This window comes from Candidatus Nitrosopumilus sediminis, from assembly GCF_000299395.1.
GTDB lineage: Archaea > Thermoproteota > Nitrososphaeria > Nitrososphaerales > Nitrosopumilaceae > Nitrosopumilus > Nitrosopumilus sediminis.
Map to the genome: position 1 here is coordinate 1,067,412 of NC_018656.1, position 230,686 is coordinate 1,298,097.

The window sequence follows — 230,686 nt, forward strand, 5'->3', positions numbered from 1 at the left end:
TCATATTCAGAAGGAGTCGCTGAAACAAAAATGGTATTTTGAATATATTTTTCAAACTCTTCAAATTTCAATGGACGGTTATCATATGCGCTTGGAAGTCTAAATCCATATGTCACTAATTCATTTTTTCTAGAATGATCACCTTTGTACATTCCATGAAGTTGAGGCAATGTAACATGAGATTCATCAATTACCATAAGATAGTCATCGCCAAAAAAATCCATTAAACAAAATGCTTTTTCCCCAGGTTTTCTTCCGTCAAAATGTCTTGAATAATTTTCAATTCCAGAACAATATCCCAATTCCTCAATCATTTCCAAATCATATTTTGTTCGCATCTCAAGTCTTTGTTTTTCCAATTCATTTAATTCAGGCAATCTTGATTCTAATTCTTCTCGAATTGATTTTACAGCTTTTTCTCGAACATCTTTAGCAATCAGATAATGTTTTGCAGGAAAAATTTTCATTTGTTTGATTTTCTTTTTTTCTTTAAGAGACACATGATCTAAAAGAGTAATTTTTTCTATTTCATCTCCAAACATAGAGATTCTAACTAAATCTTCAGAATACGCAGGAGTAACATCAATAGTATCTCCTTTCACTCTAAAGTTACCAGGTGCAACCTCAGTGTCATTTCTTTCATACCTAGCATCTACAAATCTTCGTATGATCTCACTTCTTTTAATTTCATCCCCAGTGTTGACAGTAATAGCTAGATCCTCCCAATCGCGGGGATTTCCAAGAGAGTAGATGCAAGATACGGTTGACACAATTATTGTAGGCTCTCCAGAAAGCAACATGGCAGTGGCCTCTAGTCTTAATTTTTCAATTTTTTCATTTATCTGAGTATCCTTTTCGATGTAAGTATCAGTTTGAGGCAGATAACTTTCAGGCTGATAATAGTCATAGTAAGATACAAAATATCCAACATTATTTTTTGGAAAGAATTGTTTTAATTCTGAATAAAGCTGTGCTGCAAGAGTTTTGTTATGGGAAATTACAAGGGTATTTTTTCCAGTCCTTGCAATAACATTTGCAATAGAAAATGTTTTTCCACTTCCAGTCACCCCAATCAGAGTTTGGACAGATTTGTTCTTTACACCTTTAACTAATGTATCAATTGCTTGTGGCTGATCTCCAGTAGGAGAATAATCAGATACCAATTCAAACTGAGCGAGTTGTTCCAACAGATACAATCCTCGAAAACTGAATTTAAAGCAATGGTGATATCAAGATATGATCACCATACAGGTTCATCAATCATTTTCAAACCCGTATCAGTTACCTCAAATCCCATAATTTTCAATGTTTCAAGAGCAGATGGTGAATTTCTCTTTAGAATTTTTTGGGCAAGATTCATCCTATCATCTGGACTCATGTGTTGACCAATTTTGTATTTTCCATGAAGTGTTTGAGGAGCAACTTTAATCACACTAACAGCATCTAAAACCCTCATATCAGAACTAATTGGATCATACTTCCCTTCAGGTTGATATTTTTCCATTAATCCGTTTAGTGCAAGCGTTTTCTCTTCCCTGTCAGATACAAAAGAAGCCACTCCTTTGATTACAATGCTGATGTATAATGTATCTGCCAAAGATGCATTGTGTGGATCTTCAAAATATGAGGGCAAAAATTCTAGCTCTCTGTCAGCTTCGAATCCCACTTTGTTATTTCTAGAAATATTATCTAATTTCTCACCTTTTACATGAGAATGCATGTAAACTGCATCATTAAGAAATACAAAGTTCATAGGGATTATTTGAGGAAAGCCATTCACATCGATGCTAGCAATACGTCCTACATGCTCATCATTCAAAAATTCTTTTACCTTTTCATATGATTTAATTTGGAGAATTCCAGTTAACTGCATAAAGTAATTTAATGAAATAATATTATAAATCCAGAGTATTAAAATTCCTAAAATACAAGATAATTTAAAAAACATCATGGATGATCCATATCTAAATGAATTAAGAGCAGATTTTCAAGGATATTCAAATCAATTAAAAAAATTGAAAAAAAATTACTAAAAACTACATCACCAGAACTGCAGGCAAAAATAATCAAGCAGATTGATTCAATTGCAAATAAGATGGAGAATAATCAAAAGCAATCAGTTAAAGTAACAAAATCAAGAATAAAGGAAAGAAAAGCAAAATCAAAAAGATAGATCATTCTTCAACATCTAATTCTTTTGCCATTGCTTTGATTTCTAAAATTCTACATTCTAATTCATTACATTCAGCCTTGAATTTTACACCCATAGAATAGAATTACAAAAATAATCAAAAATAAACAACATTCTAAAACTTGACTTTTTTCATCCAAATTCTTCATTAATGTAAATTGCTAAATTTAGGATGAATTCACAATAAGAAAATGAGTGAAATAGATGAAGAGCGAGAAGAAGCCACCAAGATAACACTAGATCTTTTAGAAGAATGGGGTTCTGATTCAAAATTCATCTGGTTTAGAGAACTACACAGAATTACTGATATCGACAAGGGATTATTGCGAAATATACTCAATGACTTGAAAAAATCAAAAGAGATCAAAGAGATGCATGGAACAAACAATAGAATATTTTTTTGTCTAAGAAAATATTATATCAAATGTAGAGATGTTGAATTTCGATTCAAGGGCAAACAAATAATGTTAAGAGATGGAAGTAAGACAAAAATTATTCAAGGTTCAACAAATGCAACAGAGAGGACTAGGAAAAGATTAGAAAAACAGAAAAACAAACGCAGGGCAAAATCATTTACTAAAAAGAAAAGGCCTCATAAATCATAAAGAGTCTTCAGCTTGACGTCGCGTAAAATTGGATTCTGCACGTTTTATCCTTGCAGATTCTGCAACATCTTCAGTCATATCAAACAAGTCGTGTAATTCCATATCAGGGGTCAATTCATCATTTTTTTCATCATCTAGATCATATTCAAGATTTGCCAAAATTTCCACATTCTCTTCTAAAATATCAAGACATTTTTTTACTGATTCTGGAAGGTCATCATCCATAATAATTTGTAAGGACAAGTATACTAAAGGATTTGCTGTGTATTATAGAGCGAAATTTCTTACTGTTTAGCTTTAGCACGTAATGCAGGCATTACATGACTTGCGAATTTGTCAATAGACCCAAAGTAATTCTTGCCCCAGAATCTAATCACAAAGTGGTTTACACCTGCATCCATGAATCTTTCAAATGTAGGAATCATATCTTCAGGAGTACCAACAGCTGTTGATGAACGTGCAACGGCATCAGGGATTTTAGTTGCAGCCTCTCTCATCTTTACAATCCAACTTTGATCAGACATTGAATATTCTGTAAAGTATTTTACGAAATCAAATCCTTCAATTTCTTTTAATCCATGGACTCTTAAAATTTCAGGCTTGAATAGGCTTACTTTAACGGCTTCTTTCATCTTGGCCCATGATGCTTCTGCATCATCAGAGAAGTAAACATCGATATCTAAAGCAAATTCGAAGTTGTCTTTTTCTTCCTGAGTTCTATTATTTTCATTCATTGAAACTTCGATTTGTTTTTTATGATCTTCAAATAATTCAGGAGTATATCCAATTGGCAGCCAACCATCGCCTAGTTTTCCAGTCAATGCAAGAGTTCGTTTACCACCAGCTGCCATGTAAGTTGGTGGACGTGGTTTTCTAATTGGAGGAGCTTGTAAACATGCACCTTCAAGTTGATAGTACTTTCCTTTGTAATCTACAGTGTTATCAGGAGTTGATTGGTATAATGTGTGAATAGTTTCAATTTGTTCTTCCCATTTAGAAACTGGTTTTTCAAATGGAATGCAAAATTCCTTTAGATTTTGTGCTTCACCTGCTCCAATTCCCAGAATCGCCCTACCTTTTGAAACCCTATCAAGAGTAATTGCAGCTAGTGCGATGTTTGAAGGATGTCTTCTAATTGCATCTGTAACACAAGTTCCCAATTCAACATTATTAGTAACAGCTGCAATTGCAGATAACATAACCCAAGGGTCTAAAACAGTAGCATTTTTCCATTGTGGAACATTTGTATGATCCATATAGAAAATAGAATCATAACCTGTTTTATCAGCAAGCATACATGCAGTTAAAATTTGATCTTCAGTGTAGCCAGCTCTTGCAACATTGAGGCCATTTTGAATTCCAAATTTGATTTTTTTATCTGCCAAGTACATTTACGTCAGATTATTAGAATAAAAAGTTTCAGCAAGCTGCCAATTTCGCACTTTATCAAGAAAATAGAAAAAAAGTAAAAAATATTGAATTTTTTACAAATTACCTGTTTTGATATCTTCAAGACACTTTACAACATCGTCTTTGGATATTGGGATTGGGTTTGGATCCAAATGACCTCTATCAGTCATTACAGTGTCAGCAGCTTCTGAAACATCAGCTTTGAGTTCTAGTTTATCAAAGCCTAGTTTTTCCATTGCCTCTTTGAATCTATCATAAAAGATGGACTTGTTATGCTTGTGTGCAACAGTAGTACAAGAGGACAACGAATATCCATGTGGTACTCCTTCATTTGAGAACACATAGGACAATGCATGTCCAAGTGTTGTAGAGCAGTTACCAAATCCCATTCCAGACAACATTGATCCATAAGGATAGTTTTCCGGTTTGTCATTCATAATTGCATCATATAGAATCTCAAATGCTTGTTTACAAAGAGTTCTTGTCAAGTCATTGCCTAATTTGCTATCATAGCCTTCGGTTGCTTGAGCACATGCATCACAGACAGAATTGTTTATGACTTGTTGTGGAGTTCCTTCTAAGAAGTATGAATCTACAACTGCCATGTCGGCTAGAAATCTGTCTTCACGTAACAATTTCTTTTTACCATCAAATTTCAGAACACAATAAGTTGTCATTTCAGCTCCAGTTCCAAATGTAGTTGGAATTAAGATTTTTTCTTTTTTCATCTCAGGTGCAGCATATTTTACTACATCCATCGAACTTCCACCACCAAGTCCAATTAGACATGATGGATCTTTGTCTTTGAATTGTGAAATAACAGCATTGACGTCATCGATTGATGGTTCAGGTTTTACTTGGTCATACAACATGTAATCTTTAATCCCCATTCTTGCAATCCATTTGTCAGAAAGTTCAGGAGGAACTGTTGTGACAATTAGGGCATTTTTTGGATACTCTGTTTCACCAAGTGCATTTTCTCCAAAGTTGATAACTTTTGGAATGCGTACTGTATTCATAACTGAAAGGCATCATTGATTATTATTATATCTTGCATTATTGAGTGACAGTATGATTATTCAAAATTTTGATGACTTGGCAACTACAGACAAGAAAAAAGATTGTTTGGAAATTTTAGAGTCAGGATTTCAAGCAGCAAATCCAGAAAATATTATTCCAAAATTTGTCACTCCTAATGAAATCAAAATTAATGGTAAATCATTCAATCTTGAGGAATATTCAAACATCTATTCAGTGGCATTTGGAAAGGCAGGAGATACCATGACCAGAGCATTAAATGCAATAATTCCAATTAAAAGTGGAATTATAGTAATCCCCAAAGGCTCAAAATCAGTAATTAAAGGCAAGAAATTCCAGATTTTTAATTCCAGACATCCAAAACCAGATACAACAAGTGTAAAAGCAGCAAAAGAAGTCATGAAGTTTGTTCAAAATAAGCGCAGTGACGAATTGATAATTTTTCTAGTATCAGGAGGGGGCTCATCATTACTAGCAATGCCAGATGATATCACTTTGGATGACAAAGTGCATGTCACAAATGTTCTGTTAAAATCAGGAGCAACGATACAAGAGTTCAATTGTATTAGAAAGCACCTATCCAAGATCAAAGGAGGCAAGCTTGTGGAGAATATGAAATGTCATGGAGTAAGTCTAGTGATGTCAGATGTCGAAGGAGATGATCTTTCATCTATTGCATCAGGAACTACATACATGGATGATACAACGTATGCAGATGCATTAGGAATTATTGATAAATATAAAATAAGATGGAAAATGCCAGATGAAGTTTTAAGATTATTAGAAAATAGAATGAATCAGAAAAAAGATGAAACCCCAAAAAGATCTAAAATCGAAAATTATGTAATTGCCAATAATGATGATTGTCTAAAAGCCATGAAAACAAAAGCTGAAGAGATTGGGTATACCGTTAACATAATGCATGTTTTCGGAGACATTAAAGAAGTGGTTACAAAAATTCTTGATGAAATTTCAACTAGTGAAAAAACATGCATCATATTTGGAGGAGAGCCAACAGTCAAAGTTTTAGGAAAAGGAATGGGAGGAAGGAATCAAGAATTAGTTTTAAGATTATTAAAAAATACTCAAAAATTACAAAAAATGGTTATTGCGTCAGCTGGGACAGATGGAATCGATGGTAATTCCGTTTTTGCAGGTGCAATTACTGAAAACGTCAAAATAGATTTAGACACAATGAAAGAATTTCTCAAAAACAGCGATTCAGGACGATTTTTTCAAAAACAAAAAGGAAATATCATCACACATGCAACGCACACGAATTTGATGGACATAGGCGTAATTCTAAAGTAAATTTTTAAAAAATCATGTGTAAAAATATCAATTTTTTCAGTTTTAACTGAACAAATGATTAGTCAAAAAGAAGAGTCCTTCAAATATTATAATTGCCCACTTGCAATATGATAAAAAATAATCATGGATTTTGTAATGACCAGTATTGCAAATGTGACTGTCATGAGGGATCAAGTTTTAGAAGAGGAAACAGGAAGAGACAATATTGCTAGAAAAACAATTCAACCCAGAAAGGCTCTACAACAGAGTAGTTCATTTCTATATTGATAAAAAAGGATACTCAAAAGACAAAGCAAACGATATTGCCCAGTCAGTAGTACAAAAAGAAGCTCAGAGGAGAATTTGTAAAAACGAAAAATGCAAACATTTCTCTCATGACCATATTAGAAATGCAGAAACCTGTTTAGTTGAAAATTGTGAATGCAATGAATTTACTAAGTAAAATTATCTAATGAATTTTCAAGCAAAGGTTGTGCACCAATACCACGTTTTCTCAAATCTTCTGCAAATTCATCTACAAAACCATGTATAGTGTATACTTGTTCTGCTCCGGATTGGATCACCAAATCAATTAATTCATTGTAATCGCAATGATCACTCATGGGAATGGAGTAGTCAGTACGCCGTCCAAAAGAGTATTTTGTCGATTGTGCCCATCCGCTAAATCCAATTGTTACAGCACCGTATTTCAATTTCATATCTTGAACAAATTTGTTTTTACTTGATAGCATCGGAGCAACCATAATCCAAGGCTTTTTTTCTAACAACCCTTTTTTTTCAGCCTCAGTGTGTCCAATTCCATCTTTGAGAGGCACACCAAATTTGCGATGTAAAGAATTCATATCTTTTACAGAATCATGAAGGTATAGAGGTCCCCAGTGACCAAAAAACTGAGTAATAGTTTGTGCTTTTCCTAACTGGTATCCCATCAAAATCACAGGGACCCCTTTCCCGTAAAGTTCAGAAATCAATTCGTTTACTTGTTTTAGAGTATCATCAAGTTTTGGGAAAACAAATTCAGGTAATCCAAATGTGCATTCAGTGATGAGTGTTTTGCATTTTGGAATTTTTGCCCCTTTGAGAAACCCACGATCTCTAGTACATACATCACCAGTATAGAAGACATCATCAAAAAGAAGACCTTTTGAACCAAGAATGTGTCCACTGTTAATTAAAGAAAAATCATCGTGTGATTCGATATGATTTTCCATCTTAAAACCACGTAAATTAGCTATCTCATTGGTCTCAATGGAAGATAGGATGGTACCTCCATTTTTTGAAGGAAGGTGATCAGAATGGGCATGAGATACAAAATTGATTCCGGTAACATCACCATTTTTTGGATCCAATAAAACTCGTTTATCATCAACCTCACACAGGATTCCGTTTTTTGTCATCCTGACTTTGCTAGGCAATGAAAATCAAATTATTTGGATTTGATATAAATTGCAGGTTTGATCTAGTATTGACTAGTTGCTAAATCTAGGAATTCTAATCTCAGGTCGCGGGAGCAACATGGAATCTATCTTAAAGGCAATTAAGAAGAAGAAAATTCCAATCAACCCAGCAGTAGTTATTTCTAATAAACAAGATGCAAAGGGCCTAAAAATTGCAGAAAAATTAGGAGTTAAAATCGAAGTTATTGAGAGTAAAGGATTCAAAGGTAGCAGAGCAGAATATGATAAAAAAATCATTTCAGCCCTAACAAAATATGGGGTAACCCCAAAAAATGGTCTTGTGTGTCTTGCAGGATTTATGAGAATAATCAGTCCAGAATTTGTAAAAAAATACAAGAACAGAATAATCAACATCCATCCAGCCTTGCTACCCGCATTTCCTGGATTAAATTCACAAAAACAGGCATTGGAATATGGGGCCAAAGTCTCAGGATGCTCAGTGCATTTTGTGGATGCAGGGATGGACACAGGGCCAGTAATCATCCAAGCTGTTGTGAAAGTTGATGAAAAAGATACAGAAGAATCCCTCTCAAAAAGAATTCTAAAAGAAGAGCACAGAATTTACCCTGAAGCAGTGAATCTTTTTGCGAGAAAGAAAATCAAAATATCTGGAAGAAGAACTATAATCAGTTAGGAATCATGGCCACCAAAAAAATACAATACCTTAAGCTCTTTTGTGTTCCCATGAAAAAAATGTTCTACATCTTTTGCAACAAAAAATAATTTATCTTTTGATACTTTGTAATCTTTGTTTTTGATTTTTAAATATCCGTCACCAGAAATGATAAAATATACTTCATCACTATCATGAGGAGTTTGTGTATCTTCTTCACCAGGTTTTAGAAACAAAATACCTGTAGCTAAACTATCTTTATTGATAAAAGTATCAAAGTAAGAATTATTGTTTTTTATTTTTTCAAGGTATGTATCTAAATCATACTCTATCTTCAATTTTATTCAGCAGCTACAGTGTATGTTTTTCTTTGAGGATCTGCACTCATAAAAGAATGTCCAGTTGGATGAATTTTCTCATGCTCTGGACTTTGGTGCATTTTGATAAAAGTCTCTTTACTCTCATGCTCTACAAGAATCCTGTAGCTACCATCAGAGGATTTTAGAAATTTTCTTGAGATAAATCCAGGAAATTTAGACAAAACTTTGTTTGATTCAGCAAACCAGCTTTTGAAATCTTCTTCAACGCCATCTTTGAGTTGAATATCTGCAATCATTACAAACATGACATGACTTGAAAAACAACCATTTAATTTCTTTTCCTAGATTTTCAACATAAATTCCAAGAATTAAATATCTACAAAGCAGAACCAGAGCATGGTAGGGGTCAGAATCGATGGCAAAATTATTGCTCAATCAGTCAAAGACAGAGTCAAAAAAGCTGTAGTAGAATTGAAGAATCAGGGAATTTCTCCATGTTTGGCCACAGTCTTGGTAGGAGACAATCCAGCTTCTGCCACATATGTAAGAAATAAGCACAAGGCTTGTGAAGAGGTTGGAATAGTCACCAAAGATCATAAACTTGATGCCAACATCACACAGTCAGAATTAACAAAAATTATTGACGAATTAAATTCAGATAATTCAATTCATGGAATTCTAGTACAGCTCCCACTACCAAAGCAATTAGATGAATTTGCAATCATATCAAGAATATCACCATTAAAGGATGTGGATGGTTTAACTCCACATAATGTAGGATTGCTTGCAATGAAAAAGGCAGCATTGGTAGCATGCACTCCATCAGGAGTCATGGAGATGTTTAATTATCACAATATTGATTTGGAAGGAAAAAATGTTGCACTAATTAACAGAAGTAACTTAGTAGGAAAACCACTATATCATTTATTGTTAGAAAAAAATGCAACAGTACTAACTTGTCATTCTAAGACCAAAAATTTAATTGAATTATGTCAGTCAGCAGATATCATTATCACAGCAGTGGGAGACAGAAATAAATTCACATTAACGCCCGAAATGATCAAAGAAGGAGCAATTGTGATTGATGTCGCAATTTCAAGATTCCAAGAAAAACTAGTAGGAGATTCAAATTATGACGAGATTATTAAAAAAGCATCTTTTGCAACTCCAGTTCCTGGGGGAGTTGGGCCTATGACAGTTGCAATGCTATTAAAAAACACCATCACTGCAGCATCATTGAGTAGTCAAATTGGACAATAATCCCGAAAAAGAATCACTTCGAAATCTTCTTTTAGAAAAAAGAGACAACACATCTTTTGATTTAATGAAAATTGCAAGTGGAAAGATACAAAAAAAATTAAAGAAAATTTTTGCGTTCAGAGATGCTCAAAAAATAGGAGCATACTATCCAATAGGAAGTGAGATATTTACACAAGACATCATCCAAGAATTACTCAGTCAGGGAAAAGAGGTGTTTTTGCCAAAAGTCATAGGAGATTCCATGGAATTTAGAAAAATTAGCAGTTTTTCAAGCCTGGAACATGGCAGTTTTGACATAATGGAGCCAAAAGACGACTGTCCAGTAAATAACAATCTAGATGTGATTTTGGTTCCAACAGTTGCAATATCCCCTACAGGAGTAAGATTAGGATATGGTCATGGATTTTATGACAAATTTTTGGCAAAAAACAAAACTGCAACAATTTCACTTACATTGGAAAAACAAATCATCAAAAACATTCCAAAATCAGAGCATGATGTGCTAATTGATTGGATTGTTACTGAAGATCAGATTCTGCAAACTCAGAGATAAGACAATCCTTTTTTTCCAATATCACGTCTGTAATATTTTTGAGACCATGTGATTTTCTGAGTTGCAGAATATGCATTTGCAATTGCAGATCTTAGAGTATCACCTAATGCGGTGACACCCAAAACGCGTCCACCGTTTGAAAAAATTTTACCGTCAGATTTTTTTGTGCCAGCATGAAAAACAAAAGACCCTTTTGGAATAGAATCAAATCCAGAAATTTCATCATTTTTTGAATAAGATTCTGGATATCCTTTAGATGCTAAAACAACACATACTGCAAATTGGGATTTCCAAGAAGCTGGAGGCAAAGAAGACAATCGGCCATCTACACTTGCAGCAAAATAATCATATAAATCAAAATCCATCCTCATGGTAATTGGTTGGCATTCAGGATCACCCATTCGAACATTGTATTCTAAAACATATGGTTTTCCATCTCTAATCATAATACCGGCGTACAAAAACCCTTTAAACAAAATTCCCTCATTTTTCATTGCGAGGATTGTTTTTTCAATAATTTGTTCTTGTATGATTTTTGCCAAATCATCATCAATTATAGGAGTTGGAGAATATGCGCCCATACCACCAGTGTTAGGACCTTCATCATTGTCAAAAATTCTCTTATGATCTTGGCTAGAAGCCATAGGGATTGCAACATCGCCATCAGACAGAGCGATGTATGATGCCTCTACCCCATCAATCCTTTCTTCAATAATTATCCGATTTCCAGCATCACCAAATGTCTTTTTTACAAGTATTGTCTGGATTGCAGCCAAAGCCTCATCATTGCTATCGCACACAATCACTCCTTTTCCAGCTGCCAGGCCATCTGCCTTTACAACTACATTGTAATCAAGGGATTTCACATATTCTTGAGCTTTTTGAGCATCATCAAATATTTCAAAACGGGCAGTAGGGATTTCATTTCGTTTCATGAAATTTTTTGCCCAAATCTTACTGGATTCAAGTTGAGCTGCTTTTTGAGAAGGTCCAAAAATAGGGAGATTGAGTTTGTTGAATTTATCAACAATTCCTGCGGCAAGAGGATCTTCAGGTCCAACTACAGTAAAACAATTATTTTTTTGAGCAAAATCAGCTAGGCCATCCAAATCATCGACATTAATAGAAACATTGTTTTGAGTGCCCCCATTTCCAGGTGCTGTAAAAACAGTATCAACTTTGCTGCTTTGGGACAATTTCCAAGACAATGCATGTTCTCGGCCACCAGAACCTACCACTAAGACATTTACCAACAAAAATTATCTTTCACCCAATTATATAATCCAAGTCTCAAAAAATCAATTTAGCTTTATAATGCCACAAACATACCAAAATCCAGATGGAACTTTCCACCAAATTTGACGCAAAAGCAATAGAATCTCAAGTAAAGGAATACATCAAATCCATTAATTTAGAAAAACAAATTTTTGCATCAGATAAACCTGAAAAAATTCGATTCATAGAAGGGCCACCAACAATGAATGGGATTCCACATGCAGGTCATCTAAGAGGCAGAGTCATCAAAGATTTGTGGTACAGATTCAATACACTTCAAGGTAAAAAAATTGAATTCAATGGAGGATGGGATACGCAAGGACTCCCTGTAGAATTGCAAGTTGAAAAAGAGCTTGGAGTTTCAGGAGGGAAGACAGAGGCCATCAAAGAATTTGGCATTGAGAGAATAGTATCAGAATGCAAAAAAGTCGTTGAGAAATTCAACAAGACATGGGTAGAAGTTGACGAATTGTTAGGGATGTCATTTAATCATGAGAAAGCATACTGGACTTTTAGAGATGAATTTATTGAAAGAGAATGGCAAGTACTCAAAAAAGCATACGAGAACAAAATTCTAGAGGAAGATTTTACAGTTATTGCATATTGCCCAAGTTGCCAAACATCACTTAGTCATGCAGAAGTAAATCAAGGATATGAAGAAGTAAAAGATCCATCACTGTACTACAAGGTCAAACTAGTCAATGAAGATGCATTTTTGATTGTATGGACTACTATGCCTTTTACTCTTGTTACAGATGCAATGGTAGGATTACAGCCTGAAGAAGATTATGCATGTGTCAAAGTAGAAAGCGAAACATGGATAGTTGGAAAAACCAGATTGGAAGAATTCATGACAGAATTAAAAATTGAAAAATATGAAATTGAAAAATTTGTAAAAGGTTCTGAATTTGAAGGGAAAAAATACATTCATCCGTTATTAGATTTAATTCCAGAGCTAAATGAAATATCAAAGCTAGATAATTATCATATTGCAGTATCTGAGACATTTGTAGATGCAAGTACTGGTAGTGGATTAGTACACTTATCCCCTGCAAATGGTGAGGAAGACATCAAAATTGCAAATAAGCGCAAAGTCAAAATTTTCAGCCCCATTGATGACGAGGTAAAATTCACAGAGAAAGCAGGCAAATACCAAGGGATGTTTGTAAGAGATGCAGATAGACCAATTGTAGAAGATCTCAAAGAACATAATGCATTAGTGAAGATTGGTAAAATCAAACACAAATATCCACTCTGTTGGAGATCACACCATCCAATTGTATGGCTTGCAAGAAGGGGTTGGTTTTACAAATTAGACAGACTAGAAAACAAAGCAATTGATGCTGCAGAAAGCGTAGAGTATTTTTTTGAGCAGCCAAAAAATAGATTTCTCGGAATCATCAAAGAAAGGCACCCATGGTGTATTTCCAGAGAAAGGATTTGGGGATGCCCATTACCAGTTTGGAATTGTGAAGACTGTGGTGAAAAAAACTGGTTTTTTACAAGAAAAGACATTGTAGAATCAGCAGACAAATTACCAGATGGACCTAATTTTGAATTACACAGACCATGGATTGACAACATTACGATAAAATGTAAAAAATGTAGCAGTGTCAATACAAAAAGAGAAGAATATGTGTTAGATACATGGCACAACAGTGGTTCTGCACCATATTCATCATTGACTGATGAAGAATACAAGAAAGAAATTCCAGCACCGTTTTTTACAGAAGGCATTGATCAAACTAGAGGATGGGCATATACCCTGCTTATCGAAAATGTAATTCTGAATAATGCGCCAATACCCCCATACAAAGCATTCTTGTTTCAAGGCCATGTTCTAGATGAGAAAGGGGGAAAGATGAGTAAAAGCAAAGGAAACGTCATAGAAGGGGCAGAACTACTTCAAAAATATCCAGCAGATCTGATAAGATTCTATTTCATGTGGAAAGCAAGTCCAATTGAGCCACTAAGTTTCAGTACAGACGAGCTCATGTCAAGACCATATCAAGTAATCAACACACTATTCAATCTACATCTGTACTTTCAACAGAATAGTCAATATGACAATTTTGATCAAACAAACACAATAGAATGGGCAAAGAAAAACAATCTACTAACATCACCAGACATTTGGTTATTATCCAAACTTCAAAAATTAATTCAAACTCTAACTGAAAAAAACCAGACATGTAAATTCCATGAAGGTGCAAAAGCAATTGATGATTTCATAATAAACAATCTAAGTCAGATATACATTCCAATTACGAGAGGGGAATTATGGGACGAGGGTGAGGAAAAGAAAAACAGGAGATTGTCAATCTATGCAGTTCTCAGCGAGGTGCTCAAAACATTAGATATTTTGATACACCCATTTTGCCCATTTACAAGTGAGCATCTCTATCAAACAGTATTCCAAGGAAAGCCAAGCATCCTACTTGACAAATGGCCTTCATATCAAGAATCACTAGTCAATGAAGAGATTGAAGAATCATTTGACATCATGAAAGACGTTGTATCCATTTCATCTGCAGCAAGAATGAAAGGAAAGCTAAAGAGGCGATGGCCATTAAATGAGGCTAAGATTTGTGTGAAAAAAGGACAAAAAGCAAAGCTGGAATCATTATCAGAACTATTACAATCACAACTCAATGTTGAAAAATTCAGCATTGTTGAAACCGAAAAAGGATCAGGACTAGAACAGATTTTGGAATTAAAACAATTAGGATTGCCAGTTAAAGGAATTGTAGAGTTGGAAAGAAAAAGGATCGGACCAAAAGCAAAACAACACATGGGCAAATTAGTTTCAACATTTAACGAAACAGATCCAGAAGAAATAATTTCAGCGTTGCAAAAAGAATCCAAATATGATTTTAAAATTGACGGGGAAATAATTTCATTAGATAATGAAGATTTCATCATAGACTTTGATGCAAGTGAAAATTTTGCAGTTGCAAAAAGAGATAACTACACAGTTCTAATCTCAACATCAAGAAACAGAGAGATGATGGCAAGAGGATTAGTAAAAGATATTGCCAGAAGACTGCAGACTCTAAGAAAAGAAAGAGGATATACACCAACTGATGTTTTAGATGTAGCATCAATTTTAGAATTAGATGAAGAATCACTTGAAATGATGAAAGAGAAAGCAGAAGATTTGGCATTTTTAGTTAGAGTAAAGCAAGTCAATTTTACAGATTCTTGTAAAGAATACAAAGAAGATGATATTGACGGACAAAAAATTAGAATATCAGTAGAATAGTCATTTCAAAGGTTTAGAATGAGTGCACTGCAAACATATTTTTTATTTATTACTATTGCAAAACAGATTCAGATTTCAGAGGAATAAAACATAAGGTCCCCCAACCGATATTTTCTAACACCTCCTCTGAAAATCAAATTATAATATTTTATGAAATATTTTTATTACTACTAAAAAATCCATAATTAAATGTCCGAATCAAAACCAAATGTGGTTGGAATCAATATTCTAAAACAAAATGGCCTTGATGTCGATGAATTGGTAAAAGAGTTAATCAAAAATGCAGCAGTAGAATTTACTGCATACTATTACTTTACCAATCTCAGGGCACATTGTACAGGTATGGAAGGAGAAGGACTCAAAGGAATTATCGAAGATGCAAGATTAGAAGATCTTAGCCACTTTGAATCATGTATTGAAAGAATCTACCAATTAGGTGGGGCTCTTCCAAATGATGCAACAGAATTTATCAAAATTTCCGGTTGTGAATTCTTACAACTTCCAGCAAATCCAACAGATCACAAAGCAATTCTAGAAAAATGTCTCAAAGCAGAACAAGGCGCAATTGTCAACTGGGATAAAATTTGCAAGATGACATTAGGCAAAGATCCTGCAACATACGATATTGCAAAAGATATTCTCGCTGAAGAGATCGAACATGAGTCTTGGTTCCTAGAACTAATCTATGGAAGACCATCAGGGCACATGAGAAGAAAGTATGCAGGTGAAAGACCACATACAAGAAAACATTCTAGAGCATTAGATATGGCCTAAGTGCCAAATCATTTTCTTTATTTTAAATTCTCAATTAATGTGACTTTAATGACGACATGTTGTGAAGATGCGTTGTTTTATCAGGGTTAAATAGAAAAATCACATATTATTATCATGGTAAAGCAGATCAGCCTAGATGCATGGCAGATTCAGCACTTGTCAGATCTGTTAGAAAAAGGCTCAAACATTGTAGCAAAAACAAACAGACCAATTGTCCTGTACAGACAAACTCTAGAAGAAGAAGAAGAGTCCTATGAAGAAATTGTTTGCACGCTTACCAAAGGATATGTAATTGAGCAGATGGTCACATCTGGAGGGATTTTAGTTCCGAGTTTTCATCAACAATTTGTATTTACAATTGAAGAGTATCCCCAAGAATTGTTGAGAAAAAGTAAAGATCGCTTTTTAGAAATGATTGATTTTCTAGATGAGCAATTAAAATAGTATCATAGTTAATAAAGACCGTAAATTTCATGATTTTTGCATGCAATTACTAGAATTTCAGGCTAAAGAATTATTCCGAGAATATGGAATCAATCTTCTTGACAGCATATCGTCAACGAATATCGAAGAAGGTAGAAAACATGCAAAAGAGTTAGGATATCCATTTGTAATTAAAATTCAGGTGCCAGTAGGAGGCAGAGGAAAAGCAGGAGGCATTCAAAAATGTCAAAATGATGATGAATTTGAGTTGAAATACCCTCAAGTAATGGATTTGACCATCAAGGGGGAAAAAGCAAGAGCAATTTTGCTAGAAAAGATGGCAGACATCAAAAAAGAATTGTATCTTTCATTATTTTTGAATCGCTCAAAAAGATGTTACACCATAATTGCATCAGCAGAAGGAGGAGTGGAAATTGAATCAGTCAAAAACCAAATTATCAAAGAAGTAGGATTAGGAGAAGTATCTGATGAACTTGCAAAAGAAGTTGCAAAAGAAATTGGATTAGAAGGGAACACAGCAGAGCAATTTGTCGACACACTAAAAAAATTATCAAAACTTACAATTGAAAAAGAGGCAGAACTTGTAGAAATTAACCCATTAGCTATCATGCAAGATGACACAATTATGGCACTTGATGGTAAATTTGTAACAGATGATAACAGTAATTTCAGACATCCTGAATTACAAAAATATCAAGAAAAAACAGCTATTGAGGAACAAGCTGAGAAGAGCGGATTTTCCCTTGTAGAATTAGATGGAGACATTGCAGTTGTCGGAAATGGTGCAGGACTTGTAATGTCAACATTAGATATGCTATCAGATAACGGTGGAAAACCTGCATGTTTCTTAGATGTGGGCGGAGGTGCAACAACTGAATCTGTATATGAGGCATTGACTTTGATTAGTAAATTAGATAGAGTGAAAGGAATTCTTGTAAATCTCTATGGGGGAATTGTAAAGACAACTGTTGTTGCAGAAGCATTTCTCAAAGCATATGAAAATAATCTAATTGATTTACCAGTATTTGCAAGACTAAAAGGAACAGAATCAGAAAAAGCAAAAGAAATGCTTCAAGGTTCTAGAACCAACATATTTGGTTCTGTTGAAGAAGCAATTAATGCTGCAGTGATGGGAGTGAAGAAATGACAGATATTTTTGAATTACTAAAAGGAAAACCAGAAGATCCAGATTACAAAAACAAAGGAGTAATTGTTCAAGGAATTACTGGCGCATATGGTTCACTTCATGCAAAACAGATGATAGCATATGGAACCAATGTTGTTGCAGGAGTTACCCCAGGTAAAGGAGGTCAAAAGTTTGAAGACAAAGTTCCAATTTACAACACAATGCAAGAGGCAGTAGATGCAACAAATGCTAAAATTTCAATAATCTTTGTTCCAGCAAAATTCTTTCTCGGAGCTGCTAAAGATGCATTAAATGCAGGAATCAAATTACTAGTCGCAATTCCAGAGCACGTTCCAATTAGAGACACCATGGAGACTCTAGAACTTGCAAAACAAAAAGGTGCAATAGTGATTGGCCCAAATACTCCAGGAATCATGATTCCAGAACTAATCAAAATTGGAATAATGCCGCCCACACCTTTCAAAGCTGGAAAAATTGCAGTATTATCAAAAAGTGGAACATTGCTCTATGAAATTTCAGATGCACTGACAAATTCTGGATTTGGTCAATCAATCACAATTGGTATTGGAGGAGACCCAATAAATGGTACAAGGCTTATTGATGCATTTGATATGGTCAAAGACATTCCTGATTTGGAGGGACTCGTAGTAGTGGGCGAAATTGGTGGGGACTCTGAAGAAATATTGGCTCAGAGAATTATCGACAGTGGATTTAACAAACCAACAGTGGCATATATTGCTGGAAGAGCAGCTCCTAAAGAAAAAAGAATGGGTCATGCAGGAGCAATCGTAATGGGAACTTATGGTTCAGCAGAATCCAAGGTATCCATGTTTAACAAAGCAAACATCCCAGTAGCCAAAAGACCTGCAGAAGTGCCAGTATTACTAGCAGGAAAGATGGAAAAATCCGATTAGAATAAAAGAGAGAGATTAAGGAGACAATTAAATGCCAGTTACAGACCCCGAGAAGAAAAGAATTGCTCAACAAGCACGTCTTGTAATGAAAATTTGTTTCAAATGCGGTTGTAGAAATGACATCGATGCAACACGATGCAGAAAATGCAGAAATCCATACTTGAGACTAAAGAATAGAAATCTCGGCGTTAAGAAGTAGAATTAGAAATTCATCAATTTTTGCCTATAAGATACAATTGCAGATTTTAGTTCAACGTAATATTTCTTTACAAACGATTTTGCATCTTCAGGATCATCTAATTCTTCAAAAGTTAGTTGCAGATCATCTGGTAATTGATCGTTCATTTGATACAAAACTTTGGCCGCCTCCACATATTGTCCTAGGTTATCAGCATATTCAAAAGCTAATTTCATCCTATCAATTAAAGCATCAAAATCTTGCAAAGACATGATAATTATTTTTTAAATCAGTAATAAAGCCCAAGGTAATTGTGACATATCCAAATAGCAAAGACAAAAAAACTCCCTTGGATTAATTTAGTCGGACCGGTCGTCTAGTTTGGTTTGGATGACGCACTCACACTGCGTAAGGAAATCAGTTTCCCGCAAAGGTCGTGGGTTCAAATCCCATTCGGTCCACCACTCCAGTGTTCTTTTTTAAGGTTCCATCCGCATAAAGGAACAGAAAATGAAGATGACAAAAATCTAATTTTTAACCACTCACGATAAAATTATTATGTTCATAAGTACTTCGAATCTTTTACTCTTGCAGTCAAACAATAAATTATGATATGTGTTTTTGAGGTAAAATTACAGTGAATGTTGTAGGGTTGTTTGTTACTTCTATTTTACCACCATGCGCGTCTACAATTTGTTTACAACTAACTAGACCTAAACCAGTACCTGTTTGTTTAGTAGTAAACAAAGGATCAAATATTTTTGGAATTATTTTCTCAGGTATGCTAGGTCCAGAATTTTCAAAAGAGATTAAAACATTATCCGCATCTCGAGTTATTTTGATATCTATTTTTCCAAAATTGTTCATTGCTTGTATCGCATTAAGAATAATATTTACAAAAAGAACACGTATGGATTCAAAATCACAATAAAGAGGGACATTATTTTGGGATTTATTCACAGATATTTTTTTAGGAATGGCCATACCTGTAAGCGAGGAATCCAAAATTTCAGTTATGTTGTTTAAATTAAAATTTAGTTTCCTGGAGGCTACAAATCCCAATACATCATCTATTTGATGTTCAATTCTATCTATTGCAGATTTTATCATATCAAATTTGACATTTTCTTTTTTAGATATATCAGGATATTTTGATTTTAAAATATCCACAGAGGATTGTATAACGGTTAAAGGATTTCTAATATCGTGTGCAAATCGAGAAGAAAGCTCCCCAATCACTTTTAATTTCTCGTCTTTGGTAATTTTATCAGTTTTTATTTCATCAATTGGAAAAATTTTATCGCATTTTGTGTTAAATTTCATATGATGTTTTTCTACAGATTCTATATCAGAGGCAGAACAAATACAATGCAAGATATCTTCCTTTTCATTAAACATCATCTGATGTACTGTAACACCAAATTCGTCTGCTTTATCTTCTAATCCCATAATTAATTGCTCTTTGGTGTAATCTCCCAATTTGTGCATATCCAGAAAAATAGGCATCAATTATCAGAGGGAATGGGTATTAAAAAATGCATATAGGTTTGAAAAAGAATTAAAATCATCATCCATAAAATTTTGTCACAATTAAACGATTTTGTTCAATATGAGACTATTGGCCAGTAGCTATAGAATAGCTTACGGTAAATGGAGTATCTTTCATTGTGTGTAATGCAACGGCATTACCAGTAAATTGCCAAGTACCCATTGCAGTTTCTTTATCTACAAAAGTTAATGCATAGAATGTTTTTCCATCAGGGGTCCAGATTGCTTGTCCATGTGCACCTTGACCCGGTTGTAATGGACCATGGAGTGCTACTAACTGAACATCTTCAGATGCAGAGAATCCCAAAGTTCCAAAATAAGCATAAGGCCTAGGAGGCAAGATTATTGCTAATTGATGATTTTCATGTCCTTGTCCAGGATCTTGTGTAGACGTGATGGTTTCACTTTTTACAGTATCAGAGAGAGTTCTTTCTCTATATGCAACCGAGTATGAAACAGTAAATGGATCTTCATTCATGGTATGCACGGCCAAAGCATTACCAGCAAATGCCCAAGTTCCTGCGGAGGCATCTAAAGGAACAAAAGTCAAAGCATATTTTGTTTTACCATCTGGAGACCAAATTGCTTGTCCCTTGTCTTCACCATTTTTCAGAGGGCCATGAAGGGTTACCAGTTGAACATTTTCAGAGACAGTGAATGCAAATATTCCACGATATACTTTATCAGAAGGAGGTAAGATTATTGCTAATTGATGATTTTCATGTCCTTGTCCAGGATCTTGTGTAGACGTGACAGTTCCAGTTTTTATTGTTCTAGGCGGTAATGACAATTCATCATATCTTGCTTTTTCAGATGCTGCTTTGTCATCTAATTTCTTTTTTTCAGATTCTTTCTTTTCTGTTTTGGCTTGTTCCTTTTTTTCTGCTTTCTTTTCTATTTTCTTTTCTACTTTCTTTTCTTCTTGTTCCACTTCAGAACATAATTTGTCTCCACAGACAATTCCTTTTGTGGCAGAACCATATTGTGATGATGGGACTCCTTGTCCCTTTAATGCATCAGCTGAAGGAATAAGATTGACAGAACTGGATATTGTCCCTAGTAACAATATTGAGACAGTAAAAAATACAACAAAAATAGTCTTGTTATTCATGATAATAGTTTGAATTTAGAACTATTAAAAGATCATGACACACTGATTTCAAAATCAATGGTAGGACTGATTGCAATAGGGTTTTTTAGATTATCCCAAACAAAAATTGTTGCAGTATATTTTCCAGGAGCATCAGGAGTCCAAGACACGGAAGGAGACAATAACTGTCCTTTCGATAAAGTTCCAGCAATCCAAGATAATGAATTTACAGCATTTGACGAATCATGAATCTGAACTAAATAAGTAAAGGGTTGAGTTCCAACGTTGTTGTTTACAAGGCTTGCAGAAATTTGGACCTGACTATCTACTTTGATTAAATTAATTGAGTTACCAAAAGAATCAACAATACGTGGATTTGACACAGGAACGCGCTCCAGAGGAGGAACCACAGGGCCAACAGGAATGCTAGAGGTAATTTTTAGTTCATCCGTTCTTGAATAGGGTTTTGGCAACGTGTTGTCTTCATATTTTGCAGTAACATAGTCACCTTCATTTACTCGTAATTTATGACCAGATGATTGATCTCTTGTGGTAAATGTGACAGAGCCTTCAAAGATTCCAGTTGCAGGCCCTGTTTCAATTACAGTGAGATCAATGCCACCAAGATCCGAATCAGACCACATGTCAATCAAAAAGGTGTTTACAATATCAGGATTGAGATTCATATCAGGATCAACTACTCGAATAATCCCGTTTCCATTTGCAGATGTTGCGCCTTGAACCCATTCTACATTTCCAATATTCCATCTAATCAATGCAGACTCTGTTGATGTTTCTCTGTCTGTAAATTGAAATGATACAGTAAGACCATCATCATTTTTAGTTTCCAAGAAACCGTTTGTTGGACCTCCTCCACTTTTTGGTTCAGTTCTAGGAGTGGTGTCAATTCCATCAATGTCGCCCGTTCTTGGATTTCCATCAGCATCATGTTTGAATCCAGTTAGTGTTACTTCCCCAGTAAAAATCCCTGTATCACCTCCAGTTTCAACAAGCTTGTATTGAGTTAGTTTGTTTGCACGGGTTGAAATTTTTATTTCATTTGTAGATTTTGAACCAATCTCATCTATTTTATTTTCATTAAAATTGTGGTCAGGAGCTACAATTGTGATGTATACTTTGTCAGTCCACGTATACACTTTCTTATCTAAAGAGATCAAAGATTGAAAGTTAGACGTGAAAAACTTCATTTCTATTTTTTGATCATTCTTTCCTACAAAATCAGAACCAGATGTACCCCAATCAGTATATGTTAATTTAATTGACTCACCCCTATCAAGAGATTTTCCATTTATTTCAGAAGGAATTTTTACAATAGTTTGGAAAATTCCAGTTGAATCACCAGTTTCACGCAATCCAACAGGTTGTGCATCAAAGATTTGTCCATTTTTTGTTACTGTACCGCCCATCTTACCCATAGTAGTCTTGATATTAGCTGAGTTCCATTCTAAGACATCAAGTGAATGCGTCTCTGCCTTTTTAGAATCAAAGTCAAGATCAGGATCAACTAGTGTAATCAATGCATCACGTCCAATAATGTAAGATTGTTTATCAGATTGTAATGAACCAATTCGAAGATCAAATACGGCTGAATCAGTAACGATTCTTTGAGAACCTGATGCATCTGTTTGATCAGAGTATTCTACGGTAATCACATCACCTTGTAATATACAATAATTACCTTCGGACGGAGACATATCGAATCTTGACAAAACTCCAGATTTTGTTTTGTCTAACTTTGTAAATCCAGAATCAGGAGTAATGGGACATTTGGAAGAGGATGGACCATCAACATATCTAACGGGCAAACTAAATTGGAAAATTCCAGAACTAGGAGAAGTTTCCACTATAGGTCCAAGTTCTCTAGTAACACTACTTTTGATATCTTTACCAGTTGTAATTACTCCAGTTTTTGCATTCTCACCTCCAGCTGTTGCTAAAAGTAAACTGGAGCTTCCACGAGTTACAAATACTTTAACTGGTCCATTAGTTCCTGAAATATTTTGAGAAATTTTGTCTTCCCCATTTGGAGATAAGTTATAATCATCATCATAAATGCGGACATAAAGTACAGTATCCCGAGGTCCAATTTCCTCACCTGAATCAATTGCATTAGCATCACCGTTTTTGGTAATTGCTGTTAAATGATATGGGAAAATCGATAAACTGTTAGGCCTAGTGGAAGTGGACTTGCCTGTATTAAAAAAATCATTGACAGAGCCTATCGGGACAGGATAGCTTGTTCTATCAAGTTGAACACTACCACTTGTTGCACCAACTGCTGCACTTGCACTAGTAATTGCAGCTTGACTTGATTGTCCTCTAAAGTCATAATATCGCGCACCAATATCCACTCCAGTTGTTGACTTGACTGTGCCCCCACTATTTCTTGAGCAGTATTGAGATGGAATTTTAAAATCACCAGTAAACACCCCAGTCTTACTTCCAGTTTCAACTAGGGTAAAACCAGTTGAAGCCAACCCATCACTTCCAGAAATTAAAGAACATGATTTTCCGTTTTTAGAAACAGAAGATTTCAACCAAGATTCATCATCAAATGTGATTTCTAATAATCTTCCATATGGTTGATTGTCACTAGTTAACCCTAGGTTTGGGAGACCGATTGTATCTACAGCAGGATCATTTGGATATTTTGAAGGATCAACAACGGTGTAAATTTCAATTAAATCAGAATCAGTGTTAAGATCTTTATCAGATAATGTCACACCCACATTATCTCCAGGCTTGAATGTTTTTACAGAAAGCACAACCACTCCCATATGAGCAAGAACATCTTGTTGGTCTGAAACTGCAGTAAAGATTCCATCAGAACCCAAGTCATTATAATTAACTCTTGGAGAATCTTTTCCTTTTAACTCATCAACTACTAGAAAAATTGGTTCGTCATCAATTGGGATTATTTTTTCATATGTTTTCGAATCAAAAATATTTAATTGATTTAACATAATATACTCAAGACTCCCTCTAAACTTTCCAGAATTTGTTGTCAATTCTTCTAATTCCAAACGAATTATTTGATTTGCAATTCGTTCATCTTTGGATTGCCCGTCTTTAATTAATCCGTAAGAGAAAAAGTCAGCAACAATGGGTCTTGTTTCAGTTCCCATATTTTGAATTTTTGGATATGAAAACATTAATCCTATTTGCTCATTTCCAGAAAATGAACTTGAAAATAAATTAGAATGAAGTAACGAAGGATTTGTAACTTGTAATGTAGAATTTAAATTGATTAGATTTTGTAAAGATGAATCAGATGCAATTTTAATTGCAGTTATGTCAGATGTGGGATTTCCTGAAGAATCAAGAATTGGAGAAGAAGTTTTTCCAACTAACAAGTAAATGTCGATATTTCCGATAGTGTTGTTAATTGAACGTAAATCAAAATTAAACATGTTTGTTCCTCTAAAATTTGTCGTAGAATCAAATGGATTGTTTATTGAAGAATAAAGTTTATTGAGATTTGTCTTAAGATCAATTATTAGAGCATCCGAATCTGAATTATTGTAAGGATCTATTCTTGCCCTATCACTGAATTTTTCAACTATTACTGACGATGTTGTACCTAAAATGGCACCTGAAAGAGTGAATTGTTCAGGAGTGTGTGGATTCAAAACAAATCCATCTAAAAATGATGCAGAAATCTTACTGTCTGATTCAGTCCCACTTTCTCCCAAGGTGTATGGATTTCCAGTGCTTAATGCAGGAATTGCTTTGTATGAAGGATTAAAAAGATCAAGATCTTCTTTTTCTAGATTATTTTTATTTGCATCAGAGTCAATTAGTATGACGGGCATTTCTTCACCGGAATTCCATTCAGTTCCTTTTAGTCGTTCATCAAGGGACAAACTAGCTTTTCCAAATCCTATGAGAAGAGTCAATGGTTTTTTGTTATATTCTATAGAAGCAGAGGTTCCTCTTTGAGCATTTTGTGTTGTAATTAAAACAGAATCATTGTTTGGATCATAAGTGGTAAAGATTCCACTATTTGGAGAGGTTTCAGTAATTGTTACGGGTTGCTTTCCAACCCCAATAGAGCCCTCATTTGAGGAGATTAAGGAAATATCGATTTCCCCATCACCGTTTGTTTCAGAATGACTATTATCTTGGATAGTCAGGACATTTGATTGTCCCTGCAAATTGGGATTTATCTTAAGAACCCCGTTGTCTTTAAACATCATTGAATTAAGATTAGGTACAAGATTTACAGCTCCTGCAGTTCCATCAGAGTTAGTTTTTCCAGACTCATCATAAAGCAGATAGTATGTAGAAGGATTTGTAACAGAGGTTCCAAACGACCAAGAATCGACAGAGGTAGGATCAATGTTTAAAGTTAGATCCTTAATTTTTAGATTTACATCCGATGATCTAGTATAAGAGCTTCTGTCTAACTCGTGTGTGATCAACTTTTCTGCAGAATCAAATGTCAGAGTTGTTTTTTGAGAGCCCCCTCCTTTATTGTATTGAATTACAACATTGCCACCTTTTGAAAAATCATATAGTTGAATGAAAGGCCAAAGATCTTTTGATGTAATGCCAATCTGTCCAAGACTTACTTTTGTATTTCCGGTATTCATCTCCTTTACTTGTCGTACAACGTTAATCGATTTTTTTGAATAAGGCAAAGTCAAAGTACAGTCTTGAGATATCGGGCTGGGTGGATTTTTACCATTTTCCCCACCAACATTAATTCCACTTACAGGTATTGAAATTCCATCGGTTTCTGAAACAGAGACCCCTAAAATAGAAGTGTTCCGTGAACAAAATGTACCAAAATCAAGTCCTTTACTAGTCAAACCAACTGTACTATCAGCTATCTGAGCCTGTTTTCGCTCAGAGAAATAACCATACCAATTTCCATCAGTGGCCTGAACCATACGTAAATCTTTTCCATTTACTGTAACATCAGGCTCACCTTTACCTTCACCAGTATTACTGATATTTTGATCACGAATTACAACCTCGATAACTTGGGGACCTGAAATAAAATTATTGAATGATGAATTATCTGCAGATACATAAAGATTGGATGTCTGAGCTTCAACATCAGAAAAACTTCCCAAAGACATACTGCCAGTAAGAATTAGAATAGACAAAACAACTGCTGAGAAATGTTTAGTATGAATCAGATTAGTCATTAAACAGTATTTAATTCTCCATAGTATGAAAGTGTTGAGGGTTAAAAGATAAGGAAAATACTTATTGTGTGAAATGTTCTTTTCTGGAAACTTGTTCCTTAGCCAGTTGATTTAATCCAGAATAAAATCAACTATTGATTAGATTTTAAATAATTTTTTGTATGTTGATTCATTGATAAAATACAAGGAAATAACCACAGAAAACAGGTCATATGACAAATCAATGCATTGTGATTATTGTGGAGATATGCTAAAAACACAAGCGGATTATTGTTCAGAGTCATGCAAACAGAAAGATTCAGTTTGGCATAGAGAAGACGAGTCATAAACACCATGGCAGATTCAAATTCCCATAATGAAAATTATATCGAAGAGCAATTTGAAAAGATGTATCCTCAGTATGATTATTCATTAGAGTCCTCACATCATGAAAAAGAGATTCGAAAGAGAAAAAGAATGAAAACAATGCACTAGATGCATTGTTCTTAAAAAGGAGATAAAAGTGAAATTCATTCTAGTTTTAATAATATCGGGAATAATATTGCCTATTTTTCCCTCAGTATATGGATTAACTAATTTAGAAGAAACTCAATATTTAGATAATTTTACTCGCCTTTATCAAGAAAAAAAATTCGATGAGTCAATTGTAGAACTAGATAAAATTTTAGAATCAGAACCAGATAATGTTACTGCATTAAACAAAAAAGGCAGTATTCTATTAACTCAAGGGAAATATGTTACTGCACTACAAAATTTTGAAAAAGCATTTACTGCAGACCCAAAGAACTTTGACTCAATTAATGGTATAGGCTATTCCTATTATTATTTAGACAGATATGACGATGCAATAAAACAATTTGAAAGTGTTTTAAAAAAAGACAATCGTAATATTGGTGCGCTGTTAGGAAGTGGAAATGTATTATTAAAAATTGAACAGTACGATGATGCCATTTTGTTTTTCAATATTGTTCTAAAAATAGATCCAAATAACATAGATGCGCTAAATGGAAATGCAAATGCGTTATTAGCAGTGAATCAGTACAAATTATCATTAATTTTGTATGACAAGGTTCTTGAAATTGATTTAGATAACATAGATGCGCTAAATGGGAAAGGTCAAGTCTTTCTAGAACTAAATCAATATGAACAATCAAGAAGTGCATTTTTAGCAGCACAGGAAGTTGAACCAGACAACACCATCACATTGTTAGGTCTAGCAGAATTGAATTTCTTGGAAGAAAAAAACATCAAATCTCAAAAAATCTATGAAAAAATTCTCTCCATTGATCCGGACAATATTCAAGCATTGATTGGAGAAGCTTCTGTTCTTATAGAATTGGGAAGATTTGATGAGGCATTGGAATATTTTGATGAGGCATTGGAAATTGATCCTTATAATCTAGATGCGCTAAATGGAAAAGATAGAATAATGGAAGACAAAGTCAATGATTCTCTTGATCTGATTTTATTGGTTACTATAATTGGAAGTGTTACTTCGGTCATCTCATTTTGTGTAGTTTTATTCAAAATTAAAGAAAATTCAGAATTAAAAACAAAATTGATCCTATCAAATGAGCAGATAGAGGATTTGGTAGATAAAATGATGAAAAATATGGCAAAAACTAAACCAAAATGATTTGATATTCCTGCTGAACATGGATTATTACAAGATATTTTTAAGATGAATTTAGAAGCACAAATTACAATAGCATTTCCATTTACATTAAATGCAAGTATGAAAACGACTGGTTTTAGTTAATACAGAGATTCGCCTTTTTCCCAAGACAAATCAAAAAGAGAAATCATCAAATCAACCAGAGTCTCAGAATCAGACCACCATGCAAAAGTCTGTCTAGTAGGATGTGTTGCATTTCGCATGAATATTAGCACTTCTTTTTTGTCATTGATTATGAAACATTTGTTTTCAGATTCTGATGGGAGTGCTTTAATTTTTGACGAATCCATATCAGATAAGAATTCAGGAGTTTTATTTACAGGTGAAGCAACTATTTTAAGATCAGTTGGAGTGTTTTCAATCCAATCAAATACATCTGAATGATACATTCTCAACAAATCTGAGACGCTACCATAAATTCTGAAATCTTCAGCGCTAGAGCTTACCATCTCTTTTATTTTGTTAATTATAGGACCAGTTCCATGGAGCAATTGCATTTTTTCAGATTTTGATTCATCAGTTTCTACTGCAAAGAAAGGTATTTCCTTCCACAGCTGAGAAAGGGATTCTTCTTTATCAGCTAATACATCGATTCTCTCTTGTTCTTGTTTTACTAATGTAGATACAGCTTCTTTCATATCCATAGCTGTGTATTTTGTAGGATGGGATAATTCTGCAACAACCAATCCCATGTTTTGAAGTGAATTGACCAGATGATATGTTTCAGTTCTAGGTAACTGTAATGCTTTAGCGATTTCAGATGCAGTTTTTGAACCATACTTGCCAAGATAAATGAAAACTTTTGCCTGACTTTTTGTAAGACCAAAATTAATTAACTCATTTCTAATTTTTTCAAGAGTCAGTTTATGCTTGTACATAGCAGTGTCTGATTCATTGTCAAACAGATTGATCTGGGACTCGGTTGCCATTTGTAAGCGATTATTGTTATATATTCAACAATATAACAATGCTGTCACACGCTGTTAAGACAGAGAATAACAGTTTCATGCCTAGAAAAAGGCATCAAAGCAAGGAGTGTCACATACCATTATGACAAAAAGGTGTTAAATTAGACACATAATTTGAGTCTTAAACAGCATTTAGAATAAAGATTTGCCCAACAACCTGATTAAAATTAGATTAAAATGATAATGATACTATGAAAGCCAGATTTAATGGAAAATGTGTAGAGTGTGGAGATGTCATTAAAACAGGAAAAGAAATTCTAAAAAACTCTAAGGACCAATGGGTTCACAAAGCATGTTGTGATCTAGAGGAAGAACTGCCATAATTTAGACAAACTGGGATGAATTAGTAATAAATTTTTTAAAGGACTTTGAAGAACGGTGAATGAAATGAATGTTAAGCCAAATCTGTTGTTAATTGCATCAATTATGACAGTATTTGGAGTATTGGTAATTCCAGCAGACATTTCTGCGGAGGTTAATCAAGTCACAGTAACTCCAATAAATGAAAAAGTAAGTTTGGAAAAAACAATAACTACAATGAATGTTCCTTTAGACAATAAACTTCCATGGGGAACTGTTAGAGGAGGAGCATCAGACGTTGCTGAGAGATATCCAATCATCATTCAATTTTACAAAGGAGGGGATCCAGTTCACTTTGCACAAGTAGATGCGAAAGGCGACGGATCTTATGAATACAAATTCAGAGTTAGAAATCTAGATTCAAACACGGGCGAATTTGTAAATGTGTTTGAAGGGGATTATACTGTAAAAATATACAAAGTCATTCCAAATACTAATGATTTAACATAATCAACAGGTCACAAATTACCTCTATTTTGTCAATTACATAACATATCATTTCATAGAATTCATATACTGAATATCCAAACCAAGAGCTAGAATATGAGCAAGAATTTTTGGCACGACATAGAATCAGGTACAGACATTCCTGAAATCATTAATGCAATTGTAGAGATTCCCAAAGGCTCTATGAACAAGTACGAATATGACAAAAAACACAACATGATAAAATTAGACAGAGTGTTATTTTCACCATTTCATTATCCAGGAGACTATGGTCTCATCCCTCAAACATTATCAGATGACGGGGATCCATTGGACGCATTAGTATTGGTTACAAATCCCACATACCCAGGAATCTTAATTGAAGCAAGGCCAATAGGGCTCCTTCAAATGAAGGATGATGGAAAACTAGATGACAAAATTATTTGTGTTGCAACAAACGATCCAAGATACCTACACACTACAGACATTACAGACATTGAAGATCATTATCGTTCTGAAATTGCTCACTTTTTCCAAGTTTACAAAGATTTGGAAGGAAAGAAGGTAGAAATTTTAGGATGGAAGTCTGCAAAAGAAGCAAAAACAGTAATCATTGAATCGATAAAAAGATACAGAGACACTTTGAAAAAATATTAACATGGCTAAAGAATGCGAGCATTTTCTTCAAGAAAAAAATGTATCTCAAAATAGAAAAAGTTGTGAAGAATGTGAAAAAGAGCACCTCCCAGTTGTTGCACTTAGAATGTGTCTAACATGCGGACATGTAGGTTGTTGCGATTCATCTATTGGAAAACATGCAACAAAACACTTTGAAGAAACAGGACATCCAGTAATGCAAGCAGTTCCAGAAAATATTTGGAAGTGGTGTTATATTCACAAAGAATATTACTGATTTGAATTATTTTGCAGATTAGATTATTTTAGATATTAGTAATTAGAATTTTCAATTAGCAGTTCTAATCGTAAACCATTAGTCCTTTTTCTTCCAATAAAGCATGGATTTGGTTTACAGAACGATGAACATCTTTTTCGAGTTTTGCTCCTACACAAACTAATTTTCCTGATGCAAATATGAGAATTACAGTTTTTGGATCAAGCATCCTATGAATTAGTCCAGGGAATTGTTCTGGCTCATACATGCTTCTAGGAAGAGTTCTAGCGGCTTGTTCCAAATTTACTTTGCCTCCAAGATTAATGGAAGAGACGATATTTTGTATTGAGACTATAGGGTCATTTTTGATTTTGATTTTTCCTTTTCGTAATATCTTAACTACTTCAAATACGGCAGTTTCTGCCAATTCTTGAGATTTTGCACCTGTGCAAACCATCTTTCCTGAGCCAAAAAGTAATGTTGCAGTTTTAGGATTTTTCAGTCGGAAAACAGCGCCAGGGAATTGTTCTGGATGATATTCAACAGCAGGGAATTTTTTTGTAATATCTACTAAATCTAATTTTTGTTCAATTGTTGCAGAAGCTACAACATTGACAATTGCAATTATTGGTTTTGTTTGAGTCATTTTATGATTTTCCTCCCAGCATATCCATATTTTGATCTAATCTCAAGCCTTTGTATCTATTTCTAATTGTTACTTCAGTAACATTTGCGGCCTCTGCAATATCACGTTGAGTTTTATCTTCACCGTTTTTGACACAAGAAAGGTATAATGCCGCAGCAGCTAATCCCATAGGATCTTTTCCTGCAGACTCTTCATGTGCTTGTGCATCTTTGAGTACTTTAACTGCATAACGTTTTGTTTTTTCAGTAATTCCAATAGAGCTTGCAATTCTTGCAACACATTGAACAGGATCCACAACAGGCATTTTTAGTTCTAATTCCTGATGTAAAATTCTATAACATCTTGAAATGTCTTTTTTCTTAATATTACCTGCATCTGAAACATCTTTTAGAGTTCTAGGGGTTTCAGTGTCTCTACATGCAGCATAAAGAGAAGCTGCAATTAATGCAGATATAGAACGACCTTTTACAAGACCTTTTTCTAAGGCTTTTCTGTAAATGTATGATGCTTTTTCAATAACTGCATCAGATAATGAAAGTTTGTCTTTTAATGTAGATAATTCACTTAGTGCTTGTCTGAGATTTTTATCTGAAGAAGCATTTACTTTACTTCTACTATCCCAAGTTCTCAATCTTTCAATTGTACTTTTCATGGTAGAGGTCAGAGGTTTTCCAGAAGAGTCCTTATTCATAGGACTGATAATTGTTGCAAGTCCTCTGTCATGCATTGCAAGCGATGTGGGAGCTCCAGTTCTTGTTGGATCTGCACCACCTTCTTTTGAAAATGATCTCCATTCAGGGCCGGAGTCTTGTAGAGTCTCAGTGATCACATAACCGCATTTACCACAGAATCTTTCACCAGTGACATTATCAGTCAGCATGGAATTTTTTCCGCAACGACCGCATGTCGAATCAGCATTAATAATTTCTAAAACCAAGTGTAATACCATTTTTGCATTGTTGATTTCCTATATGAACCGATTTATTTGCAGATTTTGAAGGAAAAATTGAGCCTAGTTTTTAGGCACAAAATCTGAAAAAGTAGTAAAATTCAGGCATTGTTTCACCATATTGGTCTAAAACGAGAATTTTGGAAAATATCTATCAAATGTATATTCATTTTTTAATAGTTACAAAACAGCAGATTCAGATGTCATCATATCAGTTAGGTAAATGGGATCTCACAAAATTAGTCAAAAATCCAAAAAGTCCGGCATTTCAAAAACAAATTAAAGAATTAGAGAATCAAGCTAAAAAATTTGAAAAAATTAAATCAAAACTAGATCCAAAAATGTCAACTAAACAATTCATGAATATACTCCAACAAGTGGAAGAAATTTCTGAAAATATGAGTAAGATTGGCGGATATGCATCATTGTCATATTCTTCAGACACACAATCAGATGAAGCGACATCTTTAATGACAAGAATATCTAAACTTGGCGCCGAAATATCAAATAAAATTTTATTTTTTGATTTATGGTGGAAAACACAAGTTGATGGGAAAAATGCAAAACGACTAATGAAAGATGCAGGTGAAATCACAGAATATCTTTCACATAAAAGATTATTTGCAAAATATGCATTGAGTGAACCAGAAGAGAGAATCATAAATACATTAGATGTAACTGGAATATCTGCACTTGTCAAACTGTATGATAAGATTACGAATTCTTTTGAATACAAAATGAAAATTGGAAATAAATCAAAAGTAATGACAAGAGAAGAACTCACAAATTATGTTAGAAGTACTAGTCCAAAAATTAGAGAAACAGCATACAAAACTATTCTTTCAAAATATTCAGATAACAAAGGAGTGGTTGGAGAGATATACCAAAACATTGTCCTTAATTGGAAAGATGAAGGTATTGAAATTAGAGGATATGAATCGCCAATCTCAATGAGAAACATTGGAAATGATGTAGATGACAAAACCATAGAGTCATTACTCTCTGTGTGTAAGAGAAACTCTCCTGTTTTTCAGGAATTTTTTGTTCAAAAAGCAAAAATGCTAAACATGAAGAAACTACGAAGGTATGATTTGTATGCTCCAGCAGCAGCCAACATTAAAGAAAAAATTATTCGTATGATAAATCAGTGAAATTAGTTTTCGAATCACTTGGAAAGTTTAGTAGTACGCTTGAAGAGTATGCTAGAAAAGTATTCAGTGAAAACCATATTGATTCAGAAGTAAGGCAAGGGAAAAGAGATGGGGCGTTTTGCAGCACACTTTCACCAAAAATTACTCCCTACGTATTGGTAAATTTTACAGGCAAGACAAGAGATGTATTTACTCTAGCCCATGAATTAGGTCATGCCATTCACAGCCAAGCAGCACAAGATAGATCAATTCTTGTTCAAGATGCACCATTACCTCTAGCAGAAACAGCATCAACTTTTTCAGAATTATTGTTGTATGATAATTTGTCTAACAAAATTTCAGATAATGAAAAAAAGGCAATGCTATCAGAGAAAATCGATGATCTATATGCAACAATCCTAAGGCAGTCATTTTTTACAATCTTCGAAGTCGATGCTCACAAGCAGATAGGAGAAGGAACTACAATAGATGAAATATCAAAAACATACATGAACAATCTCAAAGTCCAATTTGGTAACTCAGTGAGTTTATCTGACGACTTTGCAATTGAATGGAGTTGTATTCCTCATTTTTATCACACACCGTTTTACTGTTATGCATATTCATTTGGCAATTTACTAGCTTTGTCTCTATTTCAAAGATACAAAAAAGAAGGAAAAGACTTTGTTCCAGCATACATTAGCATTCTTGCAGCAGGGGGTTCCAAGAAACCAGAGAAACTTCTCTCAGAATACGGGTTTGACATAACTAGTCCAAAATTCTGGCAGGAAGGATTTGATTATGTCAAAACGCAGGTAAAGACACTTTCTTCATTAAACTAGATTTTAGAATAAATGGGGCTGACAGTCCAACGCATGGACTGCCAGCTTGTTCCCCGAACGGTTTGAATTCGATGTCATTTCCAAGACAATGATAATCTGATTTAAACGTTTGAAATTATTCCACATCTAGTTTCTTGGGCTTTATCTTTCTAATAGAGCCTATCAAGATTCCAATGGTAATTCCCAGCTGATAAAGAAAATACAATAAAACTTCAAAAGTGCTAGGAGTGAGATCGGTAAATCTGCTCACAGCCGTTAATATCAATAACAGAGCACTAAAAAAGAAAACAAAGCCTTTAGTCACCCCACTAAGATTTGTGAATTTCAACACAACAAAACTCATGACAGTGACAGAGATTGCCAATACTGTCAAAAATCCAGTATTCATTCCAAAAATCAAGAAGAGTAAAGATACGAGTTCCCCAGGACTGCCTGCAGACAGATTAGATAATGTAATTTTTTCAGGAGAGGCAAAACGCGGGACACTCAAAATTGCATTTGTTAGAAACAAGACAAACATTGTGACAGATACAGTTTTGACACGATTTTGTAAACGTGGAAATCTTACAAGGATCGCCCTACCCAGAATTATTCCTTGAAACAATCCAATACCAAATGCACTCAAAACTGCAATTAGTTGAATGACAGGATTAAGAAAAAGATCCACCAAGACTGGAATTAATGCCATACTATCCAGATAATTGAATTAATGGGAATATTAGTTACTAGATATCTTGCAAAAAATGGAAAAGTGAACAGCAGATATATGAAATATGAACTAAACAGGAGTAAATTTAATAATTTCACATATTGAAACAGAGCCGATGCAGCAAAAAATAATCTTCTTTGCAATTATTGCACTAGTTGGAATTTCAGTAAATTATGCATATTCTCAAGAAATGAGTCTTGCAACATTTCAGGAAACAGCACAGATTATCATAGACAAGCGAATTTCACAAAATGTGACATCATCAATCACATTACAGAGTACCAGTATTCAAGAAATTAAAATTCCAGCAGAATTGGAGCAAAGGATTAGAGAAAACGGAAATATTTCAGCAGTAGTAATTACAAATCAAGACAAATGTGTTCTAGGAGTTAGTGGAGAATCATGTATTTTGATTAATGTTAAAAGAAATCCAGAAGATACAAATATTTTGAAAATTCAAAATTCAACACTAAAAATATCAGAGCAATTCATTGATGAGATAAATGGCATTTTTGATACAAAGGCAAAATTGCATTCTACATTCATTCAACCTAGTGACGAAACAAATACAGCATTACAAACATCAGGAGTGATTTCAGGTAAAGGAACAATTTCAGCAGCGTACACCATGCCTATGGAAGACACTGATTCAATGTATGAAAAGATATCAGCAATTCTAATTCCAAAAGCCATCAGAGACTCAGGAGGGTTTTATGATGCAGCAAGAAATCTTTCAACAGAAGAGAATGCAAAGATGACGTTTTCAATAATACCAGCAGACAGTAAATCATTACTTCAATTAAGAGTGTCAACCACATATTCAGGAATAGCACCAGATATCGATAGAATTAATCCATTAGAATTTTTAAAAACTGATGTACTAAAAAGATCAGAGTATTTCTCAACAGGGTTTTATCCTCTAAATTCAATCATCCAAGTAGCAGTATTATCTTCTGAAAATACCAACATTTCAGATGTCGCAGGAGACATCATTCCAACTCAAATTATAGATAATGAAAAAATTCCAATAGACGTTACAAAAAACGGATGGGTTTTTGATCCTGAAGAGGGGCAATTAATTCAAGGAAAATACATTTTTGGTAAAGAGACAACAGTGAACGGTGATGAATTAAGATTTTCACTCGGAGGAGAAAATCTTAAAGCAGAAAAGCAAGAATTGGATGAATCGATTTTAGTTGTAGTTATAATTACAATAGTTGCAATAGCAGCTGCATTATTTTATCTTAAAGGTTATAAAAAATAATCATAATAAAAGAACTGCTGCTGCAAATACAGTTGTCCATTTTCCATCTTTGTCACCTTTAGTAGCTGAAGTGATATTATGAGTTTTGTAGATTTCTCCAGAGATTAACCATTGTTGTCTTTTTTCATTCCATGCTTTGTCAGCATCAAAAGGAATTCCTAAAGAAGATGCAAGCATTTGTGCTGCAATATCTTCAGCATAATCGCCTGCTTGAATTTCATTTTGTCCAAAGGCCTCATATTCAGACAGATACCCATAGCGTGTTTTGTCCTTTGGTTGAGCAAGACCAACAGATGCAGAACATACTCGATGAGGTTCATTTGTTTGATTTTTTGAATAAATAGTAAACAAGATTTGTCCAGGCGAGATTTTTTTCAAGCCTTCTTTTCTAGAAATTAATTTTGCATTTGGTGGAAATATACTGGAAATTAAAACAAGATTAGTTCCTGCAATTCCTGCATCACGTAGAGCATATTCAAAACTTGTCAATCTATCTTCGTGAACGCCTTTGCCTTTTGTAAGAAACAAATTCTTTGCAACTAAATCTAGCATTTATGAATTCATGAAAGAGAGTTATTATTTATACTTTAATTGAAGAAGGACAAAACATTTTCAAACTAAATAGAGTTAATCGCTTTTTCTTTTCTTCTTTCTTTTATCAGGTTCCTTTTGAATCTGTGTCAAAAGAATGAATGTAAAGAATGCCCCTAATCCTATGTTTATCACACCCATGAAAGTAATCATCAGAGTCTGTTGAGGTCCAGCAACAGGAGATAAGCCAATAACAATACCAATTGAGCCGGTTGCAAAAAACATCATCATCAAAACCTTAACTCTAGTAGGTTCGATGTATCTCATATCAGTATCAAAATACAGGATTATTATAAACTGACGGTGAATTTAGCGATTTTCGAATAAGAGGGATTTTTGAATCGGCCACAGGTAACACTTTAAACCGTCAAAAAATTCATTTTACTTCGTGCCAATGTAGCTCAGCCTGGTAGAGCAATTGATTTGTAATCAATAGGTCATGGGTTCAGATCCCGTCATTGGCTTTTAAATTTCTAAAACTATCTTTAGGTAATCTTTGACAATACGATTAAGTATGCTAGATATTCAATGAATGAAAATGAGTTTGGAAGAAGGGACGAATCAAGATAATCAAAAAAATTCTGTTAAAAAATCCACATTTAACGGGTTGATTGTAGGGATAATCATTCTAGTAGGAGTTGCAGCATTCTTTGCAGGATCATATACATCAAATTCTAACCAAATTTCAAATGAAGATCTTGATGATGCAATAGCAAAGTTGGAATTAAAACTATTACAAAACCAATTACCCACAAAACAACCATCAGCACCAGTAAAAATTTCAGCAGATAATGATCCCATCATAGGAAATCCAGATGCACCGATTACAATTGTAGAATTTTCAGATTTTCAATGTCCATTTTGTGCCAGATTCCATACCCAAACATTACCATTAATCATTGAAGAATATATTGAACAGGGAAAAGTAAAGTTGGTTTTTAGAGATTTCCCTATTCAGAGTATTCATCCAAATGCATTACCTGCATCAGTTGCAGCTGAATGTGCAAATGAACAAAACAAATTCAGAGAAATGCACGATATGTTATTTGAAAAACAAAATGAGTGGAATAAACTAGAGACTGTTGATGCATTGTCTTTATTCAACCAATATGCTACAGAAATTAAATTAGATGAAGAGCAATTTGATTCATGTCTTTCCAGTGGAAAATACATTCCAGAAATAAAAAAAGATCTTGATGATGGAAGAGATTATGGAGTTTCAGGAACCCCAGGATTTTTTATAGGAAATGACGAAATAGGATATGTCGAATTGAAAGGAGCACAGCCTTTTGATAGTTTCAAAAAAATTATTGATGCCCAATTAGATGCATAAAAAAATAACAAGCGTTTATTAGGGTACAGTCAGCATCAAGCATCAGAATAATGACGAGTGGGCAATGAGCTTTTTCGTCATTGCCAAAGAGAAAAAAATAAAATGACAAAATTTCAAGATTTAGGATTAAGCGAGAATGTTCTGAAAGGAATTGTTGATCAAGGTTTCGAAGAAGCATTTCCAATTCAAGAAGCAGTGATTCCAGTATTACTTTCAGGCAGAGATGTTGTTGGACAGGCTCATACAGGTTCAGGAAAGACAGCAGCATTTGCACTATCAATGTTGCAACAGATCAAGCCAAAACAAGGAATTCAGGGATTGATCATGGCACCTACAAGAGAACTTGCCATGCAAATTAGTGATGAAATTAAAAAGTTTGGAAAACACACAGGGATCAGAATAGCAACAGTGTATGGAGGACAAGGCATGGGAATTCAACTAGATGCACTTCATAGAGGAGTAGAAATTGTGGTAGCAACACCAGGTAGACTAATAGATCATCTCAAAAGAGGCTCAATTGAACTCAGAGACATTTCTCATATTGTTCTAGATGAGGCAGATACAATGTTAGACATGGGATTTGTGGACGATATTTCATTCATTTTAGATTTAGCACCAGAAGACAGAGTAATGTCATTATTTTCAGCAACAATGCCAACTGAAATTTTAAGATTATCTGAAGAGTATCTAAAGAATCCAAAACAATTCTTGTTAGATGCAGATGATCTTAGTGGGGAAGGAATAGACCAATCATATTTAGTGATTAAAGACAGGGACAAATTCAAGTATCTTATTGATTTTATCAAACCAGTTAAAGGGCAAAGTATCGTATTTTGTTCTACAAAATATAGAACCAGAGATGTTGCAAAATTCCTCCATCAAGAAAAATTTAATGCCGTTGCCATTGAAGGAGACATGTCACAACATAGAAGAGAGCAATCAATGGGGAAATTCAGAAGTGGTAAAGCAGACATTCTTGTAGCAACAGATGTAGCATCAAGAGGAATAGATGTTCCAAGAGTAGAGTTAGTCATAAACTATGATGTACCAAATCAAGAGATGGCATACTTTCACAGAATCGGAAGGACCGCCAGAGCTGGTGCACTAGGTAGAGCAATAACATTTGTTTCATACTCATCAGTTGGAGATTGGAATCTAATCAAACGTCAAATCAAAGTTCCCCTCACAGATTTAAACCAAGAGATGGGAATTCAAATTTCAATCCCAGATCCTCTAAAAAGACAGACGCCATCAAGAAGATATGGCGGTCAATCAAGATCCAATTATTCTAGAGGAGGACGTTCTGGAGGATATGGTGGATCTAGAGGAGGCAACCCCAGAGACGACAGAGGAAAAAGAAGAACTAGTGACAGAGATGGGAATAGAAACAGCTACGGTGGACGTAGTAGATGGTAATACTGTAAAACTTAAAGACCTGAACTTGTAATTATTGTTAGATAAAGTAATGCACAAAGGATTCATTTTATTAAATTGTGATCTGGGAGCCGAAGAATACATTGTTGATGAATTAAAACAAATGCAGAATATCCCAAATGCACATCTTACTTTTGGAGCATATGACGTGATTGCAGAAGTTGAGACGGAAAACCAAGAAGAATTTGAAAAATTAATTGCAACAATTAGAAAACTTTCCAGAGTAGTTAGCACAATGACGCTAAATGTAATCGTTCCCGAATAATTGATCTAAGCTAGATTGTCAGTTATTGTTTTGTAAAAACTATCTGTATTCTTTCATTTTTAATTCAATTTCTGACAGATTCTAACCTAAAAAATCTTTAAGTTCAAACAGCACAGTAAATTGACATGATAGACGTTAAAGATTTGAAAGTGTGTGCTGATTGTGGAACAGTATATTATGGAAAATTTTCAAAAGGAACATGTCCTAGTTGCCACACCAATAATTTTGAACAAATATCTGCAGATAGCGGCGTGGGAAATTTAGATAGATAAAGAATATTTGAACAGGTTTAATCCGGGTTTTCACGTCAAATATTATTTAGGGAAAGTTGGCTGGCACATGCGAAAGAACAAAGGAGGAATCTTTAGAATAATGAATTCGCATTAGATGAATTGTCACTTTGGTTAAAACCCTGTAATGGGAAATCAAGAAACTAATGTATCTTTACTATGGGTTTTACTTAATGTGATTTTTCAGCATTAATTAAAAACCAAATTTCAAAAAAAGAGAATTATGGCGTATATACTAGTCATGCATTATAAAATCAATGAGTTTCAAACCAAACAAAGAGCAAAATCCCAACATACTAGACATTCTTCTGAGCAAGAATTCAGATAAAACAATTAATTCGGACACACTGATAAAAAATGTACAAAATAGAATTAACAAGGCATTGGAAAAAGGATATCAATACACAAGAGTAATTGATTCTTCTGAAAAATTCCTGAGAAAAAATGTGTTTGGACAAATAAACATGGCAGTACTGTATGTAGATATTGTCGGTTCTACAAAAATGAGCATGACATTGCCACCTGACAAACTATCAATAATCATTAGTTCATTTTCTCAGGAAATGTCATATGTGATTGAGCAGTTTCACGGATATGTTCTAAAATTTGTTGGTGATGCAGTTATAGGATATTTTGTAGAAAACGAGACAGAGCAAATACCAGCAGTATACAACGTAGTAGCTTGTGCAGAATCCATGATAAATGTGGTAAAGCAAGGAATTAACTCAATATTAGTTGAAAAAGTAGGGCTTTCAGAAATTAGTGTGAAGATTGGCATTGACTTTGGGAATAATGTGGTAGTCAGATATGGGTCTGATGAAAAAAAGGCGTATGTGGATTTGCTCGGACCTACAATGAATGTGGCATCAAAGATTCAAAATTTGGCAAAGCCAAACCAAATCATAGTAGGACAAGATGCATACGACAAACTAGACTCATACATGCAAGAATTTTTCTTAGACATGACAGATGAGTTAGATTATCCTTTGCAACATTATTCAAGTGATCAGGACAAAATTTACCGTGTTTACAGATACAAGTATCAATAACCTATGTCAGATCAATTTCATGATTTCATATTGTTTGAAAGCCACGATTATCCTTGATAGTTAGTGTAAAAAAGCCAATTAAAATAACCAAGAGAATAATTGATTTGATCATTACGTTTGTCTATTTTATAATTATCACAGGGCACTTTGCTTTTTGCATAACGCCATTACTTACGCTACCAAGCAATATTTTATCAAATCCTCCTCTACCAGAAGAGCCCATAACTATGAGGTCTACATTTTTAGATTTTGTAAACAGCATTAGGGATTTTATTGTATTGTTAGATTCTATAATTTTAAAATCTACTGATACTGAATTCTTTTTTGCAACAGAATCCAATTTGGAAAAAAGATCTTTTGTTAGTTTTTTTGCCTTTCTCATAATATCTTTATTGATTCTTTTATCAATATACCATCCACCCAGATTTGCAATATTCAGACAACTAACCACTTTGATTTGAGAATGGTGTTGTTTGGCCAATTCTACGGCTTTATTGAATGCTTTAAGAGCATGGGCTGATCCGTCATATGGAACTAGAATGGTGTTAAAAGTCATTTATTTTACCACCATTACCGAACATTTTGCTTGTTGCGCAACACCATATGTAACACTACCCAGAATTAATTTATTCAAACCTGTTCTGCCATGAGACCCCATTACTATGAGATCTGACTTTTTTAAATTTGCGAGATTGATTATCTCTTTAACAATAGATGTCCCTTGTTTGATTTTCACAGATATTGGAACGTTGAGACTTTTTGCAGTTTGCTCAAGTTTGTAAATAAATTTTTTAGCCGCACTTTGTTGTTTTTTTATTGTTTGAGGGTTAACTTTAGAAAATCCCCTTATTGCAGAATACTCTCCTTCTATGACTGTAAATACAGTAATTTTAGAACCGTCTTTTTTTGCAATATCTAATGCTTTTCTAAATGCTCTATTGGAAAAATTTGTACCATCATATGGCACTAGAATATTTTTGAAAACCATGTATCACATTACGCTGATTTGGATTTAAAAAGCGTATCTAATTTTCAAAAATGAATGTCATAAGTTAAGATAAACGACTAATTTTAAACAGATTTCAAATTAACAATAAAATTTTATTCTATGTTTAAAATTTGACCCTAAATCCAGATTTGAATTAGATTTAACACAAGATATGAGGGTATTTCCACATTTGTAAATTTTAGATTAGTGTAACAGTCAATAAAGATGAATAATGTTAACATATTGAATATTCAATGGAAACAAAGTCCTTCAATTATCATGTACCTCAAATTACATATCTAATAAAGAAAAAATTGTGGGCGCAAGTGCTTTTTGCGTTATTTTTAGGATTAGTTTTTGGTATGATCATAGGACCTGAATTAGGAATTGTTGAAAAAGAAACTGCAGAAGTAATTACTGAGTGGTTATCCATTCCAGCCAATCTCTTTCTGAAAATTATTCAAATGATTATTGTACCGCTAATTTTTGCATCCATTATTCGAGGACTGACATCATCTGGAAGTTTAGAGCAGCTTCAAAAACTAGGTATAGGGATTTCTTTGTATTTCATTGCAACCACTGTAATAGCATTAACTATAGGAATCATTCTTGTAACTGTAATAGAGCCCGGTAATTTTATCGATAGTTCTTTGATCAGAGAAAGTTTCGGAATTGAGGATATGGAACCAGTTCAGAGAACAGAACTATCCCTTCAAGATATTCCTCAGAGCATTGTGGGAATTGTTCCTAGCAATCCATTGGCATCATTCATGTCTGGAGAGATGCTGAGCATCATTGTTTTTGCAGTAATTGTCGGAGTGTCATTGATTACATTACCAAAAGAAAGATCAGAGCCAATTCTTGATTTGCTAGAATCCATACAGAAACTTACCCTGAAGATAGTTTCATGGGCAATGCGTTTGGCACCATTTGCAGCGTTTGGTCTTATGGTTGGACTAACGTCAAAGCTTGGGTTATCTGCGCTTGCAGGACTTGGAGCATACATGCTAACTGTGGTGGTTGGTTTATTGTTGATGGTATTTGTCTATATTCTAATTATCAAATTTTTTACAAAGAGGCCATTGTTTTCTACTTTTGCAATGATGAAAGATGCACAGTTATTGGCATTTTCAACTTCCAGCTCTGCGGCAGTAATGCCATTGTCAATTAAAACTGCAGAAGAAAAAATGAAAGTGAAACCAAAGGTTTCACAATTCGTCATTCCTTTGGGTGCCACAATTAACATGGATGGAACTGCACTATATCAAATAATAGCAGTGTTTTTCTTGGCACAATTATTCAATATTGATTTAGGATTTACCACGATACTATTGATTTCATTAACAGCACTTGCAGCATCAATCGGGGCTCCATCAGCTCCTGGAACAGGAATAGTAATTCTTTCAACAATTCTGATTGCTGCAGGTATCCCCCCTATTGCAGTGGTACTTTTGTTAGGAGTGGATAGAATTTTAGATATGACCAGAACGATGGTCAATGTTACAGGAGATCTTACAGCTTGTCTATTCTTTGATGAAAGAATAAAAACAGATAAAATTACAAAAGATGATCATCCACCAGCAAAAAATTGAAAAATTTGTCACCTTTCATTCATCTCAACTGAGATGGATATCAACAAACCTAAAATCAAACTAATTTCACAAAACTCGCCTCATGTATTATGGAATGCCACATGGTCCACAAACCAATCTTCGTTTTGCAAATATTGGTTAGACACAACAAAAGTGTAATTTACTGAAGGGTATTCTTTGCAGAAAATTCAACTACAATGTATGGGCGATTAATTGATCTAAGCTAGATTGTCAGTTATTCTTTTAATTTACTCTCTTTGAAAATATCAGAGCCATACCAGCAATATCTGAAATAATCAAGACACCATTCATGAAACATTGGATCCTCTGAATAGAACATCTCACTAATATCAGCATCCCCATCAACTGTTGGAAACATTATGCATGCCTCTTTCTCATTCATTACAAGGACTGTTTGAACATTTTTTGTCATTTTTCTTTGAATTAATCCATCATCCATTAATTTGTCAAATCCCAATTTCTTGAGAATTGCCTTCCTTCCTTTTGGAACTACGACAGATTCAGAAAAAATGTAATCAAATTTTATTCCTTTCTTGACTTTCTTTATCAATGGTTCAATCAGATCTAAAGGAACTTCTGATAATATTTCGTATATGTAATCATCAGAATTTTTGTAAATATTTTTCCATTGCTCCATTGTTTTAGAAAAACCCTTAACACGTTGACATACTGTTAATTGGCCACAACGCATTTGAAATTTAGTAGGAATTTCTCCAAAATTGTGGTCTTCAAAATATTTCCGATTTTGTGTAAGAAAAACTAATGATGGTACTTGAGTACATACTGTCTTTCCAAATGTCGTTAATGTATATTTTCCATCATTTTTCTTTTCAATCAAACCACTCTCTTCTAATCGTATAAAATTTCTATGTACTTCTTGTTTAGTCGCATCAATCTCTTTTGCTAATGTGGTGGGAGTAGAGTTTTTTTCTAATAACTTGAATAAAATTTGCATTCTTTGAGGACTAGCTAAATCAAGTACATAATTTGCAGTTTCATCAAACAGATCACTCATTAGGCACTTTGTACAGTTTTGACAGATAAAAACTAGAGGGAAATAAGCTGTAACTAAGAAAACAATTTCAAGTTTTTATAAAAAAGAGTTATGTCGCTAGCCAAAGATACCGCTAGCAACTGAATATGCTCCAATGCCAACTCCCATCACCACACCGATTCCCATGCAGATAAGATCGAATTTTACGACCTTTTTGAAAGGGGCATGAACCATTTTATCCCAGTTTGAGATTTGTTGTGATTTCATGATCGTATTTAGTGATAGTTATAGATAGAATCAGGTAAAAATAGTAGATTACAAGTAAGCTATGCAGCTGACCAAGACATATTGCAAATTTTGATGTACTAGTATTATGAGAGTTGATAGTTGTAGAAAATGTGGAATGGAACTAACAATCAAACAAGAATGTTCAATTTGTAATGAACCAATCAAGTTCAGTTGCAAAGAATGCTATTTTGAACCAGAAGAGCAAATTCATTCATTATGCAAATTAGTAGATATGAATCATAAACCATTAATTTCAGAAACAGCATAATGTCAAGAAATACAGGACCTTACCCACTATGCATAGGAAAATGTCAAGAATTCCAGGTAAAGAGATTCGGATTGAGTAAAAGATATGAGTTGGGACAAAAATTATGCCAAATGTGTAATCAATGGATTCACTATGAAGGTGTATGGTGTCCATGTTGTCACAAACGCTTGAGAACTAAACCAAAATGTAAAAAACGTACAGATTTTCCACGGATTTAACTTTTTGATATGATAATGGTCTAAATAAGATCAGTGAAATGAATGATATTTAGCATATTTTAGATAATTTTGGATACTAGAACCTCAGGATTTCAGATTGTTTAATCTACTTTGACAAATTCCAAGGTCTAGATTCTAAATAGTCAATTTCTTTAATCATGTCTTCTACTTTTTTTACTATTGCAAACACTGATTTGTATTCCTCGTACATGTTAGCCTCTTCTTCCTTTGTCAAGACATTAGCTTCAGCAGTATCAAAAAATTTGTTTTCTTTGTGCAAATGATCTTTTAGAAATACACCGTATGCATTAAGATATCTTGAAACAGGTTCCCTTTCATCAGATCCTTCTTTCCACAATTTAAGATGACGTGATATTAGACGTGCAACATTTCTTCCGAATTCATGTTCAACTAGAAATCGGTGAATCTCATCTTTTAGAGAACCATGATCTGACACGCATGGGAAATAGGAATTTTCTTCTCTAGAATGATGAATAGTATCAATAAACTCAGAAATTACAATCATAATTTTTGATAAATCTGAAAAGGGAATATCTGCACCTTTTTTTAATTCCTCAGAGCATTTGAAGACTATTTTTTCAAGACGTTTCACTTGATCATGATCTGCACGTAGTTGGTTAGTTGCACTCATTTTGCATCACCAATTCATTTGTCGGATAAAAATTCTCTGAGAACTTCAACAGCTCCTGACGTATCACATGCATCTAATCTGTCTAATAGGTACGATTCATCTTCAACTTGCTTCATTTTTTCTTTTAATTGTCTATATTTTGTGGCATCTTCTTGATTTTGAAATATTTGTTGTATGTCTTCTGAAGTTAGAGAACTGCCCTCGCATTTTGATTCCAATTCATCTTTATTCATTGATTTACATGTTTTTTATCGGAATTAAAGGAGCATCATGCTTATCAGAAGTGAAAATGAAAAATACACAGAGAATGATTAGAGGAGAAAGAAGGTTTTCTAAGTGACAATAAAAATAGAATATTCCAAATCCCTGATGAGACTTTGATCCAGTTTTGTAAACTTGAAATCTAGTTTCTTGGCTCTCTCATATACTGAATTATCTATTACGATCGTATTGGGTAATGCATATTGATTAATCTTAAAGGCGATGTTGACAGGTTCTCCAAAAATATCATCCAATGAGGAATCAGATGTTTTTGCTTCATGGACCAGTCCAAATGCAGAACTGATTCTATATGAAATTCCAGGAAGATTTTCAGACTTTGTTTTAGCATTGATCTCCTTATCCATTTTTGATAATTCAAGACAACATTTGAGCATATTTGTCAAAACATCCTCATCTTCAGTCAAGGGGAAATAGAAAAGAATTGCATCATCCACTATTTTGATTGGGATTCCTTTGTATTTTTTTATAATAGGAATAACAGCATCAGAGAAAATTTTACCGTATTGTTGTTTTTGTTCTATAGTCAATGATTTTGTTATCTTAAGAGAACCTACCAAGTCTATAAGACATACATAGCTATCGTGTTTTTCTTCAAAAAATCTGGATAAAATATTGCCTTGTTGTTTGATAATATTTTCTCGTTTACCTATAGCTGAAATTGTTTCTTGAATGGTTTTTGCCATATCGTCAAATGATGTTGATAGCTGTTCAATCTCATCATTTGTTTGAATGTTTGTTCGTACATCAAAATTGCCTGAAGACAATTGTTGTGCAGCATCACGTAGTTTGAGAATTGGTTGAGATATTCTTCTTGAGAGAATAAAAGTAACAACACTTGCAATGACAATAAGACTGATTCCAACTAGAATTATCATATTTTGTAATTCTGTTATAGGTTTGAGAATAGCAGATTCATCAACCTCAGTCAATAAAACAAATCCCAAGTCTTTAGCACAATAAGAATATCCAAAGATGTCTACATTTCGGTAATCAGGATAAACTTCTGCTTCAACATTTTTACCATTATCAAAACATTCTGAGACTGCAAATGTGTCTACTTTTTGATTAAATGGCGTATTTTCTAAAAAGATAGATTCTGAAATCATCATTCTGTTTTGGTTTACTAGATAAACTTCACCAGTATCATGTAACCCAAATCTATTAAGCAACACATTATCAAAGACCCCACTTCCCATTGATGCAATCAATACACCCTGCTGATTACCATTTTCAGAGAATATCGGCAATGATATTTTTATCAATCTAGTTTTGTCTACATCCTGTACAAATTCCACAGTAGGCTTGCTGACTTTGAAATTACCTTTGATGTATGTTATTGGATCAATTTTTTCATTTAATGAGAAGATAGGTTTTCCTCGCATGTTAATAATTTGAAGATCTCGTAATCCAGCTTCAAATTCATTTAGTTGAAATGAATAAAATTCGGTTTGAATTAGTGGTAGTTGTTCTTCTAAAATATTATGAAATGATACATCATCAATTCCAGGGATTAATACATTAAATGCATTTTTGATTGCCTGATTCTGAGAAAAACTCTGAAGTTTGTTAATTCTTGATTCAATTATTGAAGAAATTGTATTACCCCTTGTTTCAGATTCATCTTTTAGGGATTCTTTGATGTTGTTTTTAATTATAGTGTCTGTGAAATTATACGCAAGCCCAGTGGTTACAGCTATTGATGCTATACTGATTGCAAGCATCAAAATAATTAGTTTGGTACTGATACTTACAAAAGATTTCATATATACCGTGATTAATCTTAACTATTTTAATTAGTTTGCAGTCATCATGGTACAAATCTCAAATTGATAAAATACCTATGAATCTAATTTACACTGACAGTTCCTTTCATCCAAGGATGTAATGTGCAAAGATATCCATATTCCCCAGGTTTTTCAAACGTGTTAGACCAAGTTTTTCCTGCTTGAATAAATCCTGAATCAAACGTATTTTCATCATCAGTTACAGTGTGTACAACAAAGTCTTCGTTTGTCCAAGTTACAGTAGTACCTGAAGTAATTTCAATTGCAGTAGGATCATAAGACTCTACAACATCAGGATTCCATGAATCTTTCACAATAGTTACTTTGTCTATTTTAATTTTCTCTGCATCAATTACTTGGGATTCTCCCAAGTTATCATATTTGATTAGTTTAGGTTGTTCCAATGATCTTATCAAATCTTCTTGCCACTCTATCATTGAATAACTTCCTTCACTGTTACTTGGAGTTTGAATTTCAGATAATGATGATGTATTTTCTAGCACTTCAATTATTGCCATAGAGCCACGTTCTTCTTGAATACCATGAACATGGAAAAGATATTTTCCTGGAGTGTCCCATGTTGCTTCAATTATGGCAGTATCCCCGTTTCCAATTAGATGGGTCTGTGCAAAATATGGTTCATTCCACAAAATTCCTGATGGATATACTTTCATTATTGTACTATGCACATGGAAGGGAGATTGCAATACACCACCAATTCCAACTACATAGAATCTGGTTAATTCTCCTGAAACCACTTGAATTGGATTATCCATGTACTGGTTTGCATATCCATTTACTGGATAAAATTCTGTAAAGTACTCTAACGCATTATTAGGATCAAACTCACTTAGAGTGAAAAAGTATTCTCGTGCAGGTTCCATTGGACGTATTGCAGGATCAATTATCATTGCACCAAACATTCCCATTCTCACATGTTCAGATGTTGGAAATGCATGGCAGTGATACATGAACAAACCAGCTTCATGTGCAACAAAATGATATGTGTATTCCTCACCAGGCATTATCTGTGGAAAGACACCATCATTTACTGAATCATGTGTTCCATGGAAATGGATTGTATGGGCATAAGGAGTTTCATTGACAAATTTAACGGTAACATCATCACCCTCATCAAATCTTAGAGTTGGTGCAGGTACTGTTCCATTGTATGTCCACACTTTGGCTTTGACACCCGGTGACACTTCAATTTCAGCATCTTGAGCAATTAACGTATAAGATAATGTCTTAGGATTAGGATTTGTAAATTTGGGATATACATCAGATGATTCAGCAGAGGTAGTTTGAATTTCAGGGGATTGAATAAATGCTACAAATGCAATACTGAATCCAATTAAAACTCCAATCGCTACCAATATTGTTGTATTTTGTTTCATTAGATTTTTCTCCTATAACACCAATGATAATACCACTATAGTAACAGCTGTAATGATATAGAATCCATAAAATGCCTTTTTGTGGCGAGGTATGACAAGTTTTGCTTTTTGTTTTAATGTCAAATTCATAATATTATCTCCATTAGTGTAAAGCGAGAACATTGTGAAAAAAACTCACAATTGCTTTCGTGTCTGGGGAAACATTGTTCTCGCATGAGATAGATACTACACTTGTGATGATAAGGTATAGTCAGCTAATCAGCTTACCAAGGCCTATTGCCTACTAATACTAGGTATAATCATGAATGCTACAAACAAACATGAAGAATTAATGATCAACCAAATGGATTTCTTGGAAACACGTCCTTGGTATCTAGACTGATTTAAAAAATATTATTTTAGGCGTTTGTATATCTCTTTGAATTCAGCTGAAAGATTATATGATATGTTTAGTACATGTGTTAGTTGATTCATCGATGTCATGCCATTGCCAACCTGTCTTAGAATTGTTAAAGCTTTCTGTGGAGAAGTTGTAGATGGTGGTTTTTGACCGGTCCATGTTTTAAAAGAATCTCCAACATCTAAACAAAAATTCAAAACAAACTCTCTCCAGTTTGACATTTCAGTTAGCTTCTTTTTTCCTAAAAATACTTGTGATAATTCATGAAATTCATTTTTTCTATCTACATATAGTAATTCAAGTGCTTCACGAATTTTTTCTTCTGAATATTCTGAAGTATTTAGCATATACATTCCTTCAATAGCCATAGAATAACATTCTCCCCAATGAAATATAAATGAAATAATTATGGATAATTTTTCCTTCCAATTTTCCACTTCTCAAGTCTTTGCCATTCATCCATATCTTCACATGTATCATCATTGTTAGATTTTTTCTCTTTATTTTTATTCATATACAACAAATGGAATGATTTCAATTAAAGATGAAGTAATAGTTTGTTTGCAATTGATTGCAAACAGAGAGTCAAAATACATTATTAATGAACATCAAACATAACATAATACTTGTCAGAAGAACAAAAAAGGAAAACAGAGACGATGTCATTTAGACTAGACAGTCATGTTTTAGATAAGATAAGAGCAGAATCAGAATCTGAAGGGGTAAGCTTGAATGTTTTAGCAAACAAGATATTTTCAAGATATGTTGATTGGGACATGTTTGAGCCTAAAGTAGGCATGATTCCAGTAGCAAAGCCCATAGTCAGTGCATTGTTTCAAAAGCTTTCAGAACAAGAAACAATTGAACTAGCAAAGCAGATTGGTCAAAGTATCGTATCAGACATCTCTACATTCATGAAGGGTTCTATGGATATTGATTCGTTTGTGTCTTGGTTTGTAACAAGAATGAAAATATCAGATTTTGATATGAACCACACAATAAATGATTCAAAACACACCTACATTATAAAACATGATTTAGGGTATAACTGGTCATTATATCATAAAACAGTGTTAGAATTAATTTTTAACAACGTATTGGAAAAAAAGATAGATTTTCAAATCAAAGAGATGATGATGGAAATATCTTTTGAAAAATGATCAAATAGATTTTACGGCTCCTGTCATCCAAGGATGAAGCATGCAATAGTATTCATACAATCCCACATCTTCAAATGTTTGATCAAATGTATCACCAGGCATCATCATTCCAGAATCAAAGAGTCCATCATTGCTTGTCACAGTATGAACTGAATTGTCCTTGTTTGTCCAGGTAATTGTATCTCCAACTTGAATTTGAGTTAACTTTGGATAGAATGATTTGTTTGAAGACTTTATTGCAGAACCTTCTTCAACATCACAAAGAGTGGTCTCGATTATTTGATGATCCTCTGCATTGAGTTGTGCAAGAATACTATGTTCCTCATGATTTGATGTGCTTGCAACTGTTTCTGTGACTTTTGCATTTTTGTCAGGTATTTGCAAGTTTAATGAAATTTGTTTTTGCCAATTCCACATATCTATAGATTTATTTTTCGATACATTTACTCCGTCAATTGCATCAGAAGATGCATCACGTACATCAAAGTAACCCATAGTACCTTTCTCTTCAGGAATTCCATGTAAATGGAAAAGATATCTTCCAGGTTCTTTCCATGTTGCTTCAAATATTGCAGCATTGCCAGGTCCTACCTCCCATGTCTGAGTTTTGATTGGTTCGTTTTCCCAAATTCCAGATATTATTGTATCAAATATTGTTCCATGAATATGAAATCCATATGCAGGGATTGCACCCATATCAACATAGTATAATCTCACCAACTCGCCAGTCTTTGCAGGTAATGGATTTGACCAGTATTGATCAGCATATCCATTAAAGAAAACATAATCAGGAGTCCAAGTCTCTTGGTCTTCCAAGTCATATTCACCTTTTACAAGAACATATTCTCTAGCAGGTTCTAACCCTTCCTTTGGGTCTACAATGAATGCACCATACAAGCCGTTTCTAACATGTTCAGAAACAGGCATTACATGACAATGATACATGAAAGTACCTGCAGGTTCTGCAACAAAATCATAGATGTATGATTCGCCAGGAAGAACCTCTTGAAAAACTCCATCATTTTTCTCATTATGATCCCCATGGAAATGCATCGTATGTGGAAGCTTTCCATTATTGATAAAATTAATAATTACCCTATCACCTTCAGTTGCCCTTAATGTTGGGCCAGGTATAGTTCCATTGTAAGTCCAAGCTTCAACTCTAATTCCAGGTGCAATCTCAAGAGTTGTATCTTCAGCTATCACAGTAAAGTTATGTGTTGTTGGGGGATTATGGATAGAAGTATTTTCTGCAAATGACTGAATCGGAGATTCAAAAGTTAAGAACACCAAACCAAGTGTAACTCCAAGAGAAATGACAGCAATCATCATCACAATAGTTCTATCCATGCAAAGCATAAGTCCATGTTACATATAATCAGCAAGTAATCTATGCAAACAATTGCAAACAAATCATTACCTTAGTTTTATCTAAAGAAAATTCTTTCAAACGGTATGGCACCAAGATGTAAAGGGAATTGTATTGATTTTATTGTTAAAAGATTTGAAGGGGGTTTGAAATACAAAAATGGTCAAAAATGGTGTACGATATGTTCTTGTTTTATTCAAACGAATTTGATACGATGCACATGTTGTAACACCAGATTACGTGGAAGGGCAAAAAATAGAGTTTATAATAAAAAATTAATTGCAAAATTAAGTTAATATTGTAAGGAAGATGAGATCTCTAATTAGTAGATAACATTGCTCCAAATTTTAAGAAGCGATAATCAGGTTAGAAAAAGTATTTACAAACCAATAGTCGATTTGCAAAAATTGGCTATCAAAGCACATACGTGTTATATGACGCGTAATTGGTCATTATCATATCTTAGTTTCTTTTAGTGTTAAATCTCAAAAAACCAAACAGTCAATTCACTAATCAATTAATCAACCGACATATACTATAGAAAATTCGATTAATGATTAATTGGTTACAAGTTTTATGCGTAAATATTCTGATTTGTCCGGATTAATTAATCATAAAATAATCAAAACACAGGAAATTTTAATCAAAAATTCAAGTAGAATTCTTCTTTTTCCACCTATTCCACAGATTGTTAAAGTAAATTGGTTCTTTGTTTTCATAATCCATGTTGGGTATTGTTCCATCTTTCTCCATCTGTACTAATTCATCTTTGATTTGTTTGAATGATTTACCATCCGTAACATGCATTTGATCAATTCTGTTTAGGATTTCTTGTTTGGTTTTCTTTTTCTGAGTTGTGTTGACTGTCGAAGTTTCGATTGGTTTCTTTTTAGAATTAATCTTCCATGTGATTCCTGTATCTTTTTGAAAGTCTTCAAGAGATGTTTTGTGATGAAAGGAAGGCATGTCAAATCTCCATCGTGCTACTTCTCCATTGATAAAAGTCAGATAGCCAATGTTATCTGGCATTTCATCAACTTTTGGACGTCTATCATCAAGATATTTTTTAATTTGCGGATGTTTTTCATATTGCCACATATCTTCAGGTCGTTCAATTCGTTTTCCTTTCTTTCGAAGTAACCCCATTCTATCTTTTTGAATTTTCTCAAATAACCATGTCCAATCAGAACCTAGAATATTTCTTGATGCTCTCTTTATCACAACAATGTTTGATTGATATCTTACTCCTGCATAGAGGTCGTCAGGATTCTGATAATCCCCTAAGAACCATGTTTTCATATGACGTGCCTCTGGTATAAAATCATAGATTGCTTTTTTAGATTTACTTGATTCACGTTCGCCAGAAAGTCTTGAAGAGGGCGCAACAGATCTTAATTCGTTAATGACAATTGCAATTTTGTGCCAACTGCTATGCTTTTTACTCCAATACTTTTTTGCTTTACCTACATCTGATTCAGATAGGGGAGAGAACATTCCTGATTTGTTCATCAAATAAGGAATCATGCGGATGATTTCAGCCAGGGTATCAAATTTGTCATTAGCATATTCAAATATTGCAGGATTCATTACAACAATTCTTCTTTCATCTCTTGCTTGAACCAAAATCTCCGTGAACTGTTTTTGAAAAATTTCTTTTCTTGATGAGTTTGTAGGGGGGGTGATTGTCTTTACAATAATTTTGGGATTTGGTGCAAATTGTTTTAGTTTCTTTAATTTTCCCTGTATTAGTAATTGTTTTTCTTCAGTTGTTATCTCCAATAGAAATTGTTTGTATTCGTTTAGGTCTTTCCAATATTGATCATTGAATTTGTCAAGGGATTCTGAATCAACTTCAATGTAATCTGGAACTATCCATACTATTGGATATGCTTTATGACAATTACAATGCATAATTTCTCCATTAAGGAATTCTCGTCCCAATTTTTCCAGTTTGACCATTTTTCCATCTGACGATATCAAACCACTATTTTTCATAATTTCAAAATAATATTGAAACTCTTTTTCAAATATTCTGTTGTGAAATGCCCATTGTTTTAGAGATGTATTTTGTCCAAACCCTTGAAGAATAATTCTAATTACATCATATTTTTCCTTACAGTCTTTGTTAATTGCCCAATACAAATTCTCAAAACTTCTTGCTCCCCAAAGATGCAAAATCAAAATTCCTGCTTTGTATAGTTCCTCTGCAGTTTTGTCAACTGCCACTCCTTTGCCTGCACCCCTCATCCCTTGGAAGAGAATTACTTGAGGCTCATTGGTTTTGAGCCATCCATCATCCATGAATTTTTGAGGTTTCTTTGATCTGAAACTAGGCGTAAAATCACTCACATTCATCATATCCTGGAAGAAATTCTTCCAAGCCCCCTTTGAAGCGGTCATGTGGGAAATATTCCCATCCCATAGTACCGCACATTTTACACTGTCTAATTATTGAAATAAATCTAAATGAATCCAAACTATCTGTAGATTCATCTGAATTCGTCTTCCATCTGTCTTCAGTAAACTTCCAATTATGTCCAAAAACTCTACAGAAAATATGGTGATTTTCAACAACTTCATCATTTTCAGGAGAATCTCGTGAAATCTTTTCACTTGGATAATGCTTACAACAATTTGCCATGTCTGGCATTTCTGGATAGTATGGTAATGCAGGATTCAAACAATCATTATTTACAGTTCTACTTCAAATACCCAAGGTTGGGGTTATTTTACACAACTAGAAATATCACATGCAAGATCATATACGTTTAATCTTCTTTTTTCCCATTCATTCAAATGACTTACAAATTCCTGCCATTCACATTCGGATAATCTTTCTTGATCAAGTAATTTTTTAGCCAAATTCCTTGCAATCTCATTTTGTAGATTTTCTGCTAATGTTTCATTTAATGAACTCAATGCATTATCAACAGCTGAACATGATTTAATCACATTTTCCACGATTACAGGTATGTTTTCTGCAACCACTTCTGCATTTCTATGTAGCATTTCTTGGCTAGAAACATACCAATTTACCACTGCGACAATTATTAAAAATATCACAAAGAGGAATAGCGCTATGCCAATTCCTTTTAGTGCAATGGCTACTCCATCAGCAATGAAACTCATAATTATTTTTGTGATTTATCATATTTAACATAACAATTTTTCAAAATTTGAATAGGTTTTTCTTTGATTCTGATTCTTTGAGTTCTTTTTGGGTTAGAAATTTGATTTCATGTTTTGCATTTTTATGGAAATTGAGAATATTTCCACTAGGACTTTTTTCTGAAACGTGAAATGGCCCTGCATCACAAGTTAAACATTTGAAATATTCTTTTGTTCTTTCTAGTTTTTTTGTTTTATTCTTGTCATCCTTGTCATCCTTACCATGGAATTTTAGAATTTTTGTGATTTTAGGTTCAAAAATCTCCAGATTTTTCTGAATTTTCCTCTTTGAGATACTAACAATCATTGAATTTCTAGGGTATTTTCCATCCCTAGAAGTATATTGATTCATAGTCACTTTGTATCCTAATTTTGAGAGTATCGGACTTATCACCTTGAGTTCTTTTGATAGTTGGTTTGGCAATTTAGGGAAATGTACAAATCTATTTTCAATCGGGATTTCTTTCTCAACAGCAATTGCCTTAATGGTATGATGTAATGTGTTAACTGTTTCTTGGATTTCATCTGTTTTTTGCATCATCTCATCAATTATTTGAGCTACAATGTGTTGATCCTTTGCACCAAGAAAGTCCTCTTCTAATTTTTTTATGTATTCTTTATGAAAAATATTTTTAGTGTTTCCCAATGACTGAGAAATTGCTTCCCCCCATATCTCAAAATCTGCCATTCTAGTAACAGGTTTAATTCGTTTTGCAATCTTTGGATAAATTTTGATTGCTTTTTGCAATGTTTTAAAAATTAACCCCAAGACATCAGGCAAGATCTGTCGAAAGGTTTCTTCAAATTCTTTTTCTGTGATTCGTGGAACAGAATCAAGATCTTTTCGTTGATAATTTATTAATCTAGTTTGTAAATCAGGATAATCTAGTTTTGGAATTATTCCATTGAGCACTATTTTATTTCTATAATTTATTATGTTTTCTTCATTGTTTGTATAGAATTGTCTTGATGCACTAGAACCCCCAGTGATACATATGCACAGTTTATCAGACATGGATTGATCAATATTACTAACATTATCAAAACACATCATGTATCGATTTGAGCATATTGCGTCAAGATCATCTGATTTTGCAGGGAAACTAACATAGTTATAATTTCTAGATGGACCGTTAGGATCTACAACTCTTTTGATACATGTTGTAAATGTGGTTTTAATGCTACCTGATTCTCCATCGGCAACTGCAATTGGAATTGGAATATTTTCAAGAAAAAACGATATCAGGTGAACCTGAAATAGAATTCTATCTTTATCTAATATTAATAATAAATCGGTAATTTTCTCCAATGCTTTCTTGTCGTTAAACTGAGGAATTACTTGTGGTTGTAAAGAAGGAGGTCTTGTAAACAGAGGACAGTTTTTGTCAAACGGAATGATTTTGACGTTATTCTTTGAAATCCTGACTAGGCATCCATCATTTGTGCCTAAATCATAGTAGATTTCATCAGATTTTTGGCATATTCTATGATAGATTTTCTCTTTGAAAGCATTGCCCATTTGGGCATCAGAGATTATTGCATGTAGGATGTTTTTGAAAAAATCATCTCCTCTAATTTGTTCCAAATCTAGTTTACGTAATTCATAACTTAACCAATGAATTGCTTTGGATGATGCCAAATCTAGACATTGAGGTCGGTCATTAATTATCACTACTGCATAGACTCTAGTTTGATTGCTATCATCAATTACTAATTTTTCAATTAACGTATTTGCAAGATCATAGAGTTTTTTGGATTCTGAACGTGAATCTTTTGTTTCATCATTTAATATTTCTAATACTTCATGGTTTTTTGATATGCAATCTTTGAAATCTTTCCATTTTGTACTTTCTTTATCACACGAATAGCAATGGTATTTCTTTTTAGCCAAATGGAAAATATCCTTTTAAATTTAAACAACGATGAACAAACATACATGTAGAGTCTTCAAATGCTTTCCATCCATTTACTGTTAATTTAAAATAAATTGGAGATTCACAAAATTTGCAAATACTTGGATGTCTCATTTTGTTTTCACCAAATTAGTAATTTTTAGAATATTTTCATTAAAGGGGGCCACACTAGCATGTTTGGCACAAAGAATTACTGAGTAATTTTCCAAGGGAGAACCATCATACAATACTAAAACGGTGCCATTGCTTTTGCAACATTTTCCTAAATGTTTTGTTTTTTTAGGATCATTCATTGTATTATCATCCTCCATTTTACTGCAAGTGTGATTGTATCTAGAGGAATGCTCTGTGATAATGCAGATGAGATTTCATCTAAAACATCAATGACTAATGGAATTGAGGGATATTCATTTCTATCAAAATCGTGTATTTGGTGTAAGTGTCTCCACAAATTTTCAGGTGTCTTAAATGTGCGTGAACGATGATTGTTTGATAGGTAACATTTGGGACACCTGCTGGTAAAAGGAGTTTTATCAGTTCGGCATCTGCGATAATTGGCTTTTTTAACTCGTTTACATATGTGCATAATATCCTCCAAAAATCTAAGGGCGGTGGACTACTCATCCATCCTCCTTAGATTTTTTATTTTTTCATAATCATCTAAAATTTCAAGAATGGCTTTTTCAAAACCCCTCGATATTGGTTTGCCGGTTATTTTTTGAATCCTAAAGACAGTATTATCAGAAAGTATACAATTCATGAACTAAAGAAAAGAATATCTAAATAAAGGATTCAGGAGGTTTATGGAAAGAATAATCCAAGGGTTTAGGCGTAAATAATTGGGCAATGATCCAATATTACGAAAAGATATAATTTTTTGTCTAGTGGAATATGGACAAAAATCAGTTCCAGAATTGACCAAAATATTTGTCAAAGATAATAGATTCAAGAATAGAAAAAGTGAAACAATTCGAGGAGCAATTTCAGTTTTACAAGAAAGAAATTTGGTAGAAAATTCATGTGATGTAGATGCAACTCAAGGGAATCAAGAAAAAAAATTCAACCTAACTAATCTTGGTTTTGAATGGTTTTTACAAAAATTTAAAATAGATTCCAAAATATTTTGGAGAAAATTGTTAGATGTAGGGTTGATTTCAAATGATTATCATTACACCACAAAGAAAAAGGTAAAAATTCAATAATCATAGATGGACAATATTTAAAAGGAATTCCAACAAAACGGGGAATTGGATTTAATGTATCTGAATTAGTTCTGAATTATGAAAAATATTTTCTTAATGTCACGCACAAATCATTGTATCCAAAAAACATCCAAAATGTTTTAGAAGAATTTGAAGACATTAAAGAATTTCACAAGAATCTACTTATCTCAATAAAAAACATGACAGACACGTTTCTAGACAAAGGTGACTTTACAACTAAAGAAATAAAATCAGTAATTAAAAAAAATATTGAATTAACCCCACAAATTAAAAAAACATATTTGAAATACAAAGATGAAATAGATAGAGCAATATTATCGAAGAAACAACAAAATCTGTCACGACTATATAGTTTTCTCAAACCCACATTACAAGGAAAAGCAATGGCACATGGGGATCAAATATCTTATGTAGAATTAGAAAATATTCAGAAATTATTTGGATTAAAACAAGAAAAAGAATGGGATGATGACATTATAATTAATTCCATATTTACAATGTTGCTACATTTAGGAGAACATAAAAAACTAAGTAAAACAAAATTGTTCAGATATGTAAAATCAGAATTAACAGAATCACAATTTGAAAGAATCATAATTGCAATTCAAAATAAAAATCTCATCTATGTAACAATTACATCAAACATAGAATATCATATTGGTCAATTAGGATTACTTTTGTTATTTAGTTACATTACAAATCAAATTCATTCAAATATTAAAGATGACGAAGATGAAAGTCATTTAGTTTTTGAAAAAATTAGAAAGATTTCATTGCAAACAGCAAAAAAATATAATCTTGAAAATGAAGAACTTATAAAAAAAATGGTGGAAAATAAGGACAATGCAGAATTAATACAAAAATTAGTCAATTTGAGAACAATTTATGATAAGAATAGGCAATCAGAATTTGTAGGAATTCGTCATATTATAACAATTCATCAAGAATTATTTCCAAAAATTTTTGAATCATGGCCAGAAATGATCAAATTTACAAATGATAAAAAAATCATAGATATTTTTACACAGTATTATTTTACCAAAGATAAGTATTTCTTATTTTATGAAGAAAGAGATTTAGAAATTGATTTATTGAATTCTCAAAAAGCAATAGAATCATCATATAGATTTGTATTAGAACAATTTTATCAAGATGGTATTTTCTCACTTCAAGAATGGATAAAAGAAAACCACTGTGAATTTCCAATATTAGATCATGAATTGAGAGAAGACAAAGGAATTTCATTAGATGTTAAAAAAATATTTTGGATTTTTGATCATATTAGAAAACATAATAAAAATGATTTTGAAATTAATAAAAATGATGAAAAGAAAATCATAGATTTTAAAAATACAATAAATAAAATTGCATTAAAAAACTATTTTGTTCATCCTCAATCTAAACAAATAATTTTGAAGATAATTACAAACTATATTTCACACACTTATTTTACAGAAATGGATGGGTTTTATGAAAAAATAATTAAACCCCAATCCCCAGAAAAAATAAAAATAATTATTTCTGAAATCGAGAAATATACAAAAGATGTAAAAAAAGTAATATTAATTGAAAAAGTCCTAAGAGTATTATATCTGCTTGATCAGATTCTTCATTCTTATGTAGATTCATTTAGAAGATTAGAATCGGATTCACATACATATTCAACCATACAGAATCAAAATGACATGGCCCTAAGTGATTTTATCTCATTTCAGTTCTTTACAAGTTTGTATCTACGAGGAGAAAATATTTCAGCAGAAGTAATGAAAGATAATTCACTTAGAGAATGGTATTTACAAAAATTAGAAGAGATGACAAAAATTGATGAATTACGACTAAATAGAACTAAAATGCATAGAACCCAAATCATAAAACAATTATCCTCATCTTAATGGTAAGGATGGCAAGGACAAAAGAGTAAACATTGGCTATTTCAAGTAGATTAACATCATAAATTCATGGGTAAAAAATTTAGCATCATACTTCAGAAACCAAAATGTATCAAATGTGGGTGTAGGCTCCAAGTAGATAGATCAGAAACTAATTACAATGATGGAAAAATTACTGCCTATTGCTTTAAACGTGAAAAACATGCTGGAAAGGTACTAAAATTCAAGATAGAATCGTTATTTTCAGATACGCCTACAGCAGATAATGTCTTACAAATCATACAAGACAAATCTGATTACAAATAATAAATTATGAATATATTCTAGTGATGATTTTAGAACAAAGTGGAAAAAATACATGTATTTTTATTAAAAATAGAGAAATCCAAAATAGATAAAATTGAAGAAAATATTAACAAAATCTATCCTAAATCAACCAATAGTGTTTCGTTAAAATCTACAACTTACTCAAAAATTTTGTATAAAATTCCTTCATATGAAAACAAAGATGTTATTTTTTCTAAAATTGAATTATTATCAGGAGTTATCTCAATAGAAAAACAACCTCTAGAAAAAATTAGAAGTACATCTACAAATTATTCTACAGTCCTAATGGCAGGATTGGGAATTTTTATGGTTTCAATTATTGTTGCCACATTTCTCATACCCGAAAATCCTATCGAATCTTTAACAAAATCACAAATGTTACTTATTCAAGTAAGTATCGCATTGGCAATTTCTATTTGGATCTTCTTTTATGATAAAAAATCACAAGAAGATATCGTTAGAGTAGTTTCGAACATTAACAAAACAGTTAATGAAACAAATCAGACTGTTAAAGATCTTCAAAGCTAAGGCAATTTTTGTTTTCTAATTGTGTGAAAGGATTTTGCAATTGCGGTTACAAAAGGAATTGTATCTTTGTCTGGTTGAATATCTAAATTAAAATCAGCATTTATACAATAATCATTTAACTCATCTAATTTGTCTGCTAACTTACTGTCATATTTTTTTAATTCTTTTAAAACTGATTGATGAAGTTGTTCATCTTGTAAAATAATATTTCTTTCTTCTAATTTTTGTTTTGATTGAGATAATACTGCGATATATGCACGGCTAATTGCTGTCCGTATACTTGCATCTGTTTGAATTTTTGGATTTACATATATACCATCTGCAAAATCTACAAATTTTTGTGGATCAAACATTTTATGGTCTTAGTTTAACATAGAAGTTATCAATCATTTCTTGTAATTTAGGAGTCTTTGCAATACTATCAAAATAAGAATCAATAATATCTCGTAATTTTTCCCACTTGATTATTTTTGTAGGATTGTCGCCTCCAAGAAATTTTGCATAGAGTATGATTTTCAGCAAGGATTGTTGATATCGATCTTGTTTTTCTTCAAGATAATATTCTGCAACTCCTAAATGTTTTACAGGTGTTGATCTTGTTGCAACATCAATTTTTGAAACAAACATTTTGTATGATTCATCACTCAAAACTTTTTCTTCTAACGTAGAACTAAGAGTTAACGGAGGATCCAATACTGTAAAAGCATTTTCAGAGGAATCCGATGTAGGATCAACTATTTTAGTGAATGTCTCATCCGAATATTTTCTAATTGTGAATGTAGTATTATCATTCACTACATCTACAGGGTAATTTTGGGATGTTTGTAGACTGTCAGAAATCAATGAACTTTTTGCATCGTATATTAATTTCCATAACGCATAATTGATTTGTCTAACATCTTTTCTGGTTGCTTTTCTTCGTCTATTTTCTAAAAATGCTTCCTGTTTAATTTTAAATTGTAAACTGATTAAATTTGGTAGTTTAATTTTTTTTATTACTGGTAAAATATAGGATGATAAAACCGTGTTTATTATCTGGGTTTGTTCTTCAGGATGATAGTTTTTAAAATTAGGATATTCTTCATGTACAGCTTTTTTTAATATTGTTATTGCTTTCATACTCATTTCCCTCCTATTTCGTCTTCTAAACTTTTTGCTATTTCTTCAACTAATTGTTTTTTGACAGGTTTTTTGATCTCTTCTTGTACTTGGATTTGTGGGACTCCTGCTCTTTTTACTTCCATAAATTTAATAAAATTAAATCTCCATATTGAGATTAATTTCCACAAAAACTTATTGACTAAATTTTCATCAAGGTTTTTGTTGATAGCAACTTCTTCAAATGAATTAACTAGTGGCAATATTTCTTTTTCAATTCTACTTTCAAAATCTTCATAATCAATAACTGTTAATCCCACATATTCATCAACTCTATCCAACATAGTAATTATTGCTAAAACATGTTGATCTTTTATTGAAGTTCCATAAATTTTTCCAATACGATTCATTTCATTTAACATTCCTTTAAAGAAATTATTTGTAGGGTACTTCAGACTATCTCTATTTTCAAGCAATAATGATATTATTTTTTTGAAAGCTTTGTTTGTAAATTGCGGATTTACTTTATACAATTCTTTTTCTTTAGGAGGTAAAAAGGAATTACGTGTTTTTGTCACAGTGTTATTGTAATCTTTCCATAATTCATGTAAGTTTTCTTGAGTATCCAACTGTATGAAAATTTTATCTTTAACAAATGTTTTCAATGCAGAAGTGATGGGGGATAGAGAATCTGGATCAGACCTATTTTTTAAAGATAATGCATCAATGCATATTTGTTTTAAAAAATATCCCATAATTGCGTAATTTTGTTTCTCGAAAAGATATGCATTACTCATAATTCTATTTCCAATTATATTTCCAGTTCTGAAATCATTGGAATCAATTGAATTTAGAAAAAGATTCAGATCTTGTTTTAAAGCAACTTTGTCATAATCATCGCTCATATTTTATGAAAAAATTCTCTTTTTAATGAAGTTATCCTTCAATATTACTCATGAACTACCATTAGTACGTAAAACAAATTTTTTGAAAATTTAGGTTCGTGACTAATGTTATTGGAATACGATGATTTTCCCCCTGATGTATCAAGGGATGTTTTGATATCAAATACAAGTTAGACTTGAACCAAAAAAAAATCTAATTTATAGACACAATTTGTTCACGAATCATATCTTTTTGGATCAATCTCTTTACTTCTTCTTGTAGAGACATTACTTGATTTTGTAATTGTTGAACATTTGCAGTTTTTTGTAGATTGGAAGACAGATTTGAGAAAATATTGATTTTTGATGATGCCTTTGAGTATTCCTCTCTTACAGATTCAGGATAAAGTAAGGACTGTTTCTCATAACTGTCTTTTGGCTTGTGTCCAATAACTTGATCAGTGATGTCGAATCGTGTTCCACAGTCAATCAAGGTAGATTTTAACAAATCACGTAGTTCATGAGAATCCTTCTGATATTTTGGCATGATTCCATCACGTTTTAGTTTCTGCTGAATTCCAGAGGTATTTGCCAATCGCTTAAAGGATTGTCGAATCCAATAATCAGAAATAGGTAGATTCTGTGAATTCAAAAATAATGGTTCTCCAATTTGCATTACTTTTCCTAATTTTTTAAATCGAGAATCCAGATAATCTTGAATTGATTGTACTGCATCAACATCTAGGAATCCAATGTGAGTGTAATCAGTTTTAATTCTGGTCAATTTTATCGGAACAGGGCACAATGACAAATCCCATTTTGGGTGTTGGTCTGTTCCAAAATATTCTACTAGTTGTTCAAATACCTGGAAATTAAATCGGTCAACAAAGGTAGAAGTATCTAGTCCTCGGTGAAATTTACATAAAATTACAGCCTTTTGTGTAATGGTTGGACGTCCAATGGTAAGCATCTTCATTACATCCTCAAGGGACATTTGTGGCTCTTCTTCTTCAGATGTCGTGGTATTGTATCTGGCCTTTTCATCAAACTTGAAAATTATTGGACTGTCATTTTTCTCAAAATATCCTTCAATAGCACAGCGAATTATGCGTATAGTATTGGCTTTTTTGTGACCGTGTTTTTCTTTATCATAAAGGTATCTCTTTACCATTTTGATAAAATCAGATTCAGAACCATGAGAATTTGTATACAAAGTAAAAAAATGCTCCAGTCCTTCAAGAGTGGTTTTTGATTTTATCTTCTTGTATTCATTAAGATCAGTCTGAATCAAAGCATTGGATTCAAACTCTTTTCCATAAAGCCAGTTGCTAAAATTCCACAAAGCGTAGAGATATGATTTTTGGGTAGGGCTGAGATTATGAATATCCCATTTTGTATTTTTTCTCTTGTCTTGGCGTAGCTGTTCTGTAAAATAATGAACAGTTTCAAGGTTAGAAAAATCTCTGAATTGTATAGGATATTGAGAATAGTCTGAAATGACACCTATCTTTTTTCCAATAGACATTGCTTGGTAAAAGATATCCTTTTTTTGCTTGAGTGGCGTTTCCTTTTTTCCTATATCATCAAGGTGTTTGCTGAGAAAATCTTTAGGAGTAAGAGTTTGATTGTTATGTAATAGGGTAAGACATTTTTTGTGTCTAGGTCTTATTGAGAATCCATAGTCTTTTTGTTCATCAAACTCTGAAATTACTTGATAGGTTTTGGATTCCATGATTAATACTCGATAGTGAATATAATATAGCCAACTAAAATAACCAACAGAATAATTGTTATATGAGTAAATTCAGGATTGTTTCAAATTGCAGAAAATTGATTATGAAGGAAAAGTTTGGGTACTAAATTACAATAATCCTGAACCATTATTAGATCATGCTATTCACATGCTTGAAAGACATGGGGTTAAACGTGAGGATATGGAGATTACCGAGACCCCTATTGCCAAAGTAGGCTCCATAGTTGTAGAGATCTGGCCATATGAATTAGTTATTGGAAGAGTCAGAACAACTAGAAACGATTCTTTTATCAGCGGGACAGAATTCACAATTGAGTTGAAGCTAGATGAAAATGGAAATTATATAGATTATCTTTGAAAAAAAATAAAATCCAAAATATCACAATTGCTACAATAGGCATCATAATCATCATTGCAATAGTTGCCTACAACTATTCAGCAGAACAAACTAAACAGAAGGGATTTCAATTTGGTAATGAGCTAGCACAAATTCAACAAGATGTTGCAGAATTACAAACAAAATTTTATTCTGAAAAAATCAAATGGGACGAAGGAGACATTACAAAAGAAGAGTTATTGAAATATTATGAAAAACATGTTGAAGACTTTGAAAAAATCATTTCTAGATATGATCAGTTATCAACACCGAAATTATTTGAAAGTTCTGTAGAACTGTTTAAGATTTCATCTGAAACTCAATTAAAAAGCGATATTGAATATATCAGATGGATTTCGACTGGGGATGAATCGGCAAAAGTAAGATCAGATACACAAATTCAAGAGGCTTATGAGTATGAAAATTTAGGATTAATAGAATTTCAATTGGCTAAAGCAGGAATTGTTGAATTTAATGAAGAGGACAAATTTTCTCCACCAGACAATGTTCTCAAACAAAAAGTGATTCAAATTTCAGAAAACATGAAGAACAAATGTGATGCAGAATTTAAAAATGAAATGAATGAATTTGATTCAGATGAAATAGAAGTTGAGTGGTTTAATTGTTTCAATGATGCTGAAAAATGGAAAAAAGATCATTTACCTTAGATGAATTAGCATTACAGCAAGCCGGATTTTTGCAATAATTCCAGGGTTTCCAAAAGTTCCTCACATAATGATGTTTTTTCAAGAGGAGTAGGTTTAGAAAAAGTAATGGGAAAAGATATCGTAAGCATATCTTGATCAGTGTGAGATATTCTAATTGAATGAGATCGAAGATTAGTTTCAGATAAGAAATTTTTCCATTTTTGCAAATGTTCATTTACTCGTATTACTTGTTCTTCAACATTTGTCAAAGATGTATCCAAATCAGTATCAAATAGTCTAAATTTTACAAGCGGAACCATAATGACCCCACCTAAGATTTTGTCATGATTTTTCATCATAGATAAAATAATATCTTCGGAATTATCTTTTGATAAAACATCGCCATAGTCAGGATCAAAATATCCAGCAATGAGTTTTTTCGAATCATATATTCGAAAAAAACCTTCATCAGATTCTAATTTCCACAATATCATGAAAACAGTATGTGAATAAATAAACGATTAATCAAAGACAATTAAATAAACTAGGAAATTAAGAAAAAGCATATGACAATATCAAAAGAAAACAGGGACTTTTTAGATAGTTTAATCGATTATTACATTAATGAATCGGAATCTTATAAGCAGATAGCAGAAAACTTTGTTCCCGAAATAGAATCGGTTCCAGATACAGCATTTGGAATAATTACAGGATGCGTGTATTCAGGATTTTTACAAGCATATCAAAATCAACAACAAACACCAGGGTTAGACGACATGCGAGAATTCAATCAAATCATAAAAGAGCGTGCAGCATTAATCAAAAAATCTATTCTTGATCCTCCAAAACAAGAGACAGTTACGAAAGAAGGCAAACCCAAGCCTGAAAATCAAAATTCAGACAATGATCTTGAATAAAGAGTGCCCAAATGGGCACTCTATGACTCCTGTTGACTGGCGGTATTATCGCAGGTGTATGAATACAGTTAGTATGCGATAACAAATTGTGGGCATTTTCTATTAAAACACTTACGTAGAAATTATCAGTGAATGAATTTTAAAAATTAGCATAGTTTAATTTTAACTGTATGTGATAGACACCATGAAAGTTGATGGGAGCAAGATAATCTTTGGATTAGGGGTGTCTGCAGCAGTAGTTACGGCAGTAGTTGCATTATATTTTTCGATTCGTTAAAGATAAATCATCAAGAAAAACAATCATTCTACATGTCAGCTACAAATGAATTTAAAATCACACAGATAGTAGATAACGGTCAAATGGTTCAATTAACTTTGATTGAAAATATTTCAACTGAACCAATCTCTCAGAAACAAATGATAATTGAAAATGTTTCGAAAAAACTAGATTCAGAAACTAAAGAACAGGTGATGCCTTTGTTGGAAGCAATTTTACAGGCACAGCCAACAGTAAATATCAAATCATATCAGCAAACTCAGATTACAATTGCAATGCCAAAATCAAGATATGATAACATGGGAAGGCCACAAGTTGGAAATATCATTGAAGTAGATTTGAAAAAAATCTAAAGATTTGAATGAATTTCATCAAGAGTACGAAGAGGTAAAGAACAAGTAAAATCCTTACAAACAAAGACAGTAGTTTTGTCTTCAAAGGATTTTCCAGCAAAGAAAGGATATTCTGAAAGATTTTCTAATTGAGAAGCATCACGAATTGTTATCATGATAGAATTTGGTAAATAATCCAAAAGAAGTGATTCGCATATTTTGGGATTTTCAGTATTAATGATAGTAATTTCGACAGGTTTTTGAATATACATAGAAATTGTATTTAGCAAATATCCAAATCCAAAGGGGTTTTCAGCAGCCATTTGTGCCTGAGATTCCATTATTTTTGTAGTAATTTTAAGAAAAGTCGAGTCTTGGGACAGATGATACAATCTAAGTAAGGCAAACGCAGATACAGAATTTCCAGAAGGTAATGATAAATCATAATTGCTCTTGGGTCGAATAATTAATTTCTCATGATCATCAGAAGTCATAAAGAAGTTATTGTTTTTAGAATCCCAGAAATGATTGACTAAATGATGCGCCAATTTCAAAGATAGTTTCAAATATTTTTCATCAGGTTCGATTTCAAACACATCCAATAGTGCATTGATAAAATAAGAATAATCTTCTAAATACCCATCAATTTTTGCAGTTCCATTTTTGTATGTTCGTAATAATTTGTCATTAACAAGTAAATTGTTTTCAATAAAAGAAATACAATTTTTTGCAGCGTTCAAATACAGAATATCACCTGTAACACGATACCCCTTTGCTAATGCAGTAATCATCAGAGAATTCCATGAAACTAATATTTTATCGTCTAATCCAGGTGGAATGCGAGAAGAACGAACTTTTAACAATTTTTTAGAACACAGATTAATTATTTTTTTAACCTCAGTTTCAGAAATTCCAAAATTAAATGCAACTGTAGATATGTTCAGATTGTTACATAGTATGTTATTTCCTTCCCAGTTCCCTCCATCAGTCACATCATAGTAAAGACAGAATAAATCAGCGTCATCCCCAAGAATTTCCTTGATTTCACTTTTCTTCCAAACATAGTATTTCCCTTCTACACCTTCAGAATCAGCATCATATGCGGAATAGAATCCCCCTTCTGGAGAAGTCATTTCACGTAAAACAAAATCAAGAGTTTTTCGTAAAACTTCAAGATAAAAAGGGTCTTTTGTAATTTGAAATGCTTCAGCATAATTTACCGAAATCAGTGCATTGTCATAGAGCATTTTTTCAAAATGAGGGACAAGCCATTTCGCATCTGTAGAGTATCTAGAAAAGCCACCTCCAATTTGATCAAATATTCCACCATTTGCCATTTTTTTGAGGGTTTTGAGCGCAAATTCATTGAATTTTGTCAATCCACTAAGTTTGGCATATCTGAAAAGGAATGAAATGTTTGCAGCATTTGGAAATTTTGGAGCAGACCCAAATCCACCATAAGTTGCATCACCCAGTTGAAATAGATTCATAGCAGCTTCATCAAGAAGTATTCTTTCCAATTTTGAAGGAACTTGAATTGCTTCTGCCTTTGTCAATGCATCAATAAATCGCTTAGCTGAAGTTTCAATATCGTTTGGTTTTTCCTTCCAAGCTTGTGAGAGCTGTCTGCAAATACTTCCAAATCCTGGACGTCCATAAGAATCTAAAACTGGAAAATAAGTTCCAACATAGAAGGGTTTTTGATCAGGAGTAAGAAAAACACTCAAGGGCCAACCACCTTGACCTGTTGCTATCTGACAAACTTTTTGATAAATATCATCAATATCAGGTCGTTCTTCTCTGTCAACTTTGATGTTAATGAAATTCTCATTCATGAATTTTGCAACATCTTCATTTTCAAATGATTCATGTGCCATTACATGACACCAATGACATGAACTATATCCAATACTTAGAAAGATAGGTTTGTTTTCATCTTTTGCTTTTTTTAGTGACTCGTCATTCCAGCCATACCAATCAACAGGGTTGTTTACGTGTTGAAGTAGATATGGACTTGTTTCAGAAGCGAGATGATTTTTAACCATAAATAGTTAGATTTGTTATAATATTTGTACCTAATTGGATTAGCCCCAGATTCCTTTACCTTCAGTTAATTCATAAATTCTGACATTGATTTTTCCTAATAATTTCACTTTAGATTTGTGAGCTTTTTTGTCATGACTGTAATCTTTCTTTTCCACCAATTCTTGCAATCGACTCAGTTGATCCAATGTAAGATTTTTGAATTCATTTTTAGAGCTTGTAATTAATCGCAATAGTTCTACTCTTTCTTTATCTTCAGCAGTAATTTCAGTCATAGAATAATGTGAAAGCGGTCCTTTATTTTTCTAATGAGCGAATCTTAAAATTCCTTGTTTGATTTTTCAAAATATGGAAAAAATGCGTGCCATGATGCTTGAAAAATGTGCAAAAATTGAAACAAATCCATTAAAACTAACCCAAATTGACAGACATGAGATTAGACGCCCAAATGAGATTTTACTGAAAATTGAAGCATGTGGGGTATGCCACTCACAACTTCATGGAATTGAAGGAGATTGGCAAGACATTGGCATCCCACCATCACTGCCAACAGTTCCAGGACACGAAGTAGTTGGCAAAGTAGTAGAAATTGGAGACAGTGTTACAAAATTTAAAGTTGGAGACCGAGCAGGAATCACTCCACTGTTAGAGGCTTGTAAAGAGTGCCAATATTGCAAAGAAGGAAAAGAGTATCTTTGTGAATCATCAGTAATTTTAGGAGAATCACTCAAGGGAGGATATACAGAATACGTAACAGTTACAGAAGATTTTGCAACCAAAGTTCCAGAATCAATGAAATCAGAATATGCAGCACCATTATTTTGTGCAGGAATCACAGCATACAAAGCAGTAAAAGCTGCTGAACCACAAACTCATAAAAAAATTGGGATTTTTGGAATTGGTGGAGTAGGGCACATGGCAATACAGTTTGCCAAAGTTGAAAACTGTGATGTCATTGCATTTTCAAGATCACAAAATCATCTAGATGTTGCAAGAAGATTAGGAGCAATAGATGCAATAGTGTTTTCTGAAAATCAAGAAGAACTTTTATCCAAAATTAAAGAAAAACATGGAATGCTAGATGCTGCAATTGTTTTTGCACCAGCAGACATTGTAACAGATACTGCAATAAAGTCAGTAAAGAAAGGAGGATTGATCGTGATTGCAACAGTTGGGGAGAATCCAGCATTCATGGCATTTGAAGAAAAAACAATCAGAGGCACATTAATTGGCTCTACAAAAGATATGGAACAAGTAATCAAAATTTGTGATGAGAATAATTTAGAGGTCATCACTCAAACATTTCCATTAGAAAAGGCAAATGAGGCGCTCAAAAAACTCAAAGATTCACAAATTGAAGCAAGAGGAGTTTTAATTCCTTAATCTAGGGTCATATTATGAATTGTAAGAGATGCCACCATACAGATCAGATACATATTACAAATCAAGAGAGTGGTTCTATTATCAAGGCTGGAAAATGTCAAATTCCAAATTGCACATGTCAGCAATATGTAGATCCTATACAAGAAATTGATGAAGATCTTTTGTAACGATTCATATATCAAAATCACTTCAGATAACTATGGACAAACACAAACCATCAGACGAGATGATTAAAGATTTGGATAATTTGTTATCAAAACTTAACGCCATGGAAATTGTTGCCTCAAATGAGTTTGAAAAAAATTCAATTAAGATTCAAAGAGCCTTAGTTGAAGGTCAGATGCATTCAATAAATGAATTTCAGCATTTGAAAAAAGCATTAGATTTGTTAACTCTGCAACTGTTTGATGTTCAAAATAAGATCAATGAATCCTAGTGTCACTTAGTCCGCAACCTGTACATCGAAATAATGTAGATTTTTCAAGAGTTTGCTCAGGTTTCATTTCAGCACCACAGCAAAGGCAAGAAATTTTTTCTGCGTCTTGATTTGTATTTTCAGATTTTCTTATAACATAATCAGGTTTTTTTTCAAGAGTATTAGCAGAGTTGCAGATGGGCTTGTAACTAGAGATTATTTTGTTGACTACATTTTGTCTGTATTCTATACTCGATTCAAACAAAGGCAGTATTGCTAAATACATTGATTTTTCTGAGCCTGAATTATCATGCCAACATTTGTAACCAGAATGTTGAACAAAAAATGACTTGTCTTCAGTCTTTTCACAGTCACCCACATAAAGAACATGGAATTTTTCCTTATCCCTAGAGAGAATTAAAAATACTAATTTCTCCATTGGAGGACCCCATTCTTCAAGAGGAATGGGTCCAAGAAACTCATATTGAAGGATTTGGATGCTCATTATAGTTAATTTTGAGTACTTTCTTTTCATCTTTTCTAAAAAAATTCGCTAGTATCAGCGATTTGATCGCAGGTGTTCAACTTGAAAAGATTAAATTCAAGGGTCATTGATTTTCCGTAAATGAAAGAGCCTCACAATTATGCCAAAGTAGGATATTCGATGATTGTAGTAGCTGCAAGTTTGGCAGCAATAGGCTTGATAGCACTATTTACCGCAGATGACGTGTTGTTATCAGACAACATAGCGAGGGGGAATACTGCTCACTTTAACGAATGTAAAAAGAATGATTTCAAAACAGATGGTTGTGAAAAGTATTGGGACAGAATCAATAACCAAGCATCAGGGATTTATGTCGATCTTGGAAAATAGATTAGAAACCATTAGAAAAATCTTCTAACATGTTTTGATTTTTAGTAAGACGATTCATTGCAAAGAATGCACCGCCTACAATTCCTGCTTGATAAAATGTATACAAGAAAACTCCGGATGATGTAGGATCTGATTTTGTGAAACTTAGCACAAGCATTGTAAAAAATACAAATGTTCCAACAAATGTCACCATTCGATTCAAAAATCCAGTGTTCATTCCAACAATTCGTTTGGTTGCACCAGCCATCAAACCAATACTGGTAATAATTAGAAAGGTCGCACCACCGTTTGCAGTGACGAAATTATTTAGCCAAGGCAATAAACCATCCTCAAGAATTGTGATTTCAGGCATTATACTTCCGCCATTGATTGCAAAGTTAACAGAGCTGAACATGCCACCAATAACAAAAAAGAACAAGAAAATTTTTACAATTGAGCGTTTAAACGGACTACGTATTTCAGATGGTTTTACAGCTTTTTCTGTTATTCTAACACCGTAAAGAAATCCCACAGCCATTGCAGGAAAAAACATGATATTGATCAGGATTGGAGATTCTTTGTTTATAGCCTCAATTTGAGGATGAAATATCAAAAATAAGATAATTGCAAGGGAGGCAGAAGTACCAAATAAGATCAACCCCAGATGATTATGACTAGATGATTCCTTATAATCACTCCAATTATACATTTTATTACATCATAAGAGAATAATTAAAAACCAAATCCGAAAATCATTTGCTCAAATGATCAATTCTGTTTACCCTTTTTTAACTAGAACAAGTGAAAAATTTCATGAAGGGTGGGAAAACAATAGGGATCATAGGAATTATAATAATTATTTTTGGCCTGATTTTCCACCTCCAGGGACAATCCATTGTAGGGCCAGAATCATCATTTATGTATTCAAATCCAGATTGGATCACATATGGGATACAAATGATTGCAGGAGGAATAATTGTTTTGATTGCAGGGATTATAATTTTCAAAAAGAATTAATTTGTTACACGTAGAGTGATAGTACTTCGAATTTTTTTTAGTTTTCTTATTTTAGATGTAATTATTTCATTAATTTGAGACGGAGAATCAGTGACAAATTCAGCTACAACATCATAACTTCCATAAGTGATTATACAATTTGTAATTTCAGGAATTTCTTTTAGTTGAGAGCAAAGTGACTGCTCTTCTCCAACTTCACAGCTAATTAGCATGTATGCCTTTTCCAATTAAATCATATTTTCTTAAAAATAGACCAAAATAAAGACATCTAAGAAATGATCTTTGTAAAATAGATCTCAAAAGCCAGCAAGGATAGGATCATCAGGTTTCATAATCTCTCTGAGCAAAATTGTTGCAAAAGATCCTCTAGACAGTGAAAATTCCACCACATTTCCGTGGGAGGAATAATCTGTACAGTGAATAGCAGCTTGTCTAAAACCACCTTCACTACTTGCTTCTTGCATTTCTTTTATGAAGAAATCTTTTGGAGAAATTTCTTCCTGCTTCAATATTTTAGAGATCTGAAAATCAAATCGTGTTTTTTTGTAATAAGAGTAACCAACAAAAGGCAATGCTAAATTTTGGTCCATTCCTTTGACATATTTTCCAATGATCCCATTATGATCAAAGCAAACATCACCAGACTGTGCCTCAAAAAGATTTTCGCCATCCAAAAATGCAGCGCTTAGGGATTGATTAAAGATAAAAGATTGGTAAGCCTGAATGTAAAAACGTCTTAAAGAAATAGGGATTGCTCTAATAGCACGTACAGACTCACCATGTTCAATCATTTCTTTTAGAACTATTCTTTCAATATCCATCTGAACTGGAACTTGATCAAAATATTGTTGATAGTTTTCCCTATCAGATAATTTTTCACGAATTTCATTATTTTCTTTAGAGTCATAGGAGGAAGTAAATGATAAAATCAAGTCTACAGCACGGTCAAAATCCATTTGCAGTATTGCCTTGCCAATAAGATGAGTTACAGGTCTTTTTGAACCAAAACGCTGATAACCATAAAAATTGAGAATTTTGTCAAATTCTACAAAAGATTCCAAGTCATTTTTACAATCAGAAATTTTTAATTTGAAATGATTTCCAACCATATCCTTTTTTGATAGAGGTTTTTTTACAAATCCAATTTTTTCAAGCGAGTATTTGTCACTGGAAAAGCTTTCTATTGATTTTCCTTTGTTTCCAGAGCATACAAATTGTTCTGTTATAGCTGATGCATCTTTTAATCCAAGAGATTTAAGACGAATACCTTTTTGTCTAAAAATTCCAGATAAAGCATGATTCGTGTCAATTTTTTTCTTTTTTAATTTGTATACGGCATAACCATTTTGATCATTGATAGAATTTTTTATTTTTTCAGAAATTAATTCAGTCACTTGAAAATCTTCAGGTTTAACTCTAATTCTTCCACCAATACCAGGAAATTTTGTGCTATATACAGAAATGCCTATTTGGCAATCTATCTCAGGTATCACTCTATTGTCACTGTAACATATTTGCTGACTGCAATGTCTGATAATTGTGCACCAAGTAAAACTTTGTATTTACCAGGTATTGCATCCTCAGAAATTTCAATCATAACAGAGATTGGGCGTGGGGCATCAGTATCGAGTTGGAAGGATTCTGGATAATCATTAAGGAGAACAATATTCACAAAGTCATGAGTCGAAGCTAAAATTAATGAAACATCAGAAAGATCTTTTTGAGCCTGAGAAGATACAACAAAGTCAAGTTCTTTTGAATTTCCAGGAGTAATCATCAATGAATTTGATTCTAATTGAATTTCAATTGGTAGAGGGACAGTAGTATCAACTACGCCAATATTATTTTCAACCCATTCAGTAAACCATATTTTATTGCCATCAACAGTAAAATCAAAAATTTGTGCAACACCACAATCATCTATCATGGTACCGGTTCCAGGATCACAATCAGCCCAATACGGATTCTTTGAAGGCACATTGTACTCTACAAGAGTTTGAGATATGGGATCCATTACAGAAATATTATTAGCAGTTTGTTCATTGAAAACTATTCTTCCTTGTTCATCAGATTCAATCCAGTAAGGTCTAGATATCGGGGTTTTTACAACTCCAGTTTGATTGCCATATGTACTTTGTAGAGGATCTGCAGTTACATATTGTATAAACTCTGCAGAGATAGGATCAAAACTAAAGAAAGACGAAGAAGTGGTATCGGCTAACCAAATTTTTCCATCATCTCCAACGACGACACCATTTGGAGTAAGTAGCGTCACAGGTAATTGATAAACTTCGGTGAAGTCTTTTCCAGGTAAAAATTGCACACCTCCATTTCTAACAGCTTCATCATATCCTGTTTTATCTAATTTTACCAAAACACCACCTTGTTGATATAACCAATTCGTATACCAAACATTGTCATTTGCATCTATTGCAAAATCTGCAGTAACTGAATTATCAATAGGTGAAGGAACTGAGAGATATTGTATTTCTTCGCCAGATTGACTAGGATCTAAGAAAGTAAGTTTGTTTCCGGTAAAATCATTTATTATTATTTGTGAGCCATCGATTAGTAGTTTTTGAGGTAATGAATTTCCTTCTGAAGGATATGCCAATCTATCATAGGTCTCATCAAGAGTTGAAAATTTCCATACAGAGTCAAAGGATTCGTCAGTATACCAAAGAGAGCCATCAGGAGCATAATCAATTCCCCACATCATTGAGCGGCCACCTGGAGGCCACAACGAATTATCATATTCAGTAAATGTTTCTGTATTAGGATCAAATTTAGCTATTTTGCCAGTATTGGTTTCAGTAAACCAAACATTGCCATCATAATCTGTGACAATTGCTAACGGGTTAGTACATAAAGTTGGAATTGAAAATTCTCGAATATAATCAGTAGACTTTGCATTGCTTGAACCACAAAACTGAGCTCGTTGTTCATCTGGAAAATTATCTGCAGGAGTTCCAGTAACTGTAATTTCAGGATTAGTTCCAGGATCTATTCCTGGAAATGCAATTACAACACCAGAAGTAACCATAATCCCACCTAAGAAAATAAATGCAAAAATTCCTTTAGTCTGTTTTTTCACAAATTTTCTCACATTGTGCTGTTAATATCTCATTCCAAGAAAGGACTTGTTATAGTAGTTTAAGATCTCCAGTAATTTTATCAATCAAATTTTCAGGGGCAGGGCCAATTGAAATACAGGTAGTGGTTCCCGGAGCTAGTTGAGTATGTCCAGCATCAGATACTTCAGACCAAGGCAGATTCAAATCAATTGCATGTCTTTTTACTTCTTGTAATTCTTTAATTCCAGAAACTTTAACAACAACTTTTTCTTGTCCTCCCCACCATTCGTTATACCATTCAGGATGAGATTTTCGTACATGTTCTGCTCCAAGTACACAAGCATGGCCTACTTGAGCTGCAATCTTGCCTTTACCCATATCAAGATCAGTCCTAACAACTATCACCTGTTTGATATCACCCATATTATTATCAAAAATAGGCTTAATGAAAAACTTTTGAATTAAATAAGTTGGTTTTGCGAGCTTATTTATTCCAGCGGTCCGATCAAAAATTTAATTTTCATTTTCTATCTTTTAAAAACCACTTTTGAAAATCTAATTCATTATATATTATTGAAAACTATTGTTGTTTGACATGGTAAGTCAAGGCATTCTGATTGGAATTGCAGTTGGAGTGTTTTTTGCAGGTATAGGAATAGGCTATGCGGTTTTACAATCTCCACCACCTTCATCACCAATGATGATGTCTTCTCAACAAATGCAACAAATGATGGATGATCCACAAGCAATGAATCAATGGATGAATACTATGATGCAAGACCCACAAGCAATGAATCAATGGATGGGAAACATGATGGATGATCCTCAAATGCAACAACAAATGATGACACGTATGATGGGGCATCAAGGAATGATGAACTCCATGATGAATAATCAGGACATGATGAATATGATGGTGGGAAACATGATGATGGGGGACAATATGATGGGCGGAATGATGATGGGAGGAATGTCTACCTCACCAAGTTCTGCATCAATATCAGGACTACAAACATCTGCTGAACCACAAACACGAATATTTGATATTATTTTAGATGAAGTTGAATTTTATGCTGAAGTTGAGAATGAAGAAGGTACAGAAGAAATCGTATTTGTAGAATTACATCAATGGAATCCAAATCTTATTGTAGTTAACGAAGGGGATACCGTCGTTTTGAATATCTCAAATCCACGTAAACACACTCATACATTTTCAATTCCTGAATTAGGAATAAACACCAAAGTTCTTGAGGCAAGAACTGGAAGTGAAACAATTCAATTTATTGCAGACAAACCTGGAATGTTCACATTTGCATGTGGATTGCCATATAATGCAGTAGCTGGACAATGTGATCCTGATCATTCAATGATGACTGGAACTTTAATTGTTCTGGGTTAGATGAATTAGGTTACACGGAAAAAATAAAAAAGTTAGGAAACTATGATTGTTTCCCACATACCAGTATGCAGTGCATAAGAATAGTCATACGTTCCTTTCCCATTAAGAGTTAAATCGACTATCCCCTTCGTGCACTAAATAATTGAATTAAATAATTGACAAAGAAACAAAAATTGTGAGCTTTGACGTAGTGATTGCCGGAGGCAGTATTGCAGGGTTGCTATGTGCCAGAGAAATTTCTTCAAGAGGATTTTCAGTTCTTGTAATTGAAGAAGATTATGAGATTGGCACACCCGAACACTGTGGAGGATTAGTAAGTTTGACAGGATTAGAAGAACTCGGAGTAATACCATTTAAAAAAACATTTGAGCACATGATAGAATCAGCAGAAATTACATCACCTAATGGAAATAGTTTCACAATTAATTCAAAAAAACAAAAAGTTACTGAAATCAGTAGAAGAGAATTAGATAAACAGATAGCATTTCAAGCTCAAAAAAATGGAGCCGTAATCAAAGTAAGAACTAGTTTTCAAGAACTTACAGATAAAGGAATTAGAACTAATGAAGAAGAAATCGATTGTAAAATATTTGTAGATGCAAGAGGGGTTTCATCGTTAATTCATAAAGACAGAACAGGAATTTTGTCATCTGCACAATATGAAATATACGCAGATTGGATAAAAAAAGGCAAAGTAGAAGTAATTTTTGATCAAGAAAAATATTCAGGGTTTTTTGCTTGGGTCATTCCATCAGGAGAGGGAAAAGGGAAAGTGGGTGTTGCAGGAAAAGGAATCAAAGTTGCAGAAACTTTAGACAAATTCCTTAAAGACAAAGGAGAATTTTCAACAATAAGGAAGATTTTTGCACCAATTTGGATTAAAGGCCCCATCAAAAATTTTGTAGAGGGAAAAACAGTAATCATAGGTGATGCAGCAGGGCAAGCAAAACCGACTACCGCAGGAGGAATATTTACCAGTGGGATGGGAGGAATTTATGCAGGACAAGCAATTTCAGAATTTTTAAAAACAAACAATAGAGAAACTCTTGAAGAATATCAAAAAAAATGGACTGTTAGATTTGGAAAGGAGTTTGAAAAACAAGTCTTGGCAAGAAAAATTTTGGAACGAATTGATAATAATACAATCAATAAATTATTTGAAACAATAACGCCAGAGATTATTAATGAGGTTTCAGAAAAAGATGATTTTGATTTTCATACTGGATCAATCATTAAATTATTAGGATTGAGGGGTTCGATTAAAACTGCCCAGACTCTTATTGGCGGAGAAATTAAAAAATTACTTGGTTAAACACGCATAAATTCTAAGGAAGGTATAAATGATGTTTACAGAAAATCCGGGTATGTCTTCTACTATCTCATTACCAACATGTAGTTGCTGTCACAGACACATTATGCCTAACGATAAATGTGTAAAATTCAATTGCCCTAGTTGCGGCACAGATTTAATTTGGAGATGTCAAAGTTGCAGAGAGGCAGCAAGAAACTATACTTGTTCTTCATGTAACTTTCAGGGACCTTAGAATAATGACTCAATTACTATTTGTCACAAAAATTCTTCCAAATGGAATGGAAGTAGATTTAGATAAACTAGCTGAAACCATTAAAACCACATTACCAGAAGGAATGTCAATGAAAAGACATGCAAAGGAACCTTTAGCATTTGGTTTAGAATGTATCAAGGCAGAATTTATTTTAGAAGATAAAGAAGGGCAAAGTGATGCTTTAGAGAATGCAATAAGATCAACTGACGGTGTAAGTGAGTTTGAAGTTCTCAACATGAGCAGAATGTCAGTTGACATGAAATAGGGTGATTTTTTGGTACGCAAAGAAGAACCTTTGCAAATGAGAATAGGAGAAGCAAAACAACGTGATGTCGGTAAAAAACGTGCACGAATTGGCCCAGACGCCATGGATTTTCTCAAAGTTACACCAGGAGATATTATCGAAGTCATGGGATCAAGATCTAGCTGTGCAGTCGTTTGGCCAGTAGATGAAGACGAAAAACTACCAGACATCATAAGAGTAGACGGACAAACAAGAAAAAATGTTGGTGCATCACTAAATGACTTTGTAAAAATTAGAAAAGTAACATCAAAATTTGCAAAAACAGTTTCTTTAACTCCAGTAAATGATTCAGTTACGGTAGACAAAGAATTTACAGACTTTGTCAAAAATAGATTGAAAGGATTGCCAATTACTCATGGTGATGAAATCTCGGTAATGATTTTAGGAAATTCAATGGACTTTAAAATTACAAAAACATCTCCAAAAGGAGTAGTAAAAATAGACAGAACTACAAATCTTAGTATTTCAACAGAGACATCAGTTGACAGGAAAGTTCGAGTAACATACGAAGAAGTTGGAGGATTAAGACAAGAAGTTAAAGCTATGAGAGAAATTGTAGAATTACCATTAAAACATCCAGAGTTATTTGCAAGATTGGGGATTGAGCCACATAGTGGAATTTTACTTTACGGACCACCAGGATGTGGAAAGACGTTACTTGCAAAAGTTATGGCAAGTGAATCAGAAGCCAACATGTTTCCAATTAATGGTCCAGAAATAATGAACAAGTATTATGGTGAAACAGAAGCAAAGTTAAGAGATATTTTCAAAGAAGCAAAAGACAACTCTCCAAGTATTATCTTTATAGATGAAATTGATGCCATCGCACCAAAAAGGGAAGAAGCATACGGGGATGTGGAAAAAAGAGTTGTTGCACAATTGTTAGCATTAATGGATGGTCTAAACGATAGAGGAAATGTGATAGTTCTAGGAGCTACAAACAGACCAGACAGCGTTGATCCTGCACTAAGAAGACCAGGAAGATTCGACAGAGAATTTGAGATTTCAGTTCCAAATGAAGATGGAAGATTAGAAATTCTTGAAATTCACACAAGGGGAATGCCAATCGCAGATGATATTGATCTTAAAGATCTATCATCGGAGTTACACGGATACACAGGAGCAGATATCAAATCACTTTGTAGAGAAGCAGCATTGAAATCAATTAGAAGATATCTTCCTGAAATTGATCTTGAGACTGAAAAAATTCCTTCTGAAGTTCTTCAATCAATGCAGATCAAGTTAATTGACTTTTACGATGCAATGCATGAAGTAGTTCCTACAGCAATGAGGGAATTTTATGTTGAAAGACCGAAAGTATGGTGGCAGGACGTAGGAGGATTAGATGATATCAAGAAATCACTTACAGACAATCTCATAATGGCAATGAAAGAACCAAGCAAGTTTACAAAAATGGGAATAAAACCACCAAAAGGGGCTTTGATATATGGGCCACCAGGATGTGGAAAGACATTACTTGGTAGAGCATTAGCTACTGAAACTGGTGCAAACATGATTTTAGTTAGAGGTCCAGAAATTCTTTCAAAATGGTTAGGTGAATCTGAAAAGGCTGTCCGAGAAATATTCAGAAAAGCAAAATCATCATCACCATGTGTTGTAATTTTTGATGAATTAGACTCCATAGCACGTTACAAATCAGGCGAGGGGGGAACAAGTGAAACAATTCTCAGTCAACTACTAACAGAGATAGAAGAAGGAATTTCATCACGAGTGGTAGTAATTGGAATAACAAACAGGCCAGATGTTTTAGATAATTCTTTACTAAGAACAGGCAGATTAGATTTAGTTCTTTATGTAGCACCACCAGATGAAAAAGGAAGATTAGAAATCATTAAAATTTTAACACGAAAGATGCCATTAGCAAATGATGTGAAATTGCAAGAGATTGCAGTAGCTACTCAAAATTATACAGGAGCAGATTTAGCAGCATTGTGTAGAGAAGCCGCAGTAGAAGCAATGAGAAATAATTCAACAAAGATTTCAAGTCATGATTTTGCAAATAGTTTGAAACAAGTAAGACCATCCATTACTAAAGAAGTAGATCAGTGGTACAATACAGTAAAGGAAAGTATATCTAACGTGGTACCAAAGACAGGGGATAAATCATTCTACGGATAAAATATGGCCATACCAATAAGAAATACAGTATTTGACAAGATAAAGGAATCAAACCGCCTTACTGATGTGGAGCTTTTCAAGAGTTTAGCAAAAGAAGGTCATGTGATTGCAGAGGACAGATTCAACAAAATTCTTTTAGATTTAGAAATTTTGGGACTCATCACAGTCTCATGGATTACTAAAGAAGAACGCAGGATAGAAGTAGTTGCTGCTGAACAAGAAGTTGATAAAATTGAAGAGCAGGTAAAGGAAACTATGGAAAGCGATTATGAAGCTAGTTTCCCAGGCGTAGATAAATAATTTTTAAAACAAAGGAAAATGGAATGCTGCATCTAATGCAACAGCTACAAAAATTATTGTGAGATATGGAGCAGTTACTTTGTATGCCTTCCAAGCAAATTCAGATGTAGGAGTCTTTGTTAGTTTGTAGTGATATACAAGCATCAACCCTCCAGAAACTATTGCAATAACAGTGTAAACAATTCCCATACCATCTGGAATAAATGAAAGTATCAAAGAATATGGAATTAAAATTAAAGTGTTACCCAAAATGAATTTCGATGTTTTTTGCATTCCAATTACAACTGGAAGCATTGGGACTTTAGCTTGTGCATATTCATCTTTAATTTTCATTGCAAGACACCAAAAGTGTGAAGGAGTCCAAACAAAAACTAAGAAACCAACTAAGAATCCCAACAAATCCATACTGCCAGTAGCTGCTGCCCATCCAGCCCAAGCTGCAGCACTACCAGCAATGCCACCAATTACAATGTTTGAAGTATTTTTTCTTTTGAGCCAAACAGTATAGATAACCACATATGAGAAAATTCCAACTGCAATAAAAAATGCAGAAACAGCGTTTAATGTAAAATAACCATAGATTACTGATATGCAGCTGACCGATAATCCATAAATCAAAACATTGGATGCTGCCATCCTACCGGAAGGAATTGGTCTAGAGCTAGTTCTAGTCATTTTAGGATCTATATCTTTATCATAATAGTGATTTAGTGCACTAGAGCCAGCTGATGCTAAAGCACCAGCAATGATAATATGCAAATATGCCCAATAATCAAGTTCAGGAACACCTGGAACTAGTTTACTTGCAGCATACATAGATGTGACTGCAGTTATTACTAAAAGAACAACAATTCTGGGTTTTGATATCTCCAGTATTTCATTAAATCCCAATTCAATCTATCCTATTCCAAAGCCATTTAATTTCTTCGTCTATAAGATCTCTCAAATTGCGCAAGGAATAAGTATCTCAGTCCTGTCAGCTATCTTAAATGAGTAATTGGGACCTCATGATGCCAGGAATGGGACTTACAGCTATAGGATTAGCTGGTCTTGTATTATCGTATGCAGGTATTGCTCATACATTCATCGATGGTATGCATGCTTTAACTGGCCTTACCATGTTTGTAGGTTTGATTTTCCTAGCAGCAGGTATCTTAGATGGAGGGGTTTCAACCAGTAATAGAGCCAAAGCCACAACTTTGGTAATTTTGTCAATAGCATTAGGATTTGGAATGTATTCCATGGTTCTTAACACATCAAACTATACAGTCACCATTGCAGGAATTTTAATGGCAATTGCATTCCCCGCAATTATTATCGCATATCTTTCAATGAAACATCCTACAGTTGTAAAACCAATTGGCGCAATCGTATCAATGGCAGCTGCAACCGGCATTATCATGTGGGTGTCATTTGGAATTTTTGCAGCTCCTGACACATACATGATTCCACAACAAGTGGACGTTGAAGAGCCAGAAGAAGACTTGACACCATCAGGACCAATATTTGCAATCGAGATTCTTGCAGAGTCAGCTCAAGAAGGGAATCCAGATTATGAACCAGATAGAGCAGTGGTGCAGCAGGGACATGTTGTTGAATGGACTAATGCAGATACTGTTGCTCATACGGTAACAAGTGCAGTAGATTTTGGAGAAACATTTGATTCGAGTTTGATTAATGCAGGTGAAGTATACACGCTAGATACAAATGAGTATGAAGTTGGGGAATACGAATATTTGTGCATAGTTCATCCTTGGATGGTTGCGACTTTAGTGATTGAAGCTGCAAAAGAGCCAATCAAAGTTACAATACCTGAAGGAGCAGCAATTCCTGAAGACGGACAAATATACTATGATCCAGAAATACTTGACATTACCGTTGGAACTACAGTGGCATGGGACAATGCAGATACCACAGTGCACACAGTGACATCAGGGATAGCACCAGAAGCAGATGGCATCTTTGATTCGGAAATGATGTCGGCAGGAGATATTTTTGAATATACATTTACAGATGCAGGAACTTTTGATTATTTCTGTACATTCCATCCATGGATGGTAGGAACTGTTAACGTAGAATAGATTTGCAGAAAATCAAGATATCAGAATCAAATAAAAAAATTCTTGCAGAATTTTCAGAAAATCAGAAACCTAACGAATCATGTGCTTTATTATTTGGTAAAGACGATACAGTCCTAGATCTTTTTTTGACAGAGAATATTGAAAAGTCACCAGTAAACTTTACGATTTCAAACAAACAGTTAATCGAAGGATACAAGATGGCAGAAGAGAAAGAAATGGACGTCATAGGCATATTTCACTCACACCCAGATTCAGAAGCATATCCATCAAATACAGATAAAAAATTCATGCAAAGCAATCCAGTTGCATGGGTAATTTATTCTGGAATTAATAAAAATTTCAGAGCATATTTTCTAGAATCAGACATAATAGAAATTTCAATGGAAGAATAACTTAAGATTCCAAGCTAAACGTTGCTCGCTCACTATGAAGATTATTTAGAATTGTTTTATCTGGAGAGATGATTTTTCCGATTATGTTTACAGGGGATGCAGGAGTAATTTCTCCAGGGTTTCCTATTGGAGTAGGACCATAAAATAAGCAAATTGCCTTTCCAGTAGGCCAGTATGCAACGTCATAAAGTTCCACAGGAGACTTTGCGTTTTCTTCTGGTTGAGAAATTGGAGATTTCGAAGTGTAGATTTCATCACCCCAAACATTAAGATCAACAGTAAAGGGTAATTTTTTGATAAAGTCATTTACAGTTTTTGGGGAATTAGAATCATCTAATTCTAAAAGAATGCTTGATGAATTTGTAATTTTTATAATTACTGAATATTTCATAAACATCTATAAAATTAGGATTAGAAAACTATTCCGAATTAGATTTTATTCAATTTTTAATTTGATTCGACATATTCTGAATGGTTACATTTTGGACAATAATACTCAAGAGGCATGTTTTTTTGTTTACTTCCGCGTCTTTTAGACGAAGTATTTTTGATATTCATTTCTACGTCACATTTTTTACAAATTTTCATTCTAAACCACCAATTCTAGTTTATTCATATTGATTTTTCTTTTTTAATGTTAAAAAGAAATCACGTATTTTCACATATGAGAACATGGGAGGGATTTAACTACCAATATGAGTATTGATTATCATGAGTAATTCTTGTCAGTGTGGTTCTTGCGGACATGAAAAAATTGATGAATGTTACACAAAACAATGTGGTTGTTGTTTAACAGATCATCAGGGCGCATTTGCCAAAAATAGATAATTAAAGTAAAAAATGGTAATTTAGAGTATTTTGAATTGTAGAAGGCCTGTAAAGACTCACGATTAACACATGAAATTGAAAACTACATTGTATAAAATATGAAATTAGGTTCCTCTGGGTTGCTCATAATCTTTTTTCACAATCAATTCATCAAACCCTTCTGTTACTAGAGGGGTTTCCAAGATTTTGAGTTGTTTGTAGATTGCCGACAATGGGAACGGATTCCTTCTACTTCTTTGTCTTTTTTCAAGAATCGCCTGTGATGTATTCATGAATATTCCTCTTATTTTTGCATGATATTTTTTTCCAAGATCGATATGTTGTTTTCGTATTGTCTCTGTTAGATTAGTATCATCAATTACTACATCCATGTCTTTTTTGAGACATTGTTCAATATACTCTAGTTCTTCTTTTCTATCATTGTCAAAATGAGACAAGGCAATTCTATGATGCCTAAAATTAGATTCCACATAGGTTGTTTTGCCACTTAGTGCAACCCCAATCATCAAAACATATTCCATATAATTATTAGATTTACGTACATTATTATGATTATGAAGTATTTTTAGAATTTTTTGTTTTTCTTAAAAGAAACAGAGACATTCCAGTGTTTTGTGTAGAAAGTGTTGTAAATTACATGTTTATCTGCCTGAAAATGTCTCTAGCATCAGTATTCGTTCTTCATAGATTTAGACAAGATATTCTTTAGTTTGAAGATTGTTTTGAATTAAATATCCCTTTTTTTGATTAGTTTCATGGAAATTCACGTATACGACACTTATGTCAAAGCAGCAGATGGTCACACCATGCACTTTGATGTAATTACTGGTGAAAAAGATCACGATAAAGCCATTGCATATGGAAAAGAATGGTTACAATCTATCGGTGAAGGGGAAGCAGAGATGACTACAAATGAATGTCAGTTCTGCCACTCACAAGGAGCACCAGAGCCTGTTGAACAGGCAATTAAGGAAAAAGGCTACTTTATCCAGAAGATGGAAGGCTGTCCTTAAACATTTTTTCCTTTTTATCATAGAATATATTTTTTAGATTAAACAACATATTCAAAGTATGTCTGAAAACAAATACTCAAAATGGACTGTGGAGGGAGACAAGAAAATAAAATGGATTTGTGGATGCTTCCAAACAGCTGACAATTATTTTAAATTCTGCGATACCCACAATGTTACTTTGAAAAAAGCAATTCAAGCTCAAATTGATGAATTAGACATGACGTTAATTGTTGATGATTAAATTATCAAGAATTCCCTCAGAGAAATTAATGAAGTTTCTAACTAACATTACATCAAGAGTACAGAGTGTTTAACTGATCTGACAAAACTCGATGAAAGCAGACTTAATTTTATTAGATAGCAATTATTGCGACAAATGCAGATACAAAAACTATTGCAATTGTGTTTAGTAGTTTGATTACAGTGTTTAATGCCGGACCTGCAGTATCTTTGTAAGGATCACCAATGATATCACCAACTACGGCTACTTTGTGGACCTCGGAGCCTTTTTCTCCTTTCATTTCAACTAATTTCTTTGCATTATCCCATGCACCACCGGTATTTGCCAAGTGGTATGCTAGCAAAATTCCAGTTACAACTGCACCCATTAATAATCCAGCAACTGCTGTAGGGCCTAACAAAATTCCTAAAATAATTGGAGCGATGATTGCTACAAGAGCTGGTTTGTACAATTCTTTAATCGATGCAACAGTGGCAATATCTACACATTTGGCATAATCAGGTTTTGATGTACCAGCAAGAATTCCAGAGTCTGCTTTGAATTGACGTCTAACTTCATCGACCATTTTTCCTGCAGCTCTTGAAACACCATTAATGAGTTGGCCTGTAATGATAAATGGAATCAAACCACCAATTAATAATCCAACAACGATTGCAGGATTAGTCAAACTATAATCTAAAACTAAAACACCAGCGAAAACATGAGCAGCTTCAAATTGGAATGCTTGAATCATTGCCAATGCAGCTAAAGCAGCACTTGCAATTGCAAATCCCTTGGTGACAGCCTTGGTTGTATTTCCAACAGCATCAATTTCATCAGTTACCTTGCGATTTTCTTCTCCCATTCCAGTCATCTCAACAATTCCACCTGCATTATCAGCAATTGGACCAAATGCGTCGATGCTAAGAACAATTCCGGCCAGACTTAACATGGCCATTGCAGTTAAAGCAGTACCAAAGATTCCATAAAGTACTGGGTCTGCACCTTCAGGTGCTGCGCCAGATGCAATGCTGTATGAAATGATAATTGCGACAACTAATGCAATCATAAATGGTCCTGTAGATTGCATGCCTTTGATAATTCCCATTAAAGTTAATGATGCATATCCCCATTTTGCAGAGTCTGCAATTTCTTTAACTGGTTTCTGTTTGTAACTTGTATAGTAATCAGTGATTTTTTGAATTACTGGAACAAGAATGACACCAATAACTGTAGAACCAAATAGAGCATATGATGCGATAGAATCTCCAATAAATTGAGTTATGAACACATAGTTCAATCCAATTGCTATTGAAGCTGAAACATAGAATGAACGATTAAGAGGCTTCATGACATCTGTGATATTCTTAGAGCCAACAATTACAACACCAATAATTGATGCAATCATTCCAGATGAACCAATTAAAATTGGATAAAGGAAAAAGTTTGGTGCACCAATTAATGCTGCAATTAATAATGCTGCAAGAATTGTAACAATATAAGATTCATAAACATCAGAGCCCATTCCTGCAGCATCACCAACATTATCTCCTACGTTATCTGCAATAGTTGCAGGATTTCTAGGATCATCTTCAGGAATATTTGATTCAACTTTTCCTACCAAGTCAGCACCCATATCAGCTGCCTTTGTGAAAATACCGCCACCAATTCTAATGAATAATGCAATAAGACTTGCACCAATTCCAACACCTGCAATTGTAATTGGATCAGGATAAATCAAATAGAGTCCAGTAATTGCCAATAGAGCCATTGCTGGAACTGCTAAACCTACTGTTGCTCCACCTCTAAAAGCCATGGCAAAGGTCTTTCCAAGACCACTACCACTAAGATTTGCAGCTCTAACTGCTGCCTTTACTGTAATTTTTAATGAGATAATTCCTGCAACTGCAGAAAGTGCTGCACCTACGGCAAATGCAATTCCGTTTGATGGAGTCAAGAAAATACCAATGATTAGAGATAACGCAATAGCAACGGGAACAATAATTTTCATTTCTCTTTTTAGAAATGCAGAAGCTCCTTCTTTGACAGCGTTGGAAATATCCATCATTTCTTTCGTTCCTGCTGGTTGTTTGACAATCCATGCAACCAAGCCACCTGCAACTAAAAATGATGCAATACCTGCGATAAAGGGCAGAATTTCAGCTATTTCCATGTTATACTCGCTTGCCAAATCCTATTAAATATAAATCAAATAGCAGAGATCTTACTTCGTTTTCGATATGGAGGAAATGTTTTTCCTCTAAGTCCTTGCCTTACCAATTTGTTGAACCGTTTCCCATGAGCAAGATATGGAAATCGCATATGGATCAACTCATGAACAATAGTATTCTCAAGAGTTTTTTCATCTGGGATCTTTCTTACATTAATGAAAATAAGATTATGCTGAAGATATGACACTCCATAATACTTGTAAGCAGATGTGCGTCTGCCTTCGGTCATTTCTTTTGGGGCATCGAGCACCTCTTTAGTAGTTAAAAGAATTTGAGGTTCAGATATAGAGAATCGATTTGAGTAAATGCCAACTTTTTCTAAAATTTGTAATGTAAGATCAGGATCAAGCTTCATAATTTTACATCATGAAATCTGTGTTTATCTTGAAATGTCAAATGTTGTATGAAATTTGGTGTATTTTGATTCTGTAAATTATGAATTAATAGGGTCAGAGGTTTTAGTAGAGTAATCACAAATCATACAGCCACCGTCTCATCACACCCCGATTATTCCATTAAATCAAGTAGTGTTTGTACTTTATTTCTAATTTCGGGAGTAATCTTTACTATTACTAGGCCTTCATGGGGTTGACCATACAAAACAACGGCATTTTCAGGCGCATGAACACATACTGGAAGAACCAGAAGATCCTCTTCACCATTTACAAAAATCCTCACAGGAGATTTCATAGTGAATGCTTTTTTGATTACTGAAATACTCTGAGAAGTAATTTCTGCGGGAGGATTATCAACAGTTAACTCAATTGCATTTTTTAATTTTGGCGGAATTCTTTTTTCTCGTTTCTCTTGTCCGTCGATAATTTGCAGTGAAGGAATCAAGTCAAAATCAATCATTTTTTCAGTGGTTCGATCACCAACTGTAATGATATAGGAATTTTCTGATAGATATTTTTGAATTTCATTTTTGCTTGTTTGGTTTTCAGGTATGAGTATTCCCAAAGGAATTTTCATTTGGTCTCTAAGGGAATTAGGTAATTTCACAGGAATCAGGATTGGGTTGTACTTGCCTCAGGTGCAGGATCCTCGTTAGTGTTTTCAGATGCCATCTCTTCTTGAAGTTTAGCTGCAAGAATACTACATTGTGCTGCAATGTTTTTTGCGCTTTTCCTAAATGCCTCTGCACTTGGAGAATCAGGATTTGTAATCATTATGGGTTTTCCTAAATCAGAGCCAGACATGATTCCAGAATTTAATGGAATTTCACCTAAGAAAGGCATGTTAAATCTTTCACTGATTTTCTTTGCACCGCCTTCACCGAAGATGTAATGCTTGTCATTACAATTTGGGCAAATAAAGTGACTCATGTTTTCAACAACACCAATAATTGGAACATTTAGTTTTTCAAACATTGAAACTGCTTTTACTGCAACATCACTTGCGACATCTTGCGGAGTTGTCACCACAAGAATTCCGGTAATAGGAATAGTTTGTGCAAGAGTTAATGGGATATCACCAGTGCCGGGAGGAAGATCTACAATCAAGTAATCTAATTCTGACCAATTAGTATCTACAAGAAATTGTTTTAAAATTCCAGAAATAATAGGTCCACGATAAATTGCGGCTTGATTTGATTGATCAGCAAAGAAACCAAATGAAACAACTTTTAGTCCATGTGAATCTGCTGGCTGTAATTTGTTATCTTCAACTTCCATGAATCCATCTTTCATTCCAAGCATTAGCGGAATGCTAGGGCCATAGATGTCAGCATCTAACAAACCGACTTTAGCTCCTGATTGGGATAACGCTAATGCCAAGTTTAACGAAACAGTTGATTTGCCAACTCCACCCTTTCCACTTGCAACACCAATAATGTTTTTGACAGTTGCCATTCCAGTATCATCTTCCAATGAACGACCTTCCATCACTTTAGCAGTCACTTTCATATCAAAATCTTTCAAGTCAGAAAGTTCAGCTATTGCTTTTCTAACATCATCTTCAATTTCGACATTGAAAGGACATGCAGGAGTTGTTAATTCTAAAGTAAATTTGAGATTACCATCATTAAGTTCTAAATCTTTAATCATTCCCATGGATACAATATCTTTTTTCAAATCAGGATCAATTACGGTACTGAGTTTTTCAAGAACTTGATCGATTCCAACCATTGCGTCAAAAAGTCAGTCTACATTATTTAAACATAAGTCAGATATCAAAAGAAATTGTCAATAATTTCAAAAATACCAAAAATCTTTGGGAATTTGAGCCTAAAAATACCTAAACATTCATAAATTGAAATTCGAGAAAAAATGTACATTTGTTTTCTATATCTACCCTAGTTGATGTTGTCAGGATTCCTCCAAGCTTATTTGGAACCACCCTCAAAAAAGCAGCAGTAAACATTCTCAAAGAAAAGTACGAGAGTATGATTAATGCAGATTTAGGATATATCATTATGATTTTAGATGCCAAAGTTGATGAAATGGGAAAGATGATTGCCGGAGACGGCGGAACATTTCACAAAGTTGAATTTGAAGCTTTAACATTTTATCCAAAACTCCAAGAAATTGTTCAAGGTGAAATTGTAGACATTACAGACTTTGGTGCATTTGTGAGAATTGGTCCAACTGATGCATTACTTCACTTGTCACAAGTGATGGATGATTATCTAAAGAGTGATGTAAAATCTGGAATGATTTTAGCAAATCAAAGTGGCAGAACACTCAAAGTAGGTTCTACACTACGTGCAAGAATCACTGCAGTTTCATTAGGAAAAGCAGCTGCAATGGGTAAAATTGGAATTACATGTAGACAACCATTCCTTGGTGCAGACGAATGGATTGCAGAAGAGATTAAGAAAGCCGGCGGTGGCAAAGAAGAGCCAGCAAAGGAAGAAAAAATAGAGGCTAGTTAAAATGGCACGAGAGATGGCATGCCGTAAATGTAAACATGTGACAACTCTAAAAGTATGTCCAAATTGTAAATCATCAGACTTGACACCAGATTGGAATGGAGTGGTACTAGTTGTTGACCCAACAAATTCAGAAATTTCAAAAACTTTAGGCATTACTACTAAAGGCAAATATGCAATCAAAGTAACATAAAATCTTTAAAATCATATTAACATTTCATCATTATATTGGCATTTAATTCAAAAAAACAATTATCTCAATTCCTATCTGAAGATATTGGTAAAGGAGACATTACAAGTAATTTACTACCAAAGAAAAAAATTTCAGCAAAAATTATTTCTCGAGAGAACGCAATTGTTGCAGGAACCACATATGCAAAAGAAATTTTCAGATTAAAAGGATGTAATGCACGAATTTTAAAAAAAGACGGTTCTAAAATAAAACCAAATCAAACCATAATGATAATCACTGGAAATGCAGGAAACATCCTAACATGTGAGAGAACTGCACTGAATTTACTAACAAGAATGAGTGGAATCGCAACTCAAACAGATGCTCTTGTGAAAAAAATTCCAAAGAAGACAAAATTGTATGCTACAAGAAAAACGGCTCCAGGACTGAGATATTTTGACAAGGAAGCAGTTGAGATTGGAGGAGGTAAAAAACACAGGCTTCGATTAGATGAAATGGTAATGATTAAAGACAATCATATTGTAATTGAGAATTCATTGTTGTCGTTGATTAAAAAAGCAAAGAAAAAACACAAAAAATTTGAGGTAGAGGTTGAAAACACATCAGATGCTGTTTTAGCTGCAAGTGAAGGAGCTAGTATAATCATGCTAGATAATTTCACGCCAAAACAAATCAAAAAAACAATTCAAGTTCTTAAAAATCAAAAATTAAGAAACAAAGTGATGCTTGAAGCATCAGGCGGAATCAATTCTAAAAATATTTCAAGTTATGGTCAAACAGGAGTAGACATTATTTCAGTGGGAAGCATTACAAATTCAGTTAAAGGAATTGATATGAGTTTAGAGATCTAAGAATTTAGTTGGTCAAGTAATTCAGATACAGATTTGTTTTTAGGATCTACCTCTTGAATTTTTTGGCAGCACTGTATTGCTCGTTTGTTTTCACCTAGTTTTTGATGAGAATATGCCTTTAACAATAAAGCATCAACATCATATTCAGCAATCTCAAGGGATTTGTCAAAATATGAAATCGCAGTTTTGTATTTTTTCTTCAGATAAAAAATTCCGCCCATTGTAAATAATACATCATGATTGTTTGGGACTTTTTTGATATATTCTGTACCTGACTTTATTGCTGCATCATATTTTTTTTGTTTTGCAAGTTTTTTGAATTCCTTGAATTTTTCATTATTCTTTTTTTGATTAGGATCTTTTGAGGCTCTACTGAATAATCCAACCAAACCAGTCACACGCAGTTTAACTTATTGCGAGCATTCTATCTATAGCTAAACGAGCTTTATCAGCAATCTCTTTTGGAACAGTAACAACATTTTTTTCATTTATCAAAGCATCATGCACTTTTTCAAGTGTGATCATCTTCATGTACTGGCATTCAGCCTTTTCGGATGCAGGAACGAATGTTTTGCCAGGATTTTGTTGTCTCATTCTGTATAAGATTCCTGTTTCAGTTGCAACAACAAAGTTTTTTGCTTTTGATTCTTTCACATGATTTAGCATTCCTTCAGTAGATAGAATTGAGACTTTTTTATTATCATAACTCCCATTTGCTACGTCATATATCATTGGAGTAGTGCAGCTGCATTCAGGATGAATAACAAATTCAGCATCTTGCATTGATTCTAATTTTTTTGTGACATCCTCAGGAGTGATTCCTGCGTGTACATGACATTCGCCAGCCCAAATATGCATATTTTTTCGTCCAGTCACTTTTGCGACATAAGATCCTAAGAACATATCAGGTAAAAATAAAATTTCTTTATCTTCTGGAATTGCCTTGACAACATTTACAGCATTTGATGAAGTACAGCAATAATCAAGTTCTGCTTTAATTTCAGCAGTGGTGTTAACATATCCTACTGCAATAGCATCTGGATGTTGTTTTTTCCAGTTTCTCAATTCATCTACAGTTATTGAATCAGATAATGAGCAACCAGCTTCTAAATCAGGAAGCAGTACTCTTTTTTGAGGACTGATAATTGCGGCAGTTTCTGCCATAAAGTTTACACCGCAAAAGAGAATTGTTTTTTGTGGAACTTTTGCTGCTTGTCTTGACAATCCTAAAGAGTCACCAGTGAAATCAGCCACATCCTGTACATCAGGAATTTGATAGTTGTGTGCCAAAATGACCACATCTTTTTCTTTCTTTAGTCTCAGAATCTCATCCTTGAGTGTAGAGGATTGTTGTACAAGCATAAACAGTTCAATTTGGAATTGGTAGGGATTTAAAGAATGGGAAGTAGACCAGAATTCTCTGAAAAACTAGCAAATGTGGCAATTATTGCCACATTACGTACCAATCTGAATATCATTTAAGCAGTATTTTTTCAATGTCTCAATTGCAGACAATATTGCCAATCTACTTGTTTTAGGATTATTTTCATCAGGATAATTCTCAATAGTAAAAGTCATCTTTCCAAATTTTCCTTCAGCAACAATATGATGTGTGTTTTTTTCAGTGTTAGGATCTGCAACTATTTTAACACCAGTTTTTTCACTGCCTACTCCAGTTAATGAAAGTAATGCAGCTACATTGATGTTTGCTGGAAATAGTGACACTGCTTCTTTTGCAGTACCTTCAAAAATTACAGTAGATGAATTGATTTCATCCAAATTGATGTCAGATGTTTCAAAAAACTTTGCGCCCTTTAATGAACGAGGATGTTTTGTAGTAGTAATTGATAAAGATTCGAGTTCATTCTTAACAGATTTTATTCCATCAAGTCCTGCAATTGCACCAGATGGGAGATAGATTGTTTTTTTGAAATCTTTGCATGCATCAGATAAAATATCATAGATAGATTCATCAAGTAATGCACCAACACTCATTATCATAAGATCCTTTTTGTTTTGTAAGACACTCAAAGACACATCCATTACAGCATCTTGAGATGCAGCTTCAACAACAATATCTACAGGGTTTGAAGACAGTAGATGAGAGTTCTCAACAATTTCAGGTTTGTTTGTTAGTTTTTCAACCAATAATGCAGATTTCTCTTTTGACTCATCAAAGACATGTGTAAGAGTTGCAGGAATTTGTCCAGAATCAATTGCAAGTGCAATTTGAGTCCCCATAGCACCACATCCTAACAGACCAATTCGTTTCAAGTAATTATTCTAGAAAAGTTCACTTAATTAATCTAAAATCATGAGGCATTATTTGTAGAAGTTTACCTAAATCTAGGTAAAATAGAGGAGTTTGAGTAGTTCTAATATTTTTTAGTTTTTCCTTTTTTCTTTCTTTGTTGGTCGCTTTTGTATTTTTTGATGCGTTGTTTTAATTCAGAGGCCTTTTCTCCTTTCTGTTTTCTTCCATCTTTTTTCTTTGATTTTTTCTCATTCATTCAAAATCCCAACCATCAACAAAAGCAATTTCATCCGTACCTAAATTTACCATTGAAAAAGGCATATTCTTTGTCAATCTCATAGAAGGCTCATACGAATTTAGATAATTACAAGTCATACAAATCCAACTGCCTCCTTCAACGTGTACCATTATCTGCTGAAGGTCATCACTATCACAATTATAACATCTAGAAGGTATTTCGTCTAACTGTTTTGCCCTACAAATCAAAAGACGGCCGTCAGGATCATAATCTGCCATTATCGAGTTTGTAGAGTTCTATCACTTAATTAATTCTAGTCCATGTAAACCCAATCGTAGATTTGCGTGCAAAGTAAATCAACCCTAAAACAGAAAGTCCGAGGATCAAAATGGCAAATGCTCCAAACTCAGGAATTACTGTGGTGCCGATGATTTCCACATGTTTTGTGTCCTCAGTTATTATCATTCCAACAACATAACCATCAGGCATTTTCATGATATCATATCCTGTATTTTCCCCATCAATCAAAAGCTGATATTGTTCCTTGTCTGCAGTTAGCACCTCAAAAGGTATCCTAACCCAAAAGTCTGTTTTTTTAGGAACCTCATCAAAAGTTACTTCAATTGACTTTCTTTCCTGATTGATGATCATTTCTTTCACAGTTGGGTCTCCCAAAGAGTCGGTCATTGAATCATCCAGGCTTCCATGATAACCATAGTAAATGGTATGCGGAGTCCCATCAAATTCAAATACAAATTTTTCAGCCTCTAGTTGAGAGATATCAAGATACTGTGCATAGGCATCAGGATTAAAGATATGCTCAGCAAAGGCTAAGCTAGATGCAGGAACACTTGACAGCAAAAACAATATCACAATAATACGAATCAAGTAATAGAAATCATCCTTTAGTAAATATAATAAAATTGGAGATTCTCAATAATGATTATTAGAAGAAATAATTCTCAATGTTTTTAACAAAATAATTTCAAACAAAATTGATGAATAATAATCTCAAAATTACTCTAGGGGTTATTTTTTCAATCATGATTTTAACAATAGGTTTTCCAGCAAATGGTGATGTTGACTCGCCAAGAAAACAGATGAAGGCAGGAGTATCAGCAGAGAATGTTTTGTGCAGAGAGGGCTTGGAATTAGTTATCCGAACAAACTGGAATGCTGCATGTGTAAAACCAGAGACTGCAGACAGAATGGAAAAAGCAGGAATGTTGTTTATTCCAATAAAGTTTTCAGATTTGCAAAAAGAGATCAAAACAGTACCAGCATCTGAGACAGAGATGCAGACAGTTCCAGCATCTAGCATGTCAGTTGTGAATTTCTACATAACAGACCAAGACTTGAATGTAGCACATAATGGAATAGAAGTAGTATCAACACAAGGGTTGTTTGAGTTTACAATCAATGGTATTCCAATTGATGGACCCAATAGCATGATTGAGACTGGTCCTGATACGGGGCAGTTTTATTTAAAATTGGAATTACCAGATGTAGTCAATGGAAGACCTCTAAGTCAGGATGATATTGTCATAATAAAATATTTGGATGCATCTGACTATTCAGGAGAAAAAAGAGTGCTAGTAAAATCAATGCCATTGACTAGAACATTTGCAAATATCGAATCATCAGGAGGAGGTTCTAGAATTGGTCACGAGTTTACCGTGAGAATTTTTGAACCAGATGCAAACAAGGATTCAAAAAATGAGGATAAAATCTCATTAAGTAAATTAGAGTTTCGTGGTGAAGGCGGGATTAGAACTACACTTGCCAATCCAAAATTTGATGCAAATCGAGGATACCTTGTAGAAACAGGACCTAATACAAGCACGTTTGAAGTGATAATTAAAATTCCTAGGGAGATAGATGGTAAAACAATCCACATTGGAGACACTTATGAGATAAGATATATCGATACTAGCACGCCGTCTGGAACTAGTGAGAAAGTGATTCTAAAAGGTAGAATCGGTTAGAAGATTTTATGGATCAGGTTTGTCAAAGTTCAGTATAACCTAAAGATTTTATTCAAACCTGCAAAGTATTGTTGTGCTCAATACAGTATACAAAGATGCAATCATCAACAGAGACAAAATGCTTTCAATTCTGAAAGGCCCAAAATACGAGCAGATTTTACAAAAAGCGCGCGATAATTGGGTGGAATACACGCCTACAAAAGAGGAAGTGGTTACAGCAGGCATTGATTCTAGTTTCAACAATACAAAATTTCAAGGGATTGAACTTTGGGCAACAACAGCAGTTTCAATTAAATCAAATGGGGAAATTCTGGTGGATTTACACAAATCAGGACTAGGATCTGCAGATGACATTTCAAGCATAGCAAGTAAAATGGAGATTGAGGCATGTGAAAAAACAATAGATGAGGTAGACATGGTCTTGATGGATGGGTCTTTACACTCTCAATTAATGACAAGACAAGCAAATCTGGGATCACAAATTGTAAAGGTAATGAAAAAGAAAGACAATGTGATTTTCATAGCAAAAACATCAAACACAAAAAAACAATTTGAAAAATTAGGTTCTCTGGCAGGAGATATATTCTATTATAATCATGTAACAAACAATCCAGGGTTTAGTAAAATTTTTGTTGAAAAAAAATATGGTGCAGACAAAATAATATCTTCCACATTTGTAAGATTAAGTGACTCTACACCCATAATCAAATTAGAATTTTTAGGTGAACAACATGATGAAGATGAAGTTAAAACAATTATGAATAAATTATACAAAACTAGTGTAGGAGGGTATCCATATGCGCTTAAGCTTGCACATAATAACTGTAAAATATCTGATAAAGAACTTGCAAAGATGGTTAGTTTGTTAGGTCTAAGTAATGAAATTGGCTCAAGAGAGGTATTAAGTTGAGTTTAGGTTTTGTAATTGGAGAATCAAAACCAACATTCGTGACAGCACTTACTTCAAGAGCGTTATCAGTAGGAGAATATATCAAAATTAGTTCAGACGAGGGAGAAATTTTAGGTTTGGTAGAAAAATCTTCTGTATCAAGTGCAGCATTTACAGATGTTAAGAATTTTGATGAAGCATCAGAAAGTACGGAAATTGCAGAATTAAACAAAAGAGACAAGACATTTACGGCACATATTGGAATTTTGGGATTTTTAGAGAATCTAAGAAGAGGCCAGTCAATCATACCTGCAATTCCACCCATTCCAGGCACAGAAATCACTTTACCAAGCAAACAAGATCTAGAAGAAATATTCAGTCCTGAAAAGGAAGGATGGGTAAGCATAGGAAGTCTTTTACGAAATAAATCAATCGATGCAAAAGTGAATTTAGATAAAATTGTATCAAGGCATTTAGGAATTTTAGCTATGACCGGGATGGGTAAAAGCAATTTAGTATCTTTGGTTACAAAACAAATTTCAAAACTAAAAGGCACTGTAATAATTTTTGATTATCACAATGATTACACAAGCTTGAATATACCACGAATTAATGTAATTGATGCAAAGATAAATCCAAGATTGTTGGATGCAGACCAACTCTCAGATGTGTTAGAAATTAGAGATAGTGCTACCGTACAACAAAGAGTGTTAAGAATGGCATTTTCAGAACAGGTTAAAAAAACAAAAGAGTTTTGGAAGAAATTAGAAAATGAAATAGATTTTATCATAAATTCAGATGACAATAAACTCAAAGAAATCAGATCATCGGCATACAGAGTTCAGGATATTATTGAAGAATCACAAAAAAGATTTGAAGATATTTTGGATCCAGATATGGGAGATCCAATTAGCTTCATCAAAGAAGGTCGTGCAAATATTCTAAATATTTCAGAATTATCAGAAAAACAAGCAAATGTTGCATTAGCATTTTACTTACAACAATTACTAAAAGATAGAAAAGATGCAAGTATTGCAAGACATGGTAAGAGTAAGAAAGAAAGAAACTATCAATTCAATTCACCGATATTTGTGATCATAGAAGAAGCACATGTTTTCATTCCAAAAGATCATGATACTAGTGCAAAATATTGGGCCGCAAAAATTGCAAGAGAGGGAAGAAAGTTTGGATTAGGACTAGGAATAGTATCCCAAAGACCACGAAGCGTAGACCTGAACGTGCTTAGTCAGATGGGCTCATTTGCAATCATGAAGATAATTCAAGAAGACGATCAGCGACAAATTGCCTCAGCAACAGAGTCTACTAGTCGTGAATTGATAGCACAACTGACATCATTAAATGTTGGAGATGCAGTATTGGTAGGACAATGGACCAATCTACCATCACTAGTTCATGTAGACGAAGTAAAAGAGAAGATTATGGGAGCAGATCAAAGTGCGATTAATGCATGGGCAAAAGCGGATAAAATGAAAGAGATTGCAGTAGAATCAACGCAAGGGTTAGTACAGAAAGATTTGTTATTAGACTAATGTTATTTTCACATATTTCAGACATGCATTTGGGATTAGTGCAATATGGTTCAGAGGAACGTGCACAAGATGTCTATGATGTTTTTAATCAAGCAATAGATACATCAATTAAAGATCATGTAGATTTTGTAATTTTTGCAGGAGATATTTTTCATGTTCCAAATCCCAATGGAACAGCCATAATTCAAATGGCCAACGGATTAAAAAGATTAAAAGAAAATAACATTGATTCATTTTTTATTTTGGGTGAACACGATATTAGCAGAATTAGGAGCACCCCAATTCCATATGTATATCACAACTTAGAATTTTCAAAATACATAGGTCAAGGAAACCCAATTGAATACAAAGGGGTTCTAATAGCAGGATTTGATAAAATAAGAAAGTCAGAGATACCACAATATGAAAGCAAATTTGCAGAAATTGACAAAATCGCTCAAGTTCATTCGGGTCATAAAATTTTAGTTTTGCATCAGGGAATCACAGAATTTAACAAATTTGCAGGCGAGTTGCAATCAACTGATTTGCCAAAAAATTTTACATATTATGCAATGGGACATCTTCATGACACAGACATTAAACAGTTCAATCATCTAAATGGACCAGTAGTTTATCCTGGCTCAATTGAATTAACAACAAGTGAAGGAATTAAAGAAGCTAAAAAAGGATTCTTCGAAGTAGATATTTCTGGCAAAGATGCAACACCCAAGTGGATTGAACTTGATACAAGACCACAATTTTCATTTAAAACAGAATATCAGGAATTATCAAAGACCATTGATGAAATTTCTGAAAAAATAAAAGATTTTACAAAAAAGCCAATTGTGGAAGTAATCATAAAGGGGGGAAATATTGAGACGGATCATATCCAAGCACAAATTGCAAGACTAAATTCAATGGTTCTGAGATGTTTTTGGAGAATAAGTACAAAACAAGTTTCAGATTCATCAGTATTTCTAGACAGACCAAACATCATCGATGATGAGATGTTCAGATTGTCCGTTGATGTATTGGGATCAGAGCAAGCCGCTAGTTTTGCGATAAAAGAACTCCTTCCAGTTTTATCTTCAGGTGAAATCAAAGAAGCATCAGAAATTATTATTGAGAATTTTGAGAAATTTAAAAAGGAGAAAAAACAATGATCACGTCAATTGAGTTAGGGGATTTTCTAGCTCATTCTAATACAAAGATAGATTTTGAAAACGGAGTTACAGTTTTTGTTGGGGATAATGGTGCAGGAAAATCAAGCATTATTGATGCAATTACCTTTGCATTATTTGGACAACACACAAGAAAATCAAACAAAGGTCTCATCAAAAGAGGTTCTAACCAAGGATTTGCCAAAGTAAATTTTTCAGTCAATGGGAAAAATTATGAAGCTGTAAGAAAAATAGACAGCAAAGGAACACTTTCAGCAAAATTTTCTGAAATTATAGAAGATGAAAGAATAGAGATAGCAGCAGGTGAAAGAAAGCAATTTGGAGAATCAATGACGCAGGAAGTAGAAAAAGCAATAGGTCTTGATTTTGAAAAATTAAAAATTGCGTCGATTGTACAACAAGGCCAATTAAATTCAATAATAAATGCAAAACCAAAAGAATTCAAAGAACTACTAAATGCAATTATAGGAATAGACAAACTTGATGTTGCTTCAGAATCAATGAAAACAGTTAACAAAGAATTTCGTCAAAGCATTAGAGAAAAAATTGGATATGATGATACACATATTGAAATTTTATCTAGAGATTTAGAAACGTATCAAAAAGAAATTAAAGAAGCCACGCCAAATAAGATTCAATTAAAAATAAGGCAAGAAAAATCACAAAGAGAGATTGAGGAATTAAGGAAAAAAATAGAAATTGAATCTCCAAAAATTGATAAGATTAACCAGTTAGAATCAAGGAAAAAAGAACTTGTAGAATATGCAAAAGAAGCAATTCGTGAAATTCAGCGTGAAATTAGCGAAAATGAGCGTAAAATTAGTGATTGTGAAGGATGTTTTGAGGTTGCAAGCCTAAAGCAAGAACTAGACTCAAAAATTCAAAAGGTGGAAGAAGCAGTAGAGGACACACAAAATAAGATTCAAGAGATGAAAAGTCAGATAGCATCTCTTAAAGAAAAGCAATTACTTGCATCAAAACTACAGTTAAAAGATAACAAATGTCCGGTTTGTGATTCAAATGTGAAAAAACTAAATCCACTTTTCCAAGAAGAACATCTAAAACAAGAATTAACATCATTGCAAGAGCAGATTGTTTTTAAAGAAAAGGAATATCAAACGTACAATCAAAAACGAAAAGAATTCTCTGAAAAATTGCAATCGGCAAGAGATGCAGAAGCTACACTTAAGGCACATTCTATTGCCTCAAAACAAGAACTAAAAAAAATTCAAGAATATGTAAAAATAAAAAACAAAAAATAGAAAAAATTCCTGTGAATAATCGTACAAATCTGCTTGAAATATCACAAATAGATCCGCATACAAAAATGATTTTTGACAATATTTCAAAATTAGAATTGGAAATTAAAGGGTTTGATGAACAAGAATTTTTGAATCTTAAAAAAACAGTTAATGAAAAACAGATAGAACTTTCACAAATAGATCAACAGGTAGGAGCTATTTTGGAAAAAATATCAAAAGGAAATGAACAAATTAAAATCATCACGAATGCAATTTCAGAATTAAGAGTTGTTAAAGAATATGTAATGAATTTAGATGAAATTCAAAACAACATCTTTAGTAGAGATGGTCCTGTTGCAACAAGTTTAAGATCATGGGCATTAAATGCGATTTCAGTCAAAGCATCAGAGTATCTTACATTACTTAATACAAAAATTCAAAGAATTCAATTATCAGAAAAAGCAAGAGATATTTCAATTAGGTGTAATTCAAAAACGGAAGAACTGGATTTAGAGTCACTTAGTGGGGGGGAGAAAGTCAGCGTAGCCCTAGCATTAAGATTAGGAATGGCAAGTCTTCTAGGGGCATCAAACTTGAATTTGATGATACTTGATGAGCCTACTACGCATCTGGATGCAGAGAGAAAAAAATCCCTTGTAGGAGTATTATCTCAATTATCAAATATTTCAAATTCAGAAACACCTATGCAATTTATCATCATTACACACGATGCTGAAATCTTTGAAGATTCAACAGTGGAACAAATTTACAAGTTTGAATCATCGGAACAGGGGAGTAAAGTAACATTACTCAATTAATACATAAATCAAAGTCGAAGAGCACAGATCAATTTTGCGTGAGGATTTTTGATTATCAAAAATATTTTTAAAAATTACTGTAGTGTAAATTTTGTTCCAAGGATTTTACTCATTTTATTTACAGCATGTCTACACACATTTGGATTCAAGGTGAAAAATCCTCTAAATTTTCCACTTTCATATTCTTCTGCTATCAACCCAAATGGGCCATACGGTCCTCGAGTAATTACACTCCACACATCAAATAGAGGAGTATCCTTGCAATTGATCACATTAATTTTTGGATGAGTATCAACTTTGGTTTTACCAAAATCTGCTACAACAGTAATTGCAGGAATTTTTTCAATCATTTTTTGATATCTTTTTTCAACAAATTTGTATCGGGCGATTTTTTCAAAAGTTGCAAGCAATGGCTGACTATTATCTTGAGCATATTTTTCAATTAGTTTACTGATATGGAATAATTGTTTTCTTTCTGCATGGAAATTGTGATATCCAGCTTCAATGAATTTATCCAGACTCCACATGGACAGAAGTGAAGGATCATCATCATGCCATTCTGCAAGCTGTGGAAAATCTTGCCAAACTTCGCCAACAAAACCTGCATATTTTCCTAGCATAATTTGTAACAGTTCAAAATAAGATATAAGTTGATCTTTCAAGATAAGCAATTATTATTTTAACAAATTGTTTTTATTCTCTAAAATCTTATCATATCTATGGGACGATATGAAAAAGTTCTCAATATGTTAATGGATTATGATGAGTCAATCAGACTTGCAGTGATTAGTAATACATCAGGAGACATATTGTGGAATTCTAAGAGAAATGACGCAAAACTCCAGGTCCCAATTTCTGAAACTAAAAAAGCTCTAAAGCGGGAATCTGAGGATTGGGTTGACAGATGCAAGGCAGTAGATCGAATAGCACTTGGGAGCCCCCTGTATCATATTACGTCTTTTGAGAAAACTAAAAGAGTTACACTTCCAATTGATGCATTCCACCTATTGTTTCTCAGTATAGATAACACACCATTGAAAAATACAAAGAAGAAGAGTTATGGAAAAATGGTGGAAATGGGAAAAATATTGTCTATTGTTGATTTCGTAAATACATTTGAATAAAATTTTGTGTACAACCAAACTGCCAAATAATTTTAAATCAATTTTAACACTATAGAAATAATTTGGAATATTTATTAACATAAATGAGTCACATATTTTGTGGATAAATACGAAAAACTGCTTGACATGATAATGGATTTCGATGAGACCGTTAGATTTGCAGCAGTTACTGACGAAAATGGTCAGATTTTATGGAATAGTCAAAGAACAGGATTAAAAAATATTGTTCCAATTAGTGAAACCAAACAAACAATTTCTAGGGCGCTACATGCTTGGAAAGACAATGCAGGATTTAAGAAGTATATTGGTTCAGGGCTCTATTCAATTGCATCCTATGAAAAAATTAAAAGAATTACAGTTCCTTTAGATAATGGGAAATTATTATTTTTTAGTGTAAGTAATGAACCGTTAAAATCATCTGTTAATAGAAGAAAAAGCTATGGTCATCTTGCAGACATGGGTAAAATTCTATCAATTGTAGATTTCATTAAATCTCAAAAATAAATTAAAAGCAGTTTAGTTTTTTATTGATATATTATTTTTAAAAATGATTGAAAGTTAATTTTGTCATAAAATTAGTTAGAAGATTTTTAATTCACTATGACTTTGCCAGTCATCCAAGGATGGACCATACAGAAATAATCATATGTTCCTTTATCATTAAATGTAAATTCAAAAGTTCCGCCAGACATAAACAAACCAGAATCAAATACTCCAGTTAATCCGGCATCTACAGTTCCACTAGTTACAGTATGTGCTGCTGAATCATCATTAATCCAAGAAACAGTATTACCAGAAGATACAGTGATTTCATAGGGCAAGTAACATTCGTTTGTTTCTTCACAGCCTGGAACAGCTGAACCTACAGGTACTGAAACAATTGCTGCTGTAGGTAATTTTCGGGGTTCAGGTGTTGGTTCAGGTGTTGGTTCAGGTGTTGGTTCTTCGATTACAACCATCTCTTCAACATCGTTGACAATAATTTCACCAGTCATCCAAGGGTGAACCATACAGAAATAATCATAGATTCCTTTATCATTAAATGTAAATTCAAAAGTTCCACCAGACATAAACAAACCAGAATCAAATGTGCCATCATGTCCATCAGAAATATTTCCACTAGTTACAGTATGTGCTGCTGAATCAGGATTTTCCCACTTAACAGTGTCACCTACAAAAATAGTAATTGAATAAGGCAAGTAACATTCGTTTGTTTCTTCACAACCTGGTGTGCCAGAGCCTTCAGCGATGTTAACGGTATGAATTTGGGACGGAGCAGGCATTGAAGAGGATATAGGAACTTTAAGTGAGTCTTCAGGAATTATAGTCATAGTTGTTTCAATTCCAGTAGGTCCAGTGATTTCATCACCATGTCCCAAACCTTGTACCACAACCAAAATTTCAATGGGGGATTCACCTAACATGTCTGTTTCATGAATTGGATGTTTTCCAGGATGTCTGTGGGAATTAGGTTCAGACAAAATAGAATTCCCATCTTGTACAGCAAATATATCATAATTAACATGATCAACAATATTTCCATCATCGTCTCTGAATTCAACTTCGATTTCTAAAGTATCACCCACAGTAGCAATACTTGGCATAATACTGGAATTAACTGATAATTCTTTGACGGGTTCAACAACACATTCACCCCTATAATCTAGTTTAACATCAGCAGCATTTAGCATGCACATGTTTCCATAAGTCACACCATCAACACCACACATAGGATCCCATTGTAAAGTACAAACAGTAATTTTTTCTTCAACAACTCTTGGTTCAATTATATCAGTAGGATCCATTGCTATGAATACAATAGATATTGCAGCTAAAACTCCAACTATACCAATAATACCATAAGAAAAATTCATCTCATCCACCTGTTAACTTTGCAAATGCCTCATTCTTACTTAACTTTTCCATAAATTCAATATTAGACAAGGCAACAACTGCAGATTCTACAACAGGTTCCTCAGGGTCATTTAGTGCTTTTTGTAGTGCTTCTTTTGCATCTTTAGATCCAACAACTCCCAAAGCAATAGCTGCCTCATGACGTACAAACATACTAGGATCATTCAGGGTTGCATCAGTTAAGGGAGGTATTGCACTGGAATAACTCATCTGCCCCAACGCAAATGCAGCTTCATGCCTTACCAATTCATTTTCATCATTTTTTAAAACTTTAGCAATATACGGAACTTTATCTTCTCCACCAAAATCAACCAAAATACAAGCTACTCTTGTTCTAACAACATAGTCAGGATGTTCTAAAAGAGAGACAAAATATTCAGTATCTTTTTGCTCATATTTTGATTCCATTTCAGCAAAAAGTGCCAGTCTTTCATCAGTTACTGCCTGCATTTTGTTTTAGAACTTTCTGAGTCATATATTAGGTTACTTGAGGAAATTAAAAAAATAGATGAGTTATGTATTTAATGGAAAAAATTCAATAAAATCCCATGAGTGTAAAAATAGGTGAAAAAGCACCAAACTTTGGAGTATCAGAATGGGTACAGGGAGCTCCAACAAATTTTGATCAAGAAAAAGATCACATAGTAGTACTAGAAGTCTTTCAAGTGAATTGCCCAGGATGTTTCATGCATGCAATTCCTGAAGCAATCAACATCTATAACAAATACAAAGATGAAGGAGTTCGAGTTTTAGGTCTTGCAACAGCTTTTGAAGATTTTGATAAAAATACATTAGAAAATTTGAAAAAACTTGTAGAAACAGGAGAAGTTATCGGAGAAACCAAAGATGCGCTTTCATCATATGGTCAACTGAAAGAGGGCAACAAATTATCATATAAAATTCCATTCCCATTAGGCATGGATAATCTTACAAAAACATCAGGGGAAATTAGCCAAGAAAAAATTATGGAGTTTATTTATCCACAAATTCCAGATTTTGATTCCCAACCAGATGAATACAAAAATCAAATTATTGAAAGAGTGAAAAGTTATATGAAATCTAAGGAATATTCGGCTGAAACTTTTGAAAAATTTGCATTGCAAGGCACACCTTCAATGATAATAGTAGACAGAAAAGGAATTCTCAGAGATGTTTCATTTGGGCAATCAGGTCATGCTGAGGCAATAATTGAGAAATTGCTTAAAGAAGACTAGCCTATCTAATCAACACCAGTGCAACAGACAGCACTACTGTAATTACAAACCCACTAACAAGAGCAATTTTTGCATTATCCATATCTATCAAATCATAAAAAATTTTGATGTTTTTTATTTTCTTCTCTTAACTGTAAAAATAATTACAATTATACCAATAATCAAAAGAAGTGCAATTATGAGAATGTAAATTAATTCATCATCATTATCAACTAAAGGTGTTATAGAGGGATTTGCTGGATCTGATTCTTTAATTTCAGTCAAACCAAAAAAATGAGTCGTTCCAAAAATTTCTAGTTGGTTATCTCCAGAACCTGTAAAATTTAATGTCACAAAAGAAATTTTTTCATTGGTGTTTACTATTGGAAAATACTCTTGATCATTTAGATAAAATGTTAAATTACCACCTAAAAGATTTTGAGGGATTAGCAATTCTCCTAAATTATTTTCTAAACCACTGTTTATGTGTAAAGTTAGTTTTTTCTCATCTTTATCAAATTCAAAATCTTGGATATTAAAATTAGAAACAGTTTCTACTTCAAAAGAATATCCTCCAGTTTGAATATCCAATCTATTCACTAGTCCAGTAGCATCAGATAATAGTTGGCCATAAACAGGAGTTATTGCAAAAAGTAATGCAACAGATGCTAAGAATATAATTTTCAATTTATGCAGTTCTAGGAATTCTTTTAGTTATTTCTTTATCTTGTGCAATTCTAGGATGATCTGGGTCTGCCAAGATAACTTCAAACCAATAATGCTTTCCATCTTTATAGACAAAGTAAGAACCTAAAAATTTCATGTTTGGATATCTTTGGACAACTCTTCTATTTGCAACAGTTTTCATATTATCATCAGCCTTAATTCTTGTAACACCAAGATGTTTTGGCCTTCTACCACCAGTAGGTCTTTGTTTTCTCATACCACCAGTACCAACTCTCATTCTAACAACGATGATTCCTTGTTTTGCTTTGTAGCCTAATCTTCTAGCTCTTTGTAATCTGCTAGGCTTATCAATACGAGTAACGGCATTTTGTTTACGCCATCCGACTACACGTTCACGGATATCAGGGGAATTCTCTTTCCAAAGTCTGATCCATGTTTGATCCTGATAACTAGGCATATCGAGATTGATGAAAATCCCATTAATAACTCAAATGCTCATAGATTTTGATTCTATAAAGATAGCATTTACCAAATCACCATTACTTCGTTTAGTCACTGTATCACGTGAAGCATTATGATGATTTTGAAGATGGGCTTTTCTAGTTTTTATCCCATAATTTCTACATAATCTACAAAAATAGGTAACTTGTCTTTCTACTCGAGGTCTTGCCTGAAAAGAAGGTACATCTAAAACAGATTCTTGCTTCATTGCAGATTGAGTATCAAAAATAGTATTTTAACCTTGTCACAAATATGACAATATGTAATTTAGCTGATACAAAATATGATGACATTGACAAGCATGAAGAACGTTGAATAATTAAAAATCTCTTGAGTGGGGTTTCACATTCCACACACTCAAAGAGTTTGCTCCCGCAGAAAACTCGATAAATCAAATGGGTCCAAGTTATTAAAAAAGATTCCTCAGTATTGCTTTGAGATTTTTATTAAGTGTCAATAATTTCAAAAAAGATGACAATCAAGTCGGTGTATTTGTCGATAATTTTTGTAATTTATTTTTCAATATTCTTCTCAACTGCATATGCAGAACCCATAGTTTCTATCATCATAGAAAAGACAGCATACGAATATTGTGAAAAATTATTCTATATAATTGAAGTATCAGAAATAACAGGAGAACCTGCGATAATTCACATTAGAGATGAAACAGGAAAGGGGAGCAGTGCAATTCCCATTCCAATTGGAGGATTACAAAATTTAATTCCAGCAGCATTTCCATTTGAAAAAGAACAATTTGCACCAGGAAAATATTTTATCGATGTTGAATATAATGGGGTATCAGCGACTTCAGAATTTGAAATAATTGATTCGGATAACATTTGCATTCCAGGATCAATCAAACAATTTATCATAGGATGGATTAATGGTGAAATTCCAGATGGTTACTTTGTTGATGCCATACAAAAAAATGTTGACCCAAGATTAATCGATGTACCATTTGAAGTAAATGCAGAAAATATTTTGGAAATAAACATGCCAAGTTGGGTAAAAGAGAATGTAGGTGTCTGGTGGGTCAATGACATGATTTCAGACAAAGATTTTGCTCAAGTATTTAATTATCTATTTGATAAAAAAATTATAAAAGAAAAAATTGAAGATGATGCAATTTGAATAAACATTCAATCATAACAATAATTGCAATCATCATTATCATCATTCCATTTGCTCATTCAGGTATGAGTATTTTAGGAGTACAGCAATTAGAATACAGATGGGATAATCCAGGACAATTCAGTTTTTTTGCAATGTCTAATTCAGGAGAAATGGAATTTTGTAATACAATTCCATTTTGGACTAGTTTTCAAAAATTTGAAGTTGCAACATTTTATGATACAAAACATTTAGGATCATTTGTGGTAAATCCAACTACAATTAACCCATTATCATCAACAGTTCAGGGAGGGATTTTTTCATCTGAAGAGATTGCAGCAGCTCAGCATAATTTTATGACACTTGATTTTGAGTTTGATGGGGGAGATATCAGACTTGATCCTAACAAATTCATGATAGTAATACGTGCAGATATGCCAATCATAGGAATAATTCCTTTCTCAACTACAACTCAAATGACAGGATTTGATTTTGATAAGAAAATGAATTCTGAAAATTTGACTTGTGGTTAACTACTTTTACTAGCTTTAGATACAATACCTAGAATTACTCCAATAATTCCAGCAGATATAAACGCGACAGCAAAGCCCATCACCATGTCTTTGCCCAATCCTTTAACAGAGGAACTTGAGGGTTTAGTGGGTGAATCAAGAACACATGCTCCATCTTTGAGAATAGTTCCAGGACCACATCGCTCATCTAGAACACATGCTCCATCTTTGAGAATAGTTCCAGGACCACATTGAGTTTTAGGAGTATCATCTACAGGTGTTTCTTCAACTGGTGTTTTTTCTACAGGGGTTTCTTCAACTGGTGTTTTTTCTACAGGGGTTTCTTCAACTGGTGGTTCCTCTACAGATGGTTCTTCAACTGGTGGTTCCTCTACAGAATTATTGAAGGAAGTTCCAATTACATCAACTTCAACAGTTCCCAAAGGTAATTCAATATTCAGAGTTCTACTTTGAGAAGTAGTAGTTTCTGTGAAGATCAAATCTTCACCAAATTGGTTAATGATAATGAAAGGATCATCAGATCCTTCAAAGGTGGAATCTAAGAATGAGCGTTCTAAAACAAGATTCAATGTTGCATCAGAATCAGTGACATCCACAGTAAATAACAATGAACCAAATCCAGAATCGGGTTCAACATGGATGATAGTTAATCCAGTAGCAGTGTATTCAAAGTCAAAAGGAGTTCCTTCAACATTTACAGATATTGTTTCTGCATATACCAATGCTGTGGAAATAATAGTAAACAGAATTAAGCCAAGAGAGATTTTCAATAAGGAGTCAACACTAGGCAAGCGAGTGTGTTTTTCCGAGTAGAGTTCCTTTACAGCGAAATTGTTCATTTGTATATTTAGACTTCCAAATCGACGTTAAAAATGAAGAGACGATAATTAATCACGTAAAAGTCAAGCTTTTTTACTTATTTTTAAAGTTAAGGTAGAAATTCTAGATTACTCCACGCAGTATCTGAATAATTTTTTCAGCAATCACATTTGCAGCCAAAGATTGAGCCTCCTTTGTTTGAGCGCCAATATGAGGAGTTAAAATTACATTATCAAGTTCAGCTAGTTTAGTTCCAATAGCAGGTTCTTTTTCAAATACATCCAAAGCAGCACCGCCCAAAGTACCATTTTTGAGTGCATTGTAAAGTGCATCTTCATCAACAACACCACCTCTAGAAGTATTGATAATTTTTGCAGTTTTTTTCATAGTAGACATTTTTTCAGCATCAAGAAGGTGATATGTAGAATCTAAAAGTGGAACGTGAATTGAGACATAATCAGAACTTTGTAAAAGTGTGCCCAAGTCAGCTTTCATCAGACCGACTTCTTTTGCAAATTCTTCATCAATTGGTATTACATCATAACCTATGATATTCATGTTTAATGCACGTGCAAGTCTTCCTAGTCTTTTTCCAATATTCCCTAAACCAATAATTCCCAAATATTTTCCTCGAAGCTCTGTTCCTTTGAGTTCTTTTTTGAGCCATTTTCCATTTCTTATTTCTCTATCACCTCGTGTAGTTTGTCTAGCTAGAGATAGCATTAGACCTAAAACTAATTCGGCAACTGCATTCATTGCTCCTTCAACAGCATTAATTACACGAATTTCTTTTGCTTTAGCTGCATCTTGATCAACATTATCTAATCCAACTCCAACTCGTGCAATAATTTTACAATTATCAGCTTTGTCAATCATTTCTTTTGTAATAGTAGTTCTGCTTCTGACAATTACAATATTAAAAGTAGAAATTTTTTCAAGAATTTGTTCAGGAGTTATTTCAGGTTCATATGAAACATTTAATCCATTATCAATCAAAATTTTGTTCAAAATGGGATCGACTTCATCACAGATTAGTACAGAGTCTTCAAATCCCATATCTGAAGAAAATGAACAACGGAATATAATTCATTAAGAAAATAAAAAGAAAAAAAGATGTTATAAGATCAAGAAGTAAGGATTTCTGCCACTACAGGAATTACTTCCCATAATGCGACATAATCGCCACTTGCTTGCATTTCAGAAGCTACTTCATCAGTGTATAAACCGTGAATGTTTAGTGCAGGATGAGCAATGCTTTGTTCTCCCATTGGTGGGACAGCATCACTTGGATTGCCTAAAGCATATGCATAAGATGCTACTGGTGCTGGGATAACTCCTTTCTCAACTAGAACTGGGTTCAAGCCGAATGGGTCACCTGCTACAAAGACTGTAGCTGCGCCAGTGTAAATTGCTGCATAATCATGGTTTACTGCTGCATATGCACCTGGTTCATCAAAGACCAAGTCAACAATCATGTTCTGTGAGCCACCGAGTAACCATGTTTCAGTTGCTGCGGATTGTACTCTATTGCCTTGGACAACTCTATCCAAAATTTCTCCAACGATGTGGAAGAATAGTGGTTCGTTACCATGGTTTTCAATAAAGAGTCTCACGTGTTGATCATTTTCAACAAACAAGAGTTGTGATTGGTATTGCTTGTGTTCAAGTCCATTCCATGGTTGTGCGACAAAGATGTTCTTGTTTACATCGCCATTGACGAGTAAGTTATGAGCCATGTTTGGTACATAACCAAATTGCATTCCATTAACAACTGTTGCAGTGTTATGATGCTTGAACATTGCTCCTGCATCATAATTACCTTCAGGTGTTAGGTACAATTGATTGTATTGGAGTTGGAACTCTAATGCGTCTGCATCATAGAATTTTCTGTCAAGTTCACCGCTTCCGCTGGTTTTCTCAACCATTAATTTCTTGTATCCATTAGCTGGATCAACGATTGCAATTCCGTACATGCCGGAAAGTACGTGTTGGTCCATGCCAATTAGTTTGACACCAGAACAATGGTATTTGAAGACACCTGCAGATTCAGCAATGTAACAGTACTGACTTGTTTCACCAGGATTAACTGATTCAAAGTTTCCTGCTGACATTTGTGATGCGTGCATGTCGTTACCGTGACCAGTAACTTCACCGTCTGGAATTGTAAGTGTCATTTTTACAACATCACCTTGTGTAACTCTAAGGGTTGGTCCTGGGACTGTTCCACTAAAAGTCATGGCGTTGTAAGTTTTTCCTCCCATGATTGGAAGTTCAACACTCTCACCGGTCAAGTTAAACTCAACTACGGTTCTACCAGAGCTTTCTAATGCACCACAATCAGTTTCTGCGAATGCTTGAGGCATTACAAGCTGTAAACCGCCCATTTGATGGATTTGTTCAATTACATCGACATCCATTTTGTTCATGTCGAGTGATTGTCCGCCAATTTGGGTTTGTGTGTATGTGCTTCCGAATAAGGTTGCTCCCATCACAGCTACTGCTGCAATAGTAAAGAGCATACTAACACGCTTATTCATAAAGCAACGGACTTGTGAATCCTATATAATAATTCCCATTATTGGCATCAGAAATTTTGAAATTATCTGAAAAAGAATGAATAATGGGAGGAATTCAATAAAGTCAGCATGAAATTTAGATTAGATCAAGATTCACTTGGAAAAGTGAAAATCCCATCAGACGCATATTATGGAGCATTCACAGGGAGAGCAATTAAACAATATCACGTCACGGGGAATAAAAGCCATGAAAATTTGATCAAGTCATTTGTGATGATAAAACGTTCTGCAGCAGTTGCAAATATGAAGACAAAGGCCATCGATACAAAGAGAGGAAAGGCAATTGTTTCAGCATGTGATAAAATCTTGTCTGGAAAGTACGTTGATCAGTTTGTAGTAGATATGATAAACTCTGGGGCAGGTACTGCGTTTAACATGAATTCAAATGAAGTTATTTCAAATGTGGCACTTGAAGTGCTTCATAAAAAGAAAGGCCAATACGAATTCTTACATCCAAATGATCATGTCAACATGTCACAATCAAGTAATGATACGTATCCTACAGCAATGCATGTTGCAATTCTAATGAATCTCAGAGAGACAATTCCTGCCATCGATATTTTGATAAAATCTTTATCTAAAAAAGCAAAAGAATTTTCATCATTTAAGAAGATTGGAAGGACACATCTGATGGATGCCTTGCCAGTTACATTAGGTAGTGAATTTACAGCATATGTTACATCAATTACTAAAGCAAAAAAAGAAATCATTGATGCACAAAAAGAATTACAAAATGTTGCACTAGGAGGAACAGCAGTAGGTTCGGGAGCTAACACACCAAAAGGATATAGAAAAATTGCAATATCAGAACTTGGAAAAATTTCAGAGTTACCATTAAGACCAGAAATGGATATGCAACATGGGTTACAAAGTAAATTTGCAGTGGCAAATTTATCAAGTGCTTTGCGAAACTTGGCAATAGAAATTGGAAAGATTGCAAATGACATTAGATTGATGGCATCAGGTCCAATTGCAGGATTAGCAGAACTAGGAATTCCTGCAGTTCATGCAGGTTCATCCATAATGCCAGGAAAAGTAAACCCATCTTTAGCAGAATGTATGAACATGGTTTGCTTTAATATCATAGGAAACGATACAGCAGTTTCTTGTGCTGCACAAGGAGGACAATTTGAGCTAAACGTTATGCTTCCTGGAATGCTAAAGTGTATGTTAGAATCAACAGATATGCTAAAGAATTTCTTGCCAATATTTTCTGCAAATCTAATTGACGGACTAACTGCTAACAAAGAAAAATTGCGGGCAGATATTGAAAATAGTCCCGTAATAGTTACATTGCTAACTCCAAAAATAGGATATCTAAAATCAGCAGAGCTTTTCAAAGAGTCATTAAAAACTGGAAAGACGATCAGAGAACTTGTTGTTTCAAAGAAACTAATGAGTAACAAAGAGATTGATTCTCTATTCGGATAGATCATGGCAAAGATTTTCGTAGAAGCCTACGGATGTTCAGCAAGCTTTGCAGATTCCGAAATGATCTCAGGATTAATTCTAAACGGAGGTCATACTTTAACAGACAATTCTGAAGAATCTGATCTAAATATTGTAGTTACATGTTCAGTCAAAGATTCTACTGCTAACAAAATGATGTATAGGATTAACTCATTAAAATCAAAACCGCTTATTGTAGCAGGTTGTCTTCCTAAAGCAGAAAAAGAAACTGTCGAAAAGTTTTCAGAAAATGCCAGTCTATTAGGCCCAAATTCATTGGGAAAAACTCTCCAAGTCATCAATACAACATTAGGAGGTCAGAAGCAAGTTGCTCTAGAAGATTCAGATTTGTCCAAAGTTGGATTGCCCAAAGTAAGACTTAATCCATCAGTAGGAATAGTTGAGATTGCTAGTGGATGCATGAGTGAGTGTACATTTTGCCAAACCAAATTATCTAAAGGAGATCTATCAAGTTATAGATTAGGAGACATTGTTAGACAAGTTCAGACTGAAATAAAAGAAGGATGTAAAGAAGTATGGTTAACATCTACAGATAACGGATGTTATGGATTTGATATTGGAACTGACTTGCCAACTCTAATTAATGCAGTTTCAGAAATTCCCGAAGATTTTATGATTAGAGTGGGAATGATGAATCCAATGTACATGCCAAGAATTAAAGAAAAATTAATTGATTCTTATGATAATGACAAAGTTTTCAAATTTTTACACATTCCAGTTCAAAGTGGAAGTGATAAAGTTCTAAATGATATGAAACGAGGACATACATCTAAAACATATAGAGAAATCGTTAGTAAAATCAAAGAAAGATTTGTAGACTTTACTATTTCTACAGACATCATTATTGGTTTTCCTTCAGAAACTGAAGAAGAATTTCAAAAAACAATTTCATTGCTTGATGAAACAAAACCAGATGTTGTGAATCTATCCAAGTACAGTGCAAGGCCTGGAACTGAGGCAGCAGAATGGGAGCAAATTGATGCAGCTGAAGTTAAACGAAGAACCAAGATAATTTTTGAGCAGATCAGTAAATTATCCATGGATAGCAATCAAAAATGGATCGGTTGGAAAGGCAGGGTCCTATTTGATGAGATGACAGATGAGGGGATAAAAGGTAGGAACTTTGCCTACAAGCCTATAGCTGTAGAAGACGATGTAGAGTTAGGTCAATCACACACGGTTGAAATCACAGATGCGACGGTAAAAAGACTGGTCGGTAAGATCGCAAGCTAAATTTTTTCGATCTAAAATTTGATTAAAAAAACGTAAGAAGGTTTTTTATCTAAATCAGAAAATAAGATTAGAAATGAGTTTTCAAGTTAAAGAACCAGTTTTGGTCATAGGCATTGGAGGCGTAGGCTCAAAATTAGCAATGCAGGCAAAAGAGTCACTAAATTCAGATTGCCTGTTAATTAGTAATGATAAAAATGATTTATCACAAGAAAATCCATCTGTACATGTTTCAACAGATTCAGTAGTTAATCCATCTATTCAATTAATCAGAGGCTCAATTTACAAAGTCAAAGACGAAATAAAATCAAAGATTTCAAGTTATTCCACTGTTATCTTAATGAGTAATTTAGCAGGTAAAGCAGGCTCAGCCATGGCTCCTGTAGTCTCAGAAATGTGTAAAGAATCAGATGCAGGATTGATTTCATTTGCAATTATGCCTTTCAAATATGAAAAAGATAGAATTTTCAATTCAGGAGTATCCCTAAAAAGAGTTAGAGAGAATTCTGAATGTACAATAGTATTAGATAATGATTCATTGCTAGAAAGTAATCCAGATCTAAGTCCTAAATCATGCTATGATATTGCAAATTCTGCAATGATGCATGTAATAGAATCACTAGGTGCCTCTGAGATATCATCAGAGACAAACATTATCTCTACTAGTAAAAATGGACAAAATATTGAAGATTCTCTTAGAGATTCACTAAAAATGCTTTATGGTAACGCACCACCAAATTCTGTTAAACGTTCAATGTTGTATGTAGTTGGAGGCAGTAATATCCCTGTAGGAGTAATCAATTCAATTACAAACATGACTGCAGGAATTGTTAATGAAAGCAATTCACAAATTGACACGACTTCAAACTCTGATGAATCCAAAGTTGTAATGCTATCATCAATTCAAGGAATGACAAAGTTTGATAATTATGATCCATTAGGAATGATCCCCCAAGAAAATACTCTTGATTGGTCAACACCAGATTGTAGTATTGATTGTGAACTGGATTTATACCAATTAGAATAAACAAATTTTTTAAAACTATAATTTTTTGAAAAGAATTAATTCTACTTTATCAGAAACTTTTTTGGTTTCTTTTTCAGGAGTAACTTTAGATTCTGCATCCTCATCATATCTTGAAACAAGGACATAACCTTCATCAGTTTTACTCATTCTAACTCTAACTTTTCTTGGAGGACTTCTAACGCCTTTTGCCCAAACTTCATGTGCTAATTCTTCTTCAATTTTGATTGTTTCAACTTTCATGTGATGTTGAGCAAATTCTTTAATCATGTTAATTGCTCTAACAGCTCTATGTTGTGATTGTGAAAGCTTTACTTTACCTAGATTAATTGTATAAACTCGTTCTAATTCTTGAGACATATCTATCCTACCTCCACATCAGTTGATCTCCAAGCTCTGCGTTTTGGATTGGTTCTTACACTTCTCTTTGTTTTGAGAATAATCCATGCAGGTACTGCTGAAGTTTGTTTAGTCTTTTTTAGTAGACGAATTTTCCTTGGAGAGGACTTACGTGCAGCCATAGATTTTCAGGCACGAGGAGCTCTTTTTAAATGAATCTCAGGATTTTAGGCAATCATTAATCTGTTTTAGGATTCGAGCAGATGCCCCCCATACAGTTTGATTTTCATATTCAAAAGTATACATTTCTTGCATACGATTATGGTATGGATCAGGATCTTTTGCCTGAGTTTTTAAAAAAGATTCCAAAGGAATATGTAAAATTTTTTCAACTTCAGTATTTGCATATAATGGAGGGATTTTATTAATGACTGAGATAAATGGCAATATCAAAAAACTAGAATTGAGTGTTACAACAGGGTCTAGCTGACCAATCACTTGATCTTTAGAAATTGTCAGTCCTATCTCCTCACTAGTTTCACGTAATGCAGTTTCCAAAAGATTTGAATCATTATGTTCCAACTTTCCTCCAGGAAATGAAATTTCACCTGCATGAAATTTCATATCTTTTGGTTTTTCAGTCATTACTACAATTGGTTTCTCGCCATAAATCACAACAAGGATTGATGCTAAACGATATTTTCCATTATTTTCTATGTGCGGGTTGAGAGATGTAGAAAGTGTTGATTTTAAATCATCTAACAGCATAGTAATTCTTCCCTATTATTCAATATGGGTTTTGATATTCAAAGGTTTTAACCCAGAAGAAAAGAAATGAAAATATGACAATCAGGTACGAAGCCAATCCGCCAAAAATTTTACCTGATGTAAATATTGACGAGTCAATTCAAAAATTTGTCGAAAAAATTAAAATTATTTCAAAGAAATGTGATGCCATACATCTGACTGAAAATGTATTAGGATTTCAAAGAGTTTCACCAATCAAAGTTGGAAAAATTATTAGAAAAGAAATTCCAAATTTACCAATTACAGTTAGTCTTCGGGTGAGAGATAAAAGCGAAGTCGAGATTTCTGAATTTGTAGATGAGTGTATCTCCATTGGATTTTCAGGAATTTTGGTTTTGATGGGGGACCCATCGCAAATAGGAAAAGCAGACTCTGGTCAAATCCCTAGTCTGACAGTAAAGAGATTAAGAGAACAAGGAGTTGATTCAAAAATTGACTTGTATCTTTCAATATCAAACAAACCTAACTACTCTAAAATTGGAAAGAAACTGGATGCTAAACCCAAAGGATTCATGACGCAGGTGATTCAAAACATAGAACAAGTTAAAGAATTATCTGAAAACCTCAAAGGATTTTCAGTCATACCAATTCTATTGTACCCATCATCTAAAAATGAAAAATCTGCAAAGTTTTTGAATTTAGATTTAGCATCATACAACAATGGATTTGAAAAGTTGTTAAAAGATACACAGGAGATTACAGGAGATGTTCTACTTACATCACCTAGTGACTTTAATGGATTGAATGAATTTTTAGAAAAAATATCTAATTAAAGTACAAAGTATTTTGCATCTGGATGATGAACAACAATTGCAGCAGTTGATTGTTCAGGAATAATTTGTCCAGATTCAGTCAAAGTCATCCCAGATTTTTCAGGTTGTAATAATTTCCATACCAGATGATGTTGTGTCACATCAGGACAGCTAGGAAATCCCCAGCTATACCTTAAACCGCCCTTTTCTAAATTCAATTCAGATTTAATTCTACGATTTACCCATTCTGCTAATGCTTCTGCAACTTCTACAGCTAAGCCATGAAGATAGTATGCATCTGTATACTTGTCTTCTTTGTTCCATTGTTCAATAATTTCTGCAACCTTATTTCCAACAGTTACAGATTGAAATGCAACAACATCATCATCACCAAAATAATCAGTTAAACAAAGATGGTCGGGTTTTGTAGAACGTGGAAATTCTAACTCCACATCATCCCCATGAGGATTTTCAACCAATAATTTTCTATTCTTGTTGTGACATTTGAAATAGCCATAAACAACTTCAGGCTCAAATAATTTATCTCGAAGAATTCTCATCTTCCATTCAGTTAGTAATTGTTCATGTTCATCTTCTGATTCAGAACCAGCTTTTCCTCTCAAGCCCCAAGATAATTTGAAAAGAGATTTTTTATCAATCAATGCCCAAACTTCACCCATATTGATCTGATCTAATTTTAATCGAATTGGCTCCCCAATAATTTTAGGAGTAGGAATAGTAACTGGCGTAATTTTACTTTTTGGAAGTGTGTCAGGATCTACTGTTGCAGTAGACTTTTCTTTCCAATTTTCTAATTTTTCTTTCCACTCAGCTAAAAGTTTTGGTTTGTCATCAGAAATTAAAATATCCATGGTTTTGAGCCCTTCAAACATAGTATTGCAATAAAATACTCCTGATTCATAAATCCCATCTTCTTTTGCAATTCGGTTAATGTAATTGCTGTTGATTGCAGCACCACCACAAAGAATTGGAATGGTCATGTTATTTTTTCTTGCATGTTCTACAAAGAATTTCATCTGTTTCGAAGTAGATACCAACAATGCAGATAACCCAATTGCATCAGGATTTGTTTCATCAATCTTTTCAAGAAATTTTTGCAGCGGTACTTGTTTCCCCAAATCATGTACAGTGTATCCATTATTTTGAAAAATTGTCTTTACAAGGTTTTTTCCAATGTCATGTACATCACCATAAACAGTACCTAAAACAAGTACGCCCTTGCTGGTTCCCTCTTCTTTGACCAAATATTTCTCCAGTTCTCCAACTGCAGCCTTCATACATTCTGCAGATTTTAGAACAAAGGGCAGAATCAGTTCACCAGCACCAAATTTGTCACCAACCTCTTTCATGGCAGGAAGTAAATCTTCATTGAGAGTTTTGATTGCACCATCGTGAGTTACATCTTTGGAAGCATCTAATGACAAAGTTCCCGCAGTGTCTTTAATAATTTCATTTTGTCCAAGTTTTTCTGCTATGGCAGATACCACATCATTTTGAATTCCATCTTTGAGCCTATTTACAATTCTGAAGTTAGCACGTTTTCCTGCAGGCCACGATGGATCCACATCCACCTTCTTTGATGCAGTACCACTTTGAGGTCCTGCATTTTCAAAGTAAGTAATCAAGTCTGCCAAAGCATTTGGATGAGTGTTAAAGATTAGATCTTCTGCTAGTTTTTTCTCTTTTTCGTCAATTTCACCATATGGAATAATCTCTTTTGCGTTAACTATTGCAGTATCAAGACCAGTTTTGACTGCATGATACAAGAAAACAGAATTTAGAATTTTTCTGGCATATGGTGCCAAACCAAAACTAATGTTACTTAGTCCCAATGTAGTAAAGGCATTAGGAAATTTTTCTTTAACTAATCTAATTCCTTCAAGTGTATTTTTTCCTGCATCAATAAATTCATCTTCTCCTGTTGCCAAAGTAAATGTAAGAACATCAAAAATAAACTGTTCAATTTTCAAGCCATATTTTTTTCCTGTTTCATAAAGCAATTCTGCAGTGTCAATTTTTTGTTGCGGAGTTTTTGCCATTCCATCAGGGCCAATACACAAAGCAATTGCAGGCAAACCATATTTTGCCATGATAGGAGCAAGTTTTTCAAATCTACTTCCATCACCTTCAAGGTTTATGGAATTAATTATTGGCCTTCCAGGGATCTGAGTAACTGCAGCCTCAATGACTTCAGGATCTGTAGAATCAATTACTAGCGGCGCATCAATTTCTAAGCTTAATCGTTTTACCAAATTTAGCATAAACTCGCGTTCATCCGCACGTTCGGTAGTTGCAACACAAACATCAAGACAATGTGCACCATCCTCAACTTGCATTCGCCCTAAATCAACCAAGCCATCATAATCATCATCAAGAACCAGTTTCTTAGCTTTACGAGAACCTTGAGTATTGATCCTCTCACCAATAATTAGAGGTGGAGGAACTTGCTTAAGATCAACTGCCTTTAATGCCGAACTTACTCTAGGAACTGTCAATGTTATAAAATCACACCTGTTTTTGTAAATACTTAACCCTTGACGGAGTTGGCTTTTTCGTCAATTACTCTCCTCAAGGCTTTGATATGTTCAGGATTTGTACCACAACAACCGCCAATGATTCGAACTTTTTTGTATTCATTAAGAAAATCGCCTAATGCGGCACCCATCTTTTCAGGAGTCATCTTGTAAACTGCTTGACCACCATCATTTTCAGGCATGCCAGCATTTGGAACAACTAGTACATTATGTTCATTTTGTTCATCTAGCCATCTAACACTAGGAGTCATTTCAATTGGGCCAGTGGAACAATTTAATCCAAACACGTCAATGCCCATGTCTGATACAGTGGTGTATGCAGCTTGAATATTTGTTCCAAGTAACATCTTTCCATATTGATCTAAAGTAGTGTTTGCAATTATTGGAACTTTTTTACCAGTTTTTTTAATAGCATTATGACATGCCTCAATTACCAATTTCACTTCCAGAATGTCTTGACTAGTCTCAATAAGCAATGCATCAACGCCTCCAAGAATCAACCCCTCAGCTTGTAACTCAAATGCTTCTCGAATTTCATCAAGAGATTTTTGACCCAAATCAGGATCATTTGAACTTGGAAGATATCCTGTAGGGCCCATCGAACCAATCACGTATCGAGGTTTATCAGTATATTCATTACACACTTCAGATGCAAGTGTGGCAATTTTTTTATTAAATTCAACAGTTTGATCACCAAAGCCATATTCATCAAGTTTAATTTTGTTTGAACCAAAAGAATTTGTTTCAATGCAATCTGCTCCAGCGTCCAGATAATTTCTATGAATTTCTTTTATCCATTCAGGATGAGTAATAACTAAACCGTCGTTAAACCCATCTTGATTATTTGGAAAATCCTCAGGTTTAGGATCATGTCTTTGAATTTCAGTTCCCATTGCACCATCAAATAATAAAATTCTATTTTTTATTGCATCAAGAAATGGTTCTTTTTCTGTCAATTTAATTTCAAGACGTTCTTGGACAGTTTAACTCTTTTCAGAAAAAACCACAAAGAAGAGTAGTATTGATACGTATGTTGAAATTAGGCAAAAAGTAATTTGATGTGGATTTATGCAAAAGTTACATGTTAACAATCTAGTTCGTACTGCCACCTTTTTTCAACATGCTGGAATTTCCATAATCTTTGTTTTCATGCCTGTTATTGCAAAAGGCGTTACAGAATCAGTTTTTGAGATTGGGCTTTTAGTAGCATCATTTAGTTTTGCCCAAATTTTATCCGAAATTTATTTTGGAAGACACTCAGACAAGAAAGGAACCAGGCTCAAATTCATTAGAATTGGCTTCATCGGCTGTGCTATAGCATTTGGATTACACTATTTTGCAGATGATCTAGGGATGTTTTTCTTGGTAAGAATTGCAGCAGGTGTTGCTAGTGGAATTATGATTCCTGCAATGATTGCATATACTTATGAGGCAAACATTGACAAAAAGAGAGCAGCAACTGTAATTTCATTTCATGCATTAGGATGGCTTGCCGGAATTGCAGCAGCAGGAATTGCAAATGATCTACGACTAATTTTCTTGATAAGTGCTGCTTCATTTGTGATTGGATTGTTATTCACAATCAAATTACCAAATCCACAACAAGTAAAAGAACTGACTCCGGGAACTACAAAAAAGGTTATCGTAAAAAACAAGTTTCTGTTCTCATCTTTATTACTAAGACATATTGGAGCAGCAGCTGTCTGGACCATCCTTCCAATAATGTTAATGGAGAAATTAGGTGCAGAACTTTATCAAATATCAATTGTATATGTTGCAAACACATTGACTGCTTTTATTTTGATGAATGTAATGGCAAGTAAAATCCATCTATCAAATGTTACGAAATTTCAAATCGGCATAGGCTTTACAACATTTGTGTTTGTAGGATTATCAATGATTACAGACTGGTGGATGGCGATGCCATTTATGTCACTAGTTGGTGCAACATGGGCATTTTTGTTTATTGGTGGAAATTTCCATCTTATGGATAACAATCCACGTTCAACATCAACTGGAATATTTAGTTCAACATTATCCATTGCAACAGTTGTAGGTCCAGTAGTTGCAGGAAGTATTGCATTCCTATTTGATTATACAGCAGTAATGTATTTTGCAATTGTAATTATTGTATGTGCATTTGGAGTATCACTAAAGATTAGAAAATAAAAAGAAAAAGAAAGTTTGAACTGTTTTACTATTTTTTGATGTTATCAGGAGCCTAATGGATCTTTTTGGTCATCATCCAAGTCATCAAGATAGTCTGCTATCTCTTCTGAACAAGGATCTACACCATTACCACATTCATCAACGGTTTGTTGAATCCAGCCTTCATAGACATTAGGAATTGCAAGAACTCCTTGTCCTCCCATTCCAGCATAACCAATTACAGGATCATCAATTGTTGTCTTAAACTCTTTAGTTAAGATGATTTTTCCTGCAATTTCTGCATCATATCCGTCTTTTGGATCAACTACAATTAGTGCATTTGAGAATTTGTTGGAAATATATGCATAGTATCCACCATCTTCTTGTGCACCCCATTGTACACCATGGCATCCAGGATCACAAGGAAGTACAGATACAATTTCATCAATTGATGTATCTACAACAGTTATTGCTGGACCAGTAGGTCCAATTAAATTGGCTGTAACCATCCATTTGTCATCAGGACTAACTGGAGTTTGAATTGGAAGTGCTACACCTACTTCAAGCAAATCAATTTGATGAGTAATTTCTGCATCATCAATATCAATTACACTTAGAGTATTTCCAAGGAAATCAGCAGTATAATATTTTTCAGTACTTCCAAGCATTCCTGTTGCAATTGGTGCAATAAGAACAGATCCTCCACCAGTATGTTCTGCCTTGACAGATGTGTTATCTTCAAGGTTTACAATTGTAGAACTTAGGCTAAGAAAGTCTGGAGTTACCACATACTTACCATCACTACTAATCCAGTGACCATGAGGATGAGATGAATCGCCTGTAGAGATTTGTCTTGTAATCTCATAGGTAGTTGGATCAAGTTCGTTGATTGTTTCCTCACCATTCATTGCAATGTAGATTTTTCCAGTTTCTGGAGAAGTCATTACATGTGATGGGGATTGGCCAACAAAGTTGTCTTTAATCATTTCACCTGTTTCTCTGTCAATTACAACCATTCTAGAATCAAACCATTGTGTTTGATACACTACTTCATTTTTAGAATCAGTCCACATGTTATGTGGATGGTTCATGTTGATTTCAGGAAGTGCAATTTTTTGATCAATACTCCAGTCGTTTGCATTAACTACAGTAATGGTTCCAGGTTTATCATTTGGTGTTCCAGGATGATTCTTGTTTACAGTTTGTTCAAACTGTGTATTTACCCAGATTTCACCTACACCTTTTTGAAGTGGAGCCTGTCTGTCAGCATTTGTAATTGGAACATTAGAATCTAATGCAGCACCTAATATCACATCTGGTGCGCCACCTGTGGAATTTGTGATTCCCAATGCAGTGGCTAATCCAATTAGACTAGCAGTATCAGTGTGTAATGCAGCTACTACTTGTTCTGAGTTTGTAGTAACTAATGCAGGTACCACATTTACTTCCCAATTATCTTGGTTGTAATCTTTCCAGTTTGACGGATCAGAGATTACATAAAAGTCCTTTAACAATTCTAATGGCAAAGCATTAACGGGTCCAAGAGTTACTGGGAATTCCATATCATTAGTAACAGGATCAGGATACCTTGTTAGAATAGTCAAGTCATCAGACAAATCAAGTAAAGGCAATGTTGCACCACCAAGTGTAGATGATTTTACATTAGTTGTTGGATCATCAACAATTACAGCACTTATCATGTATGGGTGTATTTGACAAACAAAAACGTACAATCCAGGCTCATCAAGTGTTGCTGCAGAGCCGTCGGAATTTGTCAAGAATGTAGAACCTCTAATACCTAATTGAGTATCAAAGAAAGCTACAGGAACATCGTTTGTAAGTAATCCATTACCTCCCAATGGGGAAGCTGCTGTAGGCCAGATCAATGAAGTAATAGTATGCTTTGTCTGAGAATCTTTCATGTTGAAAATCACTGTTTCGCCAGGATTAATTATTGCAAGTGATCGTCCCAAGGTATCACCAAATGCGGGTGAAATAACTTTGAGATAATCAAGGGGAAATCCTGTTCCAGGTCTAGGATCAACAGTTGGCAAACCAAGTGAGGTGAAAATCGAATTTGCAGGAGCTAATGCTTCATCTAAATCATCAGCAATTCCAGCATTGAGAGTTTTCATCCAAAGTCCTGGTTCATCACTGAGAGTAAAGACAGCACCTACATCAGGTAATGTGTCATCACCTTCAAGGACCATCATCATTCCACTCATGCCTTGTTCCATATGGTTAAAGAAATGACAGTGATACATCCATCCTTCAGTTCCATCAATTCCGTTTTGGTTATCACTAACCTCAACTAAGAAAGTGTGTCTTTGAAGCGGAGTAATCTCTTTTACATCAATAATGTCAGCAGAACCACCTTGAGATTCAACCCATCTATGACCATGCAAATGGAATGCATGAGTTTCGTCACCAATGCCTAAAACATGGTATCTAACTTTAGCACCATCTGATGCGTATAATGTTGGGTTTACCCAAAGAGGTGTTTGTTTACCACCGTTTTGATTATCAATTTCCATTCCATAGAAAATACTTTGTCCTAGTACGTCAGATGAAACCATCCAGAGAATGAATTCTTTTTCAATGTCATCTACCTTTATCTTGTCAATATTACCAGTACCGCTATTTACAAAGCCATCAACATTACCATTAGCAGGATTTACTATTACTGTTCCAAATAGTCCTACATCTTCTGCTCCAACCTCATTTTGGCTGAATGTATGATCATGATATGGCCAAGTTCCAGCAGTGCCGAGTCCTGCATCCCATGTATATTCTACAGATGAATTACATTCAGCAGCTGAAGTTTCTGCACCATTAACTCTATCATAGGTTGCATCATCACTAATGTCATAATGGACACCATGTGTATGCATTCCAATGAAAAAGGTTTCTGCAGAACCAACTCCGCCATCAACAAAGTTTTCATCACATGCTTTGTTAGTTAATGTAATGTTGGCAGTATCGCCTTCTGTCATTACAATGGTTGGACCAGGAATTGAAGGGTCAGTGTCAAAGATTCCATTTGCTACTAAATCAGAACCATCCAAATCATACTCTACCATTCGATAAGCATACATGCCATCAGGCATTTTTACAGCTTCCATTTTGATGGTATGGTGTGCTCCGTTAGGTAAAGCTTCAGCAGCAAACAAAGGAACGTCTACATTTTCGTATGTCGTTGTATCAGTTTTTTCAAAATTGATTGTAAAAACAGATGCGAGAGTTATTGATAGTATTACAGTTGTCAGTATCATTATTTGTGTTCGTTTCAAGTTATTGATAAAAATTCAAGACATGGGAAATATAAGTAATTATGATCATCATAAAAAAAGACGATGATCGCATAATAATACTTTAATAATTGTTAAAATTACAAGCAGGAATTTAAATAAAAAAATTATCTCAAGCCCCAACGAGACATGACTTTATTTTCCAATTTTTTGAAAATTACCCCATCAACTAACAGACCAATTCCCATAATCACTACCATGATTCCAATTACTTGTGAGACATCATTAAGAGAACGACCAGCATTAAGTAAGAATCCTAAACCTAGGAATGAGAACAGTATTTCAGCACCAATTACTCCCCTCCATGCAAATGCCCATCCTTGTTTGAATCCAGAAATCATGTATGGGAATGCTGCTGGAATCAATACTGCGGTAATTAATTGACTTCCCTTGGCACCCATATTTCTTGCAGCCTCAATAAAATGAGGATCTATATTTTTGACTCCAGTGTAGGTGTTGATAGTAACTGCAAAGATTGCACCAATTGCAGTAACAAAAATTATTCCTCCATCAGTTAATCCAAACCAAAGTATTGCTAATGGAACCCAAGCAATTGAAGGAATTGATTGCAATCCCAAAACTAAAGAACCAACAGTTTGATTGATGACCTCAACTCTTGCCATAAAGATTCCAAGTACAATTCCACCAACAATTGCAATTGCCAATCCAATGGACAATCTCCACATGCTAGTTGCTATTCCATATAACAAACTACTATCTGCTACTCCATATGCCAAGTCTTCTGCCACTTCATAAGGAGAGGGGAAAATATTATCAGGCCATATTCCAGACATTGCAATCACTTGCCAAACTACAACAATTCCAATGTAAAACGCAATTCTATGTACTGTGAAATTCTTTGCCATAATTATCACTCTTTACTTTTCTTTACCTCTGGTCTAAGTTCTGTCAAGATGTCTTGTTGGAATTTTAATAACGATTCATCTTCAGTAATTCTAGGTCGTGGGAAATTATTGTCAACTTCTTTTTTAATTACAGATGGACGATTACTGAAAATTGCTACTTTGGTTCCAAGAACAGCAGCTTCTGAAACACTGTGAGTGACAAACAAAATAGTCTTTTTTGTTTTCTCCCAAATTAATTGCATTTCAACTAATAACAAATCCCGAGTCTGTGCATCAAGAGCAGCAAATGGTTCATCCATTAGTAATACATCAGGATCCATTACAAGAGCTCTTGCAATAGCTACACGTTGTTTCATTCCAGTAGAAAGCTGGTATACGTAAGAATCTGCAAATTTGGTCAATTGCATCATGTCTAGAAATCTATGAGATATCTTAGCACGTTCTTCTTTTGGGATACCTGCCATCTTTAATCCAAATTCTACGTTATCTTGAACCTTAAGCCATGGGAATAATGCACCCTCCTGGAACACCATAATTCTTTCAGGCCCAGTTTCAGAAACAGTACGGCCATCAAACAAGATTTCTCCCTCATCTGGTTTTTCCAAGCCTGCAACTATGCGTAAAAAGGTAGATTTTCCACATCCTGAGGGGCCCACCAAACATACAAAATCGCCTGCCTCAACTTTGAGATTTATACCTCCAAGAGCTTTGAGTTTGTGAGAATCATGGCTAAAGTATTTCACAATATTTTTTGCCTCAAGTTTGGTCATGTTGTATCATCTCCATCAATGGAATTTGTATCAAAGTAGTAAAAAATACCAGACAAATCATATCCATTTCTTCCCAGATATCCTAATGAATCTGCTTTCTCTGCAAATGAATAAACAGAATCAAGCAAAGGATCATCAGTGATTTGAAGATTAGATAATGCAGTATCTACAACATCATCAGATAATGATTGACCCAAATGAGAAGTTAAAAAATTATTAAAAATAATTCTAGTTTCAGTAGGATTTTGATTAATCCAATTTGCTGTTTCATGATGAGAGTCCAAAAAATTTGTAATTATTGTAGGATTTTTTCTACAAAATTTGTATTTGCAATTAAGAGAACAGATGCAAATTCTTGATTTGGCCACAATTCTTCTTCATGAAATAATCGTTTTCCATTCAATTCAGTTTCCAAAATTGTAGCCCAAGGTTCTGCAACCCAGGCGCCATCAATATCACCTTTGACAAATAATGTGTATATGTCAGGATTTGGAATATTGTAAATTACTACAGAACCACCTTTTTCAGCAGATTTTAATCCATTCTCAGACAGGTAATATCGCAATGATACATCCTGAGTATTACCTATTTGTGGAGCAGCGATTTTTTTTCCTGCAAAATCAGAAGCAGAATTTATTTCAGATAAAGGATGAACAATGAAACTTGCACCACCACTAGCTGCACCAGCAAGAATTTTTACATTATGATTTTCAGAGTTTAAGAATCCATTAATTGCAGGGCCCGGTCCAACATATGCTAGATCAATAGAATTTGCAAATAAAGACTCGATTGCCTGAGGACCACTGTCAAAAACTCGAGTTTCAATCTGTGTTGTATTTCCAAGACTTGTTTCAAAGAATCCTTTTTCCATTCCAACTATTGCAATTGCATGACCAATATTTGGAAAATATGCAATGCGGAGTTTGTTTTCATCAGAGGCATTACTAGAATTCAGAGCAACACCGACTACAGATAAGAAAATAATCCCTCCAATAATAACAGAAATAACAGATCGGCTTTTCATAAAACAGCGTTATATCTGGCGGTTAAATAATCATCGAATTTTAGCTCAAGCTAGTCAGAAATTTTTTGAAAATAATTAATTTTGAGCCTATCACAAAAGATAAATTCCAAAATACGACGGAAAAGATGTTTTATGACTCAAAAAGGAATTCTTGCATTTTCAGGAGGATTAGATACTTCAGTGGTTGTAAAATATCTTCAAGATGAACATGATATGGATGTCATCACAGTAACTGTAGATGTTGGACAAGGTGATGATTGGAAAAAGATTGCAGCTAAAGCAAAAAAACTTGGCGTAAAAAAACATTACAACATTGATGCAAGAAAAGAATTTGTCAAAGACTACATTTTCCCATCAATTAAAGCAAATGCTCTTTATCAAAAAAAATATTGTCTTGCAACAGCACTTGCCAGACCATTAATTGCAGAAAAAGTTTTAGAAATTGCAAAAAAAGAAAAAGTAACATCACTTGCACATGGTTGTTCTGGAAAAGGAAATGATCAAGTTAGATTTGACATTACATTACGTTCTGGATCAGATCTTCCCATCATAGCTCCAATTCGAGACAAAAATTTGGATAGAGATACAGAATTAAAATTTGCAAAAAAGCATGGAATTGAAATTGATACTGTAGCAAAAAAATTCAGTATTGATCAAAACTTGTGGGGTCGTGCAATTGAGGGAGGAGTGTTAGAGGATCCATACAACGAACCACCTGACGATGCATTCATTTGGGTTAAAACAAAAGATTTACCTGACAGACCAACATACTTGGAAATTAAATTCAGCAAAGGAATACCAGTCGGAGTGGATGGAAAAACAATGGAGCCTCTAAAACTTATTGAATACATTAACAAAAAAGCAGGCAATGCAGGTGTAGGAATAGTAGACCATATAGAAGACAGAGTTGTCGGAATTAAATCTAGAGAAGTATATGAAACACCAGCAGCAACTTGTCTAATTGAAGCTCATACGGATTTAGAAAAAATGGTCCACACTAAACACGAAAACAAGTTCAAGTCAATTATTGATGATGAATGGGCATATTTGGTCTATTCAGGTCTTTGGCAAGATCCTCTCAAAGCAGATCTGGATGGATTCATCGAAGCATCACAAAAACCAGTTTCAGGAACTGTGAAACTGAAATTGTACAAAGGAGGCCTAAGAGTTGTCGGAAGAAAGTCTGTTAATTCATTGTATAGTCACGATATTGCAACTTATGGGGTAGAATCAACTTTTGATCAAAGATTGGCCAAAGGATTTGTAGAATTGTGGGGAATGCAGTCAACAGAAGCTAATAAATTACAAAAGAAAAGGTCAACAAAAACATGAACTGCCCAGAATGTGATGCAACACTAAACATCCCAGACGATGCCTCAGTAGGAGAAATTGTCTCCTGTCCTGATTGTGGCGCTGACTTTGAAATCTCAAAAAAAGACGGATCAAATGTTGAGCTTAAACAAGCAGAAACCGTAGGCGAAGACTGGGGAGAGTAATGTCAAAAGTTTGTATTGTCTTTGACCGCCTAAGAGCCGAAGAGAAGATGCTGCAAAAAGAAGCATCGGAATTAGGACATGACGCGTTGATGCTTGATGCAAAAATCACTCAAATCAATACAGACAGTAAAAAAGAAGATTTTGATTTGGGAGATATTGTTTTAGAAAGATGTGTGAGTTATTTTAGAGGTCTTCATTTTACTGCAAGTCTAGAATTTATGGACATTCCTGTGTTAAACAAATTTGAGGTAGCAAACATTTGTGGAAACAAAATGTTCATGACGCTACTTTTGAAAAAAAATAACATCCCAACACCTAAAACATATTTTTCATTTTCAAGTGAAAGTGCAGCAGAGAACTTGGAAAAAGTAGGATTCCCCTTAGTCATTAAACCAGTAATAGGCAGTTGGGGAAGAGGAGTGATGCCACTCAAAGACAAAGATGCAATGGAGGCAATTTTTGAAATCAGAGATATTACAGATAGTCCTCATGACAGAATTTACTATTTACAAGAATTAATCAAAAGACCTCCAAGAGACATTAGAGTGATCACAGTAGGTGACGAGCCAATTGCTGCCATGTATAGAAAATCTTCAGGCGGATTTAAGACCAATATCGCATTGGGAGCAGATCCAGAACTTTGTGAGATCACAAAAGAGATGGAGGACATGGCAGTTAAAGCATCAAAAGCTATGGGTGGAGGAATTTTAGGAATTGATATGATGGAAGATGAGGAAAAGGGCCTAGTAGTCCACGAAGTAAACAACACAGTAGAATTCAAAGGACTGGCAAGAGTTGCACAACGAAATATACCAAAAGAAATGGTAGAATTTGCTCTAAACTACATAAGAAAATAAATTATACTCCATTAGAATTGGTCTTATCATGAAAGTTGGGGTTGTAGGAGCATCTGGATATGTAGGCGGAGAAACACTTCGTCTTCTTGTTAACCATCCAGATGTTGAGATCGCAATGGTCACATCAAGACAGCATGTAGGAGAATATCTACACAGAATCCAACCAAGTTTGAAAGGATTTACCGATCTAACATTCTCAGAATTAGATTATGACAAATTAACAGACAAATGTGATTTAGTTTTTACAGCAGTTCCTCATGGAACTGCAACTGAAATTGTAAAAGCATTGTACGACAGAGGAATCAAAGTAATTGATTTGAGTGCAGATTATAGATTGCATGATCAAGAGGCATACGATAAATGGTATGGCTGGGAGCATCCACATCCAGATTATTTAGCAAAATCAGTATTTGGAGTTCCAGAATTACATAGAGAAGAAATCAAAAAAGCACAACTTGTTTCTTGCCCAGGATGTATGGCCGTTACATCAATGTTAGCACTTGCACCACTAATTAGAAATGACATTATTGATACTGAACATATTGTAGTAGACTCAAAAATTGGCTCATCAGGTGCAGGTTCAGGTTCAGGAACTGCACATGCAATGAGAGCAGGAGTAATCAGACCATACAAGCCAGCAAAACACAGACACACTGGTGAAATTGAACAAGAACTAAGCGAAATTGCAGGAAAGAAAATTCATGTTTCAATGAGTCCACATGCAGTAGATGTAGTCCGTGGAATCTTGTGTACAAATCACACATTCATGAAAAAAGACATTGAAGAAAAAGAATTATGGAAATTATATCGTCAAGCTTATGGCGAAGAAAGATTTGTCAGATTAATCAGAGATAAAAAAGGATTGTATAAATTCCCAGATCCAAAATTCTTAGTTGGTTCAAACTTTTGTGATATCGGATTCGATATAGATGAAGATAACAACAGATTGATAGCAATGTCGGCATCAGATAATTTAATGAAAGGTGCAGCAGGTTCTGCCATTCAAAACATGAATGTAATGTGTGGTTTTGATGAAATGGACGGACTCAGATACACTCCACTAACTCCTGTTTAGAAATGATCACAATCAAAATCGGCGGAAGTGTAGTAGATGATTTACATCCATCAACAATTTCAGATATTAAAAAAGTAGCAGAGACTGAGGGAATAATTATTGTACATGGAGGTGGAAAAGAGGTTACAAAAGTATGTGAGCAATTAGGAAAAGAACCAAAATTTGTAACATCGCCAAGCGGCATCAAAAGTAGATACACAGACAAAGAGACTGCAGAAATTTTTACTATGGTTATGTCAGGTAGAATCAATAAAACAATCGTTCAAATGCTTCAAAAAAATGGCGTTAATGCAATTGGTCTTTCAGGAGTAGATGCCAGAGTGATTGAAGCAGATAGAAAAAAGAAATTGCTTATTGTTAATGAAAAAGGTAGAAAACAAGCAATTGATGGTGGATATACAGGAAAAATTAGAGAAGTAAATTCAAAATTCATCAAATCTCTCTTAGATCAAGGGCTCACACCAGTTATTTCACCCATAGCAATGAGTGAAGAATCAGAATTTCTCAACATAGACGGAGATAGAGCTGCAGCATATGTTGCAGGCAAGGTAGGTTGTGATAAAGTATTATTCATCACAAATGTTGACGGATTGTTAATGGATGACAAACTTGTTACAAAATTGACACTGGCAGAAGCAAAAGAGATCAGACCAAAGATTGGGCCAGGGATGGAAAAGAAAATTTTGGCATCTACTGAAGCATTAGATATGGGAGTTAAAGAAGCACTGATTGGAAATGGACAAAGGGAAAATCCAATATCATCAGCTATTGCACATAATAATTGTACGGTGATTGAACATGAGTGAAGATCAATACATGGGCAATCTCTATCAGAGATTTCCAGTAACAATTGAAAAAGGTGTTGGATCTCATGTGTGGGATATAAACGGAAAAGAGTATATCGATTGCATGGGAGGATACGGAGTAGCTCTAGTAGGTCACAAAAATCAAAGAGTTAACAATGCAATCAAAGAACAGATTGACAAAATCATTACAGTTCATAGTTCATTATACAACAAAACAAGAGAGGAATTTTTGACAACACTAATTGGTTTAGCACCAAAAGGGCTCACACAAGTTCATCTAAACAACAGTGGTGCTGAAGCAATAGAAGCTGCAATGAAATTTGCAAGAAAGTTTACAGGCAAAAAAGGAATGGTTGCAATGAAAGGTTCCTATCATGGAAAATCATTTGGTGCATTATCATTAACATTTAATCCAAAATACAGAAAAGCATTTGCACCACTAGTAGAGAAAGTTTCATTTGCATCTTATGGAGACATTGAATCTTTACGTTCAGTAATTGATGATGATACCGCATTTGTAATTTTAGAACCAATTCAAGGGGAAAGTGGAATTATTGTTGCACCTGATGGATTTTTACAAGATGTTAGAAAATTATGTGATGAAAAAGGAATTGTGTTAATTTTTGACGAAATTCAAGCTGGTTTAGGTAGAACCGGACGATTATGGGCTTGTGAACATTGGAATACAGTACCAGACATCCTATGCCTTGCAAAAGGAATTGCAGGCGGTGTACCAATGGGAGCAACTCTTGTAAAACCAGAAATTTTAGCTGCAATTAGTAAAGGAGAGCATTCATCAACATTTGGAGGAAACCCAATCTCATGTGCAGCAGGAATTGCAGCTCTTAAAGCAATTACTGAAGACGGATTGATTGAAAATTCAGAGAAAATGGGCAAATTGTTTAGAGAAGGATTAGAAAAATTAAAAGAAAAACACACAATGATCAGAGAAGTTAGAGGTAAAGGACTAATGATAGGTGTCGAGATGAAATTTGAAGTTAAAGATATTTTGATGGGATTAATAAAAAAAGGAGTTCTGATGTTGTATTCTGGAAGAAATATACTTAGAATTCTCCCCCCATTAGTAATATCTGAAGAAGATGTAACAAAAGTTTTACATGCTCTTGATTCCATACTTACAGAAGAGGAACAAAAAAGAGATGTACAAGGATAAAGTAGACGAAAAAATTATCGGATATTTGAAAGAAGATTCTAGAGAGTCATTTGTGGATATCGGTAAAAAACTAAAGTTGTCAGAATCAGCAGTTAGAAGACGTGTAAAAAATTTGGTAGACAGCGGAACAATTAAGAAATTTACTTTGGAGCTCGGAGAGGAAAATTCAACCAGTGCAATTGTTTTGGTTTCGGTTGATTCTGCAACGGACACATCCAAGGTATCACTAAAGCTTGCAAAATTAGAAGGAGTAAAAACAGTTTATGAAATTACAGGGCAGTATGACATTACAACAATTATGAGTGCTACAAATATTGCAGAAATTAACAGTAGTATTGATGCACTCAGAAAGATTCCAGGTGTGGTAGATACCAATACAGTCATCATTTTAAGAAAAATAATCTAAAAACGACTTTCGTTTCACAATTTAATTTCAAAAACTAATCTAGGATCATTTTTAGATATTTCAGACGAAGATAGTACGAATATGTTTATATCATCAATCTAATGCAACGATTTCTGTAATGAAAGATCCGAATCACTATGCAAATATCTATAACGCATATGACAAAAATCCAAAAAAAATCAGAATTTTGGATAGTACATTGAGAGAAGGAGAACAACATCCAGGTGTTTCATTTACAAACAAACAAAGAATCCAGATTGCATGGATGTTGGATTATTTTGGTGTAGATCAAATTGAAATTTCACCAGTAGTTTCAAATGATCATAAAGAAGCAACTAAAACAATTATCAAACAAGGGCTAAAGGCAGATATTGTTTCTCATGGTCGTGCACTAAAAGAAGATATTGACATTTCATTAGATTGTGATGCAAAGTGGTGTGCAGCATATTTAGGAATTTCAGATATTCATCTTAAAGATAAATTACGAATTTCAAGAGAAGAAGCACTTGAAAGAGCAGTAGAAACAGTAGAGTATGCAAAGTCACATGGATTAAAAATACGATTTACAGTTGAAGATGGAAGTAGGGCGGAACCAGAATTTCTATTGAAAGTTTGTAAAGCTATTGAAGAAGCAGGTGTAGATAGAATTAGTCTTCCAGATACAGTAGGAATTTTACGTCCAATTGGAATGCATAATTTTGTCAAAAAAGTAAGAGAAGTTATAGACGTTCCATTAGACGCACATGTTCATAATGATATTGGATTTGCAGTAGCTAATGCATTTTCAGCATGTGATGCAGGAGTAGATCAAATTCATACTACTATTGATGGTATTGGTGAAAGAACAGGAATCCCTCCACTTGCAGAAGTTGCAGTAGCCTTAACTTACCTTTACAAATCACCAAATGATTTCAGATTGGACATGTTGCTGGATTTATCCAGATTGATTGAAGAATACACATCAATCAAACCATATGATTCTAAACCAATTGTAGGTTCATCAGCATACAAACACAAAGCAGGAACACATCTTGCAGCTATACTCAAAAACCCTGCGGCCTATGAGCCAATTCCTCCTAGAGCAGTTGGAAATAGAAGAAGAATAGTGTTTGGAGAACTAGCTGGAAAAACTGGCGCTGCATATTTGATGTCATTGTTAGGATTGGAAAAAGATGATGAAGGGGCAAAAGCTGTAGCTGCAGGATTAAAGGGCCTCAGAATGGGTGATCTGATAGAGATCCCTCTAGAAGACAGACTTGAAAAAAAGATAATTAATGATAAATAAAGAGGAGTTATGAAGAGATAATATGTCAAAATGTGAAGAATGTGATGCAGATATTTCCGTTCCAAGTGATGCACTTGAAGGAGAGATCGTAACATGTCCGGAATGTGGCGCAAGTTTTGAATTAGTTCAAGGTTCAAACGGTTTCGATCTAAAGCCAGCCCAAACGGTTGGCGAGGATTGGGGACAGTGAATCCTGACGTTACCATTCTTTACGATACCATCCGTTGGGAAGAAAAAGCTCTGCTAGAAGCCGGTAAAAAAAAGAACATTAACATCCAGATGGTCGATTGTAAGAAATTGGCAATAGATTTAGAAAAAAAACCTGAAGATTATGGCATTGTTATTCAAAGATGTGTAAGTTACTATAGAAATCTTCATTCAACTGCAGCTCTTGAAGGAATTGGTGTGAAGGTAATCAATTGTCTAAACACAGGGGTATTTGCAGGAAATAAATTATTCACACATATGTTACTAAAGAAATTTGGAGTGCCGACACCTGATGCAACTGTTGCTTTTTCAAAAGAAGCAGCTTTACAAGCATTAGATTCACAAGGATACCCAAAAGTGATCAAACCAACAGTTGGTAGTTGGGGCAGATTAATTTCAAAATTAAATGACAGAGATGCAGCTGAGGGGATCATTGAAAGCAGAGAGAACATGTATCCAATCTATCAAGTTCATTATTTGGAAGAATTTGTAAAAAGACCTCCAAGAGATATTAGAGCAATAATGATAGGAGACAAAATTGTAGCAGCAATTTATCGTACTTCTAAACATTGGAAAACCAACATGGCATTAGGAGGCACAGCAGAGCCATGTAAAGTAACGCAAGAAATGGAAGAAATGTGCATTAAAGCAAAACATGCAATTCAAGGAGATATTGTAGGTGTCGATTTGATGGAAAGTGATGAGAAAGGATTGGTCGTACATGAAGTAAACAACACTACAGAATACAAGAACACAGTAAGAGTGTGTGAAGTTGACATTCCTTCCTTAATGTTAGATTATGCACTGAAGATGGAAAAGTAGGAATGGACACTTTTACAGTAACACCAAGATTTGCAGTAAAGATGTTAGAGAAAGCACTCAGACTGTATACACCTTCTTTGAGTGAAAAACCAATGGCAGAATTCTTAGCAGACAAATGTGATGATTTAGGTTTTGAAGATATTCAGATTGATGAAGTAGGGAACATAATAGCAAAGAAAGGTTCAGGTTCTCCAAAAATAATGTTATGTGGACATATGGATGTAGTTCCAGGAAAAGTCAAAGTTAGAAAAGAAGGGGATGCATTGTATGGTAGAGGTGCATCAGATGCTAAAGCACCACTTATGGCAATGTTGTTTGCTGCAGCATCAATTCAAAACAACAATGGCACAGTATTTTTTGTTGGAGCTGTAGATGAAGAAGGAAATGCAACAGGAATTAAAAATCTCGTAAAGAAAGAAAGAGGTATCGATTATGCAGTATTTGGCGAACCAAGCGGAATTAAACAAGTCACTATTGCATACAAAGGAAGGCTGGCAATCAATCTCAAAATCAGTGTTGATGACAGTTCTCATGCAAGTGCACCATGGCTTTCAAAAAATGCAATTCAAGAATCTATGATTTTTGTAAAAGAACTAAAAGACAGATTAGAAGCAAATCAGGATGGTAGAACTAAAGGAATGTTACTTACAGTTACCATGACAGAAATCAAAGGAGGGACAAGTCACAATGTAACACCAAAGGATTGTGAGACCACATTTGATATTAGAATTCCTGTAGATATGAATTGTAAAACTATAGAACAGAAAATTGCAACACTTGTAAAAGAAATTGCTCAAGAAAGAGAAGTTGAAGCATTTTATTCAATTCTTGATGAAACAGAGCCATTTGAGGCATCTCATACTTCGCCTTTAGTCAGAGCATTTACCCTTGGCATTATGGAAGTTGAGCATTCAAGGCCAACTCTTATCAGAAAAACAGGTACTGGAGACATGAATGTTTTAGGCAATCAATGGAGTATTCCTGTAGTCACATACGGTCCAGGAGACCCACATGAGGCACATACAATTGATGAAAAAGTTTCAATTGATGAATATCTGAGAGGAATTGAAATTCTCAAGAAAACACTACAGCACTTAAAAAGACTTCATGATAAAAAAATTAAGTAATGCTCTGGTTTGTAGGTTTAGGAATTTCTGGATTCAAATCAATTCCTAGTGAGGCATTAGATGTTTTATCAAAGGCAGATATTGTTTATTTGGAGCAATTTACCAGCCCAATTGGAAAATCAGATTTATCAAAGATCAAAAATGCCACAAAAGGGGAATTCAAACTAGCAAAAAGATGGCTAGTTGAAGACGGTAATGAAATTTTAAAAAATGCAAAGAAAAAAAAGGTAGCACTATTAGCATATGGAGATCCATACATTGCAACAACTCACATTGAATTAAGAACGAGAGCTATAGAAGAAAAAATCAAAACACAATCCATTCATGCATCTTCATCACTTACTTCAATGATAGGAGAATGTGGTTTGCATTTTTACAAAGTAGGAAGAATTGCAACAATTATGAGTGAGATGAAATCACTAACAACTCCATACTATGTAATATACAAAAACATCATTGAAGGAAATCACACAGTTCTTCTTTTAGAATTTAATCAAGATAAAGATTTTTTCTTAGATCCAAAGGATGCACTAAATGGACTTTTAGAAACTGAAAAAGGACAGATAAGAAATGTGATTAGCCCGTCAACATATGTCATAATTGCATCAAGGATAGGATTCAAAGATCAACGTATTATTTCAGGTAAGATATCTAGTTTGAAGAAAACAGATTTTGGTAAACCACCACACACAGTTATAATTCCAGGAAGATTACACTTTACAGAATCAGACGCCTTGAAAATATTCAGTCAATGTATTGATGAACCATTTGACAATACAGAAAAAACAAAAAAATTTCAGTTCAAATGATGAAAAAATATGTCCCAATGGTAAGAGAAGCACTTGAAGAGGTAGAGCCATTATACAAAGATCAAAAGGAATTCCAAGTAATTTTGGAAAATGCTGAATTGTATGTCAAAGATGCAGAGAAATTTCTTGAAGACGGTCAAGATGAAGTAGCAATATTGAGTATCGGTTATGCTGATGGTCTTGTTGATGCATTAAGGCTGGCAAAAGGCCTAGATCCAAAGATGTAGATTTTAGCGATGAATTAAAGAGAGGGTCAAAAATAGAAAAAATATTGAAACAAAGTGAAAAAGCCATCCTGTCTATCATGTATGTATGTCAAATTGAAGGAAAAGAGGTATTTGAAGTAATTAGGAAAAAGACCATGTTTTCTGAAGATTTGATTAATTCAAAAATTGACGAATTGATAAAAAATCAATTAGTAAATAATGATAGAAAAACACTCACAGATATAGGAAGAAATTCATTATGTGTGGTATTAGCAGGAGGAGTTTTTGATATTATCCATCCAGGGCATATACATACATTAAATGCTGCAAAAAAATTAGGAGATGTTTTGGTGGTGGTGGTGGCTACTGATAATACAGCAGTAAAGATGAAAAAAAGAAGACCCCTTCATGCACAAGAACAAAGACAAGAATTGGTAAATTCATTGTCAATGGTAGATCTATGTTTAATCGGTCAAGAAGACGATATTTTCAAAACAGTAAACCACGTCAAACCACAAATAATTGCATTAGGTTATGATCAAGTTCATCAAGAAAAATTCATCATAGAAGGATGTAAGAAGATTGAGCTTGATGCAAAAGTTGCAAGGTTACAGTCCCCAATTCCTGAAAGTTCAAGCTCTAAAATTCAAAAAGAATACGGAGAATCCATTCACGGAATTTAGGAGTTTATTGGAATTTTAATTGATACTTTTGAACCATCCTTTAATTTAGCAATTTTTCTCAAACAAGTCTTCGAAATTAATTCTATAATAGAATCATCATGATGTGTACGCTCTAAAATAATTAATTCACAATTTGCAGAATTATTTAGTTTTGCAGCAAAGCATTTGACCCACCCATAGGTTCTTTTTCCATCTGAGAAGCTATTAATTTTGACACCCTCTAGAGTTTCAAATTGCTTAATTGCTTCTTGATGAATTTTTTGATCTAGTTTGACATTAAGGGTTCCAGGATATGGAACATAGCCAATTTTTGATTCAAATTGTTTTGTATAGCCTTTTAATCCCATATAGTATGCACCTTCACCCATTCCAGAAACCAATGTACCTTTGAGTTCAACATGAGAGGGAGAAGAATCAAGGCTTTTTTGTAACGTTGCAGAAAGTTTAACCATTTCAGAATATCCTTTTGGAGTAATTTTGACTGAAATATTCCTTCCATTGATTATTCGCTCAATGAATTGATTTTGTTCCAATTCTAGAAGATGTTTTGATGCAGATTGCTGTGATTTTTTGATGTTTTTACCAAGCGAAGACGTCGTAATAGAAACATAGTTGTATTTTGCACCTTTTGAGAGTAAATATGAAAGAGTTAGGATGTGCTGAATTTTTAGTTCAGTCATCTATTCTAAGATACACCCAAGTCACCGAATGTTTTTAGTGTCATTCCTTCAGAGTTTGATAATTTTGCAACTCTATGTCCAATTACACATTCAACACCAGCATTTTTGGCACCTTCTAAAAGTCTCTGGGTGATAATTCCATCCAACAAAAGATATTTGATTCCTGATTGAGATGATAATTTGCTTACAACCTCACTGATTGGAACTTTGAAAATCTCATTTTGATCACCATCTAATGCAATTGCTTCAAGAGTTTCATTGAGATTTGGGAATACTTTTGCGGCCATTTCGGCTATAGGTTTGTCATCTTCACTTTTTAGTTGAGGTGCAGGTTTTCCTTGTTTAATCTCATCAGCAATAGGTCTTAGGATTTCATCAATTCTTTGTGGAGTTAGTTCTTCTACCTCAACACCAGTGTCTGCTTGAAGTGCATAGTCTAAGTTAACAAGAGATTTGAGCTCTTTGAGAATGAATCCGCCAGATCTGTCACCATCAAGGAAGGCAACAACAGTATCCTTAGAATTACATAGTTCTTTGATGGATTCATCAATTTTAGCACCTTCAATTGCAAGAACATTATCATATCCAGCTCTTAGAAGATTGATTACATCGGCTCTTCCTTCAACCAGAATAACCCAATTAGAATCAGCAAGACCTGAACTACACGTTAGTTTTGATGGGCCATATGTGGATAGTTTTTTAGCATCACCTTGGTGAACGTCATTTAACATGCTTTCACCTTCACTAACAGTTTTAGTTGCCCATTTTTGTTTAATTTCTTTTGCACGTCTTACAATATCATCTTTCTTTGCAGCTCGAACATCATCAATAGCTTCTAATTTGAATTTACAATCAAATGGGCCTACTTTGTCAATACTCTCAATACCAGCTGCAATTAATGCACAAGTATCAATATCAGTGCTCATTGGAATTAATGCATCACCGCTTGTAGTGTTGGATGTAGATTTTGCATTAACTTCAATGCGACCTACTTTAGAAACTCGTTGCAGTTCATTCAGATTCATCTCTGGGCCTAACAGTCCTTCTGTTTGGCCAAAGATGGCGCCGATTATATCTGCTCTTTCAACGAGTCCATCGACTTCATAGGAAAGTTTAACGTGATATTTGACAATTCCTGATTGAGGCATAAACTATTCATCTCCTTTATTATCATAATTGGGGTTTTTACCTGCGATATATGAGGGTATCGCAAAAAATGATGTTAAAAATATAAAAAATTTCAAAAAATATGTTTATCATAGCAATCGCTAGAGAAACTAAAAATGAAAAATAATGAAAATTGTTTATTCAGTGCTAAATGAGTGACCACATGAACAGGATTTTGTAACATTTGGATTGTTAATTTTGAATCCAGAGCCCATCAGGCTTTCAATATAGTCTACGTTTGCACCTTGTAAATGATCAACGCTGTAGCTATCAACTAGAAGTTTAACGCCATTTTCTTCTAAGACAATGTCATCTTCTTCTGGTGCTTTTTCAAAACCCATTCCATATGATAGACCGGAACAACCGCCACCTTGAACGTATACTCTAAGGTATTCAGGGGCTTCTGCTTCTTCTTTCATAAATTCTTGGATTTTTTCAGCAGCTTTTGCGGTAACTGTGACCATTTTTTGTGTTTGCTCAGTTGCCATTATAAAGAAAAAAGGCGATTCAAATTATAATAAGCTTTTCCCACCAGACACACTAGTAATTCAGGAAATTGTGGGACATGCAATGAATATTTCTAGTGATCAGCAATATGTTTGACTAAATCACTAGATGTTAAAATTCCAACAACCTTATCATCGTCAATAACAGGTAATTTTTTTACATTTCTAGTAGACATCAAGTCAGATGCAATCCATAAATCAGAATCCGGATCAATTGAGATGAGAGGGGAAGACATTATTCTTCTAACAGGAGTATCAATAGGATAGGAGTGGGCAGTGATTTTAATTGCAAAATCCCTATCAGTTACAATTCCAACAGGCAAATTATTTTCCAAAACTATAACAGCTCCAATTCCAGTATCTTCCATCATTTTTGCAGCATCTGTAGCAGTAACAGAAGAATCAACAGATACAATAGAATTGTTCATGATTTGTTTTACCAGAGTTTTTTGTTGAACAGAATCAGGTGAAGTCATAGATAAATATTATGAAAAGAGATATTTCAAATGATAAATTGAATTTCAATTATGATAATCATGTTCATTAAAATCAGAGCCCAACGAAATTGACAGAAGTACTGTGGTATCAGTTGTTTGGAATTTTAGTTCTTTTTCAGGTAAGAAACTACGAAAGACTTGAGTTAACAATTGTTCAGCAAAAACAGACCACCTTAAACCTAAATCATGTTGAATCAAAAACGTATGCATATCGCCTTCTACTCGATGATCAGAGTTCATCCCAGATGCTCTCATGTAATCTTCTAATGTTTCAATACATCTTTTCAAATCATATCCACCTTTGATAAACAAAACAGTGTCCTTTATCATAGGAAACATCAAAGTGATTATTTCATCAATGTCTTTTCCATCAAGTTCTCCACCCAATGCTTCAAGGATTCCCTTTGGAACTGGAATCATTCCAATTTTACTAGAAAAACGATCCCATTGGACATATTTTTCTAGAATTTGTCTGACCAATACATTTTGTGAAATTCCTCTTTGTGTAGACTCAGTTTCTAATTCAGAGACGAGTTTTTCTGGTAGTCTGTACGTAATGCTTCGAGTAGATTCTTTTTTTTGGGAATGAATTTGTCTATTGGGTGTAAGATTTTCGTCCATCATTTTTAGCTCAAACAAAAATCTCCAACAGTTAACTTGCGTGTGAAGTATTTGGAACCAATTCCACAGTCGTGACCTCTAAATCACATTTTAGAGAAATGGATTTTACCCTACTCTTGTATAGAAAGTATTTCTTTCCATCCTGATTAATCGAGCCAGAAATAGCCAGTAATTTGGCATCATATAGAGTCTGTAATCTTCTATATACAGTGCTAATAGGAATTTTTTTTTCACTGGATATTTCCATTGCAGATTTTGGCTTTTCTAGAGTGTTATGCAGGATTAGTTTGCAATATTTATCAGCAAGTATTTCCAAAATGACCTGCTTTCTATCTTCATCCATAATTTTTTGAGATTGAATTAATTCTTGCATGAAAAAATAGGTTCAAAATTAAATATAACAGATTAGTTTACACTGCAAGACAATGTATACACATTTTCAGAGCCAAGATCAAATAATTTTAAGATCTCAACGATCGTAATTTTCAAAAATTATGTCTAATTACATCATTAAATCACATAAGAAGGTTCATAGAAGAACAACTCCACTTTTTTATTTTTATTTAATAATTTATAAAATATTTAGAGAACTATTTGAAAATCTACATAATCATTTAAATTTACAAAAAACATCGTAGTGTGTGGAAAATAAATCAAGAAAATTAGTCGTTCCAGTTTCAGTGTTAACAATATTATTAATTTCATTTTCCATAAATTTTGCAAACGCAGAACCAGTTCCAGAATGGGTAAAAAATACAGCATTGTGGTATGGTGAAGGGATTATTTCGGAAGAGGAATTTCTCAATATGATAAAATTTTTAATAGAAAATAAGGTCATTGTGTTAGATAGTATTACGGAGCCAGCCCCACAGATTGTAAATACACAAGTCATTATTCCAAATGGGAACTTTGATGTTACAGGTGCAGGATTTTACTCCCCCTTGAATCTGGAGATTGAAGTAGGAACCACAGTCACTTGGGTAAATGACGATTCAGTTCCTCACAATATACAAAGTATGGGCGATAGTGGAAAAGTCACACAGTTGTTTAACAGTCCGCCACTAAATACAGGTGACAGATTTGAATTTACATTTGAAAAATCAGGTGTGTATAATTACTTCTGTTCATTCCATCCTTGGAGAGTTGGAGTAGTTACAGTTTCTTAAAACAAAAAATAATAAAATAAGAAAGAAATTAGAAATAGCTATTTCTTGGACTTGTTTACAAATGCTGTCATTCGCTCTTCTCTGTCAGGATGAGTAAAGCAGTTTCTCCAAGCAAGAAGTTCTATTGCAAGTCCAGTATCAAGATCCGCATTTCTTCCTTTGTTGATTGCAACTTTAGACATCTGAACACCCATTGTAGAGTTTCCAGCTATTTGTTGTGCCATTTTCAAAGCTTCTTCTTGTAAAGATGCAAGTGGAACTACTTGGTTTACGAGACCAATTTCTTTTGCTTCTTCTGCTTTGACCATTTTACCAGTATAGACAAGTTCTTTTGCCTTTGCTATTCCCACAATTCTCATTAATCTTTGAGTACCACCCCATCCTGGAGGGATACCAATTGTTACTTCTGGCTGACCAAGTCTAGCCGTATCTGCTGCTATTCTAATATCACAAGACATTGCAAGTTCACAACCTCCACCTAGTGCAAAACCATTAACTGCTGCAATGGTTGGTTGTTTAACCAATTCAACAGTTTCAGTAACAAGCTGACCTGTCTTTGCATATTCAACGGATTCATCTGCAGAGATTTTAGACATGTATTCAATATCTGCACCAGCAGAAAACGCCTTTTCTCCCTCACCAGTCAAAATGATAACTTTAACGTCATCATTATGGTTTAGTTCTTCAAAGGTTTTGATTAGTTCTTTTGCAACATCAGTATTCATAGCATTAAGTTTGTCCGGTCTGTTAATTTTGACAGTACAAATGCCATCAGAAGTAGATGTGGTAACTAGTGACATGTTAATTTGACATGAGATATGGGAATTAAATGTTCTCTATTTTCCGAGTGTTTTTCCCCATTGAGCCAATGCGGAAGCTGCTGCAACCCAAGTTCGGAGATCTTGATAAACAGGAACATTGTGTTTTTCAATTAATTTTATCATTTTTTCAGTATATGGACCTCCATTGCCACCAGCAAGGATGGGTTTCTTATTTTTCTTTGACAATTCATCTAGAAAACCAACAATTGTTTCTTCAAGAGGATCATCTTGGAACACAAACCAAGGCATGGCAATATCAATATTTTTTTCAGCTAAAAATTGTTCAATAACAAATCTATAGTCATCAGCAGTTGCACCACCACCAACATCTGCAGGATTACCGTTATGGATTGGGACAGTAGGTGGGAAACGAGCCTTAATTTTTTTGAGAATTTGTGGAGATAGTTTTCCTATTGTAAGACCTAATCTTTCTAATTGATCAATTCCACCAATCATTGGACCAGCCCCATTACTTGTCATAGCAACACGATTGCCCTTTGCAGCTGGTTGCCATGCAAGTGCCTTTAAGACTCCCACTAGTTCTTGATAACTATCAACTGAAATAATTCCTGCTTGCTTGAATGCACCCATAATCATTGCATTTGAGCCTCCGAGTGAGCCTGTATGTGATGCAGCTTGTTTTGCACCGGCAGCAGTTCTTCCACTCTTCCAAATTACGATTGGTTTCTTTTTCTCTTTCATTACACGTTTAGCAGTATTGATGAATTTTCTACCATCACCGAATCCTTCAACGTATAATCCAATCACTTTGGTTTGAGGATCATTTGCAGCATACCATATCATGTCTGCCTCATCAACATCAGAACGATTACCAAAACTAATCATTTTCGATAAACCAAATACATCTGCACTTTCTAACATACTAATTCCCATAGTTCCGCTTTGGGAGAAGAATGCAACATTTCCTAATTTTGAACGAACCATTCTTTCTTGACCTTGGAATGCACAATCAAGTCTATTTGCAGCATTGAACATTCCAATACAGTTAGGACCTACTACACGAATTTTGTGTTTTAATGATAATGCTTTAACTTCAGCTTCCATTGCTGCTCGGTCACCACCAAGTTCTTTACCACCACCTGAAACAATAACAACATTATGAATTCCTTTCTTTGCACAGGTCTTCATAATTTCTCCACATGCTGAAAGATCAACACATACAACTACCAGATCAACCTTTGCAGTAATTGCATCTAATGATGGATAGCATTTGATTCCAAGAATTTCTTTTTGTTTAGGATTAATAGGATATACTTTACCTTTGTAATCTTGTTTTCCTAGTGCATCTAGTACAGAATTACCAATCTTTCCAGGTGTTGCAGATGCACCAACTAGTGCAACAGACTTTGGAGTAAAGAATGACTCCATAGATTCTATGTTGGGTTTTGCTTTGGAAATTGAATTCTTTTTCAATTTATTATTTAGAATAATTTTTGCATCAACTACAAAGTGGGATTTTGGATAAACAACCACAGGGTTAAAGTCAATACTGTTGATGTAATCTGCATTTTCTACGCCTAATTTTCCAATTTGAACTAACATTTTTGCCACCATGTTAAGATCAACAGGTTCGCTTCCTCTGAAACCTTTGAGGAGTTTGGAGCCTTTCAGTTCGTTTAACATTGATTTTGCATCAGATGTTGTAATAGGTAGCATTCTAAATGCAACATCCTTGAAGACTTCGGTCATAACTCCTCCCAATCCAGCCATAATCATTGGACCAAATTGTGGATCATTTTGAATACCTACAATTAACTCAATGCCTTTTGGAACCATCTTTTCCAAAAGAATTCCTTTAACTTCAACTCCTTTCTTTTTTGAAAGACGACCATGCATATCTTTGAATGTCTTTTTTACATCGTTGACATTGTCAATTCCAACTTTAACTCCACCAACATCAGTCTTGTGTAAGATTTGTGGAGATACTACTTTCATTACAAGAGGGAACCCAATTTTTTTTGCTTGCTTTACTGCATCTTCAGCAGAAGTAGCAAGTGCATATGGTGGAACTTTAACTCCATATGTTTTAAGAATGGATTTTGATAATTCTTCAGTGATGACTTTATGATCTGTTTGAATAATTTCTTCAAAAATTTTCTTGACAGCAGTCATCGTTCTATCGATAAAATTAGAATTAACTATATTAAACTTTGGTCAAAGGTCAAATGCATATTTGAAATTTTTGTAAAAATTATTCATATTTGATTTTACAATTGGAATATTTTCAACAAGATCTGAACGAATTTTTTGTGGATCGATGTAGGGTATTTTTTGTAATTTTTCTTCTGTATTATCAAGCCACAAATTCACCATATCTTCATTTACTTCTAAATGAAATTGCAGACCAACTGCACTCTTGTATTGAAATGCCTGATTTGGATAATGCTCAGATGATGCTAATTGAATTGCACCTTGGGGTAAATCAAAGGTATCTCCATGCCAATGAAATACAGTGAATGGATTTTTGAAGCCAGAAAAAAATAAAGAATTGCCACTAGTTTTCAAATCATTATAAAATCCGATTTCTTTTTTTGGTCCAGCGTAAACTTTGGCACCAAACGTTTTAGCAATTAATTGAGACCCCAAACAAATTCCAAGTATAGGAGTATCCTTTTCAACAGAATTTCGGATAAGTTGTTGTTCTGCTAGAAGATAGGGTAAATCGTCATTCGCACTTTCAGGTGCACCTAAAATCACAACAAGCGAAAAGTCTTTGTCTGGAAGTTTTTCATGTTTTGCGTTTACAGATGTAATTTCAAATCCATCTTTTTGTAAAAGTTCACCAAGATATCCCGAACCTTCAATCCGTGTATTTTGTATAAGTAATACATTAGACATTTTTCTAAACGTCTTGTCCTGTAACTACCCACTCAAGACATCTAAGAACACCCTGATAGTATTTCATGGCATCCATTGATTCGGATTTTACTAATTTTTCTTCAATCTTTTTTCTATATTCGGCAATTTCTGTTTCAGTTTTCATTTTATACAGTAATTCATCTTAGTGAATTAATTTATTGGTTTTCAACGTGATGTATTTTAATATGTTAAACCAGATTGGATGTAGTGTTAGTATCTGAACAAGAAATTCTTGAACTAAAAAAATTTGTATGTGAATTAAATGCCATAGAAAACGGAGTGGTGATTGTAGAGGGGAAGCGAGATTCTACTGCATTAAGAAAATTAGGTTTTACAGGTAAAGTTTTAGAATTTCATAGATTTACAGGAATGATTGATTTTGCAGATTCTGTTTCAAAACATGAAAGACTGATTATTCTTTTTGACAGAGACAAAAAAGGTAGAACGTTGACTGGAAAAACAATTCAATTATTACAAAGAAGGACAAAAGTAGATCTTTCCTTCAAAAGAAAATTACGCATAATTACAAAAGGAAAGATAATGTTTATTGAGCAATTAGTGAGTTACGAATCTTATCTAGTCTAAGATTATGGCCATATGCCTTTTTGGTTAAAGGCCTCAAGAACTCTTTCTACAGCTAATACCATAGTTGCCTTCCTCATGTCAATTTTATGCTTTTTGCTGAGTTCATATGCATCTTTGAATCCCTTTGTGATATTTTTTTCCATCTTGTTTGCAACCTCATCAAAGCTCCAATAGTACCCCATGTTATTTTGTACCCACTCCAAGTAAGATATACAGACACCACCAGAGTTTGCCAAGATATCAGGAATAACCAAAATTTTCTTTTTAGCAATAATGGGATCTGCTTCAGGTAATGTAGGACCATTTGCAGCTTCTCCTATGATTTTGCATTTGAGGTTATTTGCAATCTTTGCAGTGATTTGATTCTCTAATGCACCTGGAACTAGAATATCACATTTAGCAGTAAGTAATTCTTCAGTTGAAACTTTTTTACTTCCAGGAAATCCAACAACAGAGCCAGTTTTTTCTTTATACTCCATGAGTTTGCTAACTTTGGCACCTTTTTCAAATAAAATAGAACCTTTAGAATCACTTGCACCAATTACTTTGGCTCCCATCTTTTCCAAATAGATACCTGCAAATGTAGATGCATTTCCAAATCCTTGTAGAACAACTTTTGAAGTTTTAAGATTGATTTTCAATGCTTTAGCAGCTTCTCTTACACAGTATGCTGTTCCCAAACCAGTTGCAACGTTTCTTGCAAGTGAGCCTCCCATAGAGATTGGTTTTCCAGTAATAACACCGGGGGAATATTTGTTACCGTTTAATTTGCTAAATGTATCCATAATTTGGGTCATTTCTCTACCAGTGGTGTAAACATCTGGTGCTGGAATATCTTTTTCAGGTCCAATAATTTCAGAAATTTTATATGCAAATTGACGTGTTAGTCTCTCCATTTCACCATCGCTGAGTTTCTCAGTTTTTGGATTAACATAGATTCCACCTTTACCACCACCAAGAGGAATATCTACAATTGCACATTTCCATGTCATCCATGAAGACAGTGCCATGACTTCGCGTTCCATGTATTCGACTCCGCCTTCAGGATTAAAGTAACGAATGCCCCCTTTGTATGGACCTCTGTCATTGTTATGTTGACTTCTAAAACCTGTGAAAACTCTAATTTTTCCATTATCCATTTTTACTGGAATTTTAACTCTCATCATTTTATTTGGCATTGCCAAATATTCACGTAATTCTTTGTCTTTGATTCCAATAATATCGCATGCATCATTAACTTGTTTTGTTGCATTTGCAAATGGATCGTTTTTGACCAAGATAATTTTTCAAATTGTGCATATTATATTAACTTTAGTTCAAATTTTCAGATCGCTAATTTAGAAACCACATCACATGTAGATTTTTGTCTTATTCATTTTTCTATCTAATTTGTCAATGGCCTCATCAAGTGCACCAATGTTAATTTCAAGGAAATTAGACAAGTAAAATATTGCACCATATTTTTCACCAATTTTTGAAACCATATTATTTTTCTCAAGGACTTTCATGTGATGCTGAACGGCTTTGTAATCAAGTTCGAGTTTTTGTGCTAGTTGATGTGTATTATACCCTTGATCTAACAAATGAATGATTATTCGTAATCTTGTAAAGCCGCCTCTAGTACTTGTGAATAAGTATAGCAAGAGTTTCCTAGTCTGTTTGTCGGTTTTTCTTTGTTCTGAAGATTGTCTTGATCTAATGATTTCTTTGAATTCTAATAATTGATTGGTCATTTTCCCTGAGATAAGTAAAGTCAATTTTGCTTAAAACCCTATTTCCAGATCTTTTCCACATTCAGGCAAGATAATTACCCTTAAATTGACTGAGAATGAACTCGTGATATTATGATGGCATCGCGTGGTTATGATATGACCCCTACAATGTATTCACCAGATGGTAGAATATACCAAGTCGAATATGCAATTGAGACCGTAAAGAGGGGCACATTAGCTATTGGTGTCAAAAGTAAAGAAGGAGTGATCATGGCAGTTGAGGAAAAGCCTCGTACTTTGCAAACTAGTAATGTTACACAGAAAATTTTTCAAGTTGATTATCATATTGGCGTCGCTGCAGCAGGTTACATTCCAGATGCACGTGTTCAAGTAGATGGTGCAAGATTCTTCTCACAAGGAAATAGAATGACATATGATGAATCAGTTGAAGTTGCAACAGTTGCCAAACACCTAGCAGACCAAGCTCATCAATTTACACAGTATGGAGGAGTTCGTCCTAATGGTGTTTCAATGATTATTGCAGGGATTGATCAAAAAGGAGAATCAATCTATGTGACAGATCCTAGTGGAACATATGTTCAATTTGCAGCAGTTGCAATAGGTGCAGGTGCTGATGACGTAAATGCATTTTTAGAAAAACATTACAATGATGATTTGAGTTTGGAAGATGCTGCAGCTTTGGCAATAGCAGCAATTAATCTTAAGGCAGAAACAAAAGAAGGAGTAAGCCACATAAAAATGGCAAAAATCACATCTGAAGCAAAGATCTTTGAGAAAGTTTCAGAATCTGATTTACAAAATTATTCTCAAAACGCATCAAAGTTTGCTCCATAATTGAAATTTTGATTTGCAAGATATTCAAACAAGGATACTGAGACGATAGACTATGGGTTTAGGAAGTTATTGGGGAGAAGTAATGGAAGTACTTCGAGAGATCATTCCAGTTTACGACAAAGTCAATTCTATAATTTCATTAGGCAAAGATAAGGAGCATCGAATTCGCGGAATTTCACAAAGAGTACTTCCAGGCAACAAAATCCTGGATGCAGGATCAGGTTTTGGAAACATGTCAAAAACTGCAATGAGATTAACTGATGGTAACATCTCAATTACACTTTATGATCCTCTAGTACCCATGTTAAAAAATACAGGCACATTCTTTGAAAAAACTCTAGATATGGCAAATGGTGTTTTTGAACATATTCCATTTAGAGATGAAGAATTTGACGCAGTATTATGTGGCTATTCATTAAGAGATGCAATCAATTTGAGAATTGCAATATCTGAAATTCATAGAGTATTAAAAAAAGGTGGAAGATTTGTAATAGTAGATTTGGGAAAACCTGATGAAGTATTTTTCCGAGCAGGAGTCTCATTTTATCTTAGATGTATTTTACCGATTCTTGCATTTGTTGCAGGTGGAAGATTAGGATTAAAGTTCGGTACTCTGTATGGAACATACAAAAGATGGCCCAAAAACAAAAAACTAGAACAGTTAATTTTAGAAAAATTCTCAAGAATAGAATTTGAGAAAGATCTTATGGGTGGGGCAATAATGGTTGCAGCATACAAATGAATAGAGTCCTCATTCTTGTCAACATCACGGGTTTTATCATAGGGATTTCATATGGATTACATGGCCCAATTTTGCCAGTATTTGCAAAAAATATCATAGGTGCAACATATTCTGAACTGGGATTAATTGGATTAACAAATTTTATTCCATACATGTTCATCCCATTGTTTGTAGGAATTTTACTAGATAGAATTAACAATGGATATTTACTAACATTGGGTGCCGCAATAAATTCGGCATCAATTTATCTTCTATCGATTGCACAGTCAGTTCCAGAAATTATGGGATTTAGAATTATGACAGGTATAGCACATGCATTTTTTTGGCCCCCATGCGAGGCTATAATTTCAAACGAAAGTTCAGAAAAGAACAGAGTAAAACACATTTCATGGTTTACAATGTTTTTTGTAATTGGATTCATGGTAGGACCATTGCTCGGAACAGCATTCCTTGAAGGGTTTGATATAACATATAGGATTTTATTCCAAATTGCCGCATTTATTCTCGCAGCTGCAATAATTTCTTCACTTTTAGCCTCAAAGAAAAACATAAAGAAACATCAAGAACGGTTCACATTTTCATCAATTAAGGAAATGAAGCGATTTCCCGAAGTTATAATATTGCTAATTTTCGGCACTTCTTCTTTTGGAATAATCCTCACAATTTATCCAGCATTTCTCAATGATAGTGGAATGTCAGCAACAGATATTTTGATATTGTATTTTGTTTTTGGAATATCACGAGTTGTATCTCTTGCATTTGCAGGAAAGTTAGCAAGAAAGACAAGTCAAACTTTGATTGCAGGAACTATTGCAGTCTCAACAGGGTTGGCGATATCGATGGTTGCAGATTCAATCATTACATTTGGAATCGCTTTAGTCCTAATGGGATTTGGATTTAGTATATTTTTCCCATTAACTCTGGAAATAATTTTGAGTAAAACTAGAAAGAAAATTTCAGGCAAAATTATTGGTGCATTTGAAACAGTTTTTGGAATGGGTTGGGCAATAGGGCCAACCATAGGAGGACCAATTACACAATCATTTGGAAATGAAACACCATATCTTGTTTTTTGTATTATAGGATTCGTAGTTGCATTATTTGCAATATGTGTTAGAAAGAAACTAGAACCACAGAAAATCTTGAATTAGATATCCATTGTTCCACGTTTTTTGGTGCAAATATCAAGTGCATCTACTATTTCAGTTACAAAGACTTTGCCGTCACCTTTAGTTCCTGTACAAGCAACATTTGCAATTGCATCTATTACTTCATCTAATTTAGGATCATCTACAACACAGATAATCATATCTCTACTGAAATATTGTCCAACTAGAGGAGGATCTTGTGCACCTTGTCCTTGAACTTGATGAACAGTTACACCGCCAACACCGACTTTTTTGATTGCAGTGATTACTGCATCTTTTGTTCCTGCTGGAACAATTGCCTCAATTTTTTTCATAAAAGTTCTCAGCTCTGAATTTATTTAAATCAATAAGTGCTTCTCATGAATGATATTCAATGGCAAGTCACTAATTCAGGCACAAATACAGACATTACGTTTAATTTCAAATTAGACAATATCAAGACATGTTTGATTATTCATTAAATATTGGCGGCAGTGAATGGATGATCATAATTTTTGTTGCAATTGTTTTGATTTTAGGTACAGGGAAATTACCAGGAGCTGCAAGAAAAATGGGGAAAGCAGTTAACGAATACAACAAAGCAAAAAATGAGATTCAAGACCAAATTAAAGAAGCAACAGAAGAAACACCCAAAATTTCAGGGCCTGTAGAAACAGAGCGAGAAAAGTTAGAAATGATTGCAAAATCAGCAGGAGTAAAAATTGGAGATAAAACAGATGATGAACTAAGGGAAAGCATTGCATTGAAGATGGGGCAAAAAAGAAAAGAAGAACCTGAAAAAAAAGAATAGTTATTTTGATTTTTTAATTCTATACGTATCAGTATCAAGTCGTTTCTTAGCAAATTTATAATATTCTGGAACTATTTCAAAACCAAGAAATTTTCTTTTTAGAGACTTGCTAACTACTGCAACTTGACCTGAACCAAGAAATGGATCAAATACAACATCGTTCTTTTCGCTTGAATATTCTAACAGTTTTTTAATTATTTCAGAAGGCAGTTTTGTAGGAGTTTTTTCATCACCGGTCCAATATTCTCTTTTGATATTCCAAACATCCTCCTTATCCTTATAATGAAGACTGCGTCCATCATCTGTTTTTTCATCTTTTTCAAACCTAGAAAATGGAAAAAATTTTCGTTTCTTATCATCCTTGCAGACATAAAGACAGTGGTAATGAGAAGTTACAAATTTCTTTTTAGTGACAACACCGAATTGATATTTCCAGATTACGTGATTTACGGTAGTAAACCCAACATCATCTAATGCACGTAAAATATCTTTGAGGTTATTCCATCCTGAAAATACATACATGCTTCCAGAATCTTTTAAGATTCGAAAGACTTCACTCATCCAAGCAAATGTAAAATCATAATAATCCTTAGGCAAGATTTCATTATATCCAGAGAGTACTCGAGATGATGTTCGATTGTAATTTGCCTTTTTAGCCTTGAAATTTATGGCAAATGGAGGATCAGTGATGACAAGATCAATTTTATTTTTAGGAATTAAACTCATTCCTTCAATACAATTTTGATTGTAAATTTTGTTGATTTCTATTTTTTTCAATTTTAAATTCAAAACTTCACTCCAGCTTAATAATGTCATGGACCAAAATGCCTACTAAACAATAAATCATCAAGCATTTCTTATCAAATAGATCTTGAAGTTCTCATGTCCTAAATGCAAGTCAAAAATTGAAATTCAAAAAACATTCAATAAAAAAATGCACGTATCTTGTGAAAAATGCGGGATTGAGGATCTCTTAGAATTCTCAAAGAATCCAGACGAGGTATTTCTAGAATTTCTTTCAAGGTTTGACAAGGGACTGGTAACAGAAAGAGGACTGTCTGAAGGACTCAAAGACGAGGGAATCGTCAGGGGAGAAAGTGAAATTAAGGAAATGATTGGAAAGAACAAACCAGATAAAATTACAGAAGAAATACTATATTCAAAAAAAGACTATATCTCACAATACAAAGTTTTGAGCAATCCTGAGCCTAAAATGGGCTGCAAAGTAGAAGATTTGGGACTGGATGAATCAATTACAGAGCACCTCAAAGAACTGAATATAGAAAAATTTTACAGATTTCAACAAGATGCGATTGAGGAGATAACATATGGTGAAAATGTCGTAATTGAGGCACCCACTGCATCTGGAAAAACAGAAGCATTTCTAATTCCAGTTATTCAAAGAATAAAAAAAGATGCAAGCGAAGGCAATGTCTTTGCAATCTTTGTATATCCAACTAAAGCATTAGCACGTGACCAACATCCAAAAATTCAAAAATTTGCAGAGAAAATAGGTATCAAAGTCAAGGTCTTTGATGGAGATGTAAAATTAGAAGAACGCAGAGAAATAATAGACAACCCACCTCATATTTTGATCACAAATTTTGATGTTCTGCATTATCACATGTGGCACCAAACAAAATTTTCATCATTACTAGCATCAACTAGGATTCTTGTAACAGATGAGGCTCATGTATACTCTGGGATTTTTGGAACAAATGTTCATTATATAATTAAAAGACTCAAAAGAATTTGCACTAACAAATTACAGTTTGTTGCAGCTTCAGCTACACTTGATGATGCAAAAGAATTCTGTCAAAAGTTGTTCGGGGAAAAGATGCAAAAAATTCAGGGTTCAGGTAAAAAAGGGCAGACAGATTTTACAATGTTATTTCCATCACTTCGAACACAGAGGGCACTCATGGTAGAATTGACAAAGAAACTAACTCAAAAAAATCACAAGACAATGATTTTTAATAATTCGCATCTAAATTCTGAATTACTAGCAATACAGGCAAAAAGACAAAAAGTGAACATCAAAGTTCACAGGGCAGGATTGATGGCAAATTACAGAGCATCAGTTGAGAGGCAATTCAAAGAAGGGAATTTACAAGCAATATCATGCACTCCTACGCTTGAATTAGGCATAGATGTGGGCAATGTTGACTGTGTAATATCATCTACCATTCCAGTAAACAGACTAATCCAAAGAATAGGAAGAGCCGCAAGAAAAGGTCAAAGAGGATATGCATTTTTGGCATTAGGAAATGATCCAATATCACAATACTACAAAAATCATCCAGAGGACTATTTTGAAGACATTGAAAAAATATACATCGATCCCAAGAACCCATTTGTTGAAGAATTCCAAGTATTGGCCATGGCATGTGATAGACCCATATCAAAACACGAACTAAAAGAACATCAAGAAATTATTGAACAACACATCATTAATGAGAATTTAAAGGAGTTTAACAATAGGATCATTCCAAATTTTGATAAAATTAATTCCATGTTAAATGACTATAGCATTAGAGGGATTGGAAAATCAATTGATATTTTTCTTGATGGAAAAAAAGTGGGCGACAGAGTGTTGCCAATTGCATTAGAAGAACTACATAAAGATGCAATCTATTTTCTAGCAGGTGTACGTTACAAAGTAAAAGAATTTGATTATCCAAAAAACAACTATGCAAAACTAGAGCGAATTCCAAGAGACTATCCATACTATACAAAATCATTAACAGAGGAATGGCCAACTATTGAAACAGTTTTTGAGAGAAGAAATGCAAATGGTATTGAAGTTGCATTCTGTAAATTGCACATAGAAAAAAAAGTATACGGTTATGTCAATATCGAATTAGGGCAAGAGATAACTCAAGGTGAAAAAGTTCAACTAGATGCTCCTTTAGAATATGATTTTGTTACAAAGGGAATTGTATTTCATGCACCCAGACCTCTCAAAGTGATTGAAGAATCAGAAGATGAGGAATATACAGAAGCCAGTGGATATCATGCAACAGAACATGTTGTAATAGAAGGCAGTAATATGATTACAGGTGGAGTATCACAAGATTTGGGAGGTATATCATTGGGTGCATCAGGCTTGATTTTCATCTATGATGGGGCAATCGGTGGGAGTGGTGCAAGCAAAGCCCTCTATGACAGATTTGAGAAAGCCCTAGAACGTAGCATGTTCATAGTAAAGGAATGTCCTTGTAAAAACGAATCAGGATGTCCCAGATGCACGTTCTCCTACAGATGTGGCAACAACAACGAGTATCTACACAAATATTCAGCATTGGAAATTTTAGAGAGAATTAATTCAGGAGAAAAAACGGAGCTGACAGATCCTGTTGAAGGAGATAAACCTCTAGTATAACAAATCAAAATGGGATAAATATGACAAAAATATTGAATCAATATGGAAAAAGTAGCTCTAGTAACTGGCAGTTCATCAGGGATTGGTTTGGAGACAGCGCTATCATTGGCAAGAGATGGATATCATACATTTGCCAGTATGAGACATACTGAAAAAGCTGGAGAACTAGAGCATGCTGCAAAAAAAGAGAATCTTTCTATCAAAGTAATTGAGTTAGATGTAGATAAAGAAGAATCAATTGTTTCTGCAATCAAAAAAATTGTTGCAGAATGTGGAAGACTAGATGTACTAGTTAACAATGCAGGGTATGGACAGTTTGGATGTACAGAAGATGTAACAGTTGATGATTTTAGAAGACAGTTTGAGACAAATTTCTTCAGTGTTGTAAGAATCATACAAGAAGTTGCACCAATCATGAGAAAACAGGGTTCAGGAAGCATTATCAACATTAGCTCCGTTGCAGGACGAATGGGGCTACCAGGTTCCCCAGCTTACATTAGCTCAAAATTTGCATTGGAAGGCTTGGGCGAATGTTTAAGATATGAGCTTGGACAGTTTGGAATTAAAACCACACTTATTGAGCCAGGTGTTATCAAAACAAACTTTTTCAATTCAATGAAAGTTCCAGAATCAAAGGCAGATCCTAAATACAAAGAGTTGACTGACAATATTTTGGCAGGATTGAAAATGATGGTAGAAATGGGTACCCCACCATCACAGGTTGCAGATGTTGTAATGAAGGCAATTCATGATGATGAAATGCTACCACGATATGTGGTAGGTACTGATGCGGCCATGTTTATGGAGGCAAAAAAGATGAAAACAGACCTAGAATTTGAGAAATATCTGAGTAAAGAGATATTTCCTAGCTGACATCGTACTTGTACGCTAAATTGATATACAGATAAAGTAGAGTTTTCATCAAAGTCCGCAATTTTGAAATGATATGAAATGGAAAACTCTACAACATAATGGAATCCTGTTCCCTCCTGCATATGAGGCTCAAGGAATCAAGATAAAGATCAAAGGAGAGCCTGTAAATCTTGATCTCAACCAAGAAGAAATGGTGTACCAGTGGGCAAAAAAGAAAGATACACCATATGTCCAAGACAAAGTTTTTCAGAAGAATTTTACTGCAGATTTTGCTAAAACACTAGATTCAAAATTTAAAAAAATTTCATATGAAGATATTGATTTTTCAAATGCTTACAAAATAGTTGACAAGGAAAAAGACCTCAAAGAGATGATGACTAAAGAAGAAAAGAAATCCCTTGCAGCAAAAAGAAAAGAATTGCGAGAAAAACTAAAAGAGAAATTTGGTATTGCCATCATGGATGGCAAAGAAGTAGAAGTTGGAAATTATATGGCAGAACCACCTGGAATTTTTATCGGGAGGGGGGAACATCCACTAAGAGGTAGGTGGAAGCCTCGAGTTACTGCAAAGGACGTAACCCTAAACCTTGGAAAAGAGGCAAAAGTACCAGAAGGCAAATGGGGCAAGATAATTCATGATAAAAATTCAATGTGGCTAGCAAGCTGGATGGATTTTCTGACACAAAAAAGAAAATACGTATGGCTTGCAGATACTGCGGGATTAAAACAAGATAGAGACAAAGAAAAATATGAAAAAGCAGTAAAGCTTGCCAAGGAAATTAACAAGATTAAAGACAGAATTGTCAAAGATATGAAAAGTAAAGATCCTAAAATTAGCAGAATTGCCACTGCCTGTTATTTGATTTATAGAACTGCTATGAGGGTAGGAGACGAAAAAGATCCAGAAGAGGCAGATACCGTAGGTGCCACAACTCTGAGAAAAGAGCATATCAAAATTACTCCCAACGCTATTGAATTTGATTTTCTAGGAAAAGACAGTGTCAGATGGCAAGAGACAGTGGTTGCAGAAGGACATGATAAGCAATTTCATGAAAATCTCAAGAAACTAGTAGAGAAGAAAAAACCAAAAGATGAAATTTTTGACGACATAACTTCAAGACATGTCAATCAGTATTATTCTAGCATAGTAAAGGGCTTGACTGCCAAGGTATTCAGAACATACCTTGCAACAACTGTTGTCAAAAACTATCTTGTTGAGCATGATAACATGAAAGGCAAAACAGCTACAGAGAAACTATACCATGCAAAATTGGCAAATCTTGAAGCTGCTATGATGTGTAACCATAAAAGAACAATTCCTAAGACGTTTGAGCAGTCATTACAAAAGAAAAGAGATACTTTGAAAAAAGTTGAAAAAGAGCAAGCATGGAAGAAAACTCAAGAGACTCTCAAAAAAGTTGAAGCAAGTGAACCTAAAACGGATGCACAAAAGAAAACCAAAGCAAAAAGAATCAAGACATTAAACGAGCAAATTAAAAAACAAAAATCAAAACACAAAGAAAGATTAGAAAAATTAGAGTTACAAATCGATTTATCTGAAAAAACCAAAGATTACAACATTGGAACATCATTAAGAAACTACATAGATCCTCGTGTTTTCAAAGCATGGACTGACGAAGTAGGAGCAGAATGGGAGAAATTGTATACATCAGCGTTACAAAAGAAATTCCTCTGGGTAAAAAATGAGAATGTATCTTGGCAGGATTTAAAGGGAAATTAGAATCATTTAATTTCCCAAATTTTTAGCATAATAACATGCCGGGGTAGCTCAGCCTGGTTAGAGTGCCAGTTAATTTGGTAAACTCTAACGGTTCTCCAACTAAGGCAATACTCATAATCTGGAGGTCGCGAGTTCGAAACTCGCCCCCGGCACACACAAATTAGTTTGATACCCCACATCTAATACAAGGTCATAAAGTACCACTCATGTTTCAAGAAATAGAATCAACTTCATGTCTACAAATATCGAACGAGTCAAAGTATTCAAATTTTTTTCCAGGAGGATCAGGGTTTCCAAGATTAGAATTTAATGTATCTTCTGAAGTTTCATCTCCCCTTAACACAAAAAATATTTTATTAATTTTATCACCATAATTTGAAGAAATTTTTGTAGTGTATTCACCAGGTAAGAAATCAGTCGGGACATAATATTGCAAATTTGAGTATCCAAATTGATTTGTAGTTTTATTAAATTTCTCTATTGTTTTATTTTGATGTAATATTTCAATTGTTAATTTTGCATCTTTAACATATCCCCAGTTTTGTAAATAAGGAGATAAAATATTAAAAATTTTATCATATTCATTTGCATTATATACTCTCATAGTAAGATCATAAAAATATCCTCTTGTAACTCTTAAAGAATGATCTGCCACTATTTTTAAATTATCATTATGTTTGATTTCGATCGGTTCTTCATTTTTATCTAAATCAGAAACAATATTGGTTTTAATTTTTTTGGATAGTAAGGTTTTTGCGTCTGTTTTTATTAGTACAAGTCCATCATGATAAGAAAATACTCCAGTAATAGAAAATTTTGGAGAAGGGTAATAATATTCATATGAAACAACGAAAAGAACTCTTGCATCGACGTATTTTCCTTGAGTACCTGTTCCTTTTAAAACAATAATATTTTTTTCAGCGTTGTATCTAGTATCCCAAGAAGAAATGTGGTAATTATTATTATTAAAATTAATAGTATCTGAAATCACAGAGACTGAATTATCGACAATCATAAATTTCAAATGTATGTCATAATCTTCAGAATCAGATAATTTACTTTTTGCATAAATAGAATATAGTGTGTCATCATTCATTTGAGAATATGCATTATCAAGAATACTCAAGTTTGCTACTACGTATAATGAAAAACAAATAATGGAGAAGAAAATAAATTGTGTTTTATATTTCTGAAAAATTCTAATCATAATCATATGTATAATGTATGATAGCATAAAATTCTATAAAAAACATATTTTTAGTTGTTTTAACTAAGAAATGTCTTTGAATTCAAATTTTGTTTATAAACAAAAATAGGATCGACATTCACAATTACAAGACAAAGGCATCTGATTGTAAATGTCACGAAATTAATGGGCAAATACGGATGAAAAAGAAAACCCCTAGTACTGTATAAAATATTACGATTCTTATTCTCTTTTTATTGTATTAATTTTCTAAACAGGATTTGCATACTTTTTCATTAATCATGCTATTTTTTGGGATGAACTCGTTTTTACAATTAGTACATACATTAAGTAAACGTAAGCCATTGACCATATTTTGATTTTTTTCAATGTTAATTATTACAGGTTTGTTTTTTTCTTCATTTGACTTTTCAATGCGGTTTGAACTATTGTTTATCCCTCTAATCTCTTCATCTATTCTGTTAATATCCTCTGTTGATAGTTGTATCTTGAATTCATTATCTTTTGAAATGCTTGATCCATTATCTCTAGAGAGGTTTTCCATTTCTTTTAAATCCGAATTAAATCATTGTAGAAAACAAATCTAATTTTGTTTTAAATTCCTGTATTCTATTTCTTATAGAAACCGTGCTAGTGTTTGCAGCTTCTGCAATTTCTATTTGAGATTTTAATTCTCCTGTAATTACACATGCTGCATAAATTGCGGCAGCTGCCATGATCTCTGGATTTTTACCAGCAATAATTTCTGCATCTTGGGCTGCAGTCAAAATTTGTGTTGCTTTACGAATTACTTTTTCAGATGAGCCTATCTTACTTGCAATTTTATTAATCGATTTTATTGGATCAACTACAGATACAGTAAATCCTAATTCTCTAAACAATATTCGGTATGCTCGCGCAATCTCTTTTCTTTTGATTACAAATTGAATTGCGATTTCCGTTAGAGTTCTATGGTGTTCTAAATCTCGACATGAAGCATACAAGCACGCTGCTGCAATAGATTTCACAGTTCTGCCTCGAATAAGGTTTCTCTCTATTGCCTTTCTGTAAAAAAGAGATGCTCGTTCAACTACGGTATCTGATAGGCCTAATTTTGATTGTACTTTGTCAAATTCTATGAGGGCAAATCTGAGATTCTTCTCTGCAGAGTTTTTTGTCTGTGATCTACTATCCCATTTTCGCAATCTGCCAAACATCTGGGTTGTTTTCGCTGAAAGTGGTTTTCCAACCGAATCCTTATTTTGCACTCCTATTCGCGTATTCAATCCCTTGTCATGCATTTTGAGTGTCAGTCCAGGACCTGTTCTAGCAGTATCAGACGTATTTGAAATCAGTCTGCGCTCCAATCCTCTATCTTCGGCATTTTCTGAAATAACGAATCCGCAACTTGAGCAAATGATTTCACCAGTGATTTGATCAGTTACAAATTTTGAAGCATGGCAATAATCACAAAATAGCTTTGTTTTTTTAATTATCTGTATTGTGGTCAATAATTTTACCTAAGCCGTCAATGGTATTTTTTCAATGATGCAATAGGTATGAATTTCCTTTTCTGTATTTAGATTACAATTGTGGCAAATAAACTCAATGGGCTTTTTACATTCAGGACAATTTTGGAATACATCCATTTTCCTACCACATTTTCTACAAGAGGTTATTCTCATCACTTATGTTATGTTGTTCTTTGTATTAAAGAGGAGTAAAATTAGTATACCCTAATGATCATACATATAAAATTTCAATGAACGTTGAATCATTTATGACGCAATTACATGACCTTGTTCATCAAGTGTATTGCCACATGTTTTACATTCCCATTTGTCATCACTAATCTCTTGAGCATTCTTTGAAGTATTGCAAACCTTACATCTAGTAGACATTATTTTGTTTTCATTCCTACTGTCTTTGATTGAATATTGTTTGAATGAGTTTTTTCATGTTCACGAACTTTTTCAAAAGTATCTACTGTTCCTTCCCATTGAAAACTGCAATCTTTACAATTGTATTTCATTTCGTTGAATCATCTTTCTTTTCAAATTCTTTGGATGCATTAACATCGCCTGCCATTTTGGTTTTACAAGAACCAAATTTCAGTTTTTTAATTATTTTTTCGAACATGTTTTTAATATAATCCTCCTTGATTTATACCCGCGTAATTTTTCCATTTTACGCCTGATTTTCTATAGATATTTTTATTTAACTATAAAGATGAGTGCGCAAGTATATATTGATCATAACTATCTATATAGTCATGACAAAAGAAACAAACCCAACAATTATCGTTGCAAACGATGACAAAAAAGAAGAGCCAAAGAAAGAAGACTCTACTAAATCAGACAAATAGGATTAACACACCTCCCCATCTTTTACATGGGTTAGAATAATTTCAAAAGTTAAATGAATGCAATAATTATTTTAGCTAATTTTCAAACAAGCATTGTTTGAATTAGAGAAAAACAATTGCACTATTATTAAAAAAATTAAACAGTCGTTGAAGAATCAGCTGTCAAAACAGTAGTTTTTATGGCACACTATGATGTATTGTATATGGTAGATATCATCATTTGTTCAAATTGTGGTCTATCGTATTCTACACAAGAAAATGAATCATGTACTCATTGTAGATTTACGCTTAAAGAACAGTGAACATGGAATTCAATACGCTTAAGTTGATACAAAAGCTAGACATGTATGAACTGCCATCAAAAAAGTGAAGCACATGTTTGGAGATATTCAAAACATAACAAAATACGAAGATGTGTAAAGTGTAAATCTCGAATTCCAATTACTAAAGAAGAATTTGAGCTTAAATGGGGCAAAAAGCAAATCAAAATCCAATAATTTATTTTCTTTTTCCCATATTATTTACTAGAAAACGATCTTTTTCTACAACTATGACGGTTCTTATAGGTGATAATAATATCATAATTATGTCAGAAGACAGAAAAATGTACAAATGTACATGTGCAGATTGTGGCAAAGATTCAGAAGTTCCTTTTGAACCAAAACCAGATAGACCTGTATATTGTAAAGAATGTTTACCAAAACATAGAAAGTAGAAGATTTTAGATTAGTTTCGTTTGATTAATTTTGAACATAATTATTTTTAGATAATTCTCAAACCTTTTTTTATTTTATGAGATGTATAATAGAGCATATGGATTATCAGGAAAAGTTCATACAAAAATTTCACGGGTATTTTGCCGCAAAATAAATTCAGTCAATTCTTACAGGGTTTGGATAGTCAGGATTTAATCAGGATATTCTCTTTTTCTTCGATATGCTCCACATTTAGGACATGGCTTTTTTTTCTGACCTGCAAGAGTCAATTCTAAAGGAGTTCCACAATCAAGACAGGATTCTGTCACATTTGTTGACATGAGTTTTCTGATATGTTGAGCACTTAAGCCTATTGGAATTATGGCATAGTGGGAGGATTCAATCTTTGTTCCTCTTCAATACGATCAAAGCATTTTTCTAATTCCTCAGATTGACCAATGAATTTTTCCCTACATTCTTGTTCAAGATATGTTTTTTGTAGTAACTGCCATGCAATTTCATTACGTTGATCCTCAGATGTGTTTTGAGGGTTTTCCTCTTTAAATGATGAAACTAGAAAAACTGAAAATGCCACTGCTATAATAATTGGGATGATTATTATGAAAAGAATTGTAGGTTTCAATGATTTCCTAAATTTTGTTTGGACTTAAGCTTATTGGAATTTAGAAATTAATCATAACAATTAAGAATAAATCATTAAATCAAACAATATGAATAAGATAATTCCAATTAGTATTGGAATTGCAGTTATAATTGGAATCATTGCAATAAATTTTCTGGATAAAGAGCAGACAAATTTTCTTCAGACAAACTCAGAATCTAATCATACTATATCACAGCAAGATTTGAAAGCGATGGTGGAGAGATGGATAGATGATCCAGACAAAGATGATAGAAATCAACGTCTTGAGATTATGAAAGCGTATTATACGTTTGAAGAGACAGGTCAAAAACTAACTCAGGATAGAGAAGGACTTGTTTTGATGAACCAGATTAGAAAAATGGTTAGTCTTGACATTCCAAAATCAGAACTTGATAAATTAAGGCAAGATATTCGTGAAGAGTTCAACAGAAATGAAAACAAAGAATGCTCAATTCAGTGTTTGGTCTATGATCCTGTTTGTGGCGAAGATAACATCACTTATGCTTGTGGTGTTGAAGATGCTACATGTCACAATGTTAAAGTCAAGTATTCTGGAGAATGTAACGCATCATCTGAGACTAAGATTTTGTATGTTGATTCAAAACTAGTTGATTGTGTAGGTGTGAGTCCTCAACAATGCATGTTAGTTAGGGAAAGCACAGATTCTAAATGGCAAATGTTTTATGATAAAATAGAAGGGTTTGATTTTCAAGAAGGGATACAATACAAACTTAAAGTAATGATTGACAATGTCGAAAATCCCCCAGCAGATAGTTCATCACTAAAGTATACCCTAATAGAAATTCTAGAGCCTTAAAATCAATCACATGAGCAAATTATAGAAGTAAAATCCATTTTTTATGTAAAATTTAACTGCTATAATCTATAAAATCTAAATTTCTATTCATCATTATCTCCCCACTGTCTCCCAAGAGTGGCAAGGATTCTAAAAGCAAATCTATCTATGTTAATGTGTGATTCAGCAATAATCATTACCACATGATCATAAATTGGAAAACTCATTATTACAACATGCTCTCTTCGTGAGGAAGAATATTTTACGTGTCCTAGTTCAGAATTGAATTTTTTTCTTTTGGTAACTCTGGATGCTAGTTCTGTACAAATGGATTGATGTTGTTCATCTGTTAATCTAGAACATGTCCCTTCTTTGTACCCACCAGCTAAAAGAGTTCCAGATCCATCTAGCAATCCTGCAAAAAGTATTTCGGGGTCTTCTAGTATTTTCTTACACTTTTCATCATATTCTTTTGGATCAAAATTTGATTTACTCATGCTAACAGATTACTATGATCTGTTATCTATGTAAATAGCTTTTAAGATGTCAGTTTTGCTAACTACACCACCTAAACTCTTAGTTGTAAAATTAATTCACAAAATCAAATGTACGCATAAAGGATAAAACCATAGATGAGAATTAGATTTTTTTTAATATAATAGAAATATGATAATATCACATTGGCACTAAAGTCATTCAAATATCCTATTCCCCATGTCACATATCTTGTAAAGAGGAAATTATGGGCACAAGTGCTTTTTGCATTATTTTTAGGGCTGATTACAGGCATGGTTTTAGGACCAGAGTTCGGAATTGTTGAAAAAGAGACTACAGAAATAATTACTGATTGGCTATCTATTCCTGCCAATCTTTTTCTAAAAATCATTCAAATGATTATTGTACCGTTAATTTTTGCATCAATTATTAGAGGACTAACATCATCTGGAAGCTTAGAACAACTTCAAAAGATGGGTCTTGGAGCTTCCTTGTATTTTGTTGCAACAACTGCAATAGCACTAACAATTGGAATAATTGTTGTAACTACAATAATGCCAGGAAATTTTATTGATAGTTCTTTGATTAGAGAAAGTTTTGGAATAGAGGATCTAGAACCAGTTCAAAACACAGAAATGTCTATTTTAGATATTCCTCAAAGCATAGTAGGAATCGTTCCTAGCAATCCATTGGCATCTTTTATGTCCGGCGAGATGTTGAGCATCATTGTTTTTGCAATAATCGTCGGAGTCTCAATGATTACTTTGCCCAAAGAAAGCTCAAAACCAATACTTGACTTGTTAGAATCCGTGCAAAAAATCACCTTGAAAGTAGTGTCATGGGCAATGCGTTTGGCACCATTTGCAGCATTTGGTCTAATGACAGGCATCACATCAAAGCTTGGACTGTCTGCACTTTCAGGACTAGGTGCATACATGCTAACTGTTGTCATAGGTCTTTTTGCAATGATATTTGTATACATGTTAATCATCAAATTTTTTACGAAGAGACCATTATTCTCAACTTTTGCAATGATGAAAGATGCACAGTTGTTAGCATTTTCAACTTCCAGTTCTGCTGCAGTAATGCCACTATCAATTAAAACTGCAGAAGAGAAGATGAAGATAAAACCCAAAGTTTCTCAGTTTATCATTCCTTTAGGTGCTACAATAAACATGGATGGAACTGCTCTTTATCAAATAGTTGCAGTATTTTTCTTAGCGCAGTTATTCAGTATTGATTTAGGATTTACCACAATTCTGTTAATTTCTCTAACTGCTCTTGCAGCATCCATTGGAGCACCATCAGCTCCTGGAACAGGGATAGTAATTCTTTCAACAATTCTGATAGCTGCAGGAATTCCTCCTGTTGCAGTTGTACTCCTGTTAGGGGTGGATAGAATTTTGGATATGACTAGAACTATGGTTAATGTTACAGGAGATCTTACTGCTTGTTTGTTTTTTGATAATAGAATAAAGGAAGATAAACCTCCTGAAAAGAAATTGTGAAATGTTTACAAAATCTTTGATCAGTAATAGACTCTAACTTTCTTGATCTATACTGCCACCCTGACCATACAATACATGCATGGTAAAAGTATCTGTAATGTCAGGATGATTTCTCAATCTTTTGGTAATCAGTTCTATGCCATCAGGATCAGGAGTTTTAACTTTTATGAAAATATCATATTTCCCCCAAATCCCATTAATTTCAATTATTTCAGGTATTTTCCTAAGTTCAGCAATGACACTTGTTTCACTGCCAGTATTACAATTTATGAGAATGTATGCTTGCATACACTAAATTACGTTTCAAATTATTAAAGATCTCTATGAATTGTTTGGAAATTGTAACTTGTCGTTCTTTTTTACTGATTTAACTTGAAGTAGAATCTTAATTGAATTTTTGATAAACTGTCATCATGTCGTCTTCCTGTGTCTAAAATTGTAATGACATCTCTTATTACAAAACCAATCTAGACCACCCAAGTATTCTACACGATCAGACTTCCCGCAAAAGGTGCATTTCATAAAATGTTTCATACTTTTTTCTTTGTTCATAGTGTTTTCATCCTAATAATAACAGGTCAATAATGCTATAAAGTCTGTTATTTCGACAATCATAATTTAGATTAATTTTCCAGTAATTGCATCAATTCTAGCAACTGCAACCTTGTTTTTATTATCATAGCATTTTGTTTCATAAATTGGTACAAATATCTCACGAAATTCTGTTACAATGAATTCCTCATGATTTATTTTCAAATCATGTTTAAGACTATCTTTGAGTTTGTGAGCTAGTTTTGAAAAAATATCATCATCAATCATTTTGTTTCTTCTTACATGTCCTTTGTTTAAGTCTAGAACCTTTTGAGCATAGTTTTCTATTGCATCTGAATTGGTACTATAAGAAAAAGGAGTTTCTAATCCATTATTGTCTAGATATATAGAATCGGTCATACTTTTAATTACATTTTCAGTAGCCTTGATTTCTAAATCTTGTTTAGTTATTCCAACTCCTTGTTTCATCTTTTTCCCAAACTTTTTCCATACTCCAGATTTATTTAAAACAGAGAATTTTTCAGTACCAATTGCAACTTCCACAACATCAGGTTCTACTTTAATCATGTATGTGGTATTTCGATTAAAGTCAATTTCATAGTGACCCAAAACAAAAATGAATTGTTCCAAAAATAATTGAGGGTTATCAACAGTTACTTCATCAGATTTGGGTCTTCTTAATGTAGAACCAAAAAGAGATGTTTTCTTTTTCTCTAAAATTTTCATAATATCCTGAGGCAATAATTTAGTTCTAAGTACAATAGTTTGTTTAGATGGAATATTATTTGGTTTTAGGTTTTCTTCATGAGGCAATTTTATTTCAAACCCTTGCTACGTATTCATATTCTATCTAAGATCTTTTTCTTTTTATCATTAAATTCTTTTTCTGTGATAATTCCCAATTCTTTGAGTTTAGCTAGTTTTTCTAGAATTTCAAGACTCGAAGTGCCATATTGTGTACCAAGTTTGATTCTCCCTACAAGTAATTCAAAGAAGAGAAAAAAAGCAGTGGTAATTTTTTTGTAAAATTTAGGACTGTTCTTTTTGAGCATATTTTTTTGTTCTAAACCTTTTTCACGAAGTTTTAACGAGTTAATTTTCAATGTTTTTAGATATTCTTGTGATTTAAGAAAATCCGCAGTATTATTTGTGATTTGATGTATTTTTGTAATAGATTCTTTTCCAATCTGTTTTCCAAATTCTATTGTTTGAGCATAATTCTTTGTAACATCATCAAGAGTATGCTCTTGCTTTTTTTTAATAGTTTTTCTAGAATTTTCAGACTTGACTTTTTTATTTTCCATATATGTTGATTCCATAGTTTTAGTGCAGAGGTATTATTTTAACAGATATATTCTTAGGACGTACTAATTTGCAAGTTAATCTTTAATTGTTATCTTATCTCCAACTCCAACAATTCTATCAGAAGGGATGATTTTTGATTTAAATCGTGATTTTATCTCAAGAGATTGAATCTTGTTTGTCTCAGAATTAAGATTAATTTTGATAACCTTCCCTACGGATTTTCCGTCTACATCTACAATCTTGTCATGAGGTTTTATTGGAATTGAATTTAATCGAAGAGAATCATCAGTCAAGATTTCAAAATAACTGGCAGATATGAAATATTCAGAAGATAATCTTTGCTTTACCATAACACCCGAGATCGAGAATATTTGTGGGTCAATACACAAGGATTGAATTTTACCACAATCGTTTCCCTTACTGTCAAAAACATTTAGTCCAATAAGATGCTGACCAAACCAGTATTTTCCCAAGAATTTATTTTGGTTTTTCATGCCTTTAATCTAGGATATTTCTTTAGCACATTTTGCAGAACAACAAACTCTATACAAATCATAAAATTCATTCCCGCAGTGTCTACATGTTCTAATCATACTCATTAATTAGAATTAAAAAATTGCCTAATCAAAAATAAACTCAAACAAAGTTGACATTTGATGTATCAGTTTGGTGTGAAAATTAGATTTTTGAGAAGAAAAGTTCAAGTGAATTTTCAAATTGCTTGTTTAATTTTTGGAGGTAATTGTCATCCACTGTAAGAGCATCTTCATCATACCAAGGGGATCGTAAATACATGTCTCGGTTCATCTCAACTTGAATCCAAGGATAAGGATTATTTCCATATGTTCTAGTAATATACCCTCCATGAAAGGGATCATTTAGATATATTTCATCTCGATCAATAGAATATGATTTAGAGATAGAGTCAGCTAACAACTCAATCATTTCTTGGGAAGATGTTTGTCCGTCATTATTTGATAAACAAAACTTTGGTCGAGGATTTTTATTTCCATCAGGAGATATTCCTGGGGCAATAGATGCCATTGAATGACAATCAAGACATAACTGCAAATCTAATTCTTCAATACTTTTTTTGATAGACCTATGATATGGTAAATAATACAGCTCTATTAGCAAATTACAAAGATTGTCATCAGGTGCCTTTCCATTTGTATAAATTGGTTTTTTATAACAAGTCATACTTTTTATCAATCCGTCAGGGTTTTCTGGAGGCATATCTTGCAAAGAACGATTAAGATCTACAAAGGCTCTTGCAATATCTGTTTTAATTACTCGTTGGACTTTATCCCCTAAATCATAAAGTTCTATTACAAAAGGATCAGAATCATCAAAAAGATCCTTATTTGTTATAGATAAATGGCCATCAAGTTCTGTAGGTTTTCTTGCACCGCCATGTGGTATTGATAGTAATACAGGTAGTTTAGTCAATTCAATCCTTCTGCTATTCCATCACGTCTTACTTCAGCTACTCCATGAAATCCATCCTGTGTTTGTAATTTCATTACTGCATGAATTGCACCATGATAAAATGAATATCTGTCTTTTATAGAAATTTCATATCCCATTTCTTTAAGATAGTTAATAATTTCAGTTCGAAATCCTCCATCTTCTATACTAACAGTGCCATTTATGGAGCAATGAAATCGTGGTCTTTCAATCGCATCACTCATAGGAAGATTACCGTCAATTATTCGTGATAGGAATTGAGTAACAGTAGAAAATATTCTCTGACTGCCTGGGCTTCCAAGCACCATCCAAAGTTTAGAATTATTGAAAATTAATGCAGGAGATACAGAAGTCCACGGTATAGCATTAGGTCTAATGTAAAAGGGATGATTTGGGTTAGTAAATTCAAATGCAGACATGTAATTGTTGTATAAAAATCCCAACCCATCAGCTGCTGCTTTAGAACCATAGGCAAGTTCGATAGATTGAGTGATACCTACAGCATTTCCCTCATCATCCATAGTTGATAGATGTGTTGTATCTTCACCACCAAAATCAGGATCAATCATGGGCAATGTGGCATCCATAGAATTATGAATTGAATCAGCCATCTGTTTTGCAAAGGATCTTTGGAGATGTATTTTTTCCACAATTTGATCATATGTGTGTCGATTAAATGGTCGCTGAACTCGATGTAAGAATGCTTTTCTGAAGGTTTCTGCAACAAAATGATATGAGCTAGGTTTTGAGCTACGCAAAAATTTGGAAGGGAGATGATTAAGCATCATGAGTGTAAGTAACAAAGTTCTTCCAGCTGCAGGGGGAGGTAGTGTTACAACAGTTAAATGTCTATATTTTCTGCTAATAGGTTTTCGAATTAATGGTTCTGGTATGTATGACAAATCTTCTTCCTGAATTAGACCTCTATTATTTTTCATATCAAGAGCAATTTTTTTTGCAATTTCACCATGATAGAAAATTTGATATCCATAATCTGAAATCATGCCAAGCGTTGCAGCTAGATCTTTTTGAACGAATCTATCTCCAACATCATATGGAACAACACCATCTTTTAAGAAATATTTCGCACCTGATTTAGATTTGATTGAAAGAAAATTTTTTAGTTCTCTTTCTTGTAAGTCATGTTGGAGTTGGGTAATTTTGTATCCTTTTTTGGCAATGTGAATTGATGGTGCAACTATTTTTTGCCATTCCAATTTACCGTATCTTTCATGTAGAAATCCAATTAGAGCCAAAGTGCTTGGAACTGTGGTTGCTTTGTACCCCAGACGACGATTTTTTGTCTTTGTGTAAGCTGATGAATTTGCCAAAGAAGGAGAACGACTAGAGCCATCAATTGCGTATGATTTTCCATTAACATGAATAATTCCCATAGATTGGCCTCCAATTCCAGAAGCTTGAGGTTCACACACACCTAATGCAAGGGCTGTTGCACATGCTGCATCAATTGCATTGCCTCCTTTTTTGAGCATTTCAACTCCTGCCTTTGTTGCATCAGGAAATGCTGATGACACCATACCTCTTTTTGCAACGGAGCATTTCTTGTTAGAAGTAGCTTTGAATGATTTTTCTATTTGTTCAAGCTTCAATTTCCAATTCCTTCTTTAATTACGAGATATATCCTTTCCACAGTGAGGACAGGTATTGTTATTCTGCATCTTCTTTTTTCTTAGCTCTTCAGTAAATGCAGATGCCATAATCCCTGTAGGGATTGCATAGACAGCAATTCCAATTACAGCAACACCAGCAGCAATTAATTTCCCAGGCACAGTTACGGGGTAAACATCACCATAACCTATAGTGGTAAGAGTAACAATTCCCCACCACATAGATGCAGGAATGCTAGAAAAAGCTTCAGGTTGTACTTCATGTTCGGCATGATACATCAAACTAGATGCAAAAATCAATACAATAAATAAAATAAAAAATGCAACTGCTAAGTCCCCTGCCTTTGATTTGAATACATGTCCCAAAGTTTGCATCGGATCAGAATACCTTGCAAGTTTGAAGAGTCTGAACAATCTCAAAAGTCTAATTATTCTAATGAAGCGAGTATCTGCAACCACAAAAGGTAAGAAGAATGGAAGTATTGCAGCTAAATCAACTAGCATCATAGGAGTGAATACAAATCTAATAAAACCTAACTTTGAATTTTGATATTTTGGGTTTAGTTTACAAACCATAATTCTTCCAATGTATTCTGATGTGAAAATAATAATGGAAAATACTTCAAAAGGAGTAAAGAGATAACCGTATTCATCTAAAACAGATTCTTCTGTTTCAATTATAACTACAATAACATTTACAGTAATCAAAGCGATAATGAAAAATTGAAAAGTTTTTGTAACTTTATCATCAGTTGTCCCTTCAAGAATTTCATATGTTCTTTGCAGTGCTCTGTTGCTCATTGTTTGTACTCAATTTGTTGAAAGACTAAAAATATAGGTTTTTTACAGAGATTCAAATTAAAGCCATCTCTTTTTCCTAAACCAAGCAATCATAATTCCAGATATTGTTGCCATTGCAATTAACATTACAAAATAACTTCCTTCCCATTCTAGTTCTGGCACATATGAAAAATTAGTTCCATAGATACCAGCTATGAATGTAATTGGAATGAAAATTGCTGCAACTATGGTTAAAGTCTTCATTACTTCATTCATACGATTGCTCACACTTGAGAGATAAGTATCGAGCATACCCCCAATTACATCACGTAGTCCTTCAATAGAATCAGTGACTTGGATTACGTGATTATAAACATCACGAAGATATGTTCGAGTACCATCAGAAATCAAAATGGTGGAATCTCGTCCCAAATAGTCCACGATTTCACGTGCAGGCCAAATGGATTTTCTCAGTGCAATCATCCGTCGCTTTAATGTTTGAATAGTCTGCATAGTCTCAGGTGTAGGATTTTTCATCAATTCTTCTTCTATGTTTTCTGTCATGTCACCGACTTTTTCAATAACTAGAAAATAACTGTCAATAATTGCATCAATTATTGCATATGTAAGATAATCACTTTGAAGTTTTCGAATACTTCCTGAGCTGTTTCTTAATCTTTTTCTAATTTGATCAAAAAAGTCTGCACTATGTTCTTGAAAAGTCAAAACATGGTTTTGAGCTAAAATAACAGATACTTGTTCTAATTCTAGTTTGCCTGTTTCATCATCATAATGAGGCATCTTTAACATAATCAAGACATAGTTATCAAATACCTCGATGTATGGTCTTAATTCAGTATTCATTATGTTTGACTGATGGAGTGCATGGATGTCAAAATTATCCCCAAATTTTTTAATGATTTCTGCATCATGAACACCAACCACATTAATCCAAGATACATTTGGTTTGTTTTTAGATTCTAAACATTCTTCAATTGTGGCATTGCCTATTTCGTTGATATTTTTCTCATCATATTCAATTAAATTCATTGTGACTTGATCAACTTTTCTTTCTCCAACATGAATTAGAGCTCCAGGACGTTGTCCAATTGTATCAACCAAAGTTGTTTTCTGGGTTTTAGTTTTATTCATAATGCGTGTAATACCTGCAATATCTTGCAATCCAAGATCTTTTGTGATTTCTTTAACTTTGGATGTCTTGCTTGCTACCCCCACAATAATAAAGCCAGCAATTATTGAAAAAATAACACTAACAGTTAACGGGGTAAAATCACCTATTATTGCAGCCTGATAAATAGCAGTTACATCAGTTTTTGATCCCGTTTCAACAATGAATCCAATTATTGTATCAAGTAAAAAGAACAAGAAAGAGATTGAGGCACCAATAATTATAGCAGTTACAACAGTAATCTTTGGTGGAATTTCAATATCTTTTTCACCTTTGTAAGGAGACAAATATTTTTTGTATCTAATTATTAACAACGCCATCACAGTGATAATAATTGTTGAGATAATCCACCAACCTACAAGCCATGGTCCTTGATGTGAATCAATTTGTTCAACTCCAGATATAAGATCTTGGATATTTCCTGTTAGAGGTAATGAAAATAAAGATGTTGCAATTCCAATAACAATTTGATACAAAAAAGCAAAAGTAAATCCATAAACAAGCCTGTTTATGACTATGCCAATTTTATCTCTCATCTTAATTACACCTCATTTGAGATCCTTTGAATTATTATTAAAACAGGTTTGTTTTTTTTCACTTGTTTGATTTTAATTGATGGTGAGTTTGGTGCATATCCAACTTTTGCGATAGCATGCATTAAATCAATCAATACAGGCAGTCTAATTAACTGATATTCTAAACTCATTTTTGAGCACATCTAAAGATGACTGATGCCAATAATGCAGCACGATCTACAATGCTGTCATGAATTATGTATTCTTTAGTTGAGCGATAGTTATGTCCTAAAGGTCCAAACCCATCTAATGCTGGAAGTTTAGTTGGAACATTACTAATATCTGAAGAGATAAGTTGAGAATGTTTTTTGATTTTAATTTCATGTTTTTTAGCAAGATCTTCAACCATCTCATAAAATTTTGTGTCAGAAGGTTCTTCTAACACTGCAGGTCTAGTTTGAATTTTATTTATGGATACATCCAATTTTTTAGAACCTGTTTCTCTTTTTTTCATTATAGTTTGAATTTTTGATTCAAGTAATTCTCCGAGTTTTTTTGTTTTATAACTACATATCAATGTCAATGTGGCAAAATTTGGAGTATTACCATGAGAACCCTTTGAAACAACAGAGGTAGTTCTTAATCGATAATCTTTTTCGTCTTTTGATAGCTTTTCAAGTGCAGTAAGTTTTTTTGCTAAAACAGGAATTATTCCATGAATGTCTGAGGTGGGTTGATCATTAGGAGTAGTAAATCTAATTTGATAATCATTCCTACCATAACAAGTAGTTATAATCCCACCATCTTTACTACCTGATTTTAATCCAATGATATATTTTGATTTTTTAGAATATTCTTTAACGAATTTTTTGCTAAATCTTCCACCTAAACTATCATCAGTGGTAAGTAATACAGCACATCTTACTTTTCGAAGTTTTTTGGCAAAACGTAATGCATGTAATGCACCTAGCATTACTGCCAATCCACCTTTACTTTCTGCAATACCTGAACCCAATATTTTGTCATTTTCTTCATGATAGCTAATTAGATCATCAGGTCCATAGTGCGTATCAAGATGGGAGATTAGAAGAACATCATTTTCAGGCTCTGTATGATTTTTAAAATAATAAAAATTTCCAACATCATATTGTCTATGAATATGCTCACTAAATCCAAGATGTTTTAATCTCCTAGAGATCATATTTCCTAGTTGATTTACATTTTCAATATTGTATACGTGGGTATTTAGATTCACAAAATTCTGCAGGGTTTCTTTTATGCTATGTAAGTGTCCCCTCAGATAGGTTCTAGCAACGACACGTAATGGTTGAGTTAAATCAGTCTCATTGTCATGTTGATGGATAGAAGATCCAAAATATCGAATTACAGATACATCTAGGATTTTATTTATTAAAGAATCATATGTATATCCAGCAACTTGTGCTGCATAATAATACGAGCCACCAAGTCCTAGACTTGCCATTGAATTTAATTCAAGAATGTAAAGATTCTCGTCTTTGTCCATCCTAAAATCAACTCTAGCATAATCATTTAATCCCAAAGAGGCAAATGCCTTGATGCACATCTGCTTCATTTCTTCTGTTTTTTCTTTAGATAATTTTGCAGGACATGTTTTATCAACACCACCCTTTTTCTTTTTATCAGATATCGTTTGTATTTGATCTGGATCATCTAGATTGATTTCAACTATTGGAAGAACATCTATGTTAGGACTATTTCCCAATAACCCTACTGCAAATTCTCGTCCTGAAATGAATTGTTCTACTAGGATATCCTGTTGGAATTTTTCAATTTGAACTCTTACTGCAGCTCGAAGATCATCCCAATTATCCACTACTTCCATTCCCATAGATGTGGATTCTAGTTTTGGTTTAACAATCACAGGAAACACTAGATCATCGTATGTATCTTCAGGAGTTCTAAACACCCAAAATCCAGGAGTTGGAATATTGTTTTTCTGTAAAACAATTTTTGTCATTACCTTATCTTGAACAACTGCATGTCCTGCAGGGCCTGACCCCATGTATGGAATTCCAAGCATCTCCATCATTGCCGGAACATGTGTGTATCTGTTCTGACCTTGAATGCCATACGCCATGTTGAAAACCATTCCAGGGGTTTCACCTGCAACAACTTTTGGCATAAATTCTCGTAATTCATCAGCGAGATGGATATCTCCTTCAATCACTTTTACAGTATGACCACCTTTTTCTAATGCTCTTGCAACTCTTTCTACAGCCTTTGTACTGTAATGCTCTTTTGTAGTCATTCCAAAAACATTGATTACATCATTTGGATCTATCTGAGTTTCATTATAGATTAAGGCAACTTTCATCTTGCAGATCCTGATTTTTAATAGATATTAACCTATTCGACTAAGATTGTTTGGTTTTTTTCTGCATCCACAACTGTTCGTTAATTTCATGACATTTACAATCAGCAGATTTTCCTTTACAATTTTTCTGGTGTAATGTAGAATCACATTTGTTACAATCAGGATCTCTCCAGCTTGCTTGGTTTCCACAATTAGGACATCTCATGTTTACATGTACGTTTCCAAAATTATAAAGACAAATAATTTTAAATTAGTATTGAAGTAAAATAACCAGTTATCTTAATTCTGATTTAAATCAACTAGAATTAATTTTAATAATTTGAATTAGTATTGTAATACAGTGAATTCGTGATAAGACAGCTGTCTGCTCCCTTTGATGACAGGTCTGCCTTCATAGAATTCACTGTTAAATGTTGAAAAAGTCAATATAAAAAATAAATATTCACACAATGAATTGTTTTGGCATCCTATCATTATTTTATGAAATCTTAAACAATTTTTTTGCATTTTTATACATCAAATTATCTCTGAATTCTTTTTTGATATTTAGTTTAGCTACAAAATTGAGATATGAATCCATATTGCTAATTGGCCAATCTGTGCCATAAAGCAAATACCTAGGTTCACCTGCATAATTGATCAATTCTGCAACTTTGTCTCTCATCATCTTTTCAAAAAAGTGATCAAATGAGCCTATAACAAGCCCAGAAACATCAGCATAGACATTTTTATTTTTGTAGATTACTTCTTGTGCATCTTGAATCCAAGGATTTCCTAAATGACACATTACAATTTTTAATTCAGGATTATCTACTGCAACATCATCAAGATTAAGTGGCCTGGAATATCGTAGCTTTCCTTTTTCAGAATATGTATCTCCAGTATGAAACATTACAGGAATATCAAATTCAATACATGTATCATAGACCTTCTGATATTGTTTATCATAAGGATAATAGTGTTCATAGCCTGAATAAATTTTCATAGCTTTAATTTTACCTTCTTTGATCCACTCCCGATAGATTTTAAGATCATCATCGGTGTGATTATCTATTGTAAATCCTGCTGCAATTCCAAGATTATCATATTTTTTGATAGCATCAATGATCTGCTTAGTTGATGGCCTTTCTGAATTTTCTTTGTAAGAGGATAATATTATTGCATAATCTACATTGTTGCTTGTCATCTCAGTTTGAAGCATTTCTAATCTATCTTCAAGTAAAGGAACATGTTTAGTCAGTTCATATTGATTTACATGTACATGGCAATCAATTATCATTATTTCTCAACGAAGTAAGGATTTTTCCATTCAATAAAAGTTGCATTGTTCAATGAACGAGGGTCTTTCATATAGTTAGGAAGGATTTTAATAAATTTAAAATCATTTCGTATCTGAAACGACAATACAGGTTCCTTAATTTCATGTCGTTTTACTTTTGCAACATATTCTAAAGGGGTTAATTCATTTGCATATTCACAATAATTAGATAATCTTGCACCAGCAATTATTCTTCGTAGATTAAGCTCAATTGCCAATTTTTTTCTTGCATCATATAATTTTGTGGCAATTCCTAATCTTCTATAGTCAGGATGTGATGATACATCTGCACCGTATAGTGTATCTCCTTTTGGGTTGTGGTTTTTAAAAAAACTATCTCCACATGCATCTTTCCATGTATGATTTTCATATTCTGACTTTAGTTTTATTATCAAACTGCTACAAGAGCCAACAATTTTTTCATGATATTCTGCAACAAACTGACCTTGAGGAAAAACTTTCAAGTGAGCCTCCAATTGTTCAGGTTTCCAATAAACACCTTCTGCAGCCATAGTTGGAAATGCAAGTTTTTGTAATTCCACAATTTTTGGAATATCATTTGATGTCATTAATCGTATAACGACATGACTGCGTCTAGTTTTGGAGGAGGAATTCATGTTTTATTTTAGAAATGTTTGAACAAACAACCATAATTAGTGTAATGATTTAGCAACTTTATCAACTGCAAAAAAAGTGCTTAAAATCTAATCAATAGTTGATTTCATTTCGTATAAAGTCAACTCAATTATTGTTTAAATAATAACATTCAAAGCTTGAAATGTGAAATGCCAATGTACTATAAACAAACAGTGTATGTTTCATTATATTTTAAAGAACCCAGATTCAATTAAACCAAAAAAATAATCAAAAAATTGGAATTCAATATGTTTAAAGTTGAGAACAAGTCCGTAAAAACTATGTCAAGCATTACTGCTGAGAATATTAAAAAATTAGATATTGCATGTAAGGAATTATCCAACGAAGATAAAATTAGACATGTGGGAGTAATCAATAATCTTGGTAAGTTGATTGCAGGAGGTTTCAAAGCAGGAACATCACCACTCATAGATACAGACAAAATTGCCATGACATACATGCAGATGCAATTAGATTTTAAAATGAGGCAAGAGCTAGACGAAGTTCTGGGGCCAATTGACTATATTGCATCAAGAAGAACAAAACAATTGATTATCAGCGTACCAATAGGTGATAACTTGGTGCTCATTTCAGCAGAGCCTGATGCAGATGATAAAAAAATAATCAAAAAGGCAGAAGAATTGTTTGATGATATATCGATATCGGAAGTTAATTTAAAAAATAAAAAATTATTTTGTAAGTACTAGAGAGTAGCTTACAGTGAATGGTTCTGAATTCATCGTATGAAGTGCCAATGCGTTACCTGAGAACTGTGTAGAGCCAGATGCCTTGGTTGGAACTAGAGATAGTGCATAGTATGTTTTACCATCTGTAGTCCAGCTTGGTAAACCTATTACCTCACCTTTAGTGAGAGGTCCTATCAAAGTTACAATTTGCACTGGTTCAGATGCATCAAATGTTAGATGACCTGAATATGCCTGTTCTCTAGGAGGTAGCAATAGAGCTAGTTGATGGGTTTCATGTCCAACTCCTGGATCTTGTTCAGAAGTTATGGTTTTTCTAAAGACTTTTTGTCCATCAGTGATGTTCTCAGTATATGTTACAGAGTAGCTTACAGTGAATGGTTCTGAATTCTTTGTATGAATTGCAATGGCATTTCCTGAGAATTGCCATACACCTGCAGCAGTTTCTTTATCTACAAATGTTAAACCAAACTTTGTTTTGCCATCAGTACTCCAAACTTTTTGTCCTTTGACATTACTATCTTTTAATGGACCATGCAATGCTACAAGTTGAACATTTTCAGATGCAGTATATGTCATAAATCCACGATATACTTTGTCAGAAGGTGGTAACACTATAGCTAGTTGGTGGTTTTCATGTCCTTGACCTGGATCTTGAACAGATGTTAAAACACCAGTAACAGTTTTTGGTACTTTTAGGGTTGCTACAGACTTTGCAGCTTTCATTGTTTCAGATTTTGTATCTTTCTTTGGAACTTCTTTAGCTTTTTCTGCTGTTTCTGCTTTCTTTTCAGATTTTACTTGTTCTTTTTTCTTTCCTTCAACAGGTTTTTTCTCTGTTACAGGTTCAGAACATAATCTATCGCCACAGACTTTGTTTGAATTAATCTTATTTGTGAATGTACCTTTAGATTTGGCAGCATCAACAGATTGGATCACTCCCATAGGTCCTGCGATAGTTCCTGTTAATAGAACAGCAACTGCAAAAATTGCAATTAAAGTTGTTATAGTCATTGCATCTTGATGAGTTTTTACTATATTTAACAGGATCCAAAAAATCTATTCTTGTTTTAATAGATCTTAGAATAGATTAGCCCATATTTCCGATTTAAAATATAGTGTTAGCGATATACTTGCAAAATTATTTTATGCAGTTCTGCTTTTGTAGAGAGTAATTCTTTACGTAGTGCATCTATCTTCAGAGTAGATTCAGAAATAGTATTATCACGTTCTTCTTTACTAATTGAACTTGAAGTTAAAACAGAATTGAGTTTGTCCTGTTCTATTTTCATATCATCTTTCAAAGAATTAATCTTATTTTCTAGTGTCACTATAATTTCAGATGATTGTGTCTGACCTGCTAATTTAATTAAGATTGAATTAGAATTAAGTGCCGTAATTTTTCCAGTTGAAATCTGGCATGAATTAGGAGAAATCTTTTCTGCCATCTGTATTGTCTTCTTCGATATATCAGAAGATAATTCCACTATTGGGATTCTTAAACCAGTATTATCTGTGCAAATCTCAAAAATCATATTATATGCCATAGAATTTTCAGGCTTATCTTCTGGTTGTACAAGTGCCTCATGAACCGATATAATTTCAGAGACTACACCGTCAACACTTACACCTGTTATGGATTTACCTTTTGGAATTGGTGCAATATCACTGGTTGGACTTAAGTTTAGAAACAACAAATATTTTTGAAGTTCATATCGTACATTTTTTAGTTCATCTCTAATCTCGGTTATTTTTTTGTGAATTGCAGAGACTTTTTTTGCTCGATCAGTACTTGGTGGCTCATTATTAATAGATGACAATTTTTCTCTTTGAATAGCAATATCAGATTGTAAAGTGGTAATTTTATTTTCAAGTTCAGTTATCGACTCAGTAATTCCACCATGATTTAGTAATTTAGCAGATATACTATTAGGATCAGATGCTTTTACTAGAGATGCAGTAGTATAGCAAGACTTTAGATAGACATCTCGGAGTTTTACAGATTTTGTTTCAGAATCAGATATAATAATTACCTCAGGAGATTTAATTTTTTCATCTAGTGCACAGATTTTGAAAACATAGTTGAAAGTGTTAATTTTTGGAAAAGATTCTACTACGCCAGGCTTTTTGTATTGCTTAGTTGTTGCCATGTGAGTAAGTGTACCTATTGGTTTTGATTGTTCATCAGATTCTTCCATTATTTTAGAAACTGGAAGTGCATATCCTCTTTCAACTAACAGATCAACAATTTCAGAAGTAACACATGCGGCATCCCCATTAGAAGTACGAATTATTTTTACAAGATGTTCTTTACAGACTACTTCCTTTGGAGTAAAATTAAGATCCATCTGATCTTTTGGAGGAATTACATCTGCAAACACAAAATTTGATGTAGTTACAGTAGATGCAAGTAGTACAAAGATCAAAAAGAATACAGAGAAAAATTTAGTCAATTTTACAATCTTCCGTATATCTCATAAAATCTACTAAAATCAAAGGGATCATGAAGCTTTAAGCAATAATGAATTGAGTTTTACTCTATTTTCTAAAATATCATTACGCAATTCACTGATTTGTTCTGTTAGTTTTAGAGCAAGTGGTTCAGTGGCAGAATCGAGTTTTTTAGAAACTAAATCTCCCAGATTACTTCTCATATCAGCTAGAGAAGCCTCCATTTCTTTTATCTGAGTCTCTAAAGATTTGATTTGTGAGGAAACCGCAGAATTTCCACTTATTGTTGGAACGATAGATTCAGAATCTAGTGCATTAATTCTTGTAATGCCAACCTGACATGAGTTTGGAATAATTCTATCAATTAATTTCACATCAACGGATTCAGAATCTGAAGATACTGTGATTATAGGCAACCTAATACTTTGGGCACCAGCACATGCTTCAAAAACCACATTGAATCTTTTAAGTTCAGGATTATTAGAGCCAGTTGGAGATACACTATCAGTTACTGAGATCAGACTGGTACTCATCCCATCAAGGGGTTTTCCTGTAATGGATTTTGGTAAATCAATTTTTGATGCTTTGACATTTGGTGGGACATACAAAACCATCAGATATCTTCTAAGTTGGTCTTGTAATCCTTTCAATTCTTTTTTCATAGATGCTATATTATCCAAATCTTCATTTTTTGGGGATTGTTTATCAGATGTTGGAATTTTTTGTTTAGCAGTTGCAATTTTGCTTTTTAGATCAGCTATTTGAGTTTCAAGCGTAGAAATTTTTTCTGAAATTCCTCCTTTGTTTAGAAGGGTTGCAGCAATAGAGTTAGGATCTGCAGCTTTGATGTTTACAGAACTTGTGTAACATGAACCAGGTTTTAATGCACTTGCTAACTTTACACTCTTTGTTTCACTATCAGAAGTTACATAGATTTCAGGAGCTTTTACTAATTTTGTAGTACCACAAGCATCAAAGATATAGGCGTATCCAGAAATACTGGAAGATTTCGCACCAGAACTTGTTGAAAGTTGTTTCAAAGTTGCAATTTTTGTAATTGTTCCAGCGGATTCACCTTTCATCAATTTTTTTGATTTGATTTCTTCTATTTTTTGCTCAGAGAGTTTTTTTGCCCATCCAGTCTTAGCTAATTTTTCAGCAGTAGATGGTTTTACACATGAAGCTTTATCTGAAGAACTTTTTATTATTTTTACTAGCCCTTCTGCGCAGATTATTTGATCATTTGTAAAATCAAATTTCATCTGTTGTCTTGGACTAATTACATCTGCAAAAGATTGAAAAGGCAGCGTTCCTGAAATCAATACAATTCCAAGTAATACTGCAAATACAGGGATTAGATTCACAACAATATTCATTTCTTATGCTTAAAAAACATTCAGGTGGATTGATTTGATTCGGAATTAAATCAACTAGTATTTTTTTTGTCCATTCCAATATTTTTTAGAAACTTGTTTGATTCTGTCAGAGCATATTTTTTAATTTTGAGCCTATCATCTTTGTTGATAGATTTTGATGCCAAATGTAGCATCTCATCCATAAGACGAATGCCTCCTTGTGCTCCTTTTTCAAGCCCTAATTGATACAAAAGAGGCAATTTTGCCATGTCAACAGGCACATTCATTTTAATTTCAGAAAGGGCGATTTTCTTATCAGGCATTTCAATTTCAGTGAATTTGTCCACTACTTTAGATAGCAATGTTGCTAGATTTTCACCTAGATTTCTCTCAAGTTTTGTATTCTTTTCTTTTCTAGCCATCATTACTATTCTCTTAATCTTTAGTAGAGCCTGATTTGTCTCAACAGAATCAAAGTCGTTTGCAGAAAGATCCAAACCAAAATCATGCATAAATGATTCTGCAACATATGAAATAGATTCTTTCCTACAAGACGCTTTTGTTGTTCCGAAAGGACAGTTTTCACAGTTTGTTGTAAAGTATCTAGCACCTCTTTGACCAAAGCTTGAAAGAATAATTTTATCTTGCTCGCGTAATTTAGCGATAGTTCTAGAAACAAGTCCTTCATCAATTAGTAACGCTTGAGAGATTTCTTGATTAGAGTAAGATCCTTCGTCAATTAATTCTAAAATTTCTTCTTCTAATTCACCAGGAGAACGTCTTGATGGTTCATCAATGGCATCAGCTAAATAATGAGGTACAAGTTTATCATTCTTTTCATGATTAATAATGAAAAATTTTCCATCAAATTTTGCATTAAATCCAGAAAGTGTCTCAGCCTTTAAAATTTTAGCAATAATTTTTTCAAGGTTTTTTATTTTAAAATCATTTAACATTTCAGTTAATTTAATAGTTGAAATTTGCACATTTTTTGCAGCAAATAAATGATACAATGCCCACCTAATTTTCCTTTCATCACTTCTCTCAATCAATCTTAGCAAACTACAAAAACTATCAATTCTTGTCCATTTAATATCAGAGAATTCAGTTTTTGAATTTTTAATGAATAGTGCTCTATCCAATTCTTTGGCGAAGTCTTCAAATTGTTTTTTCAGTTCAGATTTTTTAATTTTTGATATTTGCTTAATTTTGGAACTTTTAGTCATCACATCTAATAACTCCTCTTTAGACAGAATTGTTTCACCTCGAAGTGATTTGGTTTCATATTTTAGAAATTCAAAAAATTCCAGAGTTCTATTTTTGATAGAAATAGGAGGAAATACTCTAAGTCCAGAGAGATTAGAAGATGTTAGTCCCACAGAGGTACATAACATATTGATTATTTATGCCTATGAAGTCAACTACATGACTGAATTTATCATAAAAATAACCAGTTGGATTTGATTAGGTTAGAATCAAAAAAAATCTCCCTTAATACCAAAATTTGATTTTAAACATCATGAGCACTCAAACTCTCTACAAAGAAAATAGGCAACCTGAGCCACAAAAAATTCTGGTTGAAAGAATACCAGTACGAGAAAGGGAAAAACTTCCAAATAAAAGAATTGAATCAACTCAAACTTATTCTTGGGAAGATTTCAGAGGGTTGTCTCTTGGATTTGAGGAGGATTGGAATTGATCAAATTTTTTATTCAAAATCTTTTGAAAAAGAAAAGATCAGAAATGGAATTTGAAGAAGAGTTGTTGGAGACATTCAAATGATTAAAATTTTACCAAACTCAAATGTATTGAAAATTACTTTCTTAGATAATATTGGAGGTGATTAAGTATTGGGAAAGAAAAAAAGAAATTATTTGATGATAATATGGAATGTTAATTTTAACACATGTTGCTAATAGTTTAGGATTATTTCACTATAGTCAAAATCAAGTAATCAGAAATCAATATGGAATAAACTTAAACTTTTTTAGTTTCAGTTAACAGATTCATGATTGCCTCATCTGTAATTATTCCAATAACCTTCCCATCAACAGGATCAACGACAGGTATCATGTCAAATGGATGTGAGTTCATCTTTTGAATTACAGAAAATAGATATTCATCAGGCAATACAGCATGGAATTTTTTATACATTACATCACCAACAGTGGTCAAATCTCTTGTTTGTTTATGAGATTTGTTTATTTCTCGCTTTGATACTAGCCCTACAAGTCTATCATCATCAAAAACAAGAAATGGTTTTTTTGTTACTGTATTATTTTCAGTAAATTCTTTAATTGTAATATCAGGGGTTGTTTTAGAAAAGTCAGTATTAATTACTGCCATTGCAGGAGTGTCAGATACAACTTTTCTGAAATAAAATGCAGATAAACCAAGTTCTGATGCCCCAACCTTAAAGGGAGTAATTTTCTTTAATTTACGTTGAAGTTCAACACTTGAAATAATCATAGTAATAAGAGTGCCAAGAACCAAAAGAGAAAATATCTTGTTATCCATGATTTCTGCTTGAAGCAAAGACAACATCAAGGCCAGATCAACTGCACCTTTTGACATTACGCCATATGCGACAGTCGTTGCAGGTCGCATTTTTGCAATACGTACTGCAATATACGAACTCAAAAACTTGACACCAGTCATAATTATTAGAAAGACGGCAATAATCCACCATTCCAAATCCAAGAATGCAAGGCTGAAATGAAGACCTATTCCAGCAAAAAATATTGGGATGAAAAGTCCATACCCGATTGCACTGATATTTTTTGAAATTTCGTGATATTCATCCCTAGTCATCCTAGAAACTGCAATTCCTAAAAGGAGTGCACCGATTGCACCATGTACTCCACTTATTTCTGCAAAATATGCAACAAGTAGAATCATTCCAATTACTATTCCAAAATATGCCGCCTGTACACGAAGATGATTTTTAATCAATCTGAAAAACTGTGGTAATCCATACACTGAAAGAAATGCAGCAACTCCAAAGAAAATTACCATCTTGGCAAACAACCACAACATCTCTGAAATCTCAGGAGTTTCTGAGCTTGTATCTATTTGAATAAATACACTGACAAAAATAATTGCTATAAACTCTACAATTGCAGTAACAGTAAAAATTTCAAGACCGATCGTGGATTTTAATTTTCCAAGATCACTTAGTACTTTTGCAGTAACACCCAAACTTGATGCAGCTATTACACTTGCAATAGCGAAAGATTGGATGAAGTTCATATCTATTGCCAATCCAAAAATACCTGCAACCAAAAAAGGAATTAAAAATGCAACTGCGGCCCCGGCGAAAATTTTACCTTTCATTACTTTGAACAAACCAGCAACATCAATCTCTTCAAGACCAATTAAAAAAAACAAAAAGAACACACCTATAGAAACAAAAAGTTCTATTGCTTCAATTGGATGTACTAACGCCAAAAAAGTAGGACCTACAATTATTCCTGCTATTACATTTCCAAGAATTGTAGGCTGCCCAATTCTATGAAGTAGTTCGCCCCCAAGTTTTGAGGCAATAACTAATACTGCTATAAATAAAATAGATTCAAATGACAAACTTGAACATATTTCAATATATCCATTAGATAAACTAAATGCGAATATCCATGCATAACATCAAACTAATTTTACAAAATTCCCCTGTAAACAAATGATTTTAAAGAACGAAAAATTGATTTATGAATAATATTCCTTAAATCCTTTATCAGTAGGATGTAGTTCAGTTTTGGGTCCAAATAATCCTTGTTTATGAACGACTTTGAGTAATCCATTTTTTTCTAAATCTTCCAAGACAGAATCAAGTTCTTGCGTATTCAATCCAGTATTCTTTTGAATACTTTCAAATGATTTTGAGCCTTTATTCAGTGCACCTAAAACAAGATCATTTTTTGATTGAGGTTTGGATGATTCCATTTTAGACTTTTCTTGCACATTCATACTATTTTCAGCAAATCCGGATTGAAATTCATTTTGAGGTTTAGGTTGAGAGAAATTTTTTCCTATTCCTTTTTTTGCTAAAATGCGAGGAATGATTCTTGCTAGTGGGATCGCCAAGAAAATTATGATGTAAATCCATGAAAAATTTGGATCAGCCATTAGTACTTTTTCACAAAGATAGCATAAATTTGTTGAGAAGTATCTAATTTCTGAATAGATACCACATTAGATTGGTATAATAGTAGAAGATGTGATACTGTATACATTGTCAAAATATCAATCTCCTAAAGTTAATGTGAACATGAGTGCAGCAAAAGGTGTTGCAGTTGCAATTGTTCTTCTTATAATTATTGGTGTAGTCGCAACAGCTTCTGTAAAAATTGTTGATTCTGGTCACAGGGGGGTTCTATTGCATTGGAGTGCAGTTGATCTTACACAGCCCCCACTTGATGAAGGATTGCATTTTGTAGTTCCATTCCAAGATGAAGTTGTTAACATTGAAGTTCGTACACTAAAGTATGCAAGTGATGCCCGTAGTGCATCAAGAGACTTGCAAACAGTTGAAACAACTGTAACTGTAAACTACCACCCAGACAAAGAGGCAGTGCACAGACTATACAAGAATTTAGGACTTGATTACGAAAACAGGGTAATTCAGCCAGCAATAGAAGAAACAGTAAAACAAGTAACTGCAAAGTATAACGCTGAAGAATTAATTACAAAAAGACCTCTAGTTAAACAAGACATCGAAGCTGCAATCACTGAAAGATTGAATCAATTCGAAGTTATAACAGATGTAATTTCAATTACAGATTTTGAATTTTCACCATTATTTGCTCAAGCAATTGAATCTAAAGTAGAAGCAGAACAAAATGCACTTAGAGCAGAAAATGACTTGAGAAGGATTGAAGTTGAAGCAAGACAGACAGAAGCCAATGCAGTTGGTTTGGCAAACGCAAACATTGCAGAAGCCAAAGGTGAAGCAGAAGCAATTGCCATTATTAACAGAGCACTTGCCGAGAATCCAAACTATTTGGATTGGCTAAAGACCCAAGCATGGGATGGTAAACTACCACTAGTGGTAGGTGAAGGCGGAACACCATTTATTCAAATTCCAGTAAAGCCTTAAGTTATTTAGAAAAGATTATTTTTTGTCTTTAAGATTCTCTCTAATTGCATCATACATTGCAAGAAACTGTTCAGGTTCATTTTGTCTGTAGTTTTTTTCAAGGTTTTGGATTTCTTTGTGTGTAATTTTTTCTCCTTTATTTTCATAGTATTCCTTGATAATTTGAGATGGAGTTTTTTTAATATTATATTTTCGAAGAGATTGGATGACAGATCTTTTACAATACAAATCATAAATTAAAAATCGATAAACAAGATACCCAGACAAACCAATAATTGCAACAATGATTATAGGAATAATGATAATTGAGGCCATGCTAATGAGTACAGTATTTTGATATTTGATTGTTATTCTTCATTAGTGAGAAAGTAGTAGATATTTCTTAAAGGAGAAAGGAGTAATAAATACATCAAGTTGGAGGCAAATGACAAAAAATGGATTATTGTTGCCATGGTTGCAGGAATATTTGGATTAGCCGTAACTATAGGCTTTGTGGGGCAGGGAAATGTCAGACATGTGGATATTTTTTGGGCAGAAACTGTTGAGCAGACAATAGTTTTTGAAGACGTAGATGGAGAAACAAAAGTAAGAGGAATTAAAGGAGTTAGAGGAGATGCAAATCCAACGTTGTTGTCACGAACATCATTTGCATATATTTTAACAGTGATAAATAATGGCACAACTTTTCACAGATTATACATAGACGGATTTAATGTTCAAACAAATCTGCTAGAGCCAGGACAACAAGACACAATTACAATTTATCCAGATAAAGAAGGCGAGTTCACATATTACGATAAGAGAGAGAATCTAATACCATTAGGTACGATAAAAATTGTAACAGTGGTTGCAAGTGACGAGTTTAAAGGAATTTGGAAAGATCTTATTTGAATCCTATTTTTTTCCTATTATAAAATCAACTTTATAATTCAGAGTTGCTCGTGGATTGAGTTTTAAATTCCAAGGCAGGTATGAAGGTTTTTTTGTTTTTGCAGTTATTTTGAAATCAAACTCATTCAAAGTTGTGCGTAATGTAAATTCATCAAGAGGTTTTCTAACAGAGTTTGTTCCCCTATCAAAGTCATAAGGTTCAGAGATCACCAAATAGCCAGATGAAATTTGTTTTGACATATGTTTTAGCAACTCCATTGGTTCAATTAATTCCAAAATATTTAACGCCAAAATCAAACTAAACTGTAATTTTCCAAATACAGAAGATAATGAATCAGCTATAAAATAATCAAGATTGTTTTTGTAAGATTTTTTTGCAATTTGTAACGCACTAAATGATCTATCTACTCCAAAAACCATTTTGTTAGAATCAGCTAAATACGAAGTCATAATTCCAATTGAACAACCATGTTCCAGTACAAGATCAGATTTTGGTAAATTGTCAATACTGCCTTTTATAAGGGAATAGAATTTTGAATTCCTACTATTTTCATATATTTTAGACCATCTTTCTTCTAGTTCCGTTCTGTCTTCGTTATGGGGATTTTTTGACAAAGACGATTTTAAGAATTTCTTGAGGTGTTGATTTTCAAGTGATTGGTATAGTTTGCTTCCTAATTTTTTACGAGGTGAGATATATGCAGTAAAATCATCCCACAAGACAGGTATTTTATCAATGATTGGAAATTCCAGATTACATTTTTTGCATTCTAGTATTCCTTCTTCAATTTCTTTATCTAGTTTGAATGCGTTTAATTCTAATTTTGAACCACATCTGACACATCTTAAAAATTCAAGACTGGATTCTAACATTATCGTATAACAAATCGGTAAATTTTGAATTAATAATTTCTTTCATAGATAAAACCAAGATAATCTTAAATGGAGTATTTTTGGATTTTATGCGAAATGGGAGAATTTCAAGAATTTGCTGAGGCATTATTTGGACAATTATCAGTCGAGATTAACGAAGAGAAGGAGATTACAGAGTTGGCAGCCAAAGCAAAAGAAGACATTTCAGACAAGGTGAAATTCAAAGAATTAGATGAAATTGCAAATTCAGTGTTGCAGGATTTCAAAAACAAAGTTGAAGAATTTCTTGGAGTAAATGTTCCAGAAGATTTAATGTTAAAATTTCCGGAATTGGAAGAATTGAAGCGGGTAAAGGGGAACAAAGTCTTTGCAGATAAAGAATCAAAAGCGTTTGTTGAAGAACTGTTCAATGCTGTTGCAAAAGAAGATCTAAAAAAAATCGCAGAGTTGATGCAGCAAGATACTGCAAAGTATTTAGTTTATTCAACATATGCAATTCAATACATTTCAAAAATCACAACAACATATGGTGATTATCTTGATTCAGTAATTTATTTAAACAAATTCATCCTGTCAAGATATCCACAAATAATTTTGCACAAACAAGGTGAGCCATATGAGTCAAGATTTGAAAATGTGAATTCGGGGTATTTGGGGGCAGTAAAGATGGCAGTACTTGAAGAGTTGATTCATTCTGCACAAGGAAATCTTCAGCAAATAAACAAAGATGCGGCAATGGAAGTTAACAAAATCAATGAAGAACTGGCAAAAGTCATTCTATCGTTAGATACTGAAACCATTAACAAGTTATCAGAGTATTGTCAATTACAAGCAGTTCCAGATGATTTTCCATTTGCAAAAAAAGCTAATTTATTTTCTTTTTAAATCCAGATCATTTTCTAATTGAGCAAATTGGACCTGATGTAATGACGTTCACCCACGTAGAGATAGACCCTAAAATAGGCGAGTCGATTCCTGAGCTTTTAGGAATTTACAAAAAATGGCTAGTTCCAATTCAGCAACATCACGCAGCATTTACCGCGATGGAGGGAATGGCAGCTTTTGCAATTGAAAATATCTTAAAAGATGATCAAGATTTTCAAAATTATCTTACGACGTTTATGGGCACAGACTTTTCAGCGTACCAAGTTAGGAAAAGCATGGGCAAGGATTTTACAAAAACAATATATGAAAAACTAGGCAAAGACACCTTCAAAAAAATGATTCAAATTCCGCCAAATACTAGAGAGCTCAAAGATCCTCAACTATATCTTAAAAAACTGAGTTTGTGACAATTGGAAGAAAAATTTGATCCGTTGGTTGCAGAATGGATGTCATTTGTAAAAAATCCAAATTTCAACTTGGTTGAAAAGTGTCTAAAATTTGCGCAAATTATAGAATATCCAGATCTGAATATTGATGAATACATAGAAAAAATAAACAGGATTGGAAAATCTCTAAAAGAATCAATCAGTGATGTAAGGAATCCAACATATTTGATTTCGATGTTAAATGAACATCTCTTTGAGAATCTAGGTTTTAGTGGAGATGATGAAGACTATTACAATCCAAAAAATAATTTTCTAAACGAAGTTATCGATAAGAAAACAGGTCTACCAATTACTATTTCAATTCTATATGCAGAAATTGCAAAGTTCATTGGATTGGATCTTAAGATTGTAGGATTTCCTAGCCACATATTGGTAAAATACAATGAAGAGATGATTTTAGATCCATTTTATGATGGACGGTTGTTGGACATTGACGACTTGCAAGATATTCTGGATGTAAATTATGGAGGCCAACTAGAATTTCAACCAGAATTTCTTGATGAAGTAAAACCAGAACAGATTCTTGTAAGATTAACTCGTAACTTAAAAAATTCTTATGTTCAATCATTTGTATATGAGAAAGCATTACGATGTGTCAATATGGTTTTGGCAATAGAACCAGAATCAGCTGAAGACATTAGAGATAAAGGAATTATAGAAGACAGACTACAAAATCCAGAAATTGCTTTAAAATATCTGAATAAATATTTAGAAATCAATCCAAATGCGGAAGATGTAGACTTTATTTTAGAATTGATTAGAAGTATAAAGACAAAAAATTAATCAATAATAGAATCTATGTCTTGTCCTTTTTTGATCATTGATATTTCATGACGAGCAATTTTGTTTCTTAGTGCTCCTTTGAGAATATCAACTTCACTTCGGAGTAATGCAATCTCATCTTCAAGTTTTGCTACTCTTTCATAGATGGTTTCAGCTTCTGAACTCATAATTATCTATCAGCAAAAATTTGTCTTAAAAAGTTATGGGTGAAAATCTTGATGGGCAGGCTAGTTTTTTGAACTATAATTCAAATTCTTGACGGCATTTTTCACATTTTGCTCTCTCCTCACCAGGTGAGCCAAGAATGAAAATTTTGCCAATTGTTTTACAAAGAGGACACATTCCAGTGGTAGCATTTTTTGGACCAGTGCGAATAATTTTTTGTGTTTTTCTTCGTCCCATACAAAAACTTCTGAAATCCGTCTATTAAGTTTTAATGGCGCGGGGAGGGGGATTTGAACCCCCGTGTCCTTGCGGACATAGGATTAGCAATCCTACGCCCTACCAGGCTAGGCGACCCCCGCATAATGATGCCTAGAATTTATCTGTAAATAAATTCACTCGTCTGGAAATTGGCTATAATTATTCACAATTTCATCAATTGGAAGTCTTTTTCCACCTACAATTTTGAGATCCACTTGAACTTTTTTGTCATTAATTGTAAGAATATTGTAGGTATTCTCAAAAAACCCACGAACTCGTTCAGATGTAGCTGTTCCTGCATTTACTACAGTAAGTGATCTAAAATTCCAAGCCCATGGTCTATGCTTATGTCCACACAATACCACATCTACTTTAGAATCTAAAACTGTTCTAAGAACATCACCTGCATCAACGACTGTAAGTTGATCAGAACCAGTATCAGGAATTGCAATCAAGTGGTGATGCATTGCAACAATCTTTACCCTGTCTTTGTATTTTTTCATAGTTCTTTCTAACCACAAGTTTTGCCTATACCCAACTTCACCTTCATTTCTATCAGGTCTAGCAGTACCAACAGTAACTAAGACAACATCATCACCTAACTCATTTACAGTTTCAAATGGAAAAAATTTTTTGAATAACAAATAACCAGTGTTTCTATAATCATGATTTCCACTTATGGTGATAATTTTTTTAGTGTTAAATTTAGATAGTAATGATTTACATTCTTCATATTCTTTCATCAATCCTTCATTAGTCAAATCACCAGTAATTACAATTACATCTGGATTTAGATCATTTACTTCATTAACTAAAATATCAAATTTTTCTTGTAAAAATTGAGAGCCAACATGTAGATCAGAGATTTGAACAATCTGCATTTGAATATCATTTAACAAATTAGGTATTAAATCATCTCTATAGAAAATATGTAGATAGTATTTTCAAATGCAAGGTAGAATTAAATAATAAACTCCTCAAAATATTGCAGTTTTGAGTAAAAAAGCAGCAGTAATGAAGGGGGATGGTATCGGACCCGAAGTCGTAGATTCAATGTTAAAAGTCCTAAAGGAATGTAACTTTCAATCAGAATTGATCCTGTGTGAAGCAGGCTCAGAACAATGGGACAAAAATGGTAGAAAAGATGCATCATACATTCCTGATGCAACCATGAAAACATTGGAAGAGGCTGACTGCTGTTTCAAAGGACCTACTACAACAATCCCAGTTCCAGGTGCACCTAGAAGTGTTGCAGTAACATTAAGACAGAAATTTGATCTCTATGCAAATATCAGACCTACTAAAACTTATGATAGATTAACACCAGATAGAAAGCTTGATTGTGTATGTTTTCGAGAAGCTACAGAAGGATTGTACACAGGAGTAGAAGCGAAAATCACAGATGATGCAGCAATTGCAATTAGAAAAATTACAAGACATGGAAGTAGAAGATTGGTTGATTCAGCAGTAGATTGGGCGAATAAATTTAACATGAAAAAAATGGTTGCGATTACAAAAAGAAATATCCTAAAACAGACAGATGGAATATTTTGGGATGAAACACAAAAAGCAGTAGAAGGAACTGGAATAGAATTATCTGAAATCTACATAGATAACATGGCACAGCAAATGGTAATTGCGACTGAACAGTTTAATGGTGCAGTATTAGTGAGTACCAATTTATTTATGGATATTATTTCTGAGCTTGCATCAGCTCTTGTTGGTTCAATTGGATTAATTTATTCTGCAAACATTGGAGACAATTATGCAATGTTTGAGGCAGCACATGGAAGTGCACCACAATTTACAGGACAGAACAAAGTAAATCCTACTGCAACCGTTCTATCAGGAGCTTGGATGGCAGATTATATGGGTGAAAGGGAAATTAGGGACGCAATATTTGATGCAACTGAAAAAGTAATCAATGAAGGAAAAGTAGTGACTTGGGATATTGGAGGTAATGCATCAACTACACAGATGACAGATGCGATTATCACATATGCAAAAGAAAATCTTAGAAAGTAATCACCAGGTGGTTTCTACAAGAATCAATTCCTCAAAGAATAGTTTCTTTTTTGCCATTATTCGAGTTTTCAGGCCTAATCTCTCAACATAATCAATCAATTTTTGGTAATTTGACAAAGAAGATGTAACAAAGATAAATTTTCCACTTTCAGCCAGGTTATTAATTATAGAATCAAATATTTTTTTAGGAATTTCAAATCCTTCTGAACCGCCATCTGTTGCAACATCTATTATTTCATTAGTTGCAAGATAAGGCAGATTACATACAATAAAATCAAATTTAATTTTTAATGCATCTGAACCATTACAACAAATCAGATTATTTGTTTTGTAAGAAGTTTGATGTTGTAATACGTTACAATTGACATCAGTGCCAACTACAAATGAAAAATTATCAGAAAGTAATTTGGTGAGATATCCAGAGCCACTTCCAACATCTAAAGCATAGTTTCCTCTTTCATTTTCGATATTATTTGCTATGAAAAAAGTATCCTCAGAAGGAGGATACTCGTCATTTTTCGAGAATTTTGTTTGCAAGATTAATAATTTCATCTCCTGAAAGATCATCTACTCGTTTATCTATCATAGACTCTTTATCAAATTGTTTTAAAATATTTTTAACAGTTTTTCTTCTATATGAAAATATTTTATTGATTGTTTGAATAAGATCTTTACTTAGATTGTTTTTTTTAGTTATTTTAAGAATAACAGAATCAATTTTTGGGGGAGGAGAGAAATTATTCTTTCCTACTTTAGATATATGAATTATATTAAATGCATGAGTTGCTATAATGCTTATTGCTTTTCTATTTTTGGATGATTTTGCAAGTAATTTGTCAGCAAATTCTTTTTGAACCATTATCACCCCATGGGAAAAAGATGTTTGTGCCAACCACTCAATTGCATCCTTACTCCTAGAATATGGAAGATTAGATACAAAAATAGTGAAACTATCTTTTTTCTTTAAACCATCTCCAGATTTTAAAACAAGATTATCAAAGTGAGAAAATTTGGATTTAGCGTTTCTTACTAATGTTTCATCAACATCAACTGAGATTACTTTACCAGCCTTTTCACATAACATAGGAGTGAGAATTCCCTGGCCAGTTCCAATCTCAAACACAGTGTCATTTTTTGTGATTTTTGCTTCAGAAATGATGGATTTTGCTATAGAATCAGAGTTTAGAAAGTGTTGTCCAAGTTTTTTTCTTTTTATCATCTCTTAACGAAGAGATTCATTCTACTTTCACCAGTAATTTCATCCAAGATTCTTTCTGAAATGTGTTTAATTGGTTCTTTAAATCCAACACGATCTTGTAAATCCTGATAGCTTTCAAACTTTTTTTGTTCTCGTTCCTCAAGCATTGTTTTCATGTATGTTTTTCCAATTCCAGGAATTAATTCCAATGCGTGAATTCTAGGTGTTAGAGGTTGTGCATTGTTTAGATAGGTTACAAATTTTTCCTCATTATTAGTTACAATTTTTTCAACTACTGATTCCAATTCACTTTGTGCAGAGGAGGATATTCGAGCATAGTCCATCTTTCCTAAAACAGATAGAACTTTTGTTCTGCCTTCTTTTCCGATATAGATTTTCTCTCCAATTTCAAAGGTGGAGTTTGGAATTCCAAGAATTTCTAAAAGAGTTAGTCTGTCTTCACCAATTGCAGTAATGATAATTCCTTCTCTACCTTTTACAGTAGATGACTTGCCTCTAGTGTTGAAATCCAAAACATATGCATATTCTTCATACTTTCTAGCTGGGGGTTGTGCCCGATACAAAATAAAATACTCCGAAAAACTTACGAATGCTCCTTGATTATCTTGAGCATTTTTTCTAGTGTCTCAGCAAGAATTAATTTTTTCCAACCAAAGGTAAAGGAACGTAGTTCTGCCAAACTTGTTGGTCTAATGTTTACTATTTCAACAGCTTCGTCTTCTGTTAATTCACATTCTTTGATTAGTCGTTTTTTCATTTCTTTTGCATCTTTTGATTCAATAGATACAAATTTTGAAACATAATCATAAGTCCAACGTTGGATTTGATCCATTTCTTCGACATCAACTTTACCTAAAATTTCTTTAACTTCTGAAAGTGAGATGGCTTGTTTCTTTTTTACTTCTTCCATATTATACACCGAATGGTTTAATGTGATCCAATCTAGTGATTAAGGTTTTCGATTTATCACCTAGTTTTACATCTAATGTAATAGCACGTCTACCAACTTTTGTAATCATACCTACTTTACCATGGTATCGTCTATGTGGTAATCCTTTGTGCTGTCTTGGATCAATAATGACAAGTGCTTGTTGACCTTCTTTGTATTCACGTAACAAAAATGAGACTCCTCTTGGGGCCTTTTTCTTCATTACAGATCTTGATTTATGTTTAAATCCATGTGAACGACCAGAAGATTTCTTAGTTGCCATGAGTGTAAAACCTTCGAAAGCCCTATTTTAAGACTTAGAACAAGATATGCTCAATTTTGACCAACAAGATCGGTTCTAAGTTGACCACAAGCAGCAGAAATCTCTGTGCCTTTTTCGATCCTAACTGTACAATTTATGCCAGCATCAGATAAAATTCGTTCAAATTCCAAGACATTTTTTTCCGAGGGGCGCTTAAAATCACCGGCTGTCGGGTTGATAGGAATTAGATTCACATGAGAGCCATTGCCTTTCAAAAGCCGTGCCAATTCTGTTGCAATTTCAGGGGAATCATTAATTCCAGCCATGAGTGCATATTCAAAAGTCACACGACGTCCAGTCTTCTTGAAATAGTTTCTACCTAATTCAATAATTTCTTCTACTGAATTAGGACTAGCTGTTGGAACTAGCTTTTTACGTAATTCATTATTTGGAGCATGTAATGATATTGCAAGACCAATCTGTAGATTTTCTTCAGCAAGTCTTTCAATTCCAGATCTTATTCCAATAGTAGAAATTGTTATGTGTCTTTGACCCAATCCGAATCCTCTATCATGTGTTAAAATTTTTACAGCCCTAATCATTTCATCATAATTTGCCATGGGTTCACCCATTCCCATAAAAACTAAATTTGTTACATGCTCTCCGCGTTTCTCCAATATTTCTGCAAAGTGAATTACTTGAGATACAATATGTTCTGCTTTTAGATTTGTTTCAAATCCCATCTGACCAGTTGCACAAAATACACATCCCATTGCACATCCAATTTGAGTAGAAACACAAACAGTTGATCTTGGATGACCACCAATCTTGGTAGGATCATATTGCATTAGGACTGTTTCTACAGAATTATCATTAGATAGTTCAAGTAATAATTTTGTTGTGTCTCCATCATCACTTACAATACGATGAATTTCTTTTGCAGAGCCTATAGTATATCCTGCTGCAGTTAATTCCTCTCTTAATTTTTTTGGAAGTTGTGGAATATCATCGAGCTGTTTTGGAAATTTGTAGTATAATGGAAGTAAAATTTGGTCTGCTCTATATCGAGGATATCCCATATTAATTACAAGTTTCTCCATCTCTTCAGGAAGCAATCGATACAAATCTGTCATTATGTATTAACAGATTCACAAGAGGGATATTTTATAATTTGGTGATTTAATTGAAATGAAAATCAAAAAGAGTAAAAAAATAGAAGAAAAAGAGAGATTACTCTTCTACAGGATCTAAATCATCAGATTCGACTTCTACTGTAGCCTCTACCTCAGGTGTTTCTACTGTAGCCTCTACCTCAGGTGTTTCTACTGTAGCCTCTACCTCAGGTGTTTCTACTGTAGCCTCTACCTCAGGTGTTTCTACTGTAGCCTCTACCTCAGGTGTTTTTGCCTTTTTGGTAGTTGCTTTTTTGGTAGTTTTTTTCGTCTTTTTCTCAGCGTCTTCTGGATCTATAACACCTGCTTCACCTAGAGCAAAGATTACTTCCTCTTCAGGATGATGAGGACTATCTACCATTCTAGCAATTCGTTTCTTACCTGATTTCTTAAAGTAGATTCTGTATGTACTTGTATGTGCAACTACATTTCCACCAATTGGACGAGTTGGATCACCAAAGAAGACATCAGGTGATGCCATAACTTGGTTTGTTGCAATTGCAGCACAGTTGTATGTTTCTGCAATTCTTGACAACAAATGAACAAAATGATTTAGTTTTTGTTGTCTTACTGATAGTGTTCCTCTTCCAAGATATTCAGCACGGAACAATCCTACTGCAGAATCTGCAATAATTAATTTAACATTGTTTTCTTCGATTACAGGACCAGCTTCTTCTAGAATTAGTACTTGGTGTGCACTGTTATATGCACGAGCTACTATGATATTATCTAAAACTTTTTCAGGATCCATGTCATGAGCTTGAGCAATAGATACAATTCTTTCAGGTCTGAAAGTGTTTTCAGTATCAATGTATAATACAGAGCCTTCAAGACCACCTTCTTCTTTGCTTTTTTGAACCATTACAGACATTGTATGAGCAAATTGTGTTTTACCACAACCGAACTCACCATAAACTTCTGTTAGGGCCTGAGTCTCTATACCTCCATCAAATAACGTATCAAGACAATTTGTACCAGTTGTAATTTTACCAATACTTTGTCGGTGTTTGTAAATTTCAGTTGCACTTGTAAAATGTTTGGCAATTAATCCACCTTCAACTAAATGTTGTCGGGCTTTATTGACAATTTTTTCAGCAGTATCCTTTTCCATTCCAGTTATTTCTGCAATTTCAACAGGACCTCTAACGATGAGGTCCATGACGTTGTGGACACCTGCATCGGATAATTTTCTTGTAGTTACAGGACCTACGCCCTCTAAACTATCTAATCTTAAATCTTCTACCATACCGTATAGTACGGTACCAGTACTTTATAAGAGTATTGCTTGAGAAAATGATCGTAAAATGAGTAAATTTTAGTGAAAATTGACTATCGTCTCTTTCTTCTTTGTCCAGGTTTGTTTTGACCTGGATATCTACCTAAGACAAATCGTTTTTTGAAATTACTTTTGTTTCCAACACTAGAGCTAGTGCCTACAATTTTTCTACCTTCAACTTTGGGTGTTTGTCCTCTTACTTTACCTGCTTTAGTAAGTGAACCGTGTGTTGCCATGCTTTAAAATAAGAATTAGTGAATTTATGTATTTGGATGACTACCAGTACTTGGCTTTAACAGTCTCAATGACTTTTTCGTGTTCCTTACTCTTTCTACGAGCATATTTTTCCATTGCACCTAAAGGTACACCACCAAGAGATCGTGCGATTGCATTAAAGAAGTATCTCTGCGGTCCTTTTGAACCAGTCTTAGTCATGAATTTCTGAATACCATATTTGAAATTGTGTTGCCATGTCTTGTAAAGAACTCCTAGTTGTGCAGGAGTCATTTCATTTCCAATATGGAAGAAATCAGATTTTTCAAGTAATCCAATTGGAACAAATGTCAGTGCTGTAGCAGTAAACATAGAATCAGGTTGTTCGCGTTCTAATTCACTGAGTAGTCTAATAGTTTCCCAAGAATCCTCAGGAGTTTCGTCATTATCAAGACCCATGATTAAAGTAAATGCAGGAATCCAATAATCCTGGTTCAAAGTTTTAACGCCTTCTTTTACAACCCAGTGCCATTCAGATGGATCATAAGGTGCAAGTTTTCTATCAGCATATTTACCGATTAATCTAAGACTGCCAGTTTCAAATCCAGCTTGAATTCCAATCATATTATCAGGACTAGCTCTTATGATTTTAGATAGATTAGGAATAAGTTTTTCATCTGCAATTGCACCTGCCAATGTACCATGAGTTGGATTTGTATGTTCAACTCCAGTAGACATAATTGCAGTAAACAATTCTTCTAAGGCTTCTCTATTTGGTTCCATTCCTTTTGCAGTTCTAGGATCCATACCATAAACAAAAATATCATCACTGTGAATCCATGCAGATTTTGAACCACCTTTCTTAATGTTAACTTCAATTTCTTTTTTGACTTTTTCAGGTGAATAGTATCTTAAAGATCTTAATGTGACATCACAGAATTTACAGCCCCTACCACAACCACGCATTACTTCAACCATTCCATGCATACTTGGTTCAACGATGTCAGGAATTTCTTCTAATTCAGGTCTATCCCAGAAATTTACAAATCTTCCATGAATTTTTTTGCCTTCTCTTTCAAATTCTTTAATGTTAACCTTAAAGTCACTTCTCTTTCTGAAAGGATCCATGTTTTCAAAATCGCCATTAATCAAATAGTTAAAGAATCGTCCTGCATGTCCATCAATTTCAGGTGCAATACCACCAAGCTCTCCTTCAAGGATTGCATAGATTCCAAATTCTTCAATTTTAGCTGGATCGTAATTGTATTGCCAAGTTCCAGATGCACCAGAAATTACTTTGGCTTTACTTCCAGTTCTTGCTTTTGCAGCTTTTATTCTATGATGTAATTCAGCATTGTAAAATTCATCATATGATGTTTGTTTTCTACCATAAGTAAATGTCATAGTAACAGGACCCATTCCAAGAGGATCCATTTCGTAAGTTCCAATAACTTCGGTTTCAGGGCCAATGAATTTTTCAATGTGATTTGGATGAGCAATAACTACATCTTTTCGTGCAAAGCCATCACGTAACAAACCAGCTTCTAATTTTCTTAATCCATATGGAGCATATTTTGCTACACCATCAATGTCAGGGGACCAATTACAAATGAAATCAAATAGAACTTTTGGAGTTACTTGATTTCCAAGAATTTTATACCAAAAACTGCTTTTATCCCTATTAGGGTCAAGTGCGGGAGCACATCCGAAAAATGTTGCAAGAGACAATCCCCTATAAGGAGACATCAAAGTTCTATCAGCAGTTAAGACTATTTTTGGAGTACCCATACCCTTCATGGAAATAATTTTATGATTTATTTTAAACCTTGCTAGAAAAAATTAGTAATTTTCTAAAATTCCAGCCTTATTTCGATGTAAATGACCAAATTCACTGTTTTTTGACAAATGTTCTCCATCAAATACAGTTCCATCTTTACAGACAAGATCTTCACCTACACAGCAACTACCACAAATACCAACTCCACATTTCATCATTCTCTCAAGACTGGCTTGGACGAATATTTTTCTAGAGTTAGCAAATTGTACAGTTTTGTACATCATAATTTCAGGACCGCAGACATACACTGCATCGTAGTGGGTATCATTAACTAATTTTTCAACTAAATCAGTTACAAATCCTTTTTCACCATAACTTCCATCATCAGTTGAAACAATTACCTGGTGAGGATTATTTTTTAGCAATTCATTTGATAAATCTTCAAAGAATACTTCGTCTTTTGATTTGGCACCCATTAACACAGTGATATCATCAGTAGGTTTTACAAAAGTAAGTAATCGCATCATTGGAACAAGACCGGTTCCACCACCAACCAGCAAGAGTTTTCCTTCTTTGATATCAAATGAATTTCCATACGGACCTCTAATTCCTATTTGTCCTCCAACTGGAACATTGAATAATCCAGTAGAGGAAGGTCCATGTTTTCTAACTGTAAATGCTGCCTTTCCAGATTCTTTTGAAATCATTATACTCATTGGTAATTCATTAACGCCAGGAATCCAAACCATGGCAAATTGTCCAGGAAGAACATTTGGCATAACATCATCTGAAAAAACCAAAGTCCTAACAGTAGGTGTTTCATCAATTACTTTTTCAATTGTAACGATTGTTGGATGGTTATGATTTCTTTGCAAGACCCACCATGTCCTTTATTGTGGAATAATTATTTTTCTTCATGTACTCTAAAATTCCTCTGTTAATATCATCAAAAACTCCAACCCAGTTATCACCTATTGCACTACCAAGTTGAACTGCAGAAGCACCTGCCAAGAAAAATTCTACTGCATCTTCCCATGTAGAGACTCCTCCACATCCAATGATAGGAATGTCAAATTTTGAAGAAATTTCATAAACACATCTTAACGCAATAGGTTTAATCGGAGTACCAGACAATCCACCAAATTTATTGCTAAGTATAGGTCGTTTGGTTTCAACATTAATGGCCATTGCACGAACAGTGTTAATTGCAGTTATAGCATCAATTCCAGAATCAACTGCATTGCTTACAGTATTTAGATAATTACTGGTTCCCAAGCCAACTTTGGCAATTACTGGCACATTTGTTGCTTTTTTCACAGTAGAAACAATTGTTTTAACTAGTCCAGGATCATCTCCAACTTCTAATCCAACTTTAGCAACATGAGGGCAAGATAAATTCAATTCATATGCTTTAATTTTACAATTTTCAAATTCCTTTATCATGGTTTCAAAATCTTCAGGTACAGAGCCCACTAAACTTACTATAATTGGTACATCCTGATTTGGTTCAATCATTTTAGCAAAATTCGAAGCACCGGGATTTGATAATCCAACTGCATTTATCCATCCACCTCCTTTTACACTGAAGATTGTAGGGTTAGGGTAACCTTCCCATGGTGCAGTACTAAGAGATTTTGTAACAACAGCTCCAGCACCGGATGCATAAAGTCGATTAAACACATCAAGAGATATACCTAAAATTCCAGATGCGAGCATTACAGGTTTATCTAATTGAATTTGACCTATGGAAGTTGCAATACTAGGTTCCACTTTGATTAGTGAGCATAGTTTCGAATATAACAGTTGATTCTTGATTCTGGTACCTTTTTTAAAGGCGATTTAGGATTAACTAGTCATGCATTCTGTAATATTAACAGAGTTAGGAATCTCAGTTTTCAATGATGAAAAACTAGACAAAGCATTTGCTTTCTCAAATCCTGTTAAAGAATATCTTTTAGTGAAAAATAAAGAATCCAAATTAAATGAACTTGTAAATTATTTAGCATCTACTCAGAGAGGATTTTCTGTAAGTGATGAATCATTACTTGCAATTCTAAAAAAATATTCAATTGATTGTCATTTGATGGATTCTGCAGAATTAGATAGAGTCCAATCTACAAAACCACAAATTATCGTGGATTCAGGTTTTGCTTCTAATTTGCAAGATACACTTGGAAAACTAAGAGAGTTTGCTTTAGGATTTTCATCTTCAAAAGTTACCGAAGTCTCAGAAAGCCCAGATCTTCATATAATTCAAGCAATTAATTCTCTAGATGAAATCGACAAGATTGCAAATGGATTGAGTTCAAGACTCAGAGAATGGTATGGATTGCATTTTCCAGAATTAGACAACATAATTGATAGTATTAACGGATATGCACAGATTGTAATGGCAGGTAAACGAGAATCATTAACTAAACAAATTTTTGAAGATGCAGGTTTTCCTGAATCAAAAGTAGAAATGTTATCATTAATTTCTTCAAAAAGTAGAGGGGGAGATATTTCAGATATCAATTTGGCAATTGTGCAATCAATCGCAAAACAAGTTTTAGACTTTCACGAATTGCGTAAGAAACTCGAGGAACATGTTGAAAAAGAGATGCAAGAAATTGCACCAAATCTTTCAGCAATTCTTGGAACTGCAGTTGGTGCAAGAATTTTAGGAAGAGCTGGTAGTCTTAAAAAAATGGCATCACTTCCTGCCAGCACAATACAAGTGCTAGGAGCTGAAAAAGCATTATTCAGATCATTGAAAACAGGTTCTCAACCCCCAAAACACGGATTGTTATTCCAACATGCAATGGTTCATGCAGCTCCTAGATGGCAAAGAGGAAAAATTGCACGTGCAGTTGCTGCAAAAGCAGTGATTGCTGCTAGAGTTGATGTATACGGTGAGGGATTAAATCAAACTCTACTTGAAAAACTCAACATAAGAGTCGATGAGATAGGTAAAAAATACGAGAATCCTACTGAAAAAGACATCAGACCACCTCCATCATTTAGAAGAGAAGGAAGTTTTAGAGACAGTCCAAGAAGAGACAGTAGCTTTCTTTGCTGCTTTCTTTGCAGGTTTAGCATCAGCTTTCTTTGCTGCTTTCTTTGCAGGTTTAGCATCAGCTTTCTTTGCTGCTTTCTTTGCAGGTTTAGCATCTAAAATGGTCTTTTTCTTCTTTAATTCATCAAGATCAGCTTTGATTTTTTCTGCTTCTTCAATTAGAGTATCTTTTTTCTTTACCATCAAATCACCTTAAATTTTAATTTCAATTTCTTACTTATCAATCAGTATTTAATTCCTATTTAACAGTAAAAGTTCCTTTTGTAGAGATATTCTTTAGTTGTTTTGAGACCATTTCTATGACTATTTCATATGAGCCAGGAGTGGTGATCACTTCAGAAAACGTGTCTCCAACAGGAACAATTTTGCTTCCAGATTCAAAGCATTGCTCAAAGAATCCACCTTGTGTAATTACATCACTTTTTTCAGAAGAATAAATTGTAATGTATAGATCTCCACAACTAAATGAAGAATCATCAATTTTGGCTTGAATTTGAACAGGTTCAGACGTAGAATATTGCTCAGATAATCCAATTATTTCAATCGAAGCATCATGGACAATCCCTCCTTCTGAATAAGACATAGGCCACATGTTTAATTCTCTATCAGGTTTCTGAAGAACATCAGATAGTACGACAGAACCGAATACTATTGAGAAAATTACAGGTAAAACAAATACGACAGAAACTCGTTTACTGACCATTTCGTTTTAAAATCTACAATTCCCTTATATCTATTTAGCAAAATTTCAAGGGTCAAGATCAATTTGACGAATGAGTTAAATCGTAGCCAACTAAATATCGCTAGATGCGACTTAGAAAATTCAGAGTTAGAGCATATCGTTGCATTCATGATTCTGGAGAAATAACAGTGGGAGATTTAGCAGCTTTTGTAGGGAGAAACGAAAGTGGAAAAACTACAATTCTTCAAGCACTTACACTGTTGAATAAAGATGAAGAAGTTTCAGAATTAGATCTTTGTGATGAAATGAATGAAGAATTAAAAGAAGAAATGAGATTGGCCGAAGGCGAATTTGATCTAAGCCAAAATGAAATCAGCATAATAAAAGAAAAATTTCCAGGATTGCCAGATATAAAAAAGATTAAATTATTTAGAACAAATAAAAATCCAAGAGTTCAATATGAATTTGAAAACATTAAACTCAGTGAAGAAGAAAATAAGGGACTAAATTCGTGGGAGAACTTTTCAAAACAAATTTTTGGTTTCTTAGACACCATTCCAAACCATTTAAGAATTCAAATCGATACAAAATTTTTTGAAGAAGACGTCCCAAAAAATCAAGAAACATTTGATAGAGGGATGGCAGAATTCAGCAATCAATTTCATGTTATAGCGATTCAAGAGCCCAAAGTCATTGAAGAGTGGGAAAAACTCTATGAAAGTCCTGAAAACCAGTTTTCAAACCTTCTAAGCGGAGAAAGTGAGAAAGTAGCCTTGCAAAATTTTATTGCATCAGAACTGCATCCAAGGTTTGTTTATTTTTCAGACTATAAGAAAATCTACGGAAATATCAATCTCAACGAATACCTCAGGGAAGAAAGTGGTCAACGTCCAGATTCAATAGAATTTGTTGAGGAATTTGACAAAGCAGAAACAGTAAGAAATCTATTTTATTTAGCAGAGCTGGACATCAAAGAACTAGACAAAGTAAAAGAGAGCCCTTCAAAATGCATCAAACTTCTCAATGCCGCAAGTAACAGATTAAGTAAAAAATTAAATCCAGCATGGAAAGGGGATCCAATCCATGTTGATTTGAGATACAATCCAGGCAACATAATGAGTGTTGTAATTTCAGATGTTCATAAAGATGGAACCATAACAAATACAGGATTACTAAACAGAAGAGCTGAAGGTTTTAAATGGACATTTTCATTTATTGTCAACTTTGCAGCTGAGACACAAAGAGCAGAATTGAAAGAAGCAATACTACTATTAGACGAGCCAGCTAGAAACCTACACCCAACTCAACAAATGGGAATTTCAGATTTGTTGAAGAACTTAGCTGGATCAAATCAAGTATTGTATGCAACACATTCACCATTTATGATATTTGATTATACACCAGGCAACTTACTTGTCGTAGAACTGGACAAGAGGAAACATCTCAGCAGAATATTTTACGATTATTGGAATGCAGATGATAAAACACTGACGCCTATTTTGTATGGGCTTTGTAGAGGTCAAGTTGAATCTATTGTAGATAGAGAGATAGGAACAAACTCACGACCAATAATCATAGTAGAAACGATGTCAGATGCAATGTATCTTAATGCATTTGACAAATTCTTACAAGATCCAAATATTTCAATGAATCCATTAAATGTCATTGCAGCATATAGTAAAAATTCAGTTTTACCATTGGCAATATTTTACAGAAACCATGGATATAGAACATTTGTTTTATTAGATAACTCTGAAGAATCTAAACAAATTTCTGCCCAGCTTGTTTCAAATGAATTTTCGGCAATTCAAACCATATTCTTTGAAAGAGAAGGTAAAAAACTCGAATCAATTGAAGATTATATTGCTCTTGAGGATTACCTGTATCCAGTAAACCAAACTTATGAAATCAAGCTTAGACAAGAAGGTTTTTCCAACCTTACCCCTCAAGATCTTGCATCTAAAGATGGCAAAGGGGTTTTAGAAAAATTAAGAAAAATATGGCAAGAACATAGAGATGAAGATTGGGGAGAATTCAACAATGAAGAAATTACCAGATACATATGTGAGAAGATCGCACTTGAGGAGACCAGTTTTCTATCAGACAAAACCAAAGATCAATTCAGAACATTATACAGACTAATTGCTGAGCGTATCAGACAATATCAAAATGAGGTTACAAAACCAGATTTGGGAAAATTCCAAAAGGCCAAGCCTTAAGATTTAAGAAGTTTGCTCATGAAAAACACTAAACTAAGAAATAGAAAAATGAGGAAAAATCTTTAAGGTTTAAGTGAGAGATATTGAATTCGAATTACATGAATAGATCCTCTACTAGAGGAATTTTCCTAGCAGTTGTATTGTTATTTTCAATTGTATTGATCATATTTCCATCAAATGCATATGCTGAAGAAATTACTGTTACAAGTATTGCACTAGATGAAACGTCTGTAATGGAATTAACAAATGATTCAGATAAAGAAATCAATACTTTAAGAATTTGGCTCGGAAGCGATTTTAATTTCAAGTCATTTAAAACAGAAAAGGGATGGGTTGGAGAGAAAAATGCTCAAGGAGTAATTATTTTTACATCATCTGAATCAATCAAACCGGGAGAATCTGTAAAATTTGGAGTAAAGGCAGATAAGCCAATTTCAGGTATCAATTGGAAAGTCCTAGATAGCAAAAATACCCAAATAGATACGGGTAAAACTATTCCTGGAGAAATACAGAAAGTTGTCAAAAACACAAAACTAAATCAAAATTCACAAACAACAAGTGAAAGTATATCATCCGAGTCAATATTCAGAATAGTTCCAGAGAAACCAAACGTTGATTCAACAATTAGAGTTACAGGCGATAATTTTGGCCCATTGCAAGAATTTGATTTTTATATTGATTCAAAAAAACTTGGGACTTTTGAGACAGATGAGAATGGTCATTTTATGACTACAATGAAAATTCCAAGTGACCAAAAAGCTGACAGAGTGGATTTTAAAGTAAAAGACCAGAAAGGTCAAGAAAAAAAATTGAGTCTCAGAATTGGAGAAAACATCAATAGAATCCCAGAGGAGGCAAATACGCCACTTACAGTAAAAGGAATTCCAAAGATCATTCATAGAGGAGACTTTTTAGAGATTTTTGGAACTGCATCACCTGGTAGTGGAGTTACAATAGAGATTCAGGGACCAGATAATAATGTAATCAGAACAAGATCAGCAGAAGCTGATAGTAAAGGAAATTGGAAATTAGATCCACTATTAGTTCCATTGGATAGACCATTTGGAAAATATACAGGAATGATTTCAGATGGCAGAGAGACCATAACTGGAAGTTGGGAAATAAAATCAGATAAAGTAATCATCATTACTCCTAGTAATTTAAAGTTCGAACCAGGCGAAATTATGAAATTTAATGGTACGGCATTACCAAATAAATCAATTGAAATAGTATTAGAAGATCCTTTGGGAAAAGAAATTGTTTCAGACATCATTAAAGTTGATGAAACAGGCTTTGTAAAGTTTGAATTTCCAACTACACAAAATACACCAGAAGGAACATACACATTAATTGCAACACAAGAAAAAGAGAAAGAATTTACCTATGCAGGATTAGGTCAGCTTCCAACAATCCCAGTTAATTTAGAATTTGATAAACTCAGTTATAAAACTGGAGAAACTGCAGTTATCACAATATCAGGTAAACCATCAGAGATTGTCAACTTGTTAATTGTAGATCCTTCAGACAAACCAAAAGGGGAAGCTACATCTATTACTTTACAACCAGATGGACGAGGAACCCATTCCATAGAATTGAAAGGATATGCATCTGGAGTATATACGGCAGTTATCAGCAAAGGAAGCGCACAAAGTTCAGAAGTTTTTACAGTAGGTCTACAAACAGGTTCTGGAGAAATTGAAATTAACACAACAAAATTGGATTATCATCCAGGTGATTCCATATTGATTTTAGGAGATACCGGTTCAAATGTTCTTATTACAATTACCCTAATTGACCCAGATGGAAATGAAATAAAGGTCAAAGAAACATTTTCAGATAAAAATGGAAAAATTTCAGAAGGGTCTTTTAGAGTTCCAACAGATGCAATTCCTGGTGAATGGGTGATCAATGCAAAAAGTGGATCAAACTTTGATAATGCCATTCTTAATGTAATCAAACAAAAAGATCAAGGAATGTCAGTAGAAGTAGGAGAAGGACAAAAAAGTCCTTTGGGTGAAATAATCAACATACATGTTTTCGGAGCTTCGCAGACAGTAAAAATTGAAATTGTTGCCGAAGATGGAGAGATCATTGAAAAATTATCATTCCCAGCATCAGGAAGTGGAGAATTGAATCTACCATGGATAATACCAAAAGATACAGAGCCTGGAACATATACAGTCAAAGCCTCAGATGGAAAAAATAATGCTGAAACAACGTTTGAAATTCAATAATATCAAACAATTTTATTTCAGCTAATAACGATACTGATTATGAATTTAAAAGACAAAATTGAAGATTATCCAAATTTTCCCAAAAAAGGTATTTTATTTAGAGACTTTAGTCCAATTTTAAAAGATCCATCAGCACTCTCATTTGTTGCAGACGAATTTTCAAAATATTTCCATCCAAAAGATATCGATATCTTTGCAGGAATAGAGTCAAGAGGATTCATCCTAGCCTCGATTTTGGCCTCAAGATACAACAAAGGAATGATTATGATTAGAAAAGCAGGAAAACTACCTGGAAAAACTACAAAATTATCTTACACAATTGAATATGGAAAGGATACAATAGAAATTCAAAAAGACATCATCAAAGAAGGGGAGAAAGTACTAATTTGTGATGACTTGCTTGCAACTGGCGGAACTGCCAAAGCATCTGCAAAATTAATTGAAAAGGTAGGAGGAAAAATTGTAGGATTTGCATTCATTATTGAATTAGTTGATCTTAATGGAATGAAGGGAATTAGCAAGTATAATTGTAAATCACTGGTGAAATATTAATGGAAAAAGATGTTGAAATAGGAATTTTTGGAGGAACTGGAATTTATGATTCAGGTTTACTTGAAAATGCACAAGAAGTAGATGTCAATACACCATATGGAAAACCCTCAGACACAATCACAGTTGGGACTTTCAAAGGAAGAAAAATTGCATTTCTACCAAGACACGGAAAAAAACACACTATTCCTCCACATAAAATTAATTTCAAAGCAAACATTTGGGCATTCAAAGAATTAGGAGTTACTAGAATTATAGCACCATCAGCAGTTGGAAGCTTAAAAGAAGAATTAGAGCCAGGTCATTTTGCATTACCCACTCAATTTTTAGATTTTACAAAATCAAGAGACGGTTCATTTTCAGAAGATGGAAGAGTAATACACATCTCAGTTGCAGATCCTTTTTGTCCAGAATTACAGTCATCAATTCTTCAAGTAACAGATAATCAAGACATGGATATGCATAAAGATTGCACATACGTCTGTATCGAGGGCCCACGATTTTCTACTAAAGCTGAATCAAAATTCTACAGAACCACAGGTGCAGACATTATTGGGATGACATTAGTGCCAGAATGCCAGCTAGCAAGAGAAGCACAAATGTGTTATGCGTCAATTTCAACTGTAACAGATTATGATGTATGGGCAGAAAAACCCGTTACTGCCAAAGAAGTTCTTGAAACACTTTCAAAGAATGTGGAAAAAACAAAAAAGGTCCTAACAGAATTAATTGATAAAATTCCTAAAACTAGAAGTTGTTCCTGTGCAAAAGCATTGGAAGAAGCTGAATTCTAGTCATCAACAAAGGATTCTTTTTTGAGTCCTTCTGGAAGAGTTAAATCTCCTTGCAATAGATTTCGTTGAAGGGTTAAAATCACTTCTTCTACATCATATCCTAATTTTTCCAATTCGTTTTCAGTTGTTTGGGAGAGCTTTGCACCAATGTTTTGTCCACCAATTCTACCAAATGCAATAGCCGTGAAACGAAATTCATGTTCATCAATTGTGAAATTACCAGTAATTTTTGCAGCCATTTGGCTTCCATGAATATTATTTATGTGAACTTTGAGATCCATACTAGAATTAAATTTCTACAGCCTTGTTAATATTATCATCAATTAAGAAACTCCAATGCTTATCATCTTCAACTTTGAAATCATTAACCTTTAAAGGAATTATTTTTTCATCCAGACACTCGTGTTTAATCTCGCCATTTTCTTTTAATTTTACTAATTTCCATTTGTATTTGCCCTGTTGAAGTTTACATACAGTAACTCCCCATTTTGCATCAGGATCTATTTTTGGCATTCCTACCAAGTCAGCTAATTCTTCTATTCCAAGTTGTTTCTCTTCACAGAATTTTTTCTTGCAAACACCACATCTCCAAACATCAACTGAACCTATAGTTCGTTCATCAATATTGATATTTACCACACCAAAATATACTGGCTGATGTTTGCAGGTTTCAGTATCAATGCTCAATGTTGTTCACCCAACATTAGTATTATTTAGTTCTTGCATCATCATAGGGTTTTTCTAAAATCACTCCTATATTATCAACAATTTTGTTTCTCTTAAATTCAATATTTTGCCGCTCACACATCTTCCTATACATATTCACCGCAGTAAATCTAGGATGCATTGCTTCAAATTCGGTGGCAGATATATCGATAAAAGCGCCAAGGGACATTAGATCTTTTGATGCTTTTTCAGCATCCTTGATTGAGATCTTTAATTTTTTAGCAATGGATTCAGAGGACATTTTACCAAGACAGGTAATCAGCAAATAGACTTTAGCCTGAATTGGCTCTAGTTGAATTTCAGAAACGAGATCTTTTTCAATTCCAGAATAGGACATTATTTTTAGAAATTATTGTAACAACATAAAATATGATCTATCAGGTTATTTTTTGACTAGTATTTTTTTAGAAATCTTCAATGAAAATCCCATAGCAATAAAATGAACGATTGCGCCTAAAATTGCAGCATAAATCAAATTATCTAAAATGATCCATATAAGAACAAATGTAATGATAGAAGGAATTGTAATTATTGCTGCAATCAAAGTTCCTCTTAGTGCAATCTGGCTAATTGAAAGTTTAGATTGTTTGTCATCAGACAATATCTAAAATTTCAAAAATGGTAATAAAAACCAAAGATTAGTCAGAAAATATTGTCCTAATTTTTACTTGATTTTTGATTTTTATCTAGATAGTTGTAAAGATAACCTTTGTTTTAATTTTCTAGCTCGAGGTTTTGATCTCAACAGACATCCACAACATGGACACCAAAGTCCTTCCCAGGTAATGAATAACTCACATTGAGTACATCGCTTTTGACCTTGTACATATCGACCACTTTTTTGACCATTACTTTCAGCCTTGAATTTTTTACAAGATTCATTGCAATGCATGCTAGATATTTACCAATAATATTACTGCAGCACACACACCCATCAAAGCATACATGTATTTTCTATATTTGGGATTACTTGTTCGCATAACATTATGTCAGATTAAAAAGCATTTAAGAATTATTAGATGTATGCTACACCTTTTTGTTTAGTAGTAATATCAACAATTTCATCTATTGTAGATATGAAGATTTTTCCATCACCTAGAGAACCAGTATGTGATGCATCAGTAATTATTGAAACTACTTCATCCACTTTAGAATCATCAACTACAATAAAAAATGTCAAGACATCATTGTATCGCTCAATGTAGCGTCCTAAACCTGGTTTGACATGTCTAACTCCTTTACCACGACCTTTTCCAGTAGTAATGGTTAACCCGCCAATTCCAGTTTTTTGTAGTGCATCTACAATATCTTTTTCTTTAGATGGTAAAACTACTGCCTCTATTTTCTTCATGATTACTTTACTATCATTATAGGTACTTTTGATTTGTGCATCACATAGTTTGAGACGCTTCCAAGAAATGCTTCTTTAAGACCACCTCTTCCTCTAGAGCCCATCATAATCAAATCAACATTGTTCTTACTTTGATTAGCAAAATTCGAGATAAGTTCTCCTGGATTTCCTTCTAGAATTTTTTGTTGTAAGGCAACACCTTTTTTTTCTGCATTTGCTTGTGCTTTTGCAAGAATCTTTTTTGCTTCAACAAACATTGTTTCTTTTACAACTCTAATATCTCGATATGACAGAGGTGAGAAAGGCACAATATAGAGTCCAACTATTTTTGCATCACATTGTTTTGCAAGCGTAATAGCTTCAACCAATGCCCTTTCAGAACACTTTGAGCCATCTAATGGAACAAGTATTTTTTTGTACAAACCATTTGCCATTATCTTAATTCCTCCGTTGTAAGTTGTGGTGTTTTACCTAAGATCATGTTTCTAACTTTAACCATCTTTCTTGCCAACATGAATCCTGCACCAGACATGCAACTTCCAATTATTACATGTAGTATACTAGAATCTTGTTGTGGTGCCACTAGCATTACATATGCAAATCCGCCAATCATTAACATAATACCAAAAGCTGCAAACAGTGCCATCATTACGGGGACTCTTGAAGGAACTGGAGGCAACAGAGCAGCTTTTGATGAAGATTCAGTAAAATCAAGATCTTTGCAAACATGACAACAGCGATGACGTTGTTTATTTTCCCAAGTCGTAGTTAAGAAAAAGAATTCCTGATGGCATGAGTCACAGGATCTTTTAGGAAGGGTAATTTTTCCATGATCATCAAAGTCTTGACCTATTTTTTCCATGCAGCCCTTACAAAAATATCCATGAATATGCCATTGTTTTTGGAAATTATATTTTTTCCATCCTAGCGTTACATTACAACCGGTACAAGAAGTCATTTCTCGTCTACTCCTGTTGCTTCTGGAGATGCTTTTTTACCACCAAATACTTTGGCAATTCCTTTTCTTGCCTCAATGATTGGCAAGAATATTATGAAGAAGGATGCAACACTTACCCAAACTATGGATATTCCGACCCAGATACTATAAGACATTATATCAAATACATGTCCAGATACAATCAATGGTATTGGCCAGCCAATAATTAGTATCAATGTCATGATACCGCCGCCTTTTAGACTAAACTTGAATGCTTTCTTTAAAGTCTCCTCATCTTCAGTAACTTGGGCAGATTCTGCTTCACTTAGCTCGACAAGAGTAATCTTCTCTTTGAGGTCTTTCCAGTCAAAACTAGTCTTAGTAGCAAGGCTTCCAATTATTGCAATTGCACCACCAGTCAAAATTCCTGCAATATTTCCAAATAGCATAGAGTAGTTGTGACCAAGACTTGCAAGAGATATTTCTCCATTAAAGCCTGGCAAGGATGCAGCTACTGATATCCAAGTAGTTACTGCAACCATCAGACCAATAACTGCACCTAACGTGGCTGCAACTCTGTTTGTTCTCTTCCAAAGAATTGTAAGTGCTATTGGAATTACTGCTGCACCAATTATGATACCCATTGCCAAATAGACAAAGCCTAAACTTAATCCCATGTGTAATAGTATTACGGCCAAGCCACCCATACCAAGTCCAAAGCCTACAATTGTCGCTCTGGATACTTTGACTAGTGTTTTTCCTGAGGCATTTGGATTCTTGTACGTCCGATAAATATCATAAGTAATCAGTGATGAAACGGCAATTAGTTCTGCAGAGCCTGCAGAAGTTACTGCCATGAATAACATTGTAAGTACCATAATTGCACCGACTTCACCCATTAGTGCAGTAGCTGCTGCTGGAACTACTAATCCCAATTGAACTTGTTCAGGAGTCAAGTCAACATCAAGCGCTATCGCCGTCAAGCCCATCGTAGTAGCAAGTGTAAATGGAATAGCAAACCAACATGCGCCACCAAGTAAGAAACCTTTGACAGTAGATGATGGCTTTGCTGCAATGGCTCGTTGCCAGTATGCCTGATCAACGAAAACAGTTCCAAAGTTTCCTACAATATTGATAATACCAAACATCAATCCACCAATAGATGCCATCGTCAAGAATGCACCTGCAGCATTTCCTTCAACTGGATTTAACTTTGCAGCTTCAACAAGTTTATTGTACATACCTTCAACACCACCAGTAATGTCAGTGTTAACGTAAACTGCTGCAACAAATGTCAAGATTACAACAAATATGATTATAGTATGCATATAGTCTGCAACAAATGTTGCCTTTAGTCCTCCAACTAGAGTGTAAATCATAACGCCAATAGGAATCAAGAAAGCAGCCAGAGAAATATCCATTCCAGTCAAGCCATTGACAACTGCAGATCCACCAAGAAGAAGCATGGCAGTTACAATCATGTTAGTCATCAATGCAAAAACTAAGAAGACTTTGTGTGAACCATTACCAAATCTTGCACGAATGATTTCTAGGAAAGTGTGTGCATTTGGTGCTTTACGTTTTAATTCAATAGCTAAAATTCCAAATAATAAAACCTGAATTGATGCTCCTGCAGCATACCAAAATGGACCACTGATACCATACTGATATGCTACTGTCGAGGATTGGAGTAATGTTGCAGCCCAAGTCCAAGCAGAGACAATAGCAGCGGCAGTAAGACCAGTTTTGATTGTTCGTCCTGCAGTGTTAAACATCTCAGAGGTCTGGTTAACACCAAGGTATCTTTCTTCAATTTTTACCTCAACTGAAATGATGACAGCAAATACTGCACCTAAACCAACAACTATTGCCCAACCAATCCATTCAGGTAAAGCTTCACCAATTGCAAAGCCTTCTGAAATGGCACCTGCTGCAAAAACAGTTTGTGGAGTTCCGGCAAGGACAACTACAGCAACAAAAAATGCAGTAAATGCAACTGGGGTAAATTTAGCCTTATCCACGAAAACAATTCTTTTGAGATTTACTTATCAATTGAAGAATTATAGTTCTTTATCTACTCAATTCAAAGTTGAAAGAGAATATTTTGTAAAATAAAATTCTAGTCGACGTCGACATTATTTGAAATTGAGATGAAGAAGATAAAGTTTGAAAAGTTTTAAAACAAGTTGTAAAGTCGTGACATAGAAACTTTGTCTGCAGGATCTACCGTTGCAAGTTTTCCATCAACTTTCACTTCATATGTTTCAGGGTTCACTTCAATCTCAGGAGTGAGATCATTATACAACATGTCTTTCTTTCCAATAGAACGACAGTTTTTCACAGGAACCAGTTTCTTTTCTGAATTAATTTCAGATTCAATACCTTTGTCCAATGCTAGTTGTGATGTGAAGGTTACAGAAGTAGATTGTATTGTTTTACCAAGTGCCCCAAACATAGGACGATACAATACTGGCTCAGTTGTAGGGATGGAGGCATTTGGATCACCCATTATTGAATACGCAATAAAGCCACCTTTGATGATCATTTTTGGTTTGACTCCAAAGAACTGAGGAGACCAAATAACAATATCAGCCAATCTTCCTGGCTGCATAGATCCAACATAATCAGAAATTCCATGAGTTATGGCAGGATTTATCGTGATTTTGGCAAGGTATCGCTTCACTCGAAAATTATCATTTCGGACATTGTCTTCGGGGAGCTTTCCAGTCATCTTTTTCATTTTATCAGCAGTCTGCCAGTTTCTAGTTGTAACTTCTCCAACTCTTCCCATAGCTTGACTGTCTGAAGATATCATACTCAATACCCCAATATCATGAAGTACATCCTCTGCTGCAATTGTCTCACCTCGAATTCTAGACTCTGCAAAGGATACATCTTCAGGTACTGAAGGGTTAAGATGATGGCAGACCATCATCATATCAAGATGCTCAGCTAGTGTGTTTACTGTAAAAGGTCTTGTAGGATTTGTAGATGACGGAAGTATGTTTTCCTCACCAGCAACTTTCATAATATCTGGAGCATGACCTCCTCCAGCTCCTTCAGTGTGATAAGTATGGATTGTTCTTCCAGCAATTGCTTCAATGGTATCATCAACAAATCCACATTCATTTAGCGTATCTGTATGAATTGCAACTTGAGTGTCAGTTTTATCTGCAACACTCAAAGCTGAATCAATTGCAGCGGGGGTTGAACCCCAGTCTTCATGTAATTTTAATCCACAAGCTCCTGCCTCTATCTGTTCAAGTAATGCAGTTTCAAGTGAATCATTTCCTTTTGCAAGAAATCCAAAGTTTAATGGTAACTCATCAACGGATTCAATCATTCTATGAATATTCCATTTACCGGGAGTACATGTTGTCGCATTTGTTCCATCAGCAGGACCAGTTCCTCCGCCAATCATTGTAGTGGTACCATTACAGATTGCATGTATTGCTTGTTGAGGAGAAATAAAATGAATGTGTGAATCGATTGTTCCAGGAGTGCAAATTGTATGCTCACCTGCAATTATCTCAGTGTTTGATGAAATTATCATATCAACATCATCCATGATGTTAGGGTTTCCGGCGTTTCCTACACCAACAATTTTCCCATCTTTAATTCCAATGTCTGCTTTGATTATTCCTAAAAGAGGATCCATCACAATTGCATTGGTAATAACAAGATCAACGGATTCTGTTCTGGATACTCCACTTGCTTGTCCTAATCCGTCACGTACACTTTTTCCTCCACCAAATACAGCCTCATCACCATATGTGATCAAGTCTTTTTCAATTTCTATAATTAAATCAGTATCAGCAAGACGAACTCTATCACCTACAGTAGGACCAAACAAATCAACGTAGTTTTTTCTTGGAATATTTAGAGTCATGATGTCATTCCCTTGAATCCTTTTTCGATAGCTTTCTTGAATGCCTCTTCTTTTTTTTCATCTAGATTTCCATTTACTAAACCGCTAAACCCATAAACAATTTTTTTTCCGCCAAATTCTGTTAGTTCAATTTCTTTTGTTTCTCCTGGTTCAAATCTTACTGATGTTCCAGCAGGAATGTTTAGATGGTATCCGTAGGATTGTTTTCTTGGAAATTCAAGTGCCTTATTTACTTCAAAAAAGTGCGTGTGTGAGCCTACCTGTATTGGTCGGTCTCCAGTATTTCTAACACTGACAGATGTTGTGGATTTTCCCACATGAGCAGTAATTGGCTCATCAGATGTAAAATATTCACCAGGGAACATATTTCTCACACAATAGGGTCATGAACAGTCACCAGTTTAGTTCCATCTTCAAAAGTTGCTTCTACTTGAATGGAATGGATAAGATCTGCAACACCTGGCAATACATCATCTTTTGATAGGACATTTTTTCCAGAACTCATAAGCTCTGGAACAGTTTTTCCATCTCTTGCTCCTTCTAAAATATGATCAGCAAGAATAGATACTGCTTCGGGATGATTGAGTTTCAATCCTCTACCTTTTCTTCTACGGGCAAGTTCTGCTGCAACAAAGACATTTAGTTTCTCTAATTCTCTAGGAGTAAGCATCATTGAATGGAATAGGGTATTAGTGTATTTAATAATTAAAAATGTTAAAAATATCTAAGAAAGTATAACTTTGTCAAAAAATAAAGTTACTTGTGTTAGAAGTTAATGCACCAATAGGGAATATTTTTCTAGACAAAGGATTTGATGAGATAAAAAGTGGGAATTTTGAAAAACTCAAGATTTCACGAATGGAGTTAGAAAAAAGAATTTTGAGAAGAAAGGGGGATCGTGGAACAGATGTTGGTTTTAACTTAGACCCAGGAGTGAAACTTCGTCATGGCGATGTCATTGATAATGGAAACACAAAAATTGTAGTAGAACAATTACCAGAAAAGGTAATTTCCATTAGACTAAAAACCAAAAACATGGTCGATGTAATGGTGCTATTAGGACATATAATTGGAAATAGACACAGACCAATTTCCATTCAAAGCGAAGAGATTGTGTTTCCAATTCAGGCAGACTCAGAAAAAGAAGTTTTTACAAAATTATTTCATAACATTATCAATCATATTGAGATGACAGTAGATGAGCGAATATTTTCTCCCCATTCAGGTGCTGATGTACATGAACATTGATGAGATAGAACAAGAGTTAGGAGTAATGCAGTTATCAGACTCGTTTTTTCCCACAGGCATTTATGCTACTTCAAATGGATTGGAATTTCTTTTCACAGAAAAAAAGATTCATGGAATGGCAGACTTGATCAAGTTGATTAGAATTAACATTACTCAGCAAATAGGACCATCAGATTGTGTTGCACTTGGAAATGTATTTGATAGTGTAAACAAACAGGATTTTGATCAAGTGATCGAAACAGACAATATTATTTTTGCAACAAAACCGATAAAAGAAATTCGAGATGCATCAGTAAGATCAGGGGTTCAGTTAATCAAATGTGTGGTAGAATTTGTAAAAGATGATAAAATTTTGAATCAATACATGGACAACATAATAAAGAACAGAGTGCATGGAGTTTTTCCGGTAGCATTTGCAGTTTGTTGTAATGCCTTAAAAATTAAAAAAGAGAAAAGCATGATGATGATGCTATATGGCTTTACTGTAGGTATTGTAGGTGCAGCACTACGATTAGGATTAATTCAGCATTTTGAAGGTCAAAAAATTATTCACAATATCAAACCAATTATCAGTCAGACCATCAAAGAAAATTCAAATAAATCACTTTTGGAAATATGGCAATTTGCTCCTCAAATAGATATTGTTCAGATGTCACATGAGAAAATGGATTCTAAAATGTTTATTACATAAAAATAGGATTTTTCATTATGACTCATATTCCTAGAATTGGGATCGGAGGACCTGTTGGTTCAGGAAAAAGCATGCTTATCGAAAGATTGGTACCAATGTTAGCAGAAAAAGGATACAGTGTAAGTATAATTTCAAATGATGTGATTTCAAAAGAAGATGCCGATAGAATGAGAACGAATTTGGCTACCAATAGAGGATTACTTCCTGAAAATTTAGTCATAGGTCTTGCAACAGGCGGATGCCCTCACACTGCAATTAGAGAAGATCCGTCCATGAATCTTTCTGTAATAGAAGAAATGGAATCAAAACATCCTGATCTTGATCTTATAATTATTGAAAGTGGTGGAGACAACATTACAACTACATTTAGTCCTATTCTTGCAGATTATTTTATTTACATAATTGATGTTGCAGGAGGAGACAAATATCCAAGAAAGGGAGGATTGGGAATTGAAAGTTGTGATCTTTTAGTCATTAACAAGATTGATCTTGCCAAGATGGTCGGAGCTGATCTTGAAGTCATGAGAAGGGATGCAAGAAAGATTAGAAATGAAAAATCGTTTGAATTTATCAACTGCAAAACTGATGAGGGCGTTATGAAAGTAACTGAGCATATTATTCATAATGTATTGCTAGACTCTGCTCCAAAATCAGCAATTACACAAAAGGTGTGATTTTTGAATAAACTGGAATATTACACACCGGATGACATACCAAAAGAAATCCAGGCATATGAGACCAAAGTAGAACAATTAGGAGTTGGAAAATCAGGAAAAGTAGGCATTCTTGATTTAGAACTTCAAACAGATAATGAAGGCAAGACAATTGTTACAAAACAATTTTCTCAAGTTCCATTACAAATACAACGAGCTCTATATCCTGAAAGATCACTTCCTAAAATGGCATATCTTTATGTGATTTCACCATCTGGGGGGATTTTACAAGGAGATAGATACAGGACAGATGTCGTATTAAAGAACAAGGCCATTGCTCACATGACAACTCAAGGTGCGACTAGAATCTACAGCATGAACACAAATTCTGCATCACAAATTCTAAACATTACAGTTGATGAGGACTGCTATTTTGAATACATCCCTGATCAAATTATTCCATACAAAAACTCTAGATATTATCAAAAAGTAAATCTCAATGTTCATAACAATTCCACTTTGATTTATTCAGAAATTTTAACGCCAGGAAGAGTTGCCATGAAGGAGTCTTTTGAATACGACATATGTTATCTTAGAACACATTGTAAAGACCAAAATAAAAAAATCAGATTTTTAGAAAATACAAAAATTGAACCAAAAAAGATGAGAGTTGAAGATTTTGGAGTATTAGGGGAGTACGAAATAGTTGGAACAGTTTACATCTTGACTAGAAAAGATAACGTGAATGAATTAGAAAACAATCTTAATGAATACATTAGAAATTCAGATAGTGTTTCTGTTGGAACATCTATTCTTCCAGACGAATCAGGAATAATAATTAGGGTTTTAGGAAATAAAACAGATAGTGTCTTTGATGTGATTTTCAAAATACTTGAAATTAGCAGGAAAAAAATTCTCGGGGCAGAATTTAGTAAAATAAGAAAAAGTTAGAATGATTACAAATTACTCAATATTCCAATTTCAAAGAGGATATTTGCTCCTATGATAAAGCTGATTATAGCTGTTCCATATCTAAAAAATCGATTAAGGAGAGATACCCTATCAGTCAGCAAAACAGGCAGTCCTATCAAACCACTGATAGCAACCATACCAATAACAGAGCCCAGCCCAAATAGAAGAATAAAGGTCAGAGCCATCTCCATATTGTCAAGAGTTGTAGCAGCTAATGCAATCAAACTTCCACTTCCGGCCAATCCATGAATCAGACCAATCAGGTATGATTTGTGTTCATGTTTGTGATCGTCGTCGTTGTGTTCATGAGCATCAAAATGTAGATGTCCATCAGAATGTTGATGTGGATGTATATGTTGAATCTTGGATTTTTTTTTCCAGATTGCAGTAATTCCTAAAAATATCAGCATTACACCTACCATTAATTCAAGACCAGTGAAGATCTCAGTAGTTATATTGACTGTAAAGAAATATGCAAAAAATCCAATTGCTACAAGTGTTGTAGTATGTCCTGCACCCCAAAAAATTCCTACAAGTGATGATTTTGTAAATGCAGTTTTTAGTTTATTTTTTATTCCATTTTTAGACTTTCTTTTGAATAATTGTGTTCCAACTGCTGCTATATGATCAGGCTCAAATGCATGTTCGATTCCAACCATTAATCCCAATCCCATGATTAGAGCAGGGGTAAAATCACCAATGGAATAAATTATTTCTTCAAACAATTCTAAACATCATATTGAAAACCAATAATGAATTATTAAGAATTTAAAATGGATTTTTAAGTGGAAAATAAATTAATTTTTTGTTTTTTTTCTTTATCAAGCCATTCAGGAATTATTATTGCTCGGATAAATTCTTGTGTAGTAATGCCTCTTTTTGATGCCAGTCTCTTAATTTTTTGATAAACCGAATTATCCATTGTCATGAAAAATTTTGTTGTCTTTTTAGATTTTTCCACCACAAAGAAGATGATGTAATATTTTAAAATATTTATCAATATAAAAAAATAGTAATAAATATCAGCACAAGAGTTTTAGACATATAGCCGACGTCGACTAAACAAGTTTCAAGTTATTTAATCTCTGAAATATCTATCAGACATAACTAACAAGTTTTCATTATCATTCCAATGACATATGACAAAGTCAAAATCGGTTTTCTCATGACAATACTCTCTATCTCTTTGACATCTATTGTACTTGCTGAATCTTTTGCAGAAGAAAATAATCTTAGTCAAGAACAAGAACGCCAAAACGCAATTGAACAACAAACTAGCTTGTTCTCAAATAATCCTATATTTGGAAAAAAAATTGCCATGGAGGGATATGATAGGTTGATTTCACAGGTGGATCCTGGCATAGGACATGAAAATCATCAGCTAGCAGTGATAATCCCTATTAGTGATAAAGAATATACTGGAACTTTATACTATTCTGCATCTGAACCTGTTCAGCTTGTGTCACTTAGAGGTCCACTGGAACCTGGGGAAGAGAAAGGGAAATTCATTTGGACAACAGATGGAAATACAAACTATGAAATTACTCTGATCAACGAGTATAGTTCCTCTGGGGAATGGAATTTTGTTGGGAATGCTCTTGCAGTGCACACATTCAAAAATACTCCATTTGTGATAGACTACAAAGTAGACTATGAAGAAGTAAGCGAGTCATTAACACTTCCACTCAACAGTCTAAATGATGTCAACATTATGACAGAATTTAATTTTGATTCAGGTACTGTGAAGATAGATAGTTTTGATGTGTTCAAACAAGTAAGTGGATTTGGCAAGGTTCAACCTGTTGTTAATCTACAAGGAATTGTAGGAATTGACAAAAGTATCCTATACAGAGCTGCAGATGCTGAATTTAATGTAGGTACAGGTCCATTTGGATTAGATCATAAGTTCTCAGAGTTTGGAATGTCAGTGTATCTTGAACAAGGAGATATGCCAATAAGAAAGATAACCTATAGGGAATGTGACATTACGAACTACTCAATAGATACTCTGTATGACAATGATTACAGCTATAACAGAGCCTCTGTTTTTGTGATCGTAGATAATTTTGAGATAACCTGTGCAGGAATGCAACCATATCACTATGATTATCAGAAATACATTGATGAGTATGGAGTGGATGCAGTCATGAAAATGAAAAACATGAAGATGAGCCCAAAAACACATAATGATTATGGCATAGATTGATGAGTTAATCTAGGGCCAAAAAATTTTTTTTTATTAAATCAATTTACAAGATAAAACGCTATCTTTCATACTTTCATAACATATATGATGATTCAGATTAAATTTGTTGTTCAAAATAATAATTTTACAAAGACAAAAAAAATTCAATTTTGTAAAAATCATGAAAAAAATCTTGAAATAATGTATGGAATTATTAAAGAATCGATTGACAGAAAAGAGAAAAATGATTTAGAGCAACTAATGATGATTTGTTGTTTTCATATGGTAAAAGAGATTAGAGAAAATACAACCACAAGAATTATTCAAAATAAATTGATAAAAGAATTGTTTAAACATCAAAGTATAATGCAAATTTTTAAAGATATTAAGAATATGTCCATAGAGGCCAAAATAGACAATTTTCCAAAAAAAGTGCTACACTTTTCACCTAAAAATAGAGATTTTATGCCTATTCTAGCAGGACTACAGGTTTTGAAGTGAGTTTGAGTACTTTTTGTGTAACATTACCCAAGTTTGAAGTAGATTTTCCTATACCTTTTTTGCTCATAATTATCATATCAATCTTGAGCTTGTCTGCAAGTTCTGTAATTTTTTCAGCAGGATCTCCCAATTTGACAATACGTTTGTAATCATTGATTTGTTTAGGTACAACTACACTTCTAAGAATTAATCTACCTTCTTCTTGAATCTGAGATGCTAATTCTTCGTCGATATTTTCTTCATTTTCATCAGTCCATTCTATTACATGTAACAAATAGATCCTTACTTTGGCAGCCCCTCTGAAAAGATAATTAGCATGATAAAGGGATTTCAATGATCTTGCAGACCCATCTATAGGAACTAAAATTTTCATCACAGGTGAATCATTTCCAGAAAAATGCGAATAATCAGATTGTTCCATCATGTCTGAATCCATATTTGCTTTGTGAAAAACTTCACTGATATTTTTCCTAGCCTCAATTAATGGCAGAAATATTATGATTCCTGCTGCACTAAACGCCCAAATTATTGCAAGCCAAATCCAAAGATGGAATGATTGCTCCTCAAAGACAAATTCAGTTAGATAGAATGATGCAGGCCAGACAATTACAAGAAAAACAGATATTGAAAAACCAGCTCTTTTACAAAATTTTAGAGAGCGTTGAAGAAATTCCTCATCAGTATCATGTTTTAACATGGAACGGACCTTGTCATCAACAACAAGGATTTTTTGTTTCATGATATGAAAATCAAAGTTTTCAGGTTTTATCATACTTCCAACAAGCGTAATGCCCAAGCCAGTAGTAATTGATACAATATTTCCAATCAAAAGAGGTAAGAGATTTCCAGTTGAAGAAAGAGTAATTTCTCCATACATCGAATCAGCAGACAAAAGCCATGATGAAATACCACAACCAAGTCCTATAATGGCAGCAGAGGTTGCGGCATACTTGTTGGTTTTCTTCCACAAGATAGAAAAGGAGATAGGAGCTACTGCAGAACCAATCAGAATTCCCATCATAAGATAAACATATTGTAAACTAAAGCCGGAATGAAATAACAGTGATGCTAGTAATCCCATGCCTATTCCAAATCCCAGAATGGTGAATCGAGAAATTTTTATCAATTCACGACCTGATGAAGATGGTTTTAGATACGTACGAAAAACATCATAGGTAACAAGAGATGAGACGCTGACTAGTTGGGATGAGCCTGCAGCAGTAACTGCCGTAAAGATGATTGTAAGAAGAAGTATGGCTCCGAAATCCCCCATAAGATTTGATGCTGCAGTAGATGCAACCAAGCCCAACTCAATCTCATTTTCTGTTAAAGTGACTCCAGTAGCTATCGCTGCTAATCCAAGTGTAGTAGCAAGGGTAAATGGAATCGCAAACCAAGCTAAACCTCCCAAAATAAACCCCCCAGTGGCAGCCTTTGGTCTAGAAGCAATAGCTCTCTGCCAATAAGATTGATCTACAAATACTGTTCCAAAGTTTCCTACGATGTTAATTATACCAAATATTAGAGCACCCATAGACGCTAATGTCAGATATGTTCCAAATGCATTTCCTTCAACAGGTTTTAGAATGGATGCCTGAGTTAATTTTTCATACATTCCAGAGATTCCACCAATTTCAGGAGTGGCAAAATAAATGACAGTTACAAAGATTAGTACCACTACAAAAATTAAAGCAGCATTGAGATATTCTGCAAAAAATGTTGCCTTTAGACCACCAAAAATTGTATAAAGAATTATTCCAACAGGTATAAGAAATGCAGCTAGTGTAATGTCGATTCCAGTTAAAGAATTGATTACCGCTGCTCCACCTAACACAAGCATAGCAGTTACAATGGTATTTGTCATCAATGCAAAAAATAGAAAAACTTTGTGAGAATGCTTTCCAAATCTAACATAGATCATTTCAGGAAAAGTGTGAGTCATTGGCGCTTTTCTTTTTAATTCAAGTGCAAGAATTGAAAACAAAATTACCTGAATTGATGCTCCTGCTGCATACCAAAAAGAACCTCCCAATCCAAATTCATATGTCACAGTAGAAGATTGTAAAAGGGTTGCAGCCCATGTCCAAGCAGAGACAATAGATGATGCAATTAACCCAGTTTTGATGGTTCGTCCTGCAGTATAGAACCATTCAGATGTTTTTCTAGTACCAAGCCATTTTGTTTCAGCCTTTACCATTAATGTGACTGATAATGCCATGATCAGTCCAACTCCAATTAATATGATATATCCGATATTTTCAGACAGAATAGAAGGCAAGTAAGATAGGATTTGAAAAACAGGTATTAAAATAGAATTAACATGATAAGATAGTTTCTAACCTACAATAATAGAATTAGATAAATTTGTTAAATAGTTGATTTAGTAATAATTGCCATTGATAGACAAGATTGATGAGTTAATAATTTCAGCACTTTCTCAAAATTCAAAACAAGAGGTATTTGAGATTTGGGATTTTTTAAAGGGATTTAATTATAATTTAACAGAGGAGGAAATAGAATCTAGAATATCAAAACTTGAAGAAGAGGGAATTATCAAAGGATATACAATTACTGTTGATGTAAAAAAGATTCCACATAGGGTTATACGTGTAGATCTTGTCACTTTTAGAACATCACAAGCACTCCCAAAAAGAATAGAAGGATTGAAAAAATATCTCAATGATGCACCATTTGTTTTATTTTCAGGTAGAACACGTGGAGGATATGATTGGATTACAGTCAAATCATTTTTGTCAAATGAGATGGCAGATCAAGAAAACGATATTTATCGAAATTTGTTTGGAGATATTATTCAGACATATGAGGTGTACGATTTTGTTCCACAGACAGAAGCATCAATTTATGCACTGACATATACAGAAGAGGAATACAAAAAATTTCTCAAAGAATGGGCGCCTCCATTTATTGGATCATAAGAAAAACAGGGCAAGAAATTATTGCAAATGTTTCTTTTTGAAGTGGATGGTTTCATCTATCATTGAATGAGTTTTTAATCTTAGACCCATCAAGAATTTAATCATCTCTACTCTTTGTTTTGGGTTAATACCGTGTGCATCTTCTATAAGATCATCAATTCTTGAAAGGGTTATTTTTAGAGACAGATTGGTTTTCTTTATCAAGTTAAGTGACTTGGAATTTTTGTCAGGTGTTTGTTTGTATAGATCAGATTCAGATTTGATCTTCTTTTTCATGACTCGAATTTGTTTTATTGTTAGTTTGTTGTTGACTATTTCATCCACAAATTCACTTTTCAGCGAAGCATCAACATTTGTTAGTTCTAAGGCCTGACTTACGCTCAAATTACTGCAAATTATCTTCTCACGGACATCTTCGGGGAGTTTTAAAAGCTGCATTCTATGAGATACATACTCTTCACTTTTTCCAATTTTTTGACCAAGGTCACTTACTCCACCCCACCCATATTCATTGACATATTTTTGATATGCTTCAGCTTCTTCTATAGGATCCATAGATTTTCTTTGAATATTCTCAGTCAGTTGAATTTCATATGCTTGTTTATCAGACAAATCTCTGATTTTGCTTGGAATGAATCTCCAACGCAGTGATCTACATGCTGCAAATCTTCTATGTCCTGCAACTATCTCAAATCCATGATCTAGAGGCCTAATGACAATAGGTTGCAATAGTCCATGCGCTTTTATGCTAGATTTCAGATTTGTTAATTCTGGAGAATTTGGTGAAACAGCATATCTAACAGGGGATTTAGATGGTCTAATCATTCTAATTTCAATAGGCTCTACGATAGAATTATCAATTATTTCCATTCACAAACACTCCCATATCCTAAATTGATGAATAGAAAATAGTATTTAGACTTTAATAGAAATTTTATGAAAAAAATATAATAATTTTAGATTGTTATTGAATTAATTGATAAAATTTGGATCAATTTTAAAAAAAATCCACATATTGCTTTAAGAGTTATCAAAATGAAATAATTTTACTATGCAGCCAGAACCGGTTTTTTTGTTCTATGTGGTGTTGTTTTTTTGAAAACAAGTAGATTAAGTTAATTAGAAAATATTATCTGGATTTTTAATCTATCAAATCCTTCAATGGTACTTGTGTTTTAGTTTGACTCTAAGTTCTGCAAATACTTTAGAAGATATTGTCGCAAGTTTAGAAAACTAATTTCAAATCTGGGAGGGCGATTTGTCAGATCACATTGACACTCCAAATAGAGTCTCAAGTAAACATATGATAAAAAAGCATGACCTACAATTTGTTTCTAGCAGATAATTGACTCCGTTCTCATCAATGAATTTGATTCTAGTTTCAGTAGAAGTAGATTTTTGAACAGAGGTTCCACCTGGAAAATCTGCAGTAATTGAATATGACAAAGTTACAATGATTACTATTCCTCTTGAAAAAAAGGAATTGTTGTTAATCAGTACAGAGCCTGAAGATGATTATTACAAAATT

The 230,686-nt window shown here is 33.8% G+C and carries 272 protein-coding genes and 4 tRNA genes (1 of these 276 running past the window's edge); 120 read left to right on the forward strand and 156 right to left on the reverse strand.

Annotated features, from left to right (window positions below):
- Nucleotides 1–1,187 carry the 5' portion of an excinuclease ABC subunit UvrB gene (gene uvrB / locus NSED_RS06475; RefSeq protein ID WP_014965453.1) on the reverse strand. Its footprint begins 766 nt before the window's first position, so 1,187 of the gene's 1,953 nt are visible here — the first part of the coding sequence; the start codon lies at nt 1,185–1,187; its stop codon lies off the left edge, out of view.
- 53 nt (nt 1,188–1,240) lie between these two features.
- A complete protein-coding gene (locus NSED_RS06480) occupies nt 1,241–1,873 on the reverse strand; it encodes a pyridoxamine 5'-phosphate oxidase family protein (protein WP_026090099.1) in 633 nt (210 codons plus the stop codon).
- Nucleotides 1,874–2,382: 509 nt separating this feature from the next.
- Between NSED_RS06480 and NSED_RS06490 the strand changes: the two genes are divergently transcribed.
- The gene (locus NSED_RS06490; RefSeq protein ID WP_014965455.1) at nt 2,383–2,796 is read left to right on the forward strand and encodes a hypothetical protein; all 414 of its coding nucleotides are present in this window, start codon (nt 2,383–2,385) and stop codon (nt 2,794–2,796) included.
- Here NSED_RS06490 and NSED_RS06495 read toward each other — a convergent pair.
- From NSED_RS06495 to NSED_RS06505, 3 genes are all read right to left on the reverse strand, one after another.
- Nucleotides 2,791–3,021 (reverse strand): hypothetical protein, encoded by a 231-nt coding sequence (locus NSED_RS06495; RefSeq protein ID WP_014965456.1) that lies wholly within the window; start codon nt 3,019–3,021, stop codon nt 2,791–2,793. The two genes, NSED_RS06490 and NSED_RS06495, sit on opposite strands and share 6 nt — an antisense overlap.
- 59 nt (nt 3,022–3,080) lie before the next feature.
- Complete coding sequence (locus NSED_RS06500; RefSeq protein ID WP_014965457.1) at nt 3,081–4,187, reverse strand: LLM class flavin-dependent oxidoreductase; 1,107 nt, start codon at nt 4,185–4,187, stop codon at nt 3,081–3,083.
- A 93-nt stretch (nt 4,188–4,280) separates the two neighbouring features.
- Nucleotides 4,281–5,225, reverse strand: a complete 945-nt coding sequence (locus NSED_RS06505) for an iron-containing alcohol dehydrogenase (protein ID WP_014965458.1) — start codon at nt 5,223–5,225, stop codon at nt 4,281–4,283.
- 52 nt (nt 5,226–5,277) lie between these two features.
- Between NSED_RS06505 and NSED_RS06510 the strand changes: the two genes are divergently transcribed.
- Nucleotides 5,278–6,555, forward strand: coding sequence for a glycerate kinase type-2 family protein (locus NSED_RS06510; protein WP_014965459.1), 1,278 nt, complete (start codon nt 5,278–5,280; stop codon nt 6,553–6,555).
- A 205-nt stretch (nt 6,556–6,760) separates the two neighbouring features.
- Nucleotides 6,761–6,997: a hypothetical protein gene (locus tag NSED_RS06515; protein ID WP_014965460.1), complete on the forward strand. Its 237-nt coding sequence runs from the start codon at nt 6,761–6,763 to the stop codon at nt 6,995–6,997.
- Here NSED_RS06515 and NSED_RS06520 read toward each other — a convergent pair.
- A complete protein-coding gene (locus NSED_RS06520) occupies nt 6,990–7,952 on the reverse strand; it encodes an MBL fold metallo-hydrolase (protein WP_014965461.1) in 963 nt (320 codons plus the stop codon). The genes NSED_RS06515 and NSED_RS06520 overlap by 8 nt on opposite strands.
- Nucleotides 7,953–8,028: 76 nt before the next feature.
- Here NSED_RS06520 and purN point away from each other — a divergent pair, with 76 nt between their 5' ends.
- Complete coding sequence (gene purN / locus NSED_RS06525) at nt 8,029–8,646, forward strand: phosphoribosylglycinamide formyltransferase (RefSeq protein ID WP_016940267.1); 618 nt, start codon at nt 8,029–8,031, stop codon at nt 8,644–8,646.
- On the opposite strand, the gene NSED_RS06530 is transcribed toward purN, so the two are convergent.
- Together NSED_RS06530 and NSED_RS06535 are read right to left on the reverse strand one after the other, a co-directional pair.
- Nucleotides 8,643–8,963, reverse strand: a complete 321-nt coding sequence (locus NSED_RS06530) for a cupin domain-containing protein (protein ID WP_014965463.1) — start codon at nt 8,961–8,963, stop codon at nt 8,643–8,645. The two genes, purN and NSED_RS06530, sit on opposite strands and share 4 nt — an antisense overlap.
- A gap of 2 nt (nt 8,964–8,965) precedes the next feature.
- Entirely contained in the window at nt 8,966–9,250 is a 285-nt protein-coding gene (locus NSED_RS06535) for an antibiotic biosynthesis monooxygenase family protein (protein WP_014965464.1), read from the reverse strand.
- 91 nt (nt 9,251–9,341) lie between these two features.
- Between NSED_RS06535 and NSED_RS06540 the strand changes: the two genes are divergently transcribed.
- Complete coding sequence (locus NSED_RS06540; RefSeq protein ID WP_014965465.1) at nt 9,342–10,205, forward strand: bifunctional 5,10-methylenetetrahydrofolate dehydrogenase/5,10-methenyltetrahydrofolate cyclohydrolase; 864 nt, start codon at nt 9,342–9,344, stop codon at nt 10,203–10,205.
- Nucleotides 10,195–10,758, forward strand: coding sequence for a 5-formyltetrahydrofolate cyclo-ligase (locus NSED_RS06545; protein ID WP_014965466.1), 564 nt, complete (start codon nt 10,195–10,197; stop codon nt 10,756–10,758). Before NSED_RS06540 ends, NSED_RS06545 begins: the two co-directional genes overlap by 11 nt.
- Here the strand turns inward: NSED_RS06545 and purD are convergent.
- Nucleotides 10,749–12,011, reverse strand: coding sequence for a phosphoribosylamine--glycine ligase (purD, locus tag NSED_RS06550; RefSeq protein ID WP_014965467.1), 1,263 nt, complete (start codon nt 12,009–12,011; stop codon nt 10,749–10,751). The two genes, NSED_RS06545 and purD, sit on opposite strands and share 10 nt — an antisense overlap.
- 86 nt (nt 12,012–12,097) lie before the next feature.
- On the opposite strand from purD, the gene ileS reads away from it, so the two are divergent.
- The 6 genes from ileS to NSED_RS06580 all read left to right on the forward strand — a co-directional run bounded on the left by ileS (nt 12,098) and on the right by NSED_RS06580 (nt 18,773).
- Nucleotides 12,098–15,295, forward strand: a complete 3,198-nt coding sequence (gene ileS / locus NSED_RS06555; protein ID WP_014965468.1) for an isoleucine--tRNA ligase — start codon at nt 12,098–12,100, stop codon at nt 15,293–15,295.
- Nucleotides 15,296–15,484: 189 nt separating this feature from the next.
- Nucleotides 15,485–16,069 (forward strand): DNA protection during starvation protein, encoded by a 585-nt coding sequence (gene dps, locus NSED_RS06560; protein ID WP_014965469.1) that lies wholly within the window; start codon nt 15,485–15,487, stop codon nt 16,067–16,069.
- Nucleotides 16,070–16,183: 114 nt separating this feature from the next.
- The gene (locus tag NSED_RS06565; RefSeq protein WP_014965470.1) at nt 16,184–16,513 is read left to right on the forward strand and encodes a hypothetical protein; all 330 of its coding nucleotides are present in this window, start codon (nt 16,184–16,186) and stop codon (nt 16,511–16,513) included.
- Between the two features lie 40 nt (nt 16,514–16,553).
- Nucleotides 16,554–17,660 (forward strand): succinate--CoA ligase subunit beta, encoded by a 1,107-nt coding sequence (locus tag NSED_RS06570; protein ID WP_014965471.1) that lies wholly within the window; start codon nt 16,554–16,556, stop codon nt 17,658–17,660.
- Nucleotides 17,657–18,574, forward strand: a complete 918-nt coding sequence (locus tag NSED_RS06575; RefSeq protein WP_014965472.1) for a succinate--CoA ligase subunit alpha — start codon at nt 17,657–17,659, stop codon at nt 18,572–18,574. Before NSED_RS06570 ends, NSED_RS06575 begins: the two co-directional genes overlap by 4 nt.
- A 31-nt stretch (nt 18,575–18,605) precedes the next feature.
- The gene (locus tag NSED_RS06580; protein WP_014965473.1) at nt 18,606–18,773 is read left to right on the forward strand and encodes a 50S ribosomal protein L40e; all 168 of its coding nucleotides are present in this window, start codon (nt 18,606–18,608) and stop codon (nt 18,771–18,773) included.
- 2 nt (nt 18,774–18,775) lie between these two features.
- Here NSED_RS06580 and NSED_RS06585 read toward each other — a convergent pair whose 3' ends face one another.
- Complete coding sequence (locus tag NSED_RS06585) at nt 18,776–19,024, reverse strand: hypothetical protein (RefSeq protein WP_014965474.1); 249 nt, start codon at nt 19,022–19,024, stop codon at nt 18,776–18,778.
- 93 nt (nt 19,025–19,117) lie between these two features.
- Between NSED_RS06585 and NSED_RS10320 the strand changes: the two genes are divergently transcribed.
- Nucleotides 19,118–19,216 (forward strand) — tRNA-Val (locus NSED_RS10320).
- A gap of 142 nt (nt 19,217–19,358) precedes the next feature.
- Here NSED_RS10320 and NSED_RS06590 read toward each other — a convergent pair.
- From NSED_RS06590 to NSED_RS06600, 3 genes are all read right to left on the reverse strand, one after another.
- Nucleotides 19,359–20,240, reverse strand: coding sequence for a sensor histidine kinase (locus NSED_RS06590; protein ID WP_232212398.1), 882 nt, complete (start codon nt 20,238–20,240; stop codon nt 19,359–19,361).
- Between the two features lie 127 nt (nt 20,241–20,367).
- Nucleotides 20,368–21,411 (reverse strand): hypothetical protein, encoded by a 1,044-nt coding sequence (locus NSED_RS06595; RefSeq protein ID WP_014965476.1) that lies wholly within the window; start codon nt 21,409–21,411, stop codon nt 20,368–20,370.
- Between the two features lie 32 nt (nt 21,412–21,443).
- On the reverse strand, nt 21,444–26,564 hold the full coding sequence (locus tag NSED_RS06600) for a hypothetical protein (RefSeq protein WP_016940265.1): 5,121 nt from the start codon (nt 26,562–26,564) through the stop codon (nt 21,444–21,446).
- A gap of 172 nt (nt 26,565–26,736) precedes the next feature.
- Here NSED_RS06600 and NSED_RS10325 point away from each other — a divergent pair, with 172 nt between their 5' ends.
- From NSED_RS10325 to NSED_RS06605, 3 genes are all read left to right on the forward strand, one after another.
- Nucleotides 26,737–26,892: a hypothetical protein gene (locus NSED_RS10325; protein ID WP_156800717.1), complete on the forward strand. Its 156-nt coding sequence runs from the start codon at nt 26,737–26,739 to the stop codon at nt 26,890–26,892.
- Nucleotides 26,893–26,897: 5 nt separating this feature from the next.
- Nucleotides 26,898–27,038 carry a hypothetical protein gene (locus NSED_RS10545; protein ID WP_016940263.1) on the forward strand — a complete coding sequence of 47 codons (141 nt, stop codon included), beginning with the start codon at nt 26,898–26,900 and terminating at the stop codon, nt 27,036–27,038.
- A 67-nt stretch (nt 27,039–27,105) separates the two neighbouring features.
- Nucleotides 27,106–28,200, forward strand: a complete 1,095-nt coding sequence (locus tag NSED_RS06605; protein ID WP_014965477.1) for a tetratricopeptide repeat protein — start codon at nt 27,106–27,108, stop codon at nt 28,198–28,200.
- 119 nt (nt 28,201–28,319) lie between these two features.
- Here the strand turns inward: NSED_RS06605 and NSED_RS06610 are convergent, their stop codons facing one another.
- On the reverse strand, nt 28,320–29,168 hold the full coding sequence (locus tag NSED_RS06610; RefSeq protein WP_014965478.1) for a TrmB family transcriptional regulator: 849 nt from the start codon (nt 29,166–29,168) through the stop codon (nt 28,320–28,322).
- A 230-nt stretch (nt 29,169–29,398) separates the two neighbouring features.
- Between NSED_RS06610 and NSED_RS10985 the strand changes: the two genes are divergently transcribed.
- The 4 genes from NSED_RS10985 to NSED_RS06625 all read left to right on the forward strand — a co-directional run bounded on the left by NSED_RS10985 (nt 29,399) and on the right by NSED_RS06625 (nt 30,906).
- Nucleotides 29,399–29,530, forward strand: a complete 132-nt coding sequence (locus tag NSED_RS10985; protein WP_014965479.1) for a hypothetical protein — start codon at nt 29,399–29,401, stop codon at nt 29,528–29,530.
- A gap of 64 nt (nt 29,531–29,594) precedes the next feature.
- The gene (locus NSED_RS06615; protein ID WP_026090098.1) at nt 29,595–30,017 is read left to right on the forward strand and encodes a hypothetical protein; all 423 of its coding nucleotides are present in this window, start codon (nt 29,595–29,597) and stop codon (nt 30,015–30,017) included.
- Between the two features lie 93 nt (nt 30,018–30,110).
- Nucleotides 30,111–30,650 (forward strand): inorganic diphosphatase, encoded by a 540-nt coding sequence (locus tag NSED_RS06620; protein ID WP_014965481.1) that lies wholly within the window; start codon nt 30,111–30,113, stop codon nt 30,648–30,650.
- 1 nt (nt 30,651) lies between these two features.
- Nucleotides 30,652–30,906, forward strand: coding sequence for a UBP-type zinc finger domain-containing protein (locus NSED_RS06625; protein WP_014965482.1), 255 nt, complete (start codon nt 30,652–30,654; stop codon nt 30,904–30,906).
- Between the two features lie 64 nt (nt 30,907–30,970).
- Here NSED_RS06625 and NSED_RS06630 read toward each other — a convergent pair whose 3' ends face one another.
- The gene (locus NSED_RS06630; protein ID WP_014965483.1) at nt 30,971–31,531 is read right to left on the reverse strand and encodes a TATA-box-binding protein; all 561 of its coding nucleotides are present in this window, start codon (nt 31,529–31,531) and stop codon (nt 30,971–30,973) included.
- 1 nt (nt 31,532) lies between these two features.
- Nucleotides 31,533–32,480 (reverse strand): transcription initiation factor IIB, encoded by a 948-nt coding sequence (locus NSED_RS06635; RefSeq protein WP_014965484.1) that lies wholly within the window; start codon nt 32,478–32,480, stop codon nt 31,533–31,535.
- Nucleotides 32,481–32,680: 200 nt separating this feature from the next.
- On the opposite strand from NSED_RS06635, the gene NSED_RS10760 reads away from it, so the two are divergent.
- Both NSED_RS10760 and NSED_RS10765 read left to right on the forward strand, forming a co-directional pair.
- Nucleotides 32,681–33,631 carry a gluzincin family metallopeptidase gene (locus tag NSED_RS10760; protein ID WP_232212384.1) on the forward strand — a complete coding sequence of 317 codons (951 nt, stop codon included), beginning with the start codon at nt 32,681–32,683 and terminating at the stop codon, nt 33,629–33,631.
- Nucleotides 33,628–34,452 (forward strand): M3 family metallopeptidase, encoded by an 825-nt coding sequence (locus tag NSED_RS10765; protein ID WP_232212383.1) that lies wholly within the window; start codon nt 33,628–33,630, stop codon nt 34,450–34,452. Before NSED_RS10760 ends, NSED_RS10765 begins: the two co-directional genes overlap by 4 nt.
- 115 nt (nt 34,453–34,567) lie before the next feature.
- Here the strand turns inward: NSED_RS10765 and NSED_RS06645 are convergent, their stop codons facing one another.
- On the reverse strand, nt 34,568–35,140 hold the full coding sequence (locus NSED_RS06645; RefSeq protein ID WP_016940261.1) for a hypothetical protein: 573 nt from the start codon (nt 35,138–35,140) through the stop codon (nt 34,568–34,570).
- Between the two features lie 136 nt (nt 35,141–35,276).
- Between NSED_RS06645 and NSED_RS06650 the strand changes: the two genes are divergently transcribed.
- On the forward strand, nt 35,277–36,425 hold the full coding sequence (locus NSED_RS06650; RefSeq protein ID WP_014965486.1) for a hypothetical protein: 1,149 nt from the start codon (nt 35,277–35,279) through the stop codon (nt 36,423–36,425).
- Here NSED_RS06650 and NSED_RS06655 read toward each other — a convergent pair whose 3' ends face one another.
- Nucleotides 36,426–36,977 (reverse strand): pyruvoyl-dependent arginine decarboxylase, encoded by a 552-nt coding sequence (locus NSED_RS06655; RefSeq protein ID WP_014965487.1) that lies wholly within the window; start codon nt 36,975–36,977, stop codon nt 36,426–36,428.
- A 75-nt stretch (nt 36,978–37,052) separates the two neighbouring features.
- Nucleotides 37,053–37,283, reverse strand: coding sequence for a hypothetical protein (locus NSED_RS06660; protein WP_014965488.1), 231 nt, complete (start codon nt 37,281–37,283; stop codon nt 37,053–37,055).
- A 123-nt stretch (nt 37,284–37,406) separates the two neighbouring features.
- On the opposite strand from NSED_RS06660, the gene NSED_RS06665 reads away from it, so the two are divergent.
- The 6 genes from NSED_RS06665 to NSED_RS06685 all read left to right on the forward strand — a co-directional run bounded on the left by NSED_RS06665 (nt 37,407) and on the right by NSED_RS06685 (nt 41,387).
- Nucleotides 37,407–37,480 (forward strand) — tRNA-Thr (locus tag NSED_RS06665).
- 74 nt (nt 37,481–37,554) lie between these two features.
- Nucleotides 37,555–38,349 carry a DsbA family protein gene (locus tag NSED_RS06670; protein WP_026090096.1) on the forward strand — a complete coding sequence of 265 codons (795 nt, stop codon included), beginning with the start codon at nt 37,555–37,557 and terminating at the stop codon, nt 38,347–38,349.
- 102 nt (nt 38,350–38,451) lie between these two features.
- Nucleotides 38,452–39,765, forward strand: coding sequence for a DEAD/DEAH box helicase (locus NSED_RS06675; RefSeq protein ID WP_014965490.1), 1,314 nt, complete (start codon nt 38,452–38,454; stop codon nt 39,763–39,765).
- 49 nt (nt 39,766–39,814) lie between these two features.
- The gene (locus NSED_RS06680) at nt 39,815–40,048 is read left to right on the forward strand and encodes an Lrp/AsnC ligand binding domain-containing protein (RefSeq protein WP_016940258.1); all 234 of its coding nucleotides are present in this window, start codon (nt 39,815–39,817) and stop codon (nt 40,046–40,048) included.
- Nucleotides 40,049–40,173: 125 nt separating this feature from the next.
- Nucleotides 40,174–40,320 carry a PhlB family protein gene (locus NSED_RS10550; protein ID WP_016940257.1) on the forward strand — a complete coding sequence of 49 codons (147 nt, stop codon included), beginning with the start codon at nt 40,174–40,176 and terminating at the stop codon, nt 40,318–40,320.
- 275 nt (nt 40,321–40,595) lie between these two features.
- Nucleotides 40,596–41,387, forward strand: a complete 792-nt coding sequence (locus NSED_RS06685) for an adenylate/guanylate cyclase domain-containing protein (protein WP_014965492.1) — start codon at nt 40,596–40,598, stop codon at nt 41,385–41,387.
- Nucleotides 41,388–41,508: 121 nt separating this feature from the next.
- Here the strand turns inward: NSED_RS06685 and NSED_RS06690 are convergent, their stop codons facing one another.
- Both NSED_RS06690 and NSED_RS06695 read right to left on the reverse strand, forming a co-directional pair.
- The gene (locus NSED_RS06690; RefSeq protein ID WP_014965493.1) at nt 41,509–41,943 is read right to left on the reverse strand and encodes a universal stress protein; all 435 of its coding nucleotides are present in this window, start codon (nt 41,941–41,943) and stop codon (nt 41,509–41,511) included.
- Complete coding sequence (locus NSED_RS06695) at nt 41,944–42,375, reverse strand: universal stress protein (RefSeq protein WP_014965494.1); 432 nt, start codon at nt 42,373–42,375, stop codon at nt 41,944–41,946.
- 254 nt (nt 42,376–42,629) lie between these two features.
- Between NSED_RS06695 and NSED_RS06700 the strand changes: the two genes are divergently transcribed.
- Nucleotides 42,630–43,967: a dicarboxylate/amino acid:cation symporter gene (locus NSED_RS06700; protein ID WP_014965495.1), complete on the forward strand. Its 1,338-nt coding sequence runs from the start codon at nt 42,630–42,632 to the stop codon at nt 43,965–43,967.
- Nucleotides 43,968–44,202: 235 nt separating this feature from the next.
- On the opposite strand, the gene NSED_RS06705 is transcribed toward NSED_RS06700, so the two are convergent.
- On the reverse strand, nt 44,203–45,003 hold the full coding sequence (locus tag NSED_RS06705) for a helix-turn-helix transcriptional regulator (protein ID WP_014965496.1): 801 nt from the start codon (nt 45,001–45,003) through the stop codon (nt 44,203–44,205).
- A gap of 96 nt (nt 45,004–45,099) precedes the next feature.
- Nucleotides 45,100–45,249, reverse strand: coding sequence for a hypothetical protein (locus NSED_RS10555; protein ID WP_016940256.1), 150 nt, complete (start codon nt 45,247–45,249; stop codon nt 45,100–45,102).
- A 106-nt stretch (nt 45,250–45,355) separates the two neighbouring features.
- Between NSED_RS10555 and NSED_RS06710 the strand changes: the two genes are divergently transcribed.
- Nucleotides 45,356–45,538, forward strand: a complete 183-nt coding sequence (locus NSED_RS06710) for a hypothetical protein (RefSeq protein ID WP_014965497.1) — start codon at nt 45,356–45,358, stop codon at nt 45,536–45,538.
- Between the two features lie 324 nt (nt 45,539–45,862).
- On the opposite strand, the gene NSED_RS06715 is transcribed toward NSED_RS06710, so the two are convergent.
- From NSED_RS06715 to NSED_RS06735, 5 genes are all read right to left on the reverse strand, one after another.
- Nucleotides 45,863–46,408, reverse strand: a complete 546-nt coding sequence (locus tag NSED_RS06715; protein WP_014965498.1) for a hemerythrin domain-containing protein — start codon at nt 46,406–46,408, stop codon at nt 45,863–45,865.
- Nucleotides 46,409–46,422: 14 nt separating this feature from the next.
- On the reverse strand, nt 46,423–46,641 hold the full coding sequence (locus NSED_RS06720; protein WP_014965499.1) for a hypothetical protein: 219 nt from the start codon (nt 46,639–46,641) through the stop codon (nt 46,423–46,425).
- A 99-nt stretch (nt 46,642–46,740) separates the two neighbouring features.
- Complete coding sequence (locus tag NSED_RS06725) at nt 46,741–48,453, reverse strand: cache domain-containing protein (protein WP_016940255.1); 1,713 nt, start codon at nt 48,451–48,453, stop codon at nt 46,741–46,743.
- A gap of 83 nt (nt 48,454–48,536) precedes the next feature.
- Entirely contained in the window at nt 48,537–49,871 is a 1,335-nt protein-coding gene (locus NSED_RS06730) for a multicopper oxidase domain-containing protein (protein WP_014965501.1), read from the reverse strand.
- A gap of 393 nt (nt 49,872–50,264) precedes the next feature.
- Nucleotides 50,265–50,639 (reverse strand): hypothetical protein, encoded by a 375-nt coding sequence (locus NSED_RS06735; protein ID WP_014965502.1) that lies wholly within the window; start codon nt 50,637–50,639, stop codon nt 50,265–50,267.
- Nucleotides 50,640–50,897: 258 nt separating this feature from the next.
- Here NSED_RS06735 and NSED_RS06740 point away from each other — a divergent pair, with 258 nt between their 5' ends.
- Entirely contained in the window at nt 50,898–51,431 is a 534-nt protein-coding gene (locus NSED_RS06740) for a hypothetical protein (RefSeq protein ID WP_014965503.1), read from the forward strand.
- On the opposite strand, the gene NSED_RS06745 is transcribed toward NSED_RS06740, so the two are convergent.
- The 8 genes from NSED_RS06745 to NSED_RS10560 all read right to left on the reverse strand — a co-directional run bounded on the left by NSED_RS06745 (nt 51,432) and on the right by NSED_RS10560 (nt 58,641).
- Entirely contained in the window at nt 51,432–52,781 is a 1,350-nt protein-coding gene (locus NSED_RS06745; RefSeq protein WP_014965504.1) for a multicopper oxidase domain-containing protein, read from the reverse strand. It lies immediately after the preceding gene.
- 670 nt (nt 52,782–53,451) lie between these two features.
- A complete protein-coding gene (locus tag NSED_RS06750) occupies nt 53,452–55,155 on the reverse strand; it encodes a hypothetical protein (RefSeq protein ID WP_014965505.1) in 1,704 nt (567 codons plus the stop codon).
- The gene (locus NSED_RS06755; protein ID WP_014965506.1) at nt 55,142–55,480 is read right to left on the reverse strand and encodes a hypothetical protein; all 339 of its coding nucleotides are present in this window, start codon (nt 55,478–55,480) and stop codon (nt 55,142–55,144) included. The genes NSED_RS06750 and NSED_RS06755 overlap by 14 nt, the downstream gene beginning before the upstream one ends.
- A gap of 44 nt (nt 55,481–55,524) precedes the next feature.
- Complete coding sequence (locus tag NSED_RS06760) at nt 55,525–55,929, reverse strand: hypothetical protein (RefSeq protein ID WP_014965507.1); 405 nt, start codon at nt 55,927–55,929, stop codon at nt 55,525–55,527.
- Nucleotides 55,930–55,969: 40 nt separating this feature from the next.
- Complete coding sequence (locus NSED_RS06765) at nt 55,970–57,859, reverse strand: hypothetical protein (RefSeq protein WP_014965508.1); 1,890 nt, start codon at nt 57,857–57,859, stop codon at nt 55,970–55,972.
- A gap of 132 nt (nt 57,860–57,991) precedes the next feature.
- Complete coding sequence (locus NSED_RS06770) at nt 57,992–58,174, reverse strand: hypothetical protein (RefSeq protein WP_016940251.1); 183 nt, start codon at nt 58,172–58,174, stop codon at nt 57,992–57,994.
- Nucleotides 58,171–58,467, reverse strand: a complete 297-nt coding sequence (locus tag NSED_RS10330) for a hypothetical protein (protein WP_156800715.1) — start codon at nt 58,465–58,467, stop codon at nt 58,171–58,173. Before NSED_RS10330 ends, NSED_RS06770 begins: the two co-directional genes overlap by 4 nt.
- Nucleotides 58,468–58,497: 30 nt before the next feature.
- Nucleotides 58,498–58,641: a hypothetical protein gene (locus tag NSED_RS10560; RefSeq protein WP_014965510.1), complete on the reverse strand. Its 144-nt coding sequence runs from the start codon at nt 58,639–58,641 to the stop codon at nt 58,498–58,500.
- A 79-nt stretch (nt 58,642–58,720) separates the two neighbouring features.
- Between NSED_RS10560 and NSED_RS06775 the strand changes: the two genes are divergently transcribed.
- The 4 genes from NSED_RS06775 to NSED_RS06790 all read left to right on the forward strand — a co-directional run bounded on the left by NSED_RS06775 (nt 58,721) and on the right by NSED_RS06790 (nt 61,848).
- Complete coding sequence (locus NSED_RS06775) at nt 58,721–59,083, forward strand: hypothetical protein (protein WP_014965511.1); 363 nt, start codon at nt 58,721–58,723, stop codon at nt 59,081–59,083.
- Nucleotides 59,084–59,196: 113 nt separating this feature from the next.
- Nucleotides 59,197–60,996, forward strand: a complete 1,800-nt coding sequence (locus NSED_RS06780) for a hypothetical protein (protein ID WP_014965512.1) — start codon at nt 59,197–59,199, stop codon at nt 60,994–60,996.
- 66 nt (nt 60,997–61,062) lie between these two features.
- Nucleotides 61,063–61,299, forward strand: coding sequence for a hypothetical protein (locus NSED_RS06785; protein WP_014965513.1), 237 nt, complete (start codon nt 61,063–61,065; stop codon nt 61,297–61,299).
- 39 nt (nt 61,300–61,338) lie between these two features.
- Entirely contained in the window at nt 61,339–61,848 is a 510-nt protein-coding gene (locus NSED_RS06790; protein ID WP_014965514.1) for a hypothetical protein, read from the forward strand.
- Here the strand turns inward: NSED_RS06790 and NSED_RS06795 are convergent.
- The 4 genes from NSED_RS06795 to NSED_RS06810 form a co-directional block, all read right to left on the reverse strand.
- Complete coding sequence (locus NSED_RS06795) at nt 61,845–62,201, reverse strand: hypothetical protein (protein ID WP_014965515.1); 357 nt, start codon at nt 62,199–62,201, stop codon at nt 61,845–61,847. The genes NSED_RS06790 and NSED_RS06795 overlap by 4 nt on opposite strands.
- A 1-nt stretch (nt 62,202) precedes the next feature.
- Entirely contained in the window at nt 62,203–62,967 is a 765-nt protein-coding gene (locus NSED_RS06800; protein ID WP_016940249.1) for a hypothetical protein, read from the reverse strand.
- Between the two features lie 2 nt (nt 62,968–62,969).
- The gene (locus NSED_RS06805) at nt 62,970–63,851 is read right to left on the reverse strand and encodes a hypothetical protein (protein ID WP_014965517.1); all 882 of its coding nucleotides are present in this window, start codon (nt 63,849–63,851) and stop codon (nt 62,970–62,972) included.
- Between the two features lie 193 nt (nt 63,852–64,044).
- A complete protein-coding gene (locus NSED_RS06810) occupies nt 64,045–65,562 on the reverse strand; it encodes a hypothetical protein (RefSeq protein WP_014965518.1) in 1,518 nt (505 codons plus the stop codon).
- An 88-nt stretch (nt 65,563–65,650) separates the two neighbouring features.
- On the opposite strand from NSED_RS06810, the gene NSED_RS06815 reads away from it, so the two are divergent.
- On the forward strand, nt 65,651–65,941 hold the full coding sequence (locus NSED_RS06815; RefSeq protein ID WP_014965519.1) for a hypothetical protein: 291 nt from the start codon (nt 65,651–65,653) through the stop codon (nt 65,939–65,941).
- Complete coding sequence (locus NSED_RS06820; RefSeq protein ID WP_014965520.1) at nt 65,938–66,627, forward strand: hypothetical protein; 690 nt, start codon at nt 65,938–65,940, stop codon at nt 66,625–66,627. Before NSED_RS06815 ends, NSED_RS06820 begins: the two co-directional genes overlap by 4 nt.
- An 11-nt stretch (nt 66,628–66,638) precedes the next feature.
- On the opposite strand, the gene NSED_RS06825 is transcribed toward NSED_RS06820, so the two are convergent.
- Entirely contained in the window at nt 66,639–67,100 is a 462-nt protein-coding gene (locus NSED_RS06825; protein ID WP_014965521.1) for a hypothetical protein, read from the reverse strand.
- Nucleotides 67,101–67,172: 72 nt separating this feature from the next.
- Here NSED_RS06825 and NSED_RS06830 point away from each other — a divergent pair, with 72 nt between their 5' ends.
- Entirely contained in the window at nt 67,173–67,523 is a 351-nt protein-coding gene (locus tag NSED_RS06830; RefSeq protein WP_014965522.1) for a hypothetical protein, read from the forward strand.
- A gap of 309 nt (nt 67,524–67,832) precedes the next feature.
- Entirely contained in the window at nt 67,833–68,153 is a 321-nt protein-coding gene (locus NSED_RS06835; RefSeq protein ID WP_014965523.1) for a hypothetical protein, read from the forward strand.
- Here NSED_RS06835 and NSED_RS06840 read toward each other — a convergent pair.
- Nucleotides 68,150–70,177, reverse strand: coding sequence for a thioredoxin domain-containing protein (locus NSED_RS06840; protein ID WP_014965524.1), 2,028 nt, complete (start codon nt 70,175–70,177; stop codon nt 68,150–68,152). The two genes, NSED_RS06835 and NSED_RS06840, sit on opposite strands and share 4 nt — an antisense overlap.
- A 39-nt stretch (nt 70,178–70,216) precedes the next feature.
- Entirely contained in the window at nt 70,217–70,450 is a 234-nt protein-coding gene (locus tag NSED_RS06845) for a hypothetical protein (RefSeq protein WP_014965525.1), read from the reverse strand.
- Between the two features lie 73 nt (nt 70,451–70,523).
- Here NSED_RS06845 and NSED_RS06850 point away from each other — a divergent pair, with 73 nt between their 5' ends.
- Nucleotides 70,524–71,558 carry an alcohol dehydrogenase catalytic domain-containing protein gene (locus NSED_RS06850; protein WP_014965526.1) on the forward strand — a complete coding sequence of 345 codons (1,035 nt, stop codon included), beginning with the start codon at nt 70,524–70,526 and terminating at the stop codon, nt 71,556–71,558.
- A 199-nt stretch (nt 71,559–71,757) separates the two neighbouring features.
- Nucleotides 71,758–71,994 carry a hypothetical protein gene (locus NSED_RS06855; RefSeq protein ID WP_014965527.1) on the forward strand — a complete coding sequence of 79 codons (237 nt, stop codon included), beginning with the start codon at nt 71,758–71,760 and terminating at the stop codon, nt 71,992–71,994.
- On the opposite strand, the gene NSED_RS06860 is transcribed toward NSED_RS06855, so the two are convergent.
- Nucleotides 71,981–72,478: a hypothetical protein gene (locus NSED_RS06860; RefSeq protein ID WP_016940247.1), complete on the reverse strand. Its 498-nt coding sequence runs from the start codon at nt 72,476–72,478 to the stop codon at nt 71,981–71,983. The two genes, NSED_RS06855 and NSED_RS06860, sit on opposite strands and share 14 nt — an antisense overlap.
- A gap of 120 nt (nt 72,479–72,598) precedes the next feature.
- Here NSED_RS06860 and NSED_RS06865 point away from each other — a divergent pair, with 120 nt between their 5' ends.
- Entirely contained in the window at nt 72,599–72,847 is a 249-nt protein-coding gene (locus NSED_RS06865; RefSeq protein WP_014965529.1) for a hypothetical protein, read from the forward strand.
- 1 nt (nt 72,848) lies between these two features.
- Here the strand turns inward: NSED_RS06865 and NSED_RS06870 are convergent, their stop codons facing one another.
- A complete protein-coding gene (locus tag NSED_RS06870; protein ID WP_026090094.1) occupies nt 72,849–73,535 on the reverse strand; it encodes a hypothetical protein in 687 nt (228 codons plus the stop codon).
- A gap of 104 nt (nt 73,536–73,639) precedes the next feature.
- Here NSED_RS06870 and NSED_RS06875 point away from each other — a divergent pair, with 104 nt between their 5' ends.
- Entirely contained in the window at nt 73,640–73,843 is a 204-nt protein-coding gene (locus NSED_RS06875) for a hypothetical protein (protein ID WP_014965531.1), read from the forward strand.
- Here the strand turns inward: NSED_RS06875 and NSED_RS06880 are convergent.
- From NSED_RS06880 to pth2, 4 genes are all read right to left on the reverse strand, one after another.
- Nucleotides 73,840–74,070 (reverse strand): Lrp/AsnC ligand binding domain-containing protein, encoded by a 231-nt coding sequence (locus tag NSED_RS06880; RefSeq protein ID WP_014965532.1) that lies wholly within the window; start codon nt 74,068–74,070, stop codon nt 73,840–73,842. The two genes, NSED_RS06875 and NSED_RS06880, sit on opposite strands and share 4 nt — an antisense overlap.
- 69 nt (nt 74,071–74,139) lie before the next feature.
- Nucleotides 74,140–75,336 carry a tRNA pseudouridine(13) synthase TruD gene (gene truD / locus NSED_RS06885; protein WP_014965533.1) on the reverse strand — a complete coding sequence of 399 codons (1,197 nt, stop codon included), beginning with the start codon at nt 75,334–75,336 and terminating at the stop codon, nt 74,140–74,142.
- Entirely contained in the window at nt 75,333–76,937 is a 1,605-nt protein-coding gene (locus tag NSED_RS06890; protein ID WP_016940246.1) for a Vgb family protein, read from the reverse strand. The genes truD and NSED_RS06890 overlap by 4 nt, the downstream gene beginning before the upstream one ends.
- 49 nt (nt 76,938–76,986) lie before the next feature.
- Complete coding sequence (gene pth2 / locus NSED_RS06895; protein ID WP_014965535.1) at nt 76,987–77,340, reverse strand: peptidyl-tRNA hydrolase Pth2; 354 nt, start codon at nt 77,338–77,340, stop codon at nt 76,987–76,989.
- 172 nt (nt 77,341–77,512) lie between these two features.
- On the opposite strand from pth2, the gene NSED_RS06900 reads away from it, so the two are divergent.
- The 6 genes from NSED_RS06900 to NSED_RS06920 all read left to right on the forward strand — a co-directional run bounded on the left by NSED_RS06900 (nt 77,513) and on the right by NSED_RS06920 (nt 82,624).
- Nucleotides 77,513–78,316, forward strand: a complete 804-nt coding sequence (locus NSED_RS06900) for a cupredoxin domain-containing protein (RefSeq protein WP_014965536.1) — start codon at nt 77,513–77,515, stop codon at nt 78,314–78,316.
- A gap of 175 nt (nt 78,317–78,491) precedes the next feature.
- Nucleotides 78,492–79,628 (forward strand): NAD(P)/FAD-dependent oxidoreductase, encoded by a 1,137-nt coding sequence (locus NSED_RS06905; protein ID WP_026090093.1) that lies wholly within the window; start codon nt 78,492–78,494, stop codon nt 79,626–79,628.
- 52 nt (nt 79,629–79,680) lie between these two features.
- Nucleotides 79,681–79,860 carry a zinc finger domain-containing protein gene (locus NSED_RS10155; protein ID WP_014965538.1) on the forward strand — a complete coding sequence of 60 codons (180 nt, stop codon included), beginning with the start codon at nt 79,681–79,683 and terminating at the stop codon, nt 79,858–79,860.
- A 4-nt stretch (nt 79,861–79,864) separates the two neighbouring features.
- Nucleotides 79,865–80,146, forward strand: a complete 282-nt coding sequence (locus tag NSED_RS06910) for an elongation factor 1-beta (RefSeq protein ID WP_014965539.1) — start codon at nt 79,865–79,867, stop codon at nt 80,144–80,146.
- 9 nt (nt 80,147–80,155) lie between these two features.
- Nucleotides 80,156–82,324 carry a CDC48 family AAA ATPase gene (locus NSED_RS06915; RefSeq protein WP_014965540.1) on the forward strand — a complete coding sequence of 723 codons (2,169 nt, stop codon included), beginning with the start codon at nt 80,156–80,158 and terminating at the stop codon, nt 82,322–82,324.
- Nucleotides 82,325–82,327: 3 nt separating this feature from the next.
- Nucleotides 82,328–82,624, forward strand: a complete 297-nt coding sequence (locus NSED_RS06920) for a hypothetical protein (protein ID WP_014965541.1) — start codon at nt 82,328–82,330, stop codon at nt 82,622–82,624.
- 3 nt (nt 82,625–82,627) lie between these two features.
- Here the strand turns inward: NSED_RS06920 and NSED_RS06925 are convergent, their stop codons facing one another.
- On the reverse strand, nt 82,628–83,515 hold the full coding sequence (locus tag NSED_RS06925; RefSeq protein ID WP_014965542.1) for a heme o synthase: 888 nt from the start codon (nt 83,513–83,515) through the stop codon (nt 82,628–82,630).
- Between the two features lie 98 nt (nt 83,516–83,613).
- Between NSED_RS06925 and NSED_RS06930 the strand changes: the two genes are divergently transcribed.
- Nucleotides 83,614–84,705, forward strand: a complete 1,092-nt coding sequence (locus NSED_RS06930; protein WP_016940244.1) for a plastocyanin/azurin family copper-binding protein — start codon at nt 83,614–83,616, stop codon at nt 84,703–84,705.
- A gap of 2 nt (nt 84,706–84,707) precedes the next feature.
- Nucleotides 84,708–85,097, forward strand: a complete 390-nt coding sequence (locus NSED_RS06935; protein ID WP_014965544.1) for a M67 family metallopeptidase — start codon at nt 84,708–84,710, stop codon at nt 85,095–85,097.
- 1 nt (nt 85,098) lies between these two features.
- On the opposite strand, the gene NSED_RS06940 is transcribed toward NSED_RS06935, so the two are convergent.
- The 3 genes from NSED_RS06940 to NSED_RS06945 all read right to left on the reverse strand — a co-directional run bounded on the left by NSED_RS06940 (nt 85,099) and on the right by NSED_RS06945 (nt 86,446).
- Nucleotides 85,099–85,488, reverse strand: a complete 390-nt coding sequence (locus NSED_RS06940; protein WP_014965545.1) for a cyclophilin-like fold protein — start codon at nt 85,486–85,488, stop codon at nt 85,099–85,101.
- 56 nt (nt 85,489–85,544) lie between these two features.
- Nucleotides 85,545–85,685, reverse strand: coding sequence for a hypothetical protein (locus tag NSED_RS10335; RefSeq protein ID WP_156800713.1), 141 nt, complete (start codon nt 85,683–85,685; stop codon nt 85,545–85,547).
- A 344-nt stretch (nt 85,686–86,029) separates the two neighbouring features.
- Nucleotides 86,030–86,446, reverse strand: coding sequence for an AAA family ATPase (locus NSED_RS06945; RefSeq protein WP_014965546.1), 417 nt, complete (start codon nt 86,444–86,446; stop codon nt 86,030–86,032).
- Nucleotides 86,447–86,680: 234 nt separating this feature from the next.
- On the opposite strand from NSED_RS06945, the gene NSED_RS06950 reads away from it, so the two are divergent.
- The gene (locus NSED_RS06950) at nt 86,681–86,938 is read left to right on the forward strand and encodes a DUF2024 family protein (protein ID WP_014965547.1); all 258 of its coding nucleotides are present in this window, start codon (nt 86,681–86,683) and stop codon (nt 86,936–86,938) included.
- A 58-nt stretch (nt 86,939–86,996) separates the two neighbouring features.
- Nucleotides 86,997–87,179, forward strand: coding sequence for a hypothetical protein (locus NSED_RS06955; RefSeq protein ID WP_014965548.1), 183 nt, complete (start codon nt 86,997–86,999; stop codon nt 87,177–87,179).
- Between the two features lie 112 nt (nt 87,180–87,291).
- On the opposite strand, the gene NSED_RS06960 is transcribed toward NSED_RS06955, so the two are convergent.
- The 4 genes from NSED_RS06960 to NSED_RS06975 all read right to left on the reverse strand — a co-directional run bounded on the left by NSED_RS06960 (nt 87,292) and on the right by NSED_RS06975 (nt 91,515).
- A complete protein-coding gene (locus NSED_RS06960) occupies nt 87,292–89,331 on the reverse strand; it encodes a sodium-translocating pyrophosphatase (protein WP_014965549.1) in 2,040 nt (679 codons plus the stop codon).
- 35 nt (nt 89,332–89,366) lie between these two features.
- Complete coding sequence (locus NSED_RS06965) at nt 89,367–89,744, reverse strand: hypothetical protein (RefSeq protein WP_014965550.1); 378 nt, start codon at nt 89,742–89,744, stop codon at nt 89,367–89,369.
- 152 nt (nt 89,745–89,896) lie between these two features.
- Nucleotides 89,897–90,361: a GTP-dependent dephospho-CoA kinase family protein gene (locus NSED_RS06970; RefSeq protein ID WP_014965551.1), complete on the reverse strand. Its 465-nt coding sequence runs from the start codon at nt 90,359–90,361 to the stop codon at nt 89,897–89,899.
- 35 nt (nt 90,362–90,396) lie between these two features.
- Nucleotides 90,397–91,515, reverse strand: a complete 1,119-nt coding sequence (locus tag NSED_RS06975; RefSeq protein ID WP_014965552.1) for an Mrp/NBP35 family ATP-binding protein — start codon at nt 91,513–91,515, stop codon at nt 90,397–90,399.
- Nucleotides 91,516–91,664: 149 nt separating this feature from the next.
- Here NSED_RS06975 and NSED_RS06980 point away from each other — a divergent pair, with 149 nt between their 5' ends.
- The 3 genes from NSED_RS06980 to nadC are packed head-to-tail and all read left to right on the forward strand — an operon-like array spanning nt 91,665 to nt 93,302.
- Nucleotides 91,665–92,261 carry a DNA-directed RNA polymerase gene (locus NSED_RS06980; protein ID WP_014965553.1) on the forward strand — a complete coding sequence of 199 codons (597 nt, stop codon included), beginning with the start codon at nt 91,665–91,667 and terminating at the stop codon, nt 92,259–92,261.
- A 1-nt stretch (nt 92,262) separates the two neighbouring features.
- Nucleotides 92,263–92,451: a transcription elongation factor subunit Spt4 gene (spt4, locus tag NSED_RS06985; RefSeq protein ID WP_014965554.1), complete on the forward strand. Its 189-nt coding sequence runs from the start codon at nt 92,263–92,265 to the stop codon at nt 92,449–92,451.
- Between the two features lie 32 nt (nt 92,452–92,483).
- Nucleotides 92,484–93,302, forward strand: coding sequence for a carboxylating nicotinate-nucleotide diphosphorylase (gene nadC / locus NSED_RS06990; RefSeq protein ID WP_026090092.1), 819 nt, complete (start codon nt 92,484–92,486; stop codon nt 93,300–93,302).
- Here the strand turns inward: nadC and NSED_RS06995 are convergent.
- From NSED_RS06995 to NSED_RS07015, 6 genes are all read right to left on the reverse strand, one after another.
- Nucleotides 93,299–93,700, reverse strand: coding sequence for a tetratricopeptide repeat protein (locus NSED_RS06995; RefSeq protein WP_014965556.1), 402 nt, complete (start codon nt 93,698–93,700; stop codon nt 93,299–93,301). The two genes, nadC and NSED_RS06995, sit on opposite strands and share 4 nt — an antisense overlap.
- A gap of 7 nt (nt 93,701–93,707) precedes the next feature.
- On the reverse strand, nt 93,708–94,664 hold the full coding sequence (gene nadA / locus NSED_RS07000) for a quinolinate synthase NadA (protein ID WP_014965557.1): 957 nt from the start codon (nt 94,662–94,664) through the stop codon (nt 93,708–93,710).
- A gap of 93 nt (nt 94,665–94,757) precedes the next feature.
- Nucleotides 94,758–95,576 carry an aspartate dehydrogenase gene (locus NSED_RS07005; RefSeq protein WP_014965558.1) on the reverse strand — a complete coding sequence of 273 codons (819 nt, stop codon included), beginning with the start codon at nt 95,574–95,576 and terminating at the stop codon, nt 94,758–94,760.
- A 101-nt stretch (nt 95,577–95,677) separates the two neighbouring features.
- Nucleotides 95,678–95,812, reverse strand: coding sequence for a hypothetical protein (locus tag NSED_RS10990; RefSeq protein ID WP_016940242.1), 135 nt, complete (start codon nt 95,810–95,812; stop codon nt 95,678–95,680).
- On the reverse strand, nt 95,809–96,072 hold the full coding sequence (locus tag NSED_RS07010) for a hypothetical protein (RefSeq protein ID WP_014965559.1): 264 nt from the start codon (nt 96,070–96,072) through the stop codon (nt 95,809–95,811). Before NSED_RS07010 ends, NSED_RS10990 begins: the two co-directional genes overlap by 4 nt.
- 25 nt (nt 96,073–96,097) lie before the next feature.
- The gene (locus NSED_RS07015; protein ID WP_014965560.1) at nt 96,098–96,655 is read right to left on the reverse strand and encodes a PEFG-CTERM sorting domain-containing protein; all 558 of its coding nucleotides are present in this window, start codon (nt 96,653–96,655) and stop codon (nt 96,098–96,100) included.
- A gap of 137 nt (nt 96,656–96,792) precedes the next feature.
- Between NSED_RS07015 and NSED_RS07020 the strand changes: the two genes are divergently transcribed.
- From NSED_RS07020 to NSED_RS10775, 6 genes are all read left to right on the forward strand, one after another.
- Nucleotides 96,793–97,779 carry a hypothetical protein gene (locus tag NSED_RS07020; RefSeq protein ID WP_014965561.1) on the forward strand — a complete coding sequence of 329 codons (987 nt, stop codon included), beginning with the start codon at nt 96,793–96,795 and terminating at the stop codon, nt 97,777–97,779.
- 118 nt (nt 97,780–97,897) lie between these two features.
- Nucleotides 97,898–98,689, forward strand: a complete 792-nt coding sequence (locus NSED_RS07025) for a DNA double-strand break repair nuclease NurA (protein WP_198007783.1) — start codon at nt 97,898–97,900, stop codon at nt 98,687–98,689.
- Entirely contained in the window at nt 98,686–100,218 is a 1,533-nt protein-coding gene (locus NSED_RS07030) for an ATP-binding protein (RefSeq protein WP_014965563.1), read from the forward strand. Before NSED_RS07025 ends, NSED_RS07030 begins: the two co-directional genes overlap by 4 nt.
- Nucleotides 100,218–101,360: a metallophosphoesterase family protein gene (locus NSED_RS07035; RefSeq protein WP_014965564.1), complete on the forward strand. Its 1,143-nt coding sequence runs from the start codon at nt 100,218–100,220 to the stop codon at nt 101,358–101,360. Before NSED_RS07030 ends, NSED_RS07035 begins: the two co-directional genes overlap by 1 nt.
- Complete coding sequence (locus NSED_RS10770) at nt 101,357–102,640, forward strand: AAA family ATPase (protein ID WP_232212381.1); 1,284 nt, start codon at nt 101,357–101,359, stop codon at nt 102,638–102,640. Before NSED_RS07035 ends, NSED_RS10770 begins: the two co-directional genes overlap by 4 nt.
- 11 nt (nt 102,641–102,651) lie before the next feature.
- On the forward strand, nt 102,652–103,437 hold the full coding sequence (locus NSED_RS10775; protein WP_232212380.1) for an AAA family ATPase: 786 nt from the start codon (nt 102,652–102,654) through the stop codon (nt 103,435–103,437).
- A 74-nt stretch (nt 103,438–103,511) separates the two neighbouring features.
- On the opposite strand, the gene NSED_RS07045 is transcribed toward NSED_RS10775, so the two are convergent.
- The gene (locus NSED_RS07045; RefSeq protein WP_232212379.1) at nt 103,512–104,099 is read right to left on the reverse strand and encodes a hypothetical protein; all 588 of its coding nucleotides are present in this window, start codon (nt 104,097–104,099) and stop codon (nt 103,512–103,514) included.
- A 57-nt stretch (nt 104,100–104,156) separates the two neighbouring features.
- Here NSED_RS07045 and NSED_RS07050 point away from each other — a divergent pair, with 57 nt between their 5' ends.
- Both NSED_RS07050 and NSED_RS07055 read left to right on the forward strand, forming a co-directional pair.
- Nucleotides 104,157–104,561, forward strand: coding sequence for a hypothetical protein (locus NSED_RS07050; RefSeq protein ID WP_014965566.1), 405 nt, complete (start codon nt 104,157–104,159; stop codon nt 104,559–104,561).
- Nucleotides 104,562–104,660: 99 nt separating this feature from the next.
- Entirely contained in the window at nt 104,661–105,065 is a 405-nt protein-coding gene (locus NSED_RS07055; RefSeq protein WP_232212378.1) for a hypothetical protein, read from the forward strand.
- An 86-nt stretch (nt 105,066–105,151) separates the two neighbouring features.
- Here NSED_RS07055 and NSED_RS07060 read toward each other — a convergent pair whose 3' ends face one another.
- Both NSED_RS07060 and NSED_RS07065 read right to left on the reverse strand, forming a co-directional pair.
- A complete protein-coding gene (locus tag NSED_RS07060) occupies nt 105,152–106,435 on the reverse strand; it encodes a plastocyanin/azurin family copper-binding protein (protein WP_232212377.1) in 1,284 nt (427 codons plus the stop codon).
- A gap of 1 nt (nt 106,436) precedes the next feature.
- On the reverse strand, nt 106,437–106,925 hold the full coding sequence (locus NSED_RS07065; protein WP_014965569.1) for a HEAT repeat domain-containing protein: 489 nt from the start codon (nt 106,923–106,925) through the stop codon (nt 106,437–106,439).
- 98 nt (nt 106,926–107,023) lie between these two features.
- Between NSED_RS07065 and NSED_RS07070 the strand changes: the two genes are divergently transcribed.
- Nucleotides 107,024–107,689 (forward strand): peroxiredoxin family protein, encoded by a 666-nt coding sequence (locus NSED_RS07070; protein WP_014965570.1) that lies wholly within the window; start codon nt 107,024–107,026, stop codon nt 107,687–107,689.
- A 114-nt stretch (nt 107,690–107,803) separates the two neighbouring features.
- On the opposite strand, the gene NSED_RS07075 is transcribed toward NSED_RS07070, so the two are convergent.
- From NSED_RS07075 to NSED_RS07085, 3 genes are read right to left on the reverse strand one after another with little or no spacing between them, the layout of a single operon-like run.
- The gene (locus NSED_RS07075; protein WP_014965571.1) at nt 107,804–108,355 is read right to left on the reverse strand and encodes a hypothetical protein; all 552 of its coding nucleotides are present in this window, start codon (nt 108,353–108,355) and stop codon (nt 107,804–107,806) included.
- Nucleotide 108,356: 1 nt separating this feature from the next.
- The gene (locus NSED_RS07080; RefSeq protein WP_014965572.1) at nt 108,357–108,812 is read right to left on the reverse strand and encodes a 50S ribosomal protein L15e; all 456 of its coding nucleotides are present in this window, start codon (nt 108,810–108,812) and stop codon (nt 108,357–108,359) included.
- A gap of 30 nt (nt 108,813–108,842) precedes the next feature.
- Nucleotides 108,843–109,064 carry a hypothetical protein gene (locus NSED_RS07085; protein ID WP_014965573.1) on the reverse strand — a complete coding sequence of 74 codons (222 nt, stop codon included), beginning with the start codon at nt 109,062–109,064 and terminating at the stop codon, nt 108,843–108,845.
- A 242-nt stretch (nt 109,065–109,306) separates the two neighbouring features.
- Here NSED_RS07085 and NSED_RS07090 point away from each other — a divergent pair, with 242 nt between their 5' ends.
- The gene (locus tag NSED_RS07090; RefSeq protein ID WP_014965574.1) at nt 109,307–109,987 is read left to right on the forward strand and encodes a hypothetical protein; all 681 of its coding nucleotides are present in this window, start codon (nt 109,307–109,309) and stop codon (nt 109,985–109,987) included.
- Nucleotides 109,984–110,499 carry a hypothetical protein gene (locus NSED_RS07095; RefSeq protein ID WP_014965575.1) on the forward strand — a complete coding sequence of 172 codons (516 nt, stop codon included), beginning with the start codon at nt 109,984–109,986 and terminating at the stop codon, nt 110,497–110,499. Before NSED_RS07090 ends, NSED_RS07095 begins: the two co-directional genes overlap by 4 nt.
- Here the strand turns inward: NSED_RS07095 and NSED_RS07100 are convergent.
- The 3 genes from NSED_RS07100 to NSED_RS07110 form a co-directional block, all read right to left on the reverse strand.
- Nucleotides 110,496–111,338 carry a hypothetical protein gene (locus tag NSED_RS07100; RefSeq protein ID WP_048103516.1) on the reverse strand — a complete coding sequence of 281 codons (843 nt, stop codon included), beginning with the start codon at nt 111,336–111,338 and terminating at the stop codon, nt 110,496–110,498. The two genes, NSED_RS07095 and NSED_RS07100, sit on opposite strands and share 4 nt — an antisense overlap.
- A gap of 103 nt (nt 111,339–111,441) precedes the next feature.
- The gene (locus tag NSED_RS07105; protein WP_014965577.1) at nt 111,442–112,374 is read right to left on the reverse strand and encodes a D-2-hydroxyacid dehydrogenase; all 933 of its coding nucleotides are present in this window, start codon (nt 112,372–112,374) and stop codon (nt 111,442–111,444) included.
- Nucleotides 112,375–112,442: 68 nt separating this feature from the next.
- The gene (locus NSED_RS07110) at nt 112,443–113,837 is read right to left on the reverse strand and encodes a multicopper oxidase domain-containing protein (RefSeq protein WP_014965578.1); all 1,395 of its coding nucleotides are present in this window, start codon (nt 113,835–113,837) and stop codon (nt 112,443–112,445) included.
- 126 nt (nt 113,838–113,963) lie between these two features.
- On the opposite strand from NSED_RS07110, the gene NSED_RS07115 reads away from it, so the two are divergent.
- The 3 genes from NSED_RS07115 to NSED_RS07125 all read left to right on the forward strand — a co-directional run bounded on the left by NSED_RS07115 (nt 113,964) and on the right by NSED_RS07125 (nt 117,621).
- Entirely contained in the window at nt 113,964–115,325 is a 1,362-nt protein-coding gene (locus NSED_RS07115) for an aspartate ammonia-lyase (protein WP_014965579.1), read from the forward strand.
- Between the two features lie 3 nt (nt 115,326–115,328).
- A complete protein-coding gene (locus NSED_RS07120) occupies nt 115,329–116,597 on the forward strand; it encodes a tRNA (N(6)-L-threonylcarbamoyladenosine(37)-C(2))-methylthiotransferase (protein ID WP_014965580.1) in 1,269 nt (422 codons plus the stop codon).
- A 73-nt stretch (nt 116,598–116,670) separates the two neighbouring features.
- Nucleotides 116,671–117,621, forward strand: a complete 951-nt coding sequence (locus tag NSED_RS07125; protein ID WP_014965581.1) for an FtsZ/tubulin family protein — start codon at nt 116,671–116,673, stop codon at nt 117,619–117,621.
- A gap of 15 nt (nt 117,622–117,636) precedes the next feature.
- Here the strand turns inward: NSED_RS07125 and NSED_RS07130 are convergent, their stop codons facing one another.
- Genes NSED_RS07130 through NSED_RS07140 form a run of 3 tightly spaced genes read right to left on the reverse strand, consistent with a single transcriptional unit; the run spans nt 117,637 to nt 118,725 of the window.
- Nucleotides 117,637–117,978 carry a 50S ribosomal protein L31e gene (locus NSED_RS07130; protein WP_014965582.1) on the reverse strand — a complete coding sequence of 114 codons (342 nt, stop codon included), beginning with the start codon at nt 117,976–117,978 and terminating at the stop codon, nt 117,637–117,639.
- 2 nt (nt 117,979–117,980) lie between these two features.
- Nucleotides 117,981–118,139, reverse strand: a complete 159-nt coding sequence (locus NSED_RS07135) for a 50S ribosomal protein L39e (protein WP_014965583.1) — start codon at nt 118,137–118,139, stop codon at nt 117,981–117,983.
- Between the two features lie 37 nt (nt 118,140–118,176).
- Nucleotides 118,177–118,725, reverse strand: coding sequence for an NUDIX hydrolase (locus tag NSED_RS07140; RefSeq protein ID WP_014965584.1), 549 nt, complete (start codon nt 118,723–118,725; stop codon nt 118,177–118,179).
- Nucleotides 118,726–118,799: 74 nt separating this feature from the next.
- Between NSED_RS07140 and NSED_RS07145 the strand changes: the two genes are divergently transcribed.
- Complete coding sequence (locus NSED_RS07145; RefSeq protein ID WP_014965585.1) at nt 118,800–119,537, forward strand: 5,10-methenyltetrahydrofolate synthetase; 738 nt, start codon at nt 118,800–118,802, stop codon at nt 119,535–119,537.
- On the opposite strand, the gene NSED_RS07150 is transcribed toward NSED_RS07145, so the two are convergent.
- Together NSED_RS07150 and NSED_RS07155 are read right to left on the reverse strand one after the other, a co-directional pair.
- A complete protein-coding gene (locus NSED_RS07150; RefSeq protein WP_014965586.1) occupies nt 119,534–122,032 on the reverse strand; it encodes a methionine synthase in 2,499 nt (832 codons plus the stop codon). The two genes, NSED_RS07145 and NSED_RS07150, sit on opposite strands and share 4 nt — an antisense overlap.
- 32 nt (nt 122,033–122,064) lie before the next feature.
- Entirely contained in the window at nt 122,065–123,027 is a 963-nt protein-coding gene (locus tag NSED_RS07155; protein ID WP_014965587.1) for a homocysteine S-methyltransferase family protein, read from the reverse strand.
- A 112-nt stretch (nt 123,028–123,139) separates the two neighbouring features.
- Between NSED_RS07155 and NSED_RS07160 the strand changes: the two genes are divergently transcribed.
- The gene (locus tag NSED_RS07160; protein WP_014965588.1) at nt 123,140–124,240 is read left to right on the forward strand and encodes an MFS transporter; all 1,101 of its coding nucleotides are present in this window, start codon (nt 123,140–123,142) and stop codon (nt 124,238–124,240) included.
- A 44-nt stretch (nt 124,241–124,284) separates the two neighbouring features.
- Here the strand turns inward: NSED_RS07160 and NSED_RS07165 are convergent, their stop codons facing one another.
- The 5 genes from NSED_RS07165 to NSED_RS07180 all read right to left on the reverse strand — a co-directional run bounded on the left by NSED_RS07165 (nt 124,285) and on the right by NSED_RS07180 (nt 130,187).
- Nucleotides 124,285–127,509, reverse strand: coding sequence for a multicopper oxidase domain-containing protein (locus tag NSED_RS07165; protein ID WP_237737682.1), 3,225 nt, complete (start codon nt 127,507–127,509; stop codon nt 124,285–124,287).
- A gap of 125 nt (nt 127,510–127,634) precedes the next feature.
- A complete protein-coding gene (locus NSED_RS07170) occupies nt 127,635–128,393 on the reverse strand; it encodes an ABC transporter permease (protein WP_014965590.1) in 759 nt (252 codons plus the stop codon).
- Nucleotides 128,394–128,398: 5 nt separating this feature from the next.
- Complete coding sequence (locus tag NSED_RS07175) at nt 128,399–129,163, reverse strand: ABC transporter ATP-binding protein (RefSeq protein WP_014965591.1); 765 nt, start codon at nt 129,161–129,163, stop codon at nt 128,399–128,401.
- Nucleotides 129,160–129,360 (reverse strand): hypothetical protein, encoded by a 201-nt coding sequence (locus tag NSED_RS10780; protein ID WP_232212376.1) that lies wholly within the window; start codon nt 129,358–129,360, stop codon nt 129,160–129,162. Before NSED_RS10780 ends, NSED_RS07175 begins: the two co-directional genes overlap by 4 nt.
- 98 nt (nt 129,361–129,458) lie before the next feature.
- Nucleotides 129,459–130,187 (reverse strand): ABC transporter substrate-binding protein, encoded by a 729-nt coding sequence (locus tag NSED_RS07180; RefSeq protein WP_232212375.1) that lies wholly within the window; start codon nt 130,185–130,187, stop codon nt 129,459–129,461.
- Nucleotides 130,188–130,319: 132 nt separating this feature from the next.
- Here NSED_RS07180 and NSED_RS07185 point away from each other — a divergent pair, with 132 nt between their 5' ends.
- From NSED_RS07185 to NSED_RS07245, 14 genes are all read left to right on the forward strand, one after another.
- Nucleotides 130,320–131,519 carry an argininosuccinate synthase gene (locus tag NSED_RS07185; protein ID WP_014965592.1) on the forward strand — a complete coding sequence of 400 codons (1,200 nt, stop codon included), beginning with the start codon at nt 130,320–130,322 and terminating at the stop codon, nt 131,517–131,519.
- Entirely contained in the window at nt 131,516–131,683 is a 168-nt protein-coding gene (gene lysW/argW, locus NSED_RS07190; RefSeq protein ID WP_014965593.1) for an alpha-aminoadipate/glutamate carrier protein LysW, read from the forward strand. Before NSED_RS07185 ends, lysW/argW (NSED_RS07190) begins: the two co-directional genes overlap by 4 nt.
- Entirely contained in the window at nt 131,683–132,540 is an 858-nt protein-coding gene (gene lysX / locus NSED_RS07195; protein ID WP_014965594.1) for a lysine biosynthesis protein LysX, read from the forward strand. The genes lysW/argW (NSED_RS07190) and lysX (NSED_RS07195) overlap by 1 nt, the downstream gene beginning before the upstream one ends.
- A gap of 28 nt (nt 132,541–132,568) precedes the next feature.
- On the forward strand, nt 132,569–133,615 hold the full coding sequence (argC, locus tag NSED_RS07200) for an N-acetyl-gamma-glutamyl-phosphate reductase (RefSeq protein WP_014965595.1): 1,047 nt from the start codon (nt 132,569–132,571) through the stop codon (nt 133,613–133,615).
- Nucleotides 133,616–133,617: 2 nt separating this feature from the next.
- On the forward strand, nt 133,618–134,421 hold the full coding sequence (locus NSED_RS07205; protein WP_014965596.1) for a [LysW]-aminoadipate/[LysW]-glutamate kinase: 804 nt from the start codon (nt 133,618–133,620) through the stop codon (nt 134,419–134,421).
- Nucleotides 134,414–135,595: an aspartate aminotransferase family protein gene (locus NSED_RS07210; RefSeq protein WP_014965597.1), complete on the forward strand. Its 1,182-nt coding sequence runs from the start codon at nt 134,414–134,416 to the stop codon at nt 135,593–135,595. Before NSED_RS07205 ends, NSED_RS07210 begins: the two co-directional genes overlap by 8 nt.
- The gene (gene lysM / locus NSED_RS07215) at nt 135,582–136,001 is read left to right on the forward strand and encodes an HTH-type transcriptional regulator LysM (RefSeq protein WP_014965598.1); all 420 of its coding nucleotides are present in this window, start codon (nt 135,582–135,584) and stop codon (nt 135,999–136,001) included. The genes NSED_RS07210 and lysM overlap by 14 nt, the downstream gene beginning before the upstream one ends.
- 118 nt (nt 136,002–136,119) lie before the next feature.
- Nucleotides 136,120–137,286, forward strand: a complete 1,167-nt coding sequence (locus NSED_RS07220; RefSeq protein WP_014965599.1) for a LeuA family protein — start codon at nt 136,120–136,122, stop codon at nt 137,284–137,286.
- 22 nt (nt 137,287–137,308) lie between these two features.
- Nucleotides 137,309–137,476 (forward strand): alpha-aminoadipate/glutamate carrier protein LysW, encoded by a 168-nt coding sequence (gene lysW/argW, locus NSED_RS10995; RefSeq protein WP_014965600.1) that lies wholly within the window; start codon nt 137,309–137,311, stop codon nt 137,474–137,476.
- A complete protein-coding gene (gene lysX, locus NSED_RS07230) occupies nt 137,473–138,315 on the forward strand; it encodes a lysine biosynthesis protein LysX (RefSeq protein WP_014965601.1) in 843 nt (280 codons plus the stop codon). Before lysW/argW (NSED_RS10995) ends, lysX (NSED_RS07230) begins: the two co-directional genes overlap by 4 nt.
- Nucleotides 138,316–138,317: 2 nt before the next feature.
- A complete protein-coding gene (locus tag NSED_RS07235; protein ID WP_014965602.1) occupies nt 138,318–139,442 on the forward strand; it encodes a M20/M25/M40 family metallo-hydrolase in 1,125 nt (374 codons plus the stop codon).
- Nucleotides 139,442–140,251: a diphthine synthase gene (dph5, locus tag NSED_RS07240; protein WP_014965603.1), complete on the forward strand. Its 810-nt coding sequence runs from the start codon at nt 139,442–139,444 to the stop codon at nt 140,249–140,251. Before NSED_RS07235 ends, dph5 begins: the two co-directional genes overlap by 1 nt.
- Nucleotides 140,251–140,478 carry a DUF357 domain-containing protein gene (locus tag NSED_RS10785; RefSeq protein ID WP_014965604.1) on the forward strand — a complete coding sequence of 76 codons (228 nt, stop codon included), beginning with the start codon at nt 140,251–140,253 and terminating at the stop codon, nt 140,476–140,478. Before dph5 ends, NSED_RS10785 begins: the two co-directional genes overlap by 1 nt.
- A gap of 44 nt (nt 140,479–140,522) precedes the next feature.
- Nucleotides 140,523–141,140, forward strand: a complete 618-nt coding sequence (locus NSED_RS07245; protein WP_014965605.1) for an FAD synthase family protein — start codon at nt 140,523–140,525, stop codon at nt 141,138–141,140.
- Here the strand turns inward: NSED_RS07245 and NSED_RS07250 are convergent.
- The 6 genes from NSED_RS07250 to NSED_RS07275 form a co-directional block, all read right to left on the reverse strand.
- Nucleotides 141,137–141,820: a DUF120 domain-containing protein gene (locus tag NSED_RS07250; protein WP_014965606.1), complete on the reverse strand. Its 684-nt coding sequence runs from the start codon at nt 141,818–141,820 to the stop codon at nt 141,137–141,139. The two genes, NSED_RS07245 and NSED_RS07250, sit on opposite strands and share 4 nt — an antisense overlap.
- 5 nt (nt 141,821–141,825) lie before the next feature.
- Nucleotides 141,826–142,968: a DNA primase DnaG gene (gene dnaG / locus NSED_RS07255; protein ID WP_014965607.1), complete on the reverse strand. Its 1,143-nt coding sequence runs from the start codon at nt 142,966–142,968 to the stop codon at nt 141,826–141,828.
- A 156-nt stretch (nt 142,969–143,124) separates the two neighbouring features.
- Nucleotides 143,125–143,475, reverse strand: coding sequence for an iron-sulfur cluster insertion protein ErpA (gene erpA, locus NSED_RS07260; protein WP_014965608.1), 351 nt, complete (start codon nt 143,473–143,475; stop codon nt 143,125–143,127).
- A 92-nt stretch (nt 143,476–143,567) separates the two neighbouring features.
- On the reverse strand, nt 143,568–143,969 hold the full coding sequence (locus NSED_RS07265; protein WP_014965609.1) for a CBS domain-containing protein: 402 nt from the start codon (nt 143,967–143,969) through the stop codon (nt 143,568–143,570).
- 45 nt (nt 143,970–144,014) lie between these two features.
- Nucleotides 144,015–144,611: a hypothetical protein gene (locus NSED_RS07270; RefSeq protein WP_026090089.1), complete on the reverse strand. Its 597-nt coding sequence runs from the start codon at nt 144,609–144,611 to the stop codon at nt 144,015–144,017.
- A 31-nt stretch (nt 144,612–144,642) separates the two neighbouring features.
- Nucleotides 144,643–144,984, reverse strand: coding sequence for a helix-turn-helix domain-containing protein (locus tag NSED_RS07275; protein ID WP_014965611.1), 342 nt, complete (start codon nt 144,982–144,984; stop codon nt 144,643–144,645).
- 268 nt (nt 144,985–145,252) lie between these two features.
- Here NSED_RS07275 and NSED_RS07280 point away from each other — a divergent pair, with 268 nt between their 5' ends.
- Complete coding sequence (locus NSED_RS07280) at nt 145,253–145,777, forward strand: cupredoxin domain-containing protein (RefSeq protein ID WP_014965612.1); 525 nt, start codon at nt 145,253–145,255, stop codon at nt 145,775–145,777.
- 38 nt (nt 145,778–145,815) lie between these two features.
- Here the strand turns inward: NSED_RS07280 and NSED_RS07285 are convergent, their stop codons facing one another.
- The 4 genes from NSED_RS07285 to NSED_RS10565 are packed head-to-tail and all read right to left on the reverse strand — an operon-like array spanning nt 145,816 to nt 149,602.
- On the reverse strand, nt 145,816–146,577 hold the full coding sequence (locus NSED_RS07285; RefSeq protein ID WP_014965613.1) for an enoyl-CoA hydratase/isomerase family protein: 762 nt from the start codon (nt 146,575–146,577) through the stop codon (nt 145,816–145,818).
- A 36-nt stretch (nt 146,578–146,613) separates the two neighbouring features.
- Entirely contained in the window at nt 146,614–148,731 is a 2,118-nt protein-coding gene (locus NSED_RS07290; protein WP_014965614.1) for a 3-hydroxypropionate--CoA ligase, read from the reverse strand.
- Between the two features lie 42 nt (nt 148,732–148,773).
- A complete protein-coding gene (locus tag NSED_RS07295) occupies nt 148,774–149,457 on the reverse strand; it encodes a type 1 glutamine amidotransferase (RefSeq protein ID WP_014965615.1) in 684 nt (227 codons plus the stop codon).
- 4 nt (nt 149,458–149,461) lie between these two features.
- On the reverse strand, nt 149,462–149,602 hold the full coding sequence (locus NSED_RS10565; protein WP_014965616.1) for a hypothetical protein: 141 nt from the start codon (nt 149,600–149,602) through the stop codon (nt 149,462–149,464).
- Nucleotides 149,603–149,685: 83 nt separating this feature from the next.
- Between NSED_RS10565 and NSED_RS07300 the strand changes: the two genes are divergently transcribed.
- Entirely contained in the window at nt 149,686–150,063 is a 378-nt protein-coding gene (locus NSED_RS07300; RefSeq protein WP_016940236.1) for a toprim domain-containing protein, read from the forward strand.
- 2 nt (nt 150,064–150,065) lie between these two features.
- Here the strand turns inward: NSED_RS07300 and NSED_RS07305 are convergent, their stop codons facing one another.
- Together NSED_RS07305 and NSED_RS07310 are read right to left on the reverse strand one after the other, a co-directional pair.
- A complete protein-coding gene (locus NSED_RS07305) occupies nt 150,066–151,340 on the reverse strand; it encodes a Glu/Leu/Phe/Val family dehydrogenase (RefSeq protein ID WP_014965618.1) in 1,275 nt (424 codons plus the stop codon).
- 72 nt (nt 151,341–151,412) lie between these two features.
- Nucleotides 151,413–151,796 carry an ArsR/SmtB family transcription factor gene (locus tag NSED_RS07310; RefSeq protein ID WP_016940235.1) on the reverse strand — a complete coding sequence of 128 codons (384 nt, stop codon included), beginning with the start codon at nt 151,794–151,796 and terminating at the stop codon, nt 151,413–151,415.
- A 111-nt stretch (nt 151,797–151,907) separates the two neighbouring features.
- On the opposite strand from NSED_RS07310, the gene NSED_RS07315 reads away from it, so the two are divergent.
- From NSED_RS07315 to NSED_RS07325, 3 genes are all read left to right on the forward strand, one after another.
- Nucleotides 151,908–152,630: an archaeal proteasome endopeptidase complex subunit alpha gene (locus tag NSED_RS07315; RefSeq protein WP_014965620.1), complete on the forward strand. Its 723-nt coding sequence runs from the start codon at nt 151,908–151,910 to the stop codon at nt 152,628–152,630.
- 82 nt (nt 152,631–152,712) lie between these two features.
- Entirely contained in the window at nt 152,713–153,372 is a 660-nt protein-coding gene (locus NSED_RS07320) for a class I SAM-dependent methyltransferase (RefSeq protein WP_237737683.1), read from the forward strand.
- Nucleotides 153,369–154,523 carry an MFS transporter gene (locus NSED_RS07325; RefSeq protein WP_014965622.1) on the forward strand — a complete coding sequence of 385 codons (1,155 nt, stop codon included), beginning with the start codon at nt 153,369–153,371 and terminating at the stop codon, nt 154,521–154,523. Before NSED_RS07320 ends, NSED_RS07325 begins: the two co-directional genes overlap by 4 nt.
- On the opposite strand, the gene NSED_RS07330 is transcribed toward NSED_RS07325, so the two are convergent.
- The gene (locus NSED_RS07330) at nt 154,520–154,834 is read right to left on the reverse strand and encodes a P-II family nitrogen regulator (protein ID WP_014965623.1); all 315 of its coding nucleotides are present in this window, start codon (nt 154,832–154,834) and stop codon (nt 154,520–154,522) included. The two genes, NSED_RS07325 and NSED_RS07330, sit on opposite strands and share 4 nt — an antisense overlap.
- Before the next feature lie 128 nt (nt 154,835–154,962).
- Between NSED_RS07330 and NSED_RS07335 the strand changes: the two genes are divergently transcribed.
- On the forward strand, nt 154,963–155,310 hold the full coding sequence (locus tag NSED_RS07335) for a Sec-independent protein translocase subunit TatA/TatB (protein WP_014965624.1): 348 nt from the start codon (nt 154,963–154,965) through the stop codon (nt 155,308–155,310).
- Here the strand turns inward: NSED_RS07335 and NSED_RS07340 are convergent, their stop codons facing one another.
- The gene (locus NSED_RS07340; protein ID WP_016940234.1) at nt 155,311–156,126 is read right to left on the reverse strand and encodes a DNA-methyltransferase; all 816 of its coding nucleotides are present in this window, start codon (nt 156,124–156,126) and stop codon (nt 155,311–155,313) included. It abuts the gene before it with no gap.
- A gap of 55 nt (nt 156,127–156,181) precedes the next feature.
- Here NSED_RS07340 and NSED_RS07345 point away from each other — a divergent pair, with 55 nt between their 5' ends.
- The 4 genes from NSED_RS07345 to NSED_RS07360 all read left to right on the forward strand — a co-directional run bounded on the left by NSED_RS07345 (nt 156,182) and on the right by NSED_RS07360 (nt 161,458).
- A complete protein-coding gene (locus NSED_RS07345; RefSeq protein ID WP_014965626.1) occupies nt 156,182–158,692 on the forward strand; it encodes a DEAD/DEAH box helicase in 2,511 nt (836 codons plus the stop codon).
- Between the two features lie 42 nt (nt 158,693–158,734).
- Nucleotides 158,735–159,565 (forward strand): SDR family oxidoreductase, encoded by an 831-nt coding sequence (locus NSED_RS07350; RefSeq protein ID WP_014965627.1) that lies wholly within the window; start codon nt 158,735–158,737, stop codon nt 159,563–159,565.
- Between the two features lie 73 nt (nt 159,566–159,638).
- On the forward strand, nt 159,639–161,306 hold the full coding sequence (locus NSED_RS07355; protein ID WP_014965628.1) for a DNA topoisomerase I: 1,668 nt from the start codon (nt 159,639–159,641) through the stop codon (nt 161,304–161,306).
- A 37-nt stretch (nt 161,307–161,343) separates the two neighbouring features.
- Nucleotides 161,344–161,458, forward strand: a tRNA-Met gene (locus NSED_RS07360).
- A 59-nt stretch (nt 161,459–161,517) separates the two neighbouring features.
- Here NSED_RS07360 and NSED_RS07365 read toward each other — a convergent pair.
- From NSED_RS07365 to NSED_RS11005, 5 genes are all read right to left on the reverse strand, one after another.
- The gene (locus NSED_RS07365) at nt 161,518–162,432 is read right to left on the reverse strand and encodes a hypothetical protein (RefSeq protein ID WP_157861916.1); all 915 of its coding nucleotides are present in this window, start codon (nt 162,430–162,432) and stop codon (nt 161,518–161,520) included.
- A 322-nt stretch (nt 162,433–162,754) separates the two neighbouring features.
- Nucleotides 162,755–163,057, reverse strand: coding sequence for a hypothetical protein (locus NSED_RS07370; protein WP_014965630.1), 303 nt, complete (start codon nt 163,055–163,057; stop codon nt 162,755–162,757).
- 16 nt (nt 163,058–163,073) lie between these two features.
- Nucleotides 163,074–164,003 carry a transcription initiation factor IIB gene (locus NSED_RS07375; protein WP_014965631.1) on the reverse strand — a complete coding sequence of 310 codons (930 nt, stop codon included), beginning with the start codon at nt 164,001–164,003 and terminating at the stop codon, nt 163,074–163,076.
- Nucleotides 164,004–164,270: 267 nt separating this feature from the next.
- Nucleotides 164,271–164,393, reverse strand: coding sequence for a hypothetical protein (locus NSED_RS11000; protein ID WP_014965632.1), 123 nt, complete (start codon nt 164,391–164,393; stop codon nt 164,271–164,273).
- Nucleotides 164,393–164,524, reverse strand: a complete 132-nt coding sequence (locus tag NSED_RS11005; protein ID WP_016940233.1) for a hypothetical protein — start codon at nt 164,522–164,524, stop codon at nt 164,393–164,395. Before NSED_RS11005 ends, NSED_RS11000 begins: the two co-directional genes overlap by 1 nt.
- A gap of 919 nt (nt 164,525–165,443) precedes the next feature.
- On the opposite strand from NSED_RS11005, the gene NSED_RS07380 reads away from it, so the two are divergent.
- Nucleotides 165,444–165,572, forward strand: a complete 129-nt coding sequence (locus tag NSED_RS07380; RefSeq protein WP_026090086.1) for a CxxC-x17-CxxC domain-containing protein — start codon at nt 165,444–165,446, stop codon at nt 165,570–165,572.
- A 192-nt stretch (nt 165,573–165,764) separates the two neighbouring features.
- On the opposite strand, the gene NSED_RS11010 is transcribed toward NSED_RS07380, so the two are convergent.
- On the reverse strand, nt 165,765–165,893 hold the full coding sequence (locus NSED_RS11010) for a hypothetical protein (protein ID WP_016940230.1): 129 nt from the start codon (nt 165,891–165,893) through the stop codon (nt 165,765–165,767).
- 38 nt (nt 165,894–165,931) lie between these two features.
- Complete coding sequence (locus NSED_RS07385; RefSeq protein ID WP_014965634.1) at nt 165,932–166,195, reverse strand: hypothetical protein; 264 nt, start codon at nt 166,193–166,195, stop codon at nt 165,932–165,934.
- An 88-nt stretch (nt 166,196–166,283) separates the two neighbouring features.
- On the opposite strand from NSED_RS07385, the gene NSED_RS07390 reads away from it, so the two are divergent.
- Entirely contained in the window at nt 166,284–167,033 is a 750-nt protein-coding gene (locus NSED_RS07390) for a DUF4377 domain-containing protein (protein WP_014965635.1), read from the forward strand.
- An 83-nt stretch (nt 167,034–167,116) separates the two neighbouring features.
- Here the strand turns inward: NSED_RS07390 and NSED_RS07395 are convergent, their stop codons facing one another.
- Nucleotides 167,117–167,509: a DUF6659 family protein gene (locus NSED_RS07395; RefSeq protein WP_014965636.1), complete on the reverse strand. Its 393-nt coding sequence runs from the start codon at nt 167,507–167,509 to the stop codon at nt 167,117–167,119.
- Nucleotides 167,510–167,692: 183 nt separating this feature from the next.
- Between NSED_RS07395 and NSED_RS07400 the strand changes: the two genes are divergently transcribed.
- Nucleotides 167,693–169,015 (forward strand): dicarboxylate/amino acid:cation symporter, encoded by a 1,323-nt coding sequence (locus tag NSED_RS07400; RefSeq protein WP_014965637.1) that lies wholly within the window; start codon nt 167,693–167,695, stop codon nt 169,013–169,015.
- A gap of 33 nt (nt 169,016–169,048) precedes the next feature.
- Here NSED_RS07400 and NSED_RS07405 read toward each other — a convergent pair whose 3' ends face one another.
- The 13 genes from NSED_RS07405 to NSED_RS07455 form a co-directional block, all read right to left on the reverse strand.
- Complete coding sequence (locus NSED_RS07405; RefSeq protein WP_014965638.1) at nt 169,049–169,303, reverse strand: Lrp/AsnC family transcriptional regulator; 255 nt, start codon at nt 169,301–169,303, stop codon at nt 169,049–169,051.
- A gap of 330 nt (nt 169,304–169,633) precedes the next feature.
- Nucleotides 169,634–170,380: a hypothetical protein gene (locus tag NSED_RS07410; protein ID WP_014965639.1), complete on the reverse strand. Its 747-nt coding sequence runs from the start codon at nt 170,378–170,380 to the stop codon at nt 169,634–169,636.
- 26 nt (nt 170,381–170,406) lie between these two features.
- Nucleotides 170,407–170,886 (reverse strand): SHOCT domain-containing protein, encoded by a 480-nt coding sequence (locus NSED_RS07415; RefSeq protein WP_014965640.1) that lies wholly within the window; start codon nt 170,884–170,886, stop codon nt 170,407–170,409.
- Between the two features lie 60 nt (nt 170,887–170,946).
- Complete coding sequence (locus tag NSED_RS07420) at nt 170,947–171,366, reverse strand: PRC-barrel domain-containing protein (RefSeq protein ID WP_014965641.1); 420 nt, start codon at nt 171,364–171,366, stop codon at nt 170,947–170,949.
- Nucleotides 171,367–171,550: 184 nt separating this feature from the next.
- A complete protein-coding gene (locus NSED_RS07425; RefSeq protein WP_014965642.1) occupies nt 171,551–172,321 on the reverse strand; it encodes an N-formylglutamate amidohydrolase in 771 nt (256 codons plus the stop codon).
- Nucleotides 172,318–173,949, reverse strand: a complete 1,632-nt coding sequence (gene ggt / locus NSED_RS07430; protein ID WP_014965643.1) for a gamma-glutamyltransferase — start codon at nt 173,947–173,949, stop codon at nt 172,318–172,320. The genes NSED_RS07425 and ggt overlap by 4 nt, the downstream gene beginning before the upstream one ends.
- 15 nt (nt 173,950–173,964) lie before the next feature.
- On the reverse strand, nt 173,965–174,768 hold the full coding sequence (locus NSED_RS07435; protein ID WP_014965644.1) for an ion transporter: 804 nt from the start codon (nt 174,766–174,768) through the stop codon (nt 173,965–173,967).
- A gap of 57 nt (nt 174,769–174,825) precedes the next feature.
- Entirely contained in the window at nt 174,826–176,472 is a 1,647-nt protein-coding gene (corA, locus tag NSED_RS07440; protein ID WP_014965645.1) for a magnesium/cobalt transporter CorA, read from the reverse strand.
- A 5-nt stretch (nt 176,473–176,477) separates the two neighbouring features.
- Nucleotides 176,478–176,642 (reverse strand): hypothetical protein, encoded by a 165-nt coding sequence (locus tag NSED_RS10340; protein WP_016940229.1) that lies wholly within the window; start codon nt 176,640–176,642, stop codon nt 176,478–176,480.
- A complete protein-coding gene (locus NSED_RS07445; RefSeq protein ID WP_014965646.1) occupies nt 176,639–178,807 on the reverse strand; it encodes a M20/M25/M40 family metallo-hydrolase in 2,169 nt (722 codons plus the stop codon). The genes NSED_RS10340 and NSED_RS07445 overlap by 4 nt, the downstream gene beginning before the upstream one ends.
- Nucleotides 178,808–178,847: 40 nt before the next feature.
- Nucleotides 178,848–179,012, reverse strand: coding sequence for a hypothetical protein (locus NSED_RS10345; protein WP_016940228.1), 165 nt, complete (start codon nt 179,010–179,012; stop codon nt 178,848–178,850).
- 273 nt (nt 179,013–179,285) lie between these two features.
- Nucleotides 179,286–180,086, reverse strand: coding sequence for an amidohydrolase family protein (locus NSED_RS07450; RefSeq protein WP_014965647.1), 801 nt, complete (start codon nt 180,084–180,086; stop codon nt 179,286–179,288).
- On the reverse strand, nt 180,086–180,694 hold the full coding sequence (locus NSED_RS07455; protein WP_014965648.1) for a GNAT family N-acetyltransferase: 609 nt from the start codon (nt 180,692–180,694) through the stop codon (nt 180,086–180,088). The genes NSED_RS07450 and NSED_RS07455 overlap by 1 nt, the downstream gene beginning before the upstream one ends.
- 348 nt (nt 180,695–181,042) lie before the next feature.
- On the opposite strand from NSED_RS07455, the gene NSED_RS07460 reads away from it, so the two are divergent.
- Nucleotides 181,043–181,468, forward strand: coding sequence for a DUF6659 family protein (locus tag NSED_RS07460; RefSeq protein ID WP_048103535.1), 426 nt, complete (start codon nt 181,043–181,045; stop codon nt 181,466–181,468).
- Here NSED_RS07460 and NSED_RS07465 read toward each other — a convergent pair.
- The 4 genes from NSED_RS07465 to NSED_RS07480 all read right to left on the reverse strand — a co-directional run bounded on the left by NSED_RS07465 (nt 181,451) and on the right by NSED_RS07480 (nt 186,650).
- Nucleotides 181,451–182,479, reverse strand: coding sequence for a hypothetical protein (locus tag NSED_RS07465; protein WP_014965650.1), 1,029 nt, complete (start codon nt 182,477–182,479; stop codon nt 181,451–181,453). The two genes, NSED_RS07460 and NSED_RS07465, sit on opposite strands and share 18 nt — an antisense overlap.
- Nucleotides 182,480–182,586: 107 nt before the next feature.
- Nucleotides 182,587–183,918, reverse strand: a complete 1,332-nt coding sequence (locus NSED_RS07470; protein ID WP_014965651.1) for a hypothetical protein — start codon at nt 183,916–183,918, stop codon at nt 182,587–182,589.
- A 48-nt stretch (nt 183,919–183,966) separates the two neighbouring features.
- Nucleotides 183,967–185,280, reverse strand: coding sequence for a hypothetical protein (locus NSED_RS07475; protein ID WP_232212372.1), 1,314 nt, complete (start codon nt 185,278–185,280; stop codon nt 183,967–183,969).
- Nucleotides 185,281–185,342: 62 nt separating this feature from the next.
- Entirely contained in the window at nt 185,343–186,650 is a 1,308-nt protein-coding gene (locus NSED_RS07480) for a hypothetical protein (RefSeq protein ID WP_014965653.1), read from the reverse strand.
- Nucleotides 186,651–186,790: 140 nt separating this feature from the next.
- On the opposite strand from NSED_RS07480, the gene NSED_RS07485 reads away from it, so the two are divergent.
- On the forward strand, nt 186,791–186,970 hold the full coding sequence (locus NSED_RS07485; protein WP_016940226.1) for a hypothetical protein: 180 nt from the start codon (nt 186,791–186,793) through the stop codon (nt 186,968–186,970).
- Between the two features lie 278 nt (nt 186,971–187,248).
- Here the strand turns inward: NSED_RS07485 and NSED_RS07490 are convergent, their stop codons facing one another.
- Nucleotides 187,249–188,853: a cation:proton antiporter domain-containing protein gene (locus NSED_RS07490; RefSeq protein WP_014965654.1), complete on the reverse strand. Its 1,605-nt coding sequence runs from the start codon at nt 188,851–188,853 to the stop codon at nt 187,249–187,251.
- Between the two features lie 120 nt (nt 188,854–188,973).
- The gene (locus NSED_RS07495) at nt 188,974–189,393 is read right to left on the reverse strand and encodes a hypothetical protein (protein WP_014965655.1); all 420 of its coding nucleotides are present in this window, start codon (nt 189,391–189,393) and stop codon (nt 188,974–188,976) included.
- 106 nt (nt 189,394–189,499) lie between these two features.
- Between NSED_RS07495 and NSED_RS07500 the strand changes: the two genes are divergently transcribed.
- On the forward strand, nt 189,500–190,363 hold the full coding sequence (locus NSED_RS07500; protein WP_014965656.1) for a prohibitin family protein: 864 nt from the start codon (nt 189,500–189,502) through the stop codon (nt 190,361–190,363).
- 15 nt (nt 190,364–190,378) lie between these two features.
- Here NSED_RS07500 and NSED_RS07505 read toward each other — a convergent pair whose 3' ends face one another.
- The gene (locus NSED_RS07505) at nt 190,379–190,678 is read right to left on the reverse strand and encodes a hypothetical protein (RefSeq protein WP_014965657.1); all 300 of its coding nucleotides are present in this window, start codon (nt 190,676–190,678) and stop codon (nt 190,379–190,381) included.
- A 99-nt stretch (nt 190,679–190,777) separates the two neighbouring features.
- On the opposite strand from NSED_RS07505, the gene NSED_RS07510 reads away from it, so the two are divergent.
- Entirely contained in the window at nt 190,778–191,254 is a 477-nt protein-coding gene (locus NSED_RS07510) for a cupredoxin domain-containing protein (protein ID WP_014965658.1), read from the forward strand.
- A gap of 3 nt (nt 191,255–191,257) precedes the next feature.
- Here the strand turns inward: NSED_RS07510 and NSED_RS07515 are convergent, their stop codons facing one another.
- Nucleotides 191,258–192,127 carry a methyltransferase domain-containing protein gene (locus tag NSED_RS07515; RefSeq protein ID WP_014965659.1) on the reverse strand — a complete coding sequence of 290 codons (870 nt, stop codon included), beginning with the start codon at nt 192,125–192,127 and terminating at the stop codon, nt 191,258–191,260.
- A gap of 96 nt (nt 192,128–192,223) precedes the next feature.
- On the opposite strand from NSED_RS07515, the gene NSED_RS07520 reads away from it, so the two are divergent.
- Genes NSED_RS07520 through NSED_RS07525 form a run of 3 tightly spaced genes read left to right on the forward strand, consistent with a single transcriptional unit; the run spans nt 192,224 to nt 194,241 of the window.
- Nucleotides 192,224–193,012 (forward strand): hypothetical protein, encoded by a 789-nt coding sequence (locus NSED_RS07520; protein WP_232212370.1) that lies wholly within the window; start codon nt 192,224–192,226, stop codon nt 193,010–193,012.
- Nucleotides 193,013–193,053: 41 nt separating this feature from the next.
- Nucleotides 193,054–193,419 (forward strand): hypothetical protein, encoded by a 366-nt coding sequence (locus NSED_RS10790; RefSeq protein ID WP_232212369.1) that lies wholly within the window; start codon nt 193,054–193,056, stop codon nt 193,417–193,419.
- A gap of 3 nt (nt 193,420–193,422) precedes the next feature.
- Complete coding sequence (locus tag NSED_RS07525; RefSeq protein ID WP_014965660.1) at nt 193,423–194,241, forward strand: SirB1 family protein; 819 nt, start codon at nt 193,423–193,425, stop codon at nt 194,239–194,241.
- Here NSED_RS07525 and NSED_RS10575 read toward each other — a convergent pair.
- The 4 genes from NSED_RS10575 to NSED_RS07535 all read right to left on the reverse strand — a co-directional run bounded on the left by NSED_RS10575 (nt 194,238) and on the right by NSED_RS07535 (nt 195,545).
- Nucleotides 194,238–194,408 (reverse strand): hypothetical protein, encoded by a 171-nt coding sequence (locus NSED_RS10575; RefSeq protein WP_014965661.1) that lies wholly within the window; start codon nt 194,406–194,408, stop codon nt 194,238–194,240. The genes NSED_RS07525 and NSED_RS10575 overlap by 4 nt on opposite strands.
- Nucleotides 194,409–194,481: 73 nt before the next feature.
- Nucleotides 194,482–194,643 carry a hypothetical protein gene (locus tag NSED_RS10580; protein WP_014965662.1) on the reverse strand — a complete coding sequence of 54 codons (162 nt, stop codon included), beginning with the start codon at nt 194,641–194,643 and terminating at the stop codon, nt 194,482–194,484.
- A gap of 35 nt (nt 194,644–194,678) precedes the next feature.
- A tRNA-Ser gene (locus NSED_RS07530) sits at nt 194,679–194,765 on the reverse strand.
- Between the two features lie 33 nt (nt 194,766–194,798).
- Nucleotides 194,799–195,545, reverse strand: coding sequence for a metallophosphoesterase family protein (locus NSED_RS07535; protein ID WP_026090085.1), 747 nt, complete (start codon nt 195,543–195,545; stop codon nt 194,799–194,801).
- A 112-nt stretch (nt 195,546–195,657) separates the two neighbouring features.
- On the opposite strand from NSED_RS07535, the gene NSED_RS07540 reads away from it, so the two are divergent.
- On the forward strand, nt 195,658–196,689 hold the full coding sequence (locus NSED_RS07540) for an isocitrate/isopropylmalate dehydrogenase family protein (RefSeq protein WP_014965664.1): 1,032 nt from the start codon (nt 195,658–195,660) through the stop codon (nt 196,687–196,689).
- Here NSED_RS07540 and NSED_RS07545 read toward each other — a convergent pair whose 3' ends face one another.
- The 11 genes from NSED_RS07545 to NSED_RS07595 form a co-directional block, all read right to left on the reverse strand.
- The gene (locus NSED_RS07545; protein WP_026090084.1) at nt 196,690–197,226 is read right to left on the reverse strand and encodes a HemK2/MTQ2 family protein methyltransferase; all 537 of its coding nucleotides are present in this window, start codon (nt 197,224–197,226) and stop codon (nt 196,690–196,692) included.
- On the reverse strand, nt 197,201–197,908 hold the full coding sequence (locus NSED_RS07550; RefSeq protein ID WP_014965666.1) for a ribosomal RNA small subunit methyltransferase A: 708 nt from the start codon (nt 197,906–197,908) through the stop codon (nt 197,201–197,203). Before NSED_RS07550 ends, NSED_RS07545 begins: the two co-directional genes overlap by 26 nt.
- On the reverse strand, nt 197,905–198,471 hold the full coding sequence (locus NSED_RS07555) for a DUF655 domain-containing protein (RefSeq protein ID WP_014965667.1): 567 nt from the start codon (nt 198,469–198,471) through the stop codon (nt 197,905–197,907). Before NSED_RS07555 ends, NSED_RS07550 begins: the two co-directional genes overlap by 4 nt.
- Before the next feature lie 20 nt (nt 198,472–198,491).
- Complete coding sequence (locus tag NSED_RS07560) at nt 198,492–198,818, reverse strand: RNA polymerase Rpb4 (protein WP_014965668.1); 327 nt, start codon at nt 198,816–198,818, stop codon at nt 198,492–198,494.
- Nucleotide 198,819: 1 nt separating this feature from the next.
- On the reverse strand, nt 198,820–199,119 hold the full coding sequence (locus NSED_RS07565; RefSeq protein WP_014965669.1) for a 50S ribosomal protein L21e: 300 nt from the start codon (nt 199,117–199,119) through the stop codon (nt 198,820–198,822).
- Nucleotides 199,120–199,169: 50 nt separating this feature from the next.
- Nucleotides 199,170–200,231 (reverse strand): dual-specificity RNA methyltransferase RlmN, encoded by a 1,062-nt coding sequence (rlmN, locus tag NSED_RS07570; RefSeq protein WP_014965670.1) that lies wholly within the window; start codon nt 200,229–200,231, stop codon nt 199,170–199,172.
- Between the two features lie 97 nt (nt 200,232–200,328).
- Nucleotides 200,329–201,516 carry a DNA repair and recombination protein RadA gene (radA, locus tag NSED_RS07575; protein WP_014965671.1) on the reverse strand — a complete coding sequence of 396 codons (1,188 nt, stop codon included), beginning with the start codon at nt 201,514–201,516 and terminating at the stop codon, nt 200,329–200,331.
- 83 nt (nt 201,517–201,599) lie between these two features.
- On the reverse strand, nt 201,600–201,782 hold the full coding sequence (locus tag NSED_RS07580) for a 30S ribosomal protein S30e (protein WP_014965672.1): 183 nt from the start codon (nt 201,780–201,782) through the stop codon (nt 201,600–201,602).
- A 40-nt stretch (nt 201,783–201,822) separates the two neighbouring features.
- Entirely contained in the window at nt 201,823–203,547 is a 1,725-nt protein-coding gene (locus tag NSED_RS07585) for a B12-binding domain-containing radical SAM protein (RefSeq protein ID WP_014965673.1), read from the reverse strand.
- A 51-nt stretch (nt 203,548–203,598) separates the two neighbouring features.
- Nucleotides 203,599–204,411, reverse strand: coding sequence for a dihydroorotate dehydrogenase electron transfer subunit (locus NSED_RS07590; protein ID WP_014965674.1), 813 nt, complete (start codon nt 204,409–204,411; stop codon nt 203,599–203,601).
- Entirely contained in the window at nt 204,395–205,306 is a 912-nt protein-coding gene (locus NSED_RS07595; RefSeq protein ID WP_014965675.1) for a dihydroorotate dehydrogenase, read from the reverse strand. The genes NSED_RS07590 and NSED_RS07595 overlap by 17 nt, the downstream gene beginning before the upstream one ends.
- An 85-nt stretch (nt 205,307–205,391) precedes the next feature.
- Here NSED_RS07595 and NSED_RS07600 point away from each other — a divergent pair, with 85 nt between their 5' ends.
- A complete protein-coding gene (locus NSED_RS07600; RefSeq protein ID WP_014965676.1) occupies nt 205,392–206,690 on the forward strand; it encodes an NOP5/NOP56 family protein in 1,299 nt (432 codons plus the stop codon).
- Between the two features lie 139 nt (nt 206,691–206,829).
- On the opposite strand, the gene NSED_RS07605 is transcribed toward NSED_RS07600, so the two are convergent.
- Complete coding sequence (locus NSED_RS07605) at nt 206,830–207,294, reverse strand: hypothetical protein (protein WP_014965677.1); 465 nt, start codon at nt 207,292–207,294, stop codon at nt 206,830–206,832.
- Nucleotides 207,295–207,398: 104 nt separating this feature from the next.
- Here NSED_RS07605 and NSED_RS07610 point away from each other — a divergent pair, with 104 nt between their 5' ends.
- From NSED_RS07610 to NSED_RS07625, 4 genes are all read left to right on the forward strand, one after another.
- Nucleotides 207,399–209,492, forward strand: coding sequence for an AAA family ATPase (locus tag NSED_RS07610; RefSeq protein ID WP_014965678.1), 2,094 nt, complete (start codon nt 207,399–207,401; stop codon nt 209,490–209,492).
- A 98-nt stretch (nt 209,493–209,590) separates the two neighbouring features.
- Nucleotides 209,591–211,726: a hypothetical protein gene (locus NSED_RS07615; RefSeq protein WP_014965679.1), complete on the forward strand. Its 2,136-nt coding sequence runs from the start codon at nt 209,591–209,593 to the stop codon at nt 211,724–211,726.
- Between the two features lie 39 nt (nt 211,727–211,765).
- Nucleotides 211,766–212,278, forward strand: a complete 513-nt coding sequence (locus tag NSED_RS07620) for an adenine phosphoribosyltransferase (RefSeq protein WP_014965680.1) — start codon at nt 211,766–211,768, stop codon at nt 212,276–212,278.
- Nucleotides 212,278–213,069, forward strand: a complete 792-nt coding sequence (locus NSED_RS07625) for an S-methyl-5'-thioadenosine phosphorylase (RefSeq protein ID WP_014965681.1) — start codon at nt 212,278–212,280, stop codon at nt 213,067–213,069. The genes NSED_RS07620 and NSED_RS07625 overlap by 1 nt, the downstream gene beginning before the upstream one ends.
- Here the strand turns inward: NSED_RS07625 and NSED_RS07630 are convergent.
- From NSED_RS07630 to NSED_RS07680, 11 genes are all read right to left on the reverse strand, one after another.
- On the reverse strand, nt 213,066–213,350 hold the full coding sequence (locus tag NSED_RS07630) for a hypothetical protein (RefSeq protein ID WP_014965682.1): 285 nt from the start codon (nt 213,348–213,350) through the stop codon (nt 213,066–213,068). The genes NSED_RS07625 and NSED_RS07630 overlap by 4 nt on opposite strands.
- 7 nt (nt 213,351–213,357) lie before the next feature.
- On the reverse strand, nt 213,358–213,756 hold the full coding sequence (locus NSED_RS07635) for a hypothetical protein (protein ID WP_014965683.1): 399 nt from the start codon (nt 213,754–213,756) through the stop codon (nt 213,358–213,360).
- A 22-nt stretch (nt 213,757–213,778) separates the two neighbouring features.
- Nucleotides 213,779–214,132 carry a hypothetical protein gene (locus NSED_RS07640; protein WP_014965684.1) on the reverse strand — a complete coding sequence of 118 codons (354 nt, stop codon included), beginning with the start codon at nt 214,130–214,132 and terminating at the stop codon, nt 213,779–213,781.
- Between the two features lie 45 nt (nt 214,133–214,177).
- Complete coding sequence (locus NSED_RS07645) at nt 214,178–214,396, reverse strand: hypothetical protein (RefSeq protein WP_014965685.1); 219 nt, start codon at nt 214,394–214,396, stop codon at nt 214,178–214,180.
- Nucleotides 214,397–214,810: 414 nt separating this feature from the next.
- On the reverse strand, nt 214,811–215,146 hold the full coding sequence (locus NSED_RS07650) for a P-II family nitrogen regulator (protein WP_014965687.1): 336 nt from the start codon (nt 215,144–215,146) through the stop codon (nt 214,811–214,813).
- A 2-nt stretch (nt 215,147–215,148) separates the two neighbouring features.
- Nucleotides 215,149–215,580, reverse strand: coding sequence for a universal stress protein (locus tag NSED_RS07655; RefSeq protein WP_014965688.1), 432 nt, complete (start codon nt 215,578–215,580; stop codon nt 215,149–215,151).
- On the reverse strand, nt 215,580–216,104 hold the full coding sequence (locus NSED_RS07660; RefSeq protein WP_232212367.1) for a hypothetical protein: 525 nt from the start codon (nt 216,102–216,104) through the stop codon (nt 215,580–215,582). Before NSED_RS07660 ends, NSED_RS07655 begins: the two co-directional genes overlap by 1 nt.
- A complete protein-coding gene (locus NSED_RS07665; protein WP_014965690.1) occupies nt 216,101–218,104 on the reverse strand; it encodes a sodium:solute symporter family protein in 2,004 nt (667 codons plus the stop codon). The genes NSED_RS07660 and NSED_RS07665 overlap by 4 nt, the downstream gene beginning before the upstream one ends.
- 155 nt (nt 218,105–218,259) lie before the next feature.
- A complete protein-coding gene (gene ureC, locus NSED_RS07670; RefSeq protein ID WP_014965691.1) occupies nt 218,260–219,972 on the reverse strand; it encodes an urease subunit alpha in 1,713 nt (570 codons plus the stop codon).
- Entirely contained in the window at nt 219,969–220,337 is a 369-nt protein-coding gene (locus tag NSED_RS07675) for an urease subunit beta (protein ID WP_014965692.1), read from the reverse strand. The genes ureC and NSED_RS07675 overlap by 4 nt, the downstream gene beginning before the upstream one ends.
- 5 nt (nt 220,338–220,342) lie before the next feature.
- A complete protein-coding gene (locus NSED_RS07680) occupies nt 220,343–220,645 on the reverse strand; it encodes an urease subunit gamma (protein ID WP_016940220.1) in 303 nt (100 codons plus the stop codon).
- Between the two features lie 89 nt (nt 220,646–220,734).
- Between NSED_RS07680 and NSED_RS07685 the strand changes: the two genes are divergently transcribed.
- The 4 genes from NSED_RS07685 to NSED_RS07700 are packed head-to-tail and all read left to right on the forward strand — an operon-like array spanning nt 220,735 to nt 223,515.
- Entirely contained in the window at nt 220,735–221,220 is a 486-nt protein-coding gene (locus NSED_RS07685; RefSeq protein ID WP_014965694.1) for an urease accessory protein UreE, read from the forward strand.
- Complete coding sequence (locus tag NSED_RS07690; RefSeq protein WP_014965695.1) at nt 221,210–221,911, forward strand: urease accessory protein UreF; 702 nt, start codon at nt 221,210–221,212, stop codon at nt 221,909–221,911. The genes NSED_RS07685 and NSED_RS07690 overlap by 11 nt, the downstream gene beginning before the upstream one ends.
- A gap of 17 nt (nt 221,912–221,928) precedes the next feature.
- A complete protein-coding gene (gene ureG / locus NSED_RS07695; RefSeq protein ID WP_014965696.1) occupies nt 221,929–222,585 on the forward strand; it encodes an urease accessory protein UreG in 657 nt (218 codons plus the stop codon).
- Nucleotides 222,586–222,588: 3 nt separating this feature from the next.
- Nucleotides 222,589–223,515, forward strand: a complete 927-nt coding sequence (locus NSED_RS07700; RefSeq protein ID WP_014965697.1) for an urease accessory protein UreD — start codon at nt 222,589–222,591, stop codon at nt 223,513–223,515.
- A gap of 5 nt (nt 223,516–223,520) precedes the next feature.
- Here the strand turns inward: NSED_RS07700 and NSED_RS07705 are convergent, their stop codons facing one another.
- The gene (locus NSED_RS07705) at nt 223,521–224,261 is read right to left on the reverse strand and encodes a HoxN/HupN/NixA family nickel/cobalt transporter (protein ID WP_014965698.1); all 741 of its coding nucleotides are present in this window, start codon (nt 224,259–224,261) and stop codon (nt 223,521–223,523) included.
- 56 nt (nt 224,262–224,317) lie between these two features.
- Entirely contained in the window at nt 224,318–224,497 is a 180-nt protein-coding gene (locus tag NSED_RS07710) for a hypothetical protein (RefSeq protein ID WP_016940219.1), read from the reverse strand.
- A gap of 204 nt (nt 224,498–224,701) precedes the next feature.
- Between NSED_RS07710 and NSED_RS07715 the strand changes: the two genes are divergently transcribed.
- Both NSED_RS07715 and NSED_RS07720 read left to right on the forward strand, forming a co-directional pair.
- Nucleotides 224,702–225,742 carry a hypothetical protein gene (locus NSED_RS07715; RefSeq protein ID WP_232212366.1) on the forward strand — a complete coding sequence of 347 codons (1,041 nt, stop codon included), beginning with the start codon at nt 224,702–224,704 and terminating at the stop codon, nt 225,740–225,742.
- Nucleotides 225,743–225,922: 180 nt separating this feature from the next.
- Entirely contained in the window at nt 225,923–226,222 is a 300-nt protein-coding gene (locus tag NSED_RS07720; RefSeq protein WP_232212365.1) for a hypothetical protein, read from the forward strand.
- Here the strand turns inward: NSED_RS07720 and NSED_RS07725 are convergent.
- Nucleotides 226,191–228,500: a sodium:solute symporter family transporter gene (locus NSED_RS07725; protein ID WP_014965701.1), complete on the reverse strand. Its 2,310-nt coding sequence runs from the start codon at nt 228,498–228,500 to the stop codon at nt 226,191–226,193. The two genes, NSED_RS07720 and NSED_RS07725, sit on opposite strands and share 32 nt — an antisense overlap.
- 118 nt (nt 228,501–228,618) lie before the next feature.
- On the opposite strand from NSED_RS07725, the gene NSED_RS07730 reads away from it, so the two are divergent.
- Entirely contained in the window at nt 228,619–229,158 is a 540-nt protein-coding gene (locus NSED_RS07730) for a histidine kinase (RefSeq protein WP_232212363.1), read from the forward strand.
- An 18-nt stretch (nt 229,159–229,176) separates the two neighbouring features.
- On the opposite strand, the gene NSED_RS07735 is transcribed toward NSED_RS07730, so the two are convergent.
- Nucleotides 229,177–230,028 carry a ParB/RepB/Spo0J family partition protein gene (locus NSED_RS07735; protein ID WP_014965703.1) on the reverse strand — a complete coding sequence of 284 codons (852 nt, stop codon included), beginning with the start codon at nt 230,026–230,028 and terminating at the stop codon, nt 229,177–229,179.
- Nucleotides 230,029–230,686 lie beyond the last annotated feature (658 nt).

Excerpts from the sequence above, each read along its gene's own strand:
- NSED_RS07050 (WP_014965566.1), top strand. The coding sequence starts at position 104,157 with ATGGGACGATATGAAAAAGTTCTCAATATGTTAATGGATTATGATGAG.
- NSED_RS06645 (WP_016940261.1), bottom strand. The coding sequence starts at position 35,140 with ATGGCATTAATTCCAGTCTTGGTGGATCTTTTTCTTAATCCTGTCATT.
- NSED_RS07160 (WP_014965588.1), top strand. The coding sequence starts at position 123,140 with ATGCAAAAGTTACATGTTAACAATCTAGTTCGTACTGCCACCTTTTTT.
- NSED_RS06920 (WP_014965541.1), top strand. The coding sequence starts at position 82,328 with ATGGCCATACCAATAAGAAATACAGTATTTGACAAGATAAAGGAATCA.
- NSED_RS10760 (WP_232212384.1), top strand. The coding sequence starts at position 32,681 with ATGTCATCATATCAGTTAGGTAAATGGGATCTCACAAAATTAGTCAAA.
- NSED_RS06785 (WP_014965513.1), top strand. The coding sequence starts at position 61,063 with ATGGGTAAAAAATTTAGCATCATACTTCAGAAACCAAAATGTATCAAA.
- NSED_RS10340 (WP_016940229.1), bottom strand. The coding sequence starts at position 176,642 with ATGAGTTTAGAATATCAGTTAATTAGACTGCCTGTATTGATTGATTTA.
- NSED_RS06960 (WP_014965549.1), bottom strand. The coding sequence starts at position 89,331 with ATGGAAATAGCTGAAATTCTGCCCTTTATCGCAGGTATTGCATCATTT.
- NSED_RS06660 (WP_014965488.1), bottom strand. The coding sequence starts at position 37,283 with ATGAGATACATCGAACCTACTAGAGTTAAGGTTTTGATGATGATGTTT.
- NSED_RS06975 (WP_014965552.1), bottom strand. The coding sequence starts at position 91,515 with ATGGTTGGAATCGATCAAGTTCTTGAAAAACTCAGTACCGTAATTGAT.
- NSED_RS06840 (WP_014965524.1), bottom strand. The coding sequence starts at position 70,177 with ATGGTTAAAAATCATCTCGCTTCTGAAACAAGTCCATATCTACTTCAA.
- NSED_RS06770 (WP_016940251.1), bottom strand. The coding sequence starts at position 58,174 with ATGAATGATCCTAAAAAAACAAAACATTTAGGAAAATGTTGCAAAAGC.
- NSED_RS06635 (WP_014965484.1), bottom strand. The coding sequence starts at position 32,480 with ATGGTATTACACTTGGTTTTAGAAATTATTAATGCTGATTCGACATGC.
- NSED_RS07080 (WP_014965572.1), bottom strand. The coding sequence starts at position 108,812 with ATGCCTAGTTATCAGGATCAAACATGGATCAGACTTTGGAAAGAGAAT.
- NSED_RS07435 (WP_014965644.1), bottom strand. The coding sequence starts at position 174,768 with ATGAGCAACAGAGCACTGCAAAGAACATATGAAATTCTTGAAGGGACA.
- ureG (WP_014965696.1), top strand. The coding sequence starts at position 221,929 with ATGACTCATATTCCTAGAATTGGGATCGGAGGACCTGTTGGTTCAGGA.
- NSED_RS06590 (WP_232212398.1), bottom strand. The coding sequence starts at position 20,240 with ATGCACAAATTGGGAGATTACACCAAAGAGCAATTAATTATGGGATTA.
- NSED_RS07415 (WP_014965640.1), bottom strand. The coding sequence starts at position 170,886 with ATGGAATCAACATATATGGAAAATAAAAAAGTCAAGTCTGAAAATTCT.
- NSED_RS07010 (WP_014965559.1), bottom strand. The coding sequence starts at position 96,072 with ATGGCAGATTATGATCCTGACGGCCGTCTTTTGATTTGTAGGGCAAAA.
- NSED_RS07495 (WP_014965655.1), bottom strand. The coding sequence starts at position 189,393 with ATGGCTGATCCAAATTTTTCATGGATTTACATCATAATTTTCTTGGCG.
- NSED_RS06480 (WP_026090099.1), bottom strand. The coding sequence starts at position 1,873 with ATGCAGTTAACTGGAATTCTCCAAATTAAATCATATGAAAAGGTAAAA.
- NSED_RS07295 (WP_014965615.1), bottom strand. The coding sequence starts at position 149,457 with ATGTCTAATGTATTACTTATACAAAATACACGGATTGAAGGTTCGGGA.
- radA (WP_014965671.1), bottom strand. The coding sequence starts at position 201,516 with ATGGTAGAAGATTTAAGATTAGATAGTTTAGAGGGCGTAGGTCCTGTA.
- NSED_RS06810 (WP_014965518.1), bottom strand. The coding sequence starts at position 65,562 with ATGGAATCCAAAACCTATCAAGTAATTTCAGAGTTTGATGAACAAAAA.
- NSED_RS10550 (WP_016940257.1), top strand. The coding sequence starts at position 40,174 with ATGATAGACGTTAAAGATTTGAAAGTGTGTGCTGATTGTGGAACAGTA.
- NSED_RS07565 (WP_014965669.1), bottom strand. The coding sequence starts at position 199,119 with ATGGCAACTAAGAAATCTTCTGGTCGTTCACATGGATTTAAACATAAA.
- NSED_RS06595 (WP_014965476.1), bottom strand. The coding sequence starts at position 21,411 with ATGAATAACAAGACTATTTTTGTTGTATTTTTTACTGTCTCAATATTG.
- NSED_RS10330 (WP_156800715.1), bottom strand. The coding sequence starts at position 58,467 with ATGCACATATGTAAACGAGTTAAAAAAGCCAATTATCGCAGATGCCGA.
- NSED_RS07630 (WP_014965682.1), bottom strand. The coding sequence starts at position 213,350 with ATGGATCTCAAAGTTCACATAAATAATATTCATGGAAGCCAAATGGCT.
- dnaG (WP_014965607.1), bottom strand. The coding sequence starts at position 142,968 with ATGCCTCAATCAGGAATTGTCAAATATCACGTTAAACTTTCCTATGAA.
- NSED_RS06535 (WP_014965464.1), bottom strand. The coding sequence starts at position 9,250 with ATGTTTGTAATGATTGCAGATATTCAACTCAAAGATGGCGTTGAAGAA.
- NSED_RS06735 (WP_014965502.1), bottom strand. The coding sequence starts at position 50,639 with ATGGCTATTGAAGGAATGTATATGCTAAATACTTCAGAATATTCAGAA.
- NSED_RS07275 (WP_014965611.1), bottom strand. The coding sequence starts at position 144,984 with ATGCAAGAATTAATTCAATCTCAAAAAATTATGGATGAAGATAGAAAG.
- NSED_RS07660 (WP_232212367.1), bottom strand. The coding sequence starts at position 216,104 with ATGACTTCTTGTACCGGTTGTAATGTAACGCTAGGATGGAAAAAATAT.
- NSED_RS10335 (WP_156800713.1), bottom strand. The coding sequence starts at position 85,685 with ATGAAAATTTGTAAAAAATGTGACGTAGAAATGAATATCAAAAATACT.
- nadA (WP_014965557.1), bottom strand. The coding sequence starts at position 94,664 with ATGCTTGTACAACAATCCTCTACACTCAAGGATGAGATTCTGAGACTA.
- corA (WP_014965645.1), bottom strand. The coding sequence starts at position 176,472 with ATGAGAGATAAAATTGGCATAGTCATAAACAGGCTTGTTTATGGATTT.
- NSED_RS06510 (WP_014965459.1), top strand. The coding sequence starts at position 5,278 with ATGATTATTCAAAATTTTGATGACTTGGCAACTACAGACAAGAAAAAA.
- NSED_RS06835 (WP_014965523.1), top strand. The coding sequence starts at position 67,833 with ATGTCAGCTACAAATGAATTTAAAATCACACAGATAGTAGATAACGGT.
- NSED_RS06695 (WP_014965494.1), bottom strand. The coding sequence starts at position 42,375 with ATGGTTTTCAAAAATATTCTAGTGCCATATGATGGTACAAATTTTTCC.
- NSED_RS10580 (WP_014965662.1), bottom strand. The coding sequence starts at position 194,643 with ATGGGACGAAGAAAAACACAAAAAATTATTCGCACTGGTCCAAAAAAT.
- NSED_RS06655 (WP_014965487.1), bottom strand. The coding sequence starts at position 36,977 with ATGCTAGATTTAGTTGCAAAGAATTTGTTTCTTACAAAAGGCAAAGGC.
- NSED_RS07125 (WP_014965581.1), top strand. The coding sequence starts at position 116,671 with ATGAGTTTTCAAGTTAAAGAACCAGTTTTGGTCATAGGCATTGGAGGC.
- NSED_RS07065 (WP_014965569.1), bottom strand. The coding sequence starts at position 106,925 with ATGCAGGCAGTAACTGATGAAAGACTGGCACTTTTTGCTGAAATGGAA.
- NSED_RS07115 (WP_014965579.1), top strand. The coding sequence starts at position 113,964 with ATGAAATTTAGATTAGATCAAGATTCACTTGGAAAAGTGAAAATCCCA.
- NSED_RS06830 (WP_014965522.1), top strand. The coding sequence starts at position 67,173 with ATGACAATATCAAAAGAAAACAGGGACTTTTTAGATAGTTTAATCGAT.
- NSED_RS07315 (WP_014965620.1), top strand. The coding sequence starts at position 151,908 with ATGATGGCATCGCGTGGTTATGATATGACCCCTACAATGTATTCACCA.
- NSED_RS06950 (WP_014965547.1), top strand. The coding sequence starts at position 86,681 with ATGGAAATTCACGTATACGACACTTATGTCAAAGCAGCAGATGGTCAC.
- NSED_RS07615 (WP_014965679.1), top strand. The coding sequence starts at position 209,591 with ATGAATAGATCCTCTACTAGAGGAATTTTCCTAGCAGTTGTATTGTTA.
- NSED_RS06570 (WP_014965471.1), top strand. The coding sequence starts at position 16,554 with ATGCAATTACTAGAATTTCAGGCTAAAGAATTATTCCGAGAATATGGA.
- NSED_RS07550 (WP_014965666.1), bottom strand. The coding sequence starts at position 197,908 with ATGATAAAAAGAAAAAAACTTGGACAACACTTTCTAAACTCTGATTCT.
- NSED_RS07405 (WP_014965638.1), bottom strand. The coding sequence starts at position 169,303 with ATGCAAGCATACATTCTCATAAATTGTAATACTGGCAGTGAAACAAGT.
- dps (WP_014965469.1), top strand. The coding sequence starts at position 15,485 with ATGTCCGAATCAAAACCAAATGTGGTTGGAATCAATATTCTAAAACAA.
- NSED_RS06565 (WP_014965470.1), top strand. The coding sequence starts at position 16,184 with ATGGTAAAGCAGATCAGCCTAGATGCATGGCAGATTCAGCACTTGTCA.
- NSED_RS10555 (WP_016940256.1), bottom strand. The coding sequence starts at position 45,249 with ATGAAATCACAACAAATCTCAAACTGGGATAAAATGGTTCATGCCCCT.
- ileS (WP_014965468.1), top strand. The coding sequence starts at position 12,098 with ATGGAACTTTCCACCAAATTTGACGCAAAAGCAATAGAATCTCAAGTA.
- NSED_RS06940 (WP_014965545.1), bottom strand. The coding sequence starts at position 85,488 with ATGAAATATTCAGTAATTATAAAAATTACAAATTCATCAAGCATTCTT.
- NSED_RS06805 (WP_014965517.1), bottom strand. The coding sequence starts at position 63,851 with ATGAGCGATGATTATGACAAAGTTGCTTTAAAACAAGATCTGAATCTT.
- NSED_RS07290 (WP_014965614.1), bottom strand. The coding sequence starts at position 148,731 with ATGACTGCTGTCAAGAAAATTTTTGAAGAAATTATTCAAACAGATCAT.
- NSED_RS06670 (WP_026090096.1), top strand. The coding sequence starts at position 37,555 with ATGAGTTTGGAAGAAGGGACGAATCAAGATAATCAAAAAAATTCTGTT.
- NSED_RS07025 (WP_198007783.1), top strand. The coding sequence starts at position 97,898 with ATGCTTTCAATTCTGAAAGGCCCAAAATACGAGCAGATTTTACAAAAA.
- NSED_RS07675 (WP_014965692.1), bottom strand. The coding sequence starts at position 220,337 with ATGTTCCCTGGTGAATATTTTACATCTGATGAGCCAATTACTGCTCAT.
- NSED_RS10790 (WP_232212369.1), top strand. The coding sequence starts at position 193,054 with ATGACGTTCACCCACGTAGAGATAGACCCTAAAATAGGCGAGTCGATT.
- NSED_RS07135 (WP_014965583.1), bottom strand. The coding sequence starts at position 118,139 with ATGGCTGCACGTAAGTCCTCTCCAAGGAAAATTCGTCTACTAAAAAAG.
- NSED_RS06585 (WP_014965474.1), bottom strand. The coding sequence starts at position 19,024 with ATGTCTTTGCAAGATTTTGATGCTTTAATTGATAGGATGAAATTAGCT.
- NSED_RS10985 (WP_014965479.1), top strand. The coding sequence starts at position 29,399 with ATGAAAGCCAGATTTAATGGAAAATGTGTAGAGTGTGGAGATGTCATT.
- NSED_RS06500 (WP_014965457.1), bottom strand. The coding sequence starts at position 4,187 with ATGTACTTGGCAGATAAAAAAATCAAATTTGGAATTCAAAATGGCCTC.
- NSED_RS07330 (WP_014965623.1), bottom strand. The coding sequence starts at position 154,834 with ATGAAAAAAATTGAGGCAATTGTTCCAGCAGGAACAAAAGATGCAGTA.
- NSED_RS06955 (WP_014965548.1), top strand. The coding sequence starts at position 86,997 with ATGTCTGAAAACAAATACTCAAAATGGACTGTGGAGGGAGACAAGAAA.
- NSED_RS07560 (WP_014965668.1), bottom strand. The coding sequence starts at position 198,818 with ATGGAAGAAGTAAAAAAGAAACAAGCCATCTCACTTTCAGAAGTTAAA.
- NSED_RS10770 (WP_232212381.1), top strand. The coding sequence starts at position 101,357 with ATGATCACGTCAATTGAGTTAGGGGATTTTCTAGCTCATTCTAATACA.
- NSED_RS07320 (WP_237737683.1), top strand. The coding sequence starts at position 152,713 with ATGGAAGTACTTCGAGAGATCATTCCAGTTTACGACAAAGTCAATTCT.
- NSED_RS07035 (WP_014965564.1), top strand. The coding sequence starts at position 100,218 with ATGTTATTTTCACATATTTCAGACATGCATTTGGGATTAGTGCAATAT.
- NSED_RS07450 (WP_014965647.1), bottom strand. The coding sequence starts at position 180,086 with ATGATAATTGATTGCCATGTACATGTAAATCAATATGAACTGACTAAA.
- NSED_RS07350 (WP_014965627.1), top strand. The coding sequence starts at position 158,735 with ATGGAAAAAGTAGCTCTAGTAACTGGCAGTTCATCAGGGATTGGTTTG.
- NSED_RS07640 (WP_014965684.1), bottom strand. The coding sequence starts at position 214,132 with ATGTCCTATTCTGGAATTGAAAAAGATCTCGTTTCTGAAATTCAACTA.
- NSED_RS07580 (WP_014965672.1), bottom strand. The coding sequence starts at position 201,782 with ATGGCAACACACGGTTCACTTACTAAAGCAGGTAAAGTAAGAGGACAA.
- NSED_RS07355 (WP_014965628.1), top strand. The coding sequence starts at position 159,639 with ATGAAATGGAAAACTCTACAACATAATGGAATCCTGTTCCCTCCTGCA.
- NSED_RS07060 (WP_232212377.1), bottom strand. The coding sequence starts at position 106,435 with ATGAATTTTTCTTATGGTATTATTGGTATAGTTGGAGTTTTAGCTGCA.
- NSED_RS06745 (WP_014965504.1), bottom strand. The coding sequence starts at position 52,781 with ATGGATAGAACTATTGTGATGATGATTGCTGTCATTTCTCTTGGAGTT.
- NSED_RS06650 (WP_014965486.1), top strand. The coding sequence starts at position 35,277 with ATGCAGCAAAAAATAATCTTCTTTGCAATTATTGCACTAGTTGGAATT.
- NSED_RS06715 (WP_014965498.1), bottom strand. The coding sequence starts at position 46,408 with ATGAGTGCAACTAACCAACTACGTGCAGATCATGATCAAGTGAAACGT.
- NSED_RS07420 (WP_014965641.1), bottom strand. The coding sequence starts at position 171,366 with ATGAAAAACCAAAATAAATTCTTGGGAAAATACTGGTTTGGTCAGCAT.
- NSED_RS06600 (WP_016940265.1), bottom strand. The coding sequence starts at position 26,564 with ATGACTAATCTGATTCATACTAAACATTTCTCAGCAGTTGTTTTGTCT.
- NSED_RS07145 (WP_014965585.1), top strand. The coding sequence starts at position 118,800 with ATGACAATCAGGTACGAAGCCAATCCGCCAAAAATTTTACCTGATGTA.
- NSED_RS07020 (WP_014965561.1), top strand. The coding sequence starts at position 96,793 with ATGAATAATAATCTCAAAATTACTCTAGGGGTTATTTTTTCAATCATG.
- NSED_RS07110 (WP_014965578.1), bottom strand. The coding sequence starts at position 113,837 with ATGCTCTTTACTATTGCAGCAGTAGCTGTGATGGGAGCAACCTTATTC.
- NSED_RS06490 (WP_014965455.1), top strand. The coding sequence starts at position 2,383 with ATGAGTGAAATAGATGAAGAGCGAGAAGAAGCCACCAAGATAACACTA.
- lysX (WP_014965594.1), top strand. The coding sequence starts at position 131,683 with ATGTCAAAAGTTTGTATTGTCTTTGACCGCCTAAGAGCCGAAGAGAAG.
- lysW/argW (WP_014965600.1), top strand. The coding sequence starts at position 137,309 with ATGTCAAAATGTGAAGAATGTGATGCAGATATTTCCGTTCCAAGTGAT.
- NSED_RS06680 (WP_016940258.1), top strand. The coding sequence starts at position 39,815 with ATGCACAAAGGATTCATTTTATTAAATTGTGATCTGGGAGCCGAAGAA.
- NSED_RS06970 (WP_014965551.1), bottom strand. The coding sequence starts at position 90,361 with ATGAAAATTCCTTTGGGAATACTCATACCTGAAAACCAAACAAGCAAA.
- NSED_RS11000 (WP_014965632.1), bottom strand. The coding sequence starts at position 164,393 with ATGTCTACTAGATGTAAGGTTTGCAATACTTCAAAGAATGCTCAAGAG.
- NSED_RS07395 (WP_014965636.1), bottom strand. The coding sequence starts at position 167,509 with ATGAGTAAATCAAATTTTGATCCAAAAGAATATGATGAAAAGTGTAAG.
- NSED_RS07655 (WP_014965688.1), bottom strand. The coding sequence starts at position 215,580 with ATGGCAAATGGTTTGTACAAAAAAATACTTGTTCCATTAGATGGCTCA.
- NSED_RS07715 (WP_232212366.1), top strand. The coding sequence starts at position 224,702 with ATGACAATACTCTCTATCTCTTTGACATCTATTGTACTTGCTGAATCT.
- NSED_RS06575 (WP_014965472.1), top strand. The coding sequence starts at position 17,657 with ATGACAGATATTTTTGAATTACTAAAAGGAAAACCAGAAGATCCAGAT.
- NSED_RS06495 (WP_014965456.1), bottom strand. The coding sequence starts at position 3,021 with ATGGATGATGACCTTCCAGAATCAGTAAAAAAATGTCTTGATATTTTA.
- NSED_RS10990 (WP_016940242.1), bottom strand. The coding sequence starts at position 95,812 with ATGAATGAGAAAAAATCAAAGAAAAAAGATGGAAGAAAACAGAAAGGA.
- NSED_RS07100 (WP_048103516.1), bottom strand. The coding sequence starts at position 111,338 with ATGAACAATTTCGCTGTAAAGGAACTCTACTCGGAAAAACACACTCGC.
- NSED_RS07310 (WP_016940235.1), bottom strand. The coding sequence starts at position 151,796 with ATGACCAATCAATTATTAGAATTCAAAGAAATCATTAGATCAAGACAA.
- NSED_RS06865 (WP_014965529.1), top strand. The coding sequence starts at position 72,599 with ATGAAAGAGCCTCACAATTATGCCAAAGTAGGATATTCGATGATTGTA.
- NSED_RS06900 (WP_014965536.1), top strand. The coding sequence starts at position 77,513 with ATGGTAAGTCAAGGCATTCTGATTGGAATTGCAGTTGGAGTGTTTTTT.
- NSED_RS06625 (WP_014965482.1), top strand. The coding sequence starts at position 30,652 with ATGGCTAAAGAATGCGAGCATTTTCTTCAAGAAAAAAATGTATCTCAA.
- NSED_RS06730 (WP_014965501.1), bottom strand. The coding sequence starts at position 49,871 with ATGAAACAAAATACAACAATATTGGTAGCGATTGGAGTTTTAATTGGA.
- NSED_RS07270 (WP_026090089.1), bottom strand. The coding sequence starts at position 144,611 with ATGGACGAAAATCTTACACCCAATAGACAAATTCATTCCCAAAAAAAA.
- NSED_RS07460 (WP_048103535.1), top strand. The coding sequence starts at position 181,043 with ATGTCAAGCATTACTGCTGAGAATATTAAAAAATTAGATATTGCATGT.
- NSED_RS07335 (WP_014965624.1), top strand. The coding sequence starts at position 154,963 with ATGTTTGATTATTCATTAAATATTGGCGGCAGTGAATGGATGATCATA.
- NSED_RS07380 (WP_026090086.1), top strand. The coding sequence starts at position 165,444 with ATGTCAGAAGACAGAAAAATGTACAAATGTACATGTGCAGATTGTGGC.
- NSED_RS06850 (WP_014965526.1), top strand. The coding sequence starts at position 70,524 with ATGGAAAAAATGCGTGCCATGATGCTTGAAAAATGTGCAAAAATTGAA.
- NSED_RS07620 (WP_014965680.1), top strand. The coding sequence starts at position 211,766 with ATGAATTTAAAAGACAAAATTGAAGATTATCCAAATTTTCCCAAAAAA.
- NSED_RS07180 (WP_232212375.1), bottom strand. The coding sequence starts at position 130,187 with ATGAAAAGCCGATCTGTTATTTCTGTTATTATTGGAGGGATTATTTTC.
- NSED_RS06760 (WP_014965507.1), bottom strand. The coding sequence starts at position 55,929 with ATGAGTTTCATTGCTGATGGAGTAGCCATTGCACTAAAAGGAATTGGC.
- dph5 (WP_014965603.1), top strand. The coding sequence starts at position 139,442 with ATGCTCTGGTTTGTAGGTTTAGGAATTTCTGGATTCAAATCAATTCCT.
- NSED_RS06750 (WP_014965505.1), bottom strand. The coding sequence starts at position 55,155 with ATGAATGTGAGTGATTTTACGCCTAGTTTCAGATCAAAGAAACCTCAA.
- NSED_RS06630 (WP_014965483.1), bottom strand. The coding sequence starts at position 31,531 with ATGACTCAAACAAAACCAATAATTGCAATTGTCAATGTTGTAGCTTCT.
- NSED_RS07140 (WP_014965584.1), bottom strand. The coding sequence starts at position 118,725 with ATGCTGTTAGATGATTTAAAATCAACACTTTCTACATCTCTCAACCCG.
- NSED_RS06705 (WP_014965496.1), bottom strand. The coding sequence starts at position 45,003 with ATGAGTGATCTGTTTGATGAAACTGCAAATTATGTACTTGATTTAGCT.
- NSED_RS06930 (WP_016940244.1), top strand. The coding sequence starts at position 83,614 with ATGAGTAATTGGGACCTCATGATGCCAGGAATGGGACTTACAGCTATA.
- NSED_RS06825 (WP_014965521.1), bottom strand. The coding sequence starts at position 67,100 with ATGATATTGTGGAAATTAGAATCTGATGAAGGTTTTTTTCGAATATAT.
- NSED_RS07210 (WP_014965597.1), top strand. The coding sequence starts at position 134,414 with ATGAGTGAAGATCAATACATGGGCAATCTCTATCAGAGATTTCCAGTA.
- NSED_RS06620 (WP_014965481.1), top strand. The coding sequence starts at position 30,111 with ATGAGCAAGAATTTTTGGCACGACATAGAATCAGGTACAGACATTCCT.
- lysW/argW (WP_014965593.1), top strand. The coding sequence starts at position 131,516 with ATGAACTGCCCAGAATGTGATGCAACACTAAACATCCCAGACGATGCC.
- NSED_RS07250 (WP_014965606.1), bottom strand. The coding sequence starts at position 141,820 with ATGACTGAACTAAAAATTCAGCACATCCTAACTCTTTCATATTTACTC.
- NSED_RS07325 (WP_014965622.1), top strand. The coding sequence starts at position 153,369 with ATGAATAGAGTCCTCATTCTTGTCAACATCACGGGTTTTATCATAGGG.
- NSED_RS07205 (WP_014965596.1), top strand. The coding sequence starts at position 133,618 with ATGATCACAATCAAAATCGGCGGAAGTGTAGTAGATGATTTACATCCA.
- NSED_RS07625 (WP_014965681.1), top strand. The coding sequence starts at position 212,278 with ATGGAAAAAGATGTTGAAATAGGAATTTTTGGAGGAACTGGAATTTAT.
- NSED_RS07535 (WP_026090085.1), bottom strand. The coding sequence starts at position 195,545 with ATGCAGATTGTTCAAATCTCTGATCTACATGTTGGCTCTCAATTTTTA.
- NSED_RS10560 (WP_014965510.1), bottom strand. The coding sequence starts at position 58,641 with ATGAATTGTATACTTTCTGATAATACTGTCTTTAGGATTCAAAAAATA.
- NSED_RS06855 (WP_014965527.1), top strand. The coding sequence starts at position 71,758 with ATGGACAAACACAAACCATCAGACGAGATGATTAAAGATTTGGATAAT.
- NSED_RS07610 (WP_014965678.1), top strand. The coding sequence starts at position 207,399 with ATGCGACTTAGAAAATTCAGAGTTAGAGCATATCGTTGCATTCATGAT.
- NSED_RS06580 (WP_014965473.1), top strand. The coding sequence starts at position 18,606 with ATGCCAGTTACAGACCCCGAGAAGAAAAGAATTGCTCAACAAGCACGT.
- NSED_RS07340 (WP_016940234.1), bottom strand. The coding sequence starts at position 156,126 with ATGACATTATTAAGCTGGAGTGAAGTTTTGAATTTAAAATTGAAAAAA.
- NSED_RS06870 (WP_026090094.1), bottom strand. The coding sequence starts at position 73,535 with ATGTATAATTGGAGTGATTATAAGGAATCATCTAGTCATAATCATCTG.
- NSED_RS06910 (WP_014965539.1), top strand. The coding sequence starts at position 79,865 with ATGACTCAATTACTATTTGTCACAAAAATTCTTCCAAATGGAATGGAA.
- NSED_RS07515 (WP_014965659.1), bottom strand. The coding sequence starts at position 192,127 with ATGTTAGAATCCAGTCTTGAATTTTTAAGATGTGTCAGATGTGGTTCA.
- NSED_RS06610 (WP_014965478.1), bottom strand. The coding sequence starts at position 29,168 with ATGGCAACCGAGTCCCAGATCAATCTGTTTGACAATGAATCAGACACT.
- NSED_RS07370 (WP_014965630.1), bottom strand. The coding sequence starts at position 163,057 with ATGGAAAACCTCTCTAGAGATAATGGATCAAGCATTTCAAAAGATAAT.
- NSED_RS07070 (WP_014965570.1), top strand. The coding sequence starts at position 107,024 with ATGAGTGTAAAAATAGGTGAAAAAGCACCAAACTTTGGAGTATCAGAA.
- NSED_RS07585 (WP_014965673.1), bottom strand. The coding sequence starts at position 203,547 with ATGGGTACTCCAAAAATAGTCTTAACTGCTGATAGAACTTTGATGTCT.
- NSED_RS10345 (WP_016940228.1), bottom strand. The coding sequence starts at position 179,012 with ATGAGATGTCCTAATTGTGGAAACCAAGCAAGCTGGAGAGATCCTGAT.
- ureC (WP_014965691.1), bottom strand. The coding sequence starts at position 219,972 with ATGACTCTAAATATTCCAAGAAAAAACTACGTTGATTTGTTTGGTCCT.
- NSED_RS06700 (WP_014965495.1), top strand. The coding sequence starts at position 42,630 with ATGGAAACAAAGTCCTTCAATTATCATGTACCTCAAATTACATATCTA.
- erpA (WP_014965608.1), bottom strand. The coding sequence starts at position 143,475 with ATGGCAACTGAGCAAACACAAAAAATGGTCACAGTTACCGCAAAAGCT.
- NSED_RS07220 (WP_014965599.1), top strand. The coding sequence starts at position 136,120 with ATGAAAGATCCGAATCACTATGCAAATATCTATAACGCATATGACAAA.
- NSED_RS07170 (WP_014965590.1), bottom strand. The coding sequence starts at position 128,393 with ATGGCAAAGAATTTCACAGTACATAGAATTGCGTTTTACATTGGAATT.
- NSED_RS07605 (WP_014965677.1), bottom strand. The coding sequence starts at position 207,294 with ATGGTCAGTAAACGAGTTTCTGTCGTATTTGTTTTACCTGTAATTTTC.
- rlmN (WP_014965670.1), bottom strand. The coding sequence starts at position 200,231 with ATGACAGATTTGTATCGATTGCTTCCTGAAGAGATGGAGAAACTTGTA.
- NSED_RS06505 (WP_014965458.1), bottom strand. The coding sequence starts at position 5,225 with ATGAATACAGTACGCATTCCAAAAGTTATCAACTTTGGAGAAAATGCA.
- NSED_RS06845 (WP_014965525.1), bottom strand. The coding sequence starts at position 70,450 with ATGACTGAAATTACTGCTGAAGATAAAGAAAGAGTAGAACTATTGCGA.
- NSED_RS06795 (WP_014965515.1), bottom strand. The coding sequence starts at position 62,201 with ATGTTTGATCCACAAAAATTTGTAGATTTTGCAGATGGTATATATGTA.
- NSED_RS07175 (WP_014965591.1), bottom strand. The coding sequence starts at position 129,163 with ATGACCAAACTTGAGGCAAAAAATATTGTGAAATACTTTAGCCATGAT.
- NSED_RS07690 (WP_014965695.1), top strand. The coding sequence starts at position 221,210 with ATGAACATTGATGAGATAGAACAAGAGTTAGGAGTAATGCAGTTATCA.
- NSED_RS07445 (WP_014965646.1), bottom strand. The coding sequence starts at position 178,807 with ATGAAAGTTGCCTTAATCTATAATGAAACTCAGATAGATCCAAATGAT.
- NSED_RS07680 (WP_016940220.1), bottom strand. The coding sequence starts at position 220,645 with ATGATGCTTACTCCTAGAGAATTAGAGAAACTAAATGTCTTTGTTGCA.
- NSED_RS06860 (WP_016940247.1), bottom strand. The coding sequence starts at position 72,478 with ATGAGCATCCAAATCCTTCAATATGAGTTTCTTGGACCCATTCCTCTT.
- NSED_RS07085 (WP_014965573.1), bottom strand. The coding sequence starts at position 109,064 with ATGAAGCAAGAATCTGTTTTAGATGTACCTTCTTTTCAGGCAAGACCT.
- NSED_RS07650 (WP_014965687.1), bottom strand. The coding sequence starts at position 215,146 with ATGAAGAAAATAGAGGCAGTAGTTTTACCATCTAAAGAAAAAGATATT.
- NSED_RS07735 (WP_014965703.1), bottom strand. The coding sequence starts at position 230,028 with ATGGAAATAATTGATAATTCTATCGTAGAGCCTATTGAAATTAGAATG.
- NSED_RS06725 (WP_016940255.1), bottom strand. The coding sequence starts at position 48,453 with ATGAAATCTTTTGTAAGTATCAGTACCAAACTAATTATTTTGATGCTT.
- NSED_RS10155 (WP_014965538.1), top strand. The coding sequence starts at position 79,681 with ATGTCTTCTACTATCTCATTACCAACATGTAGTTGCTGTCACAGACAC.
- NSED_RS11010 (WP_016940230.1), bottom strand. The coding sequence starts at position 165,893 with ATGTCAACAAATGTGACAGAATCCTGTCTTGATTGTGGAACTCCTTTA.
- NSED_RS07120 (WP_014965580.1), top strand. The coding sequence starts at position 115,329 with ATGGCAAAGATTTTCGTAGAAGCCTACGGATGTTCAGCAAGCTTTGCA.
- NSED_RS06945 (WP_014965546.1), bottom strand. The coding sequence starts at position 86,446 with ATGGAATATGTTTTGATGATTGGGGTTGCACTAAGTGGCAAAACAACC.
- NSED_RS06540 (WP_014965465.1), top strand. The coding sequence starts at position 9,342 with ATGGTAGGGGTCAGAATCGATGGCAAAATTATTGCTCAATCAGTCAAA.
- NSED_RS06675 (WP_014965490.1), top strand. The coding sequence starts at position 38,452 with ATGACAAAATTTCAAGATTTAGGATTAAGCGAGAATGTTCTGAAAGGA.
- NSED_RS07520 (WP_232212370.1), top strand. The coding sequence starts at position 192,224 with ATGGGAGAATTTCAAGAATTTGCTGAGGCATTATTTGGACAATTATCA.
- NSED_RS07720 (WP_232212365.1), top strand. The coding sequence starts at position 225,923 with ATGTATGGAATTATTAAAGAATCGATTGACAGAAAAGAGAAAAATGAT.
- NSED_RS10545 (WP_016940263.1), top strand. The coding sequence starts at position 26,898 with ATGGCAGATTCAAATTCCCATAATGAAAATTATATCGAAGAGCAATTT.
- NSED_RS07185 (WP_014965592.1), top strand. The coding sequence starts at position 130,320 with ATGACTCAAAAAGGAATTCTTGCATTTTCAGGAGGATTAGATACTTCA.
- NSED_RS06685 (WP_014965492.1), top strand. The coding sequence starts at position 40,596 with ATGAGTTTCAAACCAAACAAAGAGCAAAATCCCAACATACTAGACATT.
- NSED_RS07265 (WP_014965609.1), bottom strand. The coding sequence starts at position 143,969 with ATGACTTCACCTGATTCTGTTCAACAAAAAACTCTGGTAAAACAAATC.
- spt4 (WP_014965554.1), top strand. The coding sequence starts at position 92,263 with ATGGCACGAGAGATGGCATGCCGTAAATGTAAACATGTGACAACTCTA.
- NSED_RS06875 (WP_014965531.1), top strand. The coding sequence starts at position 73,640 with ATGAAGGGTGGGAAAACAATAGGGATCATAGGAATTATAATAATTATT.
- NSED_RS07455 (WP_014965648.1), bottom strand. The coding sequence starts at position 180,694 with ATGACATCAAATGATATTCCAAAAATTGTGGAATTACAAAAACTTGCA.
- NSED_RS06720 (WP_014965499.1), bottom strand. The coding sequence starts at position 46,641 with ATGAATAAAGATGAATTGGAATCAAAATGCGAGGGCAGTTCTCTAACT.
- NSED_RS07130 (WP_014965582.1), bottom strand. The coding sequence starts at position 117,978 with ATGTCTCAAGAATTAGAACGAGTTTATACAATTAATCTAGGTAAAGTA.
- NSED_RS07105 (WP_014965577.1), bottom strand. The coding sequence starts at position 112,374 with ATGGGATTTGAAGACTCTGTACTAATCTGTGATGAAGTCGATCCCATT.
- NSED_RS10565 (WP_014965616.1), bottom strand. The coding sequence starts at position 149,602 with ATGAAAACTGAAACAGAAATTGCCGAATATAGAAAAAAGATTGAAGAA.
- NSED_RS06800 (WP_016940249.1), bottom strand. The coding sequence starts at position 62,967 with ATGAAAGCAATAACAATATTAAAAAAAGCTGTACATGAAGAATATCCT.
- NSED_RS06965 (WP_014965550.1), bottom strand. The coding sequence starts at position 89,744 with ATGAAGCTTGATCCTGATCTTACATTACAAATTTTAGAAAAAGTTGGC.
- NSED_RS07235 (WP_014965602.1), top strand. The coding sequence starts at position 138,318 with ATGGACACTTTTACAGTAACACCAAGATTTGCAGTAAAGATGTTAGAG.
- NSED_RS07285 (WP_014965613.1), bottom strand. The coding sequence starts at position 146,577 with ATGTCACTAGTTACCACATCTACTTCTGATGGCATTTGTACTGTCAAA.
- NSED_RS06710 (WP_014965497.1), top strand. The coding sequence starts at position 45,356 with ATGAGAGTTGATAGTTGTAGAAAATGTGGAATGGAACTAACAATCAAA.
- NSED_RS06615 (WP_026090098.1), top strand. The coding sequence starts at position 29,595 with ATGAATGTTAAGCCAAATCTGTTGTTAATTGCATCAATTATGACAGTA.
- NSED_RS07600 (WP_014965676.1), top strand. The coding sequence starts at position 205,392 with ATGCATTCTGTAATATTAACAGAGTTAGGAATCTCAGTTTTCAATGAT.
- NSED_RS07485 (WP_016940226.1), top strand. The coding sequence starts at position 186,791 with ATGAGCACTCAAACTCTCTACAAAGAAAATAGGCAACCTGAGCCACAA.
- NSED_RS06520 (WP_014965461.1), bottom strand. The coding sequence starts at position 7,952 with ATGACAAAAAACGGAATCCTGTGTGAGGTTGATGATAAACGAGTTTTA.
- lysM (WP_014965598.1), top strand. The coding sequence starts at position 135,582 with ATGTACAAGGATAAAGTAGACGAAAAAATTATCGGATATTTGAAAGAA.
- NSED_RS06690 (WP_014965493.1), bottom strand. The coding sequence starts at position 41,943 with ATGACTTTTAACACCATTCTAGTTCCATATGACGGATCAGCCCATGCT.
- NSED_RS11005 (WP_016940233.1), bottom strand. The coding sequence starts at position 164,524 with ATGAAATACAATTGTAAAGATTGCAGTTTTCAATGGGAAGGAACAGTA.
- NSED_RS10575 (WP_014965661.1), bottom strand. The coding sequence starts at position 194,408 with ATGAGTTCAGAAGCTGAAACCATCTATGAAAGAGTAGCAAAACTTGAA.
- pth2 (WP_014965535.1), bottom strand. The coding sequence starts at position 77,340 with ATGGGTGATATCAAACAGGTGATAGTTGTTAGGACTGATCTTGATATG.
- NSED_RS07505 (WP_014965657.1), bottom strand. The coding sequence starts at position 190,678 with ATGGCCTCAATTATCATTATTCCTATAATCATTGTTGCAATTATTGGT.
- NSED_RS07465 (WP_014965650.1), bottom strand. The coding sequence starts at position 182,479 with ATGACTATAACAACTTTAATTGCAATTTTTGCAGTTGCTGTTCTATTA.
- NSED_RS07390 (WP_014965635.1), top strand. The coding sequence starts at position 166,284 with ATGAATAAGATAATTCCAATTAGTATTGGAATTGCAGTTATAATTGGA.
- NSED_RS10785 (WP_014965604.1), top strand. The coding sequence starts at position 140,251 with ATGAAAAAATATGTCCCAATGGTAAGAGAAGCACTTGAAGAGGTAGAG.
- argC (WP_014965595.1), top strand. The coding sequence starts at position 132,569 with ATGAAAGTTGGGGTTGTAGGAGCATCTGGATATGTAGGCGGAGAAACA.